This is a genomic window from Citrobacter sp. MGH104, from assembly GCF_001034485.1.
Taxonomy (GTDB): Bacteria; Pseudomonadota; Gammaproteobacteria; order Enterobacterales; family Enterobacteriaceae; genus Citrobacter; species Citrobacter freundii.
The window spans coordinates 173,015-403,700 of the sequence record NZ_KQ089818.1 but is presented as its reverse complement, the minus strand read 5'-3'; the positions used below and the strand labels follow the sequence as shown (position 1 = coordinate 403,700).

The window sequence follows — 230,686 nt, the reverse complement described above, 5'->3', positions numbered from 1 at the left end:
AAATATCCCGCCAGTGGGGCCATCACCATGGTTGCCAGCGGCCACGGCGTCAGCAGCAGGCCCGTTTCAACTTCGCTGCGTCCGAGAACCGTTTGCATAAAAAAGGGCAGGGAAACCATCGCCAGCATTTGTGCGCTGAATGAACAGATTGAGGTGCAAATAGAGAGTGAAAACAGCGGAATGCGTAGCAGATCAACCGGTAATAAAGGTACCGGCAATGCGAGCTGGCGGCGGATAAAGAAAAACCCTACCACGAGAAGCCCCATAAGTTCAGCACCAATCAGTTTTAGCGACTGTCCCTGTGCAAATCCGCTGAGTGCCGTGATCAACAAACCGAATGTTAAGGCGTTCATTATTGCGCTGGGCAGATCAAAGCGCGGTTTATTGCTACGCGATGAATTGGGTGGCAAAAAACGCATAGCCAGCAGCAGGGCGATGATCCCCAATGGAACGTTAATTAGAAATAGCCATTTCCACGAGGCAATAGAAAGAATTGCCGCCGCAATAGTCGGACCCGCTGCCGAGGATACAGCCACGATAAAGGAGTTAATACCCATCCCGCGGCCAAGCTGGCGCTGAGGATAAATGAGTCGGATCAATGCCGTATTAACGCTCATCAGCGCCGCGCCGCCAAAACCCTGAGCCACGCGCGCTAACGTCAGCATATGCAGCGAGTCTGACAAGGCACAAAACAGCGATGCCAACAGAAACACGACCAGACCACACTTATAAATGCGTCGGTAGCCAAACATATCACCTAAAAAAGAGAGCGATAACAGCGAAACAACGATCGCAATTTGGTAGGCGTTCACAATCCAGATTGAGCTGGCGGGTGAGGCCTGAAGATCGGTGGCGATAGTGGGGAGGGCAACGTTCGCTATTGCGCCGTCGAGTACTGCCATAGAGATGCCAATAACAATGGTTAAAATTGCGCCATATCGCTGGGGCAATGGCAGACCATCGGTCTGAGTTTTTTCCATAGAAAGTCAATACTGTTGGAATTTATGATGAGAATAATAATTTTAGCATTGATATTCAGGCGTTAGGTCGCAGATTTGTAACTAAGTAAGCAAAGAGCGATTGCGAGGGCTGATACGTGAAATTATAATAAAAACCGGTTCTGATTTTTATAAAACACTCGAAAGGGGTGATAAATGGCAATCGCAGATCTGGATAAACAACCCGATTCTGTATCTTCCGTGCTGAAGGTTTTTGGCATTCTGCAGGCGCTGGGTGAAGAGCGCGAAATTGGTATTACCGAGTTGTCGCAACGCGTCATGATGTCAAAAAGCACCGTTTATCGCTTTTTGCAGACCATGAAAACGCTGGGTTATGTGGCACAAGAAGGGGAGTCTGAGAAATACTCACTGACCCTGAAACTATTCGAGCTGGGTGCTCGCGCGTTACAAAACGTCGATCTTATCCGTAGCGCTGATATTCAGATGCGCGAACTTTCGCGCCTGACCAAAGAGACAGTGCACCTTGGTGCACTGGATGAAGACAGCATCGTCTACATCCATAAAATCGACTCTATGTACAATCTGCGCATGTATTCTCGCGTAGGTCGCCGTAATCCGCTGTACAGCACGGCTATCGGTAAAGTTCTGCTGGCATGGCGTGACCGCGATGAAGTGAAGCAGATTCTGGATGGTATTGAGTACAAGCGCAGCACCGACCGTACTATTACCAATACTGATGAGCTGTTGGTATTGCTGGATAAAGTACGCGAGCAGGGCTACGGTGAAGATAACGAAGAACAGGAAGAAGGTCTGCGCTGTATCGGTGTACCGGTGTTTGACCGTTTCGGTGTAGTGATTGCAGGCTTGAGTATTTCATTCCCGACGCTACGTTTCTCAGAAGAACGTTTGCACGAGTATGTGGCGATGCTGCATACGGCTGCGCGTAAAATTTCAGAACAAATGGGTTATAACGACTATCCGTTCTAATCTGATGTAATAGCGTCAAGGTAAAAACCCCAGGTATTTTTGTATCTGGGGTTTTTTATGAACAGTCATAATGTTAGTTGGTGCAAATAACGTTGCGGATGTATTGCTGCTATATTAACCGTTATCAATAATGACCGTGCTTTTTCTTAACAAGGGGCAATCCGACAGGCCAATGATACCGCTGTCTGTGTGGACGTATTGCGCGGTGCTGGTTCCGCGTGCGGTCAGATATTGGCATTGCAAGCCCAGGCCCGCTGCATTCTCCTTACTTCCAATCAAAATTCCGTAGCCGCTCAGTAATAAACCGATCCAAACCAGAGCTAACAACACAATAGCGCGGATTATCAGACGCATTACAACCTCTTATCTTTTCTCGTTATTATTAGATTAGCCTGTACATGGGATGAAACAAGTGAATCATTCCTAAAAAGATTGAATGCCGATACAGTTAACGCTGGGTTTAGGTAACGCATGATAATTTATAGGCATAAGATGTTGATTCGAAGAGTGGAGCTGGAGTGAAAAAAATTCGCTGGGTAGTGCTGATAGTTGTCGTGCTGGTATGCATACTGATGTGGGCGCAAGTGTTCAACATCATGTGCGATCAGGATGTACAATTTTTCAGCGGTATTTGTGCCATTAATAAATTTATTCCCTGGTAAGCGCATTTTTGCCACAGTTGATTACCTTCTTGTGCGGCAGTGGTAAACTACGCTGTCTACATTGAGGTGGTGAAATGAACGAAGTTTTGAATTCTGGCGCGTTGAGTTTGGCGTCTTTGGCTGTATCGGTGGTGATTCTGGTTGTCGGGCTTGTACTGTGGTTTTTCGTCAATAGGGCAAGTTCGCGTACTAATGAGCAGATTGAGCTGCTTGAAGCATTGTTAGATCAGCAAAAAAGACAGAACGCATTGCTCCGTCGCCTTTGCGAAGCTAACGAACCTGAAAAATCGGCAGAGCCTGCTGTGGTCACAGCGAAGGACGAAGATGATGACATCATCCGCCTGGTAGCTGAGCGGTAAAAACGGTATGACAGGGTGAGGATCTGTTGCTTACGTTCTCAGATGTTTCATCCTGTCGCCAACATGCCAGATTATTTTCTTCTGCATATGTCGTGTAATTAGCACTCTGATTCTCGTGTTAACTCAGTATTTTCAGATGCTCCAGCCAATTAATATCTTATCCCCGGTCTGATATAAATATAATTTCCCATACGATAAAAATATGATTATGTCATTTTTGTGATAGCGATCGTCTTATTAACAGCGAAACGTTTCTCTTACTTTTTTTGTGCATTGTCATCATTCTTTCATTATTTTGGTGCAAAAGCAGAAGGCAGATCTCATTTTTACGCTTGTGACATTTTATGCATTACTAAGCATAAAAAATGATATTCGGCACACCCTGTAACAGCTAATCTGGAACAACCGAAGCTATTGAGCTATGGTAGAAATGTCCCGGCTATGGTGCAAGCCTGGCGGGGGATGGGGCGAGCGGCGGGAATATAACACTACTCAGTGTGGCGCATAACTGTGCAGTTGCTGTTTGATGAACGACAGGATTTGTGCGACCGATCGAGACACGTTTAAAAATGGCTTGCCATTATTAACGTTGTATGTGATAACACGTTTTGGGTTAAACGAGGTACAGTTCTGTTTATGTGTGGCATTTTCAGTAAAGAAGTCCTGAGTAAACACGTTGACGTTGAATACCGCTTCTCTGCCGAACCTTATATTAGTGCCTCAAGCAGTAATGTCTCAGTTTTATCTATGTTATGCCTGCGGGCGAAGAAAATACTCTAAGGAATTTTGCAAATGGCAAAGATTAAAGGTCAAGTTAAGTGGTTCAACGAGTCTAAAGGTTTTGGTTTCATTACTCCGGCTGATGGCAGCAAAGACGTGTTCGTACACTTCTCCGCTATCCAGGGTAACGGCTTCAAAACTCTGGCTGAAGGCCAGAACGTTGAGTTCGAAATTCAGGACGGCCAGAAAGGTCCGGCTGCTGTTAACGTAACAGCTATCTGATCGACACCACTGATTTGAAGCGCATATGCGCAACCATCTCAGATATAAAGCCTCGCCTATGCGGGGCTTTTTAATTCAAAATACGTCTAAATATTTCTAAATGCCCTCCCATTAGCGCTTTGTTGCAAAGGCGTGATGTTCGTAGCATAGTTTTCCCCGCTTTCTTACGACATTTCTCGTTAAATCAGACACCTGAAAAACTATCTTGCTGGAGTTCAGGTGAAAAAGAAAAACGACGGCGACGCGCGCAATTTTACTCCCGTACGTTTTGCCCTGCTTTGTGTGGCAATATTATTGAGTCTGGGATTGCTGCTGGGTCGGGTTGCATGGCTGCAAATTGTCACGCCGACAAGTCTGGTGAAACAGGAAGACATGCGTTCATTACGTGAGGTAACTATTGCCTCGCCGCGCGGGATGATTACCGACAGAGAAGGGCGACCGCTGGCGGTAAGTGTTCCGGTTAACGCCGTATGGGCCGATCCTAAGACCATCATCAGCAAGGGAGGCGTGGGTTATAACGAACGGTGGCAGGCTCTGGCAAGGGCTCTGCATCTGTCACTGAGTACGCTGGCGGAACGCGTTAACAGTAATCCTGGCGGACGTTTTATTTACCTGGCACGACAAATTTCCCCTCAGCAGGCTGAGTGGGTCGATGATCTTAATCTCCCGGGCATTAACCTGCGCGAGGAATCCCGCCGGTTCTATCCTGCAGGCCACGTAGCGGCGAATCTCATAGGTTTTACCAACATTGATGGACAAGGCATTGAAGGGCTGGAAAAAAGCTTTAATAACCAGTTGATGGGTAAACCTGGCTCCCGTCTGGTACGTAAAGACAAATTTGGCCATGTAATCGAGAATATCACCGAAGTCACGCCTGTTCCTGCACACCAATTACAGCTCAGCATCGATGAGCGCCTGCAGACGGTCACCGAAGATGCGTTGGACAATGCCGTTACGTGGAATAAAGCGGAATCAGGAGCCGCAGTGCTGGTCAACATTGCTACCGGTGAAATACTGTCCATGGCGAGCTTTCCTGACTTCAACCCCAATAACCGTGAGGGCGCGGTACTGGATGATTTTCGTAACCGTGCAATAAGCGATACGTTTGAACCCGGTTCAACCGTTAAACCGCTGGTGATCATGACTGCGCTCCAGCAGGGGATAGTACAACCGGACAGCGTGATTGATACCCATCCTTTTTACCTTGATGGACATCGCATTCGCGACGTCGGATTTTACCCGGAGCTGTCGTTGACCGGAATTTTGCAGAAATCGAGCGATACCGGCGTGTCGCACCTTTCACTGGCTATGCCTGTTCAAAAGTTGCTGGATACCTATAAGAGCTTTGGTTTTGGCGATCCAACCGGACTGGGATTAACCGGTGAAAGTAGCGGTTTAATGCCTCAACGCCGCTACTGGAGCGATTTGGATCGCGCGACCTTTGCATTCGGCTATGGATTAATGGTAACGCCGCTGCAGTTGGCGCACGTATATGCAACCATTGGTAGTTTTGGTATCTATCGACCCCTTTCGATTACCCGTATTGACCCGCCGGTAATCGGTACCAGAGTGATGCCGGAGGCGCTGGTTCACCAGGTTGAACATATGATGGAAAGCGTCGCGTTACCCGGTGGTGGGGGAACTAAAGCCGCGGTCAGAGATTATCGCGTGGCGGTTAAAACAGGAACGGCAAAGAAAATTGGTGATGACGGTAAGTATGTCGATAAATACGTGGCCTACACGGCAGGCGTTGCGCCAGCGAGCGACCCGAAATTTGCACTGGTGGTCGTCATCAATAATCCGCAAAACGGTGCTTATTATGGTGGGGCTGTCTCTGCGCCTGTCTTCAGCCAGATAATGGGTGATGTCCTGCGTCTGGAGAACGTTAAACCGGATGGTATGCCTGCCGACTCTGATCATCTGCTGGTGATGCACGGCAGCAACGTATCCTCGCCGTCGCTGTAAGTTATTTTCCCAGGGCGCAATTCGCGTTACACTTGCGCCCTTAAGTCACCTGCCGGAGTTGTCATGTCGTTTTCCTGTCCTCTTTGCCACCAGCCTCTTACTCAAGCGAATAACAGTTTTGTCTGCCCCGGGCGGCACCAGTTTGACGTGGCGAAAGAAGGGTATGTCAACTTACTGCCGGTTCAGCATAAGCGGTCGCGCGATCCGGGTGATAGCGCTGAAATGATGCAAGCCAGACGGGCATTTCTTGATGCTGGGCACTATCAACCGTTGCGTGATGCGATTGTGAATGTGCTTAAAGAAAAGTCGAATTCAGAAGATGCAGCGATCCTGGATATTGGCTGTGGGGAAGGGTATTACACCCATGCGTTTGCCGACGCGCTGGCGGGCTGTACAACCTTTGGTCTTGACGTATCCAAAGTGGCAATTAAAGCCGCAGCCAGACGCTATCCGCAGGTGATCTTTTGCGTTGCCTCCAGCCATCGTCTGCCGTTCGCAGACGAGTCAATGGATGCCATCATCCGGATCTATGCGCCCTGTAAAGCGCAAGAGCTGGCTCGCGTGGTTAAACCGGGTGGATGGGTGATCACCGCCACGCCGGGACCACGCCATTTAATGGAACTGAAAGGGCTGATTTATGATGAGGTGCGTTTGCATGCGCCCCATACTGAGCAACTGGACGGTTTTGTTCTGCAACAGAGCATTGCGCTGGGATATCAGATGCAGCTTCAGGGCAGCGAGGCCGTTGCGTTACTGCAAATGACGCCGTTCGCCTGGCGGGCAAAGCCGGAAGTGTGGGAAACGTTAGCGGGGAAAACGACGTTTGACTGCCAGACCGACTTTAGTATTCATGTCTGGCAGCGTCTGAATTAACCGTGGAAGTGTGCCCAGAGGATCTGGGCACCGATACCAATCAGCACCACCCCACCCAAAATTTCAGCTCGTTTGCCCAGCATTGGGCCAATGAAACGACCAATCATCATGCCGAGCGTGGACATAATCAATGTGGCGCAGCCGATGGCCAGCGCTGTGGCAATAATGTTGACCTGCAGGAAAGCCAGACCCACCCCGACGGCCATTGCGTCGAGACTGGTGGCAATGGCGGTGGTAACCAGCAGCCAGAAACCGTGGCGGCGCTGCGGTTCTTCCTCTTCATCGCCGTTGTCGCGAAAACCTTCGATTATCATTCGTCCGCCTAAAAAAATCAGCAGAATGAAGGCGATCCAATGGTTCCACTCCAACACGAATTTGCTGGCCAGCATCCCCATGCCCCAGCCAATCAGTGGCGTAAGCGTTTCAACTGCGCCGAATATCAGTCCGGTGCGCAATGCTTCAGAAAATTTGGGTTTATGCAGGGTGGCGCCTTTGCCAATTGATGCGGCGAAAGCATCCATCGACATGCCGAAAGCGAGAAGAACGGTAGCGGTGAGATTCATAACAGCGTCCTGACCGGGGTATCCATAAAACACATCACTGCCCCCAGTAACCATGCATACAGGCTGGAATCACTGTAAATACAGCGCCATTCAAATATGCATTGCAGTTGATGTGCCTATGGTCTCGCCTGACTGAACCTGTAAGTTCAGTCCGTACGTGCCACGTTTTTCAACGAGTATGTTGACACGTACATTTCCGGAGTCTGGAAATCGGCTACTCCCCAACGACGGGCGCAACCTTAACATATTTTGAGAATATAAAACAAGAAACGCAGAAATAATATTTGACTTCTAGTTGAAAACGATTTTCATTTAGATTTATTTATAAATAAAACGTTAAAATAAATAACATTGAGGACAGTGAAATATAGCCTTGGCTATGTTTGTTTTTACACTGATATATAAAAACATAGTTCAGGCTATATTTGTAAGCTATTGATTTGAAATTAATAGTTTATATATTCTCTCAAGATCGTCTATATTTCGTACACGAATCAACAATCTTCGATGTTCTAATTGCATCACCAATACACCGTCTTCAGATAAATTCATCTCTTTAATGCGGTTATATTCAATCCAGACGTTGGCGAAGAAAAAGCCTTTCTGCTTGAAGATGATTTTTGGCGTACGGATCCAGAACAGATACAAACCCATCAATACCAGTGCACATAATAACCATGTGGTAAATTGCGCGCCGTGGCTGGTGATGTTGTTGTAGATAAGAATAGCTACCAGGCCAAGGAAGATAACGCTGTCGACTCTGCTGCGGGGAAGCAGGGCGACAGTAAGCAGAGTAGGGCCATTACGGCGGGGCATGATGAACTGATCGTAAATGGCATACGCCAGCAGCGAAAAGATAAATAGAACCAGCACCAGGTCCGTGATAGTCATGAATCCTCAACCCTCTAAATAGAAAAACCGGGGGCAAGCCCCCGGTGATGTACAACAGTTTTACAGGCCGAGCAGTCCGACAGCGTAGCCCGCGATACCGATGACGAAGAAGCCAACGATGATCCACAGCGGATTCACTTTCTTACGCAGCAGCCACATACAGGCGAATGTCAGCAGCAGAGGAACCAGACCCGGCATCAGCTGGTCAAGGATAGTCTGCACAGTGGTAACACGAGTCTGACCATCCTGACCGGTGATAGTAGAAACCACCAGTGGAATATTTACGTGCGTCCACTTGTTAACCAATGCCCCCATGACAAACAGGCCGAGGATTGACGCCCCCTCAGTCAGTTTCTGCAGGAAGCCGCCGCCCATATCTTTAACGATATCGACACCTTTACGGTAGCCATATGCCACACCGTAATAACGGGTTGCCAGACGAACCAGGTTAAACAGAACGAAGAACAGCAATGGCCCCAGCAGGCTGCCGCTCATCGCGATACCTGCGCCGAGCGCGGCGAATACTGGGCGAACGGTACCCCAGAAAATCGGGTCGCCGACGCCTGCCAGCGGACCCATCAGACCAACTTTGATACCGTTGATGGCACCATCGTCAATCTCTGCGCCGTTTGCACGCTGTTCTTCCATCGCCAGCGTAACGCCCAGTACTGGAGCCGCTACGTACGGATGGGTGTTAAAGAATTCCAGATGACGCTTAATCGCTTGCTTACGTGCGTCGTTGTTTTCCGGGTACAAGCGGCGGATAGCCGGCACCATGGAGAAACAGAAACCCAGCGCCTGCATACGTTCGAAGTTCCATGAACCCTGAAACAGGTTAGAACGAATGAACACGCCACGAATGTCACTCGGAGTGAGTTTTTTCTCGGTGGTAGTTTTAGTCATATCAACCATTTCGCTCACCTGCTAGTCCAGTTCGTTATCGAGATCGTTATTGCCAGCCGCCGCAGCAGGTGCACCGGCTACGCGGTTATATTTCGGGCTCAGCTGAATGTAGAGGATCGCCATTACTGCGCCAATCACACCCAGAGCAACCAGGTTGAAGTTAGTAAATGCCGCGGTGACGAAGCCGAGGTAGAAGAATGGCATCAGGTAGCCTGCGCGCATCATGTTGATGACCATCGCATAACCAACCACCACGATCATACCGCCTGCGATGTTCAGACCGCCGGTCACGACTTCCGGAATGGCGTTAAGCATGCTCTGAACTTCACTGGTACCAACAGAAATCGCTACGATTACCGCTGGGATAGCGATACGCATAGCCTGCAGGAACAGAGAGGATACATGCAGCCAGGAGAGTGCCGTCAGGTTACCGTTTTCGGCCGCCTTATCCGCTGCGTGCTGGAATGCTACGGTGATAGTACGAACGATAATGGTCAGTACCTGGCCTGCGGCTGCCAGTGGGATAGCCAGCGCGATACCGGCACCAATGCTTTGGTGACCTGCGATAACCAGAACGGTAGAGATAATTGAGGCCAGTGCCGCATCTGGTGCAACCGCAGCACCGATGTTCATCCAGCCCAGGGCGATCATTTCCAGGGTACCACCGATGATAATACCGGTTTTCATGTCCCCGAGAACGGCACCAATCAGCGTACAGGCCACCAACGGGCGGTGGAACTGAAATTCATCGAGTACCGACTCCATACCCGCGATACATGCGACGATGAACACCAGCACAATCTGAAGAGTGGTAATCTCCATTGTACTTCTCCTATTGCTATACAGACTTAAGTGTGAAAACTAAGTAAATGCCAGGGAATTATTTCACCTTGGCAATCAAATCCATCATTTTCAGTTTCTGATCGGTAGAAACCTTACGTGCCTCAAGCTCAATACCGCGTTCGTTGAGTTTCTTGAAGGCTTCGATGTCTTTGTCATCGACAGAAATTGCGTTGTTTACCTGCGTTTTACCCTGACGGAAAGCCATACCGCCAATGTTTACGGAGGTAATTTTCACACCACCTTCAACGATACGTTCTACGTCGGTTGGGTTGGTGAACAACAGCATCACACGCTCACCTGCATATTTAGGGTTGTTGTAGACGCGGATCATTTTCGCGACATCAACCACATGCGCTGTCACACCCGGAGGTGCTACCTGAGTCAGCAGCGTTTTACGCACGGTATCGGCGGCAACTTCATCACTGACGACGATAATGCGTGTTACGTTGGTTTCTTTGGTCCAGCGAGTTGCCACCTGACCATGGATTAAACGGTCATCAATACGCGCCAGGCCGATCTGCATATAATCGTTCGGACCCATCGGTTTGGCGGGAGCTGCTGCTTTGGGTGCTGCTACTGGGGCAGGAGCGGCTTTCTCAACCGGTTTGGCTTTCAGCGCTTTCACGCCTTCGCTACCAGTTTCAACGGCCAGTGCCACTAATTCATCAAAGCTTGGGTTGTCATCACGCGCCATGAAGGTTTCAACCAGCATGGGAATGTTCACACCGGCGATAACTTCGTAATGCTCTTTATCGACGACAATGCGGCTTGCAGCGTTAAACGGGCTGCCTCCCCATGTGTCAACGAGAAACAGCACGCCTTTACTGGTATCGAGTTTTGCCAACTGAGCGTTGTACTTTTCGATCAGCGTTTCGGCATTTTCGCCTGGAACGAAATCTATCCAGCCGACATTTTCCTGCTCGCCTAACAGCATTTCTGCCGTCTTAAGTAACTGCTCTGCAGCCCAACCATGTGTGCCTATTACAATAGCAATGGTCACTTGCTACCTCCTTTATTATCGTTAACACATCAACGTGAAGATGTATTTGAATCGTCGTCCGCAATCGAATCGATTCAGATAAGGGTTACAAAGAAAAACCTATGATTTTCGTGAATTATTTTAGATATCGAAAAAAATATTTTATGTGATGAAGATCCGTAATTTAACTTCCGATTAAAAGAAATTTCGAAGGGTAAAATATCTCCGAAACAACTTATTGCAAAGGAAGGTAAATCTTTGCTAAAAACCGCTTCTCTCTGTTATGTTTAGCATCTGTTTAATTACTCAGGAGTATAGGGCAGTAGCCCACCATATGGATCGTCACCGACGTCATTTCACCTTCAGGCCGTATCAAGCCTGTCAGATTGGCACTTTTTGCCACAAATTTTCTCTGCATATCGCTTTAACGCCTGAGATCCTCAGCGCGCAGTTTGGTCATTCCTTAAGCAGGAGCTTGTCATGGAATTATTAATGGACCCGCAGATTTGGGTGGGTTTGCTCACGCTTGTCGTTCTTGAAATTGTTCTGGGTATTGATAACCTGGTCTTCATTGCGATCCTGGCTGATAAGCTGCCGCCGAAACAGCGAGATAAAGCGCGTTTAATCGGTTTGTCACTGGCACTGATTATGCGTCTGGGCCTGTTGTCCGTGATTTCGTGGATGGTGACGCTGACAAAGCCGCTGTTCACGGTAATGGACTATGCGTTCTCGGGGCGCGATCTGATTATGCTGCTGGGGGGTATCTTCCTCTTGTTCAAGGCTACGACAGAGCTGCATGAGCGGCTGGAAAACCGTGAACATGATACCGGGCAGACGAAAGGGTATGCGAGCTTTTGGGTTGTCGTAACGCAGATTGTCATCCTCGATGCAGTGTTCTCGCTGGATGCTGTGATTACGGCGGTCGGTATGGTCAACCATCTGCCAGTGATGATGGCGGCAGTAGTGATTGCCATGGCCGTGATGCTGTTGGCCTCTAAGCCGTTGACCCGATTTGTGAACCAACACCCGACGGTGGTGGTGCTGTGTCTGAGCTTCCTGTTGATGATTGGTCTGAGTCTGGTTGCCGAAGGGTTTGGCTTCCACATTCCGAAAGGCTATCTGTATGCGGCGATTGGTTTCTCAATCATCATTGAGCTGTTTAACCAGATTGCCCGTCGTAACTTTATTCGTCACCAGTCGACGCTGCCATTGCGTGCGCGTACTGCCGATGCGATTCTCCGTCTGATGGGCGGTAAACGTCAGGCCAGCGTGCAGATGGAATCCGACAATCCGGTACCGGTTCCCGTCCCGGAAGGCGCATTTGTAGAAGAAGAACGCTATATGATCAACGGCGTCCTCTCTTTGGCGTCGCGTTCATTACGCGGCATTATGACGCCTCGTGGGGAGATTAGCTGGGTTGATGCAGACCTGAGCGTGGAGGAAATTCGCGAGCAGTTGCTTTCGTCACCTCATAGCCTGTTCCCGGTATGTCGTGGTGAACTGGATGAAATCATCGGTATCGTGCGTGCTAAAGAGCTGCTGGTGGCGCTGGAAGACGGTGTGGATGTGGCGGCGATTGCCTCTGCTTCTCCGGCTATTGTTGTTCCGGAAACGCTGGACCCGATCAATCTGTTAGGCGTTCTGCGTCGTGCCCGCGGTAGCTTCGTTATCGTCACAAACGAGTTTGGCGTAGTACAGGGTCTGGTCACGCCGCTGGATGTATTAGAAGCCATCGCCGGTGAATTCCCTGATGCCGATGAAACGCCTGAAATTATAGCTGATGCAGGCGGTTGGTTGGTCAAAGGCGGTACCGATCTGCATGCGTTGCAACAGGCGCTGGACGTGGATACGTTAGTGAATGAAGACGAAGACATCGCTACGGTGGCAGGTTTAGTCATTGCGGCTAACGGCCATATTCCTCGTGTAGGTGATGTTATCGAGGTCGCACCGCTGAGCATTACGATTGTCGAAGCGAATGACTATCGTGTGGATTTGGTTCGCATTGTTAAAGAACAACCCGCTCACGACGAAGACGAGTAACCGGGTTTAGCGAAACGGCATGACGGGCATACTGTGTCTCCCGTTATGCCGGGTGGGCGGCGGCGTGCTGCCCGCCAGCCATTTTGGAAAATCGCGCAGCGGCATTGGCTTGGCATACAGAAAACCTTGCAATAAATGTACGCCGTGTCGGCGCAAATGCTGAGCTTGCGCCTGTGTTTCAACGCCTTCCGCCACCAGTTCGATATTCAATTTTTTCCCCAAAGCGATAATGATGTCTGTGACGGTTGAGTTCACGGCGTCTGTTCCTATTGCCGAAGTAAATGATTTATCGATCTTCAACACATCCGGGCGGAGCTTTTCCAGCCAGGAGAGCGAGCTATTGCCGGTACCGAAATCATCAATCGCCAGTTTTACGCCAAGCCGATTTAATTCGCGTACGACCCGATAATCCACATCCAGTAACGCATCGCGTTCGGTCAGTTCGATAACCAATTGCTGGATTGGGTGCTGGCTGAACCAGTACTGATTAAGATCTTTTAGCAACGTGCCATTACGAAAATGGCTGGCGGCGACATTAATCCCAATATGAAACTGGCTGCTCATCGGGAAAACGTGTCGTTGCTGAATGGTTTCTGCGATGACATGGCGGGTAAGCGGTACAATCAGGTTGTGCTTCTCAGCGATGGGAATAAACACTTCCGGAGAGATCCAACCCTGGCGTGGGTTATTCCAGCGTAAAAGGATTTCCACGCCCATGCATTGCTGGGTTTGCGCATTAAGCAGCGGCTGGCAAAATAGTTCGAATTCCCGAGCAGCAAGGGCCAGATTAATCTCCCATGAGAAACTCATTCTGCTGGCGGTAGCCAGCCATGCCAGATAACCCACTAATAAACTTAGGATCACCGCCAGCGGCAGCTGTGTTGGCAGGTGTTTTACCGCCAACTCACTGGGACCGGGGCCGGTGACACTAATGGTAAACGGGAAATGTTGAGATGAAAGCTGGTAGCGTTTTTCATCATTTAGCTTAGGCAGAGTATCGACAACACCTTGATCATACAGTAGATGCCGATTACCAACGGTTAAGCTGGCATCGGTGATCTGCGGCGGCTGGGGTTCAAGTAACATAGACGACAATAAGTCAATATTGACGATTTCCAGCACGCCATCTTCACCATCGGCAGAGGACGGATACCACTGAGTCAGAATCGGACTGCCTTTAATCAACGAATGGTCGGTAGACAGCAACAGTTGCGGTTCCCTGCTGGGTAATTCGGGCTGCAGTTGACTAATGGGAACATTACGATAACCAAAAATGCTGGAGCAATAGAGGATCCCGCTTTGAATCAGATTAATAGAACGCACCGTTTGCAACCTTGCGGCATGTTTGCTTAAGGGTAAACGCGCCACTGAGCAGGGGAGGCCAATCAACGGCAGCAATACATCCCGTCCGGTCTGCAAGGGTAAAAGCACGTCATCCAGTTCTTCTACAGCATGGTTGGCAAAGGTGACGATATTTCGGTGATTTAAATTACGCTCCGAAATAAATCGGACAGTTAATGTGAGGATGAGCGTCAGTAGTGCACATACTGTGCAGACGATTAAGCGATTCCGGCGATAATTTTTAATGATCCGTTGTGCTGTTTGCATGCGGGCCGCCCGATAAGCCGTTGGTCACAGAAGCCAACAGCAACAGAGCAAGTGTAGTGGGGAAAATTACAGTAGACGAGGGAGAGGGGGCAAATTCGCCCATCCGTTGCAGATGGGCGAAAATTAAGTATTAGTCACATTGAACTTTGATCGCCAGGCCACCGCGTGACGTTTCGCGGTATTTGGCGTTCATGTCTTTACCCGTTTCGTACATAGTCTCAATGACCTTATCCAGCGAGACGCGCGGCGCGCTAGTACGTCGCATTGCCATACGCGCAGCGTTGATCGCCTTCACTGAGGCAATTGCGTTACGCTCAATGCACGGTACCTGTACCTGACCGGCAACCGGATCGCAGGTTAACCCGAGGTTATGTTCCATGCCAATTTCAGCAGCAACACACACCTGCTCCGGGCTTGCGCCTAACAGTTCAGCCAGACCCGCGGCAGCCATGGAGCAGGCTACGCCCACTTCACCCTGACAACCTACTTCTGCACCAGAGATAGAGGCGTTCATTTTGTACAACGCGCCAATCGCACCGGCCGCCAGGAAATAGCGGGTATAGATATCCGGGCTAACGGACTCGATGAAATGATCGTAATAGGCCAGTACCGCAGGCACGATACCGCAGGCACCGTTGGTTGGCGCTGTCACTACGCGACCGCCCGCGGCGTTTTCTTCGTTAACGGCCAACGCAAACATGTTCACCCAGTCGATCACGTTCATTGGATCGTTAGACAGCTTATCGCTGGAAACCAGCATACGACGCAGGGCTGAAGCTCGGCGAGGAACGCGCAGCGGACCCGGCAACACACCTTCGGTGTTCATGCCACGATCGATACATGCCTGCATGGTTTGCCAGACGTGGCCAAAATACTCTTCAATCTCTTTTTTACTGTGCAGCGCAAGTTCGTTCTGCATTGCCATGCCAGAGAGAGACAGGCCGGTGCTGTTGCAATATTCCAGCATTTCAGTAGCGGATTTGAACGGATAAGGCACGCTGACCTCGCCCGAGGCATCCTGACCAAAATGTTCTTCATCAACGATGAATCCACCGCCGATTGAGTAGTAGGTTTTGCTATAAATGACGGTTTCGCCATTGTACGCATGGATCTGCATTCCGTTTTCATGCAGCGGCAGGTTGCCGTTGTGAAAACGCATCCCGTCATTCTGCGGGAAATCCACTTCGTGCTGACCCTGCGCAAGCAGCAGGCGTCCACGCGTTTCTACGTCGCGGATAAATCCTGGGATGCTATCAATATCCACGGTAGCAGGCTCATTGCCCGCCAGACCCATAATAATGGCGATATCGGTGTGGTGACCTTTACCCGTGAGCGACAGTGAACCATACACGTCGACGGCGACACGAGTAACGCTGTCCAGTAATCCTTTTTCGACCAGGTCATCGACGAACTGTTTACCCGCCTTCATAGGCCCTACGGTATGGGAAGATGAGGGACCAATCCCCACCTTAAACATGTCGAATAGACTAATCACGATAATACTCCTACAGGGCGACTGGGCTTTCCAGTAACGATGTTATAACTGCGCATAGTGTAAGAGGGAACGCGGCGATCGGCTTAACTATTCACATGAATTAAACTAATAGATAACCGCGGTTTTACTAATGTTGTGACCTGAGTTTCAAGTTGTCTATTGTGTGCGTAAAGATAAGTATAGTCAGGGCTTGACGCCAATTTGCAGCGCCAGCTCACGAATTATTCCGGCAGTCATTCCCCAGACGAAATATTGCTCATACCAGGAAAGCCATACGCGATGTGAATCGCCACGACGGTAAATATCCAACGGGTGGTAACGACCTAAATGCAGGGCCTGGGCCAGCGGCATTTCGAACACTGCGGAAACTTCATCTTCACTGGCGCGATACGGCAGATTAGGCGGGATAATGCCTACCACAGGGGTGACCTGGAAACCGGTCACGCTGTCGACAGGCGGCAGAACGCCAATCACTTCTACGCATGAAGGTGGGATCGCCACCTCCTCCTGCGCTTCGCGAAGGGCGGCGGCAATTAACGAGGCATCACTGCTATCCACCGCCCCACCGGGGAATGCGACCTGTCCGGCGTGCTTGCGCAGGTGAACGGAACGCTGGGTTAACAGCAACCCCGGCTGTGGGCGACGCACGACGGGGATCAGTACGGCGGCCTGGCGCTGGTTTAACGCGGCATGATTGACCTGCGGGCGCAGGAGTTGAAAGCGCGATAAAAAATCATCAAGCGTCAGGCTGCTGTATTCCACGTGTCAATTCTCCAGTTGGTGCAAAATGCGATTCACTTTATCAAATGTTTCCTGATATTCAGCGTCTTCCTGACTGTCTGCAACAATACCACCGCCTGCGGAGCAATAAATTTGTCCGTTTGTGGCTGTCAGCGTGCGAATGGTAATGCTGGTATCCATATTGCCGCAAAAGCTCAGATAACCAATGCTGCCGCACCAGGCGTTACGTCTTTGCGGCTCCAGTTCGTCGATAATTTCCATCGCCCGCACTTTCGGCGCGCCGGTAATAGAGCCGCCGGGGAAGGCGGCGCGTAGCAGATCGGTGGCGTATAATGACTCTGGCAGACGTGCGGTAATGGTGCTGACCAAATGATGAACGGCAGGGAACGGTTCGACGATAAACAGCTCCGGAACCTGTACCGAACCCGGTACGGCAACGCGGCCAATATCATTACGCATCAAATCGACGATCATCAGGTTTTCCGCACGATCCTTCGGCGAATTCGCCAGTCGCCGGGCCTGCTCACGATCGGCATCGGTATCTCCAAGCCTCGGTAGCGTGCCTTTAATCGGACGCGTCTGTATGTGCTGGTTTTCCAGCAGAATAAATCGTTCCGGCGAAAGGCTGAGGATTGCACCTTCCTCAAGACGAATAAATGCACTAAACGGGGCGCGGTTGGCGTGATTGAGAGTGACAAATGCCTGCCACTCATCGCCCTGGTAATGCGCCTGAAAACGCTGGGCAAGATTGACCTGGTAACAGTCTCCGCTGTGCAGATAATCCTGCACCTGGCGGAATTTTTCGCCGTACTGAGCACGGCTCATATTAGACTGCCACGCCGAAGTTAATGTAAACGGCTCACGCGTTGGCGGTTGTTGCGCGTCGAGCCATTTCAGGCGAGCCTCGACATCGGTATGGCTGAGCAGCGATACGGTCTGCAACTGGTGATCGACAATCAGTGCCCAGTCGTAAATGCCAACGGCCATATCCGGTAGCGTAATATCGCGCTCTGCAATAGTGGGCAGAGATTCGAAGCGTCGGCCAAGATCGTAGCCAAACAGACCTAACGCACCGCCCTGAAACGGCAGGTCGGGGTGATATTCGGGGTGAATCTTGTGTGCGATTAGTGCGGAATGTAATACCGTCATGGGATCATCAAGCGAGCGCGAGGTTGCGTGCCCGTCCTGCACTACGGTCTCTGTAGCTCGCGTAACAAGCGTGGTGACGGGATCCGCCACCAGAATATCAAAGCGGTTATGCGGATGGTCGGCTTGACCCGAATGCAGCAGCATCGCCCAGGGCAGATGGCTTAATGTCGAAAAATAGCGTTCAGCGGCGTCCTGACGCCAGGGTAATGTGATTACTGCGGGAGATAACGTCTTCATCAGTCCTGACTCGTTGCTACTCTACTGGCTAACTGCCCGGTAGCATGAAATAATTAGCGCAGACAATTTAGCAGGAGTTAACAATGTTTGCAGGTTTACCTTCACTCAGTCATGAGCAGCAGCAAAAAGCGGTAGAGCGTATTCAGGAGCTGATGTCGCAGGGGATGAGCAGCGGACAAGCCATTGCTCTTGTTGCTGAAGAGTTACGCGCCAGTCATACCGGCGAGCGGATCGTGGCGCGTTTTGAAGATGAGGACGAATAACGCCGCTTAAACTGCAGCGATAATCTTAATCTCAACTTTGTATTTCGGGTTCATCAACCCGGCCTGAACGGTACAACGTACCGGCGCGTGACCCGCAACAACCCACGCGTCCCAGGCTTTGTTCATGGCGGCAAAATCGTTTTTGTCTGCCAAAAACAGGGTGGCATCAAGAATACGTGACTTGTTGCTGCCTTGTTTTTCCAGCACCGCATCAATTTGCGCCAGCGTATTTGCCGTTTGCTCAAAAGCGTCTGCATCCAGATTTTCCGGCACGCCAGTGTAATACAGCGTGTTGTTGTGGATAACCACGTCGGACCAACGCGCTTCGGCATCAATGCGCACAATCGTCATAAATCATTCCTCATTTACGTGTTTTCAAATGGCTTTGGGTTGCGCCAAGACTGCCATAATGTTGTGCCCACGTCACCTCTTCAACTGGCGAAAGAGCTGCTGGCCTGACATAATCCCTGTTCAAATGAACAGGGGGCAGTGTGACGGACGATTTTGCAGCAGACGGTCAGTTGGCTAAAGCAATACCGGGTTTTAAACCGCGAGAACCACAGCGGCAGATGGCCATCGCCGTCAGTTATGCCATCGAAAAATCACAACCGTTGGTGGTAGAAGCCGGAACCGGGACGGGTAAAACCTATGCTTATCTTGCCCCAGCGCTGCGTGCCGGAAAGAAGGTCATTGTCTCCACGGGCTCGAAGGCGTTGCAGGATCAGCTATACAGCCGCGATCTCCCGACCGTCGCTAAGGCACTAAAGTTCACCGGTAAACTGGCGCTGCTGAAAGGGCGTTCAAACTATCTGTGCCTTGAACGTCTCGAACAGCAGGCGCTGGCGGGTGGTGACTTGCCGGTACAAACGTTAAGCGACGTCATCCTGCTGCGCTCCTGGTCAAATCAAACCCTTGATGGGGACATCAGCACCTGCGTCAGCGTGGCGGAGGACTCTCAGGCCTGGCCGTTGGTCACCAGCACTAATGACAACTGTCTGGGCAGCGACTGCCCGCTATATAAAGAGTGTTTTGTCGTGAAAGCGCGTAAAAAAGCGATGGATGCAGATGTTGTCGTGGTTAACCACCATCTGTTTCTCGCTGATATGGTGGTAAAAGAAAGCGGGTTTGGCGAATTGATCCCGGAAGCTGATGTAATGATCTTCGATGAAGCGCATCAGCTACCGGATATCGCCAGCCAGTACTTTGGTCAATCGCTCTCCAGTCGCCAGCTGTTAGACCTGGCGAAAGACATCACCATTGCCTATCGCACCGAGCTGAAAGACACTCAGCAGTTGCAAAAGTGCGCCGATCGCCTTGCACAAAGCGCTCAGGACTTCCGCTTGCAACTTGGTGAGCCGGGCTATCGCGGAAACCTGCGGGAACTGCTGGTCGACCAGCGCGTACAGCGCGCGTTTTTGCTGCTCGATGACACGCTGGAGCTATGTTATGACGTGGCGAAGCTGTCTCTTGGGCGTTCGGCATTGCTGGATGCCGCGTTTGAACGCGCCACACTTTACCGTGCGCGCCTGAAGCGTCTGAAAGAGATCAACCAGCCAGGCTTCAGCTACTGGTATGAATGCACCTCTCGCCATTTCACTCTCGCGCTGACGCCGCTCACTGTGGCGGATAAATTCAAAGAAGTGATGGAGCAAAAGCCGGGCTGCTGGATTTTTACTTCCGCGACGCTGTCAGTAAACGATGACCTTCATCATTTCACCGCGAGGTTGGGGATTGAAGATGCCGAGTCGATGTTATTGCCGAGTCCATTTGATTACACGCGCCAGGCGCTGCTGTGCGTGCCGCGTAATCTCCCGCAAACCAACCAGCCGGGGGCTGCGCGCCAGTTAGCATCCATGCTGCGACCTATTATTGAAGCGAACAACGGTCGCTGCTTTATGCTGTGCACTTCGCACGCGATGATGCGCGATCTGGCGGAACAATTCCGCGCCACCATGACGCTTCCCGTTCTGCTGCAGGGCGAAACCAGTAAAGGGCAACTGTTACAGCAGTTTGTCAGCGCAGGTAATGCGCTACTGGTTGCCACCAGCAGCTTCTGGGAAGGCGTGGACGTGCGCGGTGATACGCTGTCGCTGGTGATAATCGACAAACTTCCGTTTACCTCGCCGGACGACCCGCTGTTAAAAGCCCGAATGGAGGATTGTCGACTGCGCGGCGGCGATCCGTTTGAAGACGTCCAGTTGCCGGATGCGGTCATCACCCTGAAGCAGGGGGTAGGGCGTCTGATACGTGATGCCGACGATCGCGGCGTGCTGGTGATTTGCGACAATCGTCTGGTTATGCGGCCATACGGCGCCACCTTCCTGGCGAGTCTTCCTCCTGCGCCGCGGACGCGTGACATAGCTCGCGCGGTTCGCTTTCTTGCCATACCAACGACTGAGTAATTTGTTACGGAGTGTGGTAAGATGCGCGCCAAATTTATTGATCTGATCACAAACACCCATGCGAATTCTGGCTATCGATACCGCCACAGAGGCGTGCTCTGTTGCCCTGTGGAATGACGGTACTATCAAGGCTCACTTTGAGCTTTGCCCACGAGAACACACCCAACGAATTTTACCGATGGTTCAGGAAATCCTGGCCGCTGGCGATCTCACGTTAACCGATATCGACGCCCTGGCGTTTGGTCGCGGTCCCGGCAGTTTCACCGGCGTACGTATCGGTATTGGCATTGCTCAGGGGCTGGCGTTAGGCGCAAACTTACCGATGATCGGCGTCTCCACCCTGGCGACCATGGCGCAGGGCGCCTGGCGTAAGTCGGGCGCGACTCGTGTACTGGCGGCGATTGATGCGCGAATGGGCGAAGTCTACTGGGCCGAATACCAGCGTGATGACAACGGCAACTGGCACGGTGAAGAAACCGAAGCGGTGTTAACCCCCGAGCAGGTACATGAGCGTTTACTGCAGCTTTCTGGCGAGTGGGTAACTGTTGGGACGGGATGGCCAGCCTGGCCTGAGCTTGGTAAAGACAGCGGTCTGACGTTCAGCGATGGTGACGTGCTGCTTCCTGCGGCTGAAGATATGCTGCCTGTCGCCACGCAAATGCTGGCTGCGGGTAAGACCGTAGCGGTCGAACACGCGGAACCGGTTTATTTACGTAACACCGTGGCGTGGAAGAAACTTCCCGGTAAAGAATGAATCTTAGTAGTACATCCCCGGTTAATTTTCATAGACGTCGGTGCACAGTATTGTGAACAGGCCGGGGCAGAAGCTAAGAAAAGGGAGTCGCAATATGGCGGTGCAAAAGCAGTTATTGAAAGGTGTGTTGGCGGGGGCCTTGGCGTTAATGCTTAGCGGCTGCGTCACCATCCCGGATGCGATTAAAGGTTCGAGCCCGATGCCGCAGCAGGATCTGGTGCGGGTGATGAATGCGCCGCAGCTGTATGTCGGACAGGAAGCGCGTTTTGGTGGCAAAGTGGTGGATATTCAGAACCAGCAGGGAAAATCCCGTCTGGAAATTGCCACCGTTCCGCTCGATAGCGGTGCGCGTCCAGTGCTGGGTGAAGCCTCTCGCGGGCGTATATATGCTGATGTAAATGGCTTCCTCGACCCGGTGGACTTTCGCGGGCAACTGGTCACCGTCGTCGGCCCGATTAGCGGTACGGTGGACGGAAAAATAGGTAATACGCCGTATAAATTCATGCTGATGCAGGTAACCGGTTATAAACGCTGGCATATTACTCAGCAGATTGTCATGCCGCCTCAGCCTATCGACCCCTGGTTCTACGGTGCGCGTGGCTGGCCTTACGGTGGCTATGGTGGATGGGGCTGGTACAATCCCGGCCCGGCACAGGTTCAGACCATAGTAACAGAGTAACTCTTTGTTTTATTGGTAAAAGAAACAGCGGCCCGTCCGCTGTTTCTGCATTAACGTGGATATAAGAAAAATAAATAGTGACGTGCTTCGCAACCTTGTCGTTGCGTAATAAACAAACTGGTACGCTGAGTTAATATTATGTTAACAGTTTGTTTATTGCCTGGGGTTGTGATGACGACGAATACGCATTTTAGAGGTGATGTATTGAAAAAGGTTTGGCTTAACCGTTATCCCGCTGGTGTTCCTGCGGAGATCAATCCTGACCGTTATCAATCCCTGGTGGAACTCTTTGAACACTCAGTAAGACGGTATGCCGATCAGCCCGCGTTTGTAAACATGGGGGAGGTGATGACCTTCCGCAAGCTTGAAGAGCGTAGTCGTGCGTTTGCCGCTTATTTGCAACAGGGGCTCGGGCTGAAAAAGGGCGATCGCGTCGCGCTGATGATGCCGAATCTGCTGCAATATCCGGTCGCACTGTTTGGGATTTTACGTGCCGGCATGATCGTCGTGAACGTAAACCCGCTGTACACGCCTCGCGAGCTGGAACATCAGCTCAACGATAGCGGCGCGTCGGCGATTGTCATCGTATCTAACTTTGCCCACACGCTGGAAAAAGTAGTCGACAAAACGTCTGTGCAACACGTGATCCTGACGCGTATGGGCGATCAGCTGTCCACCGCCAAAGGGACGCTGGTTAACTTCGTCGTCAAGTATATCAAGCGTCTGGTGCCGAAATATCACCTGCCGGATGCCATCTCGTTTCGCAGTGCGCTGCAAAACGGTTATCGCATGCAGTATGTGAAGCCCGAAGTCGTGTCGGAAGATTTGGCGTTCCTGCAATATACTGGCGGGACAACCGGCGTGGCGAAAGGCGCGATGCTTACACACCGCAACATGCTGGCTAACCTGGAGCAGGTTAACGCCACCTATGGCCCGTTGCTGCATCCGGGTAAAGAGCTGGTGGTAACGGCCCTACCGCTGTATCACATTTTTGCGCTAACGATGAACTGCCTGCTGTTTATTGAGCTAGGTGGTCAAAACCTGCTGATTACTAACCCGCGTGATATTCCGGGGCTGGTAAAAGAGCTGGCGAAGTATCCATTTACCGCGATGACCGGCGTCAATACGCTGTTTAACGCGCTGCTGAATAACAAAGAGTTCCAGCAACTGGATTTCTCTTCACTCCACCTCTCGGCAGGCGGCGGAATGCCGGTTCAACAGGCGGTAGCTGAACGTTGGGTGAAGCTGACAGGTCAGTATCTGCTGGAAGGCTACGGCCTGACGGAGTGCGCGCCGTTGGTAAGCGTCAATCCTCACGATATCGACTACCACAGCGGCAGTATCGGGTTACCGGTGCCTTCCACCGAGGTCAAGCTGGTGGACGACGACGACAACGAAGTGCCGCCGGGAGAACCGGGGGAGCTCTGCGTGAAAGGCCCGCAGGTGATGCTGGGCTACTGGCAGCGACCAGACGCCACTGACGAAATCGTCAAAGACGGCTGGCTGCACACCGGCGATATTGCAGTGATGGATGATGAAGGCTTCCTGCGTATTGTCGATCGTAAGAAGGACATGATCCTCGTGTCCGGCTTTAACGTCTATCCGAACGAAATTGAAGACGTGGTTATGCAACATCCTGGCGTGCACGAAGTGGCTGCGGTTGGTGTTCCGTCCGGCAGCAGCGGTGAAGCGGTGAAAATTTTCGTGGTGAAGAAAGACGCCTCGTTAACCGATGAAGCGCTGGTCACTTTCTGTCGTCGTCACCTGACGGGCTATAAAGTACCGAAGCTGGTGGAGTTTCGCGATGAGTTGCCGAAATCTAACGTCGGTAAAATTTTGCGACGAGAATTACGTGACGAAGCGCGCGCCAAGGTGGACAATAAAGGCTGAGCGTTAAGTCAGCCAGCAGAAAACGCCGGGTAATCCGGCGTTTTTTTTGGCGCAAACCTAAGAGAGCACGATTTGAATTATCAAATGATCACCACGGACGACGCGTTGGCCACGCTGTGCGAAGCCGTCCGTGAATTTCCGGCGATAGCCCTGGATACAGAATTTGTTCGCACGCGTACCTATTATCCGCAGTTGGGGCTGATCCAGCTGTTTGATGGCAAACACGTTGCTCTGATTGATCCGCAGGGGATCACCGACTGGTCGCCGCTGCGCGATATTCTGCGTGATACTGCCATCACCAAATTCCTACATGCAGGTAGCGAAGATCTGGAAGTGTTTCTCAACACTTTTGGCGAACTGCCGCAGCCGTTGATTGATACACAAATTCTGGCTGCTTTTTGCGGTCGTCCGCTGTCGTGGGGCTTTGCCGCGATGGTGGAAGAGTTTACGGGCGTGGCGCTCGACAAAAGCGAGTCGCGTACCGACTGGCTGGCCAGACCGCTGACCGAGCGTCAGTGTGAGTACGCGGCGGCTGATGTCTGGTATCTATTACCGATCACCACAAAACTGATGGTCGAAACTGAAGCCAGCGGCTGGCTGCCAGCCGCACTGGACGAATGTCGCTTAATGCAGCAGCGTCGCCAGGAGGTTCTGGCACCTGAAGACGCATGGCGCGACATCACCAACGCCTGGCAACTGCGTACCCGTCAGTTGGCCTGCCTGCAACTGCTTGCCGACTGGCGACTGCGTAAAGCTCGTGAGCGCGATCTGGCGGTGAACTTTGTGGTGCGTGAAGAACACCTGTGGTCGGTCGCTCGTTATATGCCAGGGAGTCTGGGTGAGCTGGATAGTCTGGGACTTTCCGGCAGTGAAATTCGCTTCCACGGCAAGACGCTGATCTCCCTGGTAGAGAAGGCACAGGCCTTACCGGAAGAGTCGCTGCCGCAGCCGCTGCTGAATTTGATGGATATGCCAGGCTATCGCAAGGCGTTCAAAGCCATTAAGACGCTGGTTACTGAAGTGAGTGCGGAACATAATCTTAGCGTCGAGCTGCTTGCTTCGCGTCGTCAGATTAACCAGTTGCTCAACTGGCACTGGAAATTAAAGCCGCAGCAGTCCCTGCCGGAACTGATTTCCGGTTGGCGTGGCGAGTTGATGGCAGAACGACTCAACGCGCTCCTGCAGGAATACCCACAGTAGAAAACCTAAAAAAACGGGAGCTGGCGCTCCCGTTTTTAATCGGATTTGAGTTAGCGACACAGTGCCTGACGAATGGCTTCACCTACCTGTTGGGTGGTGGCGCAGCCTTTCATATCTGGCGTTTTCGGGCCGCTGGCAATGACCTGCTCAATTGCCGCCAGAATACCGTCGTGGGCGGCTTTATAGTTGGCATCACCGTTGCCAAGGAAGTCGAGCATCATGGCTCCAGCCCAGATAGTCGCTATAGGGTTGGCGATATTCTGACCGTAGATATCCGGGGCCGAACCGTGTACCGGCTCGAACAGGGACGGGAAGGTGCGTTCCGGATTTAAGTTGGCAGAAGGCGCAATGCCAATCGTTCCGGTACAGGCTGGACCGAGATCGGAGAGGATGTCACCAAACAGGTTGGAAGCAACCACGACGTCAAATCGCTCAGGCTGCATGACAAAGCGGGCGCACAGAATATCAATATGCTGTTTATCCCAGCGGATCTCAGGATAGTGTGACGCCATCGCTTCGACGCGTTCATCCCAGTAGGGCATGCTGATGGCCAGCCCATTGGATTTGGTCGCCGAAGTCAACGTTTTGCGTGGGCGACTTTGTGCCAGTTCAAAGGCAAAACGCAAAATTCGGTCGACGCCACGGCGGGTGAAGACCGACTCCTGGATCACCATCTCGTGTTCAGTACCTTCGCTCACGCGTCCGCCGAGGGCAGAGTATTCTCCCTCGGTGTTTTCGCGTACGACGTAGAAATCAATGTCGCCAGGCTGCTTGCCAACCAGTGGGCAAGGAACTCCCGGAAACAGGCGCACCGGTCGCAGGTTGACGTACTGGTCAAATTCGCGGCGAAACTTAAGCAGCGAACCCCATAATGAGATGTGGTCAGGCACGGTGTCCGGCCAGCCAACCGCGCCAAAATAGATAGCATCGAAGGATTGCAACTGCTCATGCCAGTCATCGGGCATCATTTTGCCGTGATGGGCGTAGTATTCGCAGCTGGCCCATTCCATTTGCTCAAAGCTGAGCGACAACCCCCAACGCTCGGCGGCTGCCTGCAAAACATGAATGCCCTCAGGCAGGACTTCTTTACCAATGCCATCTCCGGGGATAGCGGCGATACGCCAGGTTTTCTTCATAGCAGCTCTCACTTGTGCGCCATCAAAATTGACTTTCCCCTTATCCTATAATTGACTGATTAATAGTTAATCCCCCTAACTGGTGAAACATAAAACACAGATCATGAATAATCTGCCGCTGCTAAAAGATTTACGCGTCTTTATGCTGGTTGCCCGTCGTGCAGGATTTGCCGCTGTTGCCGAGGAACTGGGCGTATCACCGGCTTTTATCAGTAAGCGCGTTGCCCTGCTGGAGCAAACGCTGAATGTAGTGCTGCTGCATCGAACAACGCGGCGCGTAACCATCACGGAAGAGGGGGAGCGGATCTACGAATGGGCGCAGCGGATCCTACAGGATGTCGATCAAATGATGGACGAGCTTTCTGATGCCAGGCAGGTCCCGCGGGGGATGCTACGTATTATTAGTAGCTTTGGTTTTGGCCGCCGGGTGGTCGCTCCGGCGCTGTCGGCACTGGCAAAAGAGTACCCGCAGTTAGAACTGAGGTTCGATGTGGAAGATCGTCTGGTGGATATGGTGAATGAGGGCATCGATCTTGATATTCGTATCGGGGATGATATCGCGCCGAACCTGATTGCCCGCAAGCTGGCGACTAACTACCGTATTTTGTGCGCCTCGCCGGAATTTTTGACGCAGCATGGGACGCCGAAGCAACTCAACGATCTTGCCACTCTTCCTTGTCTGGTCATCAAAGAGCGCGACCATCCGTTTGGTATCTGGCAAATGCGCAATAAAGAGGGCGCGCATTCGATTAAAGTTACGGGACCTCTGTCGTCTAATCATGGCGAAGTGGTACATCAGTGGTGCCTTGATGGGCAGGGAATAGCCCTGCGGTCATGGTGGGACGTTTGCGACAACATTGCCAGCGGAAACCTGATACACATATTGCCCGAGTATTATCAACCAGCAAATATTTGGGCGGTGTATGTTTCCCGGCTGGCGACGTCGGCAAAAATCCGTATTACGGTCGAGTATTTGCGCCGCTATTTTACCGAAAACTATCCAAAGTTTACTTTGGAATAAAAGTGCAACAGGTTGGTAAGAAACAGAAAATAAAAAAGGCAGAATAATCTGCCTTTTTTGTAACGATGACTCTCTGAGTAAAGCCGTTATTTAGATTCTTCGGCTTCAGGCAATGTCACGTTAAGTTCGAGGATAGAAATATCACCGTCTTTTTGCTCAAGCTGTACGGTCACCATTTCAGGATCAATTTGTACATACTTGCAGATAACCTCGAGAATATCTTTCCTCAACTGCGGTAAATAATGTGGCTCGGCGTCACTACGACGGCGTTCCGCAACAATAATCTGCAGTCGCTCTTTAGCGATGTTCGCTGTGCTCTTTTTCCGCGAGAGAAAAAAATCCAGTAATGCCATAACTTATCCTCCGAACAGGCGTTTGAGGAAACCTTTCTTCTCTTCTTCAATGAAGCGGAAAGGACGTTCTTCTCCCAACAGACGGTCTACGGTATCAGCATAGGCTTTACCGGCATCAGCATTGATGTCGAGAATAACCGGCTCACCCTGGTTAGACGCGCGCAGGACTGACTGATCTTCAGGAATCACGCCAACCAGCTTGATTCGCAGAATTTCCAGTACGTCTTCCATGCTCAGCATGTCACCTTTATTTACGCGGCCAGGGTTGTAGCGCGTCAGCAACAAATGCTCTTTAATCGGATCTTCACCGTTTTCCGCACGACGAGATTTCGACGCCAGAATCCCCAGAATACGGTCAGAGTCACGTACAGAGGAAACTTCCGGGTTAGTGGTGATTATCGCTTCATCGGCAAAATACAGGGCCATCAGCGCACCGGTTTCAATACCCGCCGGAGAGTCGCAGACAATGAAGTCGAATTCCATCGTTTTCAGGTCGTCCAGAACTTTCGCGACGCCTTCACGCGTTAGCGCGTCTTTATCGCGAGTCTGTGAGGCCGGAAGAATAAAGAGATTTTCGGTACGCTTATCTTTGATTAACGCCTGATTTAACGACGCATCGCCCTGAATAACGTTGACGAAGTCATAAACGACGCGGCGTTCACAACCCATAATCAGATCGAGGTTACGCAGGCCGATATCAAAATCAATAACGACAGTTTTCTTTCCCTTCTGGGCCAAACCTGTAGCGATGGCCGCGCTGGAGGTGGTTTTGCCAACGCCCCCTTTACCCGAAGTAACAACAATAATGCGTGCCATAGAAATTCCTTGTTAAAAAGGGATCAATTCAACGGTTGAACTGTCAAAGCGTTCTCTGCTAATTGCAGACGTGCCGCTTTGCCATAAAATTCTGCTGGGATTTTATCACTCAGCCAATAAACACCTGCGATAGACACCAGTTCTGCCGTCAGATGGGTACAAAAAATTTGCGCTTCCCGATCACCGCTAGCGCCTGCCAACGCACGGCCTCTCATCATTCCATAAACATGAATATTGCCATCAGCGATAAGCTCTGCGCCTGCACTGACGTGGCTTGTAACAATCAGATCACATTGTGGTGCATAAATGCGCTGACCGGAACGAACCGGCACATTTATTAATCGTGTTTTTGTGATGGGAGTAACGTTTTGCGGCGGAGCGACGTGAGTCGGGGCCTCAACGGGCGCAGGACGAATAGCTTTTTCTTTACCTTCAGTCAGTAAAGGAAGACCCATTTCGTCGATTTCAGCCTTGAGTCTGGCGTCTTTGCATCCGCTAACGCCGATAATGCGCAATCCAGTAGACGCGACAACTTTCTGCAACGCTGACCAGTTTACTGGGCTTTCAAGACCACTCACGTTAACCACGACGGGAGCATGTTTTAAAAAAGCAGGTGCCTGCGCGATTTTGTCTTCCAACGCCTGACGAATAACCTCGGGTTCTGCTTCATGTAAGTGAACCACTGATAAGGTGAAGCTACTGCCTTTAAGCTCGATTGGCGTGTTTGACATCCTGGCCTTACTCAATTTGCTATTTATCATCCCCAGCGCGGGGTGATATTCCGAAGACTATAAGGCATGTTATAGTCAGTATTATATTGAGGCAAGCCACCATTCCGTGAATTCAGAGTAAAAGATATGTTTTGTGTGATCTACCGAAGCAGTAAACGTGACCAGACCTATTTATATGTCGAAAAAAAAGACGATTTCTCGCGAGTTCCTGAAGAACTGATGAAAGGATTTGGTCAGCCGACGCTGGCAATGATGTTGCCGCTTGATGGCCGTAAAAAGCTCGTTAATGCCGATCTGGAAAAAGTAAAACAGGCACTCACCGAGCAGGGCTATTATTTACAAATACCACCACCGCCAGAAGATTTACTTAAACAGCATCTGGCTGCGGCGAAACAAAATACACCAGACGCTAAACGTTAAACTGCATCCGGCAGCAGCACGCCCCATCGATGCAGTACCTGAAATCGATAACTACGTTAGGGGAAAATAATGTATCAACATCATAACTGGCATGGTGCTCTGCTGGATTATCCGGTGAGTAAGGTGGTTTGCGTAGGGAGTAACTATGCCAACCACATTAAAGAGATGGGCGGAACCCCTCCGGAAGAGCCGGTGTTGTTTATCAAACCGGAAACTGCGCTGTGCGATTTGCGCCAGCCGCTGGTGATCCCATCTGATATGGGTTCAGTTCACCATGAAGTTGAGCTGGCGGTACTGATTGGCGCGACCCTACGTCAGGCGACGGAAGAACATGTGCGCAAAGCCCTCGCGGGCTATGGCGTCGCGTTGGATCTGACCTTGCGTGATATTCAGGGCAAAATGAAGAAAGCGGGGCAGCCGTGGGAAAAAGCGAAGGGTTTTGATAACTCTTGTCCGCTGTCGGGGTTTATTCCGGTGGCCGAGTTTAACGGCGATCCGCAGGATACGATTCTGGGGTTAACGGTCAACGGTGAAACACGCCAGCACGGCTCCACAGCGGATATGATCCATCACATCGTTCCTTTGATTGCCTATATGAGCCGTTTCTTTACTCTCAAAGCGGGCGATGTTGTGCTGACGGGGACGCCAGCGGGTGTTGGGCCGTTAAACAGCGGTGATGAGCTGGCCATCAGTTTTCATGGTCAAACGCTGACGACACGCGTGCTGTAATCTCTTCTTGCCGCCTTTTCGGGCGGCAAAACTTGCATCAGCGTGCCAGACTGGTTATAAGGTGCAGCTTTATTGCAATAGCGGATACCCTGATGAGCGACATACCTTTCTGGCAAAGTAAAACCCTGGATGAAATGACCGATGCCGAGTGGGAGTCATTATGTGACGGGTGTGGTCAATGCTGCCTGCATAAGCTGATGGATGAAGACACCGACGAAATTTATTTTACCAATGTCGCGTGTAAGCAGCTCAATATCAAAACCTGTCAATGCCGTAATTACGAACGCCGATTCGAGTACGAGCCTGACTGTATCAAACTGACGCGCGATAATCTGCCTACCTTTGAATGGCTGCCGATGACCTGTGCGTATCGTCTGTTAGCGGAAGGTAAAGGGCTGCCGGAGTGGCATCCACTGCTGACGGGGTCCAAAGCGGCAATGCACGGCGAGCGTATTTCAGTACGTCATATTGCGGTGAAAGAATCGGAAGTGTGTGACTGGCAGGACCATATTTTGAACAAACCTTCATGGGCGGATTAACGTCATGAGATTAAAGGATTTTGTGTCTACTCGTTTTGAGCATGGGGCATCTGTGGGGCATTTCCTCCAAAATTAGCGTTCAATATTGCAAGTTGGTTGTCATTGTTGTCGGACATCCATTTCCCATAAACACTGTAAACCATCTGTGCCGACGTATGCCCCATTTGAGCTGCAATGAAGTTGGGGTTGGCCCCGGCACTTAATGCCCAGCAAGCATATGTGTGTCGAGACTCATATGACTTGCGGTGGGGAATTCCGCTCCTTCTTAATATATTGTTCCACGTTCCTGAGAATGATCCGGGTGAGTACCATTCACCTCCTTTCCCATTCCTTGCCGTTAGCCTGGGAACAAAAACGAATGTGCATTCATCCCGGCGAGTTCTGCCAAACTCTCTGAGATGAACGTCTATTTGGTGTTGTTTACCCATCCTGGTATAAGCCATCTGGCTTTTCAGTGCCTCAATAGCCGGAATGGTGAGGTTAATTGTACGGTTCCCGCTTTCTGTCTTTGGCGGTGTGAAGTGATTGGATATGGCAAGATTCCTGCTGATCCTAATCGTCCAGTTTTTAGTATCTATATCCTCCCATGCCAGTGCACATATCTCCCCGTGTCGCATACCAGTATTAAACGCAATCTTCCAGAGGTTGCGTATCTGTTCGCATGGGCATTTTTCAAGAAAACGATGATACTCATCACGGGTAAATGGTGACGGATCCGACTTAGATTTTTTTAGCGGGGTAACTGCAGCAAATGGCGATTTGCTTATGTACCCATTCAACACCGCAAAATCAAACATTCCCTTCATGCAGGTAACATAGACGTTAACCGTCCTGACCGTCCTACCTTTCTTCATTGACCTGTTTTTCTGGTGCGCACCGCATATCTGGTATCCGGTCAGCAATTCCTTCCTTACGTTAAGCACATCCTCATGAGTTATAGAATCAACCATCCGGCTGCTGCCGAGAATATCGGTTCCGATCGTGATGTACGATACGTATCGAAGATGGGCGTTAAGGGTTAAGTCCATCCTCTTAAGCTCCAGCCATTTAGCCGCCAGCTCAGCAACAGTTATCCCGGGTGGTGCAATGTTGAACTTCTTCAGGTTTGGTGATTGTGGGAACTGTCTGGCGTAATCGAATACCCCCGTTTTTATAGCGAAACAAACAGAGGCGCGAAGCTCTCCAGCAACGCGCCTGTTCTTTGCAGTATCAACAACACCAAGACTTTCTCTAACCCTTTTCCCGTTATATATGAACCATATGCGCAAAGCGCCTCCGTGGTTCTCCACTCCAGTTGGGTAACCAGACATAAAATTTCCTGCGTTAGTTTAATGGGGATGGTATTTAAGCAGATTTCTGGCGCGGGATCGCTGGCCGTTGTCGTTCAACCCAGTTATCGACTTCATGTCGGTTGTAGAGAATAGGGGAGTTCTCCTTTGGCTGGCAGTCTCCAGAATAGTGACGATACTCTCGACCCTCCATCCATGAATTTGTGCGTGCGGACTTGATCGCGTTCTTTGTCAGGCCAGTGATAGCCATCAGAACTTCTTCGGATACCCACTTGTTGGGCGTCAATTGGATAATGTCGCTCATGGTTTTCTCCAGGCAAAAAGAATGCCCTCACACTGGAGGGCAAATGGGGGATAACGTGGCAGTGCTTTCGCACCCGATAGCCAGCTCATAACTGGCTATCAGTTGCGTCATTCTTGCTGTTTAACTGTGTAATTCCCGTTCGGCTTAACACCAACTGAAAAGTAAGTGCCGTCGGTAATGCCGATTCCCCACACATCGCTCGTACCATCATCATGCCTCTTCTCGCTGATGAACTTGCGCAATGCGGCGATGGCGTTCTCAATATCCAGCGTTGAGTTAACCGTCATAGTGATGCGCATAATCTCTCCTCATACCGCCCGCATAGCGCGGAGGCGTTTTAAGTGTTCTGCTGTTTCGATTTCTTCGGAGATCCGCTCGGCCTGTGCTTTGGTCAGCGGTTCGAATTCGTGCTGAAAGCGGCCCATGCTGGCGATGCAGGTGCGACCGTTGCGGATGTAGTGGATGACTTCGTGGGTAGAGCGGAGGATTTTGCAGGGCGCGCCGTGTGGATCGGCATACCAGGTATTAGGCTGGATTATCCTGAACATTGGCTGACTCCTGCATCATGAGGAATACAATCATCGCGGCGCGAAGCGGATTATCGTCATACCTAGAAATCATTGTTGCATTGCTCAGTGCGTACGGTTTATCGGTATCATCTTTCCATTGATGCCACTCGATGTTGATTTTATTAGCCACGATAATCGGCCATGCATCAGATGGGTTTGTGCATGGCTCGAAAAACGAGTATTGATGTCGCCCATGGCGCCTAAAAATCACTGAGTGAGCTTCGCAAAAGTCCTCCTCGATGAAACCGCCGATCGCCATTGCTACGCGTTTGCTAACTTCAAAGTCGCTTAGCTTGCTGTAATCCATCACATGCCTCTCTGTTTATTCCGAAGCACAATGACGCCCTGGCACTCAGCGCACGTCTGGCAGCCGGGAACGGCAGCGCGCCTCGGCGCCGGGATATCCTCGCCGCACTCTTCGCAATGCTCAGCTGATACGGCGTTGCGGTCGATGCGGTGAGCGGAAAGGGCCGCGTTACGCTGAAGCTCTTCAATCTCTGCTGCGGTATCGATGATGTCGGCCATGGTCAAGACTCCCGGAACTGTCGGTTAATTCGGTTTAAGGTGAACGCGAGAAAATAAAAAGGCCGCATTAGCGACCTTGTGATTCGTTTGGTTAGCGTCATGATTCGACTCCGTATCGGCCTTGCATGCGACCGATGCTGCTAACGAATGCCACCAGGCTAATACCCAGCGGCGCAATTTTCTGGTGATGCTTCTTGATGATTGGCGGAACTACTGCATTCCATTTCGGCTTAGGCCTGCATTTCATAGCCTGCTGAATCTCTGCCACGCATTTACGTCCCTGTGCGCGTATTGCGTTGTCTTGCTCTGACGTCATGCGGCCTCCCTGCGAGCGAGAAGTTTCGCCCCGAAAGCCATAAGCTCGTCCCGATCCACAGTTGCGAAGTGGCAGTGTGTACGCGGGTACGGTCGCCAGATAATAAGCATCGATTCTTTGTTATTTCCCGATACTGGCTTACCGGTGACCGGGTTGATAAATGCCAGTCGACCGGCAGTGATAAAGCGAACCTCGCTGGCGGTCTGTATCGCTTCCTTGAACCAGCCGACCGAAGTATCTGCCGGTACCAACATTACCGTGCTGATCTGATTGACGCTCTCGGCGGCAGCCTTCTTAACGAACGGCGTGATGTCGCTGTATGGCGGGTTCAACCAGACGTAGCCAGGAGTGCTCAGGTAATCAGCCCAGGGCGTTCCCAGCGTATTCTGCTCGGCGGTGATGAACTTCCGGCACAGCGCGTTATTCGGCGCCGCGGCAGCATCAAGTTGGAAGCAGAACTCAGCATCAAGGGAAGCGAAGAGGGCTGGTGGAGTTCGCCAGAGGTCGCGCTGATCCGCTGGCGTGTTGCTGCCGGTGTAATCTGTCATGAGGAGATTTCCTTTTGTGATAGGTTTCGCCATGTAGTGTCATCATGGGTAAGCCTCCTGCCATGGATAAACGCATGAACGCTATGGGCTGGTATCTCCATTTTTTCAGCGATGACAGCTTGTGACAGGCCTTCTTCGTGAAGCGCTACACACAGAGAGACGTCGTGATCACTGTAAACTGCATGATGATGTCGCTCGCCAATGCAGAGCAAACTTAAGCCCAACAGGCTGGCTTTCCCCTTAACAGAATCGAGCGTGCGTCCGAGCTTTTCAGCAATTTGAGTGGCATTCATGGTGCCAGCACACGATCTCAATATCTGAAGTTCTACTGAGCTCCACCTGGTATAACTATCTCGAAGATTGAGGGACAATCTCGTACTCATCGTACGCACGGCTGCGTGAGTGCGGTGAAGTTCTGACGCGATATCACGCAACGTCATCACCCCGGCCATTCTCCGGAGAAAAGCAATGTCTGAATCAGACCAAGGCTTACCATTTGGATAGTTATGCTGCGGCATTGTTTTACTCCAGTGCACCGTTTCTTATTACTGACACCAACCTTTCAGCAGCTGATTTCTGCGCCGGAACGGAGGCGACAATCGTTGGCCTTTCTTTTTCGGCATTAACGCAGACACCACCCCAGCGCGAAATCAGGAAGAAGTCTTCCATCTCCGATGAGCCAGAACTGCTCGCCAGGTCCTCAATCATCTGGACGATATCGACGATTGAGTGATCAGCTATAAGCCGCTGAACTGCGTAGCCGAAGGCGTTTATCATCACCGCGTGGAACTGAATGTAGTCGCGCTTGTAATCCGCCTGGCTGGTGCCGTGACGAATCGCCTCGATCTGCGTCAGGGCCAACCAGGCCTCCCAGATGGATTCGATGTCGCCCATTTCCAGCGGCTTACTGCCAGCGTTGGCAAACTTGGCCGTCGCGTCGCTCAGAGCTTTGAAGCTCACCCACAGCTTACTTTTCGCAGGAACGACGTTGTGCTCGAAGTCGGTTACCTCTGCGAAGGTGTCATGCTGCGACAGGAACGTCACCATCCCCTGAGCCACTTCATTACGCCCGTCATAGGCCATGTTGATCGCAGCTGCTGGTTTGGAAACGTTGTTGTTGATATCGGAGAAGAACTGCTGGCGGGCCTTCAGCGGGAGATTGTGCGTCAGCATCAGCGGGATGCTGATCGGCTCCCCGTAAGTCCGGCAGAACTCAGTTAACCCGGCGGCGCGGTGCTGTCCGTCGAACAGCTTGATCACCGCATCCATAGGGAAGCGTGCGACGCCAACATTCGTATTGCCGAACTCCTCAAACTCAATAACCGCGTCGCAGTTGCCGACCAGCGGCGGGATGATGAATGGCTCTTTATTTTTGTAGGCATCGACGAGGTACTGGTAAAACTTCTTCACGCGTGCCTGGTTAATTTCGCGTTGCGAACGCTCGAGCGTGCTGCCGTGGTTGTCAGACGCAAGAATTCGCGTTAACGCTCGGGCAGGGGCAGTGATCATGTAAGTCACCGTGCCACCCTGCGTGCCGCGCGACGCCGGGAACTCAAAGAAATAATCGCCTACTTTGCTCATGCCGCCTCCTGCCTTTCTCTATATTCCTCAGCGAGCCGCTGCGCCTTTAATGGATTGCTTACCACTTCACCCCATGGCATTAGCCAGCCGTTACCAATGAAGGGAAGGCACAGTGTGCCAACCCTGATGTCATCGTGAGCGTGAGTCATAACGATTCCTTTTAGAAGGGGATGTCATCGTCGAACTGAGGATGCTGATTGTTCTGAGATACCTGGCGATTGGCCTGTTGCAGGCGAGACTCAGGGACTACATTAGGATCCTGCTGATTACCACCCCATCCGCCACTATGTGTTGGCGCACCCCAACCACCGCGAGAAGAATCGTGAGGTTTGCGGTCATCTTTGTCTTTCATGGTGCGCTCGAGAGTGGAGATCGCTTCTGCTGGTGTTTTATCGGTGAACTCTTTGTAGGTCAGGCGCGAACCTGCTTGGCAAACGCAAGAATGGCGGGCCGGTTAGTGCTGGGGGGATGTATCAGGTCGGCGAAGGCGGCATGCCGGAGATTTACCAGGCCAGCACTGGTAAGCAGTACATGATACCGGGTGACAACGGCAGGGTGATCAGCAATAAGGATATGACTTCTGGCGGTGGCGGGGTGGTAATCAACATCCAGAACTACACGTCATCCTCTGTCGATGCTCAGGCCGGTACTGACGGCAATGGCGGCGTGACAGTGGATGTAATCGTCGCTGACCTGAACAACGGCGGACCAATCAGTAACGCTATAACCAGCAACATGAATGTTAAACGCACGCCAAGGGGGCAGGGCTGATGCCAATTATCGACTATCCCGACTGGCTGCCGCTGGCGCAGAAGGCCAGCAAAAACATGACGCTCGATACCGGGTTCCAGACCGATCAGCCAGCGGTCGGCCCGGCTATCTTTCAGAATCAGACCGATGACCTGAAAGTGACATGGTCACTGACGTGGATCTTTACGTCGGCAGAGGAGCGTGCATTTCAGCAGTGGCTGCGCAGCCCTAACTACCTAAACCGTGGGCTAAATTGGTTCCGTATGAAGGTGAATCTCGGTGGCAGTGGGGTACAGCAGCAGGAACTCCACTTCACGCAGATGCCTGTTCAGACAAACATCACAAACGGCGTTGTTACATGGACTGGGACGGTTATAGCTAACCACCTCTACAACTCCGATGACGAGTTCGACGACATCATTGTTGAGCTTCCGCCGCCGTGGGATTCGTGGCTGGATATCGTAGTCACGGGTTATCCGGACGGACGCGATCCGGAATCTTTGCCGAGGGTACCGTAATGCCGAGCTTCAGGGAGTACAAGCAGCAACGACCGACACGCGGATTGTACGACACGATTACCTTCTACCACCCATCCTTTGGTTATGTGCGCCTGGTCGATAAGCAGTTTTTTCCCAAATCGCTTGGGGGCCAGACGTATACGCCAGCGCGCTTTGAAATCGAAGAGAGCCAGCAGAGTGGCACGCCGGTGATAGACGCGACGGTCAAGTTAGGGCGCCTGTCGTCTGATATTAAAACTCTGATGAAGCAGTGGAAGGGGGCGGCGCGTCTTACGGCCATCACGGCCACACGGCAAATCTTTGACAGCGGAGACGTGTCAGTGCCGATTAAGTCGTGGCAGTTATATGTCAAGACGGTAGATATTGACGCTGATGCCGCTTCTGTGACGCTTTCTGTTACTAACCCGCTGAACAACAACATAGGCCGACTTTATGATCCGCAGGAATACACCGGACTGCAGTACCTCTGATTTCATCAGCAAGGTGATCGGCGTGCCGTGGGCTAACCGGGCCTGCTCATTCGATAGGGTGGATTGCTGGGGACTGGTGGTGTTGTATTACCGTCACGTTCTCGGCATTGAGCTGCACCAGACTCCGGACTACGAAGCCGGTGAGGACTTCTTCACATGCTATCAAGGTGACGTAGTCTTCTGGCGCCAGGCCGATAAACCTGTCGAAGGCGGGATATTTGTCGGGTACCGCGGCGCGCAACCGACGCACGTTGGCCTGGTGATGAACCGGAAGGCGCTACACTCTCGGGGCGAGAACGGCAGCGTGCGCATGGACTCGTTGCTGGTCATTCAGCGGGCATTCACTAAAGTGGAGTATTTTTCTTATGGCGCTGGTTGAGATATCGAATTTTCCAGGAACGCCTAAGCTGCGTTGCAGGGTGCCAAACGGCACCCTTTTTTATGACTGGCTGTCGGCCAATGATGGCACCTTTCACCGTGATCTGCTGATCGTCCGTAACGGCGTGAGGTTAAATGATGATGATGAACTGGCGTTTGAACTGAGCGAACTGGACACTATCCAGATTTTCGACCAGCCAAAGGGCATCATTAGCGACATTCTCAGCCCAATCTTCAAAGTTGTTGGTGCTGTGTTTTCATTCCTTGCCCCGAAGCCAGCAATAGCCAATAACGGTGGAAACACTGTCGATTCTCCGAACAACAGTCTGACCGGGCAAACGAATACCGCAAGGGTATACAAAGCGAAGCCTGATATTTACGGGCAGGTCAGATCGTTTCCAGACTTGATTCAGGAATCGATGTTTGAATATGTACGCCAGAGTGAGAACGACGGCGGCCTGAAATACGTCACTGAGTGGATGTGTATCGGTATCGGTAAGTATGACTATGAATCTGTTCGTTACTCAGAGTCGAGTCTCGGATCGATGGCCGGTGCAGAGTATCAGTTTTATCAGCCTGGTGAAGTAATACCAACTATTAACGAGGGCTATTCGTTCGATGATGTCGACGGGCAGGAGATGCCAGGGCCAAACGAAAGCGATAATTTCCCGGTAGAATCGGCTACGGCTAATACCGTGGTAAGTGGTGAATATGCTGGTGGCCAGATAGCGATGAAAATCGTCAAGCAGGCTGAATTCGACTACTTCATGGGGCTGGCACTTCCACACTCCGTCACCTTTACCATCAACGTCACTTATAACACGACATCAGGCAGCGTTACTGAAGATGTACTTTTCTCAGGCACGCTGATTTCTGCGGTACAGAGTGATGATGGTTCCGTTATAGCCCCTGTTCAATGGTACACGTTCACCATGACAGATTTGCAGGGTCCGCCCACCGTTCCATCTACAGCCACCATTAACACGACGAAATTCATTCTCAATGATAATGAGGCGCTTGTTGTTGGGCCTTTCTTCTCGCCGGTTGAGTCAACAGAACTTTGGCTGCATACGCAGTCATCACTGGGTGGCGGTAACTGGACTGACTGGACGGTGACAATATGGAAAATCGACGACGATTACAATCAGATTCCAGGCACACAACAGGCCTTTACCTATCACCAGGGAACGCCACATAAGTCGACCAGCGAAGTGTTTTATCGCACTGATAAAATAATTCCAGCGGGAGGGTTTGGTAAATATGCCATCAATTTCCAGCGGACAAACAACTCCAATGATGCGTCCATTCTTAAGGTTGAGGAAATACATGCTGTCAATATCCGAAGTAACGTAGTTCATCCTTCCGATACGCTGGTTCGCGTCAAGGTACGGGCAACAGAGAACGCACTGGGAAGCCGTGACAGAAAGTATAACGCTCTGGTGACTCGTCAGACCATCAGTTACAACCTGACGACACAGACCGTCGATTATACATTGCGTCCATCGCGTTCCTTTGCTGACGCGGTTGCACATACCTGGCTTGTAATGGGCGGGCAGCCAGAAAGCAGCATTGACCTCTACGGGCTGTATTCGATTGCTGAAAGCCTGCCTGACGAACGGCTGGGTTACTTCGACTACACGTTTGACGACGAGAACGACTCGCTGGGCGACCGCGTACAGGCGATCTGCAATGCGGCGTCTGTCATGGCGTACTGGGATGACGGTGTACTGACGTTTACCCGTGATCAGAAAGTAGATTACCCGGCGGCAGTGTTTAACCGGGCGAACATGAAGACGGATGAGTACAAAATGACATATGAGGCTACGCTGCCTGGTGGTTACGACGGCGTTCAGGTCTCCTATGTTCACCCGACAACGAATAACAAGACGTACATCAATTACCGCGTGTTGAACGGAGCTATTGTCGAGCAGGAAGCGGAGAACCCGAACAAGCTGGAGATAGTTGGATTCCGTAACGAGTATCAGGCTCGGGACCGAGCGCTACGCGAAACAAAGCGTCTGATTTACTCACGGGTGAAGATGAACGCCAAGGTATTCGAGGACGGGATTATCCAGGTTGGAGGCGTCATTCAGATGCCGGACATCTACGACAGCAACCAGCAACAGGGTTACATCACCGGCCGCACCGGGAATGACTTCGACACCAGCGAGCCGATCACATTTTTCGGTTCTATGTATGTTCTGGTCACAGATAGTCTTGGTAACCCGACACTGCGTTATTCCGCAATGCCACGCAGCGACACAAAATACGGCTTCACTGCGGCAATTCCCAATATTCAGCTCAACATATGGAACGGAGACACAGTGCAACTCCCGTCGCGCTATCTCATAGCGACTGTGGCAGAACTGGACAGTCAGCTATGGACGGTCAACAGCATCAAACCAAATTCAGATAATACGGTATCTCTTACCGTCGCAGAGTACAGCGACGCCATCTACCAATGAGAACCTTCACCGACCAACAAGATCCGGCCACTGCGCCGGGTTTTTTAATGGGAAAATTATGAGCACTACACCTACTAATCTGCCAGTACCAAGCGAAAAGCCGCAAGACCTGAGGTTCAATGCGGGTAAAATTGACGAGTTTGTCACTTCTATGGCTCTTCAGTACATCGATCGTTTTGGTCATGCTCATTATACGATTGAAGGGCTTAAGCAGCTAACTCTCCAGCATATCTACAATCTCGGATGGAGTCTTGCAGGAACATTTCAGGGAGGGGGAACAGTAACCGCTGCTGGTGATGTATTGCAGGACACGTCAACAAATGTCTGGTATCGATGGGATGACCTGACAACATTACCTAAAACAGTCACGCCAGGATCAACGCCAGAATCTTCTGGTGGAACTGGTGAAGGGAAATGGCAGCCGGTAGATATTAGTGATGTTTTGAGAAAAGATTTAGCCGCCGGAACAGGTGCACTTATTGTTGGATATAACCTCAATCAACCATCATCAAAATTAACCACTGTAGACAGAAAACTCAGGAACTCTATCGATTTGGCTGCTGATTTTGTCCCTGGTGGGGTAATCACAGGTCAACCGGATCTGACAGCAAACCTGCAGGCCGCAATCGTTGCTGCTCACACGTTAGGGATTCCTGAGGTAACAGTAGTTGGTGATTTCTACATTTCGAATACGGTATTGTTATATCCTGGAGTTACGTTGAAGGGAGGAGGTTACGATAAGACTCTAATCCGCGCCTTATCAACTTTTCCCGTAGGAAACACAATGATCAGGTCACATAGACCATCTGGATGGGTTCCTGGATGCAATAATATTGGAATTAAGGACGTATATCTCGTCGGTCGTGCAGCCAAGGATATTCATGCCATAGATTTTGGTGATTGTAACTACTTTCATTTATATAGGTTAAGAGCTGATCTTTTCGATAAAGCAATTTCTTTTAACAGATGGATTGATGAGGGTAGGACAGGAACTTCACCAAACCTAACTTATCTGCGTGCTTTATTTCCATCATTAGGTGGGCAAGTATATTTTGGTAAGATTGAAATGTGCGCCGCTATTAATTGCGTTAGGGCATTATATTTTGCAGGTGTATATAATCGTAATACTGAAATCAGTTGTACGTGGTCATCTTGCGCATTAGCTTATGACCTAAGTAATGAGCGTGGTGTATACGAAACAAACACATTTATATCTACAAACGTTGAAGGTTGCGAAGAGGTATGGACATGGTTTTATAGCATAAATTCCCCTTATGCTAATACATGGATTACGATGTCTATCGATAATAGTAACGAATTTACTTGTCAGGCTCGCGATGGAGGAAGGCAAACATTCATCAACCTTTCATTATTTCCATACAACGATCCAAACAAAGTTAACTGGATTCTTGATAATCCAAACGGGCATAGAAGTACCGTCGTTGGTACTGATGTAGGTGAAAATTTGGGCGATTATCAGCTAAAAACCCAGTTTCGTGAAGAAATACATAGCATGGTGGGTTTTTATAATAAGATATTTGCTTCTGGGTCGTTATCATCAACGATTGCAGCAAATGGCGGAACATATAACACATCTGTTTTAGTTCCAGGGCTACCTTCAGGATCCGCAGTAAGTTGGACTCTGGGTAATCTATACCCTGGTATAGTTGTACAAGTAGCGTCAATATTAGCAGGGGCGGTTAATGTTCAAGTTGTCAATATTTCATCTAGTTCTGTTACTATTAACACTAACATTCAAATTACAGGTATATCAAAAAGTTTCTTATAAGATATATCATCGATGCTCAATGTAGTTAGTAATGAGGCATGCCGAATTTATAGGCATGCCTTCAATTTACTTAAAGTAAATAATTGATATATTATTGTATACGTAATAATTATATACATTGTTTGATGTTGCTGGATTCAAGGATGCTATATTAGCACGTATAAAGTCAATTTCCTTATCAGAAGCAAATTGTTTCCTTGGCATTCCATTTGCTAACAATGTATACCTTCCACCATCATATCCACCTCTAAATACTACAGGTAACAAGTCTTCTATGATTGGGAAAGATCTTAGTGCTGGTATTGTCCTTGGTGCGTGGCTTGGCTTGCCTATGATGGCTATTTTTTCACCTGATCCATATTGTTGCATATCAAATATTATAGATTTTGATATGGAATCAGCTTGACTAATCTCAAATTTTGATGCGTTTAAAGTAGTAGAGCACAAAACCAATTGAGGTATAAGTAGGAACAAACAAACTGGTATGGCAATTATATTACTGGCTCTAACTTTATGTAATACAATGATAGGAAGCACTAAGAAAACAGAAAGACCACAAAAAACCCTAGGGAAGAATGATGCGAACTTACCAAAATATACTATCCCACATATAGAGAATGCACATGTAATTACAGCAATAGAATAAAAAATCAGGATGTAAACATCTCTGTTTTTCAGTGAGCTGTGAATAACATACGCCAACGACACAATATAAGCGAAAGTGATTGGATATAATAACCCGCTTCCTAAAAGTTTTTTCACATATATTAGTGATGTGCTTATATTATTAATAAATATATTCACACCTTCAATGGATGGATCAATGGCTTTATTAAACTCAGTGAAATGGGCATTCAATGGAATAAATTTCAATATAAAAGCATATATTGCATAAGATAAAACAAAAATAATTGCACTATGCAAAATTGAAATTATTGATTTTTTTAAATCTCGGGTTTTGCAGTAGGCAACATAAGCATATATAGAAGTAAAGCTAATAAAAATATTAACAGATGACTGATACAGACAAAAAGATGAAACCAGTGATATTACTGTTAATACAGACCAAATCCATTTATTATCTCTATTCAATGCAAATGGAAGTGATGATAAAACCATGGCCAGAAGCATAAATGCTCCGTCAAATCTAAATAATAGATTTGAAATAAAGAAGGTGTTGGATAAAAATATAATTGGTATAATGTATTTAAAACTTCCTTCTTCATCGCAAAAGTTTTCTACTACTTTGTAAAAAACAAAAGAAAATAAAATTGAAGATGTCAGTAATGGTATAGGGTAAACATCTGGAAGATATGATGAATTTAATGGCAAAAATATCCTGTAAAAAATATCTGCCAAAGGTCGCCCATCATCACCCCATAAAAAATAAGCATCTACAACTCTGAATAAATCATCTCCATAATAAATGTCTGCAATTATAAATTGCAAAATATAAGCCATTACGCTAAATAAAATTAAAAACTTCCAGTCCTTAATCATTTTTTAATCACCATCTTTTTTAAAATGTACCTAGGCCTTGATTTCGACTCCACGTAAATTCTACCTATATACTCACCAAGAACTCCAATTCCAATTAATTGAACTCCACCAAGGAAAAGTATAGACACTAACAGAGATGTATATCCTCTGACAGGGTTACCAAATGCTAATGTGTCAACAATCATCCATGCACCATACATGAAAGAAATACCAGCTACTACAATTCCTATGTATGTCCACATGCGGAGAGGGAAAGTTGAAAAACTTGTGATCCCCTCAAGAGCAAGATTCCAAAGTTTCCAGCCGTTAAATTTTGAATCTCCAGCCACACGCTCAGCTCTGGCATATTCAACAACATCAGTTTTTCCTCCTACCCAGCTAAGAATACCTTTCATGAAGAGATTACGCTCTGGCAATTGCTTTATGTTCTCAACCACCTCACGTGACATTAGTCTAAAATCTCCAACATTCTCCTCAATTTTAGGAGTGCTTATCTTATTGTGTAGTTTGTAAAACCACTCTGCTGTCTTGCGCTTAAGTCTACCATCTGTAGAACGATCAGAGCGTTTTGCCAATACCATATCGGCGCCGGATTTCCATTTCTCAATGAGTCGAGGGATGACATCTATTGGGTCCTGCAGATCAACATCAATCGGGATTATTGCGTCTCCAGTTGCATGATCGAGGCCTGCGAAAAGTGCTGGCTCTTTTCCAAAGTTCCTGGTGAATGATAATGGCATTACGAGCGAGTCAGAAACTGCCAGTGCATTGATAATTGACTCTGTATTGTCCTTACTTCCATCATTGATGAATATTATCTCAACTTCGTATGGTTTCAGATCTTCAAATTCTCTAACGGTTTTATAAAAAATTGGTATGGTGGCTTCTTCATTGAAGACAGGAACAACCAAAGAAATTTTCATTTCGCATCCCTAAAGACTATGAACTTAGAATAAATAAAACCGCACACCAGACTGATGGCGGAGAAAGCGATTAATGTAATGATAGGTGCTAGGCCGGATTTGTCAGCACCCCAACCAACAGCGGCACTCAGGGTGCCCATGAACCCGACATACAGCATATAGCGTAGCGTGGTAGTCGATGACTTAAACGTGAACCTTGCGTTAGCGAAGAAGCTGAACGAAACAGCGACAACGAATCCGGAAAAGTTGCCAAGCGCCTGCCCAGTATGGAATGCGTATATGCAAATAGCGAAAACCACCCAGTGAATTAGAGTGTTAATGACACCTATTGTTGTGTACTTAGCGAATAGCTTTAGCATTATAAAAATCAGTAAATTCCTAAAGATATGGAGTTTATCATCTGAAAGGGCTGCGATCGACCTATGAAATTCAGGTGTAAGACAAAAAATCACACACAAAGCTTTGCAGGCTTGCAGGGTTTTGCATGTCTTAAGATGATGGGATTTGTTATGGGGCATCGATGGGGCAAAAAATTAGCGCAAAACAACTCAAAACCTATGTAGGAATTGATTCGCCTTGCGCTAACACTCTGCTTTATGACTGCCTTCAGCTCACTTCGACGTACAATAATTTAATAGTGCCGTCTATTTTGAACAAACCTTCATGGGCGGACTAAGCCGCCCATCGATTAGCAGGCGTAAGGGCTTAAGACTTTTTCGCCTGATACATCTCATCTCCATGGTTGTCATCTTCAACCCAGAAATTGATGTTGAATTGGGCGTCGTCGCTTAATTCAACGCGGTGCCAGTACTGCGGCGGGCTGGTCGCGAACTGACCGGCATTAATCACCACTTTTACTTCAGGCTCTTTTGCGTCTTCATTGGCAAAACCGTAATACGTTACCGTACCTTCCATCACACAAAGCTGGCCAAAAACGCCTGCTGCAGTGTTATGGTGAGAAAGAAGTGCTGCGGGGACATTATCTTTGGTAAAGAAGGGAGTAGAGCGTTTAACTTTCCAGTTTGCCGGGATGCGTAAATGGGACATAAGACATCTCCTTGGTGTGGCATCTATAAGGTGTATTTAATATACATCTTATAGATGCCAGCAGGCAATGAATTTAAGCCAAAAAAAACGCTCCCGAAGGAGCGTCTCTGTTAGCGACCGAAGAGGTCACGTTTTTTCGGTTTGAACGGCTGTGCTATCACCACCAGCACGGCGACTACCAGGTAGGCGGCGAAGATCCCCAACAGCCACTGCGGCATTTCCAGGGTTAAAAAAGACCACTGGCGCTCAGCACAGTCACCGGACGCTAAAAACACCTGCGGCAGCCATTTGTCCAGTGGCAGCCAGCTTGGGAAGCGTGCGGCAAAATCACAGGTCATAAACGGGGACGGGTGCAGCTGAATCATGGTGTGCTCATATGCTAACTGAAGTCCGCGCCAGGGACTGTAAATCCAGATTATCATCGCCACATAGCGCAGCGGTGTTTTTGGTGCAATAGCACCCACCAGCCCTGCACCCATCACGCCAAATAATGCGCTACGTTCGTAAATACACAACACGCAAGGTTTTAGCAGCATGACGTGCTGGAACCACAGCGCAACGAGCTCCAGCGCAAAGGCGGTTAACGCCAACAATAACCATGCCCCACGGCCTCGGGAGCACTGGTTTAAAAATCGCAACATAATCATTTCCCTGCAACATGCGTAGAGACCGCAGTTTAAACCAATTCACTTTATGCGCCACTAGCGGGAATTGAAAATTTGCGTAATCGGATAATTATCATGCAAAAAGTCAAACCGGGCAGTGATTTGCCCGGTTAATTGTTATGAAAGTGTAGCTAACCAGCCCGTTTGGGTCATCCACTCGGTCACCGGGACAAGCGTGAACTCGACGCAAAGCAGACCGACGAGCGTCAGGACGAGAGTATAAGGCAGAGCCATCCACACCATGCGACCATACGAGAGGCGAATTAACGGCGCCAGTGCAGAGGTCAGCAGGAACAGGAATGCAGCCTGGCCGTTCGGAGTTGCCACCGAAGGCAGGTTGGTCCCGGTATTGATCGCCACCGCTAACAGCTCATACTGATTGAGGCTGATGGTCCCCTGTTCCAGCGCGGCTTTGGCCTCGTTAATGTAAATGGTGCCGACAAATACGTTATCAGAAATAGAAGACAGCAGGCCATTGAAGAGGTAGAACAGCGTCAGTTGGGCATGTTCGGAGGATTGCAATACAAACTGAATGATCGGCGAAAAGAGCTGTTGATCGATAATCACCGCAACAACAGAGAAGAACACGGTCAGCAGGGCGGTGAAGGGCAGCGACTCGGTAAAGGCTTTACCTATCGCATGTTCGTCGGTGACTCCCGTCAAGGAGGTTGCCAGAATGATGACCGACAAACCGATCAATCCGACTTCTGCCAGATGCAGGGCCAACGCAACTACCAGCCAGACGCCAATAATAGCCTGGACAATCAGTTTGATTTTGTCCTGGCGGGTACGTTGCTGGCGGCTCTGATCGTCAAACTGTTGCAGGACATCACGGACGGTCTCCGGCAGCGTTTCGCCATAGCCAAACCAGCGCAATTTCTCGACCAGTACACAGGTTAACAGGCCGCAAATCAGTACCGGGACGGTAACCGGCGACATGCGCAGGAAGAAGTCGCCAAAATGCCAGCCAGCCGCTTTGGCGATAATCAGGTTTTGTGGCTCGCCCACCATGGTCATCACGCCGCCTAACGCCGTACCGACACCCGCGTGCATCATCAGGCTACGCAGAAAACCACGGAACTGCTCAAGAACGACCTTATTGTGCTGATCGATATGGCTGTCATCGAGCATGTTGTTGTCTTCCGCGCGGGAAGAGGCAACGCGATGGTAGATGCCATAAAAACCGACCGCAACGCTGATTACCACGGCCACGACGGTCAGCGCATCAAGGAACGCCGAGAGGAAAGCGGCCGCAACACAAAATGCCAGCGACAGCAGCGTTTTGGAGCGAATAGTGAGTAGCAGACGCGTGAAAATAAACAGTAGCAACTGCTTCATAAAGTAGATGCCTGCCACCATAAACATCAGCAGCAATAACACCTCAAGGTTTGCGGCAACCTCTTCACGAACATGTGTGGCGCTGGTCATACCAATAATGACAGCTTCGATAGCCAACAGCCCGCCAGGCAGCAGTGGGTAGCATTTTAACGCCATCGCCAGCGTGAAAATGAACTCGGCCACCAGCAACCAGCCGGCGATAAAAGGGTTGATGAAAAAAATAATCGGGTTAACGACTAAGAAGACAAGCAGTGCAAGTTTGTACCAGTCTGGTGATTGACCTAAAAAATTGCGCCACATCGCGCGGCCCCATGATAGCTCCATGGTGATTTCCCTACCTTTAAAAATGAAATCATATTTTATGTTTGACCGCAAAGCTTAGCGGGAGGAGGGAGTACAGGCAAGCTATTCACAAGACTGGCAAGGTTGGCTGTACTGTAGCGTTATTTGGAAAATGAAGCCTTGATCCACTTTTTCTTCATTGCGTCAGCTATCAGCTAAGATACCCATCTGGTATGATGTGTGTAACTATGTTTTGCTGTGTAATGGAATTTTTACTATGGTCATTAAGGCGCAAAGCCCGGCTGGGTTCGCGGAAGAGTACATCATTGAAAGTATCTGGAATAACCGCTTCCCACCTGGCACTATTTTGCCCGCTGAACGTGAACTCTCCGAACTTATTGGGGTGACACGTACCACGCTACGCGAAGTATTGCAGCGTCTGGCGCGAGATGGCTGGTTGACCATTCAACACGGCAAACCGACGAAGGTGAATAACTTCTGGGAAACCTCCGGGCTGAATATTCTTGAAACGCTGGCGCGCCTCGATCACGAGAGTGTCCCGCAGCTGATTGATAATCTGCTGTCTGTGCGTACCAATATTTCGACGATCTTTGTTCGTACTGCGTTTCGCCAGCATCCTGATAAAGCACAGGAGGTTCTGGCGACGGCAAATCAGGTGGCTGACCACGCTGACGCATTTGCCGATCTGGACTATAACATTTTCCGCGGTCTGGCATTTGCCTCCGGCAATCCGATTTACGGTTTGATCCTCAACGGTATGAAAGGATTATATACCCGCATTGGCCGCCATTATTTTGCCAACCCGGAAGCGCGCGCGCTGGCGCTGAGCTTCTACCACAAGCTGTCAGAACTCTGCGAGCAGGGTGCTCATGAGCAGGTGTATGAAACGGTGCGCCGCTACGGTCACGACAGTGGCGAGATTTGGCATCGTATGCAGAAGAATCTGCCGGGCGATTTGGCGATTCAGGGCCGTTAATCGCTCAAAGCCGGATGGCGACGCCAAAGCGTCTTATCCGGCCTGGAATGCATGCACTTCGTAGGCCGGATAAGGTGTTTACACCGCCTCCGGCAATAAGATTTACAGACCGTTCATCCTTGGCGGACAACGCTCCAACAGCTCCACGCTGCCATCTTCATTCTGCTGCTCCAGCATCACATCAAAACCCCAAAGCCGGTGTACATGCTTGAGCACTTCTTTGCGTCCTTTATCCAACGGTGCGCGGTTATGCGGAATATAGCGCAAGGTGAGCGAACGGTCGCCACGCAAATCGACATTCCAGATTTGAATATTCGGCTCCAGGTTGCTCAGGTTGTATTGCGACGACAACCTGTTGCGGATCTCACGATATCCTTCCTCGTTATGAATCGCAGAAATCTCCAGATAGTTGTGACGATCGTCATCCAGCACGGTGAACAGGCGGAAATCGCGCATTACCTTCGGTGACAGGAACTGGCTGATAAAACTCTCATCTTTGAAATCGCGCATCGCGAAATGCAGGGTTTCCAGCCAGTCGGAACCCGCTATATCCGGGAACCAGTATTTGTCCTCCTCGGTCGGCGACTGACAAATACGTTTGATATCCTGGAACATGGCAAACCCCAGGGCATAAGGGTTTATCCCGCTATACCACGGGCTGTTGTAGGGTGGCTGAAATACCACATTGGTATGGCTATGCAGAAACTCCAGCATAAACCGTTCGGTGACTTTACCTTCATCATAAAGGTGGTTCAGGATGGTGTAATGCCAGAAAGTGGCCCAGCCCTCGTTCATCACCTGCGTCTGTTTCTGCGGATAAAAATACTGGCTGACCTTGCGTACAATGCGCAGCACTTCGCGTTGCCAGGACTCCAGCAGCGGGGCGTTCTTCTCCATGAAATACAGCAGGTTTTCCTGTGGCTCGGAAGGATATCGCCGCGCTTCGGAAATGGTTTTCTCTTCCTCTTTCTTCGGCAGCGTGCGCCACAACATATTGACCTGACTTTGCAGATACTCTTCACGACTTTTCTGCCGGGCTTTCTCTTCCTGTAGGGAGATTTTTTGCGGGCGTTTGTAACGGTCAACGCCGTAGTTCATCAGCGCATGGCAGGAGTCGAGGAGCTTTTCGACTTCATCCACCCCGTAGCGTTCTTCACACTGGGTTATATAGTTTCGTGCGAAGATTAGGTAATCGACGATGGAACTGGCATCCGTCCAGCTACGAAACAGGTAGTTGTTTTTGAAGAAGGAGTTGTGTCCGTAGCAGGCATGCGCCATCACCAGCGCCTGCATGGTGATGGTGTTCTCCTCCATCAGATACGCGATACACGGATTGGAGTTGATAACAATCTCATAGGCCAGTCCCTGCTGACCATGCTTATACAAGCGCTCGGTTTCAATAAACTTTTTACCAAACGACCAGTGAGGATAGTTGATCGGCATCCCGACGCTGGAGTAAGCGTCCATCATCTGTTCGGAGGTGATCACCTCGATTTGGTGCGGGTAGGTATCCAGTCTGTAGAGTTTCGCCACGCGGTCTATCTCTGCCAGATAGACATCCAGCAGATCAAACGTCCAGTCGGGTCCATCGCTTAACCGTGTGCTGTCCTTGTTCATGGAATCAATCGTAGCCATTCGCGCACCCTCATTGTTGGCGGCACTCTCTGTCTGGAGTACCTCATTTCAAGCATAGATCATGGTGTTAAAAAACGTGCTGCGGCAGAAATTTTTTCTTTGCGATTTCTCGTTAGCGAGGCGTTGAAAAACGGCATTGCCGCAAAATTTTATGCTGGATAAAAATAACGCACAGCAGGAGATGCCAAAGCAGAGAGTTCCCCGCCATCACCGCTATATGTGAGATAAGTCACCATAAAAAAGCCATATGTTGAATAATATTTTCAACTGAGTTATCAAGATGTAATTAGAAGATTGTTCTTTTACTGTTAACGGAGTGGCTATGCGAGTTGTCATACTGGGAAGTGGTGTCGTTGGCGTGACCAGCGCCTGGTACTTAAGTCAGGCTGGACACGATGTCACCGTCATTGATCGTGAGCCCGGTCCGGCACTGGAAACCAGTGCGGCGAACGCGGGGCAAATATCTCCAGGTTATGCGGCACCATGGGCGGCACCAGGCGTACCGCTTAAAGCAATCAAATGGATGTTTCAGCGCCACGCTCCGCTGGCCGTTCGTCTTGACGGAACCCAGTTCCAGTTGAAATGGATGTGGCAGATGCTGCGCAACTGCGACACCAGCCACTACATGGAAAATAAAGGACGCATGGTGCGACTGGCGGAATACAGCCGTGATTGTCTGAAAGCGCTGCGCGCCTCTACCGGTATTGAGTATGAAGGACGTCAGGGCGGAACCCTGCAACTGTTCCGTACCGCTCAACAGTATGAGAACGCCACTCGCGACATCGCCGTGCTCGAAGACGCTGGCGTGCCATATCAGCTCCTGGAAGCAAATCGTCTGGCGGAAGTCGAACCGGCACTGGCAGAAGTAGCGCACAAACTGACCGGCGGTCTGCGTTTACCGAATGATGAAACCGGCGACTGCCAGTTGTTTACCCAGCGTCTGGCGCAGATGGCGGAGCAGGCGGGCGTTAAGTTTCGCTTTAACACCCCGGTCGATAAGCTGCTGAGCGATGGTGAGCAGATTTATGGCGTCCAGTGCGGCGAAGAGATTATCAAAGCCGATGCCTATGTGATGGCGTTTGGTTCGTATTCCACGGCGATGCTGAAAGGGATCGTTGATATCCCGGTCTATCCGCTCAAAGGCTATTCGTTGACTATTCCGGTAGCGCAAGACGACGGTGCGCCGGTTTCTACTATCCTTGATGAAACTTACAAAATCGCTATTACCCGCTTTGACAATCGTATTCGGGTTGGCGGCATGGCGGAGATTGTCGGTTTTAATACAGAGCTGCTACAACCTCGTCGTGAAACGCTGGAAATGGTCGTACGCGATCTCTTCCCGCGCGGCGGTCATGTGGAGCAGGCAACCTTCTGGACTGGACTGCGTCCGATGACGCCGGACGGTACGCCGGTGGTGGGGCGCACCCGCTTTAAGAATCTGCTGCTCAATACCGGCCACGGCACGCTGGGCTGGACCATGGCCTGCGGTTCCGGTCAGTTGCTGAGCGATATCCTTTCTGGCCGTACGCCAGCCATACCTTATGACGATCTGAGCGTGGCGCGTTACAGTCCGGGGTTTACCCCCTCTCGTCCACGACATTTACATGGCGCACATAACTGATAAGGACGTGAGATGACCCGCCCGATACTGGCCAGCATTGACCTGCAGGCGTTGAAACAAAATCTGACCATTACCCGCCAGGCAGCGCCGGACGCTCGCGTCTGGTCGGTGGTGAAAGCCAATGCATATGGACACGGCATTGAACGCGTCTGGAATGCGCTGGGCACAACCGATGGTTTTGCCATGCTCAATCTTGAAGAGGCGATAACCCTGCGCGAGCGCGGATGGAAAGGCCCGATACTCATGCTGGAGGGTTTTTTCCACGCTGAAGACCTGACGGTATATGACAATTATCGACTGACCACCTGTGTACACAGTAACTGGCAGCTAAAAGCATTGCAGAATGCCCGCCTCAAAGCACCGCTCGATGTTTACCTGAAGGTGAACAGCGGTATGAACCGGCTTGGGTTTTTACCGGAAAGAGTTCCAACGGTCTGGCAACAGCTGCGGGCGATGCCCAACGTCGGCGAAATGACGCTGATGTCGCATTTTGCAGATGCAGAGCACCCGGAAGGTATCCAGGAAGCAATGGCGCGTATTGCGCTGGCAACAGAAGGACTGGAGTGCAGACGGTCACTGTCGAATTCGGCCGCCACGCTGTGGCACCCTGAAGCGCATTATGACTGGGTTCGTCCGGGCATTATTTTGTATGGCGCGTCGCCTTCGGGACAATGGCGGGACATCGCCAACACCGGCCTGAAGCCAGTGATGACTCTGAGCAGCGAGATAATCGGCATACAAACGCTGAAAGCTGGCGATCGGGTGGGTTACGGTGGCCGTTACACCGCCAGCGGCGAGCAGCGCATTGGAATAGTGGCGACCGGCTATGCAGACGGTTATCCGCGCCATGCGCCAAGCGGAACGCCTGTGCTGGTGGACGGTGTACGTACCGGGACGGTGGGGACAGTCTCAATGGATATGCTGGCGGTAGATCTGACACCGTGCCCGCAGGCAGGGATCGGGACACCGGTAGAGCTGTGGGGCAAAGAGATTAAAATTGACGATGTAGCTACCTCAGCAGGAACGGTGGGCTACGAGTTGATGTGTTCTTTGGCGCTGCGCGTACCGGTTGTGACGGTGTAACATTTATGGGGTTGCCTGATGGCGCTGCGCTGATCGGGCCTGTAGATTCAGTGCATTTTACAGGCCGGGTAAGGCGCTGCCGCTACCCGGCAAACATCATCCGCTTTACTCATCCTCGTCTTCAGCAACGCGAACACCGACCTTCAGCACTGCATTATCTTCCTTCTCGGCCACCGTCCAGATCATGCCAGCGAATTCCACCTGGTCACCGACGACCGGCGCGGCACCAAGCAGATGCTGGACAATTTCACCCAGCGTTTGCTGCTTATCACGATACTCTGTGCCATCATCCAGACCATAAATCAGCGCCACATCGGCATATTTCGCGCTGGCTTCAAGAATAAAATCACCGAAGAAGCGCTGGTCTAACGACACCGGTGGTGACTGACTGAATAGCTTGCCGAGAGCGGGGAGATCGCGCTCGCGACCAATAACACACAATACGTCGCCTTCGCGCAGACGCGTGCTGCCGGAGGGGTGAAACAGCACGTTGTCACGAAACAGGGCGGCTATTCGCGTTTCTTCCGGCATATGCAGGTCGCGCAGCGCGGCACCCACACACCACTTATCTGCGCTGAGCTGATAAACAAACTGCTCCCACGGGTTATCTGGGTGAATATCGAGACCAATGCGCGAAACGGGCCAGCCGACAGGAGGGACCACCACCTTGGCTTTTTTCGCGGCCCATGAAAGTGACGTTCCCTGAAACAGCAACGAGATCAGTACCACGAAGAAGGCGACGTTAAAGAACAGGCGCGCGTTCTCCAGGCCCGCCATCATTGGGAAGACGGCGAGGATGATCGGCACCGCGCCGCGCAAACCCACCCAACTGATGAAAATACGCTCGCGCAGATTAAAGCCACGAAACGGCAGCAGTCCGGCGAAGACCGAAAGCGGGCGGGCAATGAATATCATCCACGCAGACAAAATCAGCGCAGGGATTGCGATAGGCAGCAGGTCGGACGGCGTAACCAGCAGTCCAAGCACCAGGAACATGGCGATTTGTGCCAGCCAGGCCAGACCGTCGAAGTTTTGCAGGATACCAAATCGGTTGCGGATGGGGCGATTCCCCAGCAGGAAACCACACAGATAAACCGCCAGAATACCGCTGCCTTCCAGCGCAGTGGTCAGGGCAAAAATCAGGATCCCACCGCTTAACGCCAAGAGTGGATACAGTCCGGCAGGCAGAGAAATGCGGTTAATCATCTGCTGGAGCATATATCCACCGCCAAGACCGATAGCGATTCCTAAGCCAAACTGCTGGATAATGTGCACCGCGAACATCCAGCTTAAACCGGTCTCGTGATTTTGGATCATGGCGATGAGTGTGATGGTCAAAAACACGGCCATCGGGTCATTACTACCGGATTCAATTTCCAGCGTAGAGCCAACGCGTTCGTTAAGCCCCTTACCGCCAAGCAGGGAAAAGACCGCCGCGGCGTCAGTTGAACCAACAATCGCACCAATCAGGAGTCCTTCGATAAGATCCAGATGAAACAGCCACGCGGCCATCATGCCAGTGAGTCCGGAAGTAATCAGCACACCGACCGTCGCCAACGATAGCGCCGGGCCTAACGCAACGCGAAAAGAGCTGGCCTGAGTGCGCATGCCACCGTCGAGTAGGATAACCGCCAGTGCCAGGTTACTCACCATGTAGGCGAAAGGATAGTTATCGAAAGGTATGCCGCCAATACCATCCACACCCGCTAACATACCGATAGCGAGAAATATCACCAGAATTGGGATACCGAGACGTGATGAGAATGAACTAAGTAAGATACTGCAGGTGACGAGAACGGAACCCAAAATAAAAAGGCTAATAATTGCTGCGGCATCCAACGTTCGGTTACTCCTGAATTACGCTGTTTCGTATTAATAAACCCTACCATAATAACGACAGAAACAGCGTTTTACTTAGCCCCATTAGCTGCTTTTTTTACGATTTTAGTACCGGATGCCCACTTAAGGTTAGCTGAGTGCTGTTTTTATCGTTTTTCAGCACCGCTCTGGCTCCCAACGGCAGGGTGACGGTGCGTTGTTCATGGCCAAAATCGAGGCCGCCGATCAACGGAACGGACAGTCTGGTGCGCAGAAAATCACAAACTGAATCAAGATTGTAACCAGCGTCGTAATCATTCGGCGCGCTGCCGCTAAAACTGCCGAGGATAATGGCGTTTTGCTGGGCCAGTATTCCCGCGTGGTACAGCTGCAGCAGCATGCGCTCGACACGGAATGGATGCTCGTTAATGTCTTCCAGCACCAAAATGCCGTTTTTGATGGCCGGCATCCACGGTGTACCCATCAGCGAAATGATCATCGCCAGATTTCCGCCCCACAGTGTACCTTCAGTCGCGCACTGCGGACCGTCACCCTGCCATTCGAGGGTGAATTGGGCATTACGCAATGCTTGCCAGAAATGGTGCTCGGTGAATGCGTTCATCTCCTCGGCACCGAAGTTGGCCGCCAGCATCGGGCCGCTGAAGCTAATCACATTCCCTTGAGCCAGCAGACCACACTGGATCGCCGTAAAATCGCTGTGTCCGCACAGCAGCAGCGGATCTTGTTGCTGGCGGGCTGCCAGCCCTTGCCAGTCAATATCTTCCAGTAAACGGCTCGCGCCATAGCCGCCACGTACCGCCATCACAATGGTATCGGGGGTTTTCAGATTAACGAGCGAGTTCACATCAGCAAGCCTTTCTGCCTCTGTACCCGCAAAACGCTGGCAGCGGCGCGCAATGACCGCTGAATTGTCGACCTGATGACCGGCCTCAGTAAGACGTGCAAGCCCACGTAAGGCAGCCTGTTGATTGATACAGTAGCCCGATGGGGCAATTAAGTGAAACCGGGACATGGCATTTCCTTGCTACAACTAAAACCAAATGTATATCATGCCGCGTAGGTATGTCGTTGTCACCTCAGCGACAGGTTCCGGCTATAAGGATAGATGACGTGAAATTGAGATGGTTTGCTTTTTTGGTTGTATTACTTGCGGGCTGTAGTTCAAAACATGATTACAAAAACCCGCCGTGGAATGCTGAAGTTCCGGTTAAACGCGCAATGCAATGGATGCCGATCAGTGAAAAAGCCGGTGCGGCCTGGGGTGTCAGTCCACAATTGATTACCGCTATTATTGCCATTGAATCAGGCGGTAATCCGAATGCGGTCAGTAAGTCTAATGCGATTGGTCTGATGCAGTTAAAAGCCTCGACTTCAGGCCGCGATGTTTATCGTCGCATGGGATGGAGCGGAGAGCCGTCGACCAGCGAGTTGAAAAACCCCGAACGCAATATCTCCATGGGGGCCGCATACCTGAGCATTCTGGAGACCGGGCCGCTGGCAGGGATTGAGGATCCACAGGTGATGCAGTATGCGCTGGTAGTATCGTACGCTAACGGAGCGGGAGCATTGCTGCGAACGTTCTCTTCCGACAGGAAGAAAGCCATCAATAAGATCAACGATCTCAGCCCGGATGAATTTATTGAACATGTTGCGGACAATCATCCGGCGCCGCAGGCTCCGCGCTATATCTGGAAGCTTCAGCAAGCGCTGGATGTAATGTAATTCAGGTGATGTTAATCGCGCACTTTGTTCGACTTTTCCCGGGCCTCGCGCTCAAGGGAAAAAATAATCCGCTGTAAGTTCCGCTCCACCGCCGGGCCGACGTTGAGAAAACGAAAGCTCAGGCGGGGAGTGGTAATGGTTTCGTTTTTACTGTCGATAACTTTGCGTTCGCTAATGGAAATAAGCTGGGCGTCAACGTGATACACCCCCCATTGTTCCATGTTCAGTTCAACCTGCGCGAAGCGTATACCTTCTACCAGTCCTTCTGGTTTTGCCGTTTCTAACAGCCCGCCCATACCGCCAAGCGACAAATCGAATAAGCGAAAGCACAGCGTGCTGTTGTCCGGCATTTTTGCCGTGCAGAGATAGGGAGGATGCAGCGGAGCGCCGATGCGAAAATATTCCCGACGCTGAACAAACCACAGGGAAGGCGGCAAGGATGAAATAAACGCTGGCAGTTGCTGATACTCACCTTTTTTTAACTGTGGCAGGGTGAATTCTACTTTAGCTCCCTGCGTTTCGGCGATAATCGAGATCTGACTGGCCCGCTGTACGGCCTGGTTTTCATATTCCTGACTACCAAAATCCATGACCAGCTCGTCCGGGCTGACGGCCAGAACTTTGCTGATGAACTGGCCGCCCGACCAGGAGATACGCAGTGGAACCTGCTGCGATTTTAAGTCCCGAAGTACACCTAACACCGCTAACGGATTTTGCTTCAGGAACTGCTCATTGTAGTTACTCACACCTAATGACTCCCGGATGCCTGGTTTGTCGTTGGATTATCGGCATCAATCAACGGAACTTAATACAAATGGATGAAATTTTTTACCAACGCCAATGAATTAAGTCTGCGTGAAAACAGCATATAGCGATGGTTTGCCTATACTTTAAAGGCTGGCGCAAGAATGTCTTGCGCGTGCGTTCACTGGAAAGAGGGCCTGAAAATGGGAATTATTGCCTGGATTATTTTTGGTCTGATTGCGGGGGTTATCGCCAAACTGATTATGCCGGGGCGCGATGGCGGTGGATTTATCCTGACCTGTATTCTCGGTGTTGTCGGTGCTGTGGTCGGTGGATGGCTGGCAACGATGTTTGGTATCGGCGGCGATGTCAGCGGGTTTAATCTCCACAGCTTCCTGGTGGCCGTGGTCGGCGCGATTGTTGTGCTGGGTGTCTTCCGACTGGTGCGGCGAGATTAATCGAACGGCCCCCGCGGGGGCCGTTTCTCTGTATTGCTAAGTCAGAACTGATACTCAATCCCCGCCCAGTAATTACGGCCTTCTTCAATAAATCCTTCACTATAAACGTACTGCGTATCGAACAGGTTATTGACCGACGCGTTAACGCTGAATCCGTGACCGATGGCGTAGTCAGCGCGTAAATGGGTAATGGCGAAACCAGCGGCTTTCTGTGAGCCGTCGCTATTGCTATAGCTCGACGAACGGGCCTCTTCTGACAGCGTAATACTGAGCGGATCCCATGGCTTCAGCGTCATCCAGGCAGTCAGGGTTTGCGTTGGCAGGTCGGTAATCTTGCCGATGTCGCTGCGTTTGACGTCTGCGTGAATAAGGCCGTAGCTCAGACCGACATCCAGTATATCAAAGACTTTACCTTTAACGCCTGCATCCAGACCGGTGTAATCCACCCGGCCGCTGTTCTGATTCTGAATGGTGTCGGCATCAATATTGTGTGAAAGGATGGCGTCGCTGATGCGGTTGTAATACACGCTGGCTTCGAATCCCCAGTTCTGACTAAGTGACCCATTCCAGGTCAGATCCACGCTGCGGGCGCGTTCAGGTTTAAGCTGAGGATTGACCAGCGCCACCTGGTTATAGGCCGGTTTTGAGGTCGTGTAGCGTTCTTTCAACGTAGGGAAACGCGTTCTGTCAGAATAGGACAGCGCTAATGTGTCTGCATTTTCGAAGTGATATTTGGTCATCATCTGCCAGTTGAAGGCCGACTGATTGTTGTCATCATAGTGGGTGACGCTACCATTTTTTTCGTGCTTCATGCCTTCCAGACTGTCGCGCCAGTCATAGCTTATTCCCGCCACTACATCGACATTATCCGCCGCCGCCCACTGATATTCACTGGCAACAGACCAGGTGCGGTCTTCGTAACGGTCGTAAGCCGCATTCGGTGCGCCTTTCTCGCGGTGAACATCATCCTTCCAGTTTACGGCGAAAGAGAGCAGGTCGTTTTCACGCATATCCGCAGCGAGCTGCAGGCCAGCTCCATCGCTATAGTCTGAATAATGACTGTAGTTGCCTTTTTTGTTTTTCAGATCGGCAAGCGAGTTGTACATCATCAACGTATTTTCAAAGGTATCGCGATACAGACGGCTTTTCAGAGTGAAACGATCGCCCAGATGGGTGGTGCCCTGATAGTAATAGCTCTCTTTATCGTACTGTGGCCATTGCCAGTAGCGTGATTTCTGACTGCTGGTTCCGGCATATGGTGGGTTATCTTTTTCACCGTCCTGATTAATATAGGTCAGGACATATTCATCATCGCCGCGAGGGGTAAAGCCCAGCTTCACGATGCCGCGTTTATCATCGGCGGACGAGTTGGCAATCTTGCCGTGACTACCCGCAACCGGATTGTCCACGCCGTGCGGTAAGCCAAGGAAATCCTGCTTCAACTGGCTGCCGCTGAGCTGAATGTAACCCAGATCGTTACTGGCGCCAAATGAAGCGTGCATATCGTGAGCGTTGTCTTTGCTACGACTCCAGCCCTGGCGATAACCGATGCTGCCTTCAATTGGTTTGGTGGGCTTTTTGGTGGTGATATTAATGGCACCGCCCATCTGGTTAGGCCCTTGTAGCAGAGATGAGTAGCCTTTGGATACTTCAACTGAAGCGATATCGGATGTCAGAAAACGGCCTAAATCGAGGTTGCCGTCATAGGGGATGTACACCGGCACACCGTCAAAAAAGACGGGAACCTGACGGCTGTCAAAACCGCGTACTTTCACCTGCTGCTCATTGCGGTTGCCCGACTTTTGCAGCACCACGCCGGGGACGACGCTTAGCGCCTGCGCCACGTTTTGCTTATCCAGTTGCTGCATCGTTTCCTGACCGAGAACCGTAGTGGTTGCCGCGGAGGCCGGGCTTGACCAGACGGTCATGGTTTCGCTTTCTTGCCCAGCAAAAGCACTGTGCGCGAAAGCAAACGACAGGGCTGTGTAAAGACAACTTTTGTTGAAATTCATTATTGTTAGTCCATTTTTTAATGTTATATGCCACGTGCGTCCGGGCTCAGGCTAACTTTGATATCCGCAGGTGGAGCGTAATAAGGTGCGGAAGTGATAAAGAGCCTGATGCCACAGTCGAGATAACTCGCCAGCGAGGCGAGGGTAATGCCGCCAGTCAGCGCCAGCGTGCAATGAGGGGCCAGTGAAGGTGCCAGGCGGGCAATGTCTGTCGCCTGCTCAGGGGTGAATTTGTCGAGTTGCAGAACATCGGGCGCGGCGCGTAGCGCGGCTAATGCTTCATCTGGCGTATCCGCTTCGACGACGATCTTTTTTTCTGGCGCATGGCTGCGTAAGCGCGCAACCGCGTTTGTCCAGTCGTTTGGGTTGGTAAGAAAACGGCGGTGATTAGCGAACAGCAGCACCGTTTCGGCGCATCCTCCGCGATGAATAATGCCCCCGGCAGCGAGTATTGCCTGAGTCGCCAACGAACGCGTGCCGGGAATGGCTTTGCGGGTGCAGGCAATCTGCCCATCAGGATAGCGTTGGCGCAGTTGGCTCAACATGCTCTCAAGATAGCCCGAAACTCCGCAGCTCCACTCCAGAACGTTTTGTACCGCTTTCCAGCCCTGGTGTAGCGCCGCCGCATTTCCGTGCGCACAAATTATTCTCTGTCCCGCGCTCGCTCGTTCGCCATCGGCCATAATATCGCTGACGGTTATGCCCAATGACGTCAGCATTTGTCTGGCAACGGCGGTGCCACTAACGCACCCGCCATGGCGATGGTAAAACTCCATAACGCCGGGCTGTGCGCCAATTCCCAACGCGCGGGTAGTCAGATCGCCGCCCTGAATATCTTCCAGCAGCAGCGCGTCGGTTTGCGCCTGCGAAAAGTAGATCATCGCAGCGCCTCCCGCGGCACACTGTCCCACCAGATAAGCGCCCAGTCACGGCTGGCGGGGGCAATCGCGCGTGGATCCTGCTGCTGATACCAGGTTTCCAGACGTTCGACCTCGTCGGCGCTTAGTTCGCCCATACTCCAGCGCACGTTTTCCAGAAAGCGCGTCCAGGTACTGTTGTCCTGCTGACAGTTGGGGCCGCGGATAAAATCAACGTGCGCGTGGATCCCCATCTGATACAGGACATTAAGCGCATAGATATAGTTGGGAAGTTCAATCACCTCGCGGCCCAGCGCACGTTGAATGGTGGGGGAAACGAAAGATGAACTGACGAGATGGGTGGTGTAAACCCGCAGCCGGGCCTGATTATTCAGTTTGGTCATCGCCTGGCGCATATCGGCAACCAGCGTAGAGCGCGAGGCGACGGCGATATCGCACTGGGGTAAATCATCCCAGTGTTCTTCCCAGGCCCGCTGCACCCACTGTACGTGACGGGCGTTCATTTGCACAGCGCGGCGGGTAGCAACGCCAAGCATTCCCTGGCTGTAATCTACGCCGTAAATTATTGGTATCTTTTTAGCCAGCGCCAGCGAGACCGTACCGGGACCGCAGCCCATATCAAATAGCGACTCCGCTCCTTGCAGGTCGATTTTCCCCAATAGCTGTAGCAAATAGCTGTCGGTTAATGAGGCGCAATTCTCTGCCATTTTTTCCGCACGTTTATCCCAGTGCTCCGGCTTTTTCTCGGTTCTGTTCGCCAGTTGTAACTGTTTACGGTAAAGATCGGCAAAATCAATGTCGTCAATGAGCATTCTTATTCCTTAATTGTGAGAGCCAAAGAGGTGGTGGGCAATTTGTGACGGTGTAACGTGATACAGCGCAGCCAGGCGATCGGTGGCGAGCTGGTGTTCAGGAAGCCCCTGCGAAACCTCACCGTTCGGTTCAACGCGTACCACGCTGTCGGCGATTGCCCGGGCGTGCAACGGATGATGCGTCGACATCAGCAGGGCCATACCCGAATTTTTCAGCGTCACCAGCGTGTCGAGCAGACGGATCTGATGCCCAAAATCCAGGCTGGAAGCGGGTTCATCCAGCAACAAAAGGCGCGGACGTTGCGCCAGAGCGCGGGCAATCAATACCAGTTGGCGCTCTCCGCCGCTCAGAGTGTTCCAGCGCCGGGGCGCCAGGTGAGAGATCCCCAGCATCGCCAGTTGTTGATGAGCAATTTCGTGTTCTTTAGCCCCGGGAACCGCAAATGCCGCCAGTTGCGGGGCCAGCCCCATCATCACCATGTCCAGCGCAGTGAAGGCAAATGCGCCGTCATGCGCCTGAGGAACCCAGGCGATAGCGGCGGCGCGTTGCCGATCGTTGAGATGATTTATGGCGATGCCATCAAGAAGAATGTCACCGTGAAGCGGCGAAAGAACGCCGAGAATGGTGCGCATCAGGGTGGTTTTTCCGCTACCGTTGGCACCAAGCAGACAACAAACGGAGCCGGGCGGAACCTGAAAGGAGACATCGCGTAGCACGGGCTGTTGACTGTGGTATCCCAGCGACGCCCGGCGCACGATTAATAGCGTCATGGTCGATTTCCCCGCAGCAAAAGCAGCAAAAAGAACGGTGCGCCAATAAATGCAGTCAGGATCCCCAGCGGAATTTCCGTGCTGCTCAGCGTACGGGCGAGGGTATCGGTGAGCAGCAGCAAAATGGCGCCGACTCCCATGGAAACCGGCAGTAGTTGCTGGTGGTTATTGCCACTGAGGAGTCGGCCGATATGTGGCACAACCAGCCCAATCCAGCCGATGATGCCCGCGATGGCGACGGTGCAGGCGGTGATTAACGTTGCGCAGACGATCAGTCCCAGACGTAGTCGGGCGACGTTGATGCCAAGCGATCGTGCTTCATCATCCGAAAGGGTGAGCAGGTTCATGCGCCAGCGCAGCAGCAATAGCGGGACCAGTCCTGCCAAGATCAGCGGTGCCGAGAACCACAGATCGTGCAGCGTAATCGTTGATAAACCGCCGAGCAGCCAGAAAGTGATGGAGGGAAGTTGGGTATACGGGTCGGCCAGCGTTTTGATGAGTGAAATTCCCGCGCCGCATACCGTGCCCAGCGCAATCCCGACCAGCACCAGCGTTAACACCGGGTCGTGACGCTTAACTCGCCGGGTAATCAACCAGACACCGGCGACCACGAATAAACCGCCGGTGAACGCATACAGCTGAATGAAAAGGATCGGTAATCCGAAAAGTATTGCCGTACAGGCACCTAAACCGGCACCCGCCGCCACGCCGAGGATATCCGGCGAGACTAGCGGGTTGCGGAACATACCCTGATAGGTGGTTCCTGCGCTTGCCAGCGCCGCGCCAAGCAGCAATGCGGCCAGAATGCGCGGCAGGCGGATTTGCCAGAAGACGATTTTGTCCTGCATCGGGACGTCATCAGTACCTGTAATAAGATTCACAACCTGTTGTGCATCCAGGCGGTATGCGCCCGATACCGCGGCGACGCTCGCGCAAAGCACCACCGCAGCAATCATCAGAAAACCGAGGGTAGATGTTTTCATCAGACTGCCACCAGACGTTGATACTGTGCATCGCTTAGCGTGGTATGCCAGAACAGTTCGCTGTAGTGCTGCATATCGGCTTTAAAGCTCGCGTTAACCTGCGGATCAAGCCAGGCGTGCAGGCGGCGTAATCCCAGTAAGCGGTTGATGCCAGGAGGTGCATCCAACCAGCCAAACGGCAGACCGCTGAGAAACAGAATGCGCCGGTCAGCAACCGCTTTGACCCCTTGCCAGATCGGATCTTCTCGTAGGTGCTGCGCTGTCATCGCATCCTGCACCAAAATAATATCGGGCTGCCAGCTGAGCAGATTTTCCATTGAAACCTGTGTGAGCCCCTGTCTTCCGGGGATGTGCGCCACATTCTGTAGCCCCAGCAGTTCTGCCGCTTCGGTATGCAAAGAACCTTGTAAACCTGTCTCCAGTCCTCTGGCACCGCGCGCGGCATAAAAACGCAGATTCGCTGCAGCTGTATACGAGAAAGCTATTGCATTATAGATAAATCGACGGGCCAGCGCGGCCTGCATTGCGGTACGCGAGACGACGCCCAATGCTTCACCGGCTGCGCGCAACTGTTCTGGGGTATGGCGCAGTTCGCCGTTAATCAGCAGCCAGGGAATGTGAGTTTGTGCGCTCACTTGTCTGGCCTGAGAAAGCCAGGTTTCATCGGCATTGCCGCAGTCAACAACCAGGTCGGGTTTAAGCGCCAGTAACGCTTCAAGTGATAGGGTACTGGCGCGTCCTGCCAGCCTGCCCAGTTTCGGCAATGCCCGAATATCATCGTGGAACGGGATGGCGGTCTGGCGAGATAAATCAAAGGAGGAAAGCCCTACCAGTTTTTCCGGCGCGACGGCCAGCAGCAGCATGTCAGCGGGCGCCCCCGCGCTGACCACGCGTTGGGTTATATTCGGCCCTGGCGAGCCTCCAACGGCAACGGTTAGCGGCGTTTGCGCCAATGCGGGAAGATGGCGTAGCAGCAGTGCAGATGCCACGAGTTGGGCAAACATCCGTCTTGTCAGTGCCATTATCAGTATCCTGAAGGTTACAAATTCGCTATATATTTACATATACAGCGAATAAAAACATGTTCAGAATCAAATTCTCACGGATGAAAACACCGGATACCCCATAAGGGCTAGAGGGGATAGAGGCAGCTTAAATAGCGAAAAATATGACAGAAAAATCCGCGACGAAGCGCGGATTCGGGGAGTAAAACGGCTCAGGTAATGACGTTATGGCGTCGGTTGAGTCTGTTTTTTAGGCTCGGCTGGTGGTGTACTTGTCGGTGTTGGCCGCGATGCGGGTACGCTGTCACAGGGCTTCTCTTTGGCGCAGATCAGGTCAAGCATTTTTAGCGTGACGCCGTTGGTCCAGCCAAAACCATCCTGCAATGGATATTCCCCGCCACCACCGCCGGTGCCGGTGGTGCTCACGTCATATTTTTCAACCAGCTTTTTCTCTCGATCGTAGGTGTGCTGCACATTGGTAAGGAATCGCCAGGTCACATCCATCGCAACGTTATCCTGACCGTAATTCTGTAACCCGGATGCTGCGACCCACTGGAGCGGGGCCCAGCCGTTGGGGGCATCCCACTGCTGGCCGCTTTTCACCGACGTGGTAGCAAGGCCGCCCGGTTGCAGCAGATGTGCCTGGGTGGCTGTGGCGACTTTACTGGCGCGATCTTTTGCCGCCGCATTGACATACAGCGGGAACAGGGCGGCGGCCGTGAGCTGATTGCGTACTTTATGGCTTTTCAGATCGTAGTCGGCATACCAGCCTTCTTTGTCGTTCCACAGGTACTTTTCGATCCCTTTTTGTCGGGCATTAGCGAAGCCATCGTACTGCGCCGCTTTGGCATCATCACCGGCAGCCTTGCTGGCGAGGGCGATCATTTTTTCCATTTTGTACATCAACGCATTGAGATCGACCGGAACGATGCTGGTGGTGCGCAGAGTGCCCAACTGATTAGGATTGTCCATCCAGCGGGAGCTAAAATCCCAGCCGGACGCAGCCGCTGAACGCAGGTCGCGGTAGATTTCTGTGGCAGGGCGATTGGGGTTGCTTTTAGCGGTGGCGATATCCTCGACCCAGGACTCTGGCCTCGGCGTATCGCGTTCATCCCAGTAGCGGTTCAAAATGGTACCGTCATCCAGTTTAACCACGCGCTTATTTTGCTGACCGGGCTGGAGTGTTTCGACGCCTTCCATCCAGTGACTGTACTCTTTGAGCATCTGCGGGAGGTATTTTTTCAGCGCGTCATTCCCGTCGTGCTGCGCCAGCAGTTCAACCATAAAGGCAAAGAACGGCGGTTGCGAACGGCTCAGGTAGTAGGTGCGATTGCCGTTAGGAATGTGTCCCCAGGAATCAATCTCGTAAGCGAAGTTTGCCACCATATCCGAGACCTTATCCCAGTGATTGCTTTCGGCAAGCCCCAGCATGGTGAAATAGCTGTCCCAATAATATATTTCGCGAAAACGCCCGCCAGGCACCACATACGGCTCTGGAAGTGGCAGTAGCGAGTCCCATTTTTCAGCGTCAGTTGTCGAGCGGGTGAGGACCGGCCACAGTCCGTCAATATGTTCGCGTAATGATTGCCCGGCCGGGGGAACGTATTTCTCGCCTTCTTTCGGTAATGTGAAATTCACCTCCACAAAATGGCGTAAGTCGAATCCGGACTGATTTTTCTGCATCCGGTAATCGGCAAGGATCATGAGAGGATCGCTGTTAGGAACTGCGTCAGCAAAGGTTTTCTGGTCTGGAAACAGTTTAGCCGTTTGTACATCGTTAAACAGAGGTCCAAGCAGGATATCTGGCGGCTGCGGTGTAGCGGCTGGCGCGTCTTCTGCATTGACGGCAAAAGAGGAAAGGGCAAAAAAGGTACTGGCGAGAGTCAGTTTTATTGCAACAGAAAGCAGGCCTGGATGGCGAGTTGCAGGCGTTATCATCGGTTAATCTCCTTAGCGGTGTGCCGAAGTAGCGGCATTTACCATGAGAAAACCTTAGTTCAGGATCGACCGTTGCGCGTGATCGACACCCCATTTTGCGAACAAACAGACATTTCCCGACGCGAATAGGGAAGAAGCACACCCTTTGTCGAAAAGGGTGTGCTTCGGTATCAGTTTGCGCGGGTTATCCGCTGTGTGACACAGTCAATGGTCAGAGTATCGCCCATCTTTATGCTATCGAGAGCAGCGCCTTGCTGACACATCCAGCACAGACCCATTTCACGAGCGATAATCGCCGGATGAGAGGCTTCGCTGCCGTCCCGCAGGCAGATACCTTTGATGGTCTTCGGATCGAGTTGCAGTACCGTAGACGGATAAATGACATCAGCGACCAGGATAGTGGGGCGCAAGAACGCGGGAATTTGTGCGCTCTCTCCCGTCAAATGTTGCAGTGAACGAGACAGCAAATCTTCAATATCAATGTATCGCGCCTGCAGATAAGGGTCATCGAGCTGTAAATACTGCTGGCTGAGATCGCTCAGCACCTGATGCCAGGCCCAGGCGGCGCTGCATTGTTTTTCACGCATTACATCGCAGGCCATTTCAAACAGTTCAGGATCGTCCAACAGCGTGTGGTGACCGGAGAAGATGGCGGCGATATCTGCGGAATATCGTTCTTCAGCAAGAGCGGTGAGTTTGCTCAGATCGTTCAGCGTACTTTGGATGGCGGTCTGTAATCGCTGCTGCTCAGCCTGCAGTGATGCGGCGGACTGCGGGTTTACCTTTGGCGAGAACGGCGTGTGACAAAATGCCGTCCCCGTGACTTTTGAGGGAGCCAGAGTTGCCTTGTTATCAGTATGCGCGGGCTCGAGCGATTCACCAAAATTCTCTGCCGCCAACTGTTTAAATGCGGCCAGCGCATCCTCTGCCTGTTCGCCCTTAGCAATCAGGCGTAGCGTGTCATTACAGCGTACCTGCAGCAGGGCTATTTGATTCAGGCTATCAGGGACCACACACTTGCCGTTTTTCTCCAGCCACATGTCGGCGTTAAAACCAGACAACGCAGAGACCAGCCGCGAAGCCGGGCGGACGTGGATGCCGTTAGGGTTTTTCACCACAATGGCAACAGAACGGGCATCAGCGTCGGGAGACAGTTCTGCGGATGCGGGTTTCGCTGCGGATGGCGAAGGTAAACCCAGTTGTTCACATTTGGCGTCGAGGGCGTTCATGGCATCACGGATGACCCGATCGATATCAGCACCTGCGGCGGCGCTAACCGTCGCGGCCAGTGTGCCTTCAACCAGTGGTGCTGCGCACAAACGCACTTTGGCGGCAATGTTAGGGTCGAGCAGTTCCAGCGCGGTTTCCGCACTCAGTAATGCACTACCGATATCCATCATCACCAGCACGTGGTCCGTATCGGCCACGGACTCGATGGCTTCCATCACCTTAATCGGATCGGTGCCAATCGGATTCTCAGGATCGTCAATGCCTGCGGCAATGGCGATTTTGCAACCATCACCCATTAACATCTGCCGGGCCAGCACGCCGACGCCTTCGCCCAGTTGGGCGCTGTGAGAAACAATAACCAGGTTTACCATCGCTTTATCCTTACTCTCTGGACGACTGAGCCAGCATTTGCATCATAAACATGACCGACGTTGCGCCGGGATCCTGATGCCCAATGCTGCGCTCACCTAGATAGCTGGCGCGGCCTTTGCGAGCCTGCATGGTGATGGTGCTTTGCGCTGCGACTTCCGCTTGTTGGCTTGCCGCTTCCAGAGCCGCCTGGACGCTCAGCTTCTGTTCGCATGACTGGCGTAAAGACTCCACTACCGGCAGCCAGACATCGCACATGGTTTTATCGCCAGGTTCAGCCTTACCGCGGCTAATCACACCTTCTGCGCCATCACGAATCATTTGATACAGCTCTTCAAGCGTCAGGCTTTGATGAGCCTGAGTCACCTGGGCGGCGCGGATAAAAAACGTGCCAAACAGCGGTCCACTGGCCCCGCCGACGCTTGAGAGCAGTACCATACCGGTGTTTTTCAAAATAAAGCCGATGTCCTTGTCCGCGATGGACGGCAGCTTTTCAACGACTTTGCTGAAACCACGATGCATGTTCAGACCGTGGTCGGCATCGCCGATCTCCCGGTCAAGTCCGGTGAGAAAATCACTTTCAGTGGTGAATATTTCACCGCAGCGATAGAGCCAGTTAACAATCTGTGTTCTGTTGAGGGACATCATTAATCTCCTTATTTACCCCAGTTGAGGGCAGGGGTGTGAACCGGTGCATCCCATAAGTTCAGCGTTTCGTCATCCACCTGTAACAGGGTGATGGAGAAGCCGGTCATATCCAGAGAGGTACAGTAAGAACCGATCAGGTTGCGCTCAATGACGATGCCTGCATCCTGGCAACGGCTTTCGAGGCGGTTATACACGCCGAAGAGTTCAGACAACGGCGTCGCACCGAGATTATTGACCAGCGCAATAACCCGATCGCCACTTTGTAACGCACGCTTGCTTTCTTTACCTTCATGCCACGCGCCCTGGACGTTGTCCCAGTGGCGGAGCGTACGGCTGTAGTTACCGTTTTCCAGCAGGGTATCGAACATTTCATCAACGGTCTGATCGAGAGAGGTGAAGGTGCGGCGGTCAATGCCCGGTTCCCCGTGGATACCTACGCCAAACTCCATCTCGTTATCCTGTAACGTGAACGACGGTTGTCCGGCTGCCGGAACGGTACAGGCGCCAATGGCTATGCCAATGGAGTGGCCCTGGTTATTCAGCTTACGACCCAGCGCCGCACAGGCTTCCAGCGAGTCACCGCGTTCGGCGGCCGCGCCGACCAGTTTTTCGATCAATACGGTATTAGCCACACCACGACGTCCGGCGGTATACAAACTGTCTTTCACCGCCACATCGTCATCCACCACCATGGTGGTGACTTTGACGCCGCTTTCGTGCAGCAGCTCGGTAGCGGTTTCGAAATTAAGAATGTCGCCGGTGTAATTTTTGATTATCAGCAGCACGCCTTCGCCGCCATCAATTTGCATGGCGCATTCGAACATTTTATCCGGCGTGGGGGAGGTAAAAATCTCACCCGGGCAGGCGCCGGAGAGCATGCCCTGACCAATGTAGCCGCAATGCATAGGTTCGTGCCCGCTGCCGCCGCCGGAAAGCAGCGCCACTTTGCCCATCACCGGTGCATCTGCGCGGGTGACATACACTGGGTCCTGATGCAGTGCCAGGGAAGGATACGCTTTCGCCAGTCCGGCGAGTTGTTCATTCAGTACGTCTTCAACACGGTTGATCAATTTTTTCATTATTTATGCTCCGCAGACAGTCCTGGATGGCTGCCAAATTCGGGCAGGCATCTGATGTAGGGTATCGGTTTGTACAACGCCACGGCGACCGCTCGCTGCCGATAAGGTAATTTTGCACACGGGTTTGCAAAAGAAAATTGCTGTGAAGAGCGTTTCAATACGAAACATAGCAGCATAATAATGTTCCGTATTGGAACGTCATGGTGCATAAAACAGCGAAAGTGAGAGGTCGGGCGGTATTTGTGCGGAAAGTTTTTGAACGATTTTTTATGGAAAACAAACCACCTGTAGAACAGGTGGTTTGTAGGCATGGTCGATTTCGGCGTTAGCCCGGATAAATTCCGCGATCTTTTCGTGCCAGCAGAATGCGTTCGCAGGCAACGATGTAGGCTGCGGTACGCAGGGAGCAGGATTTCTCAGCTGCTTTTTCCCATACATGCACCATCGCATCAGTCATGATTTTGTCCATGCGATTGTTGATCTCTTCTTCACTCCAGAAGAAGCTTGCCATATCCTGAACCCATTCGAAGTAGCTGACGGTTACGCCGCCGGCGTTACAGACCACGTCAGGCACAACCACGATACCACGGCTTGCCAGCACATCATCGGCATCCGGATAGGTTGGGCCGTTAGCGCCTTCAAGTACCAGTTTACAGGTCAAGGTTTCCGCACGGTGACGGGTGATCTGACCCTCAAGCGCGGCCGGAATAAGAATATCCATATCCAGGCTCCAGAAGGCCTCGCTGGCGATGGTTTCAGCGCCCGGGAAACCGGCAATCTGTTTGTGCTCTAACTGCCAGGCAGACAACGCGGTCATGTCGATACCTGTGGGGTTAAACAGCGTAGCGGTGTGATCCTGAATCGCGACCACGCGTGCACCAGCTGCCGCGAACAGTCGGGCGGCTTCGCTGCCGACGTTACCAAAACCTTGCACTGCAACGCGAGCACCTTCAACTTCGATGTTGGCACGGCGCGCGACTTCCAGACCGCTGACGAAAACGCCGCGACCGGTGGCTTTATCACGACCTAATGAACCGCCAAGGTGAATAGGTTTACCGGTGACCACGCTGGTCACGGTGGTGCCGTGGTTCATGGAGTAGGTATCCATCATCCAGGCCATGACTTTTCCGTTAGTACCTACATCCGGCGCAGGAATGTCTTTCTGCGGCCCAATGATAATGCCGATTTCGCTGGTATAACGACGAGTTAAACGCTCCAGTTCGCCTTCAGACAGCGAGAACGGATCGACGCGCACTCCACCTTTGGCACCGCCGTACGGCAGGTTCAACGCTGCGCATTTGATGGTCATCCATGCGGACAGGGCCATCACTTCATTAAGATCAACATCAGGATGATAACGCACACCGCCTTTGCCCGGCCCGCGGGAGAGGTTATGTTGCACGCGATACCCTTCAAAATGACGGATAGTGCCGTCATCCATCTGCACCGGGATATCGACAATCAGCGCGCGTTTTGGGTGGCGCAGGGTATCCACCCAATGGGAAAGTTCGCCCAGGTAAGGGGCCACACGCTCGATTTGTTGCAGGTAGGTATTCCAGGCAGATGTGCTGCTATCTGAAGCGTAAGATAACTTATCCATGATAAACCTTAGTTATAAAAGTAATATGTTCTTAATTTGGCCGTGGTATACAGTGAATCTCACCATATAAACCTAAATTTAACATTTTTTTCATAGAAGGGCCTGCCCGACCAGCACGAATTATCGCCATGATTAGTATGGGCTTTAACTTGCGATTGAATAGTTATTCTGTGTCTTTGCTTGTAATTGGGTTGTTTTGCAGGGTGCGTAATTTAATATGCAGAATATATAAAAATCGTAATTTGTTAGATTTATGACGCACCTCTAAAAGTAAATAATTTGATAACAAAATGTATTTGCTTTATTGAGGTTAAGATGAGGTCAGTAGGTTACGGCGATGGTAACGGTATCGGCATAGTTGTCTGGCGTGTAGTTCGCGCTGGGGACGGTGGCGTAAACCGGGTAGGTAGTTGTTGTTCCCGTACCGTTGCCCGCGACGGTATTGAGTGATGTATTGCCCCAGACCGTACCGGAAGGACCTGGCGTCGAACTAAGCTGGTAGGGGACTTTATCCGTATTTGACCCCGTGCCCGCCATCACGCCGCTGCCTGCCGTATTACCGTTGGAGGGCTGAAGCCCGATGGTGTAAGGCGTGTTATTGGAACATGCTACGCCCACGGTATTTGAAGCCGTAAGGTTACGCCCGGTCGCCCTGGCTGGCGCAAAGCTAATATCGGTTGCAGAGGTGATATTGCACTGTTTGCTTACGGTCGCCGATACGGTGAAAGGCAGCCTGGCGGCAACCGTATCGCCACAGGTTGTTGGCGGGAAAAGCAATCCGGGATTGAGAGTGACAAGGGCTGTGGCCGTCGTATAGCTATCCTGATAATTTCCGGGGACGGCTGCGGTTTGTGGCGTGACGATCTGCGCCGATACCGTGAGTGAACCCGTCACTGGCGTCAGATTCAGCAGGTTAAGCTGTACCATGGGAAAAGTGGTTCCCGACTGATACTGGCTGCCCCAGACTTTGGTGCGCCCGCTATCCTGGTAAAGCTGGTATGCCAGCGTTCTGGCAGGCGTTCCGCTTAATGACATATTTCGCGGTGTCACCTGGCCACTGACGGCCGAGGCGCCAATATTAAAACAGAGATTGATCCCTGCCAGCGCGTCACCAAGCTCTTTGGTGCAGGTGTAACTGAACGTCATTGATGACGTTGCGCCTGTCGCAGACAGTGGATTGACCGAACCTAAATTTATGGGTTGCACATTGCTCACCGAACAGGCTACCGCATGGCTAATTGCCGGACAAAAAAGTACGGCAGCGATGAGTAGCAGATGTCTTAACCTCATGAGCGCACTCCTGTTAGTGTGGGCGACAAACCAGCGGGCCTATTTGTACAATCCCCTTTGCTGACACAGGATAGTCAAATTGCACGCGACAACTACCGGTGTCCGTCTCAACGCGCAGCGTGTTGTGCTGTTCCAGGGTGTCGAACCAGGTCATCCCATCAAAACCAACGACAGACGACTGTCCTTTTCCGTTGATGGCGTAAGCCATGCTGCCTTCAGGAATTGGCTTACCCTGATTGTCGACGAGAAGGATCTGCGCGGCGCGTACGGGGGTGATACCAAAGCTCACCAACGCGCCGGAACGATCGGCGGGCGTTGCGTTCGCCTCAACGCGTGCGATCCGCATATTGGCGGGGAGATCCATCGGGTCAATACTGATCAGGTTTTTTTGATAGCTGTTCAGCGGCGTGACCAGCAGTAGTCCCTGGTCATCGCTGCGACCAATCAGGTTATTTTGCAGTTTGACTGGAACATCAGGCACGCCGTCAGTTGAGACGACGGCAAAACCATTGTTGATTTCCCTTGCTGCAAACAAGCCGCCTCCCATGGTCACCAGCGATCCGGTTGCGCCTGCGTAGCCGTAATGGTTATCTGGTAAACGGCTGAATCCCGCGTACGCTTTACCATAACGCCCCAGATATCCTACTTCTCCCTGGCCACTTTGTCGGGAAGCCTGCTGACTGGCGGCCAGATTCCAGCCCCAACCGCCGTCGGCAGGCGGCGTCTTGCTGGCGTTGAGCTGATAGCCGGTTTCATCGTTGGTGCGTTGTAGCGTGCTGCTGGCGCTCAGATTGTTATCAGTGGTAATCGTTACCATCAGATAGATACTGCGATCGCGGTTATCGTCAATGTTCTGGTTGAGTCCGGCATTCAGTGAGATGCTGTCTGTAACGGATTTGAACCAGCTGGCGTTGGCGTAGCGCACCGCATTTTCGTGTGGATAACGAAACTGCAGATAACTCAGGCTGACATTTCCGGCAGATTCCAGCGAATAGCCAATGACCGTGTTGCTGTTAAGCGTTGGGGGCGGCTCACCATAATGGGTGGCGACATCGCGGTAATCGCCAGAAGTTGCCGTGGTACTGGTACTGAAATTAAACCGTTCGCCGGACCAACGATAACCAAAGCTATACAGAAATCCGTTCTGCCCTGAATCGCTACTTGCGGCAAGTGATGTCGAAAATGTGCCGCTGCGGGTTCCCGGGATCCAGTCGTTACTGAAGCCTGCGTTAATTAGTCCATCGCTGGTTTCTGCGTGAGCCCCGGCGGTCAACGTATTGCTAAACCCGCGACGCCACGTAGCGCTCAATACCGGTGCGCTGGCATAGTCAAAAGAGGAATAACCATAATTTTCGCGTACCGTGCCCAATTCTGCCGACCAGGCGGTTAATCCTTCCCGCAGGAGTTGTTGATCGTTGTAGAACGAGAAATTTTGTACGCTCGTTCTGCCCAGCGCGTCTGTCATCATCACCTGACCCGTTCCCGCGCCGCTGATGTTAGGCATGGTGTTGATCTGAAAACTACCTGCGGGGACTTCTCCGTTGTAGTACCTGACACCGTCCACGTACAGCTCAACGTTTGATGGCAACGTCGCGGATCCCAGATATGCAGGGAGAGGGGTGGTTGGCATATAGGGCTTTAAACCAAAATCGGTGCCTATCTGAATGCCGCCAATACGCGTAGGTCGGGACCAGATGAGTGAACTTGTCAGGGTATCGCCAACGGTTAACGCCAACATCGTATCAGGAAATGAGGTACGCCAGCTGGTATCAAGGCGCTCAAAGCTGTTATCGGCGTATTCCTCGGTGGAGTACTGCGTCAACTGGGTGGAGCTGAGCACGCCGGCAGCATTGAAGGCGCGTAGTTCACTGAAGGTATTGATTGCGCTCTCGTGCCCCTGCTGGGTATAGATATCATAATTGAGCAGCGCTCCGCGTGATGTTGTCGCCGTTGGCGCGGTTTCGGTAGGCGAGTTAAGCTGCGTGGTGGCAAGATCGAGTGAACTAAGTGGCGCAGTAAGCGAGAGCGTTTGCAACTGAACGTTGTAGTCAATGGTTAACTGGGGGATATCGTTCAGGCAGACGGCGTTAGTGGCGTCTGGAGCAAAGCGAAAGCCCATTTTACTCAGGGTATTAGCTCCCGCATAAAGCTTTCCATTATCGTAGCCAAAATGTACCAGCCCAACGGGATTCCCATTTAAGGTGACATCGAGATACAAATCGACTCCCGTAATTTGTGAGGTGCTATTAATAACACCATTCTCACTCTGGTTATTATTCAGCGTTTGTGCGCAAACCATTCCCGATATTAATACTCCATTGAGAAAGCAATATTTCACCAGAAGCCAGAATCTGTTACAGATCTTGTACTGTTTTTTGGCCATTGATTGTGACTTCAATTTTCCCGCCATAATGATTATTACTGGCCGACGGGGAGACTATCCAGCGCATTGTTGAGCCTGGTAAAACGTAGCCTAATAGTCCGGGTGTAATGACTTTTTTAGTACCGTCAGGGCTTATAAATGTTGCAGCAGATAACTGTGCATGCCCATTTCCCTGATTACTGACTTCAATAAATTTTTTGCCATCCAGTTGTTGTAATTTCCATTGCAGTTTTGCCTGCGTTTGTGCCGCTGATGTTGGCTGAATGAAAACGGGAATGGAATAATGCAGCACAAACTGAAGCTTATTTTTTTCAACTTTTGCAGGCGGTAACTCATCTATCGACAAACGATAAGCGTCTTCGGCATGTGCCGAGGGAGGGCTTGTGCGAATAACTCGAATCAACTGACGTTCTCCAGGGGCTAATGCCAACATCGGCGGGCTTATCACCAGCCCCTGAGAGGGGGAAAGTTTGTTGTCATAAGCACTTTGACTCCAGCGAAAAACCCGAACCTGGGCATTGAGCACATTTTCACCCGCGTTACTCAACCAGATACCATCGGCATTTTGCGTCGCTTGCAACGTTAACGTGACCGGGGCTATTTGCAGCCCACTGGCAGTGGCAAGGTTGGCGCTCGCAACCATCCCTAGCAGGCATGCGCAGGCACACTGCTTAACAGGCAGTTTTACTCTCATATAGCTTCCTGAAGTTAGTAGTTAACGTTAACCGTTACCGTGTCGGCATAGTCGTCAGGAGTGAAGTTGGCGCTCGGTGCGGTGGCATAAACAGTAAAAGTTTGCACCAGACCGGTCCCTGTCGCTGCTACGCCATTCCCAGGTGCGGTGTCGGTGGCGGTATTTCCCCATACCGGACCTGTTGCTGACGTGCGATTTAGCTGATAGGGCACTTTATCGGTATTGGTGGCAGCGTTAGCCACAGAGGACATGGCGCCCGAGCCCGTCGTCGTCCCTCCATTGGCAGCCGACGGTGCCAGGCCGATAAAATAGGGCGTGGTTTTTGAGCAATTAATTGAAATAGTGTTGCTTGCACTGGTATTTGTCGCCGTGGTATTCACCGGACCAAGTGTGATATTTGAAGCCGAACCCGCTGTCACGGTACAGGCCTTTTGAATCGTCATCAGCACCTGAAATGTTCCGTTAACGGTTGCTGCATTTGCCACAGAGATAATGGAAAAGGCGCAGCAACAAAGAATTAAGCGTTTGTCTAAGACTAGAGCCATATCCTTTACCTTTTTCAAATAACCACATTTATTACTTTAGAAAAACAATAATGTGGCACAAGAAGACATAATTTAACCCTAGAATAAGTATTAGGTGTACGCCAGTTGATCTAATGAATTTTACTTAGGAAAAAGGTGATGTCGTCGACAAAAAAATAATACCAACGGGTGAGTATGTTGTTTTGTTTTTATGCTATAGCGGGTGTTAAGTCAGGAGAATAGGGGGCAACATATTCCTTGGATGGTACTCAAAATAACCATCCAAAAAATGAGAGTCGTATGATTTATCTTACACGTATTACGTAATGGCTACGGGCTGTGGAAAATGACCTTATAACCTTGCTCATTCCAGTGTTGTAGCAGTTCATTTTGTCTGCGGGTTGGCGCGATACCGGTCCAGACAAAAAGCGTTTGCCCAGGGAAAAGTTCAGGTCTTGGCGATTCAATGGGTTCAGCCAGAACGGCAATATGCCAACCAGATTGCGATAAACGCCAGGCTTCGAGCCACAGACGGGTTCTGTCTTCAACATCCCAGGCCATCAGGAGAGCATCCTTTCCTGACTTGCGCCGCGTTTCAGACAGCAGTGTTGCAACATATTCAATCAATGCGCCATCAAACATGCTGTTCATTATGCGGGATGTATTATGGTCAAGTATCAGCCGTTGACGTACGGGAAGATAAACGTGATCAATCAGCGCATCTACGGGGTGAACGCGACCGAGTGCGGTAATTTTGGCTCGCAGCTTCGGTGGATGTGCCATGCGAAGAATGCTCATCATCTCTTCTTGTAATTGATTCCAGTCGTCGTCAGCTTGACGGGTACTGGTTTCCAGCAATGCCTTAACTTTGCCAACAGGTATGCCATTGCTAATCCAACGTTTTATTTCTTCAATACGCTGAATATCTTCTTCATCAAAGAGTCGGTGGCCACCTTCACTGCGTTGAGGTTTGAGTAAACCGTAACGTCGTTGCCATGCCCGAAGGGTGACAGGATTTATCCCGCAACGTTCTGCGACATCCCCAATGCTGTAATAAGCCATAGTTCCCCCGGACACTCCTGATTCTCCGTCACCGATATGCGGTTCCTGCTACTTTGTACAACATTCATTAAATTGTACAAAACATATATAAGATTCTAGCAAAATTAAGATTTACTTTACTATCATGCAAGGAGTAAATGCTGTTTTTTTATGTTCAGCATGAGGGCGGTTGTGGTGATTGTTTATTTATAACAATGCGTTAGTTATTTTGACGCTGAGAAATCATTTTTCTCTGGCCATGCAACAGATGGAATACCATTCAGGCAGGCTTGTGCAAAAAGGTTACCCTGGAAGATTTCAATGCCCGCGGATTCAAGCCACATCCACTCTTCGGGTTTTTCAACGCCGACTGCGGAAATCATAATTTCCAGTGACGCGCAGCATTTGATAATTGCCTGAATGATAGCCTGCCGCGGTCCACTTTTATGCACATCCGTGATCAGCTCGCGGCTTATCTTAATTCGGTCGGGTTGAAAACGAGACAGAAGCTGAAGCCCGGCAAAACCTGCCCCAAAATGGTCTATCGCCACACAGATCCCCGCAGCCTTGAGTGACTTCACGGCCTGCGCGAACGTATCAAAGCGAGAAATAACTTCACTTTCGGTAAACTCTACAATGATTTGTTCAGGCACTAGCCCGTGCGCAGCGATTTCGTTTATAAGAAAGCTGACTGCATTGGGTTTGTTTACCAGGGTCATGGGGAGCAGATTGACTGACAGCATTTTGTCGTTAAGTCCCAGCGCGCTTGCCATTGCAAAAGCAGTCTTTTTGCTCTGCAGATCCGCTGTATACAGTTCCTCAGGATTTAAGTTGTCAAAATAAGTTGCGGGCGTTTCACCGTCTCTACCACGAATAAGTGCTTCCAGAGCAATGACGCGTTGCGACATAGGATCGATAATTGGTTGAAAAGCAAAGCTGAAATCGATATCGGATGGGAGTGTGTTTTCATCCAGGAGAGTACAAGAGTTGTCGGCAATAAAACTCCAGCAATCCGGCGCTGGTATTTCAAAATAGCTCGATTTTTCCGTCGCAAGGACAAATGTGCGGAAAAACTGTAACGCCCTGTCATCATAGGTGAGCTGAAATTTTGATGTTCCCTTATTCAGCACAGCTTGCAGAACGTCATTGCGTTCATGTTTTTGTAGATCAAATAACTCCATTCCCACTTTTCCGAATCTTCTCGCAGGAGCGTAATCACACATCAGCTCAACGATATTGTGGTGCCGTGGATCGTTACAAATACAACAATAAATCTCTTTTACCTGCTCCTCAGGGCCTTCAAGCAGTTGGAAAAAGTGGTGACCGTTAAAGAGTAAGATTCCCGTAACATCAGATCGCCTGTTTTTGATATTTGCAGCTGTCACCATATCCTCAAGCGCTTTGAGGGGGGCGTCATCACGTAGATGGCTGCGGTAAATAATGGTCGTGAGCATGGACAGTCCGGGAATAAGGGAGAGGAAGATATATGACAGTATCAGACAACCCAGGTTATGTCCTGATTTTAATACATTATTCTAACTTTAACTTCACAATTGAACGGTCTGATTAAGATGAAATTTAGCCATGTTACGACGTGATTTGTACAGTGATCCTAATGTTTATATCAATCGATACAATTCTAAGTAATTGATTTGTATCATTTAGCACATTTTGGTAAAAACAAATTAATCTTGTTGTACACATTTTTGGTACAACTTTGCTACTGTTATAAAACTTAATATTCACCAGCATTTTGATACAGGAGCATGACATGCAGCAGCATAACGTTCGCACTGATACTGCAAGCGCGATTTCTCGTTACTTTGCGAAGGCGCATCTGCCAACTCAACAGGAAACATTGGGAGAAATCGTCACTGAGATACTCAAAGATGGACGTAATCTGAACCGCAAATCACTTTGCACTAAGCTTTTGTGTCGTCTTGAAAAAGCATCAGGGGAGAAAGAACAAAAACATTACAATGCGTTAATTGGTCTGCTCTTTGAATAAAATAAACCCCTTATATGATAGGGGTAAGTAGTGAAGGCGTTATGAAGAAAACTGATAGTGAACGCTTGAAACATGAAATTACAGGTTTGGCTGTGCTAGAAATTCTGCGAATGCATAGAGACGTTTCGTTAGCTGCAGTGATTAAGCAATTGCGACTTATGCAGGCCAGTGAAATAGATGGCACACGAAAGCAATTAATTGACAGCGTTATCAATGATTTTACAAACATTAATCCGGAGAAAATAAGCAGAAAACCGGATAAAACCAGAGATGAGAGTGCATTCAGTGCCAGCAAAAACCCTAAATTACATTAAAGATAATCTTCCAGACTATACAAGCGAGGTTACCATGCTCCATGAAATTAATGTCCACAACGTAATGACGGATAAAGCTTTATCAAGTTACTTCCATAATGCAGGTGAGCTATTAGCAGATGAGTCTGTGGTATTGGGGCAGGCGGTAACAAATGTAATTCTGGCAGGTGATAATTTTAATAATAAAAACATCATTTTAAGCCTGATAGGTTCTCTGGAGTCAACGGTTGACGTTGTCCAGGCAGATGTTATCAGAAAAACCCTGGAAATAGTATTGCGCTACACAGCTGACGATGTTTAATAAGTCTTCATATTAACAAAATATGTACAGTACCCTTGTTATATGCTGAAAGCCCTTATGCTAAGCATTTTTTGGATTAAGACTATACATAGCACCCCTCTAAATCAATTATGATTTTTCATTGAGGCCATAATGATGAACATCGTTCAGGAACATACTCTAAACGCAGTGTTATGGATTGATGATATTTTTATCAGGCAAGGGTTAAAGAATATTCTTGCAGATATCGTTTTTGAAGATGACAAGGCGCGACTTGTATTCTTTACCGCGAATCACTTTGAGGCGGTAAAAAAGCAAAATTACAATCTGAAAACGCATCGTCTGGTATTGCTGATTGATGGTCATTTGTATCAGTATCTTAATGATGTTTCGCTTTACAGACTACCAGTAGATATCGGAGTTGCCTCAATCAAACAATTTATTATTGATATTACTCGTGCTGGTGGTAATCACGAGAATCAATCTGATTCAAATATCTCATTAACCGCGAGAGATAAATATATTTTAACGCAGTTAGGAGAAGGTCGAACTATTTTTGAGATATCCGCATTGTTAAATCTACACTTAAAAACGATTTACCAGGCCCGGCAGAATCTGATCAAGAAGCTTGGTTGTTCTGGGCTGATTGATTTTCAGGGAATACTGCGAGCGCAAATATTCCGCAACTGGCTGGAACATGCCTGAGTAAATCGACAGTTCGAACTTACTGTTGAGGGGGTACGACAGGGCTAATGGCCCTGTCGCGATATTAATAAAACTTCGCTACTCAGTCACCAGTTCATTGATACCCTTCTGCTGATGATGCTTTTTACTCAGCGAGAAGTAGCCAAATATTAGTGTTATTACCACGATGCTCGCCATAATCAGGAAGATTTCCTGATAGCCCACTTTATCAAACAACTTACCGACAGGCAGTGACAGCACGATGATGCCAATGGAACTGGCGATATTGAAGCCAATAAGATATATCGTTGACGACAGGCGCTTATCAAAATTCGCTACGCTGAATTTAAACACTGAAATAACAAACAGTGGGACCTCCAGCGCATGGAGCATTTTAATCAAGGAGATAATATATATATCGGTGAACAGTGCTGAACCCAGGATTCGACAGGTCATGATTGTTCCACCCAGCAGCAATGCGGATTTAGGCCCGATGCGGTTAATCAGGAACGGAACCAGCGCCATACCGACGGCCTCCATAAAGACTTGTACCGAGTTGAGGTAGCCGTATACGCGTGGTGCCAGTTCGGGATCGTCAAATAAGCTGGCGTAAAACACCGGGAACATCTGCTGATCGTAGATGCTATAGAACGACCAGGTGCCGACGACAAAGATAACGAAAAACCAGAACTGCGAATCTTTAAAGATGGTGAGAAAATCCTTTCGGGTCAGCGCGTCTGGCTCGGGCGAACGTGTATCCGTGGATGCCGGGGCCGGTGCGTCGGTTTTGAACACCACGTTAATCACCAGGAATAACACCCCCATGACCGACACGCACCAGAAGTTAATGTGTGGGTTGATGCTGAAGAAGATACCGCCAACAAAAGTCCCTGCGGCGTAGCCAAGCGATCCCCAGAAACGAGCAGTGCCGAATTCAAAGTTGAATTTACGGCTCACTTTCTCGACGAAGCTTTCCACCAGACCGCAACCGGCGAGATAGCCAAGGCCAAAGAAAATGGCGCCTAGCACCATGCCAAGCTTGAAGTTGGAGACCAGCAGCGGTTCATAAACATAAATCAGGAACGGACCGCTGAGCGTGATGACAGTCCCCATCATCCAGATAAGGGGTTTGCGGGTACCGAGCTTATCCTGCAGAAAACCGTAGCCCAGCATAAACAGCATGCTGAAAAACTGGTTTACGGCATACAGCATTCCCAGCTCCGTTCCGGACAGGCCAAGTTTATTTTTTAGCCATATTGCATAAAAAGACCACCACAACGACCAGGCGGCAAAGAAAAAGAGCAGATACCCGGATGAGTATCGATATTTATCATTACTGAACGGCATATTTATCTTCATGATTTTTCCAATCCAGATCAGGTCATTGTAAGGTCTTTCTGATACGACGTAACGAGTGCGCTTTATTACGGGGTGATCGTCCTCCGTAGCGACGGTTGCGACTGAATAAAGCTGCTCAGGTGTTGGCTGTCGGGAAACGCGCTTAGCGCGCCACGCCGGGTAGTCGCCAGAGCACCACAAGCGCTGGCCTGCTCGATAAGCGGAAGTAGCGTTGACGTCGATGTGGGCCAGCCTTCTCCGGCGAGTGCCGCCAGCAGCCCGGCCATAAAGGCATCACCGGCGCCGGTGGTATCGATGCTGTCGACGTGATAGCCGCTTAAAGTCAGCCTATGGTTTTGCCAGAAAGCGATAGCGCCGTCGGCACCGCGGGTAATAACTTTCAGGCACGCGGGAAAATCAGCCAGGCGTTCGCAGGCGCTACTAAGACAGTCAGTTTGTGTTAGCCACAGCAGCTCTTCTTCCGACATCTTCAGAATGTCGCTCTGCCGGGCAAACTCGCTGACAAGGTCAAACATCTGCATCTCGTTGCTCCACATCTGCGGACGCAGATTGATGTCAAAGCTCAGCGTACCGCCGGCCTGTCGCAATGCGTCTATTGCCAGGGTGAGGGTGGCGCGGCACTCAGGGGCAACCAGCGCCAGCGAGCAGAAGTGCAGAATGTCGGCACCAAAGTCGGGCAGGCTCGTCGGGCTGAGAAATTGATCGGCAGACGGATTAACCAAAAACTCAAACTGCCGCTCACCGTTGGGAGCCAGTGAAACCAGTACGGTACTGGTGTGCTGTTGTGCATCAAACTCCAGACTTCCTGTATCCACCTGCGCTGTTACCAGCGTCTGATGCAGAAAGCGGCCAAAAGTGTCATTGCCCACACGGCCGATAAAGCCGCTGTCATGGCCGAGGCGGGCTACGCCGATGGCCACATTGAAGGGCGCGCCTCCCGCACAGGCTTCAAACTGCATATTGTCGCGCGGTAGCAAATCCACCACGGCATCTCCGAGCGTCCAGATTGTCATTATTTTTCCCCAAAGCAGTGAGACGGGTGGTTAATTGGCGGCGAGCGGCCAGGAATGCCCGTTATTAAAAATGGCGTGTCCGTTCTGGCTAAATAAGGTCAGTTGGCGATCGTCCGGTTCAGGATAAATACGGCTGCTGAGGGTGTACTCGCCGTGATTAACAAAGACTTCTACCGACGAACTATCGATAAATAGACGTAGGTCCAGCACATCATTGGCGGGCAGCGGTACGCTACGGCAGCCCGACAGGCCGTGTTGCGGATAGCGGCGTTCCAGCACCAGACGCTGTGCCTGGGTATCGACGAAGACGCGTAGCCCGTCACCCAGCGCGATGCCATACTGTTCAGTATGGCTGCGGGCGATATCGAGGCTCAGTTCGACTTCGAGAGCATGCGCCTGTTCTTCTATCATCAGGGTGCGATTGTTCAGGTCACTGACCGGCCAGACATGAAGCTGACCGCGTAATGTCTCCAGCTCTTTGACCGGGTTCATGCGCAGCCGCAGATCTGCATCGAGCGTCACTTCCCGGGGAAGAGTAAGCATGCCCGCCCAGCCGTCGGCCTGTTCTGGCATCGGCGACTCCCACATGGATAGCCAACCGATCACCACGCGGCGACCGTCCGGAGTGATAAATGACTGAGGGGCGTAAAAATCATGCCCGTGATCCATCTCCTGGAAGGGTTGGGTAACGTGGAACTGATGGTTATCCTGCCATTCGCCGACCATATAGCCGCTCTGGAACAGGTTACGGTAATCGTATCCGTCCGCGGCGATGCCCTGCGGCGAGAACATGAAGACGAGCTTATCGTTCAGTGGGAAGAGGTCAGGGCACTCCCACATGTAGCCCATGCCGTCATCGGCCCTGCCGAGCGTGCTGGCAAACTGCCAGTGCTGTAGATCCTGCGAGTGATAGAGCTGCACTTCGCCCACGTCATCGACCCGGGCACCCACCACCATGTACCAGTTGTCTCCCTCTTGCCAGACTTTCGGATCGCGAAAATGGTGTACGCCTCGCGGGGTATCCAGAATCATGCCCTGGCGTTCAAAGTGAATCCCGTCGGTGCTGGTGGCCAGGCACTGTACCTGATACAGGTTTTCCTCTTTCGCCTCGCCGTCAAACTTGTGTCCGGTGTAGATAAGGGCCAGCTTATTGCCTTCAACCACCGCTGAACCGGAAAAACAGCCGTCTTTATCTTCCGGCCCTTCAGGTGCCAGTGCGATGGGTAAGTGCTCCCAGTTCACCATATCGCGGCTGCGCGCATGGCCCCAGTGCATTGGTCCCCAGACCGGCTGCCACGGATAGTGCTGATAGAACGCATGGTAGTAACCATCAAACCAGGACAGGCCGTTAGGGTCATTCATCCAGCCAGCCGGAGGGGCGAGGTGATAGCGTGGATACCAGCGCGGGTTTACAAGGTCTTTCTGCTGGTTTAAGGCTTCGTTGGCTTTGGAAAGTAGTGATGTCATTTGCTGGTCCCTGTAAGTGAATTGAGCAAAAGATAACGTTAACATTCTCGGTTTTCTCGCGAATTTGATGGTAATATCGATGTTAATCACAAAAGTTAACGTTAACATTTTGCGAGTGTTATCAAGATCGCATTTTCAGACCCGGCAGGATGAACGCCGTCAAAGGAGAGGGTATGGCATCTTTAAAGGATGTGGCGCAACGGGCTAACGTCTCGTTAATGACCGTATCGCGAGCGATTAACGAACCCGAACGACTGCGGCCAGAAACCTATAAAAAGGTGATGGAAGCGGTAGATGCGCTGGGGTATGTCTCCGATCTCTCAGCGAAAAAAATTCGTGGCGCGAAAACCACGGCTAACACTATCGGGGTGTTAGCGCTGGACACCATGACCACGCCATTTTCCGTGGAGATAACGCTTTCTATCGAAGAGACCGCGCGGGCGCACGGTTGGAATAGCTTTGTGGTGAATATGTTCAGCAATGACCAGCCAGAGAAAATGGTGGATCTGCTGCTGGCGCATCGCCCTGACGGCATTATCTACACCGCGATGGGGCTGCGTCAGGTTCCGGTGCCGGAAAAGCTGCATAAGTATCGTTGCGTGCTGGCGAACTGCGAAAGCATCAGTGGCCCTTTTCCCACCTATATTCCTGATGATGAGCAAGGGCAATATCTTGGCGTGAAAGCGCTGTTGGCCGCAGGCTACCGTCGGCTGCTGTGCATCCACCTGCCAAAAGGGATTGTGGCCACCGATCGCCGCCGGGCGGGAATGGAGCGCGCCTGTCGTGAAGCGGGCGTCGACCCTGATGCCATGTTCCACCACTATCTTCCGGCGGGCGAGAGTCACCATATTGATGCGGCGGAGATTGCCGGGCATTACCTGAGTGGCACGCGTCCGATGTTTGATGCGGTGGTATGCGGTAACGACCGCGTGGCTTTTGTTATCTACCAGGTCTTGCTGGGGCGAGGGCTGCGCATTCCGCAGGATGTTGCCGTACTGGGCTATGACAACATGGTAGGCACCGGCGAGCTGTTTTTGCCGCCGCTATCCACAGTACAGCTGCCGCATTATGAAATTGGCCGTCTCAGTGCACTGCATCTTATCCAGGGGCTCGACCACCGCGATACCGTGCGGGTAGACAGCCCCTGGCTTCCGCGCGCCTCAATATGATTAACCCAATCGCTTCCTTTCATCAACCGGAGGAATGAGTGCATTATGTGGAGGGAATCGCTAATTTGCTGGTGGATGTTACAAAGCTGAAACGTGGAGGTACTGTTAAGTCACTGTTTAGCGCACAAGGCTCAAAGTTGGGTCGTGTATTAAACGCTCGCCGAAATTTTGGGTTTCAATAAAATAACCGTTATTTATTAATGTTAACGTATCAACACATTGTAAATTTGGCTTAGTGGAAGAGATAGCCGTTAGCCAGTTTGTTGAGTATGTATGCAGGCGGTCTTTTGGCTGTATATCTCTGGTAGTTACTCTTGACGAGGAGAGCTTTTTGCCCCTAAAAATTGCCCAATGCGACTAACGGTCAAATAAATTGCCGATTTCTCTAAAAAAAATGATCAACGTGCCGATACACTGACAGGATATGTCAGCATTTTATATATAATTCATGTCAGGAAAACAGAAAAGTAGGTGCTTATGGCTGATTCAGCAAGGAGTTGCTCAGCAGAACGTTTAGTCGATATCCTAATAGAGCTACAAACTTGTGGCGTTGTGAATCGCTATCAGTTGATGAAGAAATTTAATATCACTGAACGAACGGTCTATCGTGATCTTAATATGCTTTCCTCCTTTATTGAGGGGTGTGGTGGCGGAGAGTATCGATTGATACCGATTCGAGCGCAGAATAATAGCGCCTATGCCCTTCATGATCCACTGGCAAAGCTGCTGGACGCCGACGCGGTTTTTCCTGACAGAGATGAGGATTTTTGGCTTAGCTTAGAGAAAAGAGCTGCAGAACAGCATGTTAGAGTTCAGTTTGGTCGTCCTGAGCATTCAGTCAGAAATGATTTTCGAAAGTATTTTAACTTATTAGAAAAAGCGATTCAGAAAAACAGCGTCTGTCATATTTTATATAAAGACAAAACGCGCATCGTTCATCCTTATAAATTAGCTAACCAGAAAAATATTTGGTATCTGCAGGCGACTGAGGACGGGAAACTAAAGTCTTTTTCGTTAAGTAAAATTCGGTGGTTGGATATCCGGAAAGAGCATTTTGCTGTCGATACACCCACACTGTCATTAATTGATGAGCATCGCGATCCTTGGGTGAGTGAAGAGACGTTTGAGGTGCGGGTGCGTATTAAACACAGTATTGCTGGCTACTTCTTAAGACGAGACTTACTGCCTCAGCAAGAATTGATTCGCGAAGAGAATGATGGCGTGACTTTGCTTTGCAAGGCAGCACATGAGAATCAAATTATTCCACTAATTCTATTCTGGTTACCGAATATAGAAATTCTGGAACCAGAATGGTTGAAAAAAACGGTCATCAACTTACTGCATAACTACATCACTGGCGATCGCGACTCAGTTCCTGTTCAGGAATGTGATGCGTAGCGGGTAACAACGACTTATTGCACAGGAGATTATTATCTATGGCATTACCATTCATTATTCTGGGCGTCGCGGCAGCGGCAACGGCGTTTGGCGGCAAAAAAGCTTATGATGGCTATCAGAAAAAATCGGAAGCTGATGATGTATTAGATCGCGCGCAGCGTCGCTTTGATAAGCATAAAGAGAGCTTTGATCTGGCAAATGAAACAACGTCGAAAAAACTAGCCGAACTGGGTGAAAAAGAGCTGGAAATCGGTAAAGATTTCAATGAGTTTAAAACGATTGCCGACGATCTGCTGGCGCGTATGGCGAAAGATGGGCATAAAGATCTTCGTCTGAAGGTACCACAGCATAACATCAATAAAATTCAGAACCTGGCGATTTCCGCCACGGAATACCTGACGACGGTCGTCGGAGCCGGGGTTTCTGGTGCTGCCGCTGGTTTTGCCGTGTACAGCGGCGTGATGGCGTTTGCCGCAGCTTCTACCGGTACGCCGATCGCCGCCCTGTCTGGTGCGGCGGCGTATAACGCCACAATGGCGGCAATTGGTGGTGGTTCCCTGGCCGCAGGTGGTTGGGGGATGGCGGGCGGCGCGATGGTGCTTGGCGGTGCAGTGGTGGCTCCGCTGATTGCTATTGCGGGCTGGGCTTACGATAGCCATGCCGAAAAGGCGCTTAACAATGCTTATCAAAGCTCCCGTGAAGTGACCGCGGCGGTGGAAAAAATGAATGCGGCTGAAGCGCAGCTGACGAAGGTGCAGCAGTATGTAAATAGCATTTATGAATCAATAACCCGTATGCATAGCGTCTTTATTCAGCATTACTTTGAGCCGCTGAAAGCGATGCATGCCATCATTGTTGAACGTCATGAGAAGAATATCACTACCGAGATTAGTGAGTCGGAAGAGATCATGGCGATTATCGACCATGGTTATGAATTAGCCGCCATCATGACCGACGTGATCACCACGCCGCTGTTCAAGCCGGTGACGCAGGAAAACGGTGAAGCCATTATCGAAGATGGGGTGATCCAACTGCAGACCGACAGCAATGGTATGAACCTGCTGAACAAAGAGATTTTGGACGAAAAACTGGCGGCTTCTGCTTCTGAGTTTGACGCATTTTCTTCTCGTATTTAATCGACTCGCCGGGCGAATCTGCCCGGCATTGCTATGGGCGAGCACAATGAACACAGCCAGGTTTGACTGGGGTGAAGAGTTACATCAGACGGTGGTCAAGAGTCTGACCACCTCTTTTGGGTTGGATTTTCTCTTGCTGGAGGATAAACACGGCGGCGATGTGAATACCATTCATAACGCTCGCGAGGGAGTGTATGCTACCGATGCCGAGCGTCAACGGTACGAGCAACGTGAAGGGTATGATTCTCATCATTACCATAGCCACGAAAACTACATTGCCACCAACCAGGCGGGAAAAAAGGCGCACGAGGCCGGTACGTTGACCGATACCTACACCGGTGAGAAATTTGCGGCTAATGATAAAAAGAACCTCGACCATATTATTGCCGCCCATGAAATTCACAACGATCCAGGGCGTATCCTTGCCGAATGCGATGGTGCCGATCTGGCTAATGATTCATCAAATCTGACCTTCACGAATGAGTCGCTGAATAAGGCGAAGAAGGCGAAAACGATGGATGCCTTCGTGCAAACGCTACAAGAACAGCATGCTGTGACCACGCAGGAAATTGCCCGTTTGCGCAGCCAGCCAACGCTTTCCGAGCAAGAGCAAAAACAACTGAATAAGCTGGAAAATAAAGCCGCCGCCGATTTTGAACGGATGAAAGAGGCCGACAAAAAGGCGCGGGCAAAATACAACAGTACGATCAATGGGGAATATTACACCAGCAGCAAGTTTGCGAAGAATGTCGCCACCGCCACAATGAACAATGCATTTCGCATGGGAACGCGGCAGATGTTGGGGCTGGTTCTGGCAGAGACCTGGTTTGAGTTCCGCGAGCGTATTCCCGTGATGTTTGAGAAGCATCGTCGTTCATTCGATGCCGGAGACTTCCTGCAAGATGCGGCGGAGGCATTACGCGCAGTCTGGCAGCGAGTGCAGGGTAAATTCAGCACTTTCCTGACGTCCTTTAAAGACGGTGCCATCGGTGGCGTGCTCTCCAGCATTACGACGACACTCTTCAATATCTTCTTTACGACTAAGAAGATGATGGTGCGCCTGATTCGTGAGATGTGGAACAATTTGGTACAGGCCTTTAAAGTTATGGTCTTTAACCCTGAGGGGTTAACGCCGGGGCAGCTAGCTAAAGCGGTGAGCAAGCTGGTGGCTGCAGGTGTGGCCGTGGCTGCTGGAGTGGTGGTTAATGATGCTTTAGCCAAGATGCTCGTCTTTCCTTTTGGTCCGGAACTGGCCGCGTTCTGCGGTGCGCTGGCGACAGGTATTCTGACGCTGGTAATGAACTACTTCCTGGAACACAGCGCATTGATGAAAAAGGTCTGGGCGTTTCTGGATACGTTTAAAGATAAGTATCAAAAAGCACTAGAGTATTATCAGCAGGTGAATGTTGAACTCGATCGTTATCTACTGGAGCTTTCGGCGTTAGAGTTTGCTATTGATACGTCTGCGTTATCGCGTTTCTCGCTGCATCTTAACGCGGTGAATAGTGAAATTGAGCGCGGTTTGTTGCTGCGTGCAGAGGTTGAGCGCCGTAATATTACGCTACCGTTTGAAGCAGGGAATACCCGCTCTGTGCGTAGCTGGTTAAGTAAGCTATGACGCTAACGCCCGCGTTTCCCTGTAACCAGTGCGGCGCTTGTTGCCGCCACGTCGATCGCGCCAGTGAAACGCAATTTCTAGATCGCGGTGATGGCATTTGTCAGCACTATCAGATGGAGACAAAGCTGTGTGCGATTTATGAAACACGTCCGCTTATTTGCCAGGTAGAGAAGCAGTATCAGCTTAACTACCAACAGCAATATAGCTGGCAGGAGTTCATTACGCTTAATCGTGAAGCGTGTTTAATTCTGGAGAAACTGTAGGACGGTGTGCTTCACGAAGGAGCCAGTGTCAATATGTACTCATTTTTGACGGTGTTGTGACGAGATGAGTTGAGACATTACGAAATAAAAAATCCACGCAATTGCGTGGATTTTTTAGCTTTTTGCGATTCTTATGAGATGTGTTGAGATCTCATGAGACAACAAATTTTATTTAGACGTTGAACAGGAAGTTCATGATATCGCCATCTTTGACGATATAGTCCTTACCTTCGGCACGCATTTTCCCAGCTTCTTTCGCACCTTGCTCACCTTTATAGGTGATGAAATCTTCAAACGCTATGGTTTGTGCGCGGATAAAGCCTTTCTCGAAGTCGGTATGGATTTTACCTGCTGCCTGCGGAGCCGTGGCGCCGACAGGAATGGTCCATGCACGGACTTCTTTCACGCCAGCGGTGAAGTAGGTCTGCAGGTTCAGCAATTCGTAACCAGCACGGATAACGCGGTTCAGGCCCGGCTCTTCCAGACCCATTTCAGCCATGAATTCTTCACGATCAGCATCATCGAGTTCTGCGATGTCAGCTTCAACGGCAGCGCAAACGGCAACCACAACAGAACCTTCGGCAGCCGCGATTTCGCGCACTTTGTCGAGGTACGGGTTGTTCTCAAAACCGTCTTCGTTGACGTTAGCGATATACATGGTTGGCTTCAGGGTCAGGAAGCTCAGGTATTTGATGGCCGCTTTGTCTTCGTCAGTCAGCGTTTTCAGTGCGCGCAGCATGCCGGCGTTTTCCAGCTGTGGGAGGCATTTTTCCAGCGCAGCCAGTTCTGCTTTAGCGTCTTTGTCACCGCCTTTGGCTTTCTTCTGTACGCGATGGATAGCACGCTCACAGGTATCCAGGTCAGACAGCGCCAGTTCGGTATTGATAACCTCGATGTCGTCAGCCGGATCCACTTTGTTATTAACGTGGATGATGTTGTCGTTTTCAAAGCAACGCACCACGTGGCCGATAGCTTCGGTTTCGCGGATGTTGGTAAGGAATTGGTTACCCAGACCTTCACCTTTGGACGCGCCTTTTACCAGACCGGCAATGTCGACGAATTCCATCGTTGTAGGCAGGATACGCTGTGGTTTGACGATTTCGGCCAGCTGATCCAGACGCGGATCGGGCATCGGGACAACACCCGTGTTCGGCTCGATAGTACAGAACGGGAAGTTTGCCGCTTCAATACCCGCTTTTGTGAGCGCGTTGAACAGGGTGGATTTGCCTACGTTTGGCAAACCGACGATACCGCATTTGAATCCCATGTTTAAATCACCTTAATCTTTTGATATTCAACCTGTTATGGAAAACAGATTGTAGAAATGTAAATAACTTTGCCTATTATACACAGCACGCGAGAAAAATGCCGCACATCACTGCTTATTGCGCTTTAAAGGTGTGTAACCGGCTCGTAGCTTTGGTCAGGCCATCTTTGAACAAAATCTCGGTACAACGTGCCGCTTCGTCAATCGCTTCATCAATTAACTTCTGTTCTGAAACAGGCGGTTTGCCTAAAACAAATCCGACAACTTTGTTTTTATCGCCCGGATGGCCAATTCCAACGCGTAAACGATGAAAGTTGGGGTTATTACCTAATTTGCTAATGATGTCTTTCAGGCCATTATGTCCGCCATGACCTCCGCCAAGCTTAAATTTGGCGACGCCAGGAGGCAGATCTAATTCATCGTGCGCGACCAAAATTTCATCGGGGTTAATACGATAAAAACTGGCCATCGCGCCGACGGCCTTGCCGCTAAGATTCATAAATGTGGTCGGTACCAGCAGACGGACATCTTCACCTTCAAGCGTTACTCGGGAGGTGTAACCGAAGAATTTCGGCTCATCGCGCAGGGGGGCGCGTAATCTCTCTGCCAGTAGATCGACATACCATGCGCCTGCATTGTGTCGCGTTGCCGCATACTCTGCGCCGGGGTTCGCCAGGCCGACAATCAATTTAATCGCCACGTGTTTTGTCCTGAGTGTTTCGATAAACGACGTGTAGTTTACTGTCTGACGGTGCGCTTGACAAAAAACTGCGTGCTTATCGCCAAAAGCTGAATAATTGCACAAAGGGACTATTAGAAAATGAGTATGTTCAGTGGCTTATTTGTAAAGTTTTGTTGCATGAGTGTTTGTAATTGTGATCGCTCCCGCACTTGCGAACGGCAGTGTTGTCTATACTTTACACATAAGGATTAGGGGTATTCCCTGTAACAACCCAAAGTTCCGGAGGTGACACATGAAACGCAAAAACGCTTCGCTACTCGGTAACGTGCTCATGGCTTTAGGGTTGGTGGTAATGGTTGTGGGTGTGGGTTATTCAATTTTAAACCAGTTGCCGCAATTTAATCTGCCGCAGTTTTTCGCACATGGTGCGGTGCTCAGTATTTTTGTTGGCGGTATTCTCTGGTTAGCAGGTGCCAGAGTGGGTGGACACGAACAAATCAGTGACCGTTACTGGTGGGTACGTCATTATGACAAACGCTGCCGTCGTGGTGACACCAATCACCGTCATAACTAAATCCTCCCTCTGTTGAGAGGGCGGTGGTCAGAATGAAGAGCCCCGGTTATAAAACCAGGGCTCTGCTTGTTTATGATCATTGCTTAAACTGGATGCGACAGAATAAGAGAAGAATTATTCGAATAACCGGTAATGTAATGCTCTAATCGCGCTGTCTGCATCGTCAGCCGGTAACAGGATGCACAGGTTGTCGTTCGATGCTCCATGGCAAATCATTCGTACCGTATGCTCTTCAAGCCAGGCAAAAACGTCTTTGCAAACTCCCGCAGCCTGTGTGAGTTGATTCCCCACCAAAGTGACCAACGCCAGCCCGGTTTCCACTTCCACACGACAGTGGGAGGATAATGCGGTAAACAATGCGGTGGTCAGCACATGGTCTTCACCTGAGGTTGCATGAGTGGCGTCCAGCGCCAGCGCAATACTATTCTCTGAGGTTGTAACCAAATCCACCGTGACAGCGTGGCGAGCCAAAATGGCGAAGGACTGCGCCAGGAAAGAGCAGGAAGGTTGCTTCTCCAGACTGTGTAACCGCAACAGCGTCTGTTTACGACGCACGGCGAGCGCACGATAGCGAGGTGGATTATCGGTGGTGTTGTGCACCAACGTACCTCCGGCGGCAGTATCCTTACTTGAGCCAACAAAGACCGGAATGCTTTTACGCATTGCCGGGAGTAGCGTAGCCGGGTGGAGGACCTTCGCACCGTAGGCGGCCATATCGCTGGCCTCGGAAAATGAGATATGGTCGATTCGTTTGGCCCGCGGCGCAATGCGTGGGTCGGTGGTGTAGATCCCTGCGACGTCGGTCCAGATGTCAACGCGTGTGGCGTGAAGCGCCTCACCGAGAAGCGTAGCCGTGTAATCACTACCGCCGCGTCCAAGCGTTGTGGTGTGTCCTGCGGCATCACGCCCGATAAATCCCTGAGTCACCATAATCGCTTGCTCAAGACGAGGGCGCAGGTGAGTCTCCACCTGGTGGTGCAGTGTGCCAAGCTCGGGTTCGGCGCAGCCGAAGTTCGCGTTAGTACGCATCACGCAGCGGGCGTCAAACCACTCGGCCTCGGCCTGCCGTTCACGTAAGACTTCAGTAAACAGTAGTGAGGACATCAGCTCGCCATGGCTGACTAATTCATCGCTTAACGCATCAGACGGTGAAACCATCGCCGTTTGTGCAAGACGATGTATATTGTTGAGAAGATTATCGATTTCCGTGCTGATAACGGAAGGCTGCTTCAGGCGGGAAATAATGTTGTATTGGATGGCGCGTAAAGTCTCAAGCTTATCTAATTGTTGATGCGTTTCCAGACCTTCAGAAAGCTCGACCAGTAAGTTTGTCACGCCTGCTGAAGCAGACAAAACGACTAAACGAACATCTTGATCAGCAAGGACAATGCTGGCGCTTCGGTTCATCGCATCAAAATCAGCGACGCTGGTGCCGCCAAATTTGGCAACGACGGATGGTGGATAAATGCGAGTCATAACAATCTCATATCAGGGCGCCATAAAAGTATGGCTAGAAAATTTTCATTCTCGGCATAAGGGAACAAAGTTCACCTTACGAAATGTCCGCCCGCGAACATTTCTGCTGACAACCCAGGGTATACCTGTTGTCGATAACGAGTGTCGCCTGTACGCGTTACCGGGTGCTGCGCATTAATTTTATTTACAAAGCCTGCAAATAAGCGCGCCATACTAAGTGATTTATATTAAGGGATCGACTTTTTTATTCGGTTTATAGGCAAATAAGTGAAAAATCATGTCGTAACAAGAAAGTGCCTACATTATTAATGGTAAAAACGTGTAAAAAAATAATAAAAACATGAAAATCTCATGGTTTTTATTACATTGTCTGCGTTGCAATTAGCGACAACATTGTTAATTAAATAGCTATATTTCTTTAGGATTTAGTAATGGCGGATGGTCTTTGTGCTTTGATTTTTAAGGGGAAAGTTGTTATTTCTGATGCAAGGAAATAAATGATTGAGTCCTAAGCTAAAACAACATATATTAGCCGCGCTTTTTTACAGGTAATCCTTATAACCATTTATTCAATCAGGCGTTAATCTACACCTGGTTGTAGGAGTGATATGATGACGGATAAAGTCCGTATTGATACTTTAAGTGCTAATTCATTACCACAGAGCAATGATACCTTTTTAGCAAGACAGGCTGAGTTTGAATCTAATGTCCGCAGCTATCCACGTAAACTGCCATTAGCAATCGCTAAAGCGCAGGGCGTCTGGATTACTGATGTAGAAAATAATCAATATCTTGATTGCCTGGCAGGTGCCGGAACCCTGGCGCTTGGTCATAACCATCCTGAAGTGCTGCAGAGCATTCAAAGTGTCATCACAAGCGGCTTACCGTTACATACGCTTGATCTTACTACCCCATTAAAAGATGAATTCTCATCATATTTACTGTCCTTATTACCGGGCCAGGGCAAAGAATATTGCCTGCAGTTCACCGGTCCGTCCGGTGCAGATGCTGTTGAAGCGGCGCTGAAGCTGGCGAAGAAAGTGACCGGCCGTTCCAGCATCATTAGTTTCTCCGGCGGCTACCACGGGATGACCCACGGCGCGCTGTCCGTGACCGGCAACCTGTCACCGAAAGAAGCGGTCAGCAATATGATGGCGGAAGTGCAGTTTATGCCGTATCCGCATCAGTACCGTTGCCCGCTGGGTATCGGCGGCGACGCTGGCGTCAAAGCATTAACTTACTACTTCGAAAACCTGATCAACGACGTTGAAAGCGGCGTGCGTAAACCGGCTGCCGTAATCCTCGAAGCGGTGCAGGGCGAAGGTGGCGTGAATCCGGCTCCGGTCGAATGGCTGCAACGCATTCGTAAAGTGACTCAGGAACACGGCATTCTGCTGATCATCGATGAAGTTCAGGCTGGTTTCGCACGTACCGGTAAGCTGTTCGCCTTCGAACACGCTGGCATTGAGCCAGACATCATTGTGATGTCCAAAGCGGTTGGTGGCGGTCTGCCACTGGCGGTACTGGGCATTAAAAAGCAATTCGATGCGTGGGCTCCGGGCCACCACACTGGCACCTTCCGCGGCAACCAACTGGCGATGGCGACCGGTCTGACAACGCTGAAGATCCTCAAAGACGACAAGATTGCCGATAAAGTTGCCGCCCAGGGCGAGTGGCTGAAAGGCAAACTGACTGACCTGCAGAAACGCTACCCGGTTATCGGCCAGGTGCGTGGTCTGGGCCTGATGATCGGCCTGGAAATCGTGAATCCGAACGAAGCGCAGGATCATATGGGTTGCTACCCGGCTGATGGCGAGCTGTCTGCGTTGCTGCAGAAGAAATGCTTCGAAAACGGGCTGATTCTGGAGCGTGGTGGCCGCAACGGCTGCGTGCTGCGTCTGCTGCCGTCTCTGCTGATCACCAACGCTGAGCTGGAAATTTTCCTCGATAAATTCGAAAACGCCCTGCTGGGCGCTGGCGTGAAGCCGGTTTAAACGGAGTTGGATCGAATGTCAGACGTAAACCCGACTCTGTCCGGCTCGGCGCAAAGCATCGCCGCCTATCAGGACGCTATCGAGCAGAGTACGCAAGCGGTCGTTGAATGGTTGAAGCAGCCTGAGATGTATCAGGGCAAAACCGTTGAACAACTGCGTGAACGTATCAACCTGAATTTTACGTCTCAGGGCCTGGGCAACCAGGCCGCTATTGAGCGTGCGGTTGAATACTTTCTCAAAGACAGCCTGTTGGTTCACCATCCTCAGTGCGTGGCGCACCTGCACTGCCCAAGCCTGGTGATTAGCCAGGCGGCGGAAGTGCTGATCAACGCCACTAACCAGAGTATGGACTCCTGGGACCAAAGCCCGTCGGCCACGATCATTGAGATCAAACTGATCGAATGGCTTCGTGAGCAGGTGGGTTATGCGGCAGGCGATGCCGGCGTGTTCACCAGCGGCGGCACCCAGAGCAACCTGATGGGCCTGATGCTGGCGCGCGACGCCTTCTTTGCTCGCTTGGGACATTCCATTCAGCAAGATGGTCTGACCGGTGATCTGAGCAAAATTAAAGTGTTCTGCTCTGAAAGCGCGCACTTCTCCGTGCAGAAGAACATGGCGTTAATGGGGCTGGGCTACCGCTCCGTCACCCAGGTGAAGACCGATGCGTTTTCACGCATGGATCTGGCTGACCTGAAAGACAAGCTGGCCCAGGCGAAAGCCAACGGTGAGCAGGTGATGGCCATTGTCGCGACGGCTGGCACGACAGATGCGGGCGCCATCGATCCGTTAGCGGATATTGCGGCGCTGGCGACAGAACATCAGATCTGGATGCACGTGGATGCGGCATGGGGCGGGGCGTTACTGCTTTCTGAACAGTATCGTCACTTCCTCAACGGCCTTGAGCTGGCAGATTCCGTGACGCTGGATTTCCACAAGCAGTTCTTCCAGACCATCAGCTGCGGTGCGTTCCTGTTAAAAGATGCGCGCCACTACGAGCTGATGCGTTACCAGGCGGCGTACCTGAACTCTGATTTCGATGAAGAGGCTGGCGTACCAAACCTGGTATCGAAGTCGCTGCAGACCACGCGTCGTTTCGATGCACTGAAGTTGTGGATGGGCCTCGAAGCGCTGGGCAAAAAGCAGTATGCCGAAATCATTGATAATGGCGTAACGCTGGCGCGTGATGTTGCTGAGTTTGTCAAAACCCAGTCGCATCTTGAACTGGTGATGGAACCACAGCTGGCAAGCGTGCTGTTCCGCTTCCGTCCTGAAAGCGACGATATAGCGTTCGTTGCGCTGCTGAACCAGCGTATTGGCGACGTGCTGCTGGCTTCAGGTAGCGCCAACGTCGGCGTGACCGAAGCGGATGGCATCACCTGCCTGAAGCTGACGCTGCTGAACCCGACGGTGTGCCTGGAAGATGTGAAAGTCCTGCTGGCCAGCGTGAAGGCAACGGCATTGAGCATTTTAAGCGCGTAATTGCCCGGTGGCACTGCGTTTATCGGGCCTACGGGGTCGGCGCAACGTTTGGGTTTTGTAGGCCGGATAAGAGAAGCGCATCCGGCAATAAAAAGGCTCCCATTCACGGGAGCCTTTTTGCTATTTAATATCCGCTAAAGCGGCGTCTTTATTCGGGAAGAATGCCAGACGACCGGGAATCGGCTGAATACCGGCGCGCGCCATAGTGCGCAGCGGCTGAAATTCCAGGTTAGATACCCGCAGTTCGCAGCCTTCAGGCAGCTTTTTCACAAAGCGCTGGAAAGCGTCCAGACCGCCGGCATCCAGTACCGGGACCGCGTCCCACTTCAAGACTACGATGCGTTTACCTTCAATACGCGACTCGAGATCGGTAAATAATCCTTCCGCCGCGGCAAAGAATAGCGGGCCAATGACGCGCAACACCAGCACATCGTCCGGTACGTCTACGTTGACCGGCGCCAGACGCGTCATGCGCGCAATACGACGCATAAACAGTAGAGATGCAAGAACGATACCGACGCTGATGGCGATAACCATATCGAACAGCACCGTCAGCGACATACACATCAGCATGACGATGATGTCGTCTTTCGGCGCATGACGCAGCAAATCCACCACTTTATGCGCTTCACTCATGTTCCATGCCACCATTAGCAGCAGGGCGGCCATGGCGGAAAGCGGTAACCAGGAAAGCAGCGGTGCAAGCACCAGCAGGGCAAGGATCACCAGAATCGCATGGATAACCGCTGAGATTGGCGAGGTTGCACCCGCGCGGACGTTTGCCGCAGAACGGGCAATTGCCGCCGTGGCGGTGATACCGCCAAAGAACGGTGCGACGATGTTGCCCAGTCCCTGACCAATCAGCTCACTGTTAGCTTTGTGTTTGGTGCCGGTCATCCCATCGAGTACGACGGCGCACAGCAGAGATTCGATCGCCCCGAGCATTGCCATCGAGAAGGCTGCCGGTAACAGCGCCTGTAACGAGCTCCAGCTCAGCGTAAAGTTTGACTCTGGCATATTCCACGGTAATACCAGTTGCGGCAGCAACTGTGGGATACCATTGCCCTGCGAGCCGTCAGCCAGAATATAGTGGAACTGAGATCCGATGGTGGCGACATGGCCGCCGGTGAGGTTCACGATACCCATTACCGCACAGCCTGCCAGGAGTGCGGGAAGGTGGCCCGGTAATCGGATACCCAGACGCGGCCAGAAAATCAGGATCCCCAGTGTCACCACGCCAATCGCGGCATCACCCACGTTGATGGTCGGCAAGGCCATAAATAGCGCGCCAACCTTCTGCAAATAGTGCTCTGGCACGTGGGTCATTTGCAGGCCGAGAAAATCTTTAATCTGCATAGTACCGATGGTGATACCGATACCTGAGGTAAAACCTAGCGTAACCGACACCGGAATATATTCGATCAAACGACCAAAGCGGGCGAGGCCGAAAAGGATCAGGAATATCCCGGACATGAGCGTGGCAACCAGCAGGCCTGCCAGCCCAAACTGTTGCGACACCGGATACAGAATCACCACGAAGGCAGCGGTTGGGCCAGATACGCTAAAGCGCGACCCCCCGGTAAGGGCGATAACAATCCCAGCAACGGCTGAGGTATACAGACCGTACTGCGGAGCAACGCCACTGCCTATTGCCAGCGCCATCGCCAGTGGAATGGCAATGATCCCAACCGTTATCCCGGCGATCAGGTCGCGGGTGAAGCGGGAAGCAGTATATTTTTCTTTCCAACAAGCGTCGATGAGGGCGCGGAAAGGCATCACATGTGAGGAAAATAATCTGTTCACAATAATGTTTCATCCATGGGCGCATCATCTGTCAACTGAATGGCAGGTGAAGGAGGCAAAAGTCATACAAATAAATATTACAGATAAAAAAACCCGCCGCAGCGGGTTTTTGAGCCGGGCTCGATTAATGCTCGAACATAGCAGAGATGGATTCTTCGTTGCTGATACGACGAATCGCTTCGGCCAGCATACCCGACAGGGTCAATGTACGCACGTTTGGCAGTGCTTTGATTTCGTCAGTCAGTGGAATGGTGTCACAGACAACGACTTCATCAATCACTGAGTTGCGCAGGTTGTTTGCCGCATTACCTGAGAAGATCGGGTGAGTAGCGTAAGCAAATACGCGTTTTGCACCACGTTCTTTCAGTGCTTCTGCTGCTTTGCACAGCGTACCGCCGGTATCGATCATGTCATCAACCAGCACGCAGTCACGACCTGCAACGTCACCAATAATGTGCATCACCTGAGAAACGTTCGCACGCGGGCGACGTTTGTCGATGATAGCCATATCGGTATCGTTCAGCAGTTTAGCGATAGCGCGGGCACGCACGACGCCACCGATATCCGGAGAAACCACAATCGGGTTGTCCAGGTTCAGCTGCAGCATGTCTTCTAACAGGATCGGGCTACCGAATACGTTATCAACCGGTACATCGAAGAAGCCCTGGATCTGTTCAGCATGCAGGTCAACGGTGAGGACGCGGTCAACGCCAACGCTGGACAGGAAATCAGCGACGACTTTAGCGGTAATCGGTACACGAGCGGAACGTACGCGACGATCCTGACGTGCATAGCCGAAGTAAGGAATAACGGCGGTGATACGGCCTGCGGAAGCACGGCGCAGCGCATCAACCATAACGACCAATTCCATCAGGTTGTCGTTAGTAGGGGCACAAGTGGACTGGATGATGAAAATATCACCACCGCGTACATTTTCATTAATTTGTACGCTGACTTCGCCGTCGCTAAAGCGACCTACAGCGGCGTCGCCGAGTGAAGTGTACAGGCGGTTGGCAATACGTTGTGCTAGTTCCGGGGTGGCGTTACCAGCAAAAAGCTTCATATCAGGCACGAGAAGAACCTCAGGCATGCGTCCATTGGTGGAAAGAATCTGCCGAAAACTGTGCGGGCCAGGCAGTATCCTCTCCATGCGGTGTATTAAAGAGCGCGATGCAACGTCTGGAACAGGGTGACGTTGTCACCGCAACTCAGCTTGCCCGGCTTACTCGTTATCCTTCGTGTTTCATGTTCGTTGGCATCAATTCCTCACACCAGTCACATACTTTTGTATGCTCCTGGCGATTCGTCATTTCGCCATCTTCCTGAAACCAGAAGGATTTAGAGTAACGCTCTGTGCAATGGGGAGAGGTTGACGCCTTTCGCCACAAAGCCTTTGAGCCATTCCGGGGCTTGCTCAAGCACCTGGCGAGCACGAGACTCAGTGTCAAATTCAGCAAAGACACAAGCCCCTGTACCAGTCAGGCGCGACGGCGCGTATTCTAACAGCCAGGAAAGCGCCGCATCAACCTCGCGAAAACGTTTTCTTGCGATAACCTCGCAATCATTGCCGAATTCACATTTTAGTAACGTTTTTATTGACCTTTTTGGCGTGTTGCGCGGGAGGTCGGGATCGTTAAAAATCACCGGTGTCGGAATGCTGACTCCCGGGTGAGCAACCAGATACCACTTTTCTTCAGGCTCGACCGGCGTCAGAATTTCTCCCACACCTTCGGCAAAAGCCGCATGACCGCGCACGAACACGGGAACATCCGCCCCTAGGGTTAAACCGAGTGCCGCCAGTTCATCAATCGAAAGTCCACACTGCCAGAGATGGTTAAGCGCCACCAGAACGGTTGCCGCATTTGATGAACCACCGCCGAGGCCGCCACCCATCGGCAGGCGTTTGTCGATACTGATGTCCGCACCGCTCCCTTTGGGAAGGCGATTGCTTTCAGATGCTACCTTCATCAGCAAACGTGCCGCACGGACGATCAGGTTGTCTTCGTGCGCAACGCCTTCCACCGGGGTTAACAGGCGAATTTCGCCGTCGCCACGCAGCGCAATATCTATCGTGTCGCCATAATCAAGAAACTGAAATAGCGTTTGCAGCGAGTGGTAACCGTCCGCACGTTGCCCGGTGATGTATAAAAACAGATTCAGTTTTGCCGGAGAGGGCCAATGAGTCATCATTTCACAATCCAGTTGTCCATTTTCAGCTTAATACGCTGGGAGCCGTCCGACAGCTCCATGTTTGCCGGCATCGCTGGCTGGGTTTTGCTGTCGTAGCCGCTATAGACCACTTTCCAGTTTTTACCGTCTTTGCTGTAGTTCACTTCACTCAGACGATATTGGTCGTCGAGCTTGTAATCGGTGGCATCTCCCGGCAGGCCAAGGATCCACTGGCGCAGGCTGTTCAACGGAATAGGCATGCCGGTCAGTTTGCCGATCATCTCTTCAGCGTCGTCGGCAGTGTAGTGCTTGCCTTTGTTATCGACCAGTTCGACGTTGCCCGGCTGCGCATTGAGTTCCAGTTCAGTGCTGCCCAGTGGGTTGGTCAGCAGGAGACGATAGCGATCCTGACCGGTTTGCTGCCAGAAAAAGCGGGCATACACTTTCTGTTGCTCGGAAATATAGGCAAACGCACCGCGCGTCTGATATTGATTCAGGGCGCGAACTTCCTGCTGGTGCTGGCGCCACTGCGGGGAATCGGGGCTTTTGCCGGGACCTTTCGGCGCGTTGAGGGTACAGGCACTAAGAACCAGGGCCGCAAGGGGCAGCAGGCGAATCAGGCGAAAATCAGGCAGGGTCATAATGATGACAAATCCTTGAGATACGTTGCAGTTATAACTCTTAATGCTAGCGCCGCCATCAGACATCGTCTACGTTCAAGTTATCTTAAATCGCTTAAATTTGTGCACTAAGCTATTACTCCAAAAGGGGTCAGTCTCTTTTATTGACCGCACGCATCCTGTATGATGCACCCAGTCTAACCTTATCAACGCTGGTACTATTCCCGCACACATGACCCTTTTAGCGCTTGGTATTAACCATAAAACGGCACCTGTATCGCTGCGAGAACGCGTAACGTTTTCGCCGGATACGCTCGATCAGGCGCTGGACAGCCTGCAAGCGCTGCCAATGGTGCAGGGCGGGGTAGTGCTGTCGACGTGTAACCGCACAGAGATTTACCTCAGCGTGGAAGAGCAGGATAACCTGCGAGAAGCGCTGATTCGCTGGCTGTGCGAATACCATAACCTCAATGAAGAAGACCTACGTAATAGCCTGTACTGGCACCAGGACAACGACGCCGTCAGTCATTTGATGCGCGTTGCCAGTGGTCTGGATTCACTGGTGCTCGGTGAACCGCAAATTTTGGGGCAGGTGAAAAAAGCATTTGCGGATTCGCAAAAAGGCCACCAGAACGCCAGTGCGCTGGAGCGCATGTTCCAGAAATCATTCTCTGTTGCTAAACGTGTACGTACAGAAACTGACATCGGTGCCAGCGCCGTGTCGGTGGCGTTTGCCGCCTGTACTCTGGCGCGGCAGATATTTGAATCGCTCTCAACGGTAACCGTGCTGTTAGTCGGTGCGGGCGAAACCATCGAACTGGTAGCGCGACACTTGCGCGAGCATAAAGTGAAGAAGATGATCATCGCCAACCGTACGCGCGAGCGTGCGCAGGTGCTGGCGGATGAAGTCGGCGCCGAGGTGATTTCACTGAGTGATATCGACGCGCGTTTGCAGGATGCCGATATCATTATCAGTTCTACTGCCAGTCCGCTGCCGATTATCGGTAAAGGAATGGTGGAACGCGCGCTTAAAAACCGTCGCAATCAGCCTATGCTACTGGTGGATATCGCCGTACCGCGCGATGTCGAGCCGGAAGTGGGTAAATTGTCTAACGCCTATCTGTACAGCGTTGATGACCTGCAAAGCATCATTTCGCATAACCTGGCCCAGCGTAAAGCGGCGGCGGTGGAAGCCGAAACGATTGTGGAGCAGGAAGCCAGCGAGTTTATGGCCTGGCTACGCGCCCAGGGCGCAAGCGACACTATCCGCGAGTATCGCAGTCAGTCAGAACAGATCCGTGATGAACTGACCGCTAAAGCGTTGGCCGCTCTTCAGCAGGGCGGTGATGCGCAAGCCATTATGCAGGATTTGGCCTGGAAACTGACCAACCGCCTGATCCATGCACCAACCAAATCACTTCAACAGGCCGCCCGTGACGGGGATAGTGAACGCCTGAATATTCTGCGCGACAGCCTCGGGCTGGAGTAGCAGCACACCAATCTTATTTTTTACAGGGTGCATTTACGCCTATGAAGCCTTCTATCGTTGCTAAACTGGAAGCCCTGCATGAACGCCATGAAGAAGTTCAGGCGCTGCTCGGTGATGCGGGTACTATCGCAGATCAGGATCGCTTTCGTGCGCTGTCGCGCGAATATGCGCAATTAAGCGATGTCTCTCGCTGTTTTACGGACTGGCAACAGGTTCAGGAAGATATCGAGACGGCTCAGATGATGCTCGACGATCCTGAAATGCGTGAAATGGCGCAGGATGAACTGCGCGAAGCAAAAGAGAAATGCGAGCAGCTGGAACAGCATCTGCAGGTCCTGCTGTTACCTAAAGACCCCGATGACGAACGTAACGCCTTCCTCGAAGTGCGTGCGGGAACCGGTGGTGATGAAGCGGCGCTGTTTGCCGGCGATCTGTTCCGCATGTACAGCCGTTACGCTGAATCGCGTCGCTGGCGGGTAGAGATCATGAGCGCCAGCGAAGGCGAACATGGCGGGTTTAAAGAAGTTATTGCCAAGATTAGCGGAGAAGGCGTTTACGGGCGACTGAAATTTGAGTCCGGCGGCCATCGCGTGCAGCGCGTACCTGCGACGGAATCGCAGGGGCGTATTCATACTTCTGCCTGTACGGTCGCTGTCATGCCGGAACTGCCGGATGCCGAACTGCCGGACATCAACCCGGCCGATCTGCGTATTGATACCTTCCGTTCATCAGGCGCGGGCGGTCAGCACGTTAACACCACCGACTCCGCAATCCGTATTACCCACTTACCGACCGGTATCGTGGTGGAATGCCAGGACGAACGTTCACAGCATAAAAACAAAGCCAAAGCGATGTCGGTGCTGGGGGCGCGAATTCGTGCCGCCGAAGTGGCAAGACGTCAACAGGCGGAAGCCTCTGAACGTCGTAACCTGTTGGGCAGCGGCGATCGCAGCGATCGTAACCGCACCTATAACTTCCCGCAGGGTCGTGTGACCGATCACCGCATTAACCTGACACTCTACCGTCTGGATGAAGCGATGGAAGGCAAACTGGATATGCTGATTGAGCCGATTGTCCAGGAATACCAGGCCGACCAACTGGCGGCGTTGTCCGAGCAGGATTAATGGATTATCAGCACTGGCTGCGTGAAGCGATAAGCCAATTACAGGAAAGCGAAAGCCCGCGACGTGACGCCGAGATTTTACTCGAGTTTGTCACCGGTAAGGGGCGCACCTTTATTCTGGCGTTCGGCGAAACGGTGTTAACCGAGGCGCAGCGTCAACGGCTCGATACATTACTGGAACGCCGTCAGCGGGGTGAGCCGGTGGCACATCTGACCGGCGTGCGCGAGTTCTGGTCGCTGCCGCTGTTTGTCTCTCCGGCTACGCTTATTCCACGCCCGGATACTGAGTGTCTTGTTGAGCAGGCGCTGGCTCGTCTGCCTGCCTCTGCGTGTCGTATTCTCGATTTGGGAACCGGCACGGGCGCCATCGCGCTGGCGCTGGCAACTGAGCGTCCGGATTGCGCGGTGACCGCGGTTGACCGCATGCCCGATGCCGTGGCGCTGGCAACTCGCAACAAACAGCATCTGGCCATCGACAATGTTTGCGTGCTGCAAAGCGACTGGTTCAGCGCTTTGCAGGGGCAGCAGTTTGACATGATTGTCAGCAATCCGCCGTATATCGACGAACAGGACCCGCACCTGGCGCTTGGCGATGTACGTTTTGAGCCGCTATCGGCACTGGTGGCGGGCGAGCAGGGTATGGCGGATATCGTACATATCATTGACCAGTCTCGACAAATGCTAACGCCCGGCGGATATCTGTTGCTGGAGCACGGCTGGCAGCAGGGACAGGCAGTCCGCGACGCCTATACTCATGCCGGTTACCAGGCGGTTGAAACCTGCCGCGACTATGGCGGCAACGAGCGAATTACGCTTGGACGCATCCCATCATGAGTACCTTCAGCGTGTTACTCAACGTCCATCTCATCAGCATTGCGCTTTCTGTTGGTCTGTTAACGCTGCGTTTTTGGTGGCGTTACACCGACTCGCGCCTTGCCTGCGCGCGCTGGACGCGCATCGTGCCGCCGGTTGTCGATACCGTTTTATTACTCAGCGGCATAACGTTAATGGTTAAAGCGCACATCCTGCCATTCACTGAGCACGGGACATGGCTGACTGAAAAGCTGTTTGGGGTTATCATTTACATCGTTTTGGGTTTTATTGCGCTCGATTATCGTCGGGCGCGCAGTCAGCAGGCGCGATTAGTCGCATTTCCGCTGGCGCTGGTGGTGCTGTACATCATCATTAAACTCGCCACCACAAAAATACCGTTACTGGGGTAAGCATGAGGTCGTTAGCTGATTTCGAATTTAATAAAGCGCCATTGTGTGATGGGATGATCCTGGCGTCGGAGTCTATCCGTCTGGATTTTCCAACACAAACTGTGTATGACGAACTGGAACGTCTGGTTAGTCTGGCGCAAGAAGAAATTAGCCAGCTCCTGTCTCAGGATGAGCAACTGGAAAAACTGCTGGCACTTTTTTACGGCGAATGGGGGTTTACGGATACCCACGGCGTCTATCGTCTTTCTGATGCATTATGGCTTGACCAGGTACTGAAAAATCGTCAGGGCAGCGCTGTATCTCTGGGCGCTATCTTGTTGTGGATTGCCAACCGACTGGAGCTACCGCTGGTGCCGGTGATTTTCCCGACACAACTCATCCTGCGTATTGAATCGCTCGATGGCGAAATGTGGCTAATCAATCCGTTCAATGGCGAAACGTTAAATGAGCACACGCTGGAAGTGTGGTTGAAGGGGAATATCAGCCCGGTCGCGGAGCTGTTTAACGAAGACCTGGATGAGGCGGATAATGCAGAAGTAATCCGCAAGCTGCTCGACACGCTGAAATCATCGCTGATGGAAGAGCGGCAAATGGAGCTGGCGCTGCGTGCCAGCGAAGCACTATTACAGTTTAATCCTGAAGATCCGTATGAAATACGCGATCGTGGATTAATCTACGCGCAGCTCGAGTGTGAACATGTTGCGTTGACCGATTTAAGTTATTTCGTTGAGCAGTGTCCGGAAGACCCGATCAGCGAAATGATTCGTGCGCAGATTAATACTATTTCGCACAAGCAAATTGTATTGCATTGATTAATGACACTTTACCTACCGTTTAAGGCGATCCTATGAAACAAAAAGTGGTTAGCATTGGCGACATCAACGTGGCAAATGACCTGCCGTTCGTGCTGTTTGGCGGAATGAACGTGCTGGAATCCCGCGATCTGGCGATGCGCATTTGTGAGCACTACGTAACCGTTACTCAAAAGCTGGGTATCCCTTACGTGTTCAAAGCCTCCTTTGATAAAGCCAACCGTTCTTCCATCCACTCTTACCGTGGACCGGGCCTTGAAGAAGGGATGAAAATCTTCCAGGAACTGAAGCAGACTTTTGGCGTAAAAGTGATCACCGACGTTCACGAAGCCAGCCAGGCGCAGCCTGTTGCTGACGTGGTGGATGTGATTCAGCTGCCGGCATTCCTCGCGCGTCAGACCGATCTGGTGGAAGCGATGGCGAAAACCGGTGCCGTTATCAACGTGAAGAAACCGCAGTTCGTAAGCCCTGGCCAGATGGGCAATATCGTGGATAAATTCCATGAAGGTGGTAACGATAAAGTTATTCTGTGCGACCGTGGCGCGAACTTTGGTTATGACAACCTGGTTGTGGACATGCTGGGCTTCAGCGTGATGAAGAAAGTCTCCGGCAACTCACCAGTGATTTTTGACGTTACCCATGCGCTGCAATGCCGTGATCCGTTTGGCGCAGCAAGCGGCGGTCGTCGTGCGCAGGTTACCGAACTGGCTCGCGCCGGTATGGCGGTAGGTCTGGCGGGTCTGTTTATTGAAGCGCATCCGGATCCAGCCAATGCGAAATGCGATGGCCCATCCGCGCTGCCGCTGGCGAAACTGGAACAGTTCCTGACGCAGATTAAAGCGATTGATGACCTGGTGAAAAGCTTCGACGAGCTGGATACCGAGAACTAATTCATTTTGTGTGCCTGATAGAGCTTGCGCTTATCAGGTATACGAAAGGAAATAAGAAGCCGGACCCGACAAGTTATGTCGGTGTCCGGCTTTTTTCATCAGGCAAATATCGTCATCAGATAGGCGATAAACAGCGCCAGATGTGCCGCACCGTTAAGCACATTGGTGCGTCCGGTGGAGAAAGAGATATGGCACAGTACCAGTGAAGAAACCATCACAATCATCTCTGGCGCGCCCAGCGCAAACACCAAATCATTCCCGGTTGCCCATGCGATCAGCGTCACCACTGGTACGGTCAGTGAAATAGTGGCTAATACTGAACCGAAGAACAAATTCATCGCCCGCTGTACCTGATTGCTCAGAACCGCTTTCAGCGCGCCCAGCCCTTCAGGAGAGAGGATGAGTAACGCAACCAGGAAACCGGTAAAGGCCACTGGGGCATTCAGTTCAGTCAGCAAGGTCTCCAGTGGGCTGGCGTTCATCTTGGTTACGGCAATAACGGCAATCAGATGAATGATAAGCCAGGCGGCGTGCCACATATTGCTGTGTGCTGATGGCTTGCCGTGATGCGGGTCGTCATCGTCGCCTTCATCTTCATGCTCGTAAATGAACAGGCTTTGGTGCGTTTTGGTTTGAATCAGTAAAAATACGCCGTACATCGCTGCAGAAATTAATGCTACCAGCAGCGCCTGGGCGGTAGTGAAATTCGCTCCCGGTAAAGCCATTGGGAACACCAGTACAATAATGGCCAGTGGGAACAGGGCAATTAAATACTGTTTAATACCAAACAGATTCATATACTGAGTAGCAAATTTACGGCCACCCAATAGTAACGAAAAACCGACCAGACCGCCGGTGACGATCATAATGATTGAGTACAACGTGTCGCGCATGAGCGTAGGTGCAGCATCACCGGTCGCCATTAATGCGGAGATTAAGCTGACTTCGAGAATAACGACGGACAGGCTGAGGATCAGTGACCCGTAGGGTTCGCCAAGTCGATGTGCTAATACATCCGCATGACGGACAACGCTGAATGCGCTGCTTAATATACCAATAAGGGCCAGCGCATTAATACCGATGACCACTGGTAGTGACTGACTGCTCCCCCAGAAGAACAGGACTACCAGCGCCAAAATCGGGAAGACGAGAGAGGTCTCCTTGTGGCGGGTTTTTACCGCCTCATGTACTTGTGTCATTGAACTAATTCTCCATCTCTGCAGGTATTTATAATTATAAAAGTATTAAAGAATGTAAAAAATAACAGATCTTTCGGTATTTCCGATCTAGTTTTACGTAATTTTACGGCATGGACCAATTTTTGCATCCAAGCGGATAAAATTGCATATCTTGTTTATAGAGTATTTAAATAACAAAGCATTAGATTTTAACGTCAACAAAAATTGCTGATACTACTGATACAAATGATAGTGCAGAGCTTAGCAACGCGAGAGGATATAAAGTGCCGTTGACGCTTTGTTGCCTTGCAAGCTAGCGGCGAATTGCCTATTGTCCAGCTATTGGTTTCAAAATGAGCAGTAAAAAAGCCCGGAAGGCGTCAAAAAAGTTGTCGCAGGGAAGCAGCAGTGGCGGAGGTGTAAGGTGTTAACGCGTGATTTTTTATTGAATGCCGACTGTAAGACGGCATTTGGTGCTATTGAAGAATCACTACTCTGGTCAGCGGAACAACGGGCAGCCTCACTGGCGGCCACGCTTGCTTGCCGACCCGATGATGGACCGGTGTGGATCTTCGGTTATGGATCGTTGATGTGGAATCCGGCCTTAGAGTTTGATGAGTCCTGTACCGGGACGTTAGTTGGCTGGCACCGTGCTTTTTGCCTGCGCCTGACGGCGGGGCGAGGAACGGCGGGTCAGCCAGGACGCATGTTGGCCTTGAAAGAGGGCGGACGCACTACCGGTGTAGCCTACCGCTTACCTAACGCATCGCTCGAACAAGAGCTTTCTTTACTGTGGAAGCGTGAAATGATCACCGGATGCTATCTGCCCACCTGGTGCCAGTTGGCGCTGGATGATGGTCGGACGGTGAACGCGCTGGTCTTTATTATGGATCCTCGCCACCCGCTGTTTGAGTCAGACACGCGCGCGCAGGTGATTGCGCCGCTTATCGCTGCGGCGAGCGGACCTTTAGGCACCAACGCCCAGTATTTGTTCTCGCTGGAACAAGAGCTGGTCAAGTTGGGGATGCAGGATGACTGTCTTAACGATCTGGTGATCACGGTCAAACGATTGTTGGGAGAGAATCTGCCGGAAGGCGTTATGCGGCCAGGGTTTGCCTGAATCCAGCCGGGAACTGAATGCCCGAAAGCCAGGCGCTTTTCGGGCAATTAACGCTTAGGCTGCAATATAACTTATTGAATGCTCTAGCGACTGGCTGTGGCTGTCGATCAGCACATTCCAGATGCCGGTGTAGGGCACGGTCAACCATGCGTTATCACGTTCCTGCACGCTTAAGATGTCGGACTGCGTGTCTTTGACGTGATTTTTCTCGCTCATCAGATGGATGTGACAGCGCTCGGAACAGCGCACAACCACCGTATCGCCACCAAATAACTTTAAACTTGCCTTCACTAATGCCATTTTTCACCCCGTTCTTGAAAACAACGTACTTTCTGTCGAAAGTGCTGCGTGATGTTGTTCACATTTCACTCATTGCATAACACCAAAGGGGGAGCAACGGGATGCTGATTTTGATCAAAAAATGGCATAACGATTAAACAAAAGTGACAAAATCCCTCAAAAGGATTGAAAGGGCGTGCTAACGTTCAACGAAACCGCGCCCATCTACGATTAAATCCGGAAATTATCGACACTTTCAGTGTGCTTGCCTGAAAGCGGTGTATCAGAAGGTCAGCACTTTATCTGCAGCCAGCGTCCATTGAGCCAGTTCAACCAGCGTGCCGACGGCTACTCCGTCAATTAACGGCAGCGTGGTGATTCCACGGCCATCGGTGCAGGTTTTGCACAGTTTGACCGGCACATTTTGCGCCGTCAGAATCTCCAGCATTTGCTGAATATTGTATCCTTCCGCGGGTTTTTGACCACGCAATCCCGCGGTTACCGCGTCCGACATTAAAAACAAACGCAGATCGAGATCCCCTTCCTGCTCGCGCAAGGCGATAGCCAGACGTAGGCTGTTAAATAACGATTCGCTTCCATAGGCTGCACCGTTCGCGACGATCACTATCTTTTGCATTTTTACTCCTTTTGCTGCATGTGAGCGTTAAAAACTGACACGTATGTTACACCTATTTCTAGATGCCAGGATAATGCCGAAAAAGGAAGGAAGGGCTGAAAATCAATACTGAAGACGTTATGGTTTAAGATAAGTATGCCGCTGTGGCTAATAGATATAAGAAACCACTAACGATTTGAGCCGTAATATTTATTTATCTCTCGCTGTATTTGCACTTTTGCCGTTGGCAGGCGGTACTGCCAGCGCGCAATCGTCATTTATTCACCAGGCGGAAAACCCTTTCGATAACAATAGTGATGGCTTGCCCGATCTTGGTATGGCGCCGGAGTCGCGGGCAGGCGAAAAGCACTTTGCCGAAATGGTCAAAGCGTTTGGTGAAGCCAGCATGACCGATAACGGGCTTGATACAGGTGAACAGGCGAAGCAGTTTGCGTTTGGCCAGGTGCGCGACAGGGTCAGCGAACAGGTGAATCAGCAACTGGAATCCTGGCTCTCTCCCTGGGGAAACGCCAGCGTCGGGTTGCAGGTGGATAACGAAGGCAGCTTTACCGGGAGTCGGGGAAGTTGGTTTATCCCGTGGCAGGACAATCAACGTTATCTCACATGGAGCCAGTTGGGGCTGACGCAACAGGACGGAGGCCTGGTCAGTAATGCGGGGATTGGGCAGCGCTGGGTTCGTGACGGTTGGTTACTGGGTTACAACACCTTTTATGACAACCTGCTGGATGAGAATCTGCCTCGGGGAGGCGTGGGGGCAGAGGCGTGGGGTGAATACCTCCGTTTATCTGCTAATTACTATCAACCGTTGTCCTCCTGGCAGGATCGTTTTGCAACTCAAGAACAACGGATGGCCCGGGGATACGACCTGACCGCGCAAATGCGCATGCCGTTCTATCAACATCTCAATACCAGCGTCAGCGTGGAGCAGTATTTTGGTGACCAGGTGGATCTGTTTCATTCCGGAACCGGGTACCACAATCCTGTGGCGGTGAATCTGGGATTGAGCTATACGCCGGTGCCGCTGATCACCGTGACAGCACAGCATAAGCAGGGTGAAAATGGCGTCAGTCAGAATAACCTCGGATTAACGCTAAATTATCGTTTTGGTGTGCCGCTAAAAAAACAGCTGATGGTAAGCGAGGTGGCAAACAGCCGATCGCTGCGCGGCAGTCGTTATGACGATCCACAACGTAACAATCTGCCGACGCTGGAGTATCGCCAGCGTAAAACACTGTCGGTATTTTTGGCCACGCCACCCTGGGATCTCAAGCCTGGTGAGACGGTGGCGTTGAAGGTGCAGGTGCGTAGTTTGCATGGGATCCGTCGTCTGGCATGGCAGGGTGATACTCAGGCGTTGAGCTTAACGGCGGGCAGCAATAGCCGAAGCGCTCAGGGTTGGACGATTATTATGCCGAAGTGGGACAACAGAGAAGGTGCGACAAACCGCTGGCGGTTGTCTGTGGTGGTAGAAGATGAGCAGGGCCAGCGTGTCTCTTCCAATGAGATCACGCTATCACTGACCGAACCGTTTATTACCGTTTCGGAAAATGATCCTCGTTAACAATGACGCATGAGCGCGTTATCAGAAAATGCGTTCCTGGTGCACCCATACCGCGGCTTCAACGCGTGATTTGAGCTTCATTTTCTTCAGCATATGCTTCACGTGAACTTTTACTGTGCTTTCGGTGATGTCGAGGCGGCGGGCGATCATCTTATTAGGCAGACCCTGGGCGATGAGTTTAAGAATATCGCGTTCGCGCGGCGTCAGTTGAGTAACATCACGGTCGGATGTTGCGCGATTGGCGCGCAGGCTGGCGGCCAGAACCGGGGTTAAGGCTTCGCTCAGCACCATTTCACCAGCGGCAGCCTGCTGCAATGCTTTCAGTAAATCTTCCGGCTCCATATCTTTCAGCAGGTAACCGTCGGCACCACGCTTCAGTGCGGTAACCACATCTTCTTCATGATTGGATACGCTAAACACAACGATACGGCCCGACAGTGATTTTTCACGCAGCTTATCGAGGGTTTCCAGACCGTTCATGCCGGGCATGTTGAGATCAAGCAGGATCAGATCGGGATCAAGGGATTCAGCCAGCTCGATACCCTGCTCACCATTGCTGGCTTCGCCGACAACGGTAATATCGGGCGCCATGCTGACAAGCTGTTTTACACCGGTTCTCAGCATCGGATGATCGTCGATCAACAGGATAGTTGCCGGTTCCAGATTACTCATGGGTATCTCCTTGGACTTCTGTGAAGTTTGTTTCGGGAATAAAAGTGACAGCAACTTCAGTACCGCCCGTCTCGCGACGGCGTACGCGGCAATCGCCGCGCAAGCTCTGCGCGCGGTCGCGCATTATTATCATGCCGTAGTGGTTACTGCGTTCGGCGTTTTCCGGTACGCCGCAGCCGTTATCTTGCACTGTCAGTTTGACCTGCTTGCCATTTTGCACTACCGTCACGACCACTTCATTGGCCTGAGAGTGTTTCAGTGCGTTGCTCAGGGCTTCGCGCGCAATTTGTAGCAGGTGAATCGCCTGATGCGAAGGGACCAGGCGTGGCGGTAGCTGATAATCCAGCTTAACCGTAAATCCAAAACGGGCGCTGTACTCCTGACAGCTGGCTTCCAGCGCCGGTCGTAATCCAGGTTCCGTGAGCTGTAAACGGAAGGTGGTTAACAGTTCTCGCAGTTGTGCCCATGAAGCATTTAGCTCGTTACGAATCTGGCTGAGCAACTCGCGACAGTTATCTGAAAGCGCATCGCCCTGCATCTGTAAACAGCTAACCTGCATCTTCATACAAGAGAGCGATTGTGCAATAGAATCATGAAGTTCGCGCGCAATGGTGGCACGCTCTTCCATCACAATCAACTGCTGTTGACGCTCCTGATGCCTGTCGAGCGCAAGCGTTGCGGTCAGTTGCTCAACCAGAGTATCAACCAGCTGCTGCTGATCGTGGCTGAGATGGCGTCCGTTCGGCAAGGTGGCGAGTAGAATACCATACTGGGTATGCGCATCGGTCAGCCGCCATTTCAATGTAATCCCGCCGTCAATCGCGGGCAGCGTTCCGCGAGGACACAGATGGCAACCTTTCTCATCACAGCTGGCATTTGACTGACAGGTAAATTCCTGATGATTGTCTTCATCTTCCAGGTCATAAACCCGGAGCTCAATATCATGCAGCAAGGTCAAATTTTGCAGACCATTCAGTACCGGAGAGAGGCGTTCGCACAACGGCACCTGAGAGTGCAGGCGGCGGTTAGCTTGCCACAGAAAAGAAAGAATCTGATTTTTGTGCTCCAGCCCCGCCGTTTTCTCCTGTACTCGCTGTTCCAGCACAGCGTAACTTTCGGCCAGTTCTTCCGACATATTATTTAGCGCCGAGCCCAGAGCCGCCATCTCATTACGACCGCTGATATGCGCGCGTTGGGTAAAATCACGCTGGCTGACGGCTCGCGCCATCGACAGCAGCTGTTTCCACGGCTCTAACAGGCGCACGCGCAGCCAGATAATGGTGAAAACCAGCAGCAATGCCATAAATACGGCCATCAGGCGATGCAGCAGGACGACGCGTTCAATGCGTAATTCGGTGGTATGGTCAAAGGCGGTGACCAATTTATCCAGTCCGCCCACAAAGCGCGTCACATCCTGCGCTACCGCATCAGGCGTTTGCGCATGCGCAAGTCCCGGCGCAAGTTCAGTGTGCCAGTAATCCTGTAATGCTTTTAACTGCGCCTGTTGTCCGTCTCGCTTTGCGGCACGCGTCAACTCCGGGCTAAACGCCGTTTGCTCCATTTCATCCAGCAGCGGTTGATCGCTAGCGTCCAGCGGTACGGCTGCCAGCAGGCGATAACTCTGCATGCGCAGCGATCCCGCTTTGTTGATTGCATGGGCGCTACCCTGAACGCCCTGAACCAGCCAGCCGGAGACAGCCATACCCGCCACGCCGATGGCTGTGGACAATAAAACAATCAGCGCCACCTGGTTGACCAGCGTAAGCGGGGAGAGACAACGTTTAAACATGGTGACTTGTTCCTTCGGGTTTTCGTCGAACAGAAAACCTTATTGAATGACGATTCTGCTGCAGGCAGTGGCGTTATTCTCGGCGATACACTGGAGTATACCCATACCTCAAACGGGCTACCTCTTAATTGCCAGTGGAGGGAGAGATCCTGGGCGAGGGGGAGTAGGGGGCGACAGAAGCGTGAAAAACCACATCTTTTTTACCGAAGTTATGTACTCATTAAGGGTAATAATAAATTTTAGGCATGAATAATGACACCTTTTCCTTTGATTTATATCAACTTACCTCCAGCTGTAAACCCTAATGTTGCAGGCATCGAAACAAGTATCAGAGGTGTCTATGAGTCACTCATCTGCCCCGGAAAGGGCATCTGGAGCTGTAATTACCGAATGGCGGCCGGAAGATCCCGCCTTCTGGCAGCAGCGTGGTCAACGAATCGCCAGCCGTAACCTGTGGATTTCCGTCCCTTGTTTGCTGCTGGCGTTTTGCGTGTGGATGTTATTTAGCGCCGTGGCGGTGAACTTACCGAAAGTCGGATTTGATTTCACCACTGAACAACTGTTCATGCTGACGGCATTACCTTCGGTGTCCGGCGCGCTGCTGCGTGTTCCGTACTCCTTTATGGTCCCCCTGTTTGGTGGACGTCGCTGGACGGCATTTAGCACCGGCATCCTGATCATTCCTTGCGTATGGTTAGGTTTTGCGGTGCAGGATACCTCCACGCCGTTTAGTACCTTTATTATTATCTCCCTGCTGTGCGGCTTCGCTGGTGCGAACTTTGCGTCCAGTATGGCAAACATCAGCTTCTTCTTTCCAAAACAGAAACAGGGCGGCGCGCTGGGTCTGAACGGTGGCCTGGGCAACATGGGCGTCAGCGTGATGCAGTTGGTCGCGCCGCTGGTGGTTTCATTGTCAATCTTTGCCGCATTTGGTAGCCACGGGGTTGAACAACCGGATGGCACGCAGCTGTATCTGGCAAACGCTGCATGGATTTGGGTGCCGTTCCTCGCTATTTTCACGCTGGCCGCATGGTTCGGTATGAACGAACTGGCAACCTCCAAAGCCTCGCTGAAAGAGCAATTGCCGGTGCTGAAACGCGGGCATTTGTGGATTATGAGCCTGCTGTATCTGGCAACCTTCGGTTCCTTTATCGGTTTCTCTGCCGGTTTCGCGATGCTGTCAAAAACGCAGTTCCCAGAGGTGCAGATCCTGCATTACGCCTTCTTTGGCCCGTTCATTGGTGCGCTGGCGCGTTCTGCGGGCGGCGCAATCTCTGACCGTCTGGGCGGGACCCGCGTCACGTTGGTGAACTTCATTCTGATGGCTATTTTCAGTGCCTTATTGTTCCTGACGCTGCCATCAAACGGTGTCGGCGGCAACTTCATTGCCTTCTTCGCTGTGTTCCTGGCGTTGTTCCTGACGGCTGGTCTGGGGAGTGGTTCAACCTTCCAGATGATCTCTGTAATCTTTCGCAAACTGACGATGGACAGAGTGAAAGCTGAAGGTGGTTCAGAAGAGAAAGCGATGCGCGAGGCGGCAACCGATACGGCGGCAGCGTTGGGCTTTATCTCTGCTATTGGTGCGATCGGCGGCTTCTTTATCCCGAAAGCATTTGGCACGTCCCTGGCATTAACCGGTTCTCCGGTCGGTGCGATGAAAGTATTTCTGATCTTCTATGTCGCTTGTGTGGTTATCACCTGGGCGGTATACGGACGTCATTCTAAAAAGTAAAAAAGTGGTATACACAAAATCATTATAACTGCATCAAGGCGGCAAGTGAGAAATCCCCTGGAGCTAACAGAAGTAAGTGACTGGGGAGAACGAGCGCAGCCAACGCGAAGCAGTTTGAAGGATGAAGTGTAAGTTGATTATCCATTGCGCGGTGTTAGACCGCGCTTTTTTTTATCTGTAATTAGTTACAACATACTTTTGTATTGTGGCATGACAACAGCCTGTGAGAACGGCGAACGCAACATGCTAAGCAGGGGGGATACCCCTTAATACCCACTTATAAAGAATTTAACATTTGCATGATAATTGAATTATTAAAAATCATTTAAATTCAATTCATTACGTTAAATATCAATATCCCACTTTGGGGGTATGTAAAAACCAACCCTCATTTTTCATCCCTGCCTGCCTTGATCGTTATCAATTCTCACGCCCTTTCAGAGCGTTACCTTCGCTCTCAATCAAGCAATGTCGATTTATCAGAGAGCCGTCAGGCTCCTACAGGAGAAAACCGATGAGTAAATTCCTGGACCGGTTTCGCTACTTCAAGCAGAAGGGCGAAACCTTTGCCGATGGGCATGGCCAGCTTCTCAATACCAACAGGGACTGGGAGGACGGATACCGCCAGCGCTGGCAGCATGACAAAATCGTGCGTTCAACCCACGGGGTAAACTGCACTGGCTCATGCAGCTGGAAAATCTATGTGAAAAATGGTCTGGTGACCTGGGAAACCCAGCAAACCGATTATCCGCGTACCCGTCCGGACCTGCCAAACCACGAGCCTCGTGGTTGCCCTCGTGGTGCAAGCTATTCCTGGTATCTCTACAGCGCTAACCGTCTGAAATACCCGCTGATGCGCAAACGTCTGATGAAAATGTGGCGTGAAGCGAAAAGACTGCACAGCGATCCGGTAGACGCATGGGCCTCCATCATCGAAGACGCCGATAAAGCAAAAAGCTTCAAACAAGCGCGTGGTCGTGGTGGTTTTGTGCGTTCTTCCTGGCAGGAAGTGAATGAGCTGATTGCCGCTTCTAACGTTTACACCGTTAAAACCTACGGTCCTGACCGCGTGGCGGGCTTCTCGCCGATCCCTGCGATGTCGATGGTTTCCTACGCCTCCGGTGCACGATATCTGTCGCTGATTGGCGGCACCTGCCTGAGCTTCTACGATTGGTACTGTGACTTGCCGCCTGCGTCTCCGCAGACCTGGGGTGAGCAGACTGACGTTCCGGAATCTGCCGACTGGTATAACTCCAGTTACATTATCGCCTGGGGTTCAAACGTTCCGCAGACCCGTACCCCAGATGCGCACTTCTTCACGGAAGTTCGCTACAAAGGGACTAAAACGGTTGCCATCACCCCGGATTACGCTGAAATCGCTAAACTCTGCGATCTGTGGCTGGCTCCGAAGCAGGGTACCGATGCCGCAATGGCGCTGGCAATGGGCCACGTCATGCTACGCGAGTTCCACCTTGATAACCCGAGCCAATACTTCACCGACTACGTGCGTCGTTACACCGACTTCCCGATGCTGGTGATGCTCGAAGAGCGTGACGGGTATTATGCGGCGGGTCGTATGCTGCGTGCCGCCGATCTGGTTGACTCCCTGGGTCAGGAAAATAATCCCGAGTGGAAAACCGTTGCCATCAATACCGACGGCGAAATGGTTGCGCCAAACGGTTCAATTGGTTTCCGCTGGGGTGAAAAAGGTAAATGGAACCTTGAGCAGCGCGACGGCACGTCCGGTAACGAAACCGAACTGCAGCTCAGCCTGTTGGGCAGCCAGGACGACATCGCTGAAGTCGGCTTCCCGTATTTTGGCGGCGAAGGTACCGAGCACTTTAGCAAAGTTGAACTGGAAAATGTTCTGCTGCACAAACTGCCGGTAAAACGCCTGCAACTGGCAGATGGCTCTACTGCGCTGGTGACGACCGTTTACGATCTGACCATGGCCAACTACGGTCTGGAACGCGGTCTGAACGATGAAAACTGCGCCTCCAGCTACGACGATATCAAAGCGTATACCCCGGCATGGGCAGAGAAAATCACTGGCGTATCGCGCGCTCAGATCGTGCGTATTGCCCGTGAATTTGCCGATAACGCAGATAAAACGCACGGCCGCTCAATGATTATTGTTGGCGCGGGTCTGAACCACTGGTACCACCTCGATATGAACTATCGTGGTCTGATTAACATGCTGGTGTTCTGCGGCTGCGTCGGTCAGAGCGGCGGCGGCTGGGCGCACTACGTGGGCCAGGAAAAACTGCGTCCGCAGACCGGCTGGCAGCCGCTGGCGTTTGCCCTTGACTGGCAGCGTCCGGCGCGTCACATGAACAGTACGTCCTACTTCTATAACCACTCCAGCCAATGGCGCTATGAGACGGTTACGGCACAGGAACTGCTGTCCCCGATGGCAGACAAATCCCGCTACAGTGGCCATTTGATTGACTTTAACGTTCGCGCTGAACGTATGGGCTGGTTGCCATCTGCGCCGCAGTTAGGTACTAACCCGCTGTACATTGCGCGTGAGGCAGAAAAAGTCGGGATGACACCGGTGGATTACACCGTTAAATCTCTGAAGGAAGGTTCTATTCGCTTTGCGGCTGAACAACCAGAGAACGGTAAAAACCATCCGCGTAATCTGTTTATCTGGCGTTCTAACCTGCTCGGCTCTTCCGGTAAAGGCCACGAGTACATGCTGAAGTATCTGCTGGGTACTGAACATGGTATTCAGGGGCTGGATCTGGGTAAACAGGGGGGCGTGAAGCCAGAAGAAGTGGAATGGCAGGATAACGGACTGGACGGCAAGCTGGATCTGGTCGTTACCCTGGACTTCCGTCTATCGAGCACCTGTCTGTACTCCGACATCGTGCTGCCGACCGCTACCTGGTATGAAAAAGACGATATGAATACCTCGGATATGCATCCGTTTATTCACCCGTTGTCTGCCGCCGTTGATCCAGCTTGGGAATCGAAGAGCGACTGGGAAATCTACAAGGCTATCGCCAAGAAATTCTCTGAAGTTTGCGTGGGCCACCTTGGCAAAGAAACTGACGTAGTGACGCTGCCTATCCAGCACGACTCGGCCGCCGAACTGGCGCAGCCGTTGGATGTTAAAGACTGGAAGAAAGGCGAATGCGATCTGATTCCAGGGGTTACCGCGCCGCACATCATGACAGTTGAGCGTGATTACCCGGCAACCTACGAACGCTTCACGTCCATCGGCCCACTGATGGATAAAGTCGGGAACGGCGGGAAAGGGATTGCCTGGAACACCCAGAGCGAAATGGACCTGCTGCGTAAGCTCAACTACACCAAGGCTGAAGGCCCGGCAAAAGGCCAGCCGATGCTGAATACGGCGATTGATGCCGCTGAGATGATCCTCACCCTGGCACCGGAAACCAACGGTCAGGTGGCGGTGAAAGCCTGGGCTGCGCTGAGTGAATTTACCGGCCGTGACCATACGCATCTGGCGCTGAATAAAGAAGACGAGAAAATCCGCTTCCGCGATATTCAGGCGCAGCCGCGCAAAATTATCTCCAGCCCGACCTGGTCAGGACTGGAAGATGAACATGTTTCTTACAACGCCGGTTACACCAACGTTCACGAGCTGATCCCATGGCGTACGCTGACTGGTCGCCAGCAGCTGTATCAGGATCATCAGTGGATGCGAGACTTCGGTGAAAGCCTGCTGGTTTACCGCCCACCAATTGATACTCGTTCGGTGAAAGAGGTGATGGGCGAGAAATCAAATGGTAACCCAGAAAAAGCGCTCAACTTCCTGACGCCACACCAGAAGTGGGGTATCCACTCCACCTACAGCGATAACCTGCTGATGCTGACGTTAGGCCGCGGCGGTCCTATCGTGTGGATGAGCGAAGCGGATGCGAAAGATCTGGGTATCGAGGATAACGACTGGATCGAAGTCTTTAACAGTAACGGGGCACTCACCGCTCGTGCGGTTGTGAGTCAACGTGTCCCGGCCGGGATGACCATGATGTACCACGCCCAGGAACGTATTGTGAATATTCCGGGGTCGGAGATTACCGAGCAGCGCGGCGGGATCCATAACTCGGTGACCCGTATCACACCGAAACCGACGCACATGATTGGTGGTTATGCCCACCTGGCCTACGGCTTTAACTACTACGGCACCGTAGGTTCGAACCGTGATGAGTTCGTGGTGGTTCGTAAGATGAAGAACATTGACTGGTTGGATGGCGAAGGCAATGACCAGGTACAGGAGAGCGTAAAATGAAAATTCGTTCACAAGTCGGCATGGTGCTGAATCTCGATAAGTGCATCGGTTGCCACACCTGTTCAGTAACCTGTAAAAACGTCTGGACCAGCCGTGAAGGTGCAGAGTATGCCTGGTTTAACAACGTTGAAACCAAACCGGGCACCGGTTTCCCGACCGACTGGGAAGATCAGGAGAAATACAAAGGCGGTTGGATCCGTAAAATCAACGGCAAGCTGGTGCCGCGCATGGGTAACAAAGCGCTGCTGCTGGGTAAAATCTTCGCTAACCCGCATCTTCCGGGTCTGGATGATTACTACGAACCGTTTGACTTCGATTACCAGACTCTGCACAACACCCCGGCAGACAGCAAAGCGCAGCCGATTGCCCGTCCGCGCTCGCTGATCACCGGTCAGCGTATGGATAAAATCACCAAAGGTCCGAACTGGGAAGATGACCTCGGCGGTGAGTTCGAGAAGCTGGCGAAAGACAAAAATTTCGAGAACATGCAGAAGGCGATGTACGGTCAGTTCGAAAACACCTTCATGATGTATTTGCCGCGTCTGTGCGAGCACTGCCTTAATCCGGCGTGCGTGGCGACTTGCCCGAGCGGTGCCATTTACAAGCGTGAAGAAGATGGCATCGTGCTGATCGATCAGGACAAATGCCGCGGCTGGCGTATGTGCATCACCGGTTGCCCGTATAAAAAAATCTACTTCAACTGGAAGAGCGGTAAGTCAGAGAAGTGCATTTTCTGCTATCCACGTATCGAAGCCGGTCAGCCGACCGTGTGCTCCGAAACCTGCGTCGGTCGTATCCGTTACCTCGGCGTACTGCTGTATGACGCGGATGCGATTGAAAGCGCGGCAAGCACCGAGCATGAGAAAGATCTGTACCAGCGTCAACTGGACGTGTTCCTCGATCCGAACGATCCGGCTGTTATTGAACAGGCGCTGAAAGATGGTATTCCGCTGAGCGTTATCGATGCCGCACAGCAGTCTCCGGTTTATAAAATGGCGATGGACTGGAAGTTGGCGCTGCCGCTGCATCCGGAATACCGCACATTGCCGATGGTTTGGTACGTGCCGCCATTGTCACCGATTCAGTCTGCCGCCGATGCAGGCGAGCTGGGCAGCAACGGTATTCTGCCGGACGTTGACAGTCTGCGTATCCCGGTTCAGTACCTGGCGAACCTGCTGACCGCAGGCGATACTCAGCCGGTGCTGTTGGCGCTGAAACGTATGCTGGCAATGCGTCACTACAAACGTACGGAAACCGTTGACGGTAAAGTCGATACCCGTGCGCTGGAAGAGGTGGGCTTAAGCGAAGCGCAGGCACAGGAAATGTATCGTTATCTGGCGATCGCGAACTACGAAGATCGTTTCGTGGTACCGAGCAGCCATCGTGAACTGGCGCGTGAAGCGTTCCCGGAGAAAAGCGGTTGTGGCTTTACCTTCGGTGACGGTTGCCACGGTTCTGATACTAAATTCAATCTGTTCAACAGCCGCCGCATCGACGCTGTCGATGTGACCAGCAAAACGGAGCCGCACCAATGATTGAACTCGTCATTGTTTCGCGTTTGCTCGAGTACCCGGATGCTGCCCTGTGGCAGCATCAGCAGGAACTTTTCGATGCACTCGCGTCATCTGAGAACCTGGATAAAGAGGATGCCCAGACTCTGGGCGTTTTCCTGCGCGATCTAATCGCGCAAGACGTGCTGGATGTGCAGGCAAGTTACAGCGAACTGTTTGATCGTGGCCGTGCCACCTCGCTGCTGCTGTTTGAACATGTACACGGCGAATCCCGCGATCGCGGTCAGGCAATGGTTGACCTGATGGCACAGTATGAACAGCACGGTTTGCAGCTCGACAGCCGCGAACTTCCCGATCATCTGCCGTTGTATCTGGAATATCTTGCGCAACTGCCGAAAAGCGAAGCGCTAGGTGGCTTGCAGGATATCGCGCCGATCCTGGCTTTGCTCAGCGCTCGTTTGCAGCAGCGTGGAAGCCGTTATGCAGTACTGTTCGATTTGCTGTTAAAACTGGCGAATACCGTTATCGACAGCGATAAAGTGGCTGAAAAAATTGCGGATGAAGCCCGTGATGATACCCCACAAGCGCTGGATGCGGTCTGGGAAGAAGAGCAGGTAAAATTCTTCGCCGATCAGGGGTGTGGCGAGTCGGAAATCTCCGCTCACCAGCGTCGTTTTGCCGGGGCCGTTGCGCCGCAGTATCTGAATATCACCACCGGAGGACAGCACTAATGCACTTCCTGAATACGTTCTTCTTTGACATCTATCCGTACATCGCGGGTTCTGTCTTTCTGATCGGCAGTTGGCTGCGTTATGACTACGGGCAGTATACGTGGCGTGCGGCCTCCAGTCAGATGCTGGATCGCAAAGGGATGAACCTGGCGTCAAACCTGTTTCACATCGGGATCCTGGGGATTTTTGCCGGGCACTTCTTGGGTATGTTAACGCCGCACTGGATGTATGAAGCGTGGCTGCCGCTTGAAGTGAAACAAAAGATGGCGATGTTCGCGGGTGGCGCCAGCGGCGTAATGTGTCTGATTGGCGGTGTACTGCTGCTGAAACGTCGTTTGTTCAGCCCACGAGTGCGGGCCACCACCACCGGAGCGGATATTCTGATCCTCTCTCTGTTGGTTATCCAGTGTGCGCTGGGTCTGCTGACCATTCCGTTCTCCGCCCAGCATATGGACGGCAGCGAGATGATGAAGCTGGTGAACTGGGCGCAGACAGTGGTGACCTTCCATGGCGGAGCGTCTCAGTATCTGGATGGCGTCGCATTTATTTTCCGTGTGCACCTTGTGCTGGGTATGACGCTGTTCCTGTTGTTCCCATTCTCGCGTCTGGTACACATCTGGAGCGTCCCGGTCGAATATCTGACACGCAAATACCAGATTGTTCGTGCACGTCACTAATCGTATTTCTGTGAAAGATAAACCCTGCTTCGGCGGGGTTTTTTTATGACTGTTTGCCGGATGGCGGCGCAAGCGCCTTATCCAGCCTACGCAGGTTTAAGCGAGCGCCGTAGGCCTGCGTAGTGCATCAGGCAATTTGTGGGCATGTGTCGAGTTTGTAGGTCTGATAAGCACAGCGCATCAGGCAAATAAAGGGCATTGCAGATTGATTTTGTGTTGGTGCTTTATGAAGTGATGGTGGTGGGGGAAGGATTACTCAGCGCTGCGCGCTTCGCCCTTCGGGTCGTTGCCTGCGGCAACGCTTTCTCGCTAACGCTCGAATCGAACCTTGGTCAAAGCTTCTCATCCTTCCCGAATAGGAAGAATTTGGGGCATTGCAGATTGATTATGTGTTGGTGCTTTATGAAGTGATGGTGGTGGGGGAAGGATTACTCAGCGCTGCGCGCTTCGCCCTTCGGGTCGTTGCCTACGGCAACGCTTTCTCGCTAACGCTCGAATCGAACCTTGGTCGAAGCTTCTCATCCTTCCCGAATAGGAAGAATATGGGGCATTGCAGATTGATTATGTGTTGGTACTTTATGAAGTGATGGTGGTGGGGGAAGGATTCGAACCTTCGAAGTCGATGACGGCAGATTTACAGTCTGCTCCCTTTGGCCGCTCGGGAACCCCACCAGGGGTATACTAATTTTGTGAGTCTAAAAGAATGAATGGTGGTGGGGGAAGGATTATTCGTCGCTTCGCTCCTCACCCTTCGGGCCGTTGCCGTTGGCAACGTTCTCTCGCTTTCGCTCGAGTCGAACCTTAATCGAAGGTTCTCACCCTTCCCCGACAAGTGCAAACTTCTGTATTGCTCACCGGGATAACTACATCGCTGTAGTAAATAATGGTGGTGGGGGAAGGATTCGAACCTTCGAAGTCGATGACGGCAGATTTACAGTCTGCTCCCTTTGGCCGCTCGGGAACCCCACCACGGGGTAATGCTAATTACTGGCCTGCTTCCGTTGGAAGCGGGGCGCATCATATCAAATGATGCGCCCCTGTAAAGCATTCCGTTGATAAAAAAGAACTGGTTGCCTGATTTTTACACGCAAAGATGTAAAGGTAACCAATTAACTTATCAATCGATTACAGAATAATCGTTCGGTTACCGTAAACAAAGACGCGCTGAGCCAGAACCTGATACAGCGCACGGCTTAAAACATTTTTTTCAACGTCGCGACCCGCGCGCATCATATCTTCGGCAGTGTAGGTGTGATCAACATGGATCACGTCCTGCATAATGATTGGGCCTTCATCAAGGTTATCATTCACGTAGTGGGCCGTCGCGCCGATGATTTTTACGCCGCGCTCATAAGCTTGATGATACGGGCGAGCACCAATGAATGCTGGCAGGAATGAATGGTGAATATTGATAATTTTATTTGGAAAGCGTGAAACAAATGTCGGGGTCAGAACGCGCATGTATTTAGCCAACACGACATAGTCCGGCTGGTGGGCGTCGATAGCGTCAGCCATTTTCTGATCATGTTCGTCACGTGTTAAACCTTCATGGCTGACCAGCTCAAACGGAATATCAAACCGTTCAACCAGAGGACGCAACGTCTCGTGATTGCCGATCACCGCGGCGATTTCAACATCCAGCCCGCCATAATTGGCCTTCATTAACAGATCGCCCAGGCAATGCGCTTCCTTAGTGACCAAAATGACGATGCGGCGGCGGCCTGCTGGGGTTAATTCACGAATTGAGCCTTCAGGTAAGGCGCTGTCCAGATCGGCAAGCAGCGTGACGTCGTTAAAAATGCCCTCCAGTTCGGTGCGCATAAAGAAGCGTCCGGTGCGGTGGTCCACAAACTCATTGTTCTGCACGATGTTCAGTTCATGCTTGTAACAGATATTCGTAATGCGCGCGATCAGACCTTTTTGGTCCGGGCAAATAGTACGCAGCACTTTTCTTTGTAATGAATGCATTTGCAGCGGTGATCCTGTTGAGAATGTTTGCAAAATTGATACTGTCGGGCGTTGATTAGCCGCAGCACTTTTTAAATTTTTTACCGGAGCCACAAGGGCAGGTATCGTTTCGTCCAATTTGAGGGCGTGTACCGTCTATATAGTACCACTGACCGTTTTCTTTTAAAAAACGAGAGCGCTCGATAATTGCACCTGTTTTACCTTGTTCAGAAAACCGCGCGACAAAACTGACATAGCCGGTATTTTCTGTGTCTGCCGTCTCTTGTTCAAAAACGGTCAGTCCGAGCCATTCTGTATGACTAAATCCTGCGATAATGTCGTCGCGAAACGAGGCCGCATGACAATCTGGATGCCAGGTCCTGATAAGGTAATCTGCGTCTTTCATCACAAAAGCACAGTAACGAGAACGCATGAGGTGTGACGGCGTAGGTGCTACTTGCGCGCCGGACACATAACGGTAGCAACATAGGCTATACTCGACAGCGCTACCACAGGGACAAAGCTGAGACACAAAGTACTCCCTGGAATATAAAAACGGCGTAAAAACGCCAGAGTGGCACTATGTTAACTGAGCGGTAGCGATGTTGCTACGTCTGCAAGCCAGGGGAAGTTTGTACGTATAATGAGAAAAATAAAAATTGGGCTGGCGCTAGGTTCCGGCGCGGCGCGAGGTTGGTCGCATATTGGGGTTATTAAAGCCCTTAAGCATATGGGCATCGATGTTGATATCGTGGCAGGGTGCTCCATCGGTTCGCTGGTTGGCGCTGCCTACGCCTGCAATAAGTTACCTGCTCTTGAAAAGTGGGTATGTTCTTTCAGCTATTGGGATGTTTTACGGCTGATGGATCTCTCGTGGCGCAGGGGAGGTTTACTGCGCGGTGAACGGGTATTCAATCAGTACCGTAATGTCATGCCGGTAGAAGCAATTGAGCAATGCACACGCCGTTTCGCAACAGTTGCTACTAATCTGAGTACGGGGCGGGAGTTGTGGTTTACCGAAGGTGATTTGCATCTGGCTGTCCGAGCCTCCTGTAGTATTCCTGGTCTGATGTCTCCCGTGGCGCATAATGGTTACTGGCTGGTCGATGGCGCGGTGGTGAATCCCGTCCCTGTATCCCTGACTCGTGCGTTGGGGGCCGATATTGTTATCGCGGTCGACCTGCAACACGATGCTCATCTCATGCAACAAGATTTACTCTCCTTCAACGTCAATAGCGATGCCGAATCGGGTAATGATGCTGACGAGCTTTCATGGCATGCCCGTCTGAAAGAGCGATTGAGCAACATTACTGCCAGACGTGCGGTCACGGCACCGACAGCGATGGAGATCATGACGACGTCTATTCAGGTTCTGGAAAATCGTCTGAAACGTAACCGCATGGCCGGCGACCCTCCAGACATACTGATTCAGCCGTTTTGTCCACAAATATCCACGCTGGATTTTCACCGCGCCAGTGCAGCAATTGCTGCCGGGCAGTTGGCGGTCGAGAAGAAAATGGATGAACTTCTACCCCTGGTGAAAACCAACGTCTAACACATTTTTTATCAACACTTAAGCTAATTCTGACAGGCGTGAGTGGCAATAGCATGCCACTATTTATTAAAGCCAGTCAGGGGGGAGAATATGACGCAGCCATTGGTCGGAAAACAGATTCTTATCGTTGAGGATGAGCCGGTATTTCGCTCACTCATGGACTCATGGTTTTCCTCTTTGGGAGCGACAACGGCGGTGGCTGGCGACGGGCTTGAAGCACTTGAACTACTTGGACACTTCACGCCAGATCTGATGATTTGCGATCTGGCTATGCCAAGAATGAACGGCCTCAAACTGGTTGAGTATCTACGCAATCGTGGCGATCAGACCCCGATACTGGTGATTTCTGCGACGGAAAACATGTCCGACATAGCCAAAGCGCTACGACTCGGGGTGGATGATGTCCTATTGAAGCCGGTGAAAGACCTTAATCGCTTGAGAGAAACCGTCTTTGCATGTCTTTATCCCAACATGTTTAATTCACGCGTAGAAGAAGAAGAGCGGCTGTTTCGCGACTGGGATGCGATGGTGGACGATCCTGCCGCCGCCGCGAAGCTGCTAAAAGAATTACAGCCTCCAGTGTCGCAAGTGATTTCGCACTGCCGCATTAACTATCGACAATTGGTAGTAGCCGACCAACCGGGGCTGGTGCTGGATATTGCGCCGCTGTCGGATCATGACCTTGCATTCTATTGCCTTGATGTGACGCGGGCAGGGGATAATGGTGTTTTGGCTGCATTATTATTGCGGGCGCTATTTAATGGTTTACTGCAGGAGCAACTGACGCAACAAAATCAGCGGTTGCCGGAGTTAGGTACGTTATTGAAACAGGTAAATCATTTGTTGCGGCAAGCAAATTTACCAGGGCAGTTTCCCTTGCTGGTGGGGTATTACCACAGCGGATTAAAAAATCTGATTCTGGTATCTGCAGGGCTGAATGCGACATTAAATACAGGTTCCCACCAAGTGCAAATCAGCAATGGCGTTCCGCTGGGTACCTTAGGTAATACGTATCTTAATCAGTTGAGCCAACATTGTGAGTCATGGCAATGCCAAATATGGGGGGCGGGAGGGCGCCTGCGCTTGATGTTGTCTGCGGAATGAACAATTGAGAGGCGTGCAAATGAAATTGGTTCACCCTCCCTGTGCTGTGAGTGCTACTATCAGCGCCAGATTTATTCGTATTTATCTTAATTATACCGACGCGCGTCCTTTTCAGACCAGAAGTTTGTCGCTGTACTGATATACTCGGATGCGATACAGAATGATGAACACGTTCAATACATGAACAGTCCAGGAGAGTTTTAAATGGCTGCCCTTAATTCAAAAGTCAAAAAAGCCGTTATCCCAGTTGCGGGATTAGGAACCAGGATGTTACCGGCTACGAAAGCAATCCCGAAAGAGATGCTACCGTTGGTTGATAAGCCATTAATTCAGTACGTCGTAAACGAATGTATTGCTGCGGGCATCACTGAAATTGTACTTGTAACTCACTCGTCTAAAAATTCTATTGAAAACCACTTCGATACAAGCTTTGAACTTGAAGCGATGCTGGAAAAACGTGTAAAACGTCAGTTGCTGGAAGAAGTGCAATCTATTTGCCCGCCGCATGTGACTATTATGCAGGTGCGTCAGGGTCTGGCAAAAGGTCTGGGCCACGCAGTATTGTGCGCGCACCCTGTGGTTGGCGATGAACCGGTTGCTGTAATCCTGCCGGACGTAATTCTTGACGAATACGAATCTGATTTATCCCGCGACAACCTTGCCGAAATGATTCATCGTTTTGATGAAACAGGTAGCAGCCAGATTATGGTTGAACCGGTAGAAGATGTTACGGCTTATGGTGTTGTTGATTGTAAAGGCGTTGAATTATCCCCGGGCGAAAGCGTCCCGATGGTTGGCGTGGTTGAAAAACCAAAAGCTGATGTAGCGCCTTCTAATCTGGCCGTTGTGGGTCGTTACGTTCTTAGTGCCGATATCTGGCCTCTGCTGGCTAAAACCCCTCCGGGAGCGGGTGATGAAATTCAGCTGACAGATGCAATCGATATGCTGATTGAAAAAGAGACGGTTGAAGCTTATCACATGAAGGGCAAAAGCCATGACTGTGGTAATAAACTGGGCTATATGCAGGCGTTCGTCGAATATGGTATTCGCCATAATACTCTCGGCGCTGAATTTAAAGCCTGGCTGGAAGACGAGATGGGTATTAAGAAGTAACCTTCTGGCATTATCTGGTCAGAACGGCGCTGTATTAACAGCGCCATTTTTTTATACCTAATCCGGGTAAGGCTGAGCGAAGTACCAGTAAAAAAAATCCCGCCAATGGCGGGATTTTAAGCAAAGTATTTCTGAATTATTCCTTGATCAGGAAATCGTCCAGTTGTTTACCTTGCTCTTCCATCGCTTTTTTGATCACTGCCGGTGTACGACCCTGGCCAGTCCAGGTTTTAGTTTCACCGTTTTCGTCAACATAGCTATATTTAGCCGGACGTGCAGCGCGTTTAGCTTTGGTGCCAGATTTAACAGCAGCCATGCTATTCAGCAGTTCGTTCGGATCAATGCCGTCAGCGATCAGCATTTCACGATATTGTTGCAGTTTACGAGTGCGTTCTTCAACTTCAGCCGCAGCAGCGCTTTCTTCTTCGCGACGCTCGCTAACTACAACTTCTAATTTTTCCAGCATTTCCTCAAGCGTTTCCAGAGTGCATTCTCTTGCCTGCGCACGAAGAGTACGGATGTTGTTCAGAATTTTAAGTGCTTCGCTCATTGTAGTAATCTCAAACTTATATTGGGGTGGTTTGTTGAGCTAATAATAGAGCGATAAATTCAGTTGTGCAATAGCCAGGAATGTAAGGAATTCAAAATTGCGCTTTATTTAGTAACAGAATTAATTCCCCTGTCTTAAATTCCCCATGATGTTGGGCATAAAAAAGGCTTATTGGCGAGGGGGCTTCTCAGCAGCTGAGAGTAAAAATTCAAGATTCAGGTCACATTTTATGGTGTACAAATAGTATCTCTTTGCAGTGATTTCAACCTTTTGTATTAGTTTTGCTTACGTGAATTCGCTAATACAAGGTGAGAGTGGGTAGATTCAATAACAATATGGGAAGGGTTTCTTTATTGCCGTATGATGATAAGTGACATTGATAAATTTCATGAGCACTATTTGTGAAAGAGAGTGTATATACGCGTCCGAGCTTGGGCTGTATGGTCGATGGTTGTATGCTCTCTCACAACCTGCTACTGAAATTCAGGCGGCACTGAGCGGGCTTGCCCGCGCATTTATACGCCTTTGGGCGCAACGCTACACCGACACTTTCATGAAATATGATACAATCCCGCGCATATTTATTTCCCCATGTGAGGGCCTTCGGTCAATGGCACAGCTATATTTTTACTATTCTGCAATGAATGCCGGTAAGTCGACTGCATTGCTGCAATCTTCGTACAATTATCAGGAACGTGGGATGCGTGCTGTTGTATATACAGCGGAAATTGATGACCGTTTTGGTGCTGGAAAAGTAAGTTCACGTATAGGTCTGTCGTCGCCTGCAAAATTGTTTAACCAAAATTCATCATTGTACGAAGAGATTCGTGCTGAAAATGAGCAGCAAAGAATTCACTGTGTACTGGTTGATGAGTCACAGTTTCTGACTCGACAACAGGTTTATGAATTATCTGAAGTTGTCGATCGGCTAGATATTCCCGTGTTGTGCTATGGCTTACGCACAGATTTCCGTGGTGAATTATTTGGCGGCAGCGAATACCTGCTTGCGTGGTCTGATAAGCTCGTTGAATTAAAAACCATTTGTTTCTGTGGGCGTAAGGCCAGCATGGTTTTACGTCTTGATCAGTCTGGAAGGCCCTATAACGAGGGCGAGCAGGTGGTTATTGGCGGGAATGAACGCTATGTGTCGGTATGCCGTAAACACTACAAACAGGCGCAGTCTGAGGGCTCTCTGACGGCGATACAAGAACGACACAGCCACGATTAACCCTGCAGGCTTCTGAGCGCTTATAAATACAGGGTAGGCCGGGACATTCGTCAATGTCCTCTACCCTGTCAGACTCTCTTCTGACGGCTATTCTCACATCTTCCTGAATACATCTCTTACCGTGCCATTCTATTCACATGGTTAAATTGGGGATCACTCAATTTTCATAACACAAGACGAAAATAAACGGTCCCAACTGGGACCGTTTATGGTGAAACTAAAACTTATCTGAGAAAATTAAGCGGATTTCTTCGCTTTCTTTTCTGCTTTCGGTGCAGCTACTGCTTCAGTCTTAGCGGTGGTCTGGCCTTCGCTGTACTCACGACCGTAGTATGTATCCAGCAGGATCTGTTTCAGTTCAGCAATTAGCGGGTAACGTGGGTTTGCACCAGTACACTGGTCATCAAACGCATCTTCAGACAGTTTGTCCACGTGTGCCAGGAAGTCAGCTTCCTGAACGCCAGCTTCACGGATAGACTTAGGAATACCCAGCTCAGCTTTGATTTCTTCCAGCCAGCCCAGCAGTTTCTGGATTTTCGCGGCAGTACGGTCGCCCGGTGCGCTCAGACCCAGATGGTCTGCGATTTCAGCGTAGCGACGGCGTGCCTGCGGACGGTCGTACTGGCTGAATGCAGTCTGTTTAGTCGGGTTGTCGTTCGCGTTATAACGAATAACGTTGCTGATCAGCAGGGCGTTCGCCAGACCGTGAGGAATGTGGAACTGAGAACCCAGTTTGTGCGCCATTGAGTGACATACACCCAGGAAGGCGTTAGCAAACGCGATACCGGCGATGGTTGCTGCACTGTGTACACGCTCACGTGCTACCGGGTTCTTAGAACCTTCATGGTAGGACGCCGGCAGGTTTTCTTTCAGCAGTTTCAGCGCTTGCAGAGCCTGACCGTCGGAGAACTCAGAAGCCAGTACGGAAACGTAAGCTTCCAGAGCGTGAGTTACGGCATCGAGACCACCGAACGCACACAGGGACTTCGGCATATCCATCACCAGGTTGGCGTCAACAATCGCCATATCCGGAGTCAGCGCATAGTCTGCCAGCGGGTATTTCTGCCCAGTTGCATCGTCAGTAACAACCGCAAACGGAGTCACTTCAGAACCGGTACCGGAAGTGGTGGTGACGGCGACCATCTTCGCTTTCACACCCATTTTCGGGAACTTGTAGATACGTTTACGGATGTCCATAAAGCGCAGCGCCAGTTCTTCGAAGTGAGTTTCCGGGTGCTCGTACATAACCCACATGATTTTCGCGGCGTCCATCGGGGAACCGCCGCCCAACGCGATGATTACGTCTGGTTTGAAGGAGTTAGCCAGCTCAGCACCTTTGCGAACGACGGTCAGAGTCGGGTCAGCTTCAACTTCAAAGAACACTTCGGTTTCAACGCCAGCAGCTTTCAGAACGGAGGTGATCTGGTCTGCATAACCGTTGTTGAACAGGAAGCGGTCGGTCACGATCAGCGCACGTTTGTGACCATCGGTAATCACTTCATCCAGTGCGATTGGCAGAGAGCCACGACGGAAGTAGATAGATTTCGGAAGTTTGTGCCACAACATGTTTTCAGCTCGCTTAGCAACGGTTTTCTTGTTGATCAGGTGTTTAGGACCAACGTTTTCAGAGATGGAGTTACCACCCCAGGAACCACAACCCAGAGTCAGGGAAGGTGCGAGTTTGAAGTTGTACAGGTCACCGATACCACCCTGAGAAGCTGGGGTGTTGATCAGGATACGTGCGGTTTTCATCATCTGGCCGAAGTAAGCAACACGTTCTGGCTGGTTGTCCTGGTCAGTGTACAGGCAAGAGGTATGACCGATACCGCCCATCGCAACCAGTTTTTCAGCTTTAATGACTGCGTCTTCGAAGTCCTTCGCACGGTACATTGCCAGTGTCGGAGACAGTTTTTCATGCGCAAACGGTTCGCTTTCATCGACAACCGTCACTTCACCGATCAGAATCTTAGTGGTTTCTGGTACGGAGAAGCCTGCCAGTTCAGCAATCTTGTATGCTGGCTGACCAACGATAGCTGCGTTCAGCGCGCCATTTTTCAGGATAACGTCCTGGACTGCTTTCAACTCTTTGCCCTGCAGCATGTAGCCGCCGTGAGTCGCAAAACGCTCACGTACTGCATCATATACAGAGTCAACCACGACGACAGACTGCTCAGAAGCACAGATTACGCCGTTATCGAAGGTTTTAGACATCAGAACAGATGCAACAGCACGTTTGATATCAGCGGTTTCGTCGATAACAACAGGGGTGTTACCTGCGCCTACGCCGATAGCCGGTTTACCGGAGCTGTATGCCGCTTTAACCATGCCTGGACCACCGGTCGCAAGGATCAGGTTGATGTCCGGGTGGTGCATCAGCGCATTAGACAGTTCAACGGAAGGTTGATCGATCCAGCCGATCAGATCTTTCGGTGCGCCAGCAGCGATTGCTGCTTGCAGAACGATGTCTGCTGCTTTGTTAGTTGCATCTTTTGCACGCGGATGCGGAGAGAAGATGATGGCGTTACGGGTCTTCAGGCTGATCAGTGATTTGAAGATCGCAGTAGAAGTTGGGTTAGTGGTTGGAACGATACCACAGATGATACCAATTGGTTCCGCAATGGTAATGGTACCGAAAGTGTCGTCTTCAGACAGCACACCACAGGTTTTTTCATCTTTGTAAGCGTTGTAAATGTATTCAGAAGCAAAGTGGTTTTTGATCACTTTATCTTCGACAATACCCATGCCGGATTCGGCAACGGCCATTTTCGCGAGAGGGATTCGAGCGTCTGCGGCAGCCAGAGCGGCGGCACGGAAGATTTTGTCAACCTGTTCTTGAGTGAAACTGGCATATTCACGCTGGGCTTTTTTTACGCGCTCTACAAGTGCGTTAAGTTCAGCGACATTAGTAACAGCCATGATGCTCTCCTGATAATGTTAAACTTTTTTAGTAAATCATCTGCTCGATACGAGAGTATAGACAGACCGACGAAAATTTGTGTAACGGTTTGAAAATCAAACGGTTAATTAACGTCCACTTTACTTTGATTTACTAAAAGAGCTTATACGCTAGTGCCAGTTAACTCTAACGCGTTACCTCCAGGTGGCGTAAGCAAGATTACTCACTTCTGAGTAGTAATTGCGTGATCTGGATCAAAAATTCGCAAAGCTGACACCTTTCAGCAGGCCCTTTTAGCGTTTCTCGTCAAGTGTTAATAAATTGACGTAATGAATGCTAATAACGTTAGCATAATTAATACATATTAATAACACTGAGTATTGGTAGCGTATTTACGTAGATATACGAAGATAGAAGGTGAAGTATGCTGACAAAAGGCGTATCTTCAGCGCGGATTTTATCAATTTTTATGACTCATTTTATCCGGCTAACGCTTCGGAGCTAACCGTGATCCAAACGCTATTTGATTTTCCTGTCTATTTTAAATTTTTCATTGGGTTATTTGCGTTAGTCAACCCGGTAGGGATCATCCCTGTCTTTATCAGTATGACCAGTTATCAAACTGCTGCAGCGCGAAACAAAACCAACCTTACGGCAAACCTGTCAGTCGCTATCATTCTGTGGACTTCGCTGTTTCTTGGTGATGGTATTCTGCAACTTTTCGGTATCTCAATAGATTCGTTCAGGATTGCCGGCGGCATTCTGGTTGTGACTATCGCGATGTCAATGATTAGCGGAAAACTAGGGGAAGATAAACAAAACAAACAGGAAAAATCAGAAACCGCAATCCGTGAGAGTATCGGCGTTGTACCGTTGGCATTGCCGTTGATGGCGGGACCGGGGGCGATAAGCTCAACTATTGTTTGGGGTACGCGATATCACAGTGCGATTAACCTGTTTGGCTTTTTTGTCGCGATTGCGCTGTTTGCCCTGTGCTGCTGGGGGCTGTTTCGCATGGCGCCATGGCTGGTACGACTGTTGGGACAAACTGGCATCAACGTCATTACGCGTATTATGGGGCTACTGTTAATGGCCTTGGGTATCGAATTCATTGTTACAGGTATCAAATCCATTTTCCCAGGTTTGCTGGCCTGATATCTCTCTTCTGTACAAACGGAGTCGGTCCCGGCTCCGTTTCCTTTCATTATCAGTAAAACTTCTCACTAAAGTTGAAAATCAGCATAGTGATAATAAAAAATGCTGATGGTTATTCATTTGTTTATTCATTGATTTTATGAATGTAACACTCATCCATCTGCCAGAGAGAGCCTGATATCGCTGTTATTTAATTAACATCATACTCTGGGGCTTGCTGTAGGATTATCGAAATGTTATTAGTTATTTCAGCGTTTTTTTCAGTTGAATGTGCTAATTAATAACCAATTGTTAAATTTATGTGCATTTTGACGTGGTGTTGACACCTGACAGGGTAGTTAACACCTGGCTTGATGTAATTTATTGTTTTTCATGGGTTTATTATAGAAAACCTTCATTCGTAAGACTTTCTTTGTGAGATTTATTTCCAATAAAAGAGAATTGGTTAACAAATTTGTAAAATGTATTGGCGGTTAAGAAACGCATTTGATACTTTCCGGCCAGGTATTATGCAGAAGAATTCACGTTGATGAGAATCATTTGCAGTTAGTTTCTCTCAACAGGGTAATAGCGTGTTTCCGGCAGGGGAGGCACGTAGATAATCGACGTAAGGCAGTCATACGAACCGCCAGAATAAATAAAGTCGGTGATAGCAAGCAGTAAAACAAAAAACGACCTGACGGCAGAAAATCTCCGGTGCCGTACAGTGATCCTGACAGGATTAACAGTCTGGTTAAAAAACCAGCCATAATAATGAGGGAGTACAACACAATGACTAACATCACTAAAAAAAGTTTAGTAGCTGCGGGGATCTTAACTGCGCTAGTCGCTGGAAATGTTGCCACGGCGGCAGTAGTGCCAGCGGGTGTGCAGCTTGCTGAAAAGCAGACTCTGGTGCGTAATAACGGTTCGGAAGTGCAGTCACTCGATCCCCACAAAATCGAAGGTGTACCTGAATCCAACATTAACCGTGACCTGTTTGAAGGTTTATTAATCAGTGATGTCGATGGCAAACCATCGCCTGGCGTGGCTGAAAAATGGGAAAATAAAGATTTTAAAGTCTGGACATTCCATCTGCGTAAAGATGCTAAGTGGTCTGACGGCACGCCTGTTACCGCGCAAGATTTCGTGTATAGCTGGCAACGTTTGGCTAATCCAAATACTGCATCACCGTACGCCAGTTATTTGCAGTACGGTCATATCGTCAATATTGATGATATTATCGCCGGTAAAAAACCGATCACCGATCTCGGTGTAAAAGCTCTCGACGATCATACTTTTGAAGTCACCCTCAGCGAACCTGTTCCTTATTTCTACAAACTTCTTGTGCACTCTTCCGTTTCACCGGTTCCTAGAGCTGCTGTTGAAAAATTCGGAGAGAAGTGGACCCAGCCCGCTAACATCATTACTAACGGTGCGTATAAACTGAAAGACTGGGTTGTGAACGAGCGCATTGTGCTTGAGCGTAATACCAACTATTGGGACAACGCCAAAACGGTTATTAACCAGGTAACCTACCTGCCTATTTCTTCTGAAGTGACTGACGTTAACCGCTATCGCAGCGGTGAAATCGACATGACCTATAACAACATGCCGATTGAGTTATTCCAGAAACTGAAAAAAGAGATCCCGAACGAAGTCCACGTTGACCCGTATCTGTGCACCTATTATTACGAAATCAATAACCAGAAAGCACCGTTCAACGATGTTCGTGTTCGTACCGCCCTGAAGCTGGCGTTGGATCGTGACATTATCGTCAATAAAGTGAAAAACCAGGGTGACCTGCCGGCGTATAGCTTTACTCCTCCATACACCGATGGCGCGAAACTGGTTGAGCCAGAGTGGTTCAAGTGGTCTCAGGAAAAGCGTAATGAAGAAGCGAAGAAACTGCTGGCTGAGGCCGGATATACCGCTGAGAAACCGCTGACCTTTGACCTGCTGTATAACACTTCAGACCTGCATAAGAAGCTGGCTATTGCCGCGGCATCTATCTGGAAGAAAAATCTGGGTGCTAATGTGAAGCTGGAAAACCAGGAATGGAAAACGTTCCTCGATACGCGCCATCAGGGCAACTATGATGTTTCACGTGCGGGCTGGTGTGCGGACTATAACGAACCGACGTCCTTCCTGAATATGGTGCTGTCCGACAGCTCGAATAATACCGTCCACTATAAGAGCCCGGCATTTGATAAGCTGATTGCGGATACGCTGAAAGTGACTGATGAAGCGCAGCGCAGCGAACTGTATTCGAAAGCGGAACAGCAGCTGGATAAAGATTCTGCGATTGTACCGGTTTATTACTATGTCAATGCCCGCCTGGTGAAACCATGGGTTGGCGGATACTCCGGTAAAGACCCGATGGATAATATCCACGTTAAAGACTTGTATATTATCAAGCATTAATGGCAAGACGTGGGGCAATCATTTTTGCCCCACAGTGTCTTTTTTCTTCGAACTATTAATACCGCTTTACCTGAACGTCGGGGTTAAAGAGGTATAAAGGCACACGCCAGAAGGTACGGGCAATGTTAAAATTCATATTACGTCGCTGTCTGGAAGCGATTCCGACGCTGTTTATTCTTATTACGATTTCATTCTTTATGATGCGCCTTGCGCCCGGAAGCCCATTCACCGGGGAACGCGCGTTACCGCCAGAGGTGCTGGCGAATATTGAAGCGAAATATCATCTTAACGATCCTATCTCGACGCAGTATTTCAGCTATCTGAAACAGCTGGCGCATGGCGATTTTGGACCATCCTTTAAATATAAAGACTACACGGTTAACGACCTCGTTGCTTCGAGTTTTCCGGTTTCTGCGAAGCTGGGTGCGGCAGCCTTTATTCTGGCGGTACTCGTCGGCGTTAGCGCCGGGGTGATAGCCGCGCTGAAGCAAAATACACGTTGGGATTACACGGTGATGGGGGTGGCAATGACTGGGGTAGTTATCCCCAGTTTCGTGGTCGCTCCCTTATTGGTCATGATATTTGCCATAACTTTGAAATGGCTGCCCGGCGGGGGCTGGAACGGTGGGGCGTTGAAATTTATGATCCTGCCAATGGTGGCCTTGTCACTGGCCTACATCGCCAGTATCGCTCGTATTACTCGCGGTTCGATGATTGAAGTGCTGCACTCTAACTTTATTCGTACCGCGCGCGCCAAAGGGCTGCCGATGCGGCGGATTATTTTCCGCCATGCGTTAAAACCTGCGCTGTTGCCAGTGCTGTCCTATATGGGACCGGCATTTGTCGGCATTATCACTGGTTCGATGGTTATTGAAACCATCTATGGTTTACCTGGCATTGGTCAGTTGTTCGTCAATGGCGCGTTAAACCGCGACTATTCGCTGGTTCTGAGTCTGACCATACTGGTGGGTACTCTGACCATCGTGTTTAACGCGATTGTCGATGTGCTTTATGCCGTTATCGACCCGAAAATTCGTTACTGATACTGGAGCTCGCTATGATGTTAAGTAAGAAAAACAGCGAAGCGCTGGAGAATTTCAGTGAAAAGCTGGAGGTCGAAGGCCGCAGCCTGTGGCAGGACGCGCGTCGACGCTTTATGCATAACCGAGCTGCGGTAGCAAGCCTGGTGGTGCTGGTAATTATTGCGCTGTTCGTGACGCTCGCGCCGATGCTGTCGCAGTTTACCTACTTCGATACTGACTGGGGCATGATGTCCAGCGCGCCGGATACGGAATCAGGCCACTATTTCGGTACTGACTCGTCGGGACGTGACCTGTTGGTACGCGTGGCGATTGGCGGGCGCATCTCGCTAATGGTCGGCATTGCGGCGGCGTTGGTCGCGGTTGTTGTCGGTACACTGTACGGTTCTCTGTCGGGCTACCTCGGCGGAAAAATCGACTCGGTGATGATGCGTCTGCTGGAAATTCTCAACTCCTTCCCGTTCATGTTCTTTGTGATCCTGCTGGTCACCTTCTTTGGGCAAAATATCCTGCTGATTTTTGTCGCTATCGGGATGGTCTCCTGGCTGGATATGGCGCGTATCGTGCGTGGACAAACGCTGAGCCTCAAGCGCAAAGAGTTTATTGAAGCGGCGCAAGTGGGTGGGGTGTCTACCGTGCGTATCGTTATCCGCCATATTGTGCCGAACGTGCTGGGTGTGGTGGTGGTATACGCTTCATTGCTGGTGCCGAGCATGATCCTGTTTGAATCCTTCCTGAGCTTTTTGGGATTAGGTACGCAGGAGCCGTTAAGTAGCTGGGGCGCTCTGCTCAGTGATGGTGCCAACTCAATGGAAGTCTCACCATGGCTGCTGCTGTTTCCGGCAGGTTTCCTGGTGGTCACTTTGTTCTGTTTTAACTTTATTGGCGATGGCTTGCGTGATGCCCTCGACCCGAAAGACCGTTAAGGAGTGCAGCCATGAGCGTAATTGAAACCTCAACCGCGCCGCTCGCGCAACAACAGGCTAACGCACTGCTGAACGTAAAAGATTTGCGTGTGACGTTCGCTACCCCCGACGGCGATGTAACTGCGGTCAACGATTTAAACTTTTCTCTGCGAGCTGGAGAAACGCTGGGTATTGTCGGAGAATCCGGCTCAGGTAAATCGCAAACGGCCTTTGCACTGATGGGCCTGCTGGCGGCTAATGGTCGTATCGGGGGCTCCGCAACGTTCAACGGACGTGAAATTCTGAACTTACCGGAACGTGAACTGAACAAACTGCGCGCCGAGCAAATCTCGATGATTTTCCAGGACCCGATGACGTCTCTCAATCCGTACATGCGGGTCGGGGAGCAGTTGATGGAAGTTCTGATGCTGCATAAAGGCATGAGCAAAGCGGAAGCTTTTGAAGAGTCGGTCAGAATGCTGGATGCGGTGAAAATGCCGGAAGCGCGTAAGCGCATGAAAATGTATCCGCATGAATTCTCCGGTGGTATGCGTCAGCGCGTTATGATCGCTATGGCGTTGCTGTGCAGGCCCAAATTACTGATAGCCGATGAACCGACCACTGCGCTCGATGTGACGGTACAGGCGCAAATCATGACGCTGCTGAATGAACTGAAAAGCGAATTCAACACCGCGATTATCATGATCACCCACGATCTGGGGGTTGTTGCCGGTATTTGCGATAAAGTTCTGGTGATGTACGCCGGTCGTACGATGGAATACGGCAGTGCGCGGGATGTCTTTTATAAGCCCGTTCATCCGTATTCGATTGGTTTGCTGAATGCCGTACCTCGTCTGGATGCAGAAGGGGAAGAGATGCTCACGATCCCGGGCAACCCACCGAACCTGCTGCGTCTGCCAAAAGGCTGTCCATTCCAGCCGCGTTGCCCGCATGCGATGGAAATCTGTAGCAGTGCTCCGCCACTGGAGGAATTTAGTCCAGGCCGTTTGCGCGCCTGCTTTAAGCCGGTGGAGGAACTGGTATGAATGCGGTAACCGAACAACGTAAAGTGCTCCTTGAGATTGCTGACCTTAAAGTCCATTTCGATATTAAAGATGGCAAACAGTGGTTCTGGCAACCATCTAAAACCTTGAAGGCAGTTGATGGCGTAACCCTGAGACTGTATGAGGGCGAAACCCTGGGCGTGGTCGGTGAATCAGGCTGCGGGAAATCGACCTTTGCCCGTGCGATTATCGGCCTGGTGAAGGCCACCGATGGAAAGGTTGCCTGGCTGGGTAAAGATTTACTGGGCATGAAACCCGATGAGTGGCGGGAAGTACGCAGCGATATCCAGATGATTTTCCAGGATCCGCTGGCATCGTTAAACCCGCGCATGACCATTGGTGAAATCATTGCCGAACCGCTGCGAACTTATCATCCGAATCTTCCTGGTCAAGAAGTCCGCGATCGTGTGAAAGCGATGATGATGAAGGTAGGATTACTGCCCAACCTGATTAACCGCTACCCACATGAGTTTTCAGGTGGCCAGTGTCAGCGTATTGGTATTGCCCGCGCGCTGATCCTCGAACCGAAGTTGATTATCTGCGATGAACCCGTTTCGGCGCTGGACGTGTCAATCCAGGCCCAGGTGGTTAACCTGCTGCAACAACTTCAGCGAGAAATGGGATTATCGTTAATCTTCATTGCCCACGACCTCGCGGTGGTTAAACATATCTCCGACCGTGTGCTGGTTATGTATCTCGGACATGCGGTGGAATTAGGGACCTATGACGAGGTGTACCATAACCCGCTGCATCCTTATACCAAAGCGCTGATGTCTGCGGTGCCGATCCCCGATCCGGATCAGGAAAGGAACAAGGTTATCCAGTTGCTGGAAGGCGAGTTACCGTCCCCGATTAACCCTCCTTCCGGTTGCGTGTTCCGTACGCGCTGCCCGATTGCAGGGCCGGAATGCGCAAAAACGCGCCCGGTTCTCGAAGGAAGTTTCCGACACGCAGTTTCCTGCCTGAAAGTAGACCCGCTATAATTCCGAGGGCTGACAAAAGTCAGCCCTTTTTTTGGTGAGGTATCTGTGCCAGGTTTAGTCTCTTCTGTCCGCCGCGCGCTCTTTCGCAAATTATTCGATTTAAACACCCGTTCAGGGCGTCGCTTTGAAGGTATGTGCGCGCTATTCGCCTTGCTCAGCGTTATTGTTATCTTCATTGAGTCCGGAGTAGGGACGCAATACCATTTAACATTTGAGGAATGGCGCGTTTTTGTCTGGCTGGAGATCTTTATTACTCTGGTCTTTACTCTCGAATATCTTCTGCGCTTATGCTGTTGGGCCAATCCCGCCAAATATGTGTTTAGTTTCTGGGGGATAGTTGACCTTGCCACCATCCTGCCGCTGTATGTGATGTGGCTATGGCCGGAAATCAGTCTGAGTTATGTTTTCGCCTGGCGGGCGATGCGTGTCCTGCGCGTACTGCGTATTCTCAAGCTGTTGCGCTTTATGCCTTCTCTACGGGTGTTCTGGAATGCGTTAAAAAGTGCCCGACATCAGCTGATGTTGTTCTATTCCTTTATCGCCATTCTGATGGTGGTTTTTGGTGCGATGATGTATCTGATTGAAGGGCCAAAATATGGATTTACTACGCTGAATGCGTCGGTGTATTGGGCGATTGTTACTGTAACCACCGTCGGCTATGGCGATATCACCCCGCACACCCCGTTGGGGCGCATGGTGGCGTCCGTGCTTATCCTGATTGGTTACTCGGTGATTGCGATACCGACGGGATTGATTACCACGCACATGAGCAGTGCGTTCCAGCATCGCGGGCACCAACGAAAATGTCCCCAGTGTCAGCAGGCGCAGCACGAACATAGCGCGCAGTTTTGTAACCGTTGCGGAAGCAAACTACCGGGCTAAAAATGAAAAAAGCTGCGAGAGCAGCTTTTTTGTTTGATTATTCGCGCCAGAGAATATGGCAGAGCTTATGATCTTTTTCGCGACATAATAAAACGCGCGCAAAAATATCGTTAATCTCGCCGTCTTCTGTATCTGCCAGACCAATCACCACTTCGGCAAAGAAATCAGGGTTCAGGTCAAAATCAACATGCTCCTGCCAGTCTTCTGCCGGATCGAATAACTCGGCACCGCCGCGTTCTTCAAACTGCAAATTGAACAGAATGATATCTGCCGGATCGAGGTTATCCGCAGCCAGTTCGAGAAAAATGTCGTAAGCCTGCTCAAGCGTTTCGTCTTCGGTCAGGCGATTGTTCAAATCCATATCCATAATGACTACCTGTTTACTGTCTGATGGGCACGTTTTACAGCAACGGACTAAAGAAGTAAAACAGTCGCTCTGCTATCCGCTGCCAGAGTGGTCGTTTTACCCACAAACGGGCATCAAGCAGGCGGGAACGCGAAATATAATCATCCTGCACGGCGGCGAGATCGCCGCCGAATCCAGCATCGTCAATGACCAGCGTGATTTCAAAATTGAGCCACAGACTGCGCATATCCAGGTTAACGGTACCGACCAGGCTCAGCTCGCCATCGACCAGTACGCTCTTGGTATGCAGCAGGCCGCCTTCGAACTGATAAATTTTAACGCCAGCTGCCAGCAACTCAGTGAAAAAGGCCCGGCTTGCCCAGCCAACCAGCAGGGAATCATTCTTACGCGGAAGAATGATACTGACGTCGACCCCACGCTGTGCTGCCGTACAAATTGCATGCAGCAAATCGTCGCTGGGAACAAAGTAAGGCGTGGTCATAATTAAATATTCGCGCGCTGAATAAGCTGCGGTTAACAGCGCCTGATGAATCAAGTCTTCTGGGAAACCAGGACCCGAGGCAATTGTGTGAATGGTGTGCCCGCTGGCCTGCTCAAACGGCATGATATTGACGTCCGGTGGCGGGGGCAAAATGCGCTTTCCGGTCTCAATTTCCCAGTCGCAAGAATAGACGATGCCCATAGCGGTGGCTACCGGGCCTTCCATTCTTGCCATTAAATCAACCCATTGCCCAACGCCTGCATCTTGTTTGAAGAAGCGCGGATCGACCATGTTCATGCTGCCGGTATACGCAATGTAGTTGTCGATCATGATCATTTTGCGGTGCTGACGCAGGTCCATACGGCGTAAAAATACACGCATCAGGTTCACCTTCAGCGCTTCTACAACCTCGATACCTGCGTTACGCATCATCGCCGCCCAAGGGCTGCGGAAGAACGCCACGCTGCCGGCGGAGTCCAGCATCAGGCGACAGTGAATGCCACGCCTTGCGGCAGCCATTAACGACTCGGCTACCTGATCGGCCATACCACCCGGCTGCCAGATGTAGAACACCATCTCTATGTTGTGGCGCGCCAGTTGAATATCACGGATCAGCGCCTGCATCACGTCATCTGAACTGGTGAGCAGCTGCAGCTGATTTCCCTTAACGCCGGCGATTCCTTGACGACGCTCGCACAGTTTAAATAAGGAGGAGGCGACGCTGCTGTTTTCCTGCGCAAAAATATGCTTACAGGCTTTAAGATCGTTCAGCCACTTGGCCGTTGACGGCCACATTGCCCGGGCGCGTTCGGCGCGGCGTTTACCCAGGTGGAGCTCACCGAAGGACAGATAAGCAATGATCCCTACCAATGGCAGAATATAGATGATCAAAAGCCAGGCCATTGCGGAGGGCACTGCGCGTCGTTTCATTAGAATGCGTAATGTTACGCCAGCAATGAGTACCCAGTAACCCAGAATGACCAGCCAACTCACCACGGTGTAGAAGGTTGTCATAAATTTAAAAATCCTTTTGAAAGCGTATTGTTAAGAGTTTACGCATCAGGATTAATCTGGCAAATAAAAACACGGGAAAACCGCTGGTCTGCATTCGGTGTGGCGTTATAATGGCCACTCAGTGACTGAAAGAGTAGTAAACATGAAGCGTAGTAGAACGGAAGTGGGACGCTGGCGGATGCTGCGTCAGGCTAGCCGCCGTAAAGCACGTTGGCTTGAAGGACAATCGCGTCGTAATATGCGTATCCACACTATCAGAAAGTGCATTCTCAACCATCAACGCAACTCGTTGCTGTTTGCGATCCACAGCATCTGATCCCAAAAGGGCACCGCTGGCGGTGCCCAATGTCTGTTTTTGTTTTGTTTTTAAAATACTTTTTTGTACGGTTTTACTGAAACCTGCGCGTAAACGCCCGCTGCAACATACGGATCGGCTTCCGCCCACGCCTGTGCCGCCTCCAAAGATTCAAATTCGGCAATCACCGTCGAGCCGGTAAAACCCGCCGCACCGGGATCGTTACTATCGACCGCTGGCATGGGGCCCGCCGTGAGCAAACGACCTTCGTCATGAAGGAGTTGCAGGCGAGCCAGATGAGCAGGGCGCACGGAAAGACGTTTTTCGAGAGAGTCTGCGATATCTTGGGCGTAAATAACATACAGCACGGGTAGAACTCCTTGAACGGTAAAAGTCGTTAATAACGTTATTGGAAAGGCCTAACAACTGCAACGGAAAGATAACTGATATGTTAAGGCCATACTCTGAAAGTGGTTTTTTATCATAAAATCGCGTTCTAAATGTCAGTTACCGCCATGGGCTTATTGAATATGATTGCTATTTGCATTTAAAATCAGGGCCTGGTTTTTTTACTGAAACGATTATGACTTCAATGACCCTTGATTTACCTCGTCGCTTTCCCTGGCCAACGTTACTGTCTGTCGGCATTCATGGTGCCGTGGTGGCTGGTTTGCTGTATACCTCGGTACATCAGGTTATTGAACTGCCTGCGCCAGCGCAGCCGATCTCTGTCACGATGGTCGCGCCTGCCGATCTCGAACCACCTCAGGCCGTTCAGCCGCCGCCGGAACCCGTTGTCGAGCCTGAACCGGAACCAGAGCCGATTCCAGAGCCACCAAAAGAGGCGCCGGTGGTGATTGAAAAACCGAAGCCCAAGCCTAAACCGAAGCCAAAACCGGTGAAAAAGGTGGAAGAGCAGCCGAAACGCGATGTTAAACCAGCAGAACCGCGGCCGGCCTCCCCGCTGGAAAATACGGCACCTACGCGCACAATGACCAATACCGCGCCGGCAACTACCAGCAAACCGGTGGTCAGTGCGCCATCGGGCCCACGCGCTTTAAGCCGTAATCAGCCTCAGTATCCGGCGCGAGCTCAGGCGCTACGCATTGAAGGGCGGGTAAAGGTCAAATTTAATGTAACGCCGGATGGTCGGGTTGAAAATGTGGAGATCCTGTCTGCACAGCCTGCCAATATGTTTGAGCGTGAAGTGAAAAACGCGATGCGTAGATGGCGTTATGAAGCAGGTAAACCCGGTTCCGGACTCGTGGTGAATATTGTTTTCAAATTAAACGGCACAACGCAGATCGAGTAAGCATCAGGCCGTCCGGCAATGATCAGGAGTGATGATTGCCGGATAGCATTACTGGCGTGTGCTATCAGGCCAACGTGGGGATTGGACGCGGTTTCCCGTCTTTATCAACGGCAACGTAGATAAACAGAGCTTCGGTGGCCTTATAACGCTGGCCAATAGGTTCAGAAGCGACTTTCTTCACCCAAACTTCAATATTGATGCTGATTGAGGTTGTCCCGCGTTTCACACAGCGAGCATAGCAACACACTACATCACCTACGGCGACCGGGCGCAAAAAGCTCATTCCTTCAACCCGCACCGTTACCACACGACCATGTGCGATCTCTTTGGCCTGAATCGCGCCACCTATATCCATTTGTGACATCAGCCAGCCGCCAAAAATATCACCGTTCGCGTTGGTATCGGCAGGCATGGCCAGAGTGCGTAAAACCAGTTCACCCTGGGGAGTGTTATTCGTTGTTGTCATTGTAGAACCGACTATAGAGAAAGATTACAGGCGCGATGCTACTAGAATTTGTGCGTCGAGAACAGAGGGGATGCGGCATGCAGAGCAGATGTAAGTCAGGTTGTCAGCTCTATGGAACGCGAGGGGATAAAAATTCGCCAGATCCGCAGATCTGGCGAGCATGTATTACGATTTATCTTCTTGCGGCAGATGACGGTAAATATAGACTCCACTCAGCAGCGTAAAGAATAAAGTCAGGGCGGTCAGGCCGAACACTTTGAAGTTGACCCAAATGTTCTGCGGTAGCCAAAATGCAATATAGATATTCGCCAGACCACACAGGATGAAAAAGACTGCCCAGGCTAAATTTAGTTTCGACCACACTGGCTGCGGCAGGGTCAGTTCTTTACCTAACATGCGCTGGATCAGCGGCTTTTTCATCACCCACTGGCTTACCAGCAATGCACCAGCAAACAGCCCGTAAATCACCGTTACTTTCCACTTAATGAATTCATCGTTGTGGAAAAAAATAGTCAGGCCACCAAATACGGCCACCAGGACAAAGGTGATTAACGCCATCTTCTCGACCTTGCGATAGCGAACCCAGCTGTAAATCAACACTACAGCCGTCGCGACAATCAGCGCCGAGGTCGCCGCATAGATGTCGTAAAGCTTATAAAAAGCAAAAAAGACAACCAGCGGTAAAAAATCAAGAAACTGCTTCATTCTTCGATTCCGTCATCAAAAGCACCGGGTACAAGCCCGGAATGCGTTCAGGGTTTATTGGCGAATCAGCATGTACAGGCGGAACAAATAGATCAGCAACACCGCGGAGATCATATTGCTCAGCGTATTCGCCAATACCGCGCCTACATTCGGCGTAAGTACTGCAAAACTTGGCGCAAAAAGCAACAGCAGCGTTTTTGCCAGCAACCAACCGATTACTGCCGGCGCAACCAGTCGCATATTCGACCACGCCAGACGCATACTGTTGCGCATCGCGGCAAAGACACCCATTTTGTCCTGTACCAACATCACAGGTGCGAGTGCCAGCAGGATGGCCAGCAGAATACCGGGAACAACAACCAGCATAATACCGATTTGCACCAGCAGAGTAGTCAAAAAAATCAGAATAAACAGCTTTGGCAACACTGGCGCACTGGCGCCGATGGCACGTAATGCGCTGACCCGATGACCTGCTGAAATCAGCTGAATCATCAGGATGACCCCACCGGCAAGGATGGCATTACCAATCAGACCAGAAAACGTAGACGCCGCGGAAGCGCGTAGCAAAATTTGCTGTTGCTCCGGGGTCATGTTTTGCACCAGATCGAACAACCCCACGCTGCTGGTTAACTGATCGCCTTCACTGAGTTGCGCAATTTGTGCGTCAGTGGGGGAAAAGGCATGCCCTAACACCACTGTGATAAACGCGCACAACAACGATACCAGCAAGATGGTAATGAATTGATTACGGAAAAAGTTTCCCGTGTCACGGTAAACGGATTTCGCCGTGATAGACATGCACTCTCCTTGAGTTTTGCAGGTGTTCATTTGCGGGCAATTGTACCCTGGATAACTCTACAGTGGCAGCATCGCGCGATGTATGGAAAAGCATATCTTTGTAAAGCTGCGGTAATTTTTGGCTATGACTTCAGCGTCGTGCATGAACGCTGTTTGTTATCTGCGCATCGCGTGCAGATAACCATCACCCATCAGCAATGAGCTGGAGGTACTTGCACATTGAAAATATATCAAAATTGATCTGAATTAATTTAACCAGGATTTTGAATGCAAGTTCTAACTTAATCTGGATCAATAAATGTTAAATTATCAAAGTCAATGTGATCCATGTTAGATCATTTATTACTCCAAAGTAGGTATATTCATTCCGCTTTTATAACCATAACGATGGAGCGGACATGAAAAAATTAACAGTTGCAGCATTGGCTTTAACAACTCTTCTCTCTGGTAACGCATTTGCGCATGAAGCTGGAGAGTTCTTTATTCGTGCAGGTTCTGCCACCGTCAGACCGACGGAAGGTGCAGGTGGTACGCTGGGCAGCTTAGGTGGCTTTGATGTCAGCAATAACACGCAGTTGGGTCTGACATTTACCTACATGGCAACCGACAATATCGGTGTTGAATTACTGGCGGCTACACCGTTCCGCCATAAAATTGGTACTGCAGCAACGGGTGATATTGCCACCGTACATCATTTGCCGCCGACGTTAATGGCACAGTGGTACTTCGGTGACTCCAGCAGTAAACTGCGTCCGTATGTAGGTGTTGGTGTGAACTACACGACCTTCTTCGATGAAGGCTTTAACGATAACGGTAAAGAAACAGGATTATCGGACCTGAGTCTGAAAGATTCCTGGGGTGCAGCAGGGCAAGTCGGTATGGACTATCTGATTAACCGCGACTGGCTGATTAACATGTCGGTCTGGTACATGGATATCGATACTACTGCGAAGTACAAATCTAATGGTGCTGTTCTGCCGCAAGCCCGTTATAGCGACAGTGTACGCCTCGATCCGTGGGTGTTTATGTTCTCTGCGGGTTATCGTTTTTAAGTTCTTCTGCAAAACTCCTCTGCAAAACTGGTCATCAAATGACCAGTTTTTTCCATTCTTTTCCACGCGTATTGTTGTTTTGACCAGCCGTAGTCAACTGAGTCACGTGTGCTTCTAAACGCATCAGTCAGAGATGCTGGTTGTACCGTCCCACCCATTTAGCATTTCCCTTTGTTGTAGTGGTGGAGTAAATATAGGCTAAGTATCTTGTCCCGGTACTAAACGAACACACTATCAAATAAGGCGCTGTGCAAGATGACTTGTAGCGCTCTCTTTAAGCAGTACCGCGGTAACTATAATAGCCTGTGTGTTTATCTGGAATATCGCTTTTGTTTCTATTCTCTTATGCATTATTGCTGCGGCTCATTTATTATGTACAAAAAAGAACCTGCAGATAATCAGGGGATAACTTATCCAAAATGTTAACTATTGATAAAATTAAAGTAACATATCGTAAAATTTGGATATTTTATTTTTCATGGACTAAGGTTTATACATCATGATATAATGTAATGGCAGATTATTTACCATTCAATAATGTAAATGAATTTTCGAGGAGATCATTCCAGTGGGACGTAAGTGGGCAAATATTGTTGCTAAAAAAACAGCTAAAGACGGTGCAACGTCTAATGTATATGCAAAATTCGGTGTAGAAATTTATGCTGCTGCTAAACAAGGCGAACCAGACCCAGAATTAAATACATCTTTAAAATTCGTTATTGAACGTGCGAAACAAGCGCAGGTTCCAAAACACGTTATTGATAAAGCCATTGATAAAGCCAAAGGCGGCAGCGATGAAACGTTCGTGCAAGGGCGTTATGAAGGCTTTGGTCCCAGTGGCTCACTGATTATCGCTGAAACATTGACTTCAAACGTTAACCGTACGATTGCTAATGTCCGATCAATTTTTAATAAAAAAGGCGGGAATATCGGAGCGGCGGGTTCTGTCAGCTATATGTTTGACAATACCGGAGTAATTGTATTTGAAGGGACAGACCCTGACCATATTTTTGAAATTCTGCTTAATGCTGAAGTAGATGTTCGTGATGTAACCGAGGAAGAAGGAAACATCGTTATTTATACTGAATCTACAGATCTTCATAAAGGCATTGCAGCTCTAAAAGCAGCAGGAATTACTGAGTTCTCAACCACAGAATTAGAAATGATTGCTCAATCAGAAATTGAACTTTCACCAGAAGATTTAGAAGTCTTTGCAGGGCTTGTTGATGCTCTTGAAGATGACGATGATGTTCAAAAAGTATATCATAACGTTGCAAATCTCTAATGATAGATTAAAGAAATCTGTCATTATGGCAGATTTTTTTAACTCATAAAGTTGTTATGAGTGCACTATTTATTACAGACTCGGATATTTTCCATCATCATCAACTAAAAATATCTGAGATAGGTACCAGGTATCATTCTCTTTGGACAATTGATATTCATAAACAGGTGAATAATACTGTCTCGATAATCTGGTCGTCACGGTCGCTACTTTTTCAGAAATCTGAACCGATATGATGTTCTCTTGCTCAGGATCATGACTAGACTCAGAACCAAAAGCTATAGGCTCGCCCTGAAAACCAGGTTTTGTATATTTATTCAAAAGCTCATTCCAATCCTTCTGGGCCAGGAGCATAACTTCTTGCTTTCCGTAGTTCTGATTTCTCTGAAATGACTGGTCATTCCAATATTTATAATCCCTCTGGAAAGCGGTGATTACCTGTTCCGGAGTATTTGCCAGTATGTCCCCAGCGCTTAAAAATCCAACGCTTAACATAACTAATTTAATCAACAGATGTTTCAACAAGTTCACCCATATTTGGCATGCTTTACTTCAGTGTCTCGCAAGGGACTTTTTGAAGTCAACTTCATTAATGGTTGCACAACCAAGACGACTGAACTGTATAGATTCCGGGCATACCTGCCCGTGGTTAGCAACCAGGAAAAATTCCCCTCGTTCTTCATTTAAAAAATTCTGGGGAAAACATCCTGCCTTTCTCCCCTTTGATGTAGTGCTACTCTTTAAGCAAACCAACTTTGAGGGTATTGCTGATGATGTTGACCCGCCATCTGCTACAGCAAAAAATCACACTTCTGGAACCGTTCTACGAGGATCAAACGGCAGCGTTTGCCGTGAGTGTTGCACGTGAATTATTGCTTTACATGGATAAAATTGAGGCGCTGGAGAAACTTATTGCGACTCCGGTTACACTACCTTATTGCAGCGCAAGTCCGGTTTGTGAGATTGAGGCGGGCTATGCCGCAGGCGTAAACGACTGCCGCGAGGCCATCCGGCGGGCAGGGTATCCTATCGAAGGTGATGATTAGTTTGCGCTTATGTTAACAACTATGTGCTTTTATTGTATAAATCTGTAACCTAAGCGCGCGATTGCGGGCTACATCAACGTACCTGCTTCGGAGTGGCAAACATTCTCTATCAACGTACAACGCTGTTATGCAACAACATAAACGGGTAACCGATTTGGCAATACTGTTAACTATCAGGGTGGACTCGTGAAGATTGTGCAGGATAAGCTCAGAAACAGGCAGGCTCTGCTGGTATCCGGGCTCATTACGTTGATTTTTACCTCGTTGTTTCTGTTTATCATTTATGAACAGCGTATGGCGGCCGCCAGTGAAGGCGTTAGCCGCCTGCAAGCTCACATGTTGGACATTTTTAACGATAATGAACTGATTGCCGATGCGATTGGCGAGCGTTATTACCACATCAAAACCGGCGAACAGTGTGGTGTTATGGCGCAGTTTGTTCCGCGAAACAAAGATGAATGGGGAATTAACGCCGACCCAAAGCGGGTTCATTCTGCAACGGGGACAATTATTGCTCAGCAACCCAGCCATAATGCGCTGTGTATGTATACTGCGGCGGAGTTCATTCGCGGAATGGTTAATGAGCTAAATCCAGGCAGCTTCGATGCGCACCGTTACATTATCGCCAGCAATTCAGATTATTTTTATTGGTTTATGGCTTCTGACTCGCGCAATTTCAGTTTTTCTGACTCCGAAATGGCGATGGATATAACGCATTTTTTCTATCCGCCCACCGATTTCTATACCCGGTTGTTGCAAAAAAACGTCAAAAATAAAGCTCTCAGTTCAACAAACTTCTATACCGATAAAATTACCGGTGAAAAAGCCTACAGCGTAGTGAGCTATATCTACGATCTGTCGGGTAAGGAGATATCAGACCAAATCGTTGCCTATCTGGTCTATGATCATTCGAAGCCTGAGCTGCAGGAAGCGTTAGCCGAGGCGTTTGATAATCAAATCCTTCCCGGATTGAACGTGGAGTTGGTGAATCTGACCAACAAAGAAAGCCTCTGCTTATCCGGCAAATGTGCGGGGCAATCCAGCTATTTGGTGCGCAATTTTTCGGAGAAATATGCGCTGCACTATTCGCTTTCATTAGGCCGTTTTATGGCGCGCGATACACATGCCGGGATTGTTATCCTGCTGGCGCCGTTCTTTTTCATCATCATTAGCTTCTCGTTAAAGTCATGGCTAAACGAAAGCGACCTCAAGGTTTATATCGATACTCTGACCGGCTGTTTTAACCGCCGAATACTCGACATTATCAAGCGTCGGGATTTATCACACTGTTCGGTGGTGCTACTGGACTGCAATAAATTTAAGGCCGTCAATGATACCTGGGGCCACGCGGCAGGCGATCGCGCGTTGCAAATTATTGCCAACAGGATGCTGTCAAACACCCGCACCAGCCACGATATTGTAATTCGTACCGGCGGGGATGAATTTATGATCCTGCTGTTTCGATCGCAGGCAACTGACGCCATAGCAATCGCGCAACGTATTAGCGGGCAGGTGACCAGTCATGTGTTTGTGGTGGATGGGCATACCGTGCCATTGTCAGTATCGTGGGGAATTGCAGAAGTGAACGGTGAACTGGATGTGGCCATTCAGAATGCGGATAGCGCTATGTATAGAATGAAGCACACGGAAGAAGGGTGAAACCGCCAGACGTCTCTGGCGGTTGATTTAACTTACTGGTGGGTGGCGGCTTTCATCGTGCTGACAAACGCTTTCAGCTCAGCCAGCATCTGTTCCGGTGCCGCAACATTTTTCTCAATGATTTTCACAATTGCCGAGCCGGAAATTGCACCGGCAGCACCGGCTTCAATAGCTCCGGCTACCTGTTCAGGCGCAGAGATACCGAAGCCCTGTAAAGAAGGCGGTGCATCATATTGTTTCAGCTTTTCAACCAAATGATGCAGCGGTAATGCCGCACGATTTTCGGCACCGGTCACACCTGCACGTGAAAGCAGATAAGTGTAGCCGCGACCGTAAGAGGCAATCTGGCGTAGCAGTTCTTCATCAGCGTTCGGCGGGCAGATGAAAATCGGTGCGATGTTGTGACGCAGTGCAGCAGTTCTGAATGGCGCAGACTCCTCAACAGGGACATCGGCTACCAACACAGAATCCACACCCACTTTTTCGCACTGGGCGTAAAACTCGTCAATGCCCTTGCTGAAGACCAGGTTGGCATACATCAGCAACCCAATGGGAATCGTCGGATGTTTCTGGCGAATCAGCGCCAGCATCTCAAAGCATTGCGATGGTGTGACGCCGGCGGCAAACGCACGCAGGGTGGCTTCCTGAATGGTTGGGCCATCGGCCAGCGGATCGGAGAACGGAATGCCGAGTTCAAGCGCGTCGGCACCAGCTTCAATCAGCGTATCAATGATTTTCAGTGACTGCTCAACAGACGGATCGCCCAGGGTTACGAAGGGGACAAAAGCACCTTCTTTGCGGTCCTTCAGCTGTGCAAACAGGTTTTCGTAACGTTCCATCAGATTTCCCCTCGCGCTTTCAGAATATCGTGTACGGTGAAAATGTCTTTGTCGCCGCGACCGGAGAGATTAACCACCAGTAGCTGCTCTTTTTCCGGATTTTCACGCATCATTTTCAACGCGTGTGCCAGGGCATGGGAGGACTCCAGTGCCGGAATAATCCCCTCGTGCAGACACAGCGTTTTGAAGGCTTCCAGTGCTTCATCATCGGTTATTGAAACATAATCGGCGCGACCAATGCTGTTCAGGTACGCATGCTGTGGCCCGACCGATGGGAAGTCGAGCCCGGCGGAAATAGAGTAAGACTCTTCAATCTGTCCTTCTTCGGTCTGCATCATTGGGGACTTCATGCCGAAGTAAATCCCGACACGACCATGTTTCAACGGCGCGCCGTGTTCTCCAGACTCAATCCCGTGACCGCCTGGCTCTACGCCAATCAAACCGACGCTGGTTTCATTAATAAAATCGGCGAACATACCGATGGCGTTAGAACCGCCACCCACGCAGGCGATAACGGCGTCCGGCAGACGACCTTCTTTTTCCAGAATCTGCGCCTTGGTTTCTTCACCGATCATCCGCTGGAACTCACGCACAATAGTCGGGAAGGGGTGCGGACCTGCCGCTGTACCGAGCATATAGTGCGCGGTATCGTAGCTGCCAGACCAGTCGCGCAGCGCTTCGTTACAGGCATCTTTCAGCGTTGCGGAACCGCTGTGAACGGGGATAACTTCTGCACCCATCAAACGCATACGGAAAACGTTCGGCGACTGACGTTCAACATCTTTCGCGCCCATGTAAATACGGCATTTCAACCCCAGCAGTGCGCTGGCGAGAGCAGATGCAACACCGTGCTGCCCCGCGCCTGTTTCGGCGATAATTTCCGTTTTACCCATGCGCTTCGCCAGCAACGCCTGGCCCAGCACCTGGTTGGTTTTGTGCGCGCCGCCGTGCAGTAAATCTTCACGCTTGAGATACAGCGTCGTGTTGGTGCCTTGAGTAATGTTCTGGCACTTGGTCAGTGCGGTTGGGCGACCCGCATAGTTTTTCAGCAGGTCTGTAAACTGCGCCTGAAATTCAGGATCTTTTTGCGCGCTGACAAAAGCTTCTTCCAGCTGGCGCAGGGCAGGCATCAGAATCTGTGGCACATACATACCGCCAAATTCACCAAAATACGGATTGAGTAATGTTGTCATGTCCTTTTCCTTAATATGCGCGCAGCGTCTGAAAGACCGAAGCCAGAAGACGTGCATCTTTGATGCCCGGCTGTGACTCTACGCCAGAATTGAAATCGAGACCGGCACAGCCGGTTTTTGCCGCGTCAACGCAGTTATCTGCGCCAAGTCCGCCAGCCAGTAATACGTTATCCAGCGATTGTCCGCCTAAAAGTGACCAGTCGAAGCGTTGCCCGCTGCCGCCCTGACCGTTGTCGAAGACGTATTTATCGACATGCTGATAATCACGGGCTGGCAACTTATCGCTGACGCTGAGCGCCTTCCAGATTTGTACCTGTGCGGGTAGCGCATTGCGTAGCGCGTCTACGTAGGCTTGATCTTCGCTACCATGCAGTTGCACGGCAGTGAGTCCCAGAGCAGCCGCTGTTTCACGTACGTCGATAATATCTGTGTTGCGAAACACCCCGACGTATTGCAGCGGCGCGCCGGTCATGACCTCTCGCGCTTGCTCAACGCTAACCGCGCGTGGCGATGTGGGTACAAAAATCAGTCCGCCATAAATCGCGCCGGATTTATACGCCGCGTTGGCATCCTGAGCCCGGGTTAAACCGCAGACTTTATTCTCGCCGAGCAGTACGCGACGCACGGCAGCGTGCAGATCATCATGCGACATCAGCGCGGAACCAATCAGAAAACCGTTGGCGAAGTGGCTGAGCTCGCGCACCTGACCATAGGTGTTGATCCCGGACTCGCTGATGACGGTCACACCGTGGCCCAGGCGCGGCGCAAGCTGGCGGGTGCGATTCAAATCAATCGACAAGTCGCGTAAATCGCGGTTGTTGATACCAACGACTTTGGCGCCCAGTGCGATAGCACGCTCCAGCTCTTCTTCGTTGCTGACTTCGGTCAGTACGCCCATTTTCAGGCTGTGGGCGACGGCGGCGAGTTGACGATATTGTTCATCATCGAGGACCGACAGCATCAACAAACAGGCGTCCGCCTGGTAAAAACGCGCCAGGTAAATCTGGTAAGGATCGATAATAAAGTCCTTACACAGAACAGGTTGCGGCGCGATGCGGCTGACGATAGGCAGGAAATCAAAACTGCCCTGGAAATATTTCTCATCGGTCAGTACGGAAATCGCGGAAGCATAATGTTTATAAACGCCCGCAATCTGTGCCGGATCGAAGTCATCACGGATCACGCCTTTTGACGGAGATGCTTTTTTACATTCCAGAATAAAGGCGGTGCGCGCACCTTGCAGCGCATCGTAGAAATCACGAGAGCTGGGTTGAACATCATTTTGAAAGCTGGCCAGCGGTTGTTGCTGTTTGCGGGCTTCTACCCAAATCGCCTTGTCTGCGACAATTTTCGCTAAAACGGTTTGCATCATTTACCCTCTTGCTGCCAGTGCAGTGACACGGTCATAGGCCGCACCGCTGCGCAGTACATTAATCACGGTTTGCGCATTGGCTTTCAAATCTTCTTCACCGTGCAAGCGCATTAACATGGCGACATTCGCGGCAACAGCGGCTTCATGAGCGGCTTCACCTTTACCTTGTAACAAGCGACTAAGAATGTCACGGTTTTCTTCCGGCGTGCCGCCAGCCAGCTGTTCCTGGTGGTAAGGCGTCAGGCCAAAGTCTTCTGCCGTCAGTTGATAACTCTTGATTTCCCCATCGTGCAGTTCTGCCACAATGGTCGGCGCATGCAGCGAAACTTCGTCCATGCCACCGCTGTGCACTACGGCCGCCCGCTGATATCCGAGCACACGCAGCGTTTCGGCAATCGGCAGCACCAGCTCCGGGCTGTAAACGCCGATCAGCGCCAGCGGCGGATGTGCCGGGTTAATCAACGGGCCGAGCACGTTAAACAGCGTGCGGGTTTTCAACTGCTGGCGTACCGGCATGGCATGGCGAAAACCGGTGTGGTATTTCGGCGCAAACAGAAAACACACGCCGAGATCGTCAAGCGCCTGACGGGATTTGTCGGCGTTCATATCCAGATTGATGCCAAATGCCGCTAACAGATCCGAAGAGCCTGACTTGCTGGAGACGCTGCGGTTGCCGTGTTTGGCAACTTTCAGTCCGCAAGCCGCTGCAACAAAGGCGCTGGCGGTAGAAATATTGATGCTGTTGCTGCCGTCGCCGCCGGTACCGACAATATCGGCAAACAGATAATCAGGACGCGGGAACGGAGCGGCGTTTTCCAGCAGCGCGGTTGCCGCACCGGCAATTTCATTCGGGTGTTCGCCACGGATTTTCATGCTCACCAGCGCCGCAGCCAGTTGTTCCGGCTTCAGTTCACCGCGGACCACGGCGGAGAACAGCTGGTGGCTTTCCTGCTGAGACAGCGTATGCGCCTGGTACAGTTTCTCCAGAATTGGTTGCAGCGTATTGGTTTGTTCAAGCTTCTGTTGCGCCCAGGCCAGCGTTTGTTCCAACAGACGCGCGCCCTGGGTGGTCAGAATGGACTCCGGATGGAACTGGAAGCCGCAGACGCGATCGGTATCGTGACGCACCGCCATCACCATGCCGTTAAAGTGGGCGTTAATGGTTAATCCTGCCGGAACGTTGCTGCCAACCAGCGAATGATAGCGTGCCACCGGCAGCGGATTCGCCAGACCAGCAAACATTGCCTGACCGTCGTGTTCAATGCTGGACGCTTTGCCGTGCAGGATTTCTCCAGCCTGGCCCACATATCCACCATAGGCCTCAACAATGGCCTGATGTCCCAGACAAATGCCGATGATTGGCAGCTTGCCGCGCAGACGGGTTAACAGCTCCGGCATGCAACCTGCTTCGCTTGGCGCACCTGGGCCTGGAGAGAGCATCAGCACAGGATTTTTCATCGTTGCTAAGCGGTCAATCAACGTCTGGGCCGGAATATGGTTGCGGTAAATCACCACGTTGTGACCATTAGTACGTAGCTGATCCGCCAGGTTATAGGTAAAAGAGTCGATATTATCGAGCAGCAGAATGTCAGCCATTAGAAGGTCTCCTGTGCGTGGTGCGCGGTGGCGATAGCACGCAGAACCGCGCGCGCTTTATTACGGGTTTCATCGGCTTCAGACTGCGGTACAGAATCCAGAACAATTCCGGCACCGGCTTGTACGGTGGCAATACCGTCTTCCACGAGGGCGGAACGAATGACAATACAGGTATCCAGATCGCCATGAGCCGTGAAGTAACCTACCGCGCCGCCGTAGCTGCCACGGCGACGACCTTCTGCCTCGGCGATAAGCTGCATAGCGCGAACTTTTGGCGCTCCGCTTAACGTGCCCATATTCATACAGGCGCGGTAAGCGTGCAGCACATCCAGATCGCTACGCAGCTCGCCGACCACGCGCGAAACCAGGTGCATAACGAAGGAGTAACGATCGACTTTGGTGAGGTCAGCAACATAGCGGCTGCCAGGCGTACAGATGCGCGCCAGGTCGTTACGCGCAAGGTCAACCAGCATCAGGTGCTCAGAAAGCTCTTTATGGTCGGTACGCATTTCCAGCTCGATACGGCTGTCAAGGTCGCGGTCAAGCGAACCGTCCGCACGACGACCGCGCGGACGAGTGCCGGCAATCGGGTAGATCTCAATCTGGCGGCTGGTGGCATCGTATTTCAGCGAGCTTTCCGGGGAGGCGCCAAACAGCGTAAAATCGTTGTCCTGCATGAAAAACATGTATGGGCTGGGGTTACTTTTCTTCAGCACATAGTAGGCTGCCAGCGGTGACGGGCAGGGCAGCGAGAAACGGCGGGACGGAACTACCTGGAAAATTTCGCCCGCGCGAATCGCTTTTTGCATCCCACGCACCACTGCGCCAAACTCTTCATCGCTCTGATTGCATTCGCAGCGCATCTGCGGGACTTCAGTAACGGGCAGCGGCGGCGCAGGCTCGGTAAGCTGTTGGCTCAGCTGCGCCAGACGGGCGTTAAGACGCTGTTTCTCCGCATCATTGGGGGTAAAAACACTGGCCTGAATTCGGGTGCTTTTTTTCTGGTGGTCGATAACCATCAGCGTTTCTGCCAGATAGAAGCAGTAGTCAGGACAACGGTTGCCCGCTTCAAGCTGAGGTAAATCTTCAAAACCGGCAACCAGGTCGTAGGAAAACAGACCGCCGAAGAACATCGCTTCACGTTCTTGCACAGGAACATTCACCAGCCCCTGCAGTAAGCGAAAAGCATCAAATACGGAAAGAGAACATAAACGGGCGTCTTCATCCAACAGCGGGCTGACGGCAGGGAATCGCAGATGACGACCATTCGTCTGTTTTTCATTCTCAACGCCAGCGGGCAGGGCAGCATCCAGCAAGGGCAGCAGCGATGCGCCGTTTGTGGATAACGCCTGAATAGTGACAGTGTCACCGAGAGCGGTAATGCGCAATGCGCTGTCGACTAGCAGCAAGCTCTTCAGATCGTCTTTGCTGTCGATATCTGCAGATTCCAGCAGCAGCGTTGCCGGACGTGCGCCACACACCTGATGAAACAGCGATGTCGGATTCTCACGGTAGGCGGCATCGCAGGCAAGCAGTTCGAGTATCGGTTTTTGTGTTTGCATCGTTATTCTCATTAATTTTGTTCAAAAAAAAGCCCGCTCATTAGGCGGGCCGGGTATCTGGTTGCGAATTGCAAACGTAAGACACTGCCCGAAATCAGGAAGTGCGCCACCAACCGTGCAGAAAAAATGTTGCTTTCATTGCAGATACCTTCTTCATGTGAACTTGCGTACTAGTTAACTAGTTCGATGGGATAAAGTCAACACCTGATTTCAGTATATTTGCCGAAACCGCTATGATGGGCGTGTTACGACATTTATTGAAACGGGAGCCGCCTTGAGCGACACGAATTACGCAGTGATTTATGACCTGCATAGTCATACTACAGCCTCCGATGGGCGATTAACCCCAGAAGCCTTAGTACACCGTGCGGTAGAGATGCGAGTCGGTACACTGGCGATCACCGATCATGACACCACGGCGGGCATTGCGGCGGCAAGAGAAGAAATTTCACGTTCGGGATTAGCGTTAAATTTGATCCCTGGTGTCGAGATATCAACTGTCTGGGAAAACCATGAGATCCATATAGTGGGTCTGAACATTGATATCGCCCATCCCATGATGTGCGAGTTTCTGGCGCAACAAACGGAACGTCGTCAGCAGCGTGCGCGCCTGATTGCCGAACGACTCGACAAAGCGCATATCCCCGGCGCGTGGGAAGGGGCGTTGCGCCTGGCTGATGGCGGGGCGGTTACGCGGGGCCATTTTGCGCGTTTCCTGGTGGAATGTGGCAAAGCCACAACCATGGCGGATGTCTTTAAAAAATATCTTGCCCGTGGGAAAACCGGTTACGTTCCGCCACAGTGGTGTACAATAGAACAAGCTATTGATGTCATTCATCATTCTGGCGGTAAGGCTGTTCTGGCTCATCCTGGGCGGTACGATCTTAGCGCTAAGTGGCTGAAAAGACTGGTTGCACATTTTGCTGAACATCGCGGCGACGCGATGGAAGTAGCGCAGTGTCAGCAGTCTCCCAATGAACGCACCCATCTGGCGACGCTTGCGCGTCAGCATCAATTGTGGGCATCGCAAGGGTCTGATTTTCATCTACCCTGCCCATGGATTGAGTTGGGTCGTAAACTTTGGTTGCCCGCAGGCGTAGAAGGCGTCTGGCAACTTTGGGAGCAGCCCGAGATCACAGAGAGGAAAGTATGAGCCAGTTTTTTTATATTCATCCCGAAAACCCGCAGCAGCGCCTGATCAATCAGGCCGTTGAAATCGTGCGTAAAGGTGGGGTGATCGTCTATCCAACCGACTCCGGCTATGCGTTGGGCTGCAAAATTGAAGATAAAGGCGCAATGGAGCGCATTTGCCGCATCCGTCACCTGCCGGACGGGCACAACTTTACGCTGATGTGCCGTGACCTGTCTGAACTGTCGACCTATTCGTTTGTCGACAACGTGGCCTTCCGTTTAATTAAAAACAACACGCCGGGCAACTACACCTTCATCCTGAAGGGGACGAAAGAGGTTCCGCGCCGCTTGTTGCAAGAAAAACGTAAGACCATCGGCCTGCGTGTACCCTCAAACCCGATAGCACTGGCGCTGCTTGAAGCGCTGGGCGAGCCGATGCTCTCCACGTCACTGATGCTGCCGGGTAGCGAATTTACCGAGTCAGATCCGGAAGAAATTAAAGACCGCCTGGAGAAACAGGTGGATTTAATTATCCACGGCGGATATCTCGGCCAACAGCCGACCACGGTCATTGATTTAACCGACGATTCTCCGGTGGTGTTGCGTGAAGGCGTCGGTGACGTTAAACCTTTCTTATAAGGGCGTGAACCGCTATACTACGCGGCCTTAAAATGGCGCTGACTGGCGCCGTTGATTCTCCTGTTCGACGCCTGTGAAGGCGACACCTAAAGGAAGCTCTATGAGCGAAAAGTTACAAAAAGTGCTGGCGCGCGCTGGCCACGGTTCTCGCCGTGAAATCGAATCTATTATTGCCGCGGGTCGCGTGAGCGTTGATGGCAAAATTGCCACGCTCGGCGATCGCGTTGAAGTCACTCCGGGTCTGAAAATCCGTATCGACGGTCATCTGATTTCGGTTAAAGAGTCTGCGGAGCAAATCTGCCGTGTTCTGGCCTATTACAAGCCAGAAGGCGAACTGTGTACCCGAAACGACCCGGAAGGTCGTCCGACCGTGTTTGATCGTTTACCAAAACTGCGTGATGCGCGCTGGATTGCCGTAGGGCGTCTGGACGTGAATACCTGCGGTTTACTGCTGTTTACCACCGATGGTGAACTGGCTAACCGTCTGATGCACCCAAGCCGCGAAGTTGAGCGTGAATATGCGGTACGTGTGTTTGGTCAGGTTGATGATGCAAAACTGCGCGATCTGAGTCGTGGCGTGCAGCTGGAAGATGGTCCGGCGGCATTTAAAACGATCAAGTTCAGCGGTGGTGAAGGGATCAACCAGTGGTATAACGTCACGCTGACCGAAGGACGTAACCGTGAAGTCCGCCGCTTGTGGGAAGCTGTAGGTGTACAGGTAAGCCGTCTGATTCGTGTCCGTTATGGTGATATCCCGCTGCCGAAAGGCCTGCCGCGTGGTGGCTGGACAGAGCTTGATCTTGCTCAGACCAACTATCTGCGTGAACTGGTGGACCTGAAGCCGGAAACGACCTCTAAAGTGGCCGTCGAGAAAGATCGTCGTCGCATGAAGGCGAATCAGATCCGTCGTGCGGTGAAGCGCCACTCTCAGGTCGGCGGCAGCCGTCGTCCGGGTGGTCGCAGCAACAACGGTTAATCATGACCAGGCCTGATAAGCAAAGCGCCATCAGGCGTTAGCGTGGAGCCGGATGCGGCGCAAACGCCTTATCCGGCCTACACTCAATAATCGATCCCTGCTTGGGCTTTCACGCCCGCTTCAAACGCATGCTTGACCGGGCGCAGCTCGCTAACCGTGTCAGCTAACTCCAGAATATCGCGATGACATCCACGGCCGGTGATAATGACCGTTTGATGGGCTGGGCGCGCTTTCAGGGCATTGATGACCTCTTCAAGCGGCAGATAGTCGTATGCCACCATGTAGGTTAGCTCATCCAGTATCACCATATCCAGTTCATCGTCGGCCAGCATCCGCTTGCCGTGTTCCCACACGGCCATACAGGCTGCGGTGTCAGACTCGCGGTTCTGCGTTTCCCAGGTAAATCCTGTCGCCATAACCTGAAACTCTACGCCGTGGGGTTCAAGTAAGTTACGTTCTCCGTTTGGCCACGTACCTTTAATAAATTGTACGACGCCGACTTTTTTACCATGGCCCACAGCGCGCGTGGCGGTCCCGAATGCGGCGGTGGTTTTACCTTTACCATTTCCGGTGAACACGATGATAATTCCGCGCTCATCTTTCGCTGCGGCAACGCGTGCGTCAACCCGATCTTTTACGCGCTGTTGACGTTGCTGATAGCGTTCTTCACTCATTGGGCAATTCCTGGTTTACGGCCCGGCTGGGCATCAAAAGTCATACCGGTTTTACGGCGGCTGTCATCGCCCATCAGCCACAGGTAGAGCGGCATAATATCGGCGGGAGTTTTCAATTTTTGCGGATCTTCCGTTGGGAATGCGCTGGCTCGCATGCCAGTTCGCGTCCCACCAGGATTGATACAGTTTACGCGCAGATGACGGTTTTGATACTCATCAGCCAGAACCTGCATCATCCCTTCGGTCGCAAATTTTGAGGTGGCATATGCTCCCCAATTGGCGCGTCCCTGGCGACCGACACTGGAAGAGGTAAAGACCAGCGATCCGGCATCGGATTTGAGTAACAACGGCAGCAATGCCTGAGTCAGCATAAAAGTGGCATTTACATTTACCTGCATCACATCCTGCCAGACCTGCGGGTTTTGTTCACTCATTAGACAAATATCGCCGAGTAATCCGGCGTTATGCAGTACGCCATCCAGACGCGGGAAATGTGCAGCAATGCGCTGCGCAAGCTGGTGACATTCTTCAGAGGTACAGGTCAGTAGATCCAGTGTAAACCACTGTGGTTGTGTTCCGTTTTCATCGGCGATAGTGCGGGCAACCTGACGCAGTTTTTCTTCGTTACGCCCAAGCAGGATAACGGTCGCGCCATAGCGTGCATAGGTCTGCGCGGCTTCGCGTCCGATACCATCGCTGGCACCGGTGATAAGAATAATGCGGCCCTGTAGAAGGTCTTGTTTAGGTTGGTAATGCACGGCTACTCCTCGGCGACGTCCTGGATATCTCGTTCGCGATAACTTTTGGGCTTTATGCCTTAAACCCTGTACTTTTTCAATCAGCCAAAGGCAATAACACCGCAAAATGAACGCTTTGTCATGCTTTTTACTGATTCAGCACTGGATGTATGAAGCAAGACGAGGTGACACGCCTGTTGTACACTGAGCGGAAGTCGCGTTGTTTAACCAAGGTGGGTCTCGTGGAATTGTTGTCTGAATATGGGTTGTTTTTGGCAAAAATTGTCACTGTCGTGGTGGCTATTGCAGTGGTGGTGATGCTGATCGTAAACGCGACACAACGCAAACGTCAGCGTGGGGAATTGCGGGTTATTAACCTCAGCGATCAATATAAAGAGATGAAGGAAGACCTGTCGCTAGCCTTATTGGATGGGCATCAGCAAAAATTCTGGCATAAGGCGCAGAAAAAGAAACAAAAGCTGGAGGCGAAAGCGGCTAAGGCAAAAGCGAAACTGGGTGACAGTACGTCATCAGATAAACCTCGTGTATGGGTGCTTGATTTTAAAGGCAGTATGGATGCCCATGAGGTCAGCGCATTACGCGAAGAGGTGACGGCTGTGCTGGCGGTTGTTAAACCTCAGGATCAAGTGGTGGTTCGTCTGGAAAGTCCGGGCGGTGTGGTACATGGTTATGGCCTGGCTGCGTCCCAGTTACAACGTCTGCGCGATAAGCAGATCCCGCTGACCGTTACGGTAGATAAAGTCGCTGCGAGCGGCGGATATATGATGGCCTGCGTGGCGGATAAAATTGTCTCGGCGCCGTTTGCTATCGTCGGCTCAATTGGCGTGGTGGCGCAGATCCCGAACTTTAACCGCTTCCTGAAAGGGAAAGATATTGATATCGAACTGCACACCGCCGGACAGTATAAGCGTACGTTGACCTTACTCGGTGAAAACACGGAAGAAGGGCGGCAGAAATTCCGCGAAGATCTGAACGAAACGCATCATCTGTTTAAAGATTTTGTGCAGCGCATGCGTCCGACTCTGGACATTGAGCAGGTTGCCACCGGTGAACACTGGTTTGGTCAACAGGCGCTGGCAAATGGGCTGGTGGATGAGATCAATACCAGCGATGAGGTGATCCTCGGGCTGATGGAAGGTCGTGAAGTATTGAACGTTCGCTATCTGCAGCGTAAAAAGCTGATGGATCGTTTTACCGGTAGTGCGGCGGAGAGCGCCGATCGTTTGCTGATGCGCTGGTGGCAGCGGGGGCAGAAGCCACTGATGTAAAATTGTCATTGCCGGATAGCGATGCTCATATATCTCCTATCCGGCCTACAAATATGCACCAGTATAGGCTGGATAAGGCGATGCCGCCATCCGGCAAATTATTACTCGTGTTAATCGATCAAGTGATACTTTTCGGAAAGTACGTGCGCCAGGTGTTTAAACATATTAAACACCGCCGTACTTTTGGGCGTTGGTAGCCCTTGCTCGTCTAAAAAGTAATCTCCGCTGAAAACCAGCACGCCGTTTCGCTGCGTAACGCCGGTGGCGACAATCCCCGCCAGCGTGTCCTCATGCTCACGAATGATTTTGTTGGCTTCAATCAGCAGTGTTTCGCGATCGATGGGTTGAGTGTCTTTATGCATGATTTACTCCTTAAACAAGGACATTAGTCTACGCTGAGCCCGCCTTATGGGCAAATATTCCCTGACATAAATGAAGGTTTTACGACAGTGTTACAACTGGCGAGATTTGTTTTTGCATGCTAATAAAGTTGCGTAACGCATTTTATCAGGTACAGTGTGACGCTTTCGTCAATCTGGCAACAGATTTGCTTGACATTCGACCAATACTTCGTCGTGCTAGAGCGTTTGTGAGAAAAAAAGCCTGTTAACTCAGTTACATGAGAGTTACATTACAAGCGCGAATCAGTTTAAAGGGTTGATATCCGCCGACGCAGAGACCATATCGATGTCTCGTCGCCAGTGGAAGGTGAATCAACGTGCGACGCATTCTGGAAGAATCAAATTAGGTAAAGGTGAATATGGGTAAAGCTCTTGTCATCGTTGAGTCCCCGGCAAAAGCCAAAACGATCAACAAGTATCTGGGTAATGACTACGTGGTGAAATCCAGCGTCGGTCATATCCGTGATTTGCCGACCAGTGGCTCAGCAACTAAAAAGAGCGCCGACTCAACCTCCACCAAAACGGCTAAAAAGCCCAAAAAGGATGAACGTGGCGCTCTCGTCAACCGTATGGGTGTTGACCCGTGGCACAACTGGGATGCGCGCTATGAAGTGCTGCCTGGTAAAGAGAAAGTTGTTTCTGAACTGAAGCAACTGGCTGAAAAAGCCGACCACATCTATCTCGCAACTGACCTTGACCGCGAAGGGGAAGCCATTGCATGGCACCTGCGGGAAGTCATCGGTGGCGACGACACCCGCTACAGCCGCGTGGTGTTTAATGAAATTACCAAAAATGCTATTCGCCAGGCGTTTGAAAAACCGGGCGAGTTGAACATCGATCGTGTTAATGCGCAACAGGCGCGCCGCTTTATGGACCGTGTTGTGGGCTATATGGTGTCGCCACTGCTGTGGAAAAAAATTGCACGCGGTCTGTCTGCCGGTCGCGTACAGTCTGTGGCTGTGCGTCTGGTGGTTGAGCGTGAACGCGAAATCAAAGCATTTGTTCCAGAAGAGTTCTGGGAAATTGATGCTAACACGACCACGCCGGGCGGCGACGCGTTGCCGCTTGAGGTGACGCATCAAAATGATAAGCCGTTCCGTCCCGTAAATCGGGAACAAACGCTTGCCGCTGTTAGCCTGTTGGAAAAAGCGCGCTATAGCGTATTGGAACGTGAAGATAAACCGACCAGCAGCAAGCCGGGCGCACCGTTCATTACCTCCACGCTACAGCAGGCTGCGAGCACGCGTCTCGGCTTCGGTGTGAAGAAAACCATGATGATGGCGCAGCGCTTGTATGAAGCGGGTTACATCACTTACATGCGTACTGACTCAACCAACCTGAGCCAGGATGCAGTGACCATGGTTCGCGATTACATCAGCGATAATTTTGGTAAAAAATATTTGCCGGAAAACGCGAATCAGTACGCCAGCAAAGAGAACTCGCAGGAAGCGCACGAAGCTATCCGTCCTTCCGATGTCGCCGTACAGGCGGAATCGCTGAAAGATATGGAAGCTGATGCGCAAAAACTGTATCAGCTGATCTGGCGCCAGTTTGTTGCCTGTCAGATGACCCCAGCTAAATATGATTCCACCACGCTCACCGTGGGTGCGGGTGATTTCCGCCTGAAGGCGCGCGGTCGTATTCTGCGCTTCGATGGCTGGACGAAAGTGATGCCAGCGTTGCGTAAAGGCGATGAAGATCGCATCTTACCGGCGGTGGACAAAGGCGATACGCTGACGCTTATCGAACTGACGCCAGCACAGCACTTTACTAAACCGCCTGCGCGCTTCAGTGAAGCTTCGCTGGTTAAAGAGCTTGAAAAGCGTGGCATTGGTCGTCCATCTACCTATGCGTCGATCATTTCTACGATTCAGGATCGTGGTTATGTTCGCGTTGAAAACCGTCGCTTTTACGCTGAAAAAATGGGTGAAATCGTCACCGATCGTCTGGAAGAAAACTTCCGCGAACTGATGAACTACGATTTTACCGCGCAGATGGAAGATAGCCTCGACCAGGTGGCGAATAAAGAAGCCGAATGGAAGGGCGTACTCGACAACTTCTTCACTGATTTTACTCAGCAACTGGATAAAGCCGAGAAAGATCCTGAAGAAGGCGGTATGCGTCCGAACCAGATGGTGCTGACCAGCATTGATTGCCCGACCTGCGGACGCAAGATGGGTATTCGTACCGCCAGTACCGGCGTTTTCCTTGGTTGCTCCGGCTATGCACTTTCCCCGAAAGAGCGTTGCAAAACCACCATTAACCTGGTGCCGGAAAACGAAGTATTGAACGTGCTGGAAGGCGACGACGCGGAAACGAACGCATTGCGCGCCAAACGCCGCTGCCAGAAGTGCGGTACGGCAATGGACAGTTATCTTATCGATCCTAAGCGTAAATTGCATGTGTGTGGTAATAACCCAACCTGCGACGGCTACGAGATCGAAGAGGGCGAGTTCCGTATCAAGGGTTATGACGGTCCTATCGTCGAGTGCGAAAAATGTGGTTCTGAAATGCACCTGAAAATGGGACGTTTCGGCAAGTACATGGCGTGTACTAACGACGAGTGCAAAAACACCCGTAAGATCCTGCGTAACGGTGAAGTCGCTCCGCCGAAAGAAGACCCAGTTCCGTTGCCGGAACTGCCGTGTGAAAAATCTGACGCGTATTTCGTGTTACGTGATGGTGCTGCAGGTATCTTCCTGGCGGCCAATACGTTCCCGAAATCACGTGAGACTCGTGCGCCGTTGGTGGAAGAGTTGTACCGCTTCCGCGATCGCCTGCCGGAAAAACTGCGTTATCTGGCAGATGCGCCGCAAACTGATCCGGATGGTAACAAGTCCATGGTTCGTTTCAGCCGTAAAACCAAGCAGCAATACGTTGCCGCTGAGAAAGACGGTAAGGCGACTGGCTGGTCCGCGTTCTTCGTTGACGGCAAATGGGTAGAAGGGAAGAAATAACAGCGTTTCGGCTGAATTTCTCCTCAAAGGGTCGCGTAAGCGGCCCTTTTTGTTTCTCGCATATTATTTTTTGTCATACCTATACAGCGTACATAGAAATGATATAGTGGTTATAGTTAACAGACTTTTTATTATTAAATCGTATTAGCAGCGCCCGCGAGCCTGCACTGAAACGATGATTTGATGGCGCGAATCGGGATGGCATAACATGAAATTACAGCAGCTTCGCTACATTGTTGAGGTGGTGAACCACAACCTTAATGTCTCCTCAACAGCGGAAGGGCTTTATACCTCGCAGCCCGGTATCAGTAAGCAAGTTCGTATGCTGGAAGATGAACTTGGCATCCAGATTTTCGCCCGTAGCGGTAAGCACCTGACGCAGGTTACGCCAGCAGGGCAGGAAGTTATTCGTATTGCGCGAGAAGTTCTGTCGAAGGTGGATGCCATTAAGTCCGTTGCTGGCGAACATACCTGGCCGGACAAAGGCTCGTTATATATCGCCACTACGCATACTCAGGCGCGTTACGCTTTGCCTAACGTGATTAAAGGTTTTATTGAGCGCTATCCTCGTGTTTCATTACATATGCACCAGGGATCGCCGACGCAAATCGCCGAAGCCGTTTCGAAAGGAAATGCAGATTTTGCTATCGCGACGGAAGCCTTGCACTTGTATGACGACCTGGTGATGTTACCTTGCTACCACTGGAACCGCTCGATCGTCGTCACGCCGGATCATCCGTTGGCGGGGAAATCTTCGGTTTCTATTGAGGAACTGGCACAGTATCCGCTGGTGACCTACACGTTTGGTTTTACCGGACGCTCGGAGCTGGACACCGCGTTTAACCGCGCGGGTCTGGAGCCACGTATTGTCTTTACCGCGACCGATGCTGATGTCATTAAAACCTATGTCCGTCTGGGCCTTGGCGTGGGTGTGATTGCCAGTATGGCGGTTGATCCTGTTTCCGATCCTGACCTGGTACGCGTGGATGCTCACGATATCTTCAGCCATAGCACCACCAAAATTGGTTTTCGTCGCAGCACCTTCTTACGTAGTTACATGTATGATTTCATTCAACGTTTCGCGCCGCATCTGACGCGTGATGTGGTGGACACGGCGGTGGCGCTGCGTTCCAACGATGATATTGAAGCCATGTTTAAAGATATTAAATTGCCTGAGAAATAATAACGACTGTAACCTCGTCGGTATCCATAAGCATAAAGCGATACCGACGGGAAACACTGAATTAATTGATAATTTACCGTGGATAAATTAACCATATATAGCTTGTGGAAAAAATTCTCTAAAGTAGTTTCAAATTAGTCAGCTTGCCAAAAATTCCTTTCAAATATTTATAACCGATCAAACAATCGATTTATTTATCAGGACGAGTCTGAAAATTAACTGGCTTTTTTTCGCCTTTTTTATTAGGATTCCTCCTATCTGATGATTAATTGTACCGATTGTTTGGTGCCTAAATGATAAGTGATTTCGATAGTATGAGGTTAGCGATGCCTTCAGGAAACCAGCCAGCACGCAGGGATCCGGTGATGAAACGTAAAGCCTGGTTCGCCGTATTTCTTGGTTCTGCGATATTCTGGATTATTGTCGCACTCGTGGCCTGGAATGTGTGGGGGTAAGTATGTCCGCACCAGAGCAGCACTCTACCGAAAGGCTATCGTCTCATGACCATGAACAAGAGAGCAAAACCGTCGCAGAGAAGGGGCAGAAGGTACCCGAATCCTGGAACCTTTCTCCTGAACAACGGGCGTTTATTGATCTGTTAACTGATGATGAACAGAAACAATAATTCGTACGTATTTTATAATAATAACGATTACCTTGTGCCCTTGAATATCGAATCATTTATCCATGTAATCGTCATCAACAACCTAATCAACGTATTATCCATTGCTCTATTGCCTGCTGAATATTCATCCTATTAATCTACACGGCTAGACCTTCCTCCTTACCATCGACCTCAGTTCGCGCTTTTATATCGCCCGCTACTTTTATCATTTTGAGTTGTTATCAAAGCGTTACATTTTGTTTGTGTTATCTTTAATACTAACCCTGAGGAAAATCAGGGGATCCAACCCTGTCATTTAAGGAGGAGCTATGTCGTCGACCCTACGAGAAGCCAGTAAGGACACATTGCAGGTTAAAGATAAAACCTACCGCTACTACAGTTTACCTCTGGCTGCTAAATCACTGGGTGATATCACCCGACTACCCAAATCGCTAAAAGTGTTGCTGGAAAACCTGCTTCGTTGGCAGGATGGTAATTCCGTTACCGAAGATGATATTCATGCTCTCGCGCATTGGCTGAAGACCGCCCATGCCGATCGTGAAATTGCCTATCGACCCGCTCGTGTTCTGATGCAGGATTTTACCGGCGTGCCGGCGGTGGTCGATCTTGCCGCCATGCGCGAAGCGGTGAAACGACTGGGGGGAGATACGGCAAAAGTGAATCCGCTTTCGCCAGTGGACCTTGTCATTGACCACTCGGTAACGGTGGACCGTTTTGGTGATGATGATGCTTTCGAAGAAAACGTTCGCCTGGAAATGGAACGTAACCATGAACGTTATGTGTTCCTGAAATGGGGACAGCAGGCATTTAGTCGCTTCAGCGTTGTACCGCCGGGAACGGGTATTTGCCACCAGGTAAACCTTGAATACCTTGGCAAAGCCGTCTGGAGCGAGTTACAGGACGGTGAGTGGGTGGCTTATCCCGATACGCTGGTCGGTACCGATTCCCATACGACAATGATTAATGGTCTCGGTGTGCTGGGATGGGGCGTTGGAGGCATTGAGGCTGAAGCAGCAATGCTGGGTCAACCGGTCTCTATGCTTATCCCGGATGTTGTGGGCTTTAAACTAGTGGGCAAACTGCGGGAAGGTATCACCGCTACCGACCTGGTTTTAACCGTTACCCAGATGCTGCGTAAGCACGGCGTGGTCGGTAAATTTGTTGAATTCTATGGTGATGGCCTCGACACCTTACCGCTGGCCGATCGGGCAACCATTGCGAACATGTCGCCGGAATACGGCGCAACCTGCGGTTTCTTCCCGATCGATGGCATCACTCTTGAATATATGCGTCTGAGTGGACGCAGTGAGGAGCAGGTTGAGTTGGTCAGCGCCTATGCCAAAGCGCAGGGCATGTGGCGTAATCCAGGGGATGAACCCGTATTTACCAGTTCACTGGAGCTGGATATGGGCAGTGTGGAAGCTAGCCTTGCCGGACCGAAGCGTCCGCAGGATCGGGTGGCACTGGCTGATGTTCCGAAAGCGTTTTCGGCAAGTAATGAACTCGAAGTAAATAGCTCGCTGAAAGACCGTCAGCCCGTGGACTACACCATGAGCGGCCAGCAGTATAAGCTGCCGGACGGTGCGGTGGTGATAGCAGCTATCACTTCCTGTACCAACACCTCCAACCCAAGCGTATTGATGGCGGCGGGACTGTTGGCGAAAAAAGCAGTGACACTTGGTCTGAAACGTCAGCCGTGGGTGAAAGCCTCGCTGGCGCCAGGATCGAAGGTGGTGTCTGATTATCTGGCGCAGGCTGGGTTCACGCCGTACCTTGATGAGCTGGGATTTAACCTTGTAGGTTATGGCTGTACCACCTGTATTGGTAACTCGGGTCCGTTACCCGATCCTATCGAGACAGCCATCAAAAAAGGCGATCTCACCGTTGGTGCTGTGCTTTCCGGCAACCGAAACTTTGAGGGGCGTATCCATCCGCTCGTGAAGACCAACTGGTTGGCGTCTCCGCCGCTGGTGGTGGCCTATGCGCTAGCAGGGAATATGAATATCAATCTGACGAAAGATCCGTTAGGCCATGACAGAAAGGGCGATCCCGTTTATCTGAAAGATATCTGGCCGACGGCTCAGGAAATTGCCCGTGCCGTGGAGCAGGTTTCTACCGCCATGTTCCATAAAGAGTACGCTGAAGTCTTTGAAGGTACGCCAGAATGGAAAGCTATCCAGGTTGATCGGGCTGATACCTATGGTTGGCAGTCTGACTCAACTTATATCCGCTTGTCGCCGTTCTTCGATGGAATGCAGGCTACGCCGGATCCGGTCCAGGACATTCATGGTGCGCGTATCCTCGCGATGCTTGGGGATTCCGTCACCACCGACCATATTTCTCCTGCCGGCAGTATTAAGCCGGATAGCCCGGCAGGTCGTTATCTGCAAAGCCACGGCGTTGAGCGTAAAGATTTTAACTCCTATGGTTCACGCCGCGGGAATCATGAAGTGATGATGCGCGGTACCTTTGCCAATATTCGTATTCGTAATGAGATGGTACCCGGCGTGGAAGGTGGGATGACGTGTCATTTGCCGGGAACCGAGGTAGTGGCTATCTATGATGCGGCTATGCAATATCAACAGGAGAATATCCCCCTGGCGGTTATTGCCGGGAAAGAGTATGGCTCTGGCTCCAGTCGCGACTGGGCGGCAAAAGGCCCGCGCTTGCTGGGGATTCGCGTAGTTATCGCTGAGTCCTTTGAGCGAATTCACCGTTCTAACCTGATTGGTATGGGGATTTTGCCGCTGGAATTTCCGCAGGGCGTCACGCGCAAAACGCTGGGGCTAACAGGTGAGGAAGCGATCGATATTACGGACCTGCAAAACATCAAGCCGGGCGCAACAGTGCCGGTGAATATGGTTCGCTCAGATGGACGTAAAGAGGTGATTTTATGCCGCTGCCGTATCGATACCGCGACGGAGCTAACTTACTACCAAAACGATGGTATTCTGCACTACGTGATTCGTAATATGTTGAATTAAAATGCATAAAGCCTGCGAGAGCAGGCTTTTTTATCGGCGGTAACAGCCATTACTTGCCCAGCAAATGCCCCATCTTGGCGGCTTTGGTGTCCAGGTAATGTTCATTGTTCGGGTTACGACCCACAATCAGCGGCACGCGTTCAACAATATTGATTCCCGCTTCGGTCAGAATTTCCACTTTTTTCGGGTTATTGGTCAGCAAACGAACTTCGTCCACGCCCAGCAGCTTGAACATATCCGCACACAGCGTGAAATCACGCTCATCTGCCGCAAAGCCCAACTGATGGTTAGCCTCAACGGTATCATAACCCTGGTCCTGCAACGCGTAGGCGCGGATTTTATTGAGCAGGCCGATATTGCGTCCTTCCTGACGATGATAAAGCAGGATACCGCGCCCTTCTTCAGCAATGTGGGTGAGAGCCGCTTCGAGCTGGAAGCCGCAATCGCAACGCAGGCTAAACAATGCATCGCCAGTCAGACATTCGGAGTGGACACGCGCCAGAACAGGCGTTTGACCAGTGATATCGCCAAAAACCAGTGCGACGTGATCGTGTCCGGTTGCCAGTTCTTCAAATCCCACCATCAGGAAATCACCCCAGGGGGTTGGCAGTTTGGCTTCTGCCACACGTTTAAGCTGCATGTAATTCTCCAGATTATGCTGGCACTGTCGTGCCGTCGCCTGTTGGCTTCTTGTTCTGTATTGCACTATTTTGCCATAAGGCAACGATGTTCACCTAATCGCGACAACGGATTCGCCTTTGGAATGGCACAAAAATGTCAATTTTCCCGGCATGCACTTTTTTCAGTTATGATTGTGAGACTTATCGACGAAAGGAGAGGCAATGCTGTCAATTGCAAAGCGCACTGCGGTCGGGGCCGGGCTGCTACTTATTATGCCGGTTGCTGTATGGGTATCGGGTTGGAGCTGGCAGCCGGGACACAACGTTTGGTGGCTAAAATCTCTGTACTGGGTAACGGAAACGGTGACGCAGCCGTGGGGGATTATCACTCACGTTGTGCTCTGCGCATGGTTTCTGTGGTGTCTGCGTTTTCGTCTGAAAGCTGCGGTAATGCTGTTTGCGATCCTGGCCGTGGCAATTTTAGTCGGTCAGGGTGTGAAGTCCTGGGTTAAAGACAGGGTGCAGGAACCTCGGCCCTTTGTCGTATGGCTGGAAAAAACGCACCATATCCCGGTTGATGAGTTCTACACTTTAAAACGTAAAGATCGTGGCAACTTAGTTAAAGAGCAATTGGCCGAACAACAGGATATTCCGACGTTTCTACGTAAGCACTGGCAAAAAGAAACGGGTTTTGCCTTTCCGTCAGGACATACGATGTTTGCTGCCAGTTGGGCTTTACTGGCAGTAGGGCTGTTATGGCCACGCCGACGTACGCTGACGATTGTGTTTTTGCTTATCTGGGCGACAGGTGTTATGGGTAGCCGCTTGCTGTTGGGCATGCACTGGCCGCGTGATTTGGTCGTTGCAACGCTGATTTCATGGTTGCTGGTAACGCTGGCGACCTGGCTCGCGCAGCGAGTATGCGGACCACTTACGCCGCCTGTGCAGGAGGCAAAAGAAATCGCGCAACGCGAGCAAGAAAGCTAGCTATGATTGATTTTTCAAATTTTGCCCTTAAATCAGAAAGCGGAAAGCGCTTTTCCATTTCGCACTCGTTGTGAAAATGGTAATTTAAAGGGCTCAACGCGGTAAGTTGTACACGATTTATTCGCTTAAACCACATAACGGGAAGTAATGTGAAATATTTACTCATTTTCTTACTGGTGTTGGCGATTTTTGTTATTTCGGTGACATTAGGTGCGCAAAACGATCAACAGGTTACGTTTAATTACCTGCTGGCTCAGGGTGAGTATCGTATCTCTACGCTGCTTGCTGTATTGTTTGCCGCAGGTTTTGCGATTGGTTGGTTAATTTGCGGCCTTTTCTGGCTGAAGGTTCGTGTGTCTCTTGCGCGCGCCGAACGTAAAATCAAACGACTGGAAAACCAGCTTACGCCTGCGACCGACGTTGCGGTTTCTGCCGATTCGTCGGTTGTGAAGGAATAATTATTTATGTTGGAGTTGTTGTTTCTGCTTTTACCTGTAGCCGCTGCCTATGGGTGGTATATGGGTCGCAGAAGTGCGCAACAAACCAAGCAGGATGAAGCTAACCGTCTTTCCCGTGACTATGTCGCCGGGGTTAACTTTCTCCTGAGCAACCAACAAGACAAAGCGGTGGATCTGTTCCTCGATATGCTAAAAGAGGATACGGGCACCGTTGAGGCTCATCTCACTCTCGGAAATCTGTTTCGCTCGCGCGGTGAAGTCGATCGCGCAATCCGCATCCATCAAACGTTAATGGAAAGTGCTTCGCTGACCTACGAGCAGCGTTTGTTGGCCGTACAACAGCTGGGGCGCGATTACATGGCCGCAGGCCTGTACGACCGCGCGGAAGACATGTTCAATCAGCTTACCGATGAAACAGATTTTCGCGTCGGTGCATTACAGCAACTGCTGCAAATTTATCAGGCGACCAGCGATTGGCAGAAAGCCATTGATGTCGCAGAACGTCTGGTGAAGCTAGGCAAAGATAAACAGCGTATTGAGATAGCCCACTTCTACTGCGAACTGGCCTTACAGCAGATGGGCAGCGACGATATGGATCGCGCCATGGCGCTGTTGAAAAAAGGGGCTGCGGCAGACAAAAACAGTGCCCGGGTTTCTATCATGATGGGCCGTGTGTACATGGTGAAAGGCGAGTACGCGAAGGCCGTTGAAAGTCTGCAACGCGTGATTTCTCAGGATAAAGAACTTGTCAGCGAAACGCTGGAAATGCTGCAAAGCTGCTACCAGCATCTGGGGAAAACCGATGAGTGGGCAGAGTTTTTACGTCGGGCCGTTGAAGAGAATACTGGCGCCGCCGCCGAGCTGATGCTGGCCGATATTCTTGAAGCGCGTGAGGGGACTGATACCGCTCAGGTTTATATTACCCGCCAACTACAACGCCATCCTACGATGCGCGTTTTCCACAAATTAATGGATTACCATCTTAACGAAGCAGAAGAAGGGCGCGCGAAAGAGAGCCTGATGGTTCTGCGCGATATGGTCGGGGAGCAGGTGCGCAGCAAGCCGCGCTATCGTTGCCAGAAGTGCGGATTTACCGCATATACACTGTACTGGCACTGCCCATCTTGTCGCTCATGGTCAACCATTAAGCCTATTCGCGGACTTGATGGGTTGTAATTTTTAAAAAAATCTTACTTTAGTTACAACATACTAATGATGAGAACAAAGCCATCCTCAGCCTCCGTTGCCAAATTCGCCTGGCAGAAATGGAATCGCGCCTGTTAATTTTCTATTACCGCAGGTAGAATGCACGCCGTTTACCCATTTCGCGCTACTGTCGGCGCCCATCCTCAAGAAGGTCTGGTCATGACGTTTACTGCTTCATCTTCTTCTCGTGCTGTTACTGATTCTCCTGTCGTTGTCGCTCTCGATTATTCCAATCGTGATAAAGCATTAGCTTTTGTCGACAGAATTGATCCTCGTGATTGCCGTTTGAAAGTGGGCAAAGAGATGTTCACGCTTTTTGGACCTCAGTTGGTTCGCGATTTACAACAGCGTGGTTTTGACGTTTTTCTTGATTTGAAATTTCATGATATTCCCAACACTACCGCGCATGCCGTTGCGGCAGCGGCTGAGCTTGGCGTGTGGATGGTTAACGTTCATGCTTCTGGTGGGGCGCGTATGATGACCGCCGCACGTGAAGCCTTATTACCTTTTGGCAAGGACGCACCGCTGCTGATTGCGGTAACGGTTCTGACCAGTATGGAAGCCAGCGACCTCGCCGATCTCGGCGTGACGTTGTCACCTGCAGAGCATGCTGAAAGGCTGGCGCGCTTAACCCAACATTGTGGTTTGGATGGCGTTGTATGCTCCGCGCAGGAAGCGGTGCGATTCAAGCAGGCGTTTGGCCAGGCATTTAAATTGGTTACGCCGGGTATTCGTCCTGAAGGCAGCGAGGTGGGCGACCAGCGTCGCATTATGACGCCGGAACAAGCACAGTCAGCTGGTGTGGATTATATGGTTATTGGTCGTCCGGTCACGCAGTCGGCAGATCCGGCTCAGACGCTGAAGATGATTAATGCCTCACTGAAACGAGGTGCGTAAATGAACGACTCAAACTCTCGCCTGGTCTACTCAACCGACTCCGGGCGCATTGATGAATCAAAAGCTGCTCCTGTGCGCCCACAAGGCGATGGCATTGTTCGTATCCAGCGCCAGACCAGTGGCCGCAAAGGCAAGGGCGTGTGTTTGATTACCGGTATTGATCAAGACGATGCCGAACTGACCAAATTAGCTGCGGAACTGAAGAAAAAATGTGGTTGTGGCGGGGCAGTGAAGGATGGCGTGATTGAGATACAGGGTGATAAACGCGACTTGATTAAATCGCTGCTGGAAGCCAAAGGAATGAAAGTTAAACTGGCTGGCGGTTAATAAAAAAAGCCACGGAATATTTCCGTGGCTTTTTAATAATACAGACCTGAAAAAGTAAACGTATTATTATATCGAGCCGTTCAACCGTAGATTATTTACCCACCTGGTGGCCAATGATACCACCTACTGCAGCACCACCCAGCGTACCCAGCGTGCTGCCGTCAGTCAGGACTGCACCACCTATTGCACCTGCACCAGCACCGATTGCAGTGTTACGATCGCGTTTGGACCAGTTAGAGCAGGCGCTCAGCGACATTGCGAGAGTAATCGCCAGAATGGCAGCGGTCATTTTTTTGCTCGTTACTAACATAATACTTTCTCCTGAATTATTGATTCACGGAATCCAGTGTTCTTTAAGAATAGCGCTAAATTTAGGCTAACGAAGATATTTCCGTGAAACCGTTTAGCGAAGGCATTACAAACACTATCCTGAAGTTGGAGGTTCGTTCCTGTTATATCGCTAACATTAATTTTACGACTTAATCCTGTTAACGACAGGTAAAAAGTCTTAATTGGACTGTCAGATAACTCTCAGAGAGGAGATGATTTGCCAACTGACAAATCATCTGCTGAAGATGTTACGCGCGGGTATCAATGATATTGACGGTTAATCCGGAATGCTCAAGCTGCATTTGTACGCTGGCGCTAAGTCTGGAGTCCGTGACTACGCGGCTGAATCGCTCTAATGGACCCAGCGTGTACGGGTGAATGGCTTCGAATTTTGAGCTGTCAGTAAGCACAATAACTTCTGCACCTTTTTCCAGCACCGCGTTAACCACATCAGAACGCATCATGTCGCGTCCGGTGAAGCCGGTGTCAGCCTGCCAGCCATCAATGCCGATAAAGGCCTTGCTGAAGTGTACCTGCTGGATAAACTGGCGAGTTAAGGGCCCAACCATACTTTCGCTTTTTTTCTGATAGATGCCGCCAAGGAGAATCACTTCGCAGGGGGTTTCTTTCAGCAGATGGGCTATATAGCTGCTGACGGTAATGATGGTGACATCTTTTTGCTCCGCGAGCGTTCTGGCTAAGAGCGCATTGCTGCTGCCGTTTTCAATGAATACGGACTCACCTGGGCTTACCAGCGATGCGGCGAATTCAGCCAGCTCACGCTTCAGCGTAAAATTAGTCATCATGCGCGTTTCCACATCATCGCTGTTCAATGAAACAGCAAAACCGTGCGCACGGCGTAAATAACTCTGTTTTTCCAGTGTGTTCAGATCCTGTCGAATCGTCACTTCTGAGACACCGGTGATTTTTGCCAGTTCGGCAACGCTCATCTGACCTTTATCAGTCACCATCTGCAAAATAGATTGTTGTCGGGAATTCATAATATTAATTTTATTGCGATATCGTATCGGAAATTAAACGGAAACTGCCTCACGTGCAGTTTGCTTATAGCAGCGACATTAAAGGGTTAATGTCATCAGATCTCCCAGGGAGCCTTGTGCTTTTTGGGCAAGGATTCGGCATCTTCTTTGGTCATGTTTAGCAGCTCAGCCTTCAGAATTTCGAGATTATGGATAGCTGAGTGGTAATCACCTGCAACGAGGATATCCAGCACGGTATCAATGCGTTCGGCCAGACGCTGAGCGTCGATATCAGACATGGTTATCATCCTAATGGCAATAGAGTTTGAATTTCATGATGCAGAATTTCATGGCAAAAGAGAAGGGAAAAATAGTATTAACTATCAACGATAGAAGAATATTATATATTCTGTGATTACATGAAGATAGGATCGTTACGTAATGTCCATTTATGGCTATTTTCAACGTTTGATCCCACTGCATTAGCGTGTTTTTTTATTGAGGTGCCGTCGATACCAACGCTCAAACGCGGCGGCTGGCATTGGTTTGGCAAACAAAAAACCCTGACGCTCGTTGACGCCATTTTTGGTTAAAAACGCATCCTCTTTCGCGCTTTCAACACCTTCGGCGATGACCTGCAGGTTGAGTGCCTGTGCGACCGCAACAATGGCACGTACCAGCGACTGCGAAACAGGTTGTTTGTGTACATCCCTGACAAAGGTTTGATCCAGTTTAATTGCATCAAGCGGGAACCGGGCCAGTTGAGACAGTGACGAATAGCCGGTACCAAAATCATCCAAATGGATTTGCGCCCCCATCTGGCTAAACTGCTGAATGACGGACAGTGCCAACTGCTCATTTTCAATTAAACTGCTTTCCGTTAACTCGACATCGATGGGGCAATATTCAAAGTCGAGTTCATGAAGCACCTGCTTGAGATCGGTAAATAGCGTCTGATCGGCGAGCTGCCGGGCAGAAACGTTTACCGCCACGCGCAGATTGATTCCCTTTGCGCGCCATTTTGCTATCTGACGCACAACGTCCAGAATAACCCAGCGACCCAGAGGAACGATAAGCCCTGATTCTTCGGCGTAGGAGATAAATTCCAGTGGTGGAATGAGGCCACGTTCCGGAGACTGCCAGCGAACCAGCGCCTCCAGGCTGCGCACTTCGCCTCGCCAGGTTATCTTTGGCTGATAATGGATAACCAGTTGATCGTTTTCCAGCGCCTTGCGCAGATTAGTATCCAGCCACAGATATTCAAATACCCGCTGATTCATTTCCGGAGAGAAAACACAAAACTGTCCACGGCCACCTTCTTTTGCGGTGTACATGGCCGTATCGGCGTTACGAATGACGCTCTCGCAGTCCTGACCATGTTGTGGAGCGAGGGAAATACCAATAGAGCATCCGGTATAGATTTCAATCAGGCCGATGCGAAAAGGTTGACGCAGGCGTGTCAGAATACGCGACGCGGTGGCTTCCAGTGAACCCTGGGATGTTTCGGTGGCAAGGACAATAAACTCATCGCCGCCAAACCGTGCCAGTAACTGGTTTTCGCTAAGGCAACTGAGTATTGCCAGCGATACGCTTTGCAATAGCTGATCGCCAAACATATGCCCGTAGGCATCGTTTACCTTTTTGAAGTTATCCAGATCGAGGTACACAATCCCGACCTGCGTATCGCCCGCGTTCTCAATCGCATTGCTGATCAGATTATGAATAGCGTTGCGATTGGGTAATCCAGTGATCGAGTCAGTATTCGCCAACACCCGCAAACGCTCCTGGGCGCGGCGTTCTTCAGTGATATCGGTCCCGGAACAGATCAGAAATATTTCGTTCTTGCCGCTACCGTTATGCACAAATTTATTACGAAATAAAAACAGACGCTGTCCTTTGCAGGTCTTCACCCAGCGTTCAACTTCATATGAGTTACCTTCGCGAAAAAAGACCTCGATATTGCGTCGTGACGCGGCAGCTTCACGTCGACTCATAAATAATGTGAATACACTTTGGCCAATGACTTCACGTTCTTTGAGTCCGGTATACTCTTCGCACAGTCGATTAAACCGCTGAATGTTGCCCATGCGATCAAGAATGACAATGACTGAATTGGCTTCAGAAACCACCTGTTCGGCAAAAGAGAGGCCATGAGCCAGGTCACGGGCGACGGAAGGGGTGTCATCCCAGGCGGATGCGCTACCAGCCCATTCACGCTTATTGATTTTTCGTCCGACCAGATGCACGGGAATGTTGTCATCTTCAATCGGCAACGTCATTAATAAACTTGACGTAATTACCGTCATCTCGCGAATGCGTTCGGCTTGTTCCGGGGATAATTCGATGGTCTGATCGGCCTCTGACGTTTCTTCGACAGAGAAATGCAGGATGTTGCAATCCTCTGACAAACGCCAGTAAGGGTTATTAGTGCCAACATAGCTATACAACGTAATCAGCTCCCGGACGTCTTTCATGATGTGTACTATCCCGTTTAAAGCGCATAGAGCCTCAAAAGTATGGGTAGCCATGATTCATTCAGGGTGATTATGGCTGAACGTATTGTTTTTTTTATATATTTATGTGTAATCCAGAATCCGTAAAAAGCAAAGCCAACGGAGCTGAAAAATAGTAAATAAATTTTTTGACTGGATGAAAGAAGTGTAGTGCGCGGTTGAAATTTGGGAGGTAAAAAGAAAACGACCTTTCAAAAATGAGAAAGGTCGCTTGATTTATGCGTGTTACGCGGCTGGACGCGCGATAACGCTGCGGGTTTCCATCCGTACTTCAGCGATAGTTACGTCAATCACATCCGTGACTTTGTAAACAACTTCACCTTTAATTTGCACGGTGCCGCTTTCCTGGCTGCATACCAGTTCATCACGAACGGCGTGCAGGAACGGTGCTGGAATAAAGGCAACAGCGCCATTATCAACCAAGCGCACGCGCATGCCACCGCGGCTGACGTCAATGATCTCGGCCGCAAAGCGGGTGTCGGTACCGGCTTTATCACTCAGGAAACGGGCGTAAAGCCAGTCACCCACGTCACGCTCAGCCATCCGGTTCAGGCGACGACGTTCTGCCATTTGCACGGTGGTATCATCCTGAGGTCGGGCGATGGTTTCGCCTTTGATGACAGCCTTAAGCAGACGGTGGTTGATCATATCGCCATACTTACGGATTGGGGAAGTCCAGGTGGCATATGCCTCCAGACCCAGCCCAAAGTGTGGACCTGGCTCAATACTTATTTCAGCGTAAGACTGGAAGCGGCGAATTCGGCTGTCGAGGAAGCCTGATGGCTGAGCATCCAGTTCGCGGCGCAGTTTGCAGAAACCTTCCAGAGTCAGGACTTCTTCGGCATCGACGTGCATACCGTGGGTTTTCAGCAGCGCGGCCAGAGCGTCGGCGTTGGCCGGGTCGAATCCCATATGGACGTTATAAATACCGAAGCCCAGCTTGTCGCGAAGCACACGGGCGGCGCAAATATTTGCCGCAATCATGGATTCTTCCACAATACGGTTTGCGATGCGGCGTGGTTCAGCGACGATGTCCAGTACTTCACCTTTTTCACCGAGAACGAAACGGTAATCCGGGCGATCTTTAAAGACCAGCGCGTGGTTATGACGCCACTCTCCTCGGCTCAGGCAAATACGATGCAGCAGACGGATCTGTTCCGCAATCGCGTCGTTTTCTGGTTGCCACTCGCCTGTACCTTCCAGCCAGTCGGAAACATTGTCATAGGCCAGCTTCGCTTTTGACTCAATTGTCGCAGCGAAAAAGGTGATGTTGTCTTCAATCGCGCCATCGGCGGTAATGCTCATACGACAAGCTAAAACCGGGCGCACTTCGTTCGCGCGCAGAGAGCAAAGATCGTCAGACAGCTCACGCGGCAACATCGGGATATTGAACCCCGGTAAATAATTGGTGAACGCGCGAATTTTTGCCGTTTTATCCAGCTTACTGCCTTCTGCAATCCAGGCTGTTGGGTCGGCAATGGCGACGGTTAATTGTAGCGTGCCGTCAGCTTGTTCTTCAGCATACAGCGCATCGTCCATATCTTCGGTGCTGGCGCTGTCGATGGTGACGAAATTAAGGGCGGTTAAATCTTCACGAACCAGGCCTTCGTCCAGCATTTCGGTTGCTACGCCGTCCGGTGCTTCTTTTTCCAGATTATGGCGTGCCAGTGTGACCCACCACGGGACAAAGTGGTCATCAGCAAAAGTGATAAATTGGGTTAACTCGGCGTAGAAGGTGCGATCGCCTTTCAGCGGGTGACGGCGCATTTCTGCAACCGCCCAGTCGCCTTCTTTAAATTCATGTTCAACGCCACGGGTGGCACGACAAGGAATAGCATCTTTCAGTAACGGATGATCCGGTACGATGGACAGACGATCATTTTTGCCCTGAACTTTACCCACGAAGCGCGTCAGGAAGGGTTCGATCAGTTCTTCCGGCTCTGCAGACTCACGATCTTTTTCTGTATGGATAACCGCAACAATGCGGTCGCCATGCATCACTTTTTTCATCTGCGGCGGTGGAATGAAATAGCTTTTTTGTGCATCGACTTCCAGGAAGCCAAAGCCTTTTTCCGTGGCTTTTACCACCCCTTCAGCACGTGGCGTCTGGGAATGTAGTTGCTGTTTAAGCTGCGCTAGCAGCGGGTTGTCCTGAAGCATAATTGTCTATTTTCGTGGCTAAAAGAGCGGCTGACAGTTTTACGCGATTCTGCCAGTGGCAGCAAGCGCTCTTTCAGTAAGTGGATCGGTTAATCAGTGTCGCCCAGCGCGATTTTCAAGCGATTCAACCATCCGCACAATCCACTCCAGGCTAGCAGGTTAATGGCCTGCTCTGAAGAGATTCCCTGATCGAACAAAGACGTTAACAGTGCGGTGCTAAAGCGGTCGGGCGCCCGGGTCAGCCATTGTACCGCCTGTAGGGTGACGCGCTCAACCGGATGTCGTTGTTCCCAACGTTGTAATTCACGTTCATCCAGGCGAAGCAGGGCGATAACGTCGACTAATTCATTTGCTGTATGCGCCTGCTCGTTAAAGCAGGCCACGCTGCCGTTAATTCGTGACGTCACCAGCGCTGCCAGTGAAAATTCCTGTACTGATACAGTGCTGCGCCGGACAGCGGAAATCAGCGTCGTGAGTAAATCTAAAATGACCGGTGAATGTATCAATAATGGCACCAACGCTTGCAGTTCATCGGGATATCCTCTGGCAGAATTCTCAGCATGGGGGGGATATTTTTCGATCGGGAATGGTGCAGCATGCCAGGTTGTCTTTGTGGCGTTAAATAACGAAGCGTGAGCAAATTGCTGAATATCCAGCCCCGGTATTCGACGTACCGGATGACCAGACCAGGCCTGAAACAGGGCCACGGTTCGGGCCTGAAAACCGATGAAGCCGATGATTTGATTCATCAGAATATTATCGCTGGTGGTCAGTCCGACCGCTTCCAGATGCTGACGGTCGCGTTCGCCTATCACGGCAGGAGAGCTGGCAAGTTGGCGAGCATATTGGGTGATTTGTGCCAGTCGATGGTTACTTTCCCGCGAGGAGTCCGGACCGGGAAGCGGTGTTAAACGCGCGGCATAGTGATTACATAATCGCTGCACACCATACACCTGAGCGACGGTCAGGGCTGTACTCATCCGTTCATAGGCACTGAACGTATGCATCTGATTCAGGTTTACATGAGCCGGGAAGAGCATCTGGGCAAGTTTACGGGCAGGGGTTAACCAGGATTGAAAGGGCGAAAGAGCGTCATCAGGTAATGCCAGATCCAGTAAAAAACTGTCGTCGACATGAGCGGCTTCCGGGACCAGCGGCAGAACATCATGCGGATACGTGCTGGATTGCGTCTCATGATACCAGTGGCTTTTGCCTTCAATTCGGCGTTGTTCCATGGGCGTTCCTTGGTCTAAAAGTGGCGACCCGGACTTGTCGTCATACTACTACGCCGGATCGTTTGCGCTGCAATATCCTGACGTAAGCAAATGAGGGGATGAAAGATTGTTACGTGATAATAAATATCAGAAAGGCATATGTGGTGGCTGAGGGGAGTGTCATGGGCGGTGCAAGACCGCCCATCGAGGTCTTAGGATTATTTAAGTTCCAGCTCGTTCATTGCGGCGATGCTGAAGCCACCGTCAACGTGTACGACTTCACCAGAGATACCGGCAGAGAGATCGGAGCACAGAAATGCTGCGGAGTTACCCACATCTTCAATGGTAACGGTGCGGCGAATCGGTGTAACCGCTTCACAGTGCGCCAGCATTTTACGGAAATCTTTAATGCCAGAAGCGGCGAGTGTACGGATTGGACCTGCGGAAATGGCATTCACACGCACGCCTTCAGGTCCCATCGCATTAGCCATATAACGGACGTTCGCTTCCAGGGAGGCTTTCGCCAGGCCCATGACGTTATAGTTAGGGATTGCACGCTCTGCACCCAGATAGGACAACGTCAGTAGCGCAGAGCCAGGGTTTAGCATGGAACGACATGCTTTTGCCATCGCAACAAAGCTGTAAGCGCTAATGTCATGCGCAATTTTAAATCCTTCGCGGGTAACTGCGTTCACATAATCGCCATCCAGTTGGTCAGCAGGTGCGAAGCCGATTGAGTGTACGAAACCGTCGAATTTCGGCCAGGTTTTGCTCAGTTCAGCAAACATGGCGTCAATGCTGGCATCTTCAGCCACATCACACTGCAAAACAATGTTGGAGCCTAATTGCGCTGCAAATTCTTCCACACGACCTTTCAGCTTGTCGTTCTGGTAGGTGAACGCCAGTTCAGCACCTTCGCGATGCATCGCCTGAGCGATTCCCCATGCGATAGACAATTTACTGGCAAGGCCTGTCACCAGAATACGCTTACCTGATAAAAAACCCATGGCTTTAATCCTTTTTGTTAACACTTATCTTTTACCAATCAATGAATTATGATTGACGCGTTAAGCTCACTCGAAATTGGTCTGAAATTATATCCCACGCCTTTTCCCTGAGGAATGGTTATCAACCTCACGTGACCAGTCACTTCATTGCATGTGGGGAGTATATCATTCCCCTCCGGTTATGCTTCGTTCAGGCATTTAACGTCGGTGAATCAGAGAAAATGCAAGGTTTCAAAGGCATTGAAATGGTATTATTTCATTGCTAGCTGATGTTAATAAACATAGCAAGGTAGGAACTTTCTTAAAACAAAAAATATGACAATATTCAGCTTGTTATGATATATTGTTTTTATCGATCAATATCGACACATTGATCGATATTATTGATTGATTGTGATTAGAAGTGCATTATCATGACGTTATGATCAATTGGAGTGGTCTTATGCACTATCATTTCATCGCGGAAACGATGAGAGACACAACAGATAAATTACTGGGCGTAGAGATCAACGCCCGGTTTACTTCAGATACGGTTCAACCGTTGCATCCAGATTTCATCATTTCAGCGTGGGATAGCGAACAAAAGCGTAATTTCATGCTCGAGCAAATTCGATTAATTGCCGAAAAGCGTGACTGGTTTGAGCGCAACAGCCTTATTTGTACCCTGAAACTCATTGACGAAATGGCGCTGCTGGCGATTGGTGATCCAGCCATCAAGTCGGCCTTACAGGCACTACCATTTATTGCACTGGAACTTTCAGAACGTTTTCTGACGAATACAGTGTGCCTGAATAGTCTGTTGATTAATTCACTTCGCGACGGCCCAAACGCATTGTGGTTAGGCGATCTTGGCTCCGGCAGCGTAGGGGCCAGCCCGCTGGTTTGCGGTCATTTTGACGTTGTTAAATTGGATCGCGGTTTTTTCCTGGAACAGGTAGAAAAACCGATGTTCCCGGTGCTGATCAAAAATATCAGGGAATATTGCGACCGTGTTGTCGTGAAGGGAGTCGAAACAGCACAACTTGTCGACGAGGCCAGTACTGCAGGTGTCTGGGCAATGCAGGGTGCCCTTTACCCGTCAGTCACGTTTACCGAAGTTGATACGCTGCTCTTACCTACGTTGTGTCACTGATGGCAGAATGCCCCCCGGTTGAGGGGGCAGTCGTTTGTTAGCGATCTTTCCGCCAGGCGTCGGCGGTAAGCGCTTCGCCGAAATGACCTGCAATTAGGCGACGGGTAAGTTCATGCAACGGGGAGGCCAGAACGTCCGCTGTACTGCCGCGCTCAACAACTTCGCCCTGATGCATGACTAATACCTGGTCGCTGATGTGCTTCATCATGCCAATATGTTGAGTCACATAGATATATGAAATCCCTTGTTTTTCCTGTAATTCCAGCATCAGATTGATGAGCTGCGAACGCATCGACATGTCCAGAGAAGCAAGGGCTTCGTCGGCGATAATGACTTTGGGTCGTAAAATGAGCGCACGGGCAAGGCCCAGACGCTGTTTTTGTCCCGGCGCTAACATATGCGGGTAATAGCTTACGTGATCGGGCAGCAGTCCGACCATGCGCATGGTCTCCACGATCTGTTTACGACGCTGCTCAGGCTCGAGGTCGGTATTCAGACGTAGCGGAAAATCGAGGATCTGCGAGATACGTTGCCGAGGATTAAGCGATGTTGACGGATCCTGGAAAATCATACGGATCCGCTGACTACGAAATGAATAATCACCATATTTTAACGGATGATCGTCAATCAGCAGCTCACCGCTGGTAGGTTCAATCATACCCGCCAACATTTTTGCCAGCGTAGATTTCCCCGAACCGTTTTCACCAATGACGGCGAGCGTCTGACGTTCGCGCAGGGTGAAACTCAGGGGCTTGACGGCCTCCACGGTCTGGCGGCGAAATAAACCTGTCCGGTAGCGAAAGGTTTTGCTCAGGTTACGAACTTCGAGCAGGGTTTCTACCATCTCACTCTCTCTCCATGTTCAGCGGGAAATGACAGGCGTAGAGATGATTCTTTGCTCCGGTCAGTCTTGGGGTTTCAATACATTCGCGTTGTGCATAAGGGCAGCGCGGCCCCAGACGACAGCCGATGGGTAATTGTTCCAGCAATGGAATTGCTCCTGGCATGGTATTCAGGCGGCTTTTGTGCGGCATTGCGCTACCAAAATCAGGAATAGCGCGAATCAACGCTTGAGTATAAGGATGATGCGGAATGGTCACCAAATCTTTACTTGGCGCGGTTTCCACCGTTTGTCCGCAGTACATAACGTTGATTTTGTCAGCCCACTGGCTGAGCATTTGCAGGTCATGGCTTATCAACAAAATGGTGGTATTGCTGTTTTGATTCAGACGGGTTAGCAGACGGAAAATTTGCGCCTGGGTGGTTGGCTCCATCGCGTTCGTCGGTTCATCGGCAATCAGCAAACGCGGCTGATTCGCCAATGCGATAGCGATCATGACCTTCTGGCATTCGCCGTCGGTTAGCTCATATGGGAAGCTGCGCATGGCATCTTTATGGTCTTTTATCCCGACGCGGTGTAAGAGTTCAATCGCACGGCGTTTGCGCCAGCCGATGCGCTGCCACCAGCGGCCCTTGTAAGTCCAGGCAGGAATGTTTTGCATTAGCTGCCGTCCGATCCGCTCAGACGGATCGAGACATGACTGTGGCTCCTGAAAGATCATAGAGACGTTATGACCGACCAGTTTGCGTCGTTCACGCGCGGAAAGACGTAGCAGATCGATATCATCAAAACGCATACGGTCTGCGGTTACGCGCCAGTTATCTTTAGCGACGCCGCAAATGGCCTTAGCGATCAGACTTTTGCCGGAACCAGACTCGCCGACCAGCCCGCGGATTTCACCCTCGTTGAGGGTCATGCTGACGCGATCAACGGCCTTAACCCAGTCGTCACCGGTTCTGAATTCTATCGTCAGGTTGCGGATATCCAGTAATGGCATTATTCCACCCCCGCAATAATTGCGCGGCGCACGCCGTCACCCAGTAGGTTAACCAGCAGCACGCTTATCATAATTGCTGCGCCTGGCAGCATGACCGTCCACGGTGCGACATAAATCAGCTCCAGCGCGTCGCCGAGCATGGCCCCCCATTCCGGGGATGGCAGCTGTGCGCCAAGGTCGAGAAAACCCAGCGCGGCGATATCCAGAATCGCCATCGACAGTGCGCGGGTGATTTCAGTAATCAGACCGGCGGTAATATTGGGCAGAACGGCAAACCACAGAATATTCAGTGTGGTTGCACCATCCAGGCGAGCGGCAATGACGTATTCTTTCTCCAGCTCGTCATGCACCATGCTGTAAACGGAGCGTACCATGCGCGGCAGCAACGCCAGCCAGACCGCAAACATGGCGTGTGTCAGATGCGGTCCGGCAAAGGCCACCACAATAATCGCCAGCAGCAGAGAAGGGATCGACAGCAGGGTGTCCAGAATGTGGTTCAGCACAGCGGAGCGCAAGCCGTGCGTCGCACCGGCAACTACGCCCAATACAAGGCCACACAGTGTGGCGGCAAGAGTGACGACAAACGCGCCTCCAACGGTCGGGGCCGCGCCGCTGAGCAGACGACTTAAAACGTCTCGTCCCAGATCGTCAGTTCCGAGGAAGAAAGAGACTTCGCCATAGCGTGACCATGACGGTGGTAAAAGCTGATAGCCGAGAAATTGCTGATCGATGCCGTAAGGGGCAAACCAACCACCAAAAATACACAAAACAGCCAATCCCGCGCAGCCATACAGGCCGATCATCGCAGTTGCATCACCATAGAAATTGCGCCATGCGGTGCGCAACGTACCTGGCGGGCGTTTTTCGCTATAGACGCTATCGTAAGGCATACCATTCCTTATGTTTCAGAGGGTTAGCCATAGCACCCAAAATATCAGAGATAACGTTGACGATGATAACAAGTGAGCCAATCACCATAACGCCCGCTGAAATCGCCGCGTAATCCTGCTGGCGAATCGCGTTAATCAACCAACGACCAAGACCAGGCCAGCTAAAGACCATCTCGGTGATCATCGCCAGCGTCAGCATGGTGGAAAACTGTAAGCCCAGACGCGGGATCACCGGCGGGAGGGCGTTGTGCAGAACGTGACGGCGCAGAATCGTTAAGCGTGACAAACCGCGTGTGGCTGCCGCTTTGACGTAGTTCTGATCAAAGACCTCAATGGTGCTGATACGCATCAGGCGGATGACTTCGGTGGTGGGCGCAACGGAGAGCGTTAGCACCGGGAGCACCATATGACGGATAGCGCTGACCAGCATTTCATCGCGCCAGGGTGAGTCGGAGATCCACGCATCAATAATGGCAAAACCGGTAACGGGTTTCACCTCGTAGAGAAGATCAAAACGCCCGGAAACGGGTAACCAGCCGAGGGTCAGTGAGAAGAGCAATGTCAGCAGCAGAGCCAGCCAAAAAACGGGGATAGAAAACCCCATCAGAGCCAATGCGCTAATGCAACGATCCTGCCATTTGTTGCGCGTGATGCCTGCCAGCATACCAACGGGGATCCCGACCATTAGTGCAAAACCAAAGGCAAGAATGCACAGTTCCATTGTGGCCGGGAACACCTCTTTCAGCTGTTCTGAGATCAACTGACCGTTGATACTGGATACGCCGAAATCCCAGTGAATGAGACCATTGAACCAGAATACCCAGGCGTTCCACAACGATGCGCCCTGTAACGGCGCATGAGGTGTGAAGTAGCTCAGGCTGAATCCAATAAAGGTCAGGAAGAACAGGGTGACCAGTAGCAGCAAAAATCGACGCAGGGTGAAGATAATCATGGTTTTTTCACCTCATCTTTCTTTTCCCTGGACACCCCGGCAAAAGAGGAATTGCCGAATGGACTGAGCACCAGCCCTTTGATGTCGTAGCGGTAAGCCTGTAGACGCAGTGAAGAGGCCAGCGGCAGGATCGGTAACTCTTGCGCAAGAATATTTTGCGCTTCGTCATAGGCGTCAATTCGCGATGAAAGCTGCTGTGAAGAGAGGGCTTTGCGCAGAATGCTGTCAAACTGCGGATTACACCAGTGGGCAAAGTTGGTCTGTGAATTGATGGCGGCACAGCTGAGCAACGGCCGGAAAAAACTGTCAGGATCGTTACTGTCCGTCGCCCAGCCGGATAACGTCAGATCATGGTTCATATCCATTAATCTTGCCTCCTGAAAACGGCCTTCTACCGGGATGATCTTCACTTTCACACCCACCTGAGCCATATCTGCCTGAATCAGCTCTGCGGTTTTCAGCGGGCTGGGGTTCCAGGCCTGAGAGCTGGTAGGGACCCAAAGTTGTAACGTCAGATTCTCCAGCCCCAGCGCTTTTAGCTGCTCGCGCGATTTTGCCGGGTTGTACTCTGTAATTTTAGCTTCGTTATCATAAGCCCACGAGGCGCGAGGCAAAATAGATGCCGCGGTTTCTGCCGTCCCGTAGTAGATAGACTGCATTAACCGTTGGTTGTTGATCGCTAGCGCCAGCGCATGCCGCACGGCAGGGTTATTCAACGGCGGTTTATTGGTGTTGAACGCCAGGTAGGCAATGTTCATCCCCGGGCGCAGCGTCAGACGCAGGCGAGGGTCATCACGCAATATGCTGAGCTGGCTTGCGGCAGGCCAGGCTAAAACGTCACATTCGCCGGTCAGTAACTTTGATAACCGTCCGGTTCCGCCAGAACCGAGGTCCACTACCACCTGCGGCATCAGAGGAGTGCCACGCCAGAATTTTTCATGCCGCTGCAACCGAATATATTGGCCGGCACGATTCTCCGAAAGTTGGTACGGTCCTGTGCCGACAGGTTGTCTGTCGAGCAGTTCCTGACGATCCTGTTTTGCCAGGTTAGCCGCATATTCCGCCGACATTACGGAGGCATAGTGTGTGGCAAGATGCCACATAAAGGAGGCATCAGGTTGAGTTAAGCGGAATTCAACGGTGTTGTTGTCCAGTTTGCGCACACTTTGGACGTTATCGGCGAACTGCAGGCTGTCGAAGTAGGGGAAATTGCTGCCGTTCACATTGTGCCATGGATGGTGGCGATCAAAGATGCGCTCGAAGGTAAACACCACATCGTCTGCATTCAGTTTGCGGGTGGGAGTGAACCAGGCGGTCTTTTGAAACTGTACGTCACGACGCAGATGGAAGCGGTAGGTTGCGCCGTTATCCAGCACCTCCCAGCTTTCAGCCAGCTCAGGCACCAGTCGATAGGTGTAGGGATCTACATCAAGCAGTCGGTCATACAATTGGGCCGCTAACGTGTCGACAATGAGACCACTGCTCGTTTTTTGCGGGTTGAACGTATTGACCTGCCCGCTGACGCAATAGACAAACCCACTGTCACGGATATCAGCGTGCGAAGGTTGCTCAGGCGCAGCAGCAGCCTGACCACTCAGAAATCCAGCCATCACGATCAGAGATGATAAAACCAGGCGCATAATTTTAATGGATTATATAAAGAGGCTATCTTACTAATACTTAATGACATTTGCCATTACCGTTTGTTTTTGGGAGCAACAGGTTCGATAAGCGCGAGTTCAACACCGCGTCATGGTCAAAATTCATACCTGCTATCCACTTTGAATCTACTCTGTTAACTATCTTAGCATTTTCATGTCCCATCTGACTTGCTATAAACGCGGTGCAGGATGTGGACAGTTGGCGTAATTTGTTACGGTTTCCTCGCTGTGACAAAATGCGTAAGCGATTACAATGCGTTAGTGTACGAATCAACGGGAATATTTAATAAATGAGCAACTTAGCGGATTATGTCAATGCTATAAAAATAGGCAAAAATGTTATTTGTATTGAGGATGTCAGTAAACGGGATGACATGGCTGAAGTTGAGATTATAAATAAGACATGGCTTCATGATTCGGGAGTGGTTATTCGTTGTTCTCGCGAAAATGAATTGGTTAAATATTCATCAAATGCCTGTCCAGAATGCAGCATTAGATGGCATGTCGTTGATGCGGCAGGTCAGGATATTCGTCCACTGGAGAAAACGTTTCACAATGCTTGCCAGGAGTCGTACTGGTTAAAAGTAAATCGTCAAACGCATCTCCCGGTGTAAACGCTGGGCTAACCAATCACAGCGATACCAAGCCGCTCCATGAGCAACGATGCCTGGTAGTTGTCTAACTTAACGCCTTGTAAATCAACACCCCGAATATCTAAGTCACCTAACTCCGAATTGGTCAGATCGCAATGTGCGAAGTTTGCTGTTTGCCAGTCGAAAGTAGAAAACTCGCCGCCGGAGAGATCTGAGCCACTGAATGTCGCACCCAGTACCTGAGTCCCCATCCAGCGGTTCTCCCGCAGCTCACACTTTTCCAACACGACTTTCGAAAAATTGGCGTAGCTTAGATGAGGTTATGCGTCAAACCCGCCAGTATGACACTTGCAAATGCGTGCTAGATCTGGTGCTTCTTCAGCAAGGCTCGTAGCTGATGATAAGTGAGACCCAGTAATTCAGCGGCTTTTTTCTGGTTAAATTTTGCCTGCTGTAAGCTGGTTTGTAGAAAGTCTTTCTCTTGTTGTTGTTGGAATTCACGCAGATCCAGCGGTAATGCTACAGATGCTGGTTTTGCTTCCTGCACCTGAGATTCCACGACATGGCGGCGGAAGGGATCAATGATTATCTCATCCAGCGGGTAATCACTGGTCCCATGTCGATAAACGGATCGCTCCACGACGTTTTTCAGTTCACGAATATTGCCCGGCCAACGGTAGTGGAGGAGCGTTTCTCTGGCTTCGGCACTAAACCCTGGAAACAGTGGTAACCCGATCTCGCGGCACATCTGAATGGCAAAATGCTCGGCCATTAACATTATGTCGCTTTGGCGTTCGCGTAACGGTGGGAGTTGCACTACGTCAAAGGCCAGACGATCCAGCAGGTCCGCGCGAAAAGTGCCTTCGTTGACCATGCGAGGTAAGTCGGCATTGGTTGCACAAACAAGTCGTACGTTAACCTGCAACGGCTGGCTGCCGCCAACACGTTCCAGCTCTCCATATTCAATAACGCGCAGCAATTTTTCCTGCACCAACATCGGGGCGGTTGCCAGTTCATCGAGAAACAGCGTACCGCCGTCGGCGCGTTCGAAACGTCCAGGATGGCGTTTTTGAGCGCCGGTAAAGGCACCTGCTTCGTGACCAAACAGTTCGGAATCAAGCAAGTTCTCGTTGAGCGCTGCGCAGTTAAGTGAAATAAACGGGCCTTGCCAACGGGTGGAGAGATAGTGCAGGCGGTTGGCAATAAGCTCTTTCCCAGTACCTCGCTCACCGATAACCAGGACAGGCTTATCCAGCGGTGCCAGATGAGAAACCTGCTCCAGCACTTCAATAAAGCTGTTTGCTTCACCCAGAAGATTATCTTTGTATCCTGCCATGATGAAATTCACCATTTGTTAGTGTTATTCACCAATTTACCCTAATTCCCTCGCCAGGTAAAATTAGATATAATTATTAAAATCAATTAGATAAAAAGTTGGCACGCCAAGTGCATTACGAAATCAGCAGGGCATAGCCCGATATCAGAACAGTAAGTGAGGATTACATTATGGGTATTTTTTCTCGTTTTGCCGACATCGTGAACGCCAACATTAATGCGTTGCTGGAAAAGGCTGAAGATCCGCAGAAGCTGGTGCGGTTAATGATCCAGGAAATGGAAGATACGCTGGTTGAGGTGCGTTCAAACTCCGCACGCGCTCTGGCAGAAAAGAAACAATTATCTCGTCGTATCGAACAGGCCAGCGCGCAACAGGCAGAGTGGCAAGAAAAAGCTGAGCTGGCTCTGCGCAAAGAGAAAGAAGATTTGGCGCGTTCTGCGTTAATCGAAAAACAGAAATTGACTGACCTGATTGCCTCTCTGGAGCATGAAGTCACGCTGGTTGACGATACGCTGGCGCGTATGAAAAAAGAGATTGGTGAGCTGGAAAATAAACTCAGTGAAACCCGTGCTCGTCAGCAGGCACTGATGTTACGTCATCAGGCAGCGAGTTCTTCACGTGATGTTCGTCGTCAACTGGACAGCGGTAAACTTGATGAAGCGATGGCGCGCTTTGAATCTTTCGAGCGTCGTATCGATCAGATGGAAGCTGAGGCTGAAAGCCATAATTTCGGTAAACAGAAGTCCCTGGATCAGCAATTTGCTGACCTGAAAGCAGATGATGAAATCAGCGAGCAGCTGGCGCAACTTAAAGCCAAAATGCAGCAAGACAAGCAATAATAACATCTGGCGGCGCCCGATCGCGCCGCCGCTCATCACCTGTAAGGAGTACTCATGAGCGCGCTATTTCTGGCTATCCCGTTAACTATCTTTGTGCTGTTTGTTTTACCGATTTGGCTCTGGCTGCATTACAGCAACCGTTCCAGCCGTGGTGAACTGTCGCAAAGTGAACAGCAACGTCTGGTCGAACTCAACGACGACGCACAGCGGATGCGTGAGCGCATTCAGGCGCTGGAAGACATCCTTGATGCTGAACATCCAAACTGGAGGGACCGCTAATGGGAGGCGTTAATCTGAACAAAAAACTGTGGCGTATTCCTCAGCAGGGCATGGTGAAGGGGGTTTGTGCGGGTATTGCGCATTATCTCGATGTACCTGTGAAGCTGGTACGGATCCTGGTGGTGCTGTCAGTCTTTTTTGGTCTGGCCTTTTTCACCTTCGTCGCTTACATCGTGCTGACATTTGTGTTGGACCCGATGCCGGACAATGTAGTTTCCGGCGAGCAGCAGCCATCAAGCGGTGAGCTGTTGGATGCCGTCGATCGCGAGCTGGCGGCTAGTGAAAAGCGTTTGCGTGAAATGGAACGTTATGTGACGTCCGATACTTTTTCCTTACGTAGTCGTTTCCGCCAATTGTGAGGTTAGAAATGAACAATCGCTGGCAACGTGCCGGGCAAAGGGTTAAGCCGGGCTTTAAAATAGCAGGTAAGCTGGTGCTTTTAACGGCGCTTCGCTACGGCCCGGCGGGGGTAGCAGGGTGGGCGGTGAAATCCGTCGCCCGACGCCCGCTAAAAATGCTGCTGGCGTTGGTTCTGGAACCGGTGTTGAGTCGGGCCGCGGCAAAATTGTCGAAACGATATTCCGGTAATCGAACCTGATATTTGAATCAGTAAAAGCAAGCAACAATTAATCAACATTCCCTCAGTTAATTTGCGGCAGCTCACAAATACGATTTTTTGGCTGCCAAAATTCTTTTTTTACCCCCCTCCAGACCACCTCTGCTAATTGACAGCTTATTTTCCGCAGAGTAGTCTCTTGGTTCATGGGACCGCTACCACGAGAATCGAAGGTGAACCAAAAAATCCAAAAATGCCTGACAGAAGTTTATGGTCATACATTTACTTCATGCCACTATGAAGCGCTGTTTGCACGTTTAGAGAAATCACAGGGATTAATTAAAAAAATCCGTAAAGCGCATTGGGACGAGGGCGATGTGGTGCTTATTACCTACGCCGATCAATTCCACGGGGTTGGTAAAAAACCGTTGCCGACGTTTAATCAGTTTTATAATGAATGGCTTAAGTCGACATTTTCTCATGTGCATCTTCTGCCATTTTATCCGTGGTCATCGGATGATGGTTTTTCCGTGATTAATTACCATCAGGTTGCCGAAGAAACCGGTGACTGGAATGATATTAAGGAATTAGGTGAGTCCAGTCGACTGATGTTTGATTTTGTTTGTAACCATATGTCAGCTAAAAGCGAGTGGTTTAATAATTATTTGCAACAGCTTGACGGTTATGAAAATTTCTTTATTGCAATGGATCCTGATACGGACCTGAGCAACGTCACACGTCCACGCGCATTACCGTTACTGACACCATTTACGCTAAAAGATAACACCGTGCGCCATTTATGGACGACGTTCAGCGATGACCAGATCGATCTCAACTATGCCAACCCGGTGGTGTTACTGGCGATGGTCGATGTGCTGCTGAGCTATCTTGAGCAGGGCGCAGATTATGTTCGCCTGGATGCGGTTGGCTTTATGTGGAAAGAGCCTGGAACGAGCTGTATTCATCTGGAAAAAACGCATCAGCTTATCAAACTATTCCGCGCTATTGCGGACTGCGTGGCGCCTGGTACGGCGATTATTACCGAAACCAACGTCCCGCATAAGGATAACGTGTCCTACTACGGTAATGGCCATGATGAAGCGCATATGGTGTACCAGTTCTCGCTGCCGCCGCTGGTGCTGCATGCGGTACAACGCCAGGACACGTCGATATTGTGCCAGTGGGCGCAATCACTGGAGCTGCCGTCTGGTGAGACGACCTGGTTTAATTTTCTCGCATCGCATGATGGCATTGGTCTCAACCCATTACGCGGTTTGTTGCCTGAAGACGAGATCATGCGGCTGGTGACAGAACTACAACAGGAAGGTGCGCTGGTTAACTGGAAAAATAACCCTGATGGCAGTCGCAGCCCGTATGAAATTAACGTGACATATATGGATGCGCTAACCCCTGGTAATTGTAGTGATGCCGAACGGTTTTCTCGCTTTATTCTCGCACATGCCATTTTGCTGAGTTTTCCAGGCGTGCCGGCGGTTTACATTCAAAGCATACTTGGATCACGCAATGATTATAAAGGTGTTGAGACGTTCGGTTATAACCGCGCGATCAACCGCAAAAAATATCAGGTGAGACAAATAGAAGCGGAGCTGGCAAATGAAACCAGTTTGCGTCACGCTATTTATCATGAGTTATCCCGACTAATTGTAATACGTCGTAATAATAAAGCATTTCATCCTGATAGTGATTTTCAAATTAACAGTATTACACCAGCCGTAATGCAAATTAAACGTACTGCGGAAACAGGTGAGGAAATTACCGGGTTATTTAATGTCAGCGGTCATACTCAAACCATTCGTATTGATATAGAAAATGGAGTTGATTTGATTGGCGGTAAAACTATTTCCGGTAAGGAATTAACGTTGTACGCCTGGCAGGTCATGTGGGTTAAGTAATAAAAAGGAACATTTCATGCTTAAAGCTAAAATTGTGCTGATTTCAGCACTGAGCGGCAGAGAAATTTGTCACCTTTATGGAGCAGGCAGACAACATTGCGGACTGGGTCATGATGTCGCCAGGGGCGGCGCTGCCGGTCAACAAAGCGGTGGTGAATACTTCGACGTGGAAAGATAACGCTGTTATCAAAGCGCTGGGTGAATTACCCGATCAACTGATTGCCGAACTGCCAAATATTCAGGTCTTTGGTGCCGTCGGTGATAAGAACTTTACCCGCATGGGCGACGTAACCGGCTCCGGCATCGTGAGTACCATGGTGCACAACGTCACGGTAGGAAAAGCTGACCTTTCATCGACCATCAAGGCAAGCCAGACAAAACTGGATGACCTCGTTGAACAGCGCTAATGGGGAAATGGAAAGCCGTGATGAATAAGTTCTTTTCAGGTCGATCTGATATGCCATTTGCCATGCTGCTGCTGGCGCCCAGCTTGCTGTTATTGGGCGGTTTAGTGGCGTGGCCAATGATATCTAACATCGAAATCAGCTTTATGCGTTTGCCGCTTAATCCGCAAATTGAGTCTACGTTTGTCGGGCTGAGCAACTATATCCGTATCTTATCCGATCCCGGATTCTGGCATTCGCTGTGGATGACGGTCTGGTATACCGCGCTGGTTGTGGCAGGGAGCACGGTGCTGGGGCTGGGAGTGGCGATGTTTTTTAACCGTGAGTTTCGTCTGCGGAAAACTGCGCGCTCACTGGTCATCCTCTCTTACGTAACGCCATCAATTTCGCTGGTGTTTGCCTGGAAATACATGTTCAACAACGGCTACGGCATTGTGAACTACCTCGGCGTGGATCTGTTGCATCTCTACGATCAGGCTCCGCTGTGGTTCGACAATCCCGGTAGCAGCTTCGCGCTGGTCGTGTTGTTCGCCATCTGGCGCTACTTCCCGTATGCCTTTATCTCGTTTCTGGCGATTTTACAGACTATTGATAAATCGTTGTATGAGGCGGCAGAAATGGATGGCGCGAACGCCTGGCAACGGTTTCGCATCGTCACGCTGCCAGCGATCATGCCGGTACTGGCGACCGTAGTCACACTGCGTACGATCTGGATGTTTTATATGTTCGCCGATGTTTATCTGCTGACCACTAAAGTCGATATTCTCGGGGTCTATCTCTATAAAACAGCGTTTGCATTTAATGACTTAGGTAAAGCAGCCGCGATTTCTGTTGTCCTCTTCGTCATCATTTTCGCTGTTATCCTGCTGACCAGAAAACGGGTGAACCTCAATGGCAACAAATAAGCGCACGCTTGGCCGCATTGGCTTTTACTGTGGATTAATTGTCTTCCTGGGCATCACGTTATTTCCATTTTTTGTGATGCTGATGACCTCATTTAAAAGCGCAAAAGAGGCGATTTCGCTGCATCCGACGCTGTTACCGCAGCAATGGACGCTGGAACATTACATCGACATCTTCAACCCGATGATTTTCCCGTTTGTTGACTACTTCCGTAATAGCCTGGTGGTATCGGTGACTTCTTCGGTGGTGGCGGTATTTCTGGGCGTGCTCGGGGCGTATGCGCTTTCCCGCCTGCGTTTTAAGGGACGAATGACCATCAATGCCAGTTTTTACACGGTGTACATGTTTTCGGGGATCCTGCTGGTGGTGCCGTTATTCAAGATCATTACGGCACTCGGCATCTACGACACCGAAATGGCGTTGATTATCACTATGGTCACCCAGACGCTGCCGACCGCAGTGTTCATGTTGAAAAGCTATTTCGACACCATTCCGGATGAGATCGAAGAAGCCGCGATGATGGATGGGTTGAACCGTCTGCAGATCATCTTTCGTATTACCGTGCCGTTGGCAATGTCTGGTCTGGTTTCGGTCTTTGTGTACTGCTTTATGGTGGCGTGGAATGACTATCTGTTTGCTTCGATTTTCCTTTCCAGCGCCAGCAATTTTACCTTACCGGTCGGTCTGAACGCGCTGTTCAGTACACCTGACTATATCTGGGGACGCATGATGGCTGCATCGTTAGTCACTGCATTGCCGGTGGTCATTATGTATGCGCTTTCCGAACGTTTTATTAAAAGTGGTTTGACCGCAGGCGGCGTGAAAGGCTAAGCGGCCAGTTTAATTAAGGAGTTGTAAATGAAGAAGTTAGTTGCCACAGAACCGCGTGTTGCAGCGCTGGTGGAATATGAAGACAGAGCGGTATCCGCCAATGAAGTTAAAGTTCGCGTTAAATTTGGCGCGCCGAAACATGGCACGGAAGTGGTCGATTTTCGCGCTGCCAGCCCGTTTATTGACGAAGATTTTAACGGTGAATGGCAAATGTTTATGCCGCGTCCGGAAGAGGCACCACGCGGGATCGAATTCGGTAAATTCCAGCTTGGCAATATGGTGGTGGGCGATGTTATTGAGTGTGGCAGCGATGTGACCGAATACGCCGTTGGCGATTCAGTTTGCGGCTACGGTCCTCTGGCTGAAACGGTTATTTTTAATGCGGTGAACAACTACAAACTGCGCAAAATGCCTGAAGGCAGTTCGTGGAAAAATGCCGTGTGCTATGACCCGGCACAGTTCGCCATGAGCGGTGTGCGCGACGCCAATGTGCGCGTCGGTGACTTTGTGGTCGTCGTGGGCTTAGGCGCAATTGGCCAGATTGCCGTGCAACTGGCTAAGAAAGCGGGAGCTTCAGTGGTCATCGGCGTGGATCCGATTGCCCATCGCTGCGATATCGCGCGTCGCCATGGCGCGGATTTCTGTCTGAATCCGATTGGCACCGATGTAGGCATGGAAATTAAGAAGCTGACCGGTAAGCAGGGCGCAGATGTGATCATCGAAACCAGTGGCTATGCAGATGCGCTGCAGTCGGCGTTACGCGGTCTGGCCTATGGTGGAACCATTTCCTATGTCGCTTTCGCGAAACCTTTTGCTGAAGGTTTCAACCTGGGGCGTGAAGCGCACTTCAACAACGCCAAAATTGTCTTCTCTCGCGCCTGCAGTGAACCGAATCCAGATTATCCGCGCTGGAGCCGCAAGCGTATTGAGGAGACCTGCTGGGAACTGTTGATGAACGGTTACCTGAACTGTGAAGAACTGATCGACCCGGTAGTGACTTTCGCCAGCAGCCCGGAAAGCTATATGCAGTATGTCGATCGCCATCCGGAAAAGAGCATCAAAATGGGTGTGACGTTTTAATTAAGGAATGCAGAAGATGAAAATTGGAACACAGAATCAGGCTTTTTTCCCGGAAAATATTCTCGAGAAATTCCTTTATATCAAAGAGATGGGGTTTGACGGTTTTGAAATTGACGGTAAGTTGCTGGTCAATAACCTTGATGAAGTAAAAGCGGCGATAAAAGAAACAGGTTTGCCTGTTACCACTGCCTGTGGAGGATATGACGGTTGGATCGGTGATTTTATCGAAGAGCGTCGTTTAAACGGGTTGCAGCAGATTACCCGCATTCTCGAAGCGCTGGCCGAAGTCGGCGGACAAGGCATTATTGTACCTGCTGCATGGGGCATGTTTACCTTCCGCCTACCGCCGATGACCTCTCCACGTAGCCAGGAAGGCGATCGTAAAGCTATCAGCGATTCATTGATTTATCTTGATAAAGTTGCCCATCGTACGGGGACGGTGGTGTATCTGGAACCGCTCAATCGCTATCAGGATCATATGATCAACACCCTGGCGGATGCCCGCCGCTATATCGTGGAAAACAACCTGAAGCATGTGCAAATCATTGGTGATTTTTACCATATGAATATCGAAGAAGACGATATGGCACAGGCGCTGCACGACAATCGCGATCTGCTGGGTCACGTCCATATTGCAGATAATCATCGTTATCAGCCGGGGAGCGGTACGCTGGATTTCACGGCGCTGTTTGATCAACTGCGTGAAGATAATTATCAGGGTTACGTCGTGTACGAAGGACGCGTACGGGCAGAGAACCTGCCGGAAGCGTATCGTCAGTCACTGACCTGGCTGCGTACTTGCTAAGAGGATTTCCGTGAAAAGTGCACTGACAAGCGCTCCGTTACGTGTCGCCATTATTGGCGCCGGGCAGGTGGCGGATAAAGTCCATGCTTCGTACTACTGCACCCGCAACGATCTGGAACTGGTGGCTGTCTGCGACAGTCGCCTGTCACAGGCGCGGCTGTTTGCAGAAAAATACGGTAATCCGCAGGTTTGGGACGATCCCCAGACGATGTTACGCGAAGCTAAGCCAGATATCGTCAGCATCTGCTCGCCCAATCGTTTTCATTATGAACACACCATGTTGGCGTTGAACGCTGGATGCCATGTGATGTGCGAGAAACCTCCGGCAATGACGCCAGACGAGGCGCTGGAGATGTGCAAAACGGCGCGTCGGGTGGGAAAAGTACTGGCTTATGATTTTCATCATCGTTTTGCGCTGGATACGCAACTGCTTCGTGAGCAGGTGATGGCTGGTGTTCTGGGTGAAATCTATGTCACCAATGTCCGCGCTTTGCGCCGCTGCGGCGTGCCCGGCTGGGGAGTGTTTACCAACAAAGAACTGCAGGGCGGCGGGCCGCTGATTGATCTCGGTATTCATATGCTTGATGCCGCCATGTATGTGCTGGGGTTCCCGGCGGTAAAGCGTGTTAACGCGCACAGCTATCAACGCATTGGCACGATTAAAAACAGCGGTCAGTTTGGGAAATGGGATCCCACTACATATACCGTGGAGGATTCTTTGTTCGGTACGATTGAATTTCATAACGGCGGTATCCTGCGCCTGGAAACCTCTTTCGCGCTGAATATTCCTGAACAATCGATTATGAACGTTAATTTCTGCGGCGATTTGGCGGGGGCGACGTTATTCCCGGCCCAGGTTTACACCGACCGTGATGGTACGCTTGACGTGCTGCTTGCGCGCGAGATGGCTGATGACAACCGTCATTATCGCAGCATGGAAGCCTTCGTTAACCATGTCCAGGGCGAGCCTGTCACTATTGCTGACGCAGAGCAGGGCGTCGTTATTCAACAACTGGTTGCCGCACTGTACCAATCGGCTGAAACAGGGACCTACGTAGACTTATGACGAAGCCAGTAATGCTAACTGAACCGGCTTTTTGCCCACACAGCCTGAATAAATATGCGTCACTCATGACGACCGGTAACGGGTATATGGGAATTCGCGCCAGCCACGAGGAAGCTTACACCTTACAGACTCGTGGCATGTATCTGGCTGGGTTGTATCACCGTGCGGGTAAAGGCGAAATTAATGAACTGGTTAATCTACCCGATGTAGTCGGAGTGGAGATCACGCTTAATGGCGAGATTTTCTCGCTAACCAGCGGCGTGATTGAAAGCTGGCATCGCGAACTGGATTTTGCCAGCGGGGAATTGCGCCGTGCGCTTATCTGGCATGCGCCTGGCGGGGCGCGTTTCGCTATTGAGAGTCGGCGGTTTGTCTCAGCACAGAAGCTGCCGCTGTTTGCTATGGAAGTGGTCGTAACGCCACTGGATGCCGATGCCAGCATTGGTATCTCAACCGGTATTGATGCCACGATCACCAATCATGGTCGTCAGCATCTGGATGAAACACAGATTAGAGTATTTGGTCAGCATCTTCTGCAGGGCATTTACACAACCCAGGACAATCGCAACGATATCGCGATCACCTCATATTGTGACGTCGACGGCGCAGCGCAGCGCTGCTTCACCGCGAAAGAACGTCGGTTGTTACAACACAACACCGTGCAGGCGCAAGCCGGGCAGCGCGTCACGCTGACGAAAATGAGTTGGGTTGACTGGACGAGCGAACGCAACCTGTCGCTTGAGACCTGGGGACGCCAGTCGCTGCGTAACATTGAAGCATGCGCGCAACAGGGATATGACGCTCTGTTGGCTGAGTCGAGCGCCAACTGGCATGCCTGGTGGCAAACTCGTCGCGTTCAGGTTACCAGCTCTGATATTAGCGATCAGCGCGCGCTGGACTATGCCCTCTATCATCTGCGTGTGATGACCCCAGACCATGATGAGCGCAGCAGTATTGCGGCCAAAGGTCTGACGGGGGAAGGGTATAAAGGCCACATCTTCTGGGATACTGAGGTCTTTTTGTTACCGTTTCACTTGTTTACCGAACCGAAAACCGCGAGAGGTCTATTGCGTTACCGCTGGCATAATTTGCCGGGCGCGCGTGAGAAAGCCCGCCGTAACGGTTGGCAGGGCGCGTTGTTCCCGTGGGAAAGCGCTCGCAGCGGTGATGAGGAAACGCCTGAATTCGCGGCGATCAACATCCGTACCGGGCTGCGGCAAAAAGTGGCCTCCGCACAGGCTGAACATCACCTCGTGGCGGATGTTGCCTGGGCGGTAATCAATTACTGGCATGCCACAGGGGATCTAAACTTCATGACCCGTGAGGGCATGACGCTACTGCTGGAAACGGCGAAGTTCTGGATTAGCAGGGCTGTCATGGTCAACGATCGTTTAGAGATCCACGATGTGATTGGCCCGGATGAATACACTGAGCATGTGAACAACAATGCGTTCACCAACTACATGGCCAGGTACAACGTAGAGCAGGCGCTGGGTTTTGCCCGTCGGTTGGGCTGTGGCGATGACACGTTTATTCATCGCGCAGAGCATTTTTTACAGTATCTCTGGCGACCGGAAGTGCAGCCCGATGGCGTGCTTCCTCAGGATGATACCTTCCTGAACAAACCGGTTATCGATCTGTCGCAGTACAAAGCCAAAGCGGGCAAGCAGACCATTTTGCTCGATTACTCCCGTGCAGAAGTCAATGAGATGCAAATTCTCAAACAGGCTGATGTCGTGATGCTGACCTACATGTTGCCGGAGCAATTTAGCCCGCAAACCTGTCTGGCTAACCTGCGTTATTACGAGCCACGTACGATTCACGACTCCTCTTTGAGTAAGGCGATTCACGGGATTGTGGCTGCGCGTTGTGGTGATTCGGCTCAGGGGTATCGGTTTTGGCGCGAAGGTTCGCTAATCGATCTCGGGGATGACCCGCACAGCTGCGATGATGGTATTCATGCGGCGGCAACGGGCGCAATCTGGTTGGGCGCTATCCAGGGATTTGCCGGAGTGAATGTTCGCCATGGGGAGTTACATCTTGCCCCTGCATTACCGGAACATTGGCAAACACTGTCTTTCCCACTGCGCTGGCAGGGTATCGATTTGCAGGTAACCATCAATGCAACTGAAATCCGTATTAACAGCGCCGAGCAGATTACTCTTTGGGTAAAAGGGGAAAAGATCTCTGTTCAGGGGGAGATAGTTATCTGCAATGACGCCATTATTTCGCCCACTTATGGGACCGCTACCACGAAAGGGGATGATGAATGATCCTCAAACCACAGGCCATCATTTTTGATTTAGATGGCGTGATTACCGACACTGCACATCTGCATTTTCTCGCCTGGCGGCAGGTAGCCGGTGAAATAGGGATTGCGATTAACGAGGCATTTAATGACAGCCTGAAAGGGATTAGTCGCGGCGAATCGCTACAGCGTATTTTGCAATATGGCGGGAAAGCGGGAGAGTTTACACCTGAGGTTTGCGCACAATTGGCCGAGAGAAAAAACAGACTGTATGTCCATTCTTTGCGCCAGTTGACGGTGAACTCGGTATTGCCGGGAATACGTGAGCTGCTGATGACGTTGCGGGAAGAGCGGATTCCGGTGGGGCTGGCCTCTGTGTCGCTCAATGCCCCTGCGATTTTACAAGCGCTTGATCTTAAATCTTATTTTGATTTCTGTGCGGATGCCGCGCTAATTTCTCGCTCGAAACCGGATCCGGAGATTTTTCTGGCAGCCTGTGCCGGCCTTGGCGCTGACCCGCAGCAGTGTATTGGCATAGAAGATGCTCAGGCGGGTATTGATGCGATCAACGCCTGCGGCATGCTCTCTGTTGGCATTGGTACGGGGCTGAACGGAGCAAGCTTGCAACTTCCTTCAACCGAATTTCTGACGTGGCCGTGCTTATCGGCTCTCTGGCAACACGACAAGTAAAGGATTCAACATGGCACAGCTTTCGTTGCAACACATTCAAAAAATTTACGACAACCAGGTACACGTTGTTAAAGACTTCAATCTGGAAATTGAAGACAAAGAGTTTATTGTTTTTGTTGGCCCTTCAGGCTGTGGGAAATCAACGACGTTGCGCATGATCGCCGGTCTGGAGGAGATCAGCGGTGGCGATCTGCTGATTGACGGTAAACGGATGAACGATGTGCCGGCGAAATCGCGCAACATTGCGATGGTCTTTCAGAACTACGCGTTGTACCCGCACATGACAGTCTATGACAACATGGCGTTTGGCCTGAAAATGCAGAAAATTGCCCCTGCCGTGATTGAGGAACGTGTCAACTGGGCGGCGCAAATCCTTGGCCTGCGCGATTATCTGCAACGTAAACCGGGTGCGTTATCCGGTGGTCAGCGTCAACGTGTGGCACTGGGGCGTGCGATTGTTCGTGAGGCAGGGGTCTTCCTGATGGATGAACCCTTATCGAATCTCGATGCCAAACTTCGCGTACAGATGCGGGCAGAAATAAGCAAGCTGCATCAGAAACTCAATACCACCATGATATATGTTACCCACGATCAAACAGAAGCCATGACGATGGCGACGCGTATTGTGATTATGAAGGATGGTATTGTTCAGCAGGTTGGTGCGCCGAAAACAGTTTATAACCACCCAGCAAATATGTTTGTCGCAGGATTTATTGGCTCACCGGCCATGAACTTTATTCGTGGCGCGATTGACGGTGATAAGTTTGTTACTGAAACACTAAAATTAACGATTCCAGAGAATAAATTAGCACAATTAAAAGAACAGGGTTATGAACATCAGGCGGTCACGCTGGGAATTCGCCCTGAAGATATACTTCCGCAGCTTAATAATGAAAATAGTGTACCGGCAAAAATTAGCGTTGCAGAATTAACTGGCGCTGAATTTATGCTTTATACCATTGTTGGGGGGCATGAGTTAGTGGTCCGTGCTGGGGCAGTGAATGATTATCACGCAGGAGAAAACATCACTATTCATTTTGATATGGCGAAATGCCATTTCTTTGATACTGAAACTGAAGTGGCTATTCAATAAAATTCCGGGGGATAATAATCCCCCGCGCCTTGGGGCATTTTTGCGAGTATTTTAACAAGGAATAATAATGAAAACCCTACTGTCCGCGACTGCGCTGATTATGAGCGCAGGAATGGCCTGCGCGCAGGCTGCTGAAAAGAATGACTGGCACTTTAATATCGGTGCTATGTACGAAATAGAAAACGTTGAAGGTCAGGGCGAAGATATGGATGGACTGGCTGAGCCGTCCGTCTATTTTAATGCGTCCAATGGGCCGTGGAAAATATCGCTGGCCTATTACCAGGAAGGACCGGTTGATTACAGCGAGGGCAAGCGCGGTACATGGTTTGACCGCCCTGAACTGGAAGTCCGCTATCAATTCCTTGAAAGCGAGAATGTTAATTTCGGTCTGACCGGTGGCTTTCGTAATTACGGTTATCACTATGTCAATGAACCCGGAAAAGATACAGCTAATATGCAGCGCTGGAAAGTGCAGCCAGATTGGGATGTTAAACTTACCGATGATCTGCGCTTTAGCGGCTGGTTTGCGATGTATCAATTCGTTAATGATTTGAGCACCACCGGCTACTCTGATAGCCGCGTCGAAAGTGAGAGCGGGTTGAATTATACGTTTAACAAAACAGTAGGGTTAACGGTCAACTATTACCTTGAACGCGGCTTTAATCTGGCAGATTCGCGTAATAATGGTGAGTTCTCAACCCAGGAAATTCGTGCTTATCTGCCTCTGTCCTTCGGCAATACAACCCTGACGCCGTATACCCGTATCGGGCTTGATCGCTGGTCAAACTGGGACTGGCAGGATGATCCTGAACGCGAAGGCCATAATTTCAATCGCCTCGGTTTATTGTATGCGTATGATTTCCAGAACGGTTTATCAATGTCTCTGGAGTATGCTTATGAATGGGAAGATCATGACGAAGGTGAAAGCGACAGGTTCCATTATGCTGGCATAGGCGTGAACTACGCATTCTAAAAATGAACAGGGGCATTATTATGCCCCTGTTTTTACACCAGTGAGTCCGCCAATGATATTTGCGTTCTCACCGTGATATTCTGTAATCCTTTTTCACCTGCAATCAGATTAAATAATAAATTACAACTTTGTTCACCCAACTGCTGAGTAGGTACATCAATTCCACCAGGAACTGGTGTGAGCATAAAAGAAAGTAGCTCATTACTATAGCCTACAACGGCAAGTTGCTTTGGAATGGAAATGTTTTTCTCGGCCGCTACGCGATATAAACTCATTAACTTCAAGCTGTCTGTCGCAAATACGGCATCGGGTAACGGTTGCTGACTAAGTAATTTTCGAGAAGCAAGTAGGGCGGTTTCATGAGTATACCCCCCGTCAATAACCCACTCATCGCGCATTTTAATATTATGTGCCTGAAGGCTGGATTTATAACCGTTAACGCGATCGATAGAAACATGAACGTCAAGCGGTGCATGCAAACAGGCTATATTACGGTGGCCACTCTCAATCAGCGCATTTGTCAGCGTAATACTGTCGCGATAATTATCGGTGTCTACAGAATAGACATTAGTGTAGTCACCTTCAACCTTCCCGATAACCACAACCGGGACGTTGTATTTATCCAACCGAGCAAAAAATGATTCATCGGCAGGAGAGCTCAGCATAATGATCCCTTTGATCAACTTCTGCTTAATTTTGCTCTCACATTTTTGTAAATCATCTTCGGTGCTTCGCGACGTCTGCAATATGACATCAAAACCGACTTCTTCAGCCTTGGCAGTAATTGCATGCAATACTTCAGAGAAAAACGGATTACCGGCAGTTGTTTTTGCAGAACGGGTAGATATCACCATTATTGCATCAAATCCGGAAGAGGTAAGCGCGCGAGCTAGTTTATTAGGCTGATACTGTAACTCATCAATTGCGCGCAGCACCTTTTCAAGCGCCTCCGGCGAGATGTTGGTTTGCTTATTAAGCACGCGCGATACCGTGGATTTTGATACGCCAGCGGCTCGTGCAATATCATAAATGGTAGGAGACATAGATCCCAAGCTCCGTCCGAGAGTCAATGGCGGACATATTATGGAGTTAAGTGGCGAATGACAACAATCTCGGAATGCGAGTTGGAAAATCAAAAGGCTAACCGCACTATGTGCGTGCTGAGGAACAATCGTCCACGGGTGCGGACGGTGATAATGCGGTCGCAATATTTTCTTAAGAACTGGCGTATAGTGTAAGGGTTAAATCCAACTATCAGTCAGGAAGATATTATGTTGAAGAAAAGCGTATTAGCGTTGGCACTGGTTATTGGCATGCCGGTTTATGCTGCCGAGCACTGGATTGATGTTCGCGTTCCTGAACAGTACCAACAGCAGCATATTCAGGGGGCTGTCAACATCCCGTTAAAAGAGATCAAGGCGCGTATCGTAACTGAAGTTCCAGATAAGAACGATACCGTGAAGCTCTATTGCAACTCCGGGCGTCAATCAGGGCAGGTGAAAGATATGCTGACTGAAATGGGCTACACGCAGGTGTCCAACGAAGGTGGCATCAATCAGATAGCGCTTCCTAAAGTAGAGAATAAATAAACCGCCCACATTCATTCTGCTACAGGCGGTAAGAATAATGCCGCCTGATACAGCTCAGGTAGTTGATAAGTAAGAATTGACCCCTATCTTTACTTCCTGTTTGTTATAATTTCTTCGGTTCCTTCAGCAAAACGGGATGGCGATGAAGCGACTTAAAAATGAATTCAATTCGCTGGTTAATCGCGGCGTAGACCGGCATTTACGCCTGGCTGTCACCGGACTTAGCCGGAGCGGTAAAACGGCGTTTATCACCGCAATGGTAAATCAGTTACTCAATATTCATGCCGGTGCGCGTTTGCCGTTGCTCAGTTGCGTGCGCGAAGAGCGTCTGCTTGGCGTGAAACGGGTTCCACAACGCGACTTTGGTATTCCGCGCTTTACCTATGATGAAGGACTGGCGCAGCTGTATGGCTCTCCGCCGACCTGGCCGACACCAACGCGCGGTGTGAGTGAAATTCGTCTGGCGCTGCGTTACAAGTCTAATGACTCATTACTGCGCCACTTTAAAGACACCTCCACGCTGTACCTGGAAATCGTCGATTATCCGGGGGAGTGGCTACTCGATTTACCGATGCTGGCCCAGGATTATTTGAGCTGGTCGCGGCAAATGACCGGATTATTACAGGGGCAGCGTGGCGAATGGTCGGCAAAATGGCGGCAGTTAAGCCACGGGCTGGATCCACTGGCACCTGCTGACGAAAACCGTCTGGCGGAAATTGCTGCTGCCTGGACGGAGTATCTGCATCAATGCAAGCAGCAGGGACTGCACTTTATTCAGCCGGGCCGTTTTGTTCTGCCAGGAGATATGGCGGGCGCGCCTGCGTTGCAATTCTTCCCGTGGCCGGACGTTGATGCCTGGGGAGAATCGAAGCTGGCGCAGGCAGATAAACACACCAATGCGGGCATGCTGCGCGACAGGTTTAATTACTACTGTGAAAAAGTCGTGAAGGGATTTTATAAGAATCACTTCCTGCGCTTTGATCGTCAGATTGTGCTGGTCGATTGCCTGCAACCGCTCAACAGCGGGCCACAGGCGTTTAACGACATGCGTCTGGCGCTGACCCAACTGATGCAAAGTTTCCATTATGGACAGCGCACGCTGTTTCGTCGGCTGTTTTCTCCGGTGATCGACAAACTGCTGTTTGCCGCCACCAAAGCTGACCATGTCACGGTCGATCAGCACGCCAATATGGTGTCGCTTTTACAGCAGTTGATCCAGGATGCCTGGCAAAACGCTGCGTTCGAAGGCATCAGCATGGATTGTCTTGGACTGGCATCGGTGCAGGCAACCACCAGCGGCCTGATCGATGTGAAGGGTGAAAAGATCCCCGCGCTGCGTGGTAATCGTCTGAGCGATGGCGAACCGCTAACCGTTTATCCGGGGGAAGTGCCCGCGCGTTTACCTGGACAAGCGTTTTGGGACAGCCAGGGCTTCCAGTTTGAGGCATTTCGCCCGCAGGTGATGGATGTCGATAAGCCCTTACCGCATATTCGTCTTGATGCCGCGCTGGAGTTTTTAATAGGAGATAAATTGCGATGAGCGAGCCGTTAAAACCGCGTATCGATTTTTCAGGTCCGCTGGATGTGGAACAAAATGCGGCGTTTAAAGCGCAGCAGATGTTTAACGAAACGGAGGCGCAGACTTTTTCTCCGGCGACAGTGGATGAACCACTGGAAGACGAAGGTCAGGCAGAAGCCGTTATTGATGCGGCCCTTCGCCCTAAACGTAGTCTGTGGCGTAAGATGGTGATGGGTGGCCTGGCGCTGTTTGGCGTGAGCGTTGTCGCTCAGGGTGTGCAGTGGACCATGAATGCCTGGCAGACTCAGGATTGGGTCGCGCTGGGAGGATGTGCCGCAGGCGCATTGATTATCGGTGCAGGGGTTGGATCAGTGGCGACCGAATGGCGTCGGCTATGGCGATTGCGTCAGCGCGCGCACGAGCGCGATGAAGCGCGAGATCTGCTCCACAGCCATGGAACCGGAAAAGGCCGTGCATTTTGTGAAAAGCTGGCGCAGCAGGCGGGCATCGATCAGTCTCATCCGGCATTGCAGCGCTGGTATGCCTCAATTCATGAAACGCAGAACGATCGTGAAGTGGTTAGTCTGTACGCCCATCTGGTGCAGCCGGTGCTGGATGCGCAAGCCCGGCGTGAGATTAGCCGTTCAGCGGCAGAATCCACACTGATGATTGCCGTCAGTCCGCTGGCGCTGGTGGATATGGCGTTTATCGCCTGGCGCAATCTGCGGCTGATTAATCGTATTGCTTCTCTGTATGGCATTGAGCTGGGTTATTACAGCCGCCTGCGTTTGTTCCGTCTGGTGCTGTTGAATATCGCTTTTGCCGGGGCCAGTGAACTGGTGCGGGAAGTAGGAATGGACTGGATGTCGCAGGATTTAGCCGCCCGCTTATCAACGCGTGCAGCTCAGGGCATTGGCGCGGGCTTATTAACGGCGCGTTTGGGTATCAAAGCCATGGAACTATGCCGACCGCTACCGTGGATCGATGATGATAAGCCACGGCTGGGCGATTTCCGCCGCCAACTGATTGGTCAGATGAAAGAGACCTTACAAAAGAATAAATCTCCGCGCGAAAGTTAACTATAAAACAGGCGCCGATCGTTTAACTTTACGCTCCGGCGCCCAATTTTCCAGCTCGCTGTCAATATTTGTTGACAGAGTTCTTCCTGCAAACCAAATACTGGCTTATCATTTAACACATAATCCCTTGTCCAGGTGAAGGTTCCTATGCGTTTGGAAGTCTTTTGTGAAGACCGTCTTGGTCTGACCCGCGAACTGCTCGATTTACTGGTGCTGAGAAGCATTGATTTACGCGGTATCGAGATTGACCCCATCGGGCGAATTTACCTTAATTTTGCGGAGCTGGAGTTCACCAACTTCAGCAGTCTGATGGCTGAAATCCGCCGTATATCAGGCGTTACGGATGTGCGTACTGTACCCTGGATGCCTTCAGAGCGTGAACATCTTGCGCTGAGCGCGCTGCTTGAGGCGCTACCAGAACCGGTCCTTTCTCTGGATATGAAAAGCAAAATCGAGATGGCGAATCCTGCGAGCTGTCAGCTTTTCGCCCACAGTCAGGAACGGATGCGCAATCATACCGCTGCCCAGTTAATCAATGGGTTTAACTTCCAGCGCTGGCTGGAAAGCAATCCGCAGGATTCCCATAGCGAACATGTCGTGATTAACGGACAGAATTTCCTGATGGAAATTACGCCTGTCCATTTGCAGGGCGAAAATCAGGAGCAGATGCTGACCGGTGCGGTGGTGATGTTGCGCTCCACTATCCGAATGGGACGCCAGCTGCAAAATATGACTACGCAGGATCTCAGCGCGTTTAGCCAGATTATTGCCGTCAGCGCCAAAATGAAACATGTGGTGGAACAGGCGCGTAAGCTGGCGACGTTGAGCGCGCCGCTGCTGATTACCGGTAATACCGGCACCGGCAAAGATCTCTTTGCTCATGCCTGCCACCTGGCAAGTCCGCGTGCGTCAAAACCGTATCTGGCGCTGAACTGCGCGTCAATTCCTGAAGATGCGGTTGAAAGCGAGCTGTTTGGCCATGCGCCGGAAGGTAAAAAAGGCTTCTTTGAGCAGGCGAATGGCGGTTCGGTTCTGTTAGATGAAATTGGCGAAATGTCGCCGCGTATGCAGACCAAATTGCTGCGTTTTCTCAATGACGGCACGTTCCGTCGTGTGGGAGAAGATCACGAAGTTCATGTTGATGTTCGCGTGATTTGCGCAACGCAAAAGAACCTTGTGGAACTGGTGCAGAAAGGACTTTTCCGTGAAGACCTCTATTATCGTCTGAATGTACTAACGCTAAACCTGCCGCCGCTGCGCGATTGCCCACAAGATATTATGCCGCTTACCGAACTGTTTGTGGCGCGTTTTGCCGACGAGCAGGGCGTGCCGCGTCCGAAACTGTCCGCAGATCTCAGCACGGTACTAACTCGTTATGGTTGGCCGGGCAACGTGCGTCAGCTTAAAAATGCGATCTACCGGGCGCTGACCCAGCTAGAAGGCTATGAGCTGCGACCACAGGATATTTTGCTGCCGGATTACGATGCGGCAACGGTTGCTGTCGGAGAAGAGGTGATGGAAGGGTCGCTGGATGAAATCACCAGCCGCTTTGAACGCTCCGTGTTGACGCAGCTGTATATGAATTATCCCAGCACGCGCAAGCTGGCCAAGCGCCTAGGTGTTTCGCATACTGCGATTGCTAACAAATTGCGTGAGTATGGACTGAGCCAGCAGAAAAAAAGCGAAGAGTAATGCCGTAAATGAAAATGCCTCCATGCGGAGGCATTTTTGTATGCAGACGCAGCTTACGCTTTCAGTACGTCCAGCGCAGCGGTGTAGTCTGGTTCGTTGGTGATTTCATTGACCAACTGGCTGAAAACAACGTTATCATTTTCATCAATAACGACCACGGCACGTGCGGCCAGGCCTTTCAGCGGGCCTTCAGCGATTTCAACACCGTAGTTTTTCAGGAATTCAGCGTTGCGCAGGGTGGACAGCGTGATAACGTTGCTCAGACCTTCCGCGCCGCAAAAACGAGAGTGGGCGAATGGCAGGTCGGCTGAGATGCACAGTACGACGGTATTGTCGATTTCTGTCGCCAGTTGGTTAAACTTACGTACCGATGCCGCGCAAACGCCGGTATCGATGCTTGGGAAAATATTCAGCACTTTGCGCTTGCCTGCGAACTGGCCCAGCGTAACGTCAGACAGGTCTTTAGCCACAAGGGTAAAAGCCTGAGCTTTGCTTCCAGCCTGAGGAATAGAGCCGGCAACTGCAACCGGGTTGCCCTGGAAATGAACGGTTTGTGACATGGTTATCTTCCTGTTTACATATAGTTAACGTCGAGGCTAGTTTATGCCATCAGCAGTTAACACGGCAAACGCTATTTGCGGATATCCGCTTCAGGGACTGCATTAAGGAAAACAAATGAGAACAGTTAAGGTATATGAGGAAGCCTGGCCGCTGCACACTCCCTTTGTCATTGCCCGTGGGAGCCGGACCGAAGCGCATGTGGTGGTTGTCGAAGTGGAAGAAAACGGCGTCACAGGTATTGGCGAGTGCACACCGTACCCGCGCTACGGTGAAAGCGATGCCTCAGTGCTGGCGCAAATTATGAGCATTGCGCCACAACTGGAAAACGGAATGACGCGTGAAGAGCTGCAAAAGCAGCTGCCAGCGGGGGCAGCGCGTAATGCCGTGGATTGCGCGTTGTGGGATCTAAGTTCGCGTCAACAGCAGCAGTCGCTGGCGGAATTGGTGGGAAGTGAGCTGGCGGATGTGGTGACGACGGCGCAAACAGTGGTGATTGGCTCACCGGAACAAATGGCCGCGAGCGCGGCTGCGCTGTGGGAAAATGGCGCGAAATTGCTGAAAGTTAAACTGGATGCTCGCTTGATTAGTGAGCGAATGGTTGCCATTCGTGCGGCTGTTCCTGACGCCACGATTATTGTCGACGCCAACGAATCCTGGCGGGCAGAAGGTCTTGCGGCACGCTGTCAGCTGCTGGCTGATTTAGGGGTTGCGATGCTGGAGCAGCCGCTGCCGGCGCAGGATGATGCCGCGCTGGAGAATTTTGTACATCCGCTACCCATCTGCGCAGATGAAAGCTGCCACACCCGTAGCAGTCTGAAAGCGCTGCACGGACGCTATGAAATGGTCAATATCAAACTGGACAAAACAGGCGGCCTGACGGAAGCGCTCGCGCTGGCAACCGAAGCACGCGAACAGGGATTTGCGCTGATGCTGGGCTGCATGCTGTGTACCTCCCGGGCGATCGGTGCGGCGTTACCGCTTACGCCGCAGGTTAACTTTGCCGATCTTGATGGCCCAACGTGGCTTGCCAGCGATGCGGAGCCAGCCCTGCATTTTACGACCGGGCAGCTCCATCTCTAGGGTGCCAGCGCAGGAGATTGGACATTGCCAGCAGGTATTTTTCGCTCGCTTCATCCGATGAAATGGGCGGAAATTCGGCGGTTATACAGTGTAAGTTTAGGTCTGCGCACCAGCTACCAAAAGAGCCGGGCGTTTCATAACCTACACTGGTGACCAGAGGCAATTCAAACGATTGTGCCAGCCACGCGCCCAGCTCGCTGCTTCTGGGATCTTCAATACAGGCCAGTGGATCGTGAAAAGAGACTACCCAGGCGGGATGAATTCGGTGAATAAGCTGACACAATGCCTGGGTTTCTGGTTCCGAGCCCGGATGATCGCCGGTCAACAACACTACATCACGCTCTTCTGCGCTACTGTTCCAGCGATACACCGTTTCGCCTGCTTTCCAGTTTGCGGCGGGAAAGTTACGATTAAGATCGATGCCGTTCGCATTTGCGCGCAGCCCAAGCTGGCAACCGTCAGGGTTTACGGCTAGCACCACATGATGGCGACGCAGGGAAGGGTTAAGCGTACGCAATGCGCAGGAAAGGGTAACGACCGAGGAGTTTTCGTCGCCGTGCGTTCCCGCCAGTATCAGGCCGCTTTCACGATCGGCTGCCAGTGCAGGAAACCAGATTAGCGGTGCGCCTAACAATGAACGTCCGTAATGTTCGGTTCCAGGTGGGAATGCGCCGCGCTCGGCACGGGGACGGGTAACGGTCATAGTCATCTCTGAATGCTTGGATTGTTACTCGCAGTGTTGTGCAAAATGTATGGATAATCAAATCGTTTTCACACACTTATCTTTTCAGGTGTAATATCACTTTCTTGTCGGAAGTTAATTGCATTTCCTGCTGGCGATACAAATAATTACACATTCACTTAGTAGCCGGAATCGAGGGTATCTTATGCAGCATTCTGTTTCAGTAACCTGTTGTGCGTTGTTGGTTAGCAGCATTTCTTTATCCTGGGCTGCTGATGTTCCCAGCGGAACGGTTCTGGCAGAGAAACAAGAACTAGTGCGTCATATAAAAGACGAACCGGCGTCGCTTGATCCGGCAAAGGCCGTCGGGCTCCCTGAGATTCAGGTAATTCGTGATTTATTTGAAGGGCTGGTCAACCAGAATGAGAAGGGTGAGATCGTACCTGGCGTCGCTACCCAGTGGAAGAGTAACGATAACCGCATCTGGACGTTTACGCTGCGCGACAATGCGCAATGGGCGGATGGTACGCCCGTAACGGCGCAGGATTTTGTCTACAGCTGGCAGCGTCTGGTTGATCCAAAAACGCTGTCGCCGTTTGCCTGGTTTGCTGCGCTGGCGGGTATTAATAATGCTCAGGCTATTATCGATGGCAAAGCCACGCCTGATAAACTTGGCGTTAGTGCTGTCGATGCACGGACATTGAAAGTTCAACTGGATAAACCGCTGCCCTGGTTTGCCAATCTGACGGCGAGTTTTGCATTTTATCCGGTACAAAAAGCCAACGTTGAGAGCGGCAAAGAGTGGACCAAACCGGGTAACCTGATTGGTAACGGCGCCTATGTGCTAAAAAATCGCGTCGTGAACGAAAAGCTGGAAGTTGTCCCGAACACGCATTATTGGGACAACGCCAAAACAGTGCTGCAAAAAGTTACCTTCCTGCCAATTAACCAGGAATCGGCAGCGACCAAGCGCTATCTTGCTGGTGATATTGATATCACGGAATCCTTCCCGAAAAATATGTACCAGAAACTGTTGAAGGATATCCCGGGTCAGGTTTACACCCCGCCGCAGCTTGGTACTTATTATTATGCCTTTAATACCCAGAAGGGACCGACTGCCGATTCACGCGTGCGTCTGGCGCTCAGCATGACTATCGATCGTCGCCTGATGGCGGAGAAGGTGCTGGGTACCGGTGAGAAGCCTGCATGGCATTTTACGCCGGATGTAACGGCAGGATTTGTGCCGGAACCTTCACCGTTTGAGCAAATGAGTCAGGAAGAATTGAATGCGCAGGCGAAAACGCTGCTGCGTGCGGCGGGTTATGGCCCACAGAAACCGCTTAAATTGACGCTGCTGTACAACACCTCAGAAAATCATCAGAAGATTGCTATCGCAGTGGCTTCTATGTGGAAGAAAAACCTCGGTGTTGACGTGAAACTGCAGAACCAGGAATGGAAAACGTATATCGACAGCCGTAATACCGGTAATTTTGATGTGATCCGTGCCTCCTGGGTGGGCGACTACAATGAGCCTTCTACGTTCCTGTCATTATTAACATCGACCCATACGGGCAATATCTCCCGCTTTAATAATCCGGCATACGATAAAGTGTTGACACAGGCTACTCTGGAGAATACAGAAAAAGCGCGCAATGCTGATTATAACGCTGCGGAGAAGATTCTGATGGAACAGGCACCTATTGCGCCGATCTATCAGTACACTAATGGGCGTTTAATTAAACCATGGCTGAAAGGGTATCCGATTACTAACCCTGAAGATGTGGCCTATAGCCGCACAATGTATATCGTTAAGCACTGACAGAGATAATGGCTGGTGTGATTTTGCATCAGCCATTCTACGTTTCCGGCGGTTGATGCTCACGGCAAATCAGCAACGAGTCTTCTTCACTTAATCTCTCTTTCGTCAGATTACAAAATCCCTGGCCGTCAATTTTTTGGTGGAACCGACAGCTATGGCAAAGACCAAAGCCAGGCACATTGTTGGTCCTCTGGATCCCGCGTAACAGTTCTAACAGCAGCTCTCTGAGTACGCTCGCCCGTTCACCCATTGCCGATTCACCCTCCACTAAAAACGTGGGGGGCAGCAGGGCTTCCAGTAAGGTATTGGCCGACTCACTTAAGTGTAGATGGACGCTACGTTTATCACGGTCATCCGGTTTGCGAACAATCAACCCTTTGTTTTCCAACAGCTTCAGCGATTGCGACACGGTACCTTTGGTGAGACCAAGGTAGTCTGTCACGCCAAGCGGCGTATTGGAATAACGGTTACAACGGGCCAGATACATTAACGCACTAAGTTGTACTGGCTGGAGATCCACCAGTAAAGGATGCTGGCGAAACCACATCCGTGTCAGGCTGGAAAGCCGGTCAAGTACGTCGAAAAGTGACATGTCGGGCATAACAAATCCTCCTCGGCATATAGTATCGATTGAAAACTATATTGACAAAGAATAAAAGCAACGTACTATAAATTATAGTATCGAATCGATACTATAATTTAAAGGAGATGTATCATGACTAAAGCTCGTTTCTATCATGCAGGTTGCCCGGTTTGTGTTTCCGCAGAACAAGCTCTTCTGCAGCACTTGTCTGCGGATGTTGAAATCGATGTGGTTCATCTGGGAGAGCATCCTGATCGGGTTGCCGAGGCTGAAGTGGCTGGCGTGAAATCTGTTCCGGCGCTGGTGATTGACGGCAATGTGCTGCATATTAATTTTGGCGCTCCCATTGAAGCGTTGAAATAGCTGGATAGTTCGGGAAGTTGCGTTGGCGATTTCCCGAATATACAAGACGTTGGGGAAGGTAACGCGATGAAAACGACCGAAGAGTATCACCCGATAGATTGCGATCTTCATGATTATCTGGAAATCGCCTGCATGTACCACTATTGGTTGCGCATTGAACTAACGGATGGCACATGTTTTGATGCTAAAGCGTTGACGACGTGTACCACCGTGGAAAAAGAAGAATTTCTGGTAGTGAGGCAATCTGAAAATCAGCAAAAAATCCGTCTGGATTGTCTGTCAGCTATCACCGCGCTGACGCCAGGAGCGACGTTTAGCACAGTAAGTTTTCAGAGAGCCTGCCGCGGTTAGACGGTATAAATCCGAATGTCGTGCGCCTGGAATGCTGTGGCGTACTCTTTGCTGATGTTGTCCTCTACAACAATCACATCAATATTGCTGCTTTCGGTAACGACATATCGGGCGACGGCTGGGATTTTTTCAGCGGTTAGCGCGACGATAGTTTCATTACATTGTTTGATCACCGCTTTTTTGAACTCACAATCCGCGTAATCAAACCCCGTTAAGCCGGATTCAGGCGACATCGCACAGCCGCCAATAAATCCCTGATCGAATAAAATGTCCTGCACTTGTGCGATGGCGGAAGCTCCCACACACCCGCCAGAAGATCGCTGTACCGCGCCGCCCAGCATAATGACCTCAAACAGCGGTTTTTTTAGCAAAACGGCGGCAATCTCCGGTGAATTTGTCACCACGGTTAGCGCCAGTTCGGCGGGCAGAGCTTCTGCCATCGCCAGATTGGTGCTACCCGTGTCGATAAAAATACAGCTTCCGGATTTGACCAGTCTGGCACATCGCTGCGCGATGTTGCTCTTTTTGGCCACATTAATACCCTTGCGCACGGCAATGTCTTCGGATTCAGGGAGTGCAATTACCGCGCCACCATAGACCTTCTTGCACACGCCATCTTTGCTCAATTCATGCAAGTCACGACGAATTGTATGTTCAGAAACACCTAATCGGTTCGCGAGTTCAGAACAAATGACTCTGCCGTTTTCTTGCAGGATCTGATAGATAAGCGCCTGGCGCTGTTCCGGGAATGCGGCGTAATCGAGCATAGATACTCCAGGTAAAATAAACATCGAGCAATAAAGTGCATGATCGTGCATTATGATTAACGATGTCAACATCCCTTACAGGGACCGTACTATTCTGGATACAACGGAAAGAGGTAAGCTATGAAAATTGCGCATATGGCGTTATGGACACAGAATCTCGAGCAGCAAGCTCGCTTCTGGGTCTCATTTTTTGACGGTAAGATCAACGAGAAATACTGCAGTAAAACCAACCCTGGGTTTGAATCTTATTTTGTCAAAATTGGCGAGGATATTGCAATTGAGTTAATGACCAAACCGGGTCTTGTCGGGCAGCAACCTGACAATAATCGTTGCGGATGGGTACACCTCGCCATTTCTGTTGGCGGCAATGAAAATGTTGATGCCGTTGCAATGCAAGCGCAGAAACAGGGGATATTAGTCTCAGGTCCGCGCACTACGGGCGATGGTTATTACGAAGCGGTGATAAAAGATCCTGACGGCAATTTAATCGAGATTGTGGCGTAAGCCATCAATCAGTAACCTGCAAATAAAGAGTACCTGCTGCTTATTATTGATGAGCCCAGCTCATAAGTTTGTCTTTCTTTTCCTCTCTAATCACCGACACGTCGAGTCTCTATAATTTTACTGTTTTCAGCCCCCGGTGGTGCAATGTTGCCACCGCTCTGGAGAGTCGAATATGCAATACCAACTGGATGCGGGACTCACGCTCAACAAACTTGCAAATGCACTGGGCGCGGAAGTTACGCTGTTTACGCGTTCACCGGGCAAAGAAGCTGATGCCAGACGTTTGGGTGCCAGTCATGTTGTGCTTTCCACTGACAGTGAGCAGATGAAAGCGACAGCGAATCAGTTTGATCTGATTATCGATACTGTGCCCTACGTTCATGACCTGAACCCGTATATCCCAACCCTGGCACTAAGCGGTACGCTGGTGCTGGTTGGTTATCTCGGTGCGTTGGATCCGTTTCTGAATACGGTTCCCCTGATCCTTGGACGTAGGTCTGTGGCGGGTTCAGTTATCGGCGGTATTGCCGAAACGCAAGAGATGCTCGATTTTTGTGGTCAGCATGGTATTACCGCCGATGTCGAAGTGATCAATATTCAGGATATTAATCATGCCTGGCAGCGGATGTTGAAAAGCGATGTGAAATACCGCTTTGTAATTGATATTGCCTCATTGAAATAAGTACAAAAAAGACGCGGATTTCCGCGTCTTTTTTTGTTAGTGTGTCGACGGCGATGCTTCAGGATTATCCATATACAGCGTCTGGCTGGGGAACGCAAAGTCGGCGCCATTTGCCTGGACTATCGTGATAATCTTTAAATAAACGTCTTGCTGTACCGCGAGCCATTCCTTCCAGACGGTGGTTTTCGTGAAGCAATACACCATGATATTCAACGATGAATCGGCAAATTCATTAAAATAGACCAACAGAGTTTGTTTCTGGTCTATTCCTGGATGGTTTTGCAGCATTTCTCTGACCGACTCGACAACAGCACCGACTTTATCGGCATCCTCATATCGTAACCCGATCACCGTTTTAATACGCCGGTTGGTCATGCGCCCTGGATTTTCTACGCTGATGGAGGAGAAAATCGAGTTTGGCACATACAACGGACGATGGTCGAAGGTGTTTATTTTAGTCATTCGCCAGCCAATTTCGGCCACTGTGCCTTCAATATTGCGGTCCGGGGAGCGGATCCAGTCGCCGATGCTAAACGGTCTGTCGAAATAGAGCATAATGCCTGAGAAGAAGTTGCTCAGAATATCTTTCCCCGCCATACCCACAGCGATACCGCCAATGCCGCCAAAGGTTAACAGGCCGGATAAGCTCATACCGAAGTGTTCGCCATACAGTAAAATGATGGCAACCACGATGGTAATTTTGATGATACGCGACAGGATCCTCGCGCTGGTGATATCTCTGCCTTTATTAATCTGCGTCTTTTCAAACTGATTAATCACCAGAAAAAGTTTGATGGTCAGGATTAACGCAATCAATGAGGTGCAGATAAAGTCGACCACGCTGGGGGAGATAAATTTCAGGCTGTAACTTTCGATAACGTTATTAGCAATGCTGCCAAACGTCCCAATGATAATGGCATAGACAAAAAATTGTGCGGCATGAAATATGAATCCTTTGCAGCGACGCTCTCCACGATGATACCAGACACTCATCAGGACCAGCGCGGCACAGCAGCTGAGAATTACCGTCAAATTAAACGCATTATTCATAAACAGTTCAGCGATCATGATTCTTCCTGGCAACTCCATGTTATCTAAATATCATCTGACATCTTAATCCCCGGATATTTTACTCAGTTAGGGTGGTCAGATCATTAATCAAAAGGAGAGATAAATAATGCAATCAGCATTATTTTCAGCGAAATAGTGCTGACGTCAACCCTGTATGCGGTTTATGTAGCAGACAGTCAGTTGATGTCATGGTATTGTTAGCGCAAAGTAACAAGGTTTTCATCTGCAAAAGGACAGTACTATGATCATGGCTAAGCTGAAAACAGCGAAGGGACGGAAATTTTTGTTGTGCCTGCTTGGAGTGTTTATTATCGCAGCGTCGGTCGTGACGCGCGCGACGATCGGCGGCGTTATTGAACAGTATGATATTCCGCTATCCGACTGGACCGCTTCAATGTATGCCATTCAATCTGCAATGATTTGTGTCTACAGCATGGTGTTTACGATTCTGTTGGCTATCCCGCTTGGTATCTATTTTCTCGGCGGCGAGGAGCAACACTAGGCGTTTAAAATGCCGGATGATATCGCCATCCGGCATTTTATTATGTGGTTAATCGTCTTCTTCGTCGTCCAGTTCAACTGGCGTCTGATATTCATCTGGCTTGATGACCAGCAGGTCACAGCGTAGATGATCGATAACCTGTTCCGCGGTATTACCAAGGAACGCGGCAGAAATACCGGTACGTCCGACGGTCCCCAATACCACAATACCTGCCTGTAAGTGCTCGGCTAAATCAGGAATGACCTCTTCAGGTAAGCCTTTTTCAACGTGCGTCACTTTCTCATCAATACTGAATTTCTGGCGTAGCGCCTTCATGGCCAGTAGATGCTGTCCACGGATTGCGTCGTTATAAACGCTGGGATCAAATTCAGGCAGTTCAATCGCGATGTTGATTGGCGTAACAGGGTAGGCGCCTACCAGATGCACTTCGGTATGGTTAACCTGTTCTGCAAGCTGTAGCGTCTCTTTGACCAGTTTTTCATTGAGCGCGTTGTGATAAGCCTCTTCACTGGCGAGGTTTACTGCAACCAGTGCTTTACCCCCTTCAGGCCATGGCTGGTCTTTCACCATCCATACCGGACTTGGACATTTACGCAATAAATGCCAGTCGGTTGGTGTAAATATTACGGCTTCGAGGCGGTCGTGTTGGTGCGCCATCTTGAGGACCAGGTCATGCTTGGCGCTGATGACTTCCTGGATGATGGCTTCAAAGGGTCGGTTATGCCAGACCACTTTAATCTCCAGAGGAATCCCTGCTTCGATATAGTATTTCGCTTGTTCACGTATCCATGCAGTTCGCTGGCTGATAACCCCCTGACGCATTGCCGTACGCTCATCGGGCGACAGCAGGGTAGTCATCTCATAGGAAAAGTCATAGATCGGCAAAAAGGCTTTAATTTTGCCACCAATCCGTTGATGCAAATAAACAGCTCGCCGTAATGCTGGTTGATCGTCCTGGTTCGGGTCGATGACGACCAGCATATTTTTATACATAGCCATACAGGGTCTCCTTACAACTGTCATCGCAGTTTGTAACTAAAAGAGTAACCCAATAATGTGGTTTGAAACAGGGAATAACCTCCTGCCAGATCAATAAATCGGGATAATTTAGCGATTTGACAGAAGGATAACAGAGAGGCTTGCGGAAAGATTACGCAACGTTACGCGTATGGCCAGCAAGAACTGCCAGCGCGTCGCTATTCTCAATAGTGATGTATTTGCCTTTCACCGCCAGCATACCGCTTTTCTGGAAACGACCCAGCAGGCGGCTGATGGTTTCAACCGTCAGACCGAGGTAGTTACCGATGTCGCCACGGGTCATGGTCAGGCGGAATTCACGAGGCGAGAATCCACGCTGGGCAAAGCGACGAGACAAATTGTAGATAAAGGCCGCCAGGCGCTCTTCAGCGTTTTTCTTCGACAACAACAGGATCATATCCTGGTCGCCTTTGATTTCGCCACTCATCAGACGCATCATCTGCTGACGCAGATTTGGCATTTTGCCGGACAGGTCATCAAGGGTTTCGAAAGGAATTTCGCATACCATCGAGGTTTCCAGCGCCTGAGCAAAGCTCGGGTGATGTCCGCTGCCAATCGCGTCAAAACCGACCAGATCGCCCGCCAGATGGAAGCCAGTAATCTGCTCATCGCCTTGTTCGGTAATGGTATAGCTTTTAATCGTTCCGGAGCGGATAGCATAGAGTGATTTAAGCTCATCACCTGCTTTAAAGAGCGTCTGCCCCTTTTGGATAGGCTTTTTGCGCTCGATGATGTTATCGAGCTGGTCAAGCTCATGCTCGTTAAGTGTGAACGGGATGCAAAGCTGGCTGATGCTGCAATCCTGGCAATGGATAGCACAACCGCCAGACTGAATGCGCCGTATAATTCGCTTTTCCGGGATCATAGGTCTGCTCAAGCCGTAATTGATATTTGTCAATTTTAACATCTTTTTGGTGAGCACGTAAGCCTGAGCTACTCCCAAGAGAGAATAATTCAAGCATAACTGGAGTGAATATTTGTATCTGCTTGATTAACCACAATTAATTTGGGATCGCATTATGCGGAAGTGTGATGGATAAGGCATTAATTGCCTGGAATCTAGAGTAGCAAATAACCTTCGTGACGCAATAACCACTCTTTTCGTTGTACGCCACCGGCATATCCGGTCATGGTGCCGTTACGTCCAATGACGCGATGACAGGGGACCACAATGCTTACTGGATTGGAGCCATTAGCTGCGCCGACGGCTCTTGCAGCACCGGGGCGTCCCAACTGTTCGGCCAGTTGACCATAATGCATGACCTGCCCGCAGGGGATAGTGCGTAACGCTTGCCAGACTTCACGCTGGAAAGGCGTCCCAGCGGTTGCCGTTTCCAGCGTGTCAATGATGCTGAGGTTTCCGGCAAAATACTCAGCGAGTTTGTCGCTTAATCCACCTGGGTTTTTGGCGGTAATGCGCTGATAACCTTCTGTGCGGTAATGAATATCCAGCAATTGTTCCATGCGATCGCTGTGCTGATCCCATTCCACTGCGCGCAGGCGAAATTGCTCATCACAAATAACCCACAGCGGGCCCAGCGGCGTGTCGATGGTGTCTTCCAGTAAGTTAAGCATCCGTTTCTCTCATTACAGCATTCAGGCGAGGCTACACATTATCACGCCAGTGACCGTCGCAGCTATACCTCTAAAAATGGATATCAACTTGTCGTGAGTAGATCGGTTCAGCGCGACGGATCCGGTTAATTATTGGAAATAACCGTAAACCGTTACCGGTATAGTTGTCGGTATAATAGTGCGCGGTTATGATAATGCCCGTCGCAATACGCTGGAGGATGAAACATGAACCTTGATGATGCATCGTTGTTTCTTGACGCTATGGGGGATGTTCAACCGCTGAAAAGCCATACCGATGTACACTGGCAGCCCATGCGTAATCTTCGCACTCCGGCGCGTATCGATACGCTTCAACTGGATAATTTTCTCTCGACAGGATTTCTCGATATTGTCCCGTTAAGTGTGCCGCTCGAGTTTCGTCGCGAAGGTTTACAGAACGGTGTGACTGACAAGCTGCGAAACGGAAAATATCCGCAGCAGGCGAGTCTTAATCTTATTCGCCAACCTGTTGAAACATGTCGTCAGATGCTCTTTAGCTTTATTCTGCAGGCGCAGCAAGAAGGGTTGCGTAATGTGCTGGTGATACACGGCAAGGGACGTGACGATAATTCTCATGCCAATATCATTCGCAGCTACGTAGCGCGCTGGTTGACGGAATTTGACGACGTGCAAGCATATTGCGCCGCACTGCCGCATCACGGCGGCAGCGGGGCATGCTATGTGGCATTGCGTAAAACCGCGCAGGCAAAACAGGATAACTGGGAGCGTCACGCTAAACGTAGTCGCTGAACGACGTAAACATCAGGCGGCCAGCACTCTGTTCCTGCCTTCGTTTTTGGCTTTGTACAACGCGTCGTCAACACGTTTGAATAACTCATCGATACTTTCATTTGTTTCGTGCCGTGCTACACCAATGCTGACGGTAAAGCGGGGAAGGCCAGGGAGAGTCACCTTTGCCACTGTCGCACGGATCACTTCTGCGAGATTGAGAGCGACATCCAGCGACGTTCGTGGCAGGAGCAGCACAAATTCTTCACCACCCCAGCGAAAAATAAGATCGTCTTTTCGCGCACAGGATTCCAGGGTACGTGCCAGAGCACACAGCACTTCGTCGCCTTTTAAATGGCCAAACAGATCGTTAATGCTTTTAAAGCGATCCGTATCGATCAACAACAGGCTGTAGTCCTGCGTCAATGATATCGCATGCGTCTGTTCCGGTTCGGTTACCTGATAAAAATGTCGGCGGTTAAGTAATCCCGTTAAAACATCTCGCAGGGCCGCACGCTCCAGCTCCTGTTCCAGCCGCTTTTGTTCGGTAATGTCATGAATAATGCACAACATCAGTTTATTACCGTAAATTTCGATCGGTCCGGCGTAGGTTTGCACATGACGGGAAGTCCCATCAGCCAGTTTATGGACAAAATGCAAAGGTTTATGGCCGCCGGGCAGATGGGCGATTTCATGCATCACTGGAAGTATATGGCGGCCCAGCATATTGATTTCCCATGTATGTTTCTGACACATCACATCATGAGTGTATCCATAAAAATTGAGCGCACTGAGGTTTGCATCCACGATCAACCCATCGCGTGACGGATCAATAAGTAACATTGGCGCGGAATTAGTCTGGAAGAAGCGCGCATAAAATCCCTGTTTTTTCCGCTGATAGGTTGCTGAACGGCTCGCTTTCAGACCCTGTGCAGCAGGCGTCTCAATGCCTTCGAAAAGGATGACTTCACCCATGCCAGGCAGGGGTTTAATGGAAAGGCGACTTGCCATCGCAATCTCTTCACCGTCGCGGTAAACCGTGAGAATTTCCACTACATGGTGATGATTTCGCAAGTCGCTGAGATACATGGTTAAGTCATTTTGAGCATGCGTTGAAAATGTTCCCTTGCGGAGCGGGGAAAAACAGAGACCCTGCATTAGCTCCCGTGCAACGTTATTAGCGAACACCAGCTCTTCGGTATGTGGCAAAACAATCCACACCGGAAAGGTTAATAAATCCAGTGAATGCAGCTCGGTTGTGCTCATCGATAATCCCGTTATCTTTATCTGCTGTGTTGCCTGTTAAATGGCGAATATTTTTAGATATTACGTCTCACAATGTTATTGATTGTCGGTGAGACAAGGGGTGTACAACTGGCTTTTGCTTGATACTGTTTTCTTGTTGTATCAGTTCATGAATCTTATGTGCTGGCAGCGGTTTTGCAAACAAGAAACCTTGCAGCATGCTACACCCCATCTGAGTAAGGAGTATTTCCTGTTCCTGGGTTTCTATTCCTTCTGCCACCACACGCATATTCATGGAGTGAGCTATGTCAATAATGGTAGACACAATTTTTGTGTTTTTGCTGTTCTCGCTGATATCTTTGACAAATATCCTGTCAATTTTTAATTCGCGCGCCGGAAGAGACTTCAGCATCAATATATTTGAATAACCTGTACCGAAATCATCAATAGATACGGTGATCCCCAAAGCAGAAAAAGCATTCAGGACTTCCACACTGCGTTTCAAATTTTTAAGGGCGGTGCTTTCAGTGAGTTCCAGCGTGAGGCAGGCAGGTGACAGTTGATACTGCGCCAGGGCATTACAAACAACATCAATAATATCATGCTGTTCAAACTGGGCGGGTGAGAGGTTAACGGCGAGCGTCCATTCTGTATTTCCCTGTAATTTCCATTGATGCAACTGCAGGCATGCCTGCTGGATAACCCATTTCCCAACGGGAATAATCAGGCCCGTATCTTCCAACGCAGAAAGAAATTCGGCTGGCAGCAGCATGCCGCGTTCCGGATGATGCCAGCGTAATAATGCTTCAAAACCGGTCAGGGAATGATCTCCAGCGGTATATTTAGGCTGATACCATAGCTCAAACTGGTTGCGTTCAAGTGCTTGCGACAATTCTTGTAAAAATGTCGGCGGTGTATCCGCGATAGCTTCCATTTCCGGATGATAAATAGCCCAGCCGTTTCTGCCCGCCTGTTTGACATGATACATCGCCATATCGGCCTTCACTTTTAGCTCATGCAGCGTTGAGCCATGCTCAGGGTAAATACTGCTCCCCGCACTTAACGAAACCCGAATGGTATGTCCGAACAAGGTAAAGGGTTCACCGATCACATCGGCAATCCGCGTCAGCAGGGCGGAGATATCCTGCTGGTTGCAGTCTGGAACCAGCAGGATAAATTCATCGCCCCCCAGTCTTGCCAGCGTCATTGAGTTATCAAGGCAAGTGAAGATTCGCTGTGTACTGGCTATCAGTAGCTGATCGCCAATGTGATGTCCCCAGGTATCGTTAACGACTTTAAAACGATCGAGGTCAATAAATACCAACGCGAAATGCTGCTGATGCAGTTTAGAATGCCGCAGGCAGGCCAGTAAGCAGGTGTCTATTTGCGTACGATTAGCGAGACCGGTCAGCGCGTCGAAGTGAACCTGATGCTCAAGCTGGCAGTTCAACTGATGCAGATTGTCAGCCAGTCGGGAGGTACGGAGTTGCGAATCCACCATCGAAACCACCAGCATGATCCCCAAAATAACAAGCGTGACGGCGCAGACCCAGATAGAAAGTTCCAGCGTGCTGAGACCATCGTGCGCAGTGTGTCCAAAATGGGTGAACGTAGCTGCTCCCATACCGGTGTAATGCATAGAGGCTATTGCCAGCGCCATAATAAAGGCAGCAATAAGCCGATTTATTAGCGCTCGACGGCTATTTTGGCGTAAGTGAAAGGCCAGCCACAAACCCACGCCAGACGCAGCGACGGCAATAATCACGGAGAGTAGGATCAGCGAGCGATCCCAGGTTATAGCCACATGTTCGATAACGGCATACATACCAACGTAGTGCATTGTAACAACACCGGCACTTAATATGCTGGTAGCAATGAGCAGGCGTTTTGTTGATAGCGTATTACCAGAAATGGCGATATTGATGGCGACTGTCGCAGAAATGAGCGCAATAAAGAACGAAAACGCGGTGAGGGATAAATGGTAATTTATTGGCATACTCATTTTCATGGCCAGCATACCGATAAAATGCATCGACCAGATCCCCATACCCAGCGTAGCGCCGCCAGAGAGTCGCCAGAAGGTAGATTCACGTCTGCTGGAAATTGCCACTTTGCCCGCGCTGTCGAGAGCAATAAAGGAGGCAATAAACGCGACAATAAAGGAAATCCCAATCAATACAGGGTCCCACGACACGTGCAACATCTTACTACCTATCAAAAAAAAGACGTGATGATAAATTTAGCAGGTTTTGTCCAGTTAACCTGATAAAACCTGGGATGTTCTTGTGTTTTTACAATGACTATTAGAGGGAAGGGGCAAACATCGAAAATGATAGACCTTTACTTATACAAATATTCATCAGATTTATAATTCTGTGCATTTTATGCACACGGCGTGCTTGCCATCACAATAATCTAACGACAAGCACCAGCATCATTCTTTGCAGGATAAAACACCTGGTTAATGTAAACTAATAGTGTAATTACCTGTCTTAAGTGAAAGGATTGCAGACTCTCATTGAAAGTTCGTCTTTCGTCTCCGCGTTATGGAAATCTGCATTGCAGATGCTATAAAAAATAATATCCACGTTATTTCTTAGCGCACAGGACTAAAATGTTAAATGATATTAGCGTCAGAACCTTTATTATTTTATTTCTGCTCATTACGGCGGTCGCTCTCAATGTTTTTGAAATAATATTTTCCGCTCCCCCGGTA

General features: G+C 50.7%; 229 protein-coding genes, 2 tRNA genes, 3 other RNA genes, 4 pseudogenes, 1 riboswitch and 1 other annotated feature (2 of these 240 cut by a window edge). Of the genes and pseudogenes, 116 read left to right on the top strand and 122 right to left on the bottom strand.

Annotated features, from left to right (window positions below; translation table 11 throughout):
• Positions 1–980, bottom strand: partial view of an MFS transporter gene (locus tag SK34_RS01880; protein WP_048232221.1) — the 5' portion only. Its footprint begins 394 nt before the window's first position; 980 of the gene's 1,374 nt are visible here — the first part of the coding sequence; its start codon is at positions 978–980; its stop codon lies off the left edge, out of view.
• Between the two features lie 174 nt (positions 981–1,154).
• On the opposite strand from SK34_RS01880, the gene kdgR reads away from it, so the two are divergent.
• Positions 1,155–1,946, top strand: a complete 792-nt coding sequence (kdgR, locus tag SK34_RS01875; protein ID WP_003833778.1) for a DNA-binding transcriptional regulator KdgR — start codon at positions 1,155–1,157, stop codon at positions 1,944–1,946.
• 114 nt (positions 1,947–2,060) lie between these two features.
• Here kdgR and SK34_RS01870 read toward each other — a convergent pair whose 3' ends face one another.
• Entirely contained in the window at positions 2,061–2,300 is a 240-nt protein-coding gene (locus tag SK34_RS01870) for a YobH family protein (protein ID WP_003841988.1), read from the bottom strand.
• 164 nt (positions 2,301–2,464) lie between these two features.
• Here SK34_RS01870 and mgrB point away from each other — a divergent pair, with 164 nt between their 5' ends.
• From mgrB to rlmA, 6 genes are all read left to right on the top strand, one after another.
• A complete protein-coding gene (mgrB, locus tag SK34_RS01865) occupies positions 2,465–2,608 on the top strand; it encodes a PhoP/PhoQ regulatory lipoprotein MgrB (protein ID WP_003034977.1) in 144 nt (47 codons plus the stop codon).
• 74 nt (positions 2,609–2,682) lie between these two features.
• The gene (locus SK34_RS01860; RefSeq protein ID WP_003034980.1) at positions 2,683–2,967 is read left to right on the top strand and encodes a YebO family protein; all 285 of its coding nucleotides are present in this window, start codon (positions 2,683–2,685) and stop codon (positions 2,965–2,967) included.
• A 636-nt stretch (positions 2,968–3,603) separates the two neighbouring features.
• Complete coding sequence (locus tag SK34_RS23325; protein WP_003034983.1) at positions 3,604–3,747, top strand: DUF2627 domain-containing protein; 144 nt, start codon at positions 3,604–3,606, stop codon at positions 3,745–3,747.
• 12 nt (positions 3,748–3,759) lie between these two features.
• Complete coding sequence (gene cspE / locus SK34_RS01855; protein WP_001062678.1) at positions 3,760–3,969, top strand: transcription antiterminator/RNA stability regulator CspE; 210 nt, start codon at positions 3,760–3,762, stop codon at positions 3,967–3,969.
• Between the two features lie 219 nt (positions 3,970–4,188).
• On the top strand, positions 4,189–5,934 hold the full coding sequence (gene ftsI, locus SK34_RS01850; protein ID WP_003021017.1) for a peptidoglycan glycosyltransferase FtsI: 1,746 nt from the start codon (positions 4,189–4,191) through the stop codon (positions 5,932–5,934).
• 63 nt (positions 5,935–5,997) lie between these two features.
• Complete coding sequence (gene rlmA / locus SK34_RS01845) at positions 5,998–6,807, top strand: 23S rRNA (guanine(745)-N(1))-methyltransferase (RefSeq protein WP_003841628.1); 810 nt, start codon at positions 5,998–6,000, stop codon at positions 6,805–6,807.
• Here the strand turns inward: rlmA and mntP are convergent.
• The 5 genes from mntP to manX form a co-directional block, all read right to left on the bottom strand.
• Entirely contained in the window at positions 6,804–7,370 is a 567-nt protein-coding gene (mntP, locus tag SK34_RS01840; protein WP_003021013.1) for a manganese efflux pump MntP, read from the bottom strand. The genes rlmA and mntP overlap by 4 nt on opposite strands.
• 130 nt (positions 7,371–7,500) lie before the next feature.
• Positions 7,501–7,605: riboswitch (yybP-ykoY riboswitch) on the bottom strand.
• Positions 7,606–7,802: 197 nt separating this feature from the next.
• Positions 7,803–8,261, bottom strand: a complete 459-nt coding sequence (locus SK34_RS01835; RefSeq protein ID WP_003021010.1) for a DUF986 family protein — start codon at positions 8,259–8,261, stop codon at positions 7,803–7,805.
• A gap of 60 nt (positions 8,262–8,321) precedes the next feature.
• A complete protein-coding gene (locus SK34_RS01830) occupies positions 8,322–9,173 on the bottom strand; it encodes a PTS mannose transporter subunit IID (protein ID WP_008322630.1) in 852 nt (283 codons plus the stop codon).
• A gap of 12 nt (positions 9,174–9,185) precedes the next feature.
• Positions 9,186–9,986 carry a PTS mannose/fructose/sorbose transporter subunit IIC gene (locus tag SK34_RS01825; protein ID WP_003021004.1) on the bottom strand — a complete coding sequence of 267 codons (801 nt, stop codon included), beginning with the start codon at positions 9,984–9,986 and terminating at the stop codon, positions 9,186–9,188.
• Between the two features lie 58 nt (positions 9,987–10,044).
• On the bottom strand, positions 10,045–11,007 hold the full coding sequence (manX, locus tag SK34_RS01820; RefSeq protein WP_003841624.1) for a PTS mannose transporter subunit IIAB: 963 nt from the start codon (positions 11,005–11,007) through the stop codon (positions 10,045–10,047).
• A gap of 262 nt (positions 11,008–11,269) precedes the next feature.
• Here manX and SK34_RS25145 point away from each other — a divergent pair, with 262 nt between their 5' ends.
• A complete protein-coding gene (locus SK34_RS25145; RefSeq protein WP_008785027.1) occupies positions 11,270–11,479 on the top strand; it encodes a protein YoaL in 210 nt (69 codons plus the stop codon).
• Positions 11,467–13,026: a CNNM family cation transport protein YoaE gene (yoaE, locus tag SK34_RS01815; RefSeq protein WP_003844070.1), complete on the top strand. Its 1,560-nt coding sequence runs from the start codon at positions 11,467–11,469 to the stop codon at positions 13,024–13,026. The genes SK34_RS25145 and yoaE overlap by 13 nt, the downstream gene beginning before the upstream one ends.
• A gap of 6 nt (positions 13,027–13,032) precedes the next feature.
• On the opposite strand, the gene SK34_RS01810 is transcribed toward yoaE, so the two are convergent.
• The 4 genes from SK34_RS01810 to pabB form a co-directional block, all read right to left on the bottom strand.
• Positions 13,033–14,634 (bottom strand): EAL domain-containing protein, encoded by a 1,602-nt coding sequence (locus SK34_RS01810; RefSeq protein ID WP_048232219.1) that lies wholly within the window; start codon positions 14,632–14,634, stop codon positions 13,033–13,035.
• Between the two features lie 130 nt (positions 14,635–14,764).
• On the bottom strand, positions 14,765–16,129 hold the full coding sequence (gene sdaA / locus SK34_RS01805) for an L-serine ammonia-lyase (RefSeq protein WP_003020994.1): 1,365 nt from the start codon (positions 16,127–16,129) through the stop codon (positions 14,765–14,767).
• 183 nt (positions 16,130–16,312) lie between these two features.
• Positions 16,313–16,891 carry a CoA pyrophosphatase gene (locus SK34_RS01800; protein ID WP_003020991.1) on the bottom strand — a complete coding sequence of 193 codons (579 nt, stop codon included), beginning with the start codon at positions 16,889–16,891 and terminating at the stop codon, positions 16,313–16,315.
• 3 nt (positions 16,892–16,894) lie between these two features.
• Positions 16,895–18,256, bottom strand: coding sequence for an aminodeoxychorismate synthase component 1 (gene pabB / locus SK34_RS01795; protein ID WP_044700240.1), 1,362 nt, complete (start codon positions 18,254–18,256; stop codon positions 16,895–16,897).
• Positions 18,257–18,339: 83 nt separating this feature from the next.
• Here pabB and SK34_RS01790 point away from each other — a divergent pair, with 83 nt between their 5' ends.
• Positions 18,340–18,519 (top strand): YoaH family protein, encoded by a 180-nt coding sequence (locus SK34_RS01790; RefSeq protein WP_003020986.1) that lies wholly within the window; start codon positions 18,340–18,342, stop codon positions 18,517–18,519.
• A gap of 6 nt (positions 18,520–18,525) precedes the next feature.
• Here SK34_RS01790 and SK34_RS01785 read toward each other — a convergent pair whose 3' ends face one another.
• Complete coding sequence (locus SK34_RS01785) at positions 18,526–18,870, bottom strand: RidA family protein (protein ID WP_003020984.1); 345 nt, start codon at positions 18,868–18,870, stop codon at positions 18,526–18,528.
• A gap of 140 nt (positions 18,871–19,010) precedes the next feature.
• Between SK34_RS01785 and SK34_RS01780 the strand changes: the two genes are divergently transcribed.
• The 5 genes from SK34_RS01780 (at position 19,011) to rnd (ending at position 25,444) form a co-directional block, all read left to right on the top strand.
• On the top strand, positions 19,011–20,921 hold the full coding sequence (locus SK34_RS01780) for a DNA repair helicase YoaA (protein WP_048232217.1): 1,911 nt from the start codon (positions 19,011–19,013) through the stop codon (positions 20,919–20,921).
• Positions 20,922–20,979: 58 nt separating this feature from the next.
• Positions 20,980–21,675 (top strand): tRNA (adenosine(37)-N6)-threonylcarbamoyltransferase complex dimerization subunit type 1 TsaB, encoded by a 696-nt coding sequence (tsaB, locus tag SK34_RS01775; protein WP_046671124.1) that lies wholly within the window; start codon positions 20,980–20,982, stop codon positions 21,673–21,675.
• A gap of 94 nt (positions 21,676–21,769) precedes the next feature.
• Entirely contained in the window at positions 21,770–22,354 is a 585-nt protein-coding gene (locus SK34_RS01770) for a Slp family lipoprotein (protein WP_003020975.1), read from the top strand.
• Positions 22,355–22,558: 204 nt separating this feature from the next.
• The gene (gene fadD, locus SK34_RS01765; RefSeq protein ID WP_141401078.1) at positions 22,559–24,244 is read left to right on the top strand and encodes a long-chain-fatty-acid--CoA ligase FadD; all 1,686 of its coding nucleotides are present in this window, start codon (positions 22,559–22,561) and stop codon (positions 24,242–24,244) included.
• Positions 24,245–24,328: 84 nt separating this feature from the next.
• Positions 24,329–25,444, top strand: a complete 1,116-nt coding sequence (gene rnd / locus SK34_RS01760; protein ID WP_008322612.1) for a ribonuclease D — start codon at positions 24,329–24,331, stop codon at positions 25,442–25,444.
• Positions 25,445–25,494: 50 nt separating this feature from the next.
• Here rnd and SK34_RS01755 read toward each other — a convergent pair whose 3' ends face one another.
• Positions 25,495–26,580 carry a tartrate dehydrogenase gene (locus SK34_RS01755; protein WP_032949464.1) on the bottom strand — a complete coding sequence of 362 codons (1,086 nt, stop codon included), beginning with the start codon at positions 26,578–26,580 and terminating at the stop codon, positions 25,495–25,497.
• Between the two features lie 103 nt (positions 26,581–26,683).
• Between SK34_RS01755 and SK34_RS01750 the strand changes: the two genes are divergently transcribed.
• Positions 26,684–27,601 (top strand): LysR family transcriptional regulator, encoded by a 918-nt coding sequence (locus SK34_RS01750; RefSeq protein WP_003020959.1) that lies wholly within the window; start codon positions 26,684–26,686, stop codon positions 27,599–27,601.
• Between the two features lie 86 nt (positions 27,602–27,687).
• On the opposite strand, the gene minE is transcribed toward SK34_RS01750, so the two are convergent.
• From minE to minC, 3 genes are read right to left on the bottom strand one after another with little or no spacing between them, the layout of a single operon-like run.
• Entirely contained in the window at positions 27,688–27,954 is a 267-nt protein-coding gene (minE, locus tag SK34_RS01745) for a cell division topological specificity factor MinE (protein ID WP_001185666.1), read from the bottom strand.
• Between the two features lie 3 nt (positions 27,955–27,957).
• Positions 27,958–28,770 carry a septum site-determining protein MinD gene (gene minD, locus SK34_RS01740; protein WP_003020956.1) on the bottom strand — a complete coding sequence of 271 codons (813 nt, stop codon included), beginning with the start codon at positions 28,768–28,770 and terminating at the stop codon, positions 27,958–27,960.
• 23 nt (positions 28,771–28,793) lie between these two features.
• Complete coding sequence (gene minC / locus SK34_RS01735; RefSeq protein WP_003020951.1) at positions 28,794–29,501, bottom strand: septum site-determining protein MinC; 708 nt, start codon at positions 29,499–29,501, stop codon at positions 28,794–28,796.
• Positions 29,502–29,627: 126 nt separating this feature from the next.
• Between minC and SK34_RS01730 the strand changes: the two genes are divergently transcribed.
• The 3 genes from SK34_RS01730 (at position 29,628) to SK34_RS01720 (ending at position 31,189) form a co-directional block, all read left to right on the top strand.
• Entirely contained in the window at positions 29,628–29,921 is a 294-nt protein-coding gene (locus SK34_RS01730) for a YcgL domain-containing protein (protein ID WP_003020949.1), read from the top strand.
• A gap of 69 nt (positions 29,922–29,990) precedes the next feature.
• Entirely contained in the window at positions 29,991–30,650 is a 660-nt protein-coding gene (locus tag SK34_RS01725) for a fumarylacetoacetate hydrolase family protein (RefSeq protein WP_048232215.1), read from the top strand.
• Positions 30,651–30,742: 92 nt separating this feature from the next.
• Entirely contained in the window at positions 30,743–31,189 is a 447-nt protein-coding gene (locus SK34_RS01720; protein WP_016150379.1) for a YcgN family cysteine cluster protein, read from the top strand.
• Between the two features lie 26 nt (positions 31,190–31,215).
• On the opposite strand, the gene SK34_RS01715 is transcribed toward SK34_RS01720, so the two are convergent.
• The 12 genes from SK34_RS01715 to SK34_RS01660 all read right to left on the bottom strand — a co-directional run bounded on the left by SK34_RS01715 (position 31,216) and on the right by SK34_RS01660 (position 36,673).
• Positions 31,216–32,499, bottom strand: a complete 1,284-nt coding sequence (locus SK34_RS01715; RefSeq protein WP_048232214.1) for a tyrosine-type recombinase/integrase — start codon at positions 32,497–32,499, stop codon at positions 31,216–31,218.
• A 34-nt stretch (positions 32,500–32,533) separates the two neighbouring features.
• The gene (locus SK34_RS01710) at positions 32,534–32,782 is read right to left on the bottom strand and encodes an excisionase family protein (protein ID WP_047500635.1); all 249 of its coding nucleotides are present in this window, start codon (positions 32,780–32,782) and stop codon (positions 32,534–32,536) included.
• Between the two features lie 107 nt (positions 32,783–32,889).
• Positions 32,890–33,081, bottom strand: a complete 192-nt coding sequence (locus tag SK34_RS01705; RefSeq protein WP_048232212.1) for a hypothetical protein — start codon at positions 33,079–33,081, stop codon at positions 32,890–32,892.
• A gap of 9 nt (positions 33,082–33,090) precedes the next feature.
• Positions 33,091–33,330 (bottom strand): DUF4222 domain-containing protein, encoded by a 240-nt coding sequence (locus SK34_RS01700; RefSeq protein ID WP_048232211.1) that lies wholly within the window; start codon positions 33,328–33,330, stop codon positions 33,091–33,093.
• Positions 33,308–33,658, bottom strand: coding sequence for a phage protein NinX family protein (locus SK34_RS01695; RefSeq protein ID WP_048232210.1), 351 nt, complete (start codon positions 33,656–33,658; stop codon positions 33,308–33,310). Before SK34_RS01695 ends, SK34_RS01700 begins: the two co-directional genes overlap by 23 nt.
• The gene (locus SK34_RS01690; protein ID WP_048232208.1) at positions 33,658–33,876 is read right to left on the bottom strand and encodes a TraR/DksA family transcriptional regulator; all 219 of its coding nucleotides are present in this window, start codon (positions 33,874–33,876) and stop codon (positions 33,658–33,660) included. Before SK34_RS01690 ends, SK34_RS01695 begins: the two co-directional genes overlap by 1 nt.
• A 97-nt stretch (positions 33,877–33,973) precedes the next feature.
• Positions 33,974–34,192, bottom strand: a complete 219-nt coding sequence (locus SK34_RS01685) for a hypothetical protein (protein ID WP_048232207.1) — start codon at positions 34,190–34,192, stop codon at positions 33,974–33,976.
• The gene (locus tag SK34_RS01680) at positions 34,189–34,740 is read right to left on the bottom strand and encodes a phage N-6-adenine-methyltransferase (RefSeq protein ID WP_048232205.1); all 552 of its coding nucleotides are present in this window, start codon (positions 34,738–34,740) and stop codon (positions 34,189–34,191) included. The genes SK34_RS01685 and SK34_RS01680 overlap by 4 nt, the downstream gene beginning before the upstream one ends.
• Positions 34,737–35,258, bottom strand: coding sequence for a hypothetical protein (locus SK34_RS01675; protein WP_048232203.1), 522 nt, complete (start codon positions 35,256–35,258; stop codon positions 34,737–34,739). Before SK34_RS01675 ends, SK34_RS01680 begins: the two co-directional genes overlap by 4 nt.
• Positions 35,259–35,262: 4 nt before the next feature.
• Positions 35,263–36,321: a DGQHR domain-containing protein gene (locus tag SK34_RS01670; RefSeq protein ID WP_048232201.1), complete on the bottom strand. Its 1,059-nt coding sequence runs from the start codon at positions 36,319–36,321 to the stop codon at positions 35,263–35,265.
• Entirely contained in the window at positions 36,318–36,470 is a 153-nt protein-coding gene (locus SK34_RS01665) for a DUF1317 family protein (protein ID WP_006809793.1), read from the bottom strand. Before SK34_RS01665 ends, SK34_RS01670 begins: the two co-directional genes overlap by 4 nt.
• Positions 36,471–36,481: 11 nt before the next feature.
• Positions 36,482–36,673, bottom strand: a complete 192-nt coding sequence (locus SK34_RS01660) for a hypothetical protein (protein ID WP_231588740.1) — start codon at positions 36,671–36,673, stop codon at positions 36,482–36,484.
• 62 nt (positions 36,674–36,735) lie between these two features.
• Here SK34_RS01660 and SK34_RS01655 point away from each other — a divergent pair.
• The 6 genes and pseudogenes from SK34_RS01655 to SK34_RS24810 form a co-directional block, all read left to right on the top strand.
• Positions 36,736–37,092, top strand: a pseudogene (locus SK34_RS01655) (tail protein (tape measure)); the annotation flags it as partial.
• Entirely contained in the window at positions 37,092–37,589 is a 498-nt protein-coding gene (locus tag SK34_RS01650; RefSeq protein WP_048232198.1) for a hypothetical protein, read from the top strand. The pseudogene SK34_RS01655 and the gene SK34_RS01650, both read left to right, overlap by 1 nt.
• Positions 37,589–38,059, top strand: coding sequence for a hypothetical protein (locus SK34_RS01645; protein WP_048232196.1), 471 nt, complete (start codon positions 37,589–37,591; stop codon positions 38,057–38,059). The genes SK34_RS01650 and SK34_RS01645 overlap by 1 nt, the downstream gene beginning before the upstream one ends.
• Positions 38,022–38,438, top strand: coding sequence for an NlpC/P60 family protein (locus SK34_RS01640; RefSeq protein ID WP_048232195.1), 417 nt, complete (start codon positions 38,022–38,024; stop codon positions 38,436–38,438). The genes SK34_RS01645 and SK34_RS01640 overlap by 38 nt, the downstream gene beginning before the upstream one ends.
• On the top strand, positions 38,425–40,902 hold the full coding sequence (locus SK34_RS01635) for a host specificity factor TipJ family phage tail protein (protein WP_048232193.1): 2,478 nt from the start codon (positions 38,425–38,427) through the stop codon (positions 40,900–40,902). Before SK34_RS01640 ends, SK34_RS01635 begins: the two co-directional genes overlap by 14 nt.
• 58 nt (positions 40,903–40,960) lie before the next feature.
• On the top strand, positions 40,961–42,691 hold the full coding sequence (locus SK34_RS24810; RefSeq protein WP_053064274.1) for a tail fiber/spike domain-containing protein: 1,731 nt from the start codon (positions 40,961–40,963) through the stop codon (positions 42,689–42,691).
• Positions 42,692–42,757: 66 nt separating this feature from the next.
• Here SK34_RS24810 and SK34_RS01625 read toward each other — a convergent pair whose 3' ends face one another.
• From SK34_RS01625 to nhaB, 6 genes are all read right to left on the bottom strand, one after another.
• Positions 42,758–44,191 carry a glucosyltransferase domain-containing protein gene (locus SK34_RS01625; RefSeq protein WP_048232191.1) on the bottom strand — a complete coding sequence of 478 codons (1,434 nt, stop codon included), beginning with the start codon at positions 44,189–44,191 and terminating at the stop codon, positions 42,758–42,760.
• Entirely contained in the window at positions 44,188–45,114 is a 927-nt protein-coding gene (locus SK34_RS01620; RefSeq protein WP_048232189.1) for a glycosyltransferase family 2 protein, read from the bottom strand. Before SK34_RS01620 ends, SK34_RS01625 begins: the two co-directional genes overlap by 4 nt.
• A complete protein-coding gene (locus SK34_RS01615; protein WP_048232188.1) occupies positions 45,111–45,473 on the bottom strand; it encodes a GtrA family protein in 363 nt (120 codons plus the stop codon). Before SK34_RS01615 ends, SK34_RS01620 begins: the two co-directional genes overlap by 4 nt.
• A 346-nt stretch (positions 45,474–45,819) precedes the next feature.
• Positions 45,820–46,161, bottom strand: a complete 342-nt coding sequence (locus SK34_RS01610; RefSeq protein WP_003020940.1) for a TehB family protein — start codon at positions 46,159–46,161, stop codon at positions 45,820–45,822.
• 110 nt (positions 46,162–46,271) lie between these two features.
• Positions 46,272–46,802 (bottom strand): disulfide bond formation protein DsbB, encoded by a 531-nt coding sequence (gene dsbB / locus SK34_RS01605; RefSeq protein ID WP_048232186.1) that lies wholly within the window; start codon positions 46,800–46,802, stop codon positions 46,272–46,274.
• A 141-nt stretch (positions 46,803–46,943) separates the two neighbouring features.
• Entirely contained in the window at positions 46,944–48,488 is a 1,545-nt protein-coding gene (gene nhaB, locus SK34_RS01600) for a Na(+)/H(+) antiporter NhaB (protein ID WP_003020934.1), read from the bottom strand.
• A gap of 235 nt (positions 48,489–48,723) precedes the next feature.
• On the opposite strand from nhaB, the gene fadR reads away from it, so the two are divergent.
• Positions 48,724–49,443, top strand: a complete 720-nt coding sequence (gene fadR, locus SK34_RS01595) for a fatty acid metabolism transcriptional regulator FadR (RefSeq protein WP_003020931.1) — start codon at positions 48,724–48,726, stop codon at positions 49,441–49,443.
• Positions 49,444–49,545: 102 nt separating this feature from the next.
• On the opposite strand, the gene SK34_RS01590 is transcribed toward fadR, so the two are convergent.
• On the bottom strand, positions 49,546–51,078 hold the full coding sequence (locus SK34_RS01590; RefSeq protein ID WP_044711046.1) for a SpoVR family protein: 1,533 nt from the start codon (positions 51,076–51,078) through the stop codon (positions 49,546–49,548).
• A 322-nt stretch (positions 51,079–51,400) separates the two neighbouring features.
• Between SK34_RS01590 and SK34_RS01585 the strand changes: the two genes are divergently transcribed.
• Positions 51,401–52,699: a D-amino acid dehydrogenase gene (locus tag SK34_RS01585; RefSeq protein ID WP_003841565.1), complete on the top strand. Its 1,299-nt coding sequence runs from the start codon at positions 51,401–51,403 to the stop codon at positions 52,697–52,699.
• A gap of 12 nt (positions 52,700–52,711) precedes the next feature.
• Positions 52,712–53,782, top strand: a complete 1,071-nt coding sequence (dadX, locus tag SK34_RS01580; RefSeq protein ID WP_003020922.1) for a catabolic alanine racemase DadX — start codon at positions 52,712–52,714, stop codon at positions 53,780–53,782.
• A gap of 105 nt (positions 53,783–53,887) precedes the next feature.
• On the opposite strand, the gene SK34_RS01575 is transcribed toward dadX, so the two are convergent.
• Both SK34_RS01575 and ldcA read right to left on the bottom strand, forming a co-directional pair.
• Complete coding sequence (locus SK34_RS01575; RefSeq protein WP_003844057.1) at positions 53,888–55,621, bottom strand: potassium/proton antiporter; 1,734 nt, start codon at positions 55,619–55,621, stop codon at positions 53,888–53,890.
• 97 nt (positions 55,622–55,718) lie between these two features.
• A complete protein-coding gene (gene ldcA, locus SK34_RS01570; RefSeq protein ID WP_048232184.1) occupies positions 55,719–56,633 on the bottom strand; it encodes a muramoyltetrapeptide carboxypeptidase in 915 nt (304 codons plus the stop codon).
• 98 nt (positions 56,634–56,731) lie between these two features.
• On the opposite strand from ldcA, the gene emtA reads away from it, so the two are divergent.
• Positions 56,732–57,343 (top strand): membrane-bound lytic murein transglycosylase EmtA, encoded by a 612-nt coding sequence (gene emtA, locus SK34_RS01565; RefSeq protein ID WP_003020914.1) that lies wholly within the window; start codon positions 56,732–56,734, stop codon positions 57,341–57,343.
• Between the two features lie 11 nt (positions 57,344–57,354).
• On the opposite strand, the gene ycgR is transcribed toward emtA, so the two are convergent.
• Positions 57,355–58,089, bottom strand: coding sequence for a flagellar brake protein YcgR (gene ycgR / locus SK34_RS01560; protein WP_048232181.1), 735 nt, complete (start codon positions 58,087–58,089; stop codon positions 57,355–57,357).
• A 201-nt stretch (positions 58,090–58,290) separates the two neighbouring features.
• On the opposite strand from ycgR, the gene SK34_RS01555 reads away from it, so the two are divergent.
• On the top strand, positions 58,291–58,545 hold the full coding sequence (locus SK34_RS01555; protein WP_003020908.1) for a GlsB/YeaQ/YmgE family stress response membrane protein: 255 nt from the start codon (positions 58,291–58,293) through the stop codon (positions 58,543–58,545).
• A gap of 41 nt (positions 58,546–58,586) precedes the next feature.
• On the opposite strand, the gene SK34_RS01550 is transcribed toward SK34_RS01555, so the two are convergent.
• From SK34_RS01550 to SK34_RS01470, 17 genes are all read right to left on the bottom strand, one after another.
• A complete protein-coding gene (locus SK34_RS01550; protein ID WP_044700230.1) occupies positions 58,587–60,557 on the bottom strand; it encodes a TonB-dependent receptor plug domain-containing protein in 1,971 nt (656 codons plus the stop codon).
• Positions 60,558–60,580: 23 nt separating this feature from the next.
• Entirely contained in the window at positions 60,581–61,438 is an 858-nt protein-coding gene (modD, locus tag SK34_RS01545) for a ModD protein (protein ID WP_048232179.1), read from the bottom strand.
• Positions 61,435–62,247, bottom strand: coding sequence for a class I SAM-dependent methyltransferase (locus tag SK34_RS01540; protein ID WP_048232177.1), 813 nt, complete (start codon positions 62,245–62,247; stop codon positions 61,435–61,437). The genes modD and SK34_RS01540 overlap by 4 nt, the downstream gene beginning before the upstream one ends.
• Before the next feature lie 9 nt (positions 62,248–62,256).
• Positions 62,257–63,018 (bottom strand): ABC transporter ATP-binding protein, encoded by a 762-nt coding sequence (locus SK34_RS01535; protein WP_048232176.1) that lies wholly within the window; start codon positions 63,016–63,018, stop codon positions 62,257–62,259.
• Positions 63,015–63,974, bottom strand: a complete 960-nt coding sequence (locus SK34_RS01530) for a FecCD family ABC transporter permease (RefSeq protein WP_369726993.1) — start codon at positions 63,972–63,974, stop codon at positions 63,015–63,017. The genes SK34_RS01535 and SK34_RS01530 overlap by 4 nt, the downstream gene beginning before the upstream one ends.
• 26 nt (positions 63,975–64,000) lie before the next feature.
• Positions 64,001–65,023 (bottom strand): ABC transporter substrate-binding protein, encoded by a 1,023-nt coding sequence (locus SK34_RS01525; RefSeq protein WP_048232172.1) that lies wholly within the window; start codon positions 65,021–65,023, stop codon positions 64,001–64,003.
• A 207-nt stretch (positions 65,024–65,230) separates the two neighbouring features.
• Positions 65,231–66,943 carry an alpha,alpha-trehalase gene (locus SK34_RS01520; RefSeq protein WP_048232170.1) on the bottom strand — a complete coding sequence of 571 codons (1,713 nt, stop codon included), beginning with the start codon at positions 66,941–66,943 and terminating at the stop codon, positions 65,231–65,233.
• 170 nt (positions 66,944–67,113) lie between these two features.
• The gene (dhaM, locus tag SK34_RS01515; protein ID WP_016150370.1) at positions 67,114–68,544 is read right to left on the bottom strand and encodes a dihydroxyacetone kinase phosphoryl donor subunit DhaM; all 1,431 of its coding nucleotides are present in this window, start codon (positions 68,542–68,544) and stop codon (positions 67,114–67,116) included.
• 10 nt (positions 68,545–68,554) lie between these two features.
• Positions 68,555–69,187 (bottom strand): dihydroxyacetone kinase subunit DhaL, encoded by a 633-nt coding sequence (gene dhaL / locus SK34_RS01510; RefSeq protein WP_048232168.1) that lies wholly within the window; start codon positions 69,185–69,187, stop codon positions 68,555–68,557.
• Positions 69,188–69,198: 11 nt separating this feature from the next.
• Positions 69,199–70,269: a dihydroxyacetone kinase subunit DhaK gene (gene dhaK, locus SK34_RS01505; RefSeq protein ID WP_003020880.1), complete on the bottom strand. Its 1,071-nt coding sequence runs from the start codon at positions 70,267–70,269 to the stop codon at positions 69,199–69,201.
• Positions 70,270–70,594: 325 nt separating this feature from the next.
• Positions 70,595–71,869: a Glu/Leu/Phe/Val family dehydrogenase gene (locus SK34_RS01500; RefSeq protein ID WP_003020877.1), complete on the bottom strand. Its 1,275-nt coding sequence runs from the start codon at positions 71,867–71,869 to the stop codon at positions 70,595–70,597.
• 321 nt (positions 71,870–72,190) lie between these two features.
• The gene (locus SK34_RS01495) at positions 72,191–73,159 is read right to left on the bottom strand and encodes a Csu type fimbrial protein (protein ID WP_048232166.1); all 969 of its coding nucleotides are present in this window, start codon (positions 73,157–73,159) and stop codon (positions 72,191–72,193) included.
• 13 nt (positions 73,160–73,172) lie between these two features.
• A complete protein-coding gene (locus tag SK34_RS01490; RefSeq protein ID WP_048232164.1) occupies positions 73,173–75,458 on the bottom strand; it encodes a fimbria/pilus outer membrane usher protein in 2,286 nt (761 codons plus the stop codon).
• Between the two features lie 55 nt (positions 75,459–75,513).
• Positions 75,514–76,236, bottom strand: coding sequence for a fimbrial biogenesis chaperone (locus SK34_RS01485; RefSeq protein ID WP_048232162.1), 723 nt, complete (start codon positions 76,234–76,236; stop codon positions 75,514–75,516).
• 14 nt (positions 76,237–76,250) lie between these two features.
• On the bottom strand, positions 76,251–76,781 hold the full coding sequence (locus SK34_RS01480; RefSeq protein ID WP_003020867.1) for a Csu type fimbrial protein: 531 nt from the start codon (positions 76,779–76,781) through the stop codon (positions 76,251–76,253).
• A gap of 309 nt (positions 76,782–77,090) precedes the next feature.
• Positions 77,091–77,822: a MerR family transcriptional regulator gene (locus SK34_RS01475; RefSeq protein WP_048232160.1), complete on the bottom strand. Its 732-nt coding sequence runs from the start codon at positions 77,820–77,822 to the stop codon at positions 77,091–77,093.
• A 203-nt stretch (positions 77,823–78,025) separates the two neighbouring features.
• Positions 78,026–79,255, bottom strand: a complete 1,230-nt coding sequence (locus SK34_RS01470) for a diguanylate phosphodiesterase (RefSeq protein WP_003020858.1) — start codon at positions 79,253–79,255, stop codon at positions 78,026–78,028.
• A gap of 317 nt (positions 79,256–79,572) precedes the next feature.
• On the opposite strand from SK34_RS01470, the gene ycgZ reads away from it, so the two are divergent.
• The 4 genes from ycgZ (at position 79,573) to SK34_RS01450 (ending at position 81,108) form a co-directional block, all read left to right on the top strand.
• Positions 79,573–79,809, top strand: coding sequence for a regulatory protein YcgZ (gene ycgZ / locus SK34_RS01465; RefSeq protein ID WP_003020856.1), 237 nt, complete (start codon positions 79,573–79,575; stop codon positions 79,807–79,809).
• Positions 79,810–79,850: 41 nt separating this feature from the next.
• On the top strand, positions 79,851–80,123 hold the full coding sequence (locus tag SK34_RS01460) for a hypothetical protein (protein ID WP_003844030.1): 273 nt from the start codon (positions 79,851–79,853) through the stop codon (positions 80,121–80,123).
• Between the two features lie 34 nt (positions 80,124–80,157).
• Positions 80,158–80,424 carry a biofilm development regulator YmgB/AriR family protein gene (locus tag SK34_RS01455; protein WP_048232158.1) on the top strand — a complete coding sequence of 89 codons (267 nt, stop codon included), beginning with the start codon at positions 80,158–80,160 and terminating at the stop codon, positions 80,422–80,424.
• Positions 80,425–80,556: 132 nt separating this feature from the next.
• Complete coding sequence (locus SK34_RS01450; protein ID WP_048232156.1) at positions 80,557–81,108, top strand: LuxR C-terminal-related transcriptional regulator; 552 nt, start codon at positions 80,557–80,559, stop codon at positions 81,106–81,108.
• Positions 81,109–81,186: 78 nt separating this feature from the next.
• Here SK34_RS01450 and SK34_RS01445 read toward each other — a convergent pair whose 3' ends face one another.
• The 3 genes from SK34_RS01445 to SK34_RS01435 form a co-directional block, all read right to left on the bottom strand.
• Positions 81,187–82,446: an MFS transporter gene (locus tag SK34_RS01445; RefSeq protein WP_016150363.1), complete on the bottom strand. Its 1,260-nt coding sequence runs from the start codon at positions 82,444–82,446 to the stop codon at positions 81,187–81,189.
• Positions 82,447–82,511: 65 nt separating this feature from the next.
• Positions 82,512–83,459, bottom strand: coding sequence for an aminoimidazole riboside kinase (locus SK34_RS01440; protein WP_048232154.1), 948 nt, complete (start codon positions 83,457–83,459; stop codon positions 82,512–82,514).
• Positions 83,460–83,489: 30 nt separating this feature from the next.
• Positions 83,490–84,926, bottom strand: coding sequence for a glycoside hydrolase family 32 protein (locus tag SK34_RS01435; RefSeq protein WP_048232152.1), 1,437 nt, complete (start codon positions 84,924–84,926; stop codon positions 83,490–83,492).
• Positions 84,927–85,099: 173 nt separating this feature from the next.
• Between SK34_RS01435 and SK34_RS01430 the strand changes: the two genes are divergently transcribed.
• The 5 genes from SK34_RS01430 (at position 85,100) to SK34_RS01410 (ending at position 90,510) form a co-directional block, all read left to right on the top strand.
• Positions 85,100–86,095, top strand: a complete 996-nt coding sequence (locus SK34_RS01430; RefSeq protein WP_003020837.1) for a LacI family DNA-binding transcriptional regulator — start codon at positions 85,100–85,102, stop codon at positions 86,093–86,095.
• A 477-nt stretch (positions 86,096–86,572) separates the two neighbouring features.
• A complete protein-coding gene (locus tag SK34_RS01425; RefSeq protein ID WP_048232151.1) occupies positions 86,573–87,493 on the top strand; it encodes a helix-turn-helix transcriptional regulator in 921 nt (306 codons plus the stop codon).
• 38 nt (positions 87,494–87,531) lie between these two features.
• Positions 87,532–88,629 (top strand): hypothetical protein, encoded by a 1,098-nt coding sequence (locus tag SK34_RS01420; RefSeq protein ID WP_003020828.1) that lies wholly within the window; start codon positions 87,532–87,534, stop codon positions 88,627–88,629.
• Positions 88,630–88,675: 46 nt separating this feature from the next.
• Positions 88,676–90,247, top strand: a complete 1,572-nt coding sequence (locus SK34_RS01415; protein ID WP_003020825.1) for an ATP--cob(I)alamin adenosyltransferase — start codon at positions 88,676–88,678, stop codon at positions 90,245–90,247.
• On the top strand, positions 90,244–90,510 hold the full coding sequence (locus tag SK34_RS01410; RefSeq protein ID WP_003020821.1) for a YkgJ family cysteine cluster protein: 267 nt from the start codon (positions 90,244–90,246) through the stop codon (positions 90,508–90,510). Before SK34_RS01415 ends, SK34_RS01410 begins: the two co-directional genes overlap by 4 nt.
• Before the next feature lie 172 nt (positions 90,511–90,682).
• On the opposite strand, the gene ychF is transcribed toward SK34_RS01410, so the two are convergent.
• Together ychF and pth are read right to left on the bottom strand one after the other, a co-directional pair.
• The gene (ychF, locus tag SK34_RS01405; protein WP_003020818.1) at positions 90,683–91,777 is read right to left on the bottom strand and encodes a redox-regulated ATPase YchF; all 1,095 of its coding nucleotides are present in this window, start codon (positions 91,775–91,777) and stop codon (positions 90,683–90,685) included.
• Positions 91,778–91,892: 115 nt separating this feature from the next.
• Positions 91,893–92,477, bottom strand: coding sequence for an aminoacyl-tRNA hydrolase (gene pth, locus SK34_RS01400; RefSeq protein ID WP_003020814.1), 585 nt, complete (start codon positions 92,475–92,477; stop codon positions 91,893–91,895).
• 274 nt (positions 92,478–92,751) lie between these two features.
• Between pth and ychH the strand changes: the two genes are divergently transcribed.
• Positions 92,752–93,033, top strand: a complete 282-nt coding sequence (gene ychH, locus SK34_RS01395; protein WP_003020810.1) for a stress-induced protein YchH — start codon at positions 92,752–92,754, stop codon at positions 93,031–93,033.
• A 114-nt stretch (positions 93,034–93,147) separates the two neighbouring features.
• Here the strand turns inward: ychH and lysC are convergent, their stop codons facing one another.
• Positions 93,148–94,509 carry a lysine-sensitive aspartokinase 3 gene (gene lysC / locus SK34_RS01390; protein ID WP_003020806.1) on the bottom strand — a complete coding sequence of 454 codons (1,362 nt, stop codon included), beginning with the start codon at positions 94,507–94,509 and terminating at the stop codon, positions 93,148–93,150.
• 608 nt (positions 94,510–95,117) lie between these two features.
• Between lysC and SK34_RS01385 the strand changes: the two genes are divergently transcribed.
• Both SK34_RS01385 and SK34_RS01380 read left to right on the top strand, forming a co-directional pair.
• Positions 95,118–96,503 carry a diaminobutyrate--2-oxoglutarate transaminase gene (locus SK34_RS01385; RefSeq protein ID WP_003020802.1) on the top strand — a complete coding sequence of 462 codons (1,386 nt, stop codon included), beginning with the start codon at positions 95,118–95,120 and terminating at the stop codon, positions 96,501–96,503.
• A gap of 15 nt (positions 96,504–96,518) precedes the next feature.
• Complete coding sequence (locus tag SK34_RS01380; RefSeq protein WP_048232149.1) at positions 96,519–97,982, top strand: pyridoxal phosphate-dependent decarboxylase family protein; 1,464 nt, start codon at positions 96,519–96,521, stop codon at positions 97,980–97,982.
• A gap of 120 nt (positions 97,983–98,102) precedes the next feature.
• Here SK34_RS01380 and dauA read toward each other — a convergent pair whose 3' ends face one another.
• From dauA to lolB, 4 genes are all read right to left on the bottom strand, one after another.
• On the bottom strand, positions 98,103–99,785 hold the full coding sequence (gene dauA / locus SK34_RS01375; RefSeq protein WP_003020797.1) for a C4-dicarboxylic acid transporter DauA: 1,683 nt from the start codon (positions 99,783–99,785) through the stop codon (positions 98,103–98,105).
• Between the two features lie 124 nt (positions 99,786–99,909).
• On the bottom strand, positions 99,910–100,857 hold the full coding sequence (prs, locus tag SK34_RS01370; RefSeq protein WP_001518537.1) for a ribose-phosphate diphosphokinase: 948 nt from the start codon (positions 100,855–100,857) through the stop codon (positions 99,910–99,912).
• A 266-nt stretch (positions 100,858–101,123) separates the two neighbouring features.
• Complete coding sequence (ispE, locus tag SK34_RS01365; RefSeq protein ID WP_032935447.1) at positions 101,124–101,975, bottom strand: 4-(cytidine 5'-diphospho)-2-C-methyl-D-erythritol kinase; 852 nt, start codon at positions 101,973–101,975, stop codon at positions 101,124–101,126.
• On the bottom strand, positions 101,972–102,595 hold the full coding sequence (lolB, locus tag SK34_RS01360) for a lipoprotein insertase outer membrane protein LolB (RefSeq protein WP_048232147.1): 624 nt from the start codon (positions 102,593–102,595) through the stop codon (positions 101,972–101,974). The genes ispE and lolB overlap by 4 nt, the downstream gene beginning before the upstream one ends.
• Before the next feature lie 211 nt (positions 102,596–102,806).
• On the opposite strand from lolB, the gene hemA reads away from it, so the two are divergent.
• Genes hemA through kdsA form a run of 6 tightly spaced genes read left to right on the top strand, consistent with a single transcriptional unit; the run spans position 102,807 to position 108,111 of the window.
• Entirely contained in the window at positions 102,807–104,063 is a 1,257-nt protein-coding gene (gene hemA / locus SK34_RS01355) for a glutamyl-tRNA reductase (RefSeq protein WP_003020789.1), read from the top strand.
• Between the two features lie 41 nt (positions 104,064–104,104).
• Complete coding sequence (prfA, locus tag SK34_RS01350) at positions 104,105–105,187, top strand: peptide chain release factor 1 (RefSeq protein ID WP_003020786.1); 1,083 nt, start codon at positions 104,105–104,107, stop codon at positions 105,185–105,187.
• Entirely contained in the window at positions 105,187–106,020 is an 834-nt protein-coding gene (prmC, locus tag SK34_RS01345) for a peptide chain release factor N(5)-glutamine methyltransferase (RefSeq protein ID WP_048232145.1), read from the top strand. The genes prfA and prmC overlap by 1 nt, the downstream gene beginning before the upstream one ends.
• A complete protein-coding gene (gene sirB2, locus SK34_RS01340; protein ID WP_048232144.1) occupies positions 106,017–106,409 on the top strand; it encodes an invasion regulator SirB2 in 393 nt (130 codons plus the stop codon). The genes prmC and sirB2 overlap by 4 nt, the downstream gene beginning before the upstream one ends.
• Positions 106,410–106,411: 2 nt before the next feature.
• Positions 106,412–107,221: an invasion regulator SirB1 gene (sirB1, locus tag SK34_RS01335; RefSeq protein WP_003020775.1), complete on the top strand. Its 810-nt coding sequence runs from the start codon at positions 106,412–106,414 to the stop codon at positions 107,219–107,221.
• Between the two features lie 35 nt (positions 107,222–107,256).
• Positions 107,257–108,111 (top strand): 3-deoxy-8-phosphooctulonate synthase, encoded by an 855-nt coding sequence (kdsA, locus tag SK34_RS01330; RefSeq protein ID WP_003020772.1) that lies wholly within the window; start codon positions 107,257–107,259, stop codon positions 108,109–108,111.
• Between the two features lie 98 nt (positions 108,112–108,209).
• Here kdsA and chaA read toward each other — a convergent pair whose 3' ends face one another.
• The gene (gene chaA, locus SK34_RS01325) at positions 108,210–109,310 is read right to left on the bottom strand and encodes a sodium-potassium/proton antiporter ChaA (protein ID WP_003020769.1); all 1,101 of its coding nucleotides are present in this window, start codon (positions 109,308–109,310) and stop codon (positions 108,210–108,212) included.
• A 403-nt stretch (positions 109,311–109,713) separates the two neighbouring features.
• On the opposite strand from chaA, the gene SK34_RS01320 reads away from it, so the two are divergent.
• Positions 109,714–110,409, top strand: coding sequence for a gamma-glutamylcyclotransferase (locus SK34_RS01320; RefSeq protein ID WP_003020766.1), 696 nt, complete (start codon positions 109,714–109,716; stop codon positions 110,407–110,409).
• Positions 110,410–110,463: 54 nt separating this feature from the next.
• Here the strand turns inward: SK34_RS01320 and SK34_RS01315 are convergent, their stop codons facing one another.
• Positions 110,464–110,709, bottom strand: coding sequence for a DUF1883 domain-containing protein (locus SK34_RS01315; protein ID WP_048232142.1), 246 nt, complete (start codon positions 110,707–110,709; stop codon positions 110,464–110,466).
• A gap of 262 nt (positions 110,710–110,971) precedes the next feature.
• Positions 110,972–111,325 carry a DsrE/DsrF/TusD sulfur relay family protein gene (locus tag SK34_RS01310; RefSeq protein WP_003020761.1) on the bottom strand — a complete coding sequence of 118 codons (354 nt, stop codon included), beginning with the start codon at positions 111,323–111,325 and terminating at the stop codon, positions 110,972–110,974.
• Positions 111,326–111,500: 175 nt separating this feature from the next.
• Here SK34_RS01310 and SK34_RS01305 point away from each other — a divergent pair, with 175 nt between their 5' ends.
• The gene (locus SK34_RS01305; protein WP_044700186.1) at positions 111,501–112,886 is read left to right on the top strand and encodes a YchO/YchP family invasin; all 1,386 of its coding nucleotides are present in this window, start codon (positions 111,501–111,503) and stop codon (positions 112,884–112,886) included.
• A gap of 21 nt (positions 112,887–112,907) precedes the next feature.
• Here SK34_RS01305 and narL read toward each other — a convergent pair whose 3' ends face one another.
• Together narL and narX are read right to left on the bottom strand one after the other, a co-directional pair.
• Positions 112,908–113,558, bottom strand: coding sequence for a two-component system response regulator NarL (gene narL / locus SK34_RS01300; protein WP_003020756.1), 651 nt, complete (start codon positions 113,556–113,558; stop codon positions 112,908–112,910).
• Entirely contained in the window at positions 113,551–115,347 is a 1,797-nt protein-coding gene (narX, locus tag SK34_RS01295) for a nitrate/nitrite two-component system sensor histidine kinase NarX (RefSeq protein ID WP_003020754.1), read from the bottom strand. Before narX ends, narL begins: the two co-directional genes overlap by 8 nt.
• A 340-nt stretch (positions 115,348–115,687) precedes the next feature.
• On the opposite strand from narX, the gene SK34_RS01290 reads away from it, so the two are divergent.
• The 5 genes from SK34_RS01290 (at position 115,688) to narI (ending at position 124,256) form a co-directional block, all read left to right on the top strand.
• Positions 115,688–117,079, top strand: a complete 1,392-nt coding sequence (locus SK34_RS01290) for a NarK family nitrate/nitrite MFS transporter (protein ID WP_003020752.1) — start codon at positions 115,688–115,690, stop codon at positions 117,077–117,079.
• Positions 117,080–117,593: 514 nt separating this feature from the next.
• On the top strand, positions 117,594–121,337 hold the full coding sequence (locus tag SK34_RS01285; RefSeq protein WP_003841311.1) for a nitrate reductase subunit alpha: 3,744 nt from the start codon (positions 117,594–117,596) through the stop codon (positions 121,335–121,337).
• Positions 121,334–122,872 carry a nitrate reductase subunit beta gene (gene narH / locus SK34_RS01280; protein ID WP_048232140.1) on the top strand — a complete coding sequence of 513 codons (1,539 nt, stop codon included), beginning with the start codon at positions 121,334–121,336 and terminating at the stop codon, positions 122,870–122,872. The genes SK34_RS01285 and narH overlap by 4 nt, the downstream gene beginning before the upstream one ends.
• Entirely contained in the window at positions 122,869–123,579 is a 711-nt protein-coding gene (gene narJ / locus SK34_RS01275; RefSeq protein WP_003020745.1) for a nitrate reductase molybdenum cofactor assembly chaperone, read from the top strand. The genes narH and narJ overlap by 4 nt, the downstream gene beginning before the upstream one ends.
• Positions 123,579–124,256, top strand: coding sequence for a respiratory nitrate reductase subunit gamma (narI, locus tag SK34_RS01270; RefSeq protein WP_003020743.1), 678 nt, complete (start codon positions 123,579–123,581; stop codon positions 124,254–124,256). The genes narJ and narI overlap by 1 nt, the downstream gene beginning before the upstream one ends.
• A gap of 235 nt (positions 124,257–124,491) precedes the next feature.
• Here narI and SK34_RS23300 read toward each other — a convergent pair.
• The 7 genes from SK34_RS23300 to SK34_RS01250 all read right to left on the bottom strand — a co-directional run bounded on the left by SK34_RS23300 (position 124,492) and on the right by SK34_RS01250 (position 126,735).
• Positions 124,492–124,623, bottom strand: a non-coding RNA gene (locus SK34_RS23300) — RtT sRNA.
• Between the two features lie 44 nt (positions 124,624–124,667).
• Positions 124,668–124,799, bottom strand: a non-coding RNA gene (locus SK34_RS23295) — RtT sRNA.
• A 44-nt stretch (positions 124,800–124,843) separates the two neighbouring features.
• Positions 124,844–124,928 (bottom strand) — tRNA-Tyr (locus SK34_RS01265).
• 36 nt (positions 124,929–124,964) lie between these two features.
• Positions 124,965–125,096, bottom strand: a non-coding RNA gene (locus SK34_RS23290) — RtT sRNA.
• A gap of 44 nt (positions 125,097–125,140) precedes the next feature.
• Positions 125,141–125,225, bottom strand: a tRNA-Tyr gene (locus SK34_RS01260).
• A gap of 156 nt (positions 125,226–125,381) precedes the next feature.
• A complete protein-coding gene (purU, locus tag SK34_RS01255) occupies positions 125,382–126,224 on the bottom strand; it encodes a formyltetrahydrofolate deformylase (RefSeq protein WP_003020737.1) in 843 nt (280 codons plus the stop codon).
• A 55-nt stretch (positions 126,225–126,279) separates the two neighbouring features.
• Positions 126,280–126,735, bottom strand: coding sequence for a YchJ family protein (locus tag SK34_RS01250; protein ID WP_003020734.1), 456 nt, complete (start codon positions 126,733–126,735; stop codon positions 126,280–126,282).
• 111 nt (positions 126,736–126,846) lie between these two features.
• Here SK34_RS01250 and rssA point away from each other — a divergent pair, with 111 nt between their 5' ends.
• The 3 genes from rssA (at position 126,847) to galU (ending at position 129,975) form a co-directional block, all read left to right on the top strand.
• On the top strand, positions 126,847–127,758 hold the full coding sequence (gene rssA, locus SK34_RS01245; protein ID WP_003020732.1) for a patatin-like phospholipase RssA: 912 nt from the start codon (positions 126,847–126,849) through the stop codon (positions 127,756–127,758).
• 90 nt (positions 127,759–127,848) lie between these two features.
• Positions 127,849–128,862 (top strand): two-component system response regulator RssB, encoded by a 1,014-nt coding sequence (rssB, locus tag SK34_RS01240; RefSeq protein WP_003841305.1) that lies wholly within the window; start codon positions 127,849–127,851, stop codon positions 128,860–128,862.
• A gap of 204 nt (positions 128,863–129,066) precedes the next feature.
• Positions 129,067–129,975 (top strand): UTP--glucose-1-phosphate uridylyltransferase GalU, encoded by a 909-nt coding sequence (gene galU / locus SK34_RS01235; RefSeq protein WP_003020727.1) that lies wholly within the window; start codon positions 129,067–129,069, stop codon positions 129,973–129,975.
• A gap of 136 nt (positions 129,976–130,111) precedes the next feature.
• Here galU and hns read toward each other — a convergent pair whose 3' ends face one another.
• Positions 130,112–130,525 (bottom strand): histone-like nucleoid-structuring protein H-NS, encoded by a 414-nt coding sequence (gene hns, locus SK34_RS01230; RefSeq protein ID WP_003020723.1) that lies wholly within the window; start codon positions 130,523–130,525, stop codon positions 130,112–130,114.
• 610 nt (positions 130,526–131,135) lie between these two features.
• Here hns and tdk point away from each other — a divergent pair.
• The gene (tdk, locus tag SK34_RS01225; RefSeq protein WP_003020720.1) at positions 131,136–131,753 is read left to right on the top strand and encodes a thymidine kinase; all 618 of its coding nucleotides are present in this window, start codon (positions 131,136–131,138) and stop codon (positions 131,751–131,753) included.
• Positions 131,754–131,990: 237 nt separating this feature from the next.
• Here tdk and adhE read toward each other — a convergent pair whose 3' ends face one another.
• Positions 131,991–134,669, bottom strand: coding sequence for a bifunctional acetaldehyde-CoA/alcohol dehydrogenase (gene adhE, locus SK34_RS01220; protein WP_003020717.1), 2,679 nt, complete (start codon positions 134,667–134,669; stop codon positions 131,991–131,993).
• A 487-nt stretch (positions 134,670–135,156) separates the two neighbouring features.
• Here adhE and ychE point away from each other — a divergent pair, with 487 nt between their 5' ends.
• From ychE to SK34_RS01185, 7 genes are all read left to right on the top strand, one after another.
• On the top strand, positions 135,157–135,804 hold the full coding sequence (gene ychE, locus SK34_RS01215; RefSeq protein WP_003020714.1) for an NAAT family transporter YchE: 648 nt from the start codon (positions 135,157–135,159) through the stop codon (positions 135,802–135,804).
• 771 nt (positions 135,805–136,575) lie between these two features.
• Positions 136,576–138,207 carry an oligopeptide ABC transporter substrate-binding protein OppA gene (gene oppA / locus SK34_RS01210; RefSeq protein ID WP_003844005.1) on the top strand — a complete coding sequence of 544 codons (1,632 nt, stop codon included), beginning with the start codon at positions 136,576–136,578 and terminating at the stop codon, positions 138,205–138,207.
• 122 nt (positions 138,208–138,329) lie between these two features.
• Positions 138,330–139,250: an oligopeptide ABC transporter permease OppB gene (gene oppB / locus SK34_RS01205; protein ID WP_003020708.1), complete on the top strand. Its 921-nt coding sequence runs from the start codon at positions 138,330–138,332 to the stop codon at positions 139,248–139,250.
• 14 nt (positions 139,251–139,264) lie between these two features.
• Positions 139,265–140,173: an oligopeptide ABC transporter permease OppC gene (gene oppC, locus SK34_RS01200; protein WP_003020701.1), complete on the top strand. Its 909-nt coding sequence runs from the start codon at positions 139,265–139,267 to the stop codon at positions 140,171–140,173.
• A gap of 11 nt (positions 140,174–140,184) precedes the next feature.
• Positions 140,185–141,198: a murein tripeptide/oligopeptide ABC transporter ATP-binding protein OppD gene (gene oppD, locus SK34_RS01195; RefSeq protein ID WP_003833364.1), complete on the top strand. Its 1,014-nt coding sequence runs from the start codon at positions 140,185–140,187 to the stop codon at positions 141,196–141,198.
• Positions 141,195–142,199, top strand: coding sequence for a murein tripeptide/oligopeptide ABC transporter ATP-binding protein OppF (oppF, locus tag SK34_RS01190; RefSeq protein WP_003020696.1), 1,005 nt, complete (start codon positions 141,195–141,197; stop codon positions 142,197–142,199). The genes oppD and oppF overlap by 4 nt, the downstream gene beginning before the upstream one ends.
• Positions 142,200–142,244: 45 nt before the next feature.
• Positions 142,245–143,081, top strand: coding sequence for an ion transporter (locus SK34_RS01185; RefSeq protein ID WP_003020693.1), 837 nt, complete (start codon positions 142,245–142,247; stop codon positions 143,079–143,081).
• 37 nt (positions 143,082–143,118) lie between these two features.
• Here the strand turns inward: SK34_RS01185 and SK34_RS01180 are convergent, their stop codons facing one another.
• Positions 143,119–143,448, bottom strand: coding sequence for an HI1450 family dsDNA-mimic protein (locus tag SK34_RS01180; RefSeq protein WP_003020691.1), 330 nt, complete (start codon positions 143,446–143,448; stop codon positions 143,119–143,121).
• Positions 143,449–143,482: 34 nt separating this feature from the next.
• Positions 143,483–144,943 carry a cardiolipin synthase gene (gene cls, locus SK34_RS01175; RefSeq protein ID WP_003020687.1) on the bottom strand — a complete coding sequence of 487 codons (1,461 nt, stop codon included), beginning with the start codon at positions 144,941–144,943 and terminating at the stop codon, positions 143,483–143,485.
• A 142-nt stretch (positions 144,944–145,085) separates the two neighbouring features.
• On the opposite strand from cls, the gene SK34_RS24600 reads away from it, so the two are divergent.
• On the top strand, positions 145,086–145,259 hold the full coding sequence (locus tag SK34_RS24600; protein ID WP_003020684.1) for a YciY family protein: 174 nt from the start codon (positions 145,086–145,088) through the stop codon (positions 145,257–145,259).
• A gap of 50 nt (positions 145,260–145,309) precedes the next feature.
• Here SK34_RS24600 and SK34_RS01170 read toward each other — a convergent pair whose 3' ends face one another.
• Complete coding sequence (locus SK34_RS01170) at positions 145,310–145,606, bottom strand: YciI family protein (protein ID WP_003020675.1); 297 nt, start codon at positions 145,604–145,606, stop codon at positions 145,310–145,312.
• 215 nt (positions 145,607–145,821) lie between these two features.
• Here SK34_RS01170 and tonB point away from each other — a divergent pair, with 215 nt between their 5' ends.
• Positions 145,822–146,550: a TonB system transport protein TonB gene (gene tonB, locus SK34_RS01165; RefSeq protein ID WP_168150127.1), complete on the top strand. Its 729-nt coding sequence runs from the start codon at positions 145,822–145,824 to the stop codon at positions 146,548–146,550.
• A 64-nt stretch (positions 146,551–146,614) separates the two neighbouring features.
• Here tonB and yciA read toward each other — a convergent pair whose 3' ends face one another.
• From yciA to SK34_RS24900, 4 genes and pseudogenes are all read right to left on the bottom strand, one after another.
• Positions 146,615–147,016 (bottom strand): acyl-CoA thioester hydrolase YciA, encoded by a 402-nt coding sequence (yciA, locus tag SK34_RS01160; RefSeq protein ID WP_003020670.1) that lies wholly within the window; start codon positions 147,014–147,016, stop codon positions 146,615–146,617.
• 165 nt (positions 147,017–147,181) lie between these two features.
• A complete protein-coding gene (locus tag SK34_RS01155) occupies positions 147,182–147,721 on the bottom strand; it encodes a septation protein A (protein WP_003020667.1) in 540 nt (179 codons plus the stop codon).
• Positions 147,722–147,775: 54 nt separating this feature from the next.
• Positions 147,776–148,519 carry a YciC family protein gene (locus tag SK34_RS01150; RefSeq protein ID WP_003020663.1) on the bottom strand — a complete coding sequence of 248 codons (744 nt, stop codon included), beginning with the start codon at positions 148,517–148,519 and terminating at the stop codon, positions 147,776–147,778.
• Positions 148,520–148,547: 28 nt separating this feature from the next.
• Positions 148,548–148,634 (bottom strand): annotated as a pseudogene (locus SK34_RS24900) (YkgJ family cysteine cluster protein); the annotation flags it as partial.
• Positions 148,635–148,917: 283 nt separating this feature from the next.
• Between SK34_RS24900 and ompW the strand changes: the two are divergent.
• Positions 148,918–149,571 carry an outer membrane protein OmpW gene (gene ompW, locus SK34_RS01145; protein WP_003843996.1) on the top strand — a complete coding sequence of 218 codons (654 nt, stop codon included), beginning with the start codon at positions 148,918–148,920 and terminating at the stop codon, positions 149,569–149,571.
• Positions 149,572–150,139: 568 nt separating this feature from the next.
• The gene (locus SK34_RS01140; RefSeq protein WP_003020658.1) at positions 150,140–150,856 is read left to right on the top strand and encodes a YebC/PmpR family DNA-binding transcriptional regulator; all 717 of its coding nucleotides are present in this window, start codon (positions 150,140–150,142) and stop codon (positions 150,854–150,856) included.
• A 72-nt stretch (positions 150,857–150,928) separates the two neighbouring features.
• On the opposite strand, the gene SK34_RS01135 is transcribed toward SK34_RS01140, so the two are convergent.
• The gene (locus tag SK34_RS01135; protein ID WP_048232138.1) at positions 150,929–151,387 is read right to left on the bottom strand and encodes a hypothetical protein; all 459 of its coding nucleotides are present in this window, start codon (positions 151,385–151,387) and stop codon (positions 150,929–150,931) included.
• Between the two features lie 239 nt (positions 151,388–151,626).
• On the opposite strand from SK34_RS01135, the gene SK34_RS01130 reads away from it, so the two are divergent.
• Both SK34_RS01130 and SK34_RS01125 read left to right on the top strand, forming a co-directional pair.
• Complete coding sequence (locus SK34_RS01130) at positions 151,627–151,902, top strand: hypothetical protein (RefSeq protein ID WP_048232137.1); 276 nt, start codon at positions 151,627–151,629, stop codon at positions 151,900–151,902.
• Positions 151,903–152,088: 186 nt separating this feature from the next.
• On the top strand, positions 152,089–153,561 hold the full coding sequence (locus tag SK34_RS01125) for a GGDEF domain-containing protein (protein WP_032935568.1): 1,473 nt from the start codon (positions 152,089–152,091) through the stop codon (positions 153,559–153,561).
• A gap of 32 nt (positions 153,562–153,593) precedes the next feature.
• On the opposite strand, the gene trpA is transcribed toward SK34_RS01125, so the two are convergent.
• The 6 genes from trpA to trpL all read right to left on the bottom strand — a co-directional run bounded on the left by trpA (position 153,594) and on the right by trpL (position 160,262).
• Positions 153,594–154,400 (bottom strand): tryptophan synthase subunit alpha, encoded by an 807-nt coding sequence (gene trpA, locus SK34_RS01120; protein ID WP_003020647.1) that lies wholly within the window; start codon positions 154,398–154,400, stop codon positions 153,594–153,596.
• Positions 154,400–155,593: a tryptophan synthase subunit beta gene (trpB, locus tag SK34_RS01115; RefSeq protein WP_003020645.1), complete on the bottom strand. Its 1,194-nt coding sequence runs from the start codon at positions 155,591–155,593 to the stop codon at positions 154,400–154,402. Before trpB ends, trpA begins: the two co-directional genes overlap by 1 nt.
• A 10-nt stretch (positions 155,594–155,603) precedes the next feature.
• Complete coding sequence (gene trpCF / locus SK34_RS01110) at positions 155,604–156,962, bottom strand: bifunctional indole-3-glycerol-phosphate synthase TrpC/phosphoribosylanthranilate isomerase TrpF (RefSeq protein ID WP_003841280.1); 1,359 nt, start codon at positions 156,960–156,962, stop codon at positions 155,604–155,606.
• 3 nt (positions 156,963–156,965) lie between these two features.
• Positions 156,966–158,561 carry a bifunctional anthranilate synthase glutamate amidotransferase component TrpG/anthranilate phosphoribosyltransferase TrpD gene (trpD, locus tag SK34_RS01105; protein ID WP_048232135.1) on the bottom strand — a complete coding sequence of 532 codons (1,596 nt, stop codon included), beginning with the start codon at positions 158,559–158,561 and terminating at the stop codon, positions 156,966–156,968.
• Positions 158,561–160,123, bottom strand: a complete 1,563-nt coding sequence (locus SK34_RS01100; RefSeq protein ID WP_003020636.1) for an anthranilate synthase component 1 — start codon at positions 160,121–160,123, stop codon at positions 158,561–158,563. Before SK34_RS01100 ends, trpD begins: the two co-directional genes overlap by 1 nt.
• Positions 160,124–160,146: 23 nt before the next feature.
• Positions 160,147–160,241 (bottom strand) — a sequence feature (Trp leader region).
• Positions 160,218–160,262, bottom strand: coding sequence for a trp operon leader peptide (trpL, locus tag SK34_RS24595; RefSeq protein ID WP_191229385.1), 45 nt, complete (start codon positions 160,260–160,262; stop codon positions 160,218–160,220). Its footprint overlaps the feature before it by 24 nt.
• A gap of 135 nt (positions 160,263–160,397) precedes the next feature.
• Here trpL and rnm point away from each other — a divergent pair, with 135 nt between their 5' ends.
• The 3 genes from rnm to rluB all read left to right on the top strand — a co-directional run bounded on the left by rnm (position 160,398) and on the right by rluB (position 162,869).
• Positions 160,398–161,276, top strand: coding sequence for an RNase RNM (gene rnm, locus SK34_RS01095; RefSeq protein WP_016150339.1), 879 nt, complete (start codon positions 160,398–160,400; stop codon positions 161,274–161,276).
• Positions 161,273–161,893, top strand: a complete 621-nt coding sequence (locus tag SK34_RS01090; RefSeq protein WP_003020628.1) for an L-threonylcarbamoyladenylate synthase — start codon at positions 161,273–161,275, stop codon at positions 161,891–161,893. The genes rnm and SK34_RS01090 overlap by 4 nt, the downstream gene beginning before the upstream one ends.
• Before the next feature lie 100 nt (positions 161,894–161,993).
• Positions 161,994–162,869 carry a 23S rRNA pseudouridine(2605) synthase RluB gene (rluB, locus tag SK34_RS01085; RefSeq protein ID WP_016150338.1) on the top strand — a complete coding sequence of 292 codons (876 nt, stop codon included), beginning with the start codon at positions 161,994–161,996 and terminating at the stop codon, positions 162,867–162,869.
• Positions 162,870–162,952: 83 nt separating this feature from the next.
• Here the strand turns inward: rluB and cobO are convergent, their stop codons facing one another.
• A complete protein-coding gene (gene cobO, locus SK34_RS01080; RefSeq protein WP_016150337.1) occupies positions 162,953–163,543 on the bottom strand; it encodes a cob(I)yrinic acid a,c-diamide adenosyltransferase in 591 nt (196 codons plus the stop codon).
• Positions 163,540–164,301: a YciK family oxidoreductase gene (locus tag SK34_RS01075; RefSeq protein WP_048232134.1), complete on the bottom strand. Its 762-nt coding sequence runs from the start codon at positions 164,299–164,301 to the stop codon at positions 163,540–163,542. Before SK34_RS01075 ends, cobO begins: the two co-directional genes overlap by 4 nt.
• A 221-nt stretch (positions 164,302–164,522) precedes the next feature.
• Between SK34_RS01075 and sohB the strand changes: the two genes are divergently transcribed.
• Positions 164,523–165,569, top strand: coding sequence for a protease SohB (gene sohB / locus SK34_RS01070; protein ID WP_003843986.1), 1,047 nt, complete (start codon positions 164,523–164,525; stop codon positions 165,567–165,569).
• Positions 165,570–165,679: 110 nt separating this feature from the next.
• On the opposite strand, the gene SK34_RS01065 is transcribed toward sohB, so the two are convergent.
• Positions 165,680–165,931, bottom strand: a complete 252-nt coding sequence (locus tag SK34_RS01065) for a YciN family protein (RefSeq protein ID WP_003020616.1) — start codon at positions 165,929–165,931, stop codon at positions 165,680–165,682.
• Between the two features lie 398 nt (positions 165,932–166,329).
• Here SK34_RS01065 and topA point away from each other — a divergent pair, with 398 nt between their 5' ends.
• From topA to acnA, 5 genes are all read left to right on the top strand, one after another.
• Positions 166,330–168,927: a type I DNA topoisomerase gene (gene topA, locus SK34_RS01060; RefSeq protein ID WP_003840713.1), complete on the top strand. Its 2,598-nt coding sequence runs from the start codon at positions 166,330–166,332 to the stop codon at positions 168,925–168,927.
• A 208-nt stretch (positions 168,928–169,135) separates the two neighbouring features.
• Positions 169,136–170,110 carry an HTH-type transcriptional regulator CysB gene (cysB, locus tag SK34_RS01055; RefSeq protein WP_003020610.1) on the top strand — a complete coding sequence of 325 codons (975 nt, stop codon included), beginning with the start codon at positions 169,136–169,138 and terminating at the stop codon, positions 170,108–170,110.
• A gap of 314 nt (positions 170,111–170,424) precedes the next feature.
• The gene (locus SK34_RS23270) at positions 170,425–170,565 is read left to right on the top strand and encodes a YmiA family putative membrane protein (RefSeq protein WP_213083937.1); all 141 of its coding nucleotides are present in this window, start codon (positions 170,425–170,427) and stop codon (positions 170,563–170,565) included.
• Positions 170,566–170,567: 2 nt separating this feature from the next.
• On the top strand, positions 170,568–170,735 hold the full coding sequence (locus tag SK34_RS24805; protein ID WP_174329790.1) for a hypothetical protein: 168 nt from the start codon (positions 170,568–170,570) through the stop codon (positions 170,733–170,735).
• A gap of 308 nt (positions 170,736–171,043) precedes the next feature.
• A complete protein-coding gene (acnA, locus tag SK34_RS01050; RefSeq protein ID WP_048232132.1) occupies positions 171,044–173,719 on the top strand; it encodes an aconitate hydratase AcnA in 2,676 nt (891 codons plus the stop codon).
• 49 nt (positions 173,720–173,768) lie between these two features.
• Here the strand turns inward: acnA and ribA are convergent, their stop codons facing one another.
• Positions 173,769–174,359 carry a GTP cyclohydrolase II gene (gene ribA / locus SK34_RS01045; protein WP_003020601.1) on the bottom strand — a complete coding sequence of 197 codons (591 nt, stop codon included), beginning with the start codon at positions 174,357–174,359 and terminating at the stop codon, positions 173,769–173,771.
• 202 nt (positions 174,360–174,561) lie between these two features.
• On the opposite strand from ribA, the gene pgpB reads away from it, so the two are divergent.
• The 5 genes from pgpB (at position 174,562) to yciH (ending at position 178,214) form a co-directional block, all read left to right on the top strand.
• Positions 174,562–175,326, top strand: a complete 765-nt coding sequence (gene pgpB / locus SK34_RS01040) for a phosphatidylglycerophosphatase B (RefSeq protein ID WP_003840717.1) — start codon at positions 174,562–174,564, stop codon at positions 175,324–175,326.
• 149 nt (positions 175,327–175,475) lie between these two features.
• The gene (locus tag SK34_RS01035; RefSeq protein WP_003020595.1) at positions 175,476–175,784 is read left to right on the top strand and encodes a LapA family protein; all 309 of its coding nucleotides are present in this window, start codon (positions 175,476–175,478) and stop codon (positions 175,782–175,784) included.
• Between the two features lie 6 nt (positions 175,785–175,790).
• Positions 175,791–176,960: a lipopolysaccharide assembly protein LapB gene (gene lapB / locus SK34_RS01030; protein ID WP_003020592.1), complete on the top strand. Its 1,170-nt coding sequence runs from the start codon at positions 175,791–175,793 to the stop codon at positions 176,958–176,960.
• 189 nt (positions 176,961–177,149) lie between these two features.
• Entirely contained in the window at positions 177,150–177,887 is a 738-nt protein-coding gene (gene pyrF / locus SK34_RS01025; protein ID WP_141401079.1) for an orotidine-5'-phosphate decarboxylase, read from the top strand.
• Positions 177,888–178,214, top strand: coding sequence for a stress response translation initiation inhibitor YciH (yciH, locus tag SK34_RS01020; protein WP_048232127.1), 327 nt, complete (start codon positions 177,888–177,890; stop codon positions 178,212–178,214).
• 91 nt (positions 178,215–178,305) lie between these two features.
• Here the strand turns inward: yciH and osmB are convergent, their stop codons facing one another.
• From osmB to fabI, 7 genes are all read right to left on the bottom strand, one after another.
• On the bottom strand, positions 178,306–178,524 hold the full coding sequence (gene osmB / locus SK34_RS01015; protein ID WP_003020583.1) for an osmotically-inducible lipoprotein OsmB: 219 nt from the start codon (positions 178,522–178,524) through the stop codon (positions 178,306–178,308).
• 268 nt (positions 178,525–178,792) lie between these two features.
• Positions 178,793–179,545 (bottom strand): DNA-binding transcriptional regulator YciT, encoded by a 753-nt coding sequence (yciT, locus tag SK34_RS01010; RefSeq protein WP_048232126.1) that lies wholly within the window; start codon positions 179,543–179,545, stop codon positions 178,793–178,795.
• 95 nt (positions 179,546–179,640) lie between these two features.
• Positions 179,641–179,823, bottom strand: coding sequence for a YciZ family protein (locus SK34_RS01005; protein WP_003020577.1), 183 nt, complete (start codon positions 179,821–179,823; stop codon positions 179,641–179,643).
• Positions 179,824–180,006: 183 nt separating this feature from the next.
• Positions 180,007–181,998, bottom strand: coding sequence for a cyclic di-GMP phosphodiesterase (gene pdeR / locus SK34_RS01000; protein WP_003840724.1), 1,992 nt, complete (start codon positions 181,996–181,998; stop codon positions 180,007–180,009).
• 264 nt (positions 181,999–182,262) lie between these two features.
• Positions 182,263–184,197, bottom strand: coding sequence for an exoribonuclease II (locus SK34_RS00995; RefSeq protein WP_003840726.1), 1,935 nt, complete (start codon positions 184,195–184,197; stop codon positions 182,263–182,265).
• An 89-nt stretch (positions 184,198–184,286) separates the two neighbouring features.
• Positions 184,287–185,432 (bottom strand): CMD domain-containing protein, encoded by a 1,146-nt coding sequence (locus SK34_RS00990; RefSeq protein ID WP_044700143.1) that lies wholly within the window; start codon positions 185,430–185,432, stop codon positions 184,287–184,289.
• Between the two features lie 197 nt (positions 185,433–185,629).
• A complete protein-coding gene (gene fabI / locus SK34_RS00985; protein ID WP_003020565.1) occupies positions 185,630–186,418 on the bottom strand; it encodes an enoyl-ACP reductase FabI in 789 nt (262 codons plus the stop codon).
• A 442-nt stretch (positions 186,419–186,860) separates the two neighbouring features.
• Between fabI and SK34_RS00980 the strand changes: the two genes are divergently transcribed.
• On the top strand, positions 186,861–187,550 hold the full coding sequence (locus SK34_RS00980; RefSeq protein ID WP_046670762.1) for an EAL domain-containing protein: 690 nt from the start codon (positions 186,861–186,863) through the stop codon (positions 187,548–187,550).
• Positions 187,551–187,587: 37 nt separating this feature from the next.
• Here SK34_RS00980 and sapF read toward each other — a convergent pair whose 3' ends face one another.
• The 5 genes from sapF to sapA are packed head-to-tail and all read right to left on the bottom strand — an operon-like array spanning position 187,588 to position 192,870.
• Positions 187,588–188,394 carry a peptide ABC transporter ATP-binding protein SapF gene (gene sapF / locus SK34_RS00975; RefSeq protein WP_003020558.1) on the bottom strand — a complete coding sequence of 269 codons (807 nt, stop codon included), beginning with the start codon at positions 188,392–188,394 and terminating at the stop codon, positions 187,588–187,590.
• Position 188,395: 1 nt separating this feature from the next.
• Positions 188,396–189,388, bottom strand: coding sequence for a peptide ABC transporter ATP-binding protein SapD (gene sapD, locus SK34_RS00970; RefSeq protein ID WP_003020556.1), 993 nt, complete (start codon positions 189,386–189,388; stop codon positions 188,396–188,398).
• A complete protein-coding gene (gene sapC / locus SK34_RS00965; protein ID WP_003020550.1) occupies positions 189,388–190,278 on the bottom strand; it encodes a peptide ABC transporter permease SapC in 891 nt (296 codons plus the stop codon). The genes sapD and sapC overlap by 1 nt, the downstream gene beginning before the upstream one ends.
• Positions 190,265–191,230, bottom strand: coding sequence for a peptide ABC transporter permease SapB (gene sapB / locus SK34_RS00960; protein WP_003020545.1), 966 nt, complete (start codon positions 191,228–191,230; stop codon positions 190,265–190,267). Before sapB ends, sapC begins: the two co-directional genes overlap by 14 nt.
• Positions 191,227–192,870 (bottom strand): ABC transporter substrate-binding protein SapA, encoded by a 1,644-nt coding sequence (gene sapA / locus SK34_RS00955; protein ID WP_044710896.1) that lies wholly within the window; start codon positions 192,868–192,870, stop codon positions 191,227–191,229. The genes sapB and sapA overlap by 4 nt, the downstream gene beginning before the upstream one ends.
• A gap of 311 nt (positions 192,871–193,181) precedes the next feature.
• On the opposite strand from sapA, the gene SK34_RS23255 reads away from it, so the two are divergent.
• On the top strand, positions 193,182–193,505 hold the full coding sequence (locus SK34_RS23255; protein WP_003840736.1) for a hypothetical protein: 324 nt from the start codon (positions 193,182–193,184) through the stop codon (positions 193,503–193,505).
• 8 nt (positions 193,506–193,513) lie between these two features.
• On the opposite strand, the pseudogene SK34_RS00950 reads toward SK34_RS23255, so the two are convergent.
• Together SK34_RS00950 and pspF are read right to left on the bottom strand one after the other, a co-directional pair.
• Positions 193,514–193,801: pseudogene (locus tag SK34_RS00950) on the bottom strand (pentapeptide repeat-containing protein); the annotation flags it as partial.
• A gap of 44 nt (positions 193,802–193,845) precedes the next feature.
• Positions 193,846–194,835, bottom strand: coding sequence for a phage shock protein operon transcriptional activator (gene pspF / locus SK34_RS00945; RefSeq protein ID WP_161958342.1), 990 nt, complete (start codon positions 194,833–194,835; stop codon positions 193,846–193,848).
• A 155-nt stretch (positions 194,836–194,990) separates the two neighbouring features.
• Here pspF and pspA point away from each other — a divergent pair, with 155 nt between their 5' ends.
• The 15 genes and pseudogenes from pspA to SK34_RS00870 all read left to right on the top strand — a co-directional run bounded on the left by pspA (position 194,991) and on the right by SK34_RS00870 (position 208,500).
• Entirely contained in the window at positions 194,991–195,659 is a 669-nt protein-coding gene (pspA, locus tag SK34_RS00940) for a phage shock protein PspA (RefSeq protein WP_003020532.1), read from the top strand.
• 54 nt (positions 195,660–195,713) lie between these two features.
• Positions 195,714–195,938: an envelope stress response membrane protein PspB gene (gene pspB, locus SK34_RS00935; RefSeq protein WP_003020509.1), complete on the top strand. Its 225-nt coding sequence runs from the start codon at positions 195,714–195,716 to the stop codon at positions 195,936–195,938.
• Entirely contained in the window at positions 195,938–196,297 is a 360-nt protein-coding gene (gene pspC, locus SK34_RS00930; RefSeq protein WP_003020497.1) for an envelope stress response membrane protein PspC, read from the top strand. Before pspB ends, pspC begins: the two co-directional genes overlap by 1 nt.
• A gap of 8 nt (positions 196,298–196,305) precedes the next feature.
• Positions 196,306–196,536, top strand: coding sequence for a phage shock protein PspD (gene pspD, locus SK34_RS00925; RefSeq protein WP_003020493.1), 231 nt, complete (start codon positions 196,306–196,308; stop codon positions 196,534–196,536).
• 191 nt (positions 196,537–196,727) lie between these two features.
• A complete protein-coding gene (locus tag SK34_RS00920) occupies positions 196,728–198,407 on the top strand; it encodes a sugar phosphorylase (RefSeq protein ID WP_174329791.1) in 1,680 nt (559 codons plus the stop codon).
• 53 nt (positions 198,408–198,460) lie between these two features.
• Positions 198,461–198,814 (top strand): annotated as a pseudogene (locus SK34_RS00915) (hypothetical protein); the annotation flags it as partial.
• Positions 198,815–198,834: 20 nt separating this feature from the next.
• Positions 198,835–199,716 (top strand): carbohydrate ABC transporter permease, encoded by an 882-nt coding sequence (locus tag SK34_RS00910; RefSeq protein ID WP_003840754.1) that lies wholly within the window; start codon positions 198,835–198,837, stop codon positions 199,714–199,716.
• Positions 199,703–200,545: a carbohydrate ABC transporter permease gene (locus SK34_RS00905; RefSeq protein ID WP_003020474.1), complete on the top strand. Its 843-nt coding sequence runs from the start codon at positions 199,703–199,705 to the stop codon at positions 200,543–200,545. The genes SK34_RS00910 and SK34_RS00905 overlap by 14 nt, the downstream gene beginning before the upstream one ends.
• A gap of 27 nt (positions 200,546–200,572) precedes the next feature.
• Positions 200,573–201,625, top strand: a complete 1,053-nt coding sequence (locus SK34_RS00900) for a D-guloside 3-dehydrogenase (protein WP_003843972.1) — start codon at positions 200,573–200,575, stop codon at positions 201,623–201,625.
• A gap of 16 nt (positions 201,626–201,641) precedes the next feature.
• A complete protein-coding gene (locus tag SK34_RS00895) occupies positions 201,642–202,430 on the top strand; it encodes a 3-dehydro-D-guloside 4-epimerase (protein WP_048232121.1) in 789 nt (262 codons plus the stop codon).
• A 10-nt stretch (positions 202,431–202,440) separates the two neighbouring features.
• Positions 202,441–203,496 (top strand): D-glucoside 3-dehydrogenase, encoded by a 1,056-nt coding sequence (locus SK34_RS00890; RefSeq protein WP_048232119.1) that lies wholly within the window; start codon positions 202,441–202,443, stop codon positions 203,494–203,496.
• Entirely contained in the window at positions 203,493–205,769 is a 2,277-nt protein-coding gene (locus SK34_RS00885) for a glycoside hydrolase family 65 protein (RefSeq protein WP_146252128.1), read from the top strand. The genes SK34_RS00890 and SK34_RS00885 overlap by 4 nt, the downstream gene beginning before the upstream one ends.
• The gene (gene pgmB / locus SK34_RS00880; RefSeq protein WP_016150319.1) at positions 205,766–206,434 is read left to right on the top strand and encodes a beta-phosphoglucomutase; all 669 of its coding nucleotides are present in this window, start codon (positions 205,766–205,768) and stop codon (positions 206,432–206,434) included. Before SK34_RS00885 ends, pgmB begins: the two co-directional genes overlap by 4 nt.
• A 10-nt stretch (positions 206,435–206,444) precedes the next feature.
• Positions 206,445–207,527, top strand: coding sequence for an ABC transporter ATP-binding protein (locus SK34_RS00875; protein WP_016150318.1), 1,083 nt, complete (start codon positions 206,445–206,447; stop codon positions 207,525–207,527).
• Between the two features lie 67 nt (positions 207,528–207,594).
• Positions 207,595–208,500: an OmpG family monomeric porin gene (locus SK34_RS00870; protein ID WP_016150317.1), complete on the top strand. Its 906-nt coding sequence runs from the start codon at positions 207,595–207,597 to the stop codon at positions 208,498–208,500.
• A gap of 32 nt (positions 208,501–208,532) precedes the next feature.
• On the opposite strand, the gene SK34_RS00865 is transcribed toward SK34_RS00870, so the two are convergent.
• On the bottom strand, positions 208,533–209,543 hold the full coding sequence (locus SK34_RS00865; RefSeq protein ID WP_016150316.1) for a LacI family DNA-binding transcriptional regulator: 1,011 nt from the start codon (positions 209,541–209,543) through the stop codon (positions 208,533–208,535).
• A 228-nt stretch (positions 209,544–209,771) separates the two neighbouring features.
• On the opposite strand from SK34_RS00865, the gene pspE reads away from it, so the two are divergent.
• The 4 genes from pspE to tyrR all read left to right on the top strand — a co-directional run bounded on the left by pspE (position 209,772) and on the right by tyrR (position 214,379).
• Positions 209,772–210,089 carry a thiosulfate sulfurtransferase PspE gene (gene pspE, locus SK34_RS00860; protein WP_048232117.1) on the top strand — a complete coding sequence of 106 codons (318 nt, stop codon included), beginning with the start codon at positions 209,772–209,774 and terminating at the stop codon, positions 210,087–210,089.
• 142 nt (positions 210,090–210,231) lie between these two features.
• Complete coding sequence (locus SK34_RS00855) at positions 210,232–211,629, top strand: YcjX family GTP-binding protein (protein WP_044700128.1); 1,398 nt, start codon at positions 210,232–210,234, stop codon at positions 211,627–211,629.
• Positions 211,626–212,687: a YcjF family protein gene (locus tag SK34_RS00850; RefSeq protein ID WP_048232116.1), complete on the top strand. Its 1,062-nt coding sequence runs from the start codon at positions 211,626–211,628 to the stop codon at positions 212,685–212,687. The genes SK34_RS00855 and SK34_RS00850 overlap by 4 nt, the downstream gene beginning before the upstream one ends.
• A gap of 147 nt (positions 212,688–212,834) precedes the next feature.
• Complete coding sequence (gene tyrR, locus SK34_RS00845) at positions 212,835–214,379, top strand: transcriptional regulator TyrR (RefSeq protein WP_032935606.1); 1,545 nt, start codon at positions 212,835–212,837, stop codon at positions 214,377–214,379.
• 53 nt (positions 214,380–214,432) lie between these two features.
• On the opposite strand, the gene tpx is transcribed toward tyrR, so the two are convergent.
• Positions 214,433–214,939, bottom strand: a complete 507-nt coding sequence (gene tpx, locus SK34_RS00840; protein WP_003020437.1) for a thiol peroxidase — start codon at positions 214,937–214,939, stop codon at positions 214,433–214,435.
• A 115-nt stretch (positions 214,940–215,054) separates the two neighbouring features.
• Here tpx and ycjG point away from each other — a divergent pair, with 115 nt between their 5' ends.
• A complete protein-coding gene (ycjG, locus tag SK34_RS00835; protein WP_046670753.1) occupies positions 215,055–216,020 on the top strand; it encodes an L-Ala-D/L-Glu epimerase in 966 nt (321 codons plus the stop codon).
• Here the strand turns inward: ycjG and mpaA are convergent.
• Positions 215,995–216,723 (bottom strand): murein tripeptide amidase MpaA, encoded by a 729-nt coding sequence (mpaA, locus tag SK34_RS00830; protein WP_003840786.1) that lies wholly within the window; start codon positions 216,721–216,723, stop codon positions 215,995–215,997. The two genes, ycjG and mpaA, sit on opposite strands and share 26 nt — an antisense overlap.
• 184 nt (positions 216,724–216,907) lie before the next feature.
• On the opposite strand from mpaA, the gene mppA reads away from it, so the two are divergent.
• Positions 216,908–218,521, top strand: coding sequence for a murein tripeptide ABC transporter substrate-binding protein MppA (gene mppA, locus SK34_RS00825; RefSeq protein WP_003840789.1), 1,614 nt, complete (start codon positions 216,908–216,910; stop codon positions 218,519–218,521).
• A 37-nt stretch (positions 218,522–218,558) separates the two neighbouring features.
• Here the strand turns inward: mppA and SK34_RS00820 are convergent, their stop codons facing one another.
• Entirely contained in the window at positions 218,559–219,122 is a 564-nt protein-coding gene (locus tag SK34_RS00820; RefSeq protein ID WP_044700109.1) for a MarR family winged helix-turn-helix transcriptional regulator, read from the bottom strand.
• A 114-nt stretch (positions 219,123–219,236) separates the two neighbouring features.
• Between SK34_RS00820 and SK34_RS00815 the strand changes: the two genes are divergently transcribed.
• On the top strand, positions 219,237–219,467 hold the full coding sequence (locus SK34_RS00815; protein ID WP_003843952.1) for a glutaredoxin family protein: 231 nt from the start codon (positions 219,237–219,239) through the stop codon (positions 219,465–219,467).
• 66 nt (positions 219,468–219,533) lie between these two features.
• A complete protein-coding gene (locus tag SK34_RS00810; RefSeq protein ID WP_048232113.1) occupies positions 219,534–219,818 on the top strand; it encodes a Rho-binding antiterminator in 285 nt (94 codons plus the stop codon).
• Here SK34_RS00810 and SK34_RS00805 read toward each other — a convergent pair.
• The gene (locus tag SK34_RS00805) at positions 219,815–220,585 is read right to left on the bottom strand and encodes a DeoR/GlpR family DNA-binding transcription regulator (protein WP_003843948.1); all 771 of its coding nucleotides are present in this window, start codon (positions 220,583–220,585) and stop codon (positions 219,815–219,817) included. The genes SK34_RS00810 and SK34_RS00805 overlap by 4 nt on opposite strands.
• Positions 220,586–220,705: 120 nt before the next feature.
• Between SK34_RS00805 and SK34_RS00800 the strand changes: the two genes are divergently transcribed.
• Complete coding sequence (locus tag SK34_RS00800; protein ID WP_046670747.1) at positions 220,706–221,089, top strand: VOC family protein; 384 nt, start codon at positions 220,706–220,708, stop codon at positions 221,087–221,089.
• Between the two features lie 172 nt (positions 221,090–221,261).
• A complete protein-coding gene (locus SK34_RS00795; protein WP_003843945.1) occupies positions 221,262–221,771 on the top strand; it encodes a zinc-binding dehydrogenase in 510 nt (169 codons plus the stop codon).
• 36 nt (positions 221,772–221,807) lie between these two features.
• Here the strand turns inward: SK34_RS00795 and SK34_RS00790 are convergent, their stop codons facing one another.
• Complete coding sequence (locus tag SK34_RS00790) at positions 221,808–222,839, bottom strand: mechanosensitive ion channel family protein (RefSeq protein WP_003843943.1); 1,032 nt, start codon at positions 222,837–222,839, stop codon at positions 221,808–221,810.
• Positions 222,840–223,083: 244 nt separating this feature from the next.
• Here SK34_RS00790 and SK34_RS00785 point away from each other — a divergent pair, with 244 nt between their 5' ends.
• Positions 223,084–223,344, top strand: a complete 261-nt coding sequence (locus tag SK34_RS00785; protein WP_003020403.1) for a DUF2534 family protein — start codon at positions 223,084–223,086, stop codon at positions 223,342–223,344.
• Positions 223,345–223,392: 48 nt separating this feature from the next.
• On the opposite strand, the gene uspE is transcribed toward SK34_RS00785, so the two are convergent.
• The 3 genes from uspE to ogt form a co-directional block, all read right to left on the bottom strand.
• The gene (gene uspE / locus SK34_RS00780; RefSeq protein ID WP_003840808.1) at positions 223,393–224,343 is read right to left on the bottom strand and encodes a universal stress protein UspE; all 951 of its coding nucleotides are present in this window, start codon (positions 224,341–224,343) and stop codon (positions 223,393–223,395) included.
• A gap of 151 nt (positions 224,344–224,494) precedes the next feature.
• Positions 224,495–225,247: a fumarate/nitrate reduction transcriptional regulator Fnr gene (fnr, locus tag SK34_RS00775; protein WP_003020397.1), complete on the bottom strand. Its 753-nt coding sequence runs from the start codon at positions 225,245–225,247 to the stop codon at positions 224,495–224,497.
• Between the two features lie 194 nt (positions 225,248–225,441).
• Positions 225,442–225,957 carry a methylated-DNA--[protein]-cysteine S-methyltransferase gene (gene ogt, locus SK34_RS00770; protein WP_003020394.1) on the bottom strand — a complete coding sequence of 172 codons (516 nt, stop codon included), beginning with the start codon at positions 225,955–225,957 and terminating at the stop codon, positions 225,442–225,444.
• Positions 225,958–226,182: 225 nt separating this feature from the next.
• Between ogt and smrA the strand changes: the two genes are divergently transcribed.
• Positions 226,183–226,746 carry a DNA endonuclease SmrA gene (gene smrA / locus SK34_RS00765; protein WP_003843940.1) on the top strand — a complete coding sequence of 188 codons (564 nt, stop codon included), beginning with the start codon at positions 226,183–226,185 and terminating at the stop codon, positions 226,744–226,746.
• 12 nt (positions 226,747–226,758) lie between these two features.
• On the opposite strand, the gene SK34_RS00760 is transcribed toward smrA, so the two are convergent.
• Positions 226,759–227,991, bottom strand: coding sequence for a GGDEF domain-containing protein (locus SK34_RS00760; protein WP_003843938.1), 1,233 nt, complete (start codon positions 227,989–227,991; stop codon positions 226,759–226,761).
• A gap of 67 nt (positions 227,992–228,058) precedes the next feature.
• On the bottom strand, positions 228,059–230,173 hold the full coding sequence (locus SK34_RS00755) for a putative bifunctional diguanylate cyclase/phosphodiesterase (protein WP_003843936.1): 2,115 nt from the start codon (positions 230,171–230,173) through the stop codon (positions 228,059–228,061).
• A gap of 411 nt (positions 230,174–230,584) precedes the next feature.
• On the opposite strand from SK34_RS00755, the gene SK34_RS00750 reads away from it, so the two are divergent.
• A protein-coding gene (locus SK34_RS00750) for a methyl-accepting chemotaxis protein (protein ID WP_016150306.1) crosses the window boundary here: on the top strand, positions 230,585–230,686 show its 5' end (the start). It continues 1,008 nt past the right edge of the window; only the first 102 of its 1,110 coding nucleotides appear in the window; it begins with the start codon at positions 230,585–230,587; its stop codon lies beyond the right edge, outside the window.

Excerpts from the sequence above, each read along its gene's own strand:
- trpB (WP_003020645.1), bottom strand. The coding sequence starts at position 155,593 with ATGACAACATTACTCAATCCGTATTTTGGTGAATTTGGCGGTATGTAT.
- SK34_RS01315 (WP_048232142.1), bottom strand. The coding sequence starts at position 110,709 with ATGGCATTAGTGAAGGCAAGTTTAAAGTTATTTGGTGGCGATACGGTG.
- rssB (WP_003841305.1), top strand. The coding sequence starts at position 127,849 with ATGACGCAGCCATTGGTCGGAAAACAGATTCTTATCGTTGAGGATGAG.
- SK34_RS01690 (WP_048232208.1), bottom strand. The coding sequence starts at position 33,876 with ATGGCCGACATCATCGATACCGCAGCAGAGATTGAAGAGCTTCAGCGT.
- SK34_RS01535 (WP_048232176.1), bottom strand. The coding sequence starts at position 63,018 with ATGACGCTATTAATCGTGCGCCGGGCGTCGCTGGGATACCACAGTCAA.
- pspD (WP_003020493.1), top strand. The coding sequence starts at position 196,306 with ATGAACAATCGCTGGCAACGTGCCGGGCAAAGGGTTAAGCCGGGCTTT.
- SK34_RS01790 (WP_003020986.1), top strand. The coding sequence starts at position 18,340 with ATGTTTGCAGGTTTACCTTCACTCAGTCATGAGCAGCAGCAAAAAGCG.
- SK34_RS01620 (WP_048232189.1), bottom strand. The coding sequence starts at position 45,114 with ATGAAAATTTCTTTGGTTGTTCCTGTCTTCAATGAAGAAGCCACCATA.
- pyrF (WP_141401079.1), top strand. The coding sequence starts at position 177,150 with ATGACGTTTACTGCTTCATCTTCTTCTCGTGCTGTTACTGATTCTCCT.
- fnr (WP_003020397.1), bottom strand. The coding sequence starts at position 225,247 with ATGATCCCGGAAAAGCGAATTATACGGCGCATTCAGTCTGGCGGTTGT.
- SK34_RS00795 (WP_003843945.1), top strand. The coding sequence starts at position 221,262 with ATGCAATACCAACTGGATGCGGGACTCACGCTCAACAAACTTGCAAAT.
- pgmB (WP_016150319.1), top strand. The coding sequence starts at position 205,766 with ATGATCCTCAAACCACAGGCCATCATTTTTGATTTAGATGGCGTGATT.
- acnA (WP_048232132.1), top strand. The coding sequence starts at position 171,044 with ATGTCGTCGACCCTACGAGAAGCCAGTAAGGACACATTGCAGGTTAAA.
- SK34_RS01420 (WP_003020828.1), top strand. The coding sequence starts at position 87,532 with ATGGCATTACCATTCATTATTCTGGGCGTCGCGGCAGCGGCAACGGCG.
- SK34_RS00800 (WP_046670747.1), top strand. The coding sequence starts at position 220,706 with ATGAAAATTGCGCATATGGCGTTATGGACACAGAATCTCGAGCAGCAA.
- rnd (WP_008322612.1), top strand. The coding sequence starts at position 24,329 with ATGATCACCACGGACGACGCGTTGGCCACGCTGTGCGAAGCCGTCCGT.
- sapB (WP_003020545.1), bottom strand. The coding sequence starts at position 191,230 with ATGATTATCTTCACCCTGCGTCGATTTTTGCTGCTACTGGTCACCCTG.
- prmC (WP_048232145.1), top strand. The coding sequence starts at position 105,187 with ATGGATTATCAGCACTGGCTGCGTGAAGCGATAAGCCAATTACAGGAA.
- SK34_RS00760 (WP_003843938.1), bottom strand. The coding sequence starts at position 227,991 with ATGAGCACAACCGAGCTGCATTCACTGGATTTATTAACCTTTCCGGTG.
- sirB2 (WP_048232144.1), top strand. The coding sequence starts at position 106,017 with ATGAGTACCTTCAGCGTGTTACTCAACGTCCATCTCATCAGCATTGCG.
- dhaL (WP_048232168.1), bottom strand. The coding sequence starts at position 69,187 with ATGTCCCTCAACAGAACACAGATTGTTAACTGGCTCTATCGCTGCGGT.
- SK34_RS01500 (WP_003020877.1), bottom strand. The coding sequence starts at position 71,869 with ATGGATAAGTTATCTTACGCTTCAGATAGCAGCACATCTGCCTGGAAT.
- SK34_RS01835 (WP_003021010.1), bottom strand. The coding sequence starts at position 8,261 with ATGACTATCACGGACCTGGTGCTGGTTCTATTTATCTTTTCGCTGCTG.
- tdk (WP_003020720.1), top strand. The coding sequence starts at position 131,136 with ATGGCACAGCTATATTTTTACTATTCTGCAATGAATGCCGGTAAGTCG.
- SK34_RS01830 (WP_008322630.1), bottom strand. The coding sequence starts at position 9,173 with ATGGTTGATATGACTAAAACTACCACCGAGAAAAAACTCACTCCGAGT.
- SK34_RS24810 (WP_053064274.1), top strand. The coding sequence starts at position 40,961 with ATGAGCACTACACCTACTAATCTGCCAGTACCAAGCGAAAAGCCGCAA.
- SK34_RS00995 (WP_003840726.1), bottom strand. The coding sequence starts at position 184,197 with ATGCTTCAGGACAACCCGCTGCTAGCGCAGCTTAAACAGCAACTACAT.
- mpaA (WP_003840786.1), bottom strand. The coding sequence starts at position 216,723 with ATGACCGTTACCCGTCCCCGTGCCGAGCGCGGCGCATTCCCACCTGGA.
- SK34_RS01530 (WP_369726993.1), bottom strand. The coding sequence starts at position 63,974 with ATGATTGCTGCGGTGGTGCTTTGCGCGAGCGTCGCCGCGGTATCGGGC.
- SK34_RS24805 (WP_174329790.1), top strand. The coding sequence starts at position 170,568 with ATGTCCGCACCAGAGCAGCACTCTACCGAAAGGCTATCGTCTCATGAC.
- pdeR (WP_003840724.1), bottom strand. The coding sequence starts at position 181,998 with ATGAAAGACGTCCGGGAGCTGATTACGTTGTATAGCTATGTTGGCACT.
- SK34_RS00865 (WP_016150316.1), bottom strand. The coding sequence starts at position 209,543 with ATGTCTCCTACCATTTATGATATTGCACGAGCCGCTGGCGTATCAAAA.
- prfA (WP_003020786.1), top strand. The coding sequence starts at position 104,105 with ATGAAGCCTTCTATCGTTGCTAAACTGGAAGCCCTGCATGAACGCCAT.
- lysC (WP_003020806.1), bottom strand. The coding sequence starts at position 94,509 with ATGACTCGCATTTATCCACCATCCGTCGTTGCCAAATTTGGCGGCACC.
- SK34_RS00990 (WP_044700143.1), bottom strand. The coding sequence starts at position 185,432 with ATGGAACAACGCCGAATTGAAGGCAAAAGCCACTGGTATCATGAGACG.
- ychH (WP_003020810.1), top strand. The coding sequence starts at position 92,752 with ATGAAACGCAAAAACGCTTCGCTACTCGGTAACGTGCTCATGGCTTTA.
- lapB (WP_003020592.1), top strand. The coding sequence starts at position 175,791 with ATGTTGGAGTTGTTGTTTCTGCTTTTACCTGTAGCCGCTGCCTATGGG.
- SK34_RS00895 (WP_048232121.1), top strand. The coding sequence starts at position 201,642 with ATGAAAATTGGAACACAGAATCAGGCTTTTTTCCCGGAAAATATTCTC.
- SK34_RS01615 (WP_048232188.1), bottom strand. The coding sequence starts at position 45,473 with ATGCTAAAGCTATTCGCTAAGTACACAACAATAGGTGTCATTAACACT.
- cls (WP_003020687.1), bottom strand. The coding sequence starts at position 144,943 with ATGACAACCTTCTACACCGTGGTGAGTTGGCTGGTCATTCTGGGTTAC.
- pgpB (WP_003840717.1), top strand. The coding sequence starts at position 174,562 with ATGCTGTCAATTGCAAAGCGCACTGCGGTCGGGGCCGGGCTGCTACTT.
- SK34_RS25145 (WP_008785027.1), top strand. The coding sequence starts at position 11,270 with ATGTTTAGCATCTGTTTAATTACTCAGGAGTATAGGGCAGTAGCCCAC.
- SK34_RS01385 (WP_003020802.1), top strand. The coding sequence starts at position 95,118 with ATGATGACGGATAAAGTCCGTATTGATACTTTAAGTGCTAATTCATTA.
- SK34_RS01410 (WP_003020821.1), top strand. The coding sequence starts at position 90,244 with ATGACGCTAACGCCCGCGTTTCCCTGTAACCAGTGCGGCGCTTGTTGC.
- sapA (WP_044710896.1), bottom strand. The coding sequence starts at position 192,870 with ATGCGCCTGGTTTTATCATCTCTGATCGTGATGGCTGGATTTCTGAGT.
- yciT (WP_048232126.1), bottom strand. The coding sequence starts at position 179,545 with ATGAATTCCCGACAACAATCTATTTTGCAGATGGTGACTGATAAAGGT.
- tyrR (WP_032935606.1), top strand. The coding sequence starts at position 212,835 with ATGCGTTTGGAAGTCTTTTGTGAAGACCGTCTTGGTCTGACCCGCGAA.
- SK34_RS01100 (WP_003020636.1), bottom strand. The coding sequence starts at position 160,123 with ATGCAAACACAAAAACCGATACTCGAACTGCTTGCCTGCGATGCCGCC.
- SK34_RS01725 (WP_048232215.1), top strand. The coding sequence starts at position 29,991 with ATGTATCAACATCATAACTGGCATGGTGCTCTGCTGGATTATCCGGTG.
- SK34_RS01485 (WP_048232162.1), bottom strand. The coding sequence starts at position 76,236 with ATGAGAGTAAAACTGCCTGTTAAGCAGTGTGCCTGCGCATGCCTGCTA.
- SK34_RS01705 (WP_048232212.1), bottom strand. The coding sequence starts at position 33,081 with ATGCGCATCACTATGACGGTTAACTCAACGCTGGATATTGAGAACGCC.
- pabB (WP_044700240.1), bottom strand. The coding sequence starts at position 18,256 with ATGAAGACGTTATCTCCCGCAGTAATCACATTACCCTGGCGTCAGGAC.
- mntP (WP_003021013.1), bottom strand. The coding sequence starts at position 7,370 with ATGAATCTCACCGCTACCGTTCTTCTCGCTTTCGGCATGTCGATGGAT.
- SK34_RS01480 (WP_003020867.1), bottom strand. The coding sequence starts at position 76,781 with ATGGCTCTAGTCTTAGACAAACGCTTAATTCTTTGTTGCTGCGCCTTT.
- SK34_RS01720 (WP_016150379.1), top strand. The coding sequence starts at position 30,743 with ATGAGCGACATACCTTTCTGGCAAAGTAAAACCCTGGATGAAATGACC.
- SK34_RS01695 (WP_048232210.1), bottom strand. The coding sequence starts at position 33,658 with ATGGATTACAGCAAGCTAAGCGACTTTGAAGTTAGCAAACGCGTAGCA.
- SK34_RS01635 (WP_048232193.1), top strand. The coding sequence starts at position 38,425 with ATGGCGCTGGTTGAGATATCGAATTTTCCAGGAACGCCTAAGCTGCGT.
- rlmA (WP_003841628.1), top strand. The coding sequence starts at position 5,998 with ATGTCGTTTTCCTGTCCTCTTTGCCACCAGCCTCTTACTCAAGCGAAT.
- tonB (WP_168150127.1), top strand. The coding sequence starts at position 145,822 with ATGACTTCAATGACCCTTGATTTACCTCGTCGCTTTCCCTGGCCAACG.
- ldcA (WP_048232184.1), bottom strand. The coding sequence starts at position 56,633 with ATGTCCCGGTTTCACTTAATTGCCCCATCGGGCTACTGTATCAATCAA.
- SK34_RS00870 (WP_016150317.1), top strand. The coding sequence starts at position 207,595 with ATGAAAACCCTACTGTCCGCGACTGCGCTGATTATGAGCGCAGGAATG.
- SK34_RS01425 (WP_048232151.1), top strand. The coding sequence starts at position 86,573 with ATGGCTGATTCAGCAAGGAGTTGCTCAGCAGAACGTTTAGTCGATATC.
- yciH (WP_048232127.1), top strand. The coding sequence starts at position 177,888 with ATGAACGACTCAAACTCTCGCCTGGTCTACTCAACCGACTCCGGGCGC.
- dadX (WP_003020922.1), top strand. The coding sequence starts at position 52,712 with ATGACCCGCCCGATACTGGCCAGCATTGACCTGCAGGCGTTGAAACAA.
- SK34_RS01785 (WP_003020984.1), bottom strand. The coding sequence starts at position 18,870 with ATGACGATTGTGCGCATTGATGCCGAAGCGCGTTGGTCCGACGTGGTT.
- yoaE (WP_003844070.1), top strand. The coding sequence starts at position 11,467 with ATGGAATTATTAATGGACCCGCAGATTTGGGTGGGTTTGCTCACGCTT.
- cysB (WP_003020610.1), top strand. The coding sequence starts at position 169,136 with ATGAAATTACAGCAGCTTCGCTACATTGTTGAGGTGGTGAACCACAAC.
- modD (WP_048232179.1), bottom strand. The coding sequence starts at position 61,438 with ATGATCTACTTTTCGCAGGCGCAAACCGACGCGCTGCTGCTGGAAGAT.
- SK34_RS01475 (WP_048232160.1), bottom strand. The coding sequence starts at position 77,822 with ATGGCTTATTACAGCATTGGGGATGTCGCAGAACGTTGCGGGATAAAT.
- SK34_RS01090 (WP_003020628.1), top strand. The coding sequence starts at position 161,273 with ATGAGCCAGTTTTTTTATATTCATCCCGAAAACCCGCAGCAGCGCCTG.
- dhaK (WP_003020880.1), bottom strand. The coding sequence starts at position 70,269 with ATGAAAAAATTGATCAACCGTGTTGAAGACGTACTGAATGAACAACTC.
- SK34_RS01290 (WP_003020752.1), top strand. The coding sequence starts at position 115,688 with ATGAGTCACTCATCTGCCCCGGAAAGGGCATCTGGAGCTGTAATTACC.
- rluB (WP_016150338.1), top strand. The coding sequence starts at position 161,994 with ATGAGCGAAAAGTTACAAAAAGTGCTGGCGCGCGCTGGCCACGGTTCT.
- SK34_RS00910 (WP_003840754.1), top strand. The coding sequence starts at position 198,835 with ATGAATAAGTTCTTTTCAGGTCGATCTGATATGCCATTTGCCATGCTG.
- mppA (WP_003840789.1), top strand. The coding sequence starts at position 216,908 with ATGCAGCATTCTGTTTCAGTAACCTGTTGTGCGTTGTTGGTTAGCAGC.
- SK34_RS01310 (WP_003020761.1), bottom strand. The coding sequence starts at position 111,325 with ATGCAAAAGATAGTGATCGTCGCGAACGGTGCAGCCTATGGAAGCGAA.
- SK34_RS24600 (WP_003020684.1), top strand. The coding sequence starts at position 145,086 with ATGAAGCGTAGTAGAACGGAAGTGGGACGCTGGCGGATGCTGCGTCAG.
- ribA (WP_003020601.1), bottom strand. The coding sequence starts at position 174,359 with ATGCAGCTTAAACGTGTGGCAGAAGCCAAACTGCCAACCCCCTGGGGT.
- SK34_RS01590 (WP_044711046.1), bottom strand. The coding sequence starts at position 51,078 with ATGGCTACGATTGATTCCATGAACAAGGACAGCACACGGTTAAGCGAT.
- SK34_RS01525 (WP_048232172.1), bottom strand. The coding sequence starts at position 65,023 with ATGGCACTGACAAGACGGATGTTTGCCCAACTCGTGGCATCTGCACTG.
- sapD (WP_003020556.1), bottom strand. The coding sequence starts at position 189,388 with ATGCCATTACTGGATATCCGCAACCTGACGATAGAATTCAGAACCGGT.
- SK34_RS01150 (WP_003020663.1), bottom strand. The coding sequence starts at position 148,519 with ATGTCTATCACGGCGAAATCCGTTTACCGTGACACGGGAAACTTTTTC.
- SK34_RS01430 (WP_003020837.1), top strand. The coding sequence starts at position 85,100 with ATGGCATCTTTAAAGGATGTGGCGCAACGGGCTAACGTCTCGTTAATG.
- SK34_RS01685 (WP_048232207.1), bottom strand. The coding sequence starts at position 34,192 with ATGACGTCAGAGCAAGACAACGCAATACGCGCACAGGGACGTAAATGC.
- SK34_RS00785 (WP_003020403.1), top strand. The coding sequence starts at position 223,084 with ATGATCATGGCTAAGCTGAAAACAGCGAAGGGACGGAAATTTTTGTTG.
- minE (WP_001185666.1), bottom strand. The coding sequence starts at position 27,954 with ATGGCATTACTGGATTTTTTTCTCTCGCGGAAAAAGAGCACAGCGAAC.
- SK34_RS01755 (WP_032949464.1), bottom strand. The coding sequence starts at position 26,580 with ATGAAGAAAACCTGGCGTATCGCCGCTATCCCCGGAGATGGCATTGGT.
- pspF (WP_161958342.1), bottom strand. The coding sequence starts at position 194,835 with ATGGTGAATTTCATCATGGCAGGATACAAAGATAATCTTCTGGGTGAA.
- SK34_RS00850 (WP_048232116.1), top strand. The coding sequence starts at position 211,626 with ATGAGCGAGCCGTTAAAACCGCGTATCGATTTTTCAGGTCCGCTGGAT.
- pspE (WP_048232117.1), top strand. The coding sequence starts at position 209,772 with ATGTTGAAGAAAAGCGTATTAGCGTTGGCACTGGTTATTGGCATGCCG.
- tpx (WP_003020437.1), bottom strand. The coding sequence starts at position 214,939 with ATGTCACAAACCGTTCATTTCCAGGGCAACCCGGTTGCAGTTGCCGGC.
- sapC (WP_003020550.1), bottom strand. The coding sequence starts at position 190,278 with ATGCCTTACGATAGCGTCTATAGCGAAAAACGCCCGCCAGGTACGTTG.
- oppA (WP_003844005.1), top strand. The coding sequence starts at position 136,576 with ATGACTAACATCACTAAAAAAAGTTTAGTAGCTGCGGGGATCTTAACT.
- ispE (WP_032935447.1), bottom strand. The coding sequence starts at position 101,975 with ATGATGACTCATTGGCCCTCTCCGGCAAAACTGAATCTGTTTTTATAC.
- cspE (WP_001062678.1), top strand. The coding sequence starts at position 3,760 with ATGGCAAAGATTAAAGGTCAAGTTAAGTGGTTCAACGAGTCTAAAGGT.
- SK34_RS01550 (WP_044700230.1), bottom strand. The coding sequence starts at position 60,557 with ATGAATTTCAACAAAAGTTGTCTTTACACAGCCCTGTCGTTTGCTTTC.
- kdsA (WP_003020772.1), top strand. The coding sequence starts at position 107,257 with ATGAAACAAAAAGTGGTTAGCATTGGCGACATCAACGTGGCAAATGAC.
- ycjG (WP_046670753.1), top strand. The coding sequence starts at position 215,055 with ATGAGAACAGTTAAGGTATATGAGGAAGCCTGGCCGCTGCACACTCCC.
- SK34_RS23255 (WP_003840736.1), top strand. The coding sequence starts at position 193,182 with ATGAGCAACTTAGCGGATTATGTCAATGCTATAAAAATAGGCAAAAAT.
- pspB (WP_003020509.1), top strand. The coding sequence starts at position 195,714 with ATGAGCGCGCTATTTCTGGCTATCCCGTTAACTATCTTTGTGCTGTTT.
- ogt (WP_003020394.1), bottom strand. The coding sequence starts at position 225,957 with ATGCTTAACTTACTGGAAGACACCATCGACACGCCGCTGGGCCCGCTG.
- tsaB (WP_046671124.1), top strand. The coding sequence starts at position 20,980 with ATGCGAATTCTGGCTATCGATACCGCCACAGAGGCGTGCTCTGTTGCC.
- SK34_RS00815 (WP_003843952.1), top strand. The coding sequence starts at position 219,237 with ATGACTAAAGCTCGTTTCTATCATGCAGGTTGCCCGGTTTGTGTTTCC.
- hns (WP_003020723.1), bottom strand. The coding sequence starts at position 130,525 with ATGAGCGAAGCACTTAAAATTCTGAACAACATCCGTACTCTTCGTGCG.
- SK34_RS01680 (WP_048232205.1), bottom strand. The coding sequence starts at position 34,740 with ATGACAGATTACACCGGCAGCAACACGCCAGCGGATCAGCGCGACCTC.
- SK34_RS01380 (WP_048232149.1), top strand. The coding sequence starts at position 96,519 with ATGTCAGACGTAAACCCGACTCTGTCCGGCTCGGCGCAAAGCATCGCC.
- SK34_RS23325 (WP_003034983.1), top strand. The coding sequence starts at position 3,604 with ATGTGTGGCATTTTCAGTAAAGAAGTCCTGAGTAAACACGTTGACGTT.
- SK34_RS01700 (WP_048232211.1), bottom strand. The coding sequence starts at position 33,330 with ATGTTCAGGATAATCCAGCCTAATACCTGGTATGCCGATCCACACGGC.
- SK34_RS01130 (WP_048232137.1), top strand. The coding sequence starts at position 151,627 with ATGATGTTGACCCGCCATCTGCTACAGCAAAAAATCACACTTCTGGAA.
- SK34_RS00875 (WP_016150318.1), top strand. The coding sequence starts at position 206,445 with ATGGCACAGCTTTCGTTGCAACACATTCAAAAAATTTACGACAACCAG.
- pspC (WP_003020497.1), top strand. The coding sequence starts at position 195,938 with ATGGGAGGCGTTAATCTGAACAAAAAACTGTGGCGTATTCCTCAGCAG.
- pspA (WP_003020532.1), top strand. The coding sequence starts at position 194,991 with ATGGGTATTTTTTCTCGTTTTGCCGACATCGTGAACGCCAACATTAAT.
- SK34_RS01730 (WP_003020949.1), top strand. The coding sequence starts at position 29,628 with ATGTTTTGTGTGATCTACCGAAGCAGTAAACGTGACCAGACCTATTTA.
- rssA (WP_003020732.1), top strand. The coding sequence starts at position 126,847 with ATGAGAAAAATAAAAATTGGGCTGGCGCTAGGTTCCGGCGCGGCGCGA.
- SK34_RS01625 (WP_048232191.1), bottom strand. The coding sequence starts at position 44,191 with ATGATTAAGGACTGGAAGTTTTTAATTTTATTTAGCGTAATGGCTTAT.
- oppC (WP_003020701.1), top strand. The coding sequence starts at position 139,265 with ATGATGTTAAGTAAGAAAAACAGCGAAGCGCTGGAGAATTTCAGTGAA.
- SK34_RS01180 (WP_003020691.1), bottom strand. The coding sequence starts at position 143,448 with ATGGATATGGATTTGAACAATCGCCTGACCGAAGACGAAACGCTTGAG.
- fadR (WP_003020931.1), top strand. The coding sequence starts at position 48,724 with ATGGTCATTAAGGCGCAAAGCCCGGCTGGGTTCGCGGAAGAGTACATC.
- SK34_RS01825 (WP_003021004.1), bottom strand. The coding sequence starts at position 9,986 with ATGGAGATTACCACTCTTCAGATTGTGCTGGTGTTCATCGTCGCATGT.
- SK34_RS01435 (WP_048232152.1), bottom strand. The coding sequence starts at position 84,926 with ATGACATCACTACTTTCCAAAGCCAACGAAGCCTTAAACCAGCAGAAA.
- SK34_RS00980 (WP_046670762.1), top strand. The coding sequence starts at position 186,861 with ATGCACTATCATTTCATCGCGGAAACGATGAGAGACACAACAGATAAA.
- SK34_RS00855 (WP_044700128.1), top strand. The coding sequence starts at position 210,232 with ATGAAGCGACTTAAAAATGAATTCAATTCGCTGGTTAATCGCGGCGTA.
- SK34_RS01415 (WP_003020825.1), top strand. The coding sequence starts at position 88,676 with ATGAACACAGCCAGGTTTGACTGGGGTGAAGAGTTACATCAGACGGTG.
- SK34_RS01650 (WP_048232198.1), top strand. The coding sequence starts at position 37,092 with ATGCCAATTATCGACTATCCCGACTGGCTGCCGCTGGCGCAGAAGGCC.
- SK34_RS00905 (WP_003020474.1), top strand. The coding sequence starts at position 199,703 with ATGGCAACAAATAAGCGCACGCTTGGCCGCATTGGCTTTTACTGTGGA.
- fabI (WP_003020565.1), bottom strand. The coding sequence starts at position 186,418 with ATGGGTTTTTTATCAGGTAAGCGTATTCTGGTGACAGGCCTTGCCAGT.
- SK34_RS01555 (WP_003020908.1), top strand. The coding sequence starts at position 58,291 with ATGGGAATTATTGCCTGGATTATTTTTGGTCTGATTGCGGGGGTTATC.
- minD (WP_003020956.1), bottom strand. The coding sequence starts at position 28,770 with ATGGCACGCATTATTGTTGTTACTTCGGGTAAAGGGGGCGTTGGCAAA.
- SK34_RS00900 (WP_003843972.1), top strand. The coding sequence starts at position 200,573 with ATGAAGAAGTTAGTTGCCACAGAACCGCGTGTTGCAGCGCTGGTGGAA.
- galU (WP_003020727.1), top strand. The coding sequence starts at position 129,067 with ATGGCTGCCCTTAATTCAAAAGTCAAAAAAGCCGTTATCCCAGTTGCG.
- SK34_RS01750 (WP_003020959.1), top strand. The coding sequence starts at position 26,684 with ATGAATAATCTGCCGCTGCTAAAAGATTTACGCGTCTTTATGCTGGTT.
- nhaB (WP_003020934.1), bottom strand. The coding sequence starts at position 48,488 with ATGGAGCTATCATGGGGCCGCGCGATGTGGCGCAATTTTTTAGGTCAA.
- SK34_RS01005 (WP_003020577.1), bottom strand. The coding sequence starts at position 179,823 with ATGTCTGATATCGACGCTCAGCGTCTGGCCGAACGCATTGATACCGTG.
- SK34_RS00805 (WP_003843948.1), bottom strand. The coding sequence starts at position 220,585 with ATGCTCGATTACGCCGCATTCCCGGAACAGCGCCAGGCGCTTATCTAT.
- uspE (WP_003840808.1), bottom strand. The coding sequence starts at position 224,343 with ATGGCTATGTATAAAAATATGCTGGTCGTCATCGACCCGAACCAGGAC.
- SK34_RS01645 (WP_048232196.1), top strand. The coding sequence starts at position 37,589 with ATGCCGAGCTTCAGGGAGTACAAGCAGCAACGACCGACACGCGGATTG.
- lolB (WP_048232147.1), bottom strand. The coding sequence starts at position 102,595 with ATGACCCTGCCTGATTTTCGCCTGATTCGCCTGCTGCCCCTTGCGGCC.
- SK34_RS00755 (WP_003843936.1), bottom strand. The coding sequence starts at position 230,173 with ATGTTGCACGTGTCGTGGGACCCTGTATTGATTGGGATTTCCTTTATT.
- hemA (WP_003020789.1), top strand. The coding sequence starts at position 102,807 with ATGACCCTTTTAGCGCTTGGTATTAACCATAAAACGGCACCTGTATCG.
- SK34_RS01585 (WP_003841565.1), top strand. The coding sequence starts at position 51,401 with ATGCGAGTTGTCATACTGGGAAGTGGTGTCGTTGGCGTGACCAGCGCC.
- SK34_RS01610 (WP_003020940.1), bottom strand. The coding sequence starts at position 46,161 with ATGTCCCATTTACGCATCCCGGCAAACTGGAAAGTTAAACGCTCTACT.
- smrA (WP_003843940.1), top strand. The coding sequence starts at position 226,183 with ATGAACCTTGATGATGCATCGTTGTTTCTTGACGCTATGGGGGATGTT.
- trpA (WP_003020647.1), bottom strand. The coding sequence starts at position 154,400 with ATGGAACGTTACGAAAACCTGTTTGCACAGCTGAAGGACCGCAAAGAA.
- SK34_RS01065 (WP_003020616.1), bottom strand. The coding sequence starts at position 165,931 with ATGCATAAAGACACTCAACCCATCGATCGCGAAACACTGCTGATTGAA.
- oppD (WP_003833364.1), top strand. The coding sequence starts at position 140,185 with ATGAGCGTAATTGAAACCTCAACCGCGCCGCTCGCGCAACAACAGGCT.
- minC (WP_003020951.1), bottom strand. The coding sequence starts at position 29,501 with ATGTCAAACACGCCAATCGAGCTTAAAGGCAGTAGCTTCACCTTATCA.
- SK34_RS01540 (WP_048232177.1), bottom strand. The coding sequence starts at position 62,247 with ATGCTCATTGACGACATTGATTTTGCCGATCTTTACCGTAAACAGTTA.
- SK34_RS01440 (WP_048232154.1), bottom strand. The coding sequence starts at position 83,459 with ATGACAATCTGGACGCTCGGAGATGCCGTGGTGGATTTGCTACCGCGC.
- SK34_RS01670 (WP_048232201.1), bottom strand. The coding sequence starts at position 36,321 with ATGAGCAAAGTAGGCGATTATTTCTTTGAGTTCCCGGCGTCGCGCGGC.
- SK34_RS01860 (WP_003034980.1), top strand. The coding sequence starts at position 2,683 with ATGAACGAAGTTTTGAATTCTGGCGCGTTGAGTTTGGCGTCTTTGGCT.
- trpCF (WP_003841280.1), bottom strand. The coding sequence starts at position 156,962 with ATGCAAACCGTTTTAGCGAAAATTGTCGCAGACAAGGCGATTTGGGTA.
- dsbB (WP_048232186.1), bottom strand. The coding sequence starts at position 46,802 with ATGTTGCGATTTTTAAACCAGTGCTCCCGAGGCCGTGGGGCATGGTTA.
- SK34_RS00810 (WP_048232113.1), top strand. The coding sequence starts at position 219,534 with ATGAAAACGACCGAAGAGTATCACCCGATAGATTGCGATCTTCATGAT.
- narL (WP_003020756.1), bottom strand. The coding sequence starts at position 113,558 with ATGAGTAATCTGGAACCGGCAACTATCCTGTTGATCGACGATCATCCG.
- SK34_RS01640 (WP_048232195.1), top strand. The coding sequence starts at position 38,022 with ATGATCCGCAGGAATACACCGGACTGCAGTACCTCTGATTTCATCAGC.
- adhE (WP_003020717.1), bottom strand. The coding sequence starts at position 134,669 with ATGGCTGTTACTAATGTCGCTGAACTTAACGCACTTGTAGAGCGCGTA.
- topA (WP_003840713.1), top strand. The coding sequence starts at position 166,330 with ATGGGTAAAGCTCTTGTCATCGTTGAGTCCCCGGCAAAAGCCAAAACG.
- SK34_RS01870 (WP_003841988.1), bottom strand. The coding sequence starts at position 2,300 with ATGCGTCTGATAATCCGCGCTATTGTGTTGTTAGCTCTGGTTTGGATC.
- narX (WP_003020754.1), bottom strand. The coding sequence starts at position 115,347 with ATGTTTAAACGTTGTCTCTCCCCGCTTACGCTGGTCAACCAGGTGGCG.
- ychF (WP_003020818.1), bottom strand. The coding sequence starts at position 91,777 with ATGGGATTCAAATGCGGTATCGTCGGTTTGCCAAACGTAGGCAAATCC.
- SK34_RS01155 (WP_003020667.1), bottom strand. The coding sequence starts at position 147,721 with ATGAAGCAGTTTCTTGATTTTTTACCGCTGGTTGTCTTTTTTGCTTTT.
- chaA (WP_003020769.1), bottom strand. The coding sequence starts at position 109,310 with ATGACACAAGTACATGAGGCGGTAAAAACCCGCCACAAGGAGACCTCT.
- SK34_RS01770 (WP_003020975.1), top strand. The coding sequence starts at position 21,770 with ATGGCGGTGCAAAAGCAGTTATTGAAAGGTGTGTTGGCGGGGGCCTTG.
- ompW (WP_003843996.1), top strand. The coding sequence starts at position 148,918 with ATGAAAAAATTAACAGTTGCAGCATTGGCTTTAACAACTCTTCTCTCT.
- sapF (WP_003020558.1), bottom strand. The coding sequence starts at position 188,394 with ATGGTAGAAACCCTGCTCGAAGTTCGTAACCTGAGCAAAACCTTTCGC.
- SK34_RS01665 (WP_006809793.1), bottom strand. The coding sequence starts at position 36,470 with ATGACTCACGCTCACGATGACATCAGGGTTGGCACACTGTGCCTTCCC.
- oppB (WP_003020708.1), top strand. The coding sequence starts at position 138,330 with ATGTTAAAATTCATATTACGTCGCTGTCTGGAAGCGATTCCGACGCTG.
- yciA (WP_003020670.1), bottom strand. The coding sequence starts at position 147,016 with ATGACAACAACGAATAACACTCCCCAGGGTGAACTGGTTTTACGCACT.
- SK34_RS01495 (WP_048232166.1), bottom strand. The coding sequence starts at position 73,159 with ATGAGGTTAAGACATCTGCTACTCATCGCTGCCGTACTTTTTTGTCCG.
- kdgR (WP_003833778.1), top strand. The coding sequence starts at position 1,155 with ATGGCAATCGCAGATCTGGATAAACAACCCGATTCTGTATCTTCCGTG.
- trpD (WP_048232135.1), bottom strand. The coding sequence starts at position 158,561 with ATGGCTGACATTCTGCTGCTCGATAATATCGACTCTTTTACCTATAAC.
- SK34_RS01445 (WP_016150363.1), bottom strand. The coding sequence starts at position 82,446 with ATGAAGATAAATATGCCGTTCAGTAATGATAAATATCGATACTCATCC.
- SK34_RS00790 (WP_003843943.1), bottom strand. The coding sequence starts at position 222,839 with ATGATCGCTGAACTGTTTATGAATAATGCGTTTAATTTGACGGTAATT.
- osmB (WP_003020583.1), bottom strand. The coding sequence starts at position 178,524 with ATGTTAGTAACGAGCAAAAAAATGACCGCTGCCATTCTGGCGATTACT.
- SK34_RS01285 (WP_003841311.1), top strand. The coding sequence starts at position 117,594 with ATGAGTAAATTCCTGGACCGGTTTCGCTACTTCAAGCAGAAGGGCGAA.
- narI (WP_003020743.1), top strand. The coding sequence starts at position 123,579 with ATGCACTTCCTGAATACGTTCTTCTTTGACATCTATCCGTACATCGCG.
- cobO (WP_016150337.1), bottom strand. The coding sequence starts at position 163,543 with ATGAGTGAAGAACGCTATCAGCAACGTCAACAGCGCGTAAAAGATCGG.
- SK34_RS01675 (WP_048232203.1), bottom strand. The coding sequence starts at position 35,258 with ATGCCGCAGCATAACTATCCAAATGGTAAGCCTTGGTCTGATTCAGAC.
- purU (WP_003020737.1), bottom strand. The coding sequence starts at position 126,224 with ATGCATTCATTACAAAGAAAAGTGCTGCGTACTATTTGCCCGGACCAA.
- SK34_RS01715 (WP_048232214.1), bottom strand. The coding sequence starts at position 32,499 with ATGTCTGGTTACCCAACTGGAGTGGAGAACCACGGAGGCGCTTTGCGC.
- narJ (WP_003020745.1), top strand. The coding sequence starts at position 122,869 with ATGATTGAACTCGTCATTGTTTCGCGTTTGCTCGAGTACCCGGATGCT.
- SK34_RS23270 (WP_213083937.1), top strand. The coding sequence starts at position 170,425 with ATGAGGTTAGCGATGCCTTCAGGAAACCAGCCAGCACGCAGGGATCCG.
- SK34_RS01660 (WP_231588740.1), bottom strand. The coding sequence starts at position 36,673 with ATGAAAGACAAAGATGACCGCAAACCTCACGATTCTTCTCGCGGTGGT.
- sirB1 (WP_003020775.1), top strand. The coding sequence starts at position 106,412 with ATGAGGTCGTTAGCTGATTTCGAATTTAATAAAGCGCCATTGTGTGAT.
- SK34_RS01470 (WP_003020858.1), bottom strand. The coding sequence starts at position 79,255 with ATGCTCACGACCATTATTTACCGCAGCCATCTACGTGATGACGCCCCC.
- SK34_RS01450 (WP_048232156.1), top strand. The coding sequence starts at position 80,557 with ATGATGAACATCGTTCAGGAACATACTCTAAACGCAGTGTTATGGATT.
- SK34_RS01490 (WP_048232164.1), bottom strand. The coding sequence starts at position 75,458 with ATGGTTTGCGCACAAACGCTGAATAATAACCAGAGTGAGAATGGTGTT.
- dhaM (WP_016150370.1), bottom strand. The coding sequence starts at position 68,544 with ATGGTAAACCTGGTTATTGTTTCTCACAGCGCCCAACTGGGCGAAGGC.
- SK34_RS01455 (WP_048232158.1), top strand. The coding sequence starts at position 80,158 with ATGCTCCATGAAATTAATGTCCACAACGTAATGACGGATAAAGCTTTA.
- narH (WP_048232140.1), top strand. The coding sequence starts at position 121,334 with ATGAAAATTCGTTCACAAGTCGGCATGGTGCTGAATCTCGATAAGTGC.
- SK34_RS00820 (WP_044700109.1), bottom strand. The coding sequence starts at position 219,122 with ATGCCCGACATGTCACTTTTCGACGTACTTGACCGGCTTTCCAGCCTG.
- ycgZ (WP_003020856.1), top strand. The coding sequence starts at position 79,573 with ATGCAGCAGCATAACGTTCGCACTGATACTGCAAGCGCGATTTCTCGT.
- SK34_RS01810 (WP_048232219.1), bottom strand. The coding sequence starts at position 14,634 with ATGCAAACAGCACAACGGATCATTAAAAATTATCGCCGGAATCGCTTA.
- SK34_RS01460 (WP_003844030.1), top strand. The coding sequence starts at position 79,851 with ATGAAGAAAACTGATAGTGAACGCTTGAAACATGAAATTACAGGTTTG.
- oppF (WP_003020696.1), top strand. The coding sequence starts at position 141,195 with ATGAATGCGGTAACCGAACAACGTAAAGTGCTCCTTGAGATTGCTGAC.
- SK34_RS01520 (WP_048232170.1), bottom strand. The coding sequence starts at position 66,943 with ATGATAACGCCTGCAACTCGCCATCCAGGCCTGCTTTCTGTTGCAATA.
- SK34_RS01710 (WP_047500635.1), bottom strand. The coding sequence starts at position 32,782 with ATGAGCGACATTATCCAATTGACGCCCAACAAGTGGGTATCCGAAGAA.
- SK34_RS00885 (WP_146252128.1), top strand. The coding sequence starts at position 203,493 with ATGACGAAGCCAGTAATGCTAACTGAACCGGCTTTTTGCCCACACAGC.